Here is a 197,551-nt window from a genome sequence, read left to right as displayed (position 1 = left end):
CCCCCCACGGACGTGGGGGTCACCCGTTGTTCCTGGCGCCCGGCCAGCGGCGGCCGAGCCGCTCCCCACGGACGTGGGGGTCACCCGTGGCTCCAGTGTGTGCCATCGCCTGAGGTATCCCGCTCCCCACGGACGTGGGGGTCACCCGCCATCCATGGTTGGATGCGACCTGAGCAGCGACCGCTCCCCACGGACGTGGGGGTCACCCGCGCACGGCGCAACGGCGTCGGGTTGACATGCCCCGCTCCCCACGGACGTGGGGGTCACCCGCGGTCCTCCTCATCGGCGGACATGACCTGCTCCCGCTCCCCACGGACGTGGGGGTCACCCGCATGTCTGGCCACCGCCGCTGAACTCGACAACCCGCTCCCCACGGACGTGGGGGTCACCCGGATCGCGCGCCATTGGTCCCGGTCTTCCTTCGCCGCTCCCCACGGACGTGGGGGTCACCCGGAGAGCACGGATGAGTGACGCTCCTTGGGCCCCCGCTCCCCACGGACGTGGGGGTCACCCGGAACTCGCCTTGTACTGGTACGAGGCTGAGGACCGCTCCCCACGGACGTGGGGGTCACCCGGACTTGGTGAGGTGCGGCCGGACCCAGCGCTCCCGCTCCCCACGGACGTGGGGGTCACCCGGACACGACATGAACCTCCCCCCCACCGCCCGCCCGCTCCCCACGGACGTGGGGGTCACCCGTGGGGGGTGTAGGTGGTCTGTCCGAGGCCGTTCCGCTCCCCACGGACGTGGGGGTCACCCGACCCGCAGACCGTGCGTGACCGCTTCGCCAACCCGCTCCCCACGGACGTGGGGGTCACCCGACCCTAACCGCCGCCGGTTTCGCCTCCGTCTACCGCTCCCCACGGACGTGGGGGTCACCCGCCCACACGGGTGCCAGTTGGGCGCCCGCAGCGCCGCTCCCCACGGACGTGGGGGTCACCCGTTCACGATCGACGGTGTCTCCGGCATGGTGTGCCGCTCCCCACGGACGTGGGGGTCACCCGGGGCAGTTCGGCGAGGCGCTCGATGTCGGAGACCGCTCCCCACGGACGTGGGGGTCACCCGGCGATCGCGGCTGAGCAGGTCGCGGCGAAGAACCGCTCCCCACGGACGTGGGGGTCACCCGATTCTTTGACAGCGCGCCCATCACATACCCGTCCGCTCCCCACGGACGTGGGGGTCACCCGAACGCCGCCTACGTCGAGTTGACCCGCGGCCGCCGCTCCCCACGGACGTGGGGGTCACCCGGCTAGTTACAGAGAGTGAACTTGCCGGGATGGCCGCTCCCCACGGACGTGGGGGTCACCCGCGGGCGGGATGGTGGCTGATCAGGCTCTCGCCCCGCTCCCCACGGACGTGGGGGTCACCCGCTCTACGGCTCGGTGGACTACGTGCTCACCGACCGCTCCCCACGGACGTGGGGGTCACCCGCGCAGGCCGATGAAAGCCGCGCTCATCAACGGCCGCTCCCCACGGACGTGGGGGTCACCCGGACGAGGAGAGCACGCGGACGCCGTGCGGCCGCCGCTCCCCACGGACGTGGGGGTCACCCGGCGCCGACCGGCGCCGGAACCCGCGAGGCCGCCCGCTCCCCACGGACGTGGGGGTCACCCGCGGCCCGGCGGCTTGAGCCCGCGGCCATCCGCCCGCTCCCCACGGACGTGGGGGTCACCCGCCGCGCCGGGCTCGGCACTTGGTCGAGGTGGCCCGCTCCCCACGGACGTGGGGGTCACCCGTTGCCCAGGCTCGCCCCGATCGCCGCGCACGCCCGCTCCCCACGGACGTGGGGGTCACCCGGCTGCGCCTTCCTGCTGGGACCCCCATCGCTGCCGCTCCCCACGGACGTGGGGGTCACCCGCCGACCCCCACGCCCACCCCCACCGACGTCCACCGCTCCCCACGGACGTGGGGGTCACCCGCGCTCCGCGACCTTGAGGGGCTGTCCGGCCGTCCGCTCCCCACGGACGTGGGGGTCACCCGGCCGGGACGGACGCGGTGGAGGCCGGTGGCGGCCGCTCCCCACGGACGTGGGGGTCACCCGGCCGGCGCCATCGTGCAGTTCGACATCGACGCCCGCTCCCCACGGACGTGGGGCTCACCCGTCCCCCGAGTACGCCGCGGCCCTGGCCGCGTCCCGCTCCCCACGGACGTGGGGGTCACCCGGCCACCGTGTGCCGCACACGGACCATCCGGCGCCGCTCCCCACGGACGTGGGGGTCACCCGGGAGTGGCCGGTGCGCTCCCACCCTCCCGGGGCCGCTCCCCACGGACGTGGGGGTCACCCGACAAGGGCTCGACCCGGCCGGGTGCCGTCCGTCCGCTCCCCACGGACGTGGGGGTCACCCGGTATTCGGGGGGTGTGTACCTGGGCATCGCCGCCGCTCCCCACGGACGTCGGGGTCACCCGCGAGCCGGAACTGGGCGAGGCGGTGGCCGCGTCCGCTCCCCACGGACGCGGGGTCACCCGGTACGGAGAGTCGAACTTGGCGGTGTCGATGACCGCTCCCCACGGACGTGGGGGTCACCCGCAGGACCCCGGCCAGGACCAGGCCCAGCTCGACCGCTCCCCACGGACGTGGGGGTCACCCGGCCTTGCGCAGGGCATCGACCCCGGCGGGAACCCGCTCCCCACGGACGTGGGGGTCACCCGCTGAGGGCAGTCCCATCCCCACCAGGCGCCGGCCGCTCCCCACGCACGTGGGGGTCACCCGACGACGGCTACCACCTGGCCGACCCCGGCGACCCGCTCCCCACGGACGTGGGGGTCACCCGGCCGCCACGGTGTCGGAACGGTCCCCGCACAGCCGCTCCCCACGGACGTGGGGGTCACCCGTTCCGCCACTACCGGCGCCTGGCCCAGATGTGCCGCTCTCCACGGACGTGGGGGTCACCCAAAAACCCTCCAGATCCACGGCTACCCCGGTGTGACAGTCCCCGGGGCCGTTCGAGTTGACAGGCGAGGCGAATAAACCAACGCTTACCGAGTTCAACCGCACGCCACCCAACCGGGTTCCGGTATACCGGAGTCACTCACCCAGAAGATCTTCTCGATTTGACACTGTGCACAGCCCCTCTACCCCAGCGACGCCCACGGCCACGGTCGCGGCCCGTGCCTGCCCTGTAGGCACTCCAGCCGCAGCCGCGCTTCGGCGAGTGCCTCCGGACCGCTCGACGCGGCCTGCCACGCGAAGGTGGTCCTCCTCAGTTCGCGGATTCCGGCCAGAACCGGGTAGCCCGGCCAGTCCAGGACGTCGTGCCCGTACGCCTCGCAGAACGCCGTCCACTCGGTGTGTGAGAGGAGTCCGGACGTCGTGTGCGAGACCCCTACGCTCGCCAGGTCCCACTCCGGTGGGCCTACGGTGGTCCGCTCCAGGTCCAGCAGGACCGGACCCTCCGTCGTGACCGCGACGTTGCCGCGCCACGCGTCTCCATGGACCACGCAGGCTGCGAGCCCGTCTGGGAGGGCCTGGTACGCCTCGCGGAGTTCGGCGGCGCGGTCGAGGAGCCACGCCCGGCCGTCCTCAGGTAGGAGCTCGGCGGCTTCGATCCGGTCTAGGAGGCGGGTGAATGGCGCCAGCGGCGGCAGGTCGAGGTCCGCTGGGATCGGGAGGGCGTGGAGTCGGCGCAGTAGGTCGGCGAGGTCGTTGAGGTCGCCGCGGGCGTGCGGGCCGAGGTCTTGCCACCATGTCACGGCGTGCTCGCCGACGATGGAGACGGGCAGATCGGCCGGGCGGACGGCAGGGACGCCGGAGGCGGCCAGCCAGCCGGCGACGGCCACCTCGCGGTGGGCGATGGCGACCTGCCCAGCGCGGGTCACCCGGGCGACGATCCCTCCAGGTAGCCGGTAGATCGTGTTTTCGCCGGCGCGGATGAGCTCGGTGCGAGCTGCCTCGAGACCCACGTCCTGGCACGCGGTGGCGAGCACGTCGTCCGGTGTCACGCGGCCGCCTCGAAGTGCGCGGCCAGGCGCTCACGCAGCGCGGTCACCGCGCGCCCGTCAGGGGCGGCGATCGCCCGGCGCTGGACCCGCTGGAGAAGGTCCCGGGTCCGTGCCGAGCGCAGCTCCGCCGCGCCGGGCAGCGCGATCTCGATTGCCTCGACGGCGGCTTCAGGCTCCCCTGTGGACAGACGCAGGTCGGCGAGCTCGACTTGGCTCATGACCCGGGCGCGTTCCGTTCCCGCCGGGTGGTGTCGCACGGAGTACGCCAGACGCTCTGCGGCGTCGGTGGGGGCGCCGATGCGGGAGAGGTCGGCGAGTGCGTGGCCGGTGTCACCGCGGTGTTGTGCCTCGTCGTAGTAGGCCATCGGTGACGCGTCGCCGGGGGAACGCCGTGCGAAGGCGGTGTCGGCCGCTCCGGTCGCCTCGCGGGCGTCCTCGACGCGCCTGAGGCGGGCGAGGGCTCTGGCGCGCAGCGTGTGCAGGGCGGCTACCTCTGTTGGGGTGATCCGGTCGGATCGTACGAGGCCGAGTTCGACATGGGTCAGGCCGGTGTCGGGGTCGCCGATCCAGATCGCCTGGCGGGCGGCCATTCCGTGCGCGCGGGCGCGTAGGGACCAGTCGCCGACTTCCTCGGCGCACTGCTGGGCGATGGCGAACAACTGGCGGGCTTGCCTGTGGTCGTAGGCGTCGAACCTACTGAATCCCGCGAAGGCGCACAGGTAGCCGACGGCCGAGAAGAGGGGGCCGCGTAGGGGTGTTGGTACGGAGGTGTGGAGGAGTCCGGCGGCCCAGCGCACGTGTGCGTCCATGATCTCGGGTGGCATCCCGCCGCCGCCGTATTCCCGGGACCAGCGCGTGATCAGTGCTGCGGTGTCGGTCACGCGCGCGATCTCCGAGCGTCCGACGCGGCGGGGCGCGGTGGCGAACATGGCGGCCCCGACGCCGATTCTGAAGCCCGCGCCGAGGAGTTCGCGGCGATCCACGAGACCTTCCTCGTCCTCGATGTGCGCCAGGATCCGGGTCAGCTCGGCGTCGTCGACACCGATCTGGTCTCGAAGCGCGGCGCGGTGGTGCGGTTGGGGAGTGACCTCACCGTGTTCCCACCGTACGTAGGTCCGGAGCGCGGTCTTGAGCGCCTTGGCCATGTCCGCCTGGCTGTAGCCCTTGTGTTCGCGGGCCGCGATCAGCAGTGTCCGGCGCATCAGTCCACCTCGGTCTGTCCGGTGATGACTTTTCCATGGTGCCTCAGGTCACACCACCCACTGTGGTCGGTCTGGCACGGGTTTGACATAGGTCTGGCACCGGTTCGCTCCTCCCCAGCCGCCCGCCGTTCGACCAGGATTTACAGAGAGGGCGCGCCCTCAGGGGCCGGTGCCGGACCCAGTCTTGTCGGGTGAGTCGGTGCCGGGCCTTCAACTACGGAGGGCTGCTCGTCTCCTGATGCTCCTGGCGAGCGGGCCCTCGACTCAGGAGGTCGTGATGATGCAGCATCACCTGCCGGTGGACCATTACGAGCGTCGGCGCGGCGAGCTCGTCCGCGTCCGGGTCTGCTCCTGTGGCGGCCCGAGCCCGTGCCTCGATGGGCTGGTCGTGCCCGCCGTCGTCCGGCGCGTCGCGATGACCGGGAGCGCTCGGTGAGCACCCAGGTCCTCGGCCGGTTCTTCTACGGCTGTCTTGCCGCAGCCGAGATCGAGGTCCGTGGTGAGCGTGGCGCCTTCCCGAGGGTCGTCGATCTGTACCTGGTCGACGCAGGTGTCCTCCTCGGGCGGGTCGGGATCTGCGGTGCCCCGATGCCTCGCATCTGGTCGGCGTATCCCGGCCGTTCCTGGTACAACCGCGAAACCCTCGCGATGCTCGCTGAGGCCGTCGCGACGCGCGTTTCCCCGCCCAGTTCCCCGGGGGACTCGGCCGCCGTGGAGACCGCGGGCGAGGGCGGGTCGCGGTTGGCGCCGCGGCTCGCCTCAGGGGAGGTCCCATGTGGGGGTGGCGCATCATGAGCGACCTGGAGAGCGGCGGCATGCTCGATCTGTTCGCGTTGGTGGTAGCGAAGGTCTCCGGCGGCGAGGATCTCGTCGGGCTCCGCCAGCCCGGTGGTGTGCTGTGGGAGGGCTCGGTGCCGCTGGCGGCCGACTGGATCGCGCGCGTCCGTGCCCGCAAGGGGCAGCTCGTTTCCGCCTACGCGGTGCCGGATTCGTCGGCGGTGCAGGCGCCCGTCGCGCTGTCGGAGCGGGTCTGCGAGGCCGCTGACAACGATCAGCTCCTCGGCGGCAGGATCCCCGTCAAGGAGGCGACGTGGGCGACGATCTGAGCATCCGGAGCCTGGCCGACCGGATCCGCGCCGGGCAGAGCATGCTCGGGGAGGCACAAACATACGTCGTCCGTGCCGCCGAGAAACTGCGTGCGGCCCGTGACCAGATGGCCGCGCTGGCCGGGCCACACCCCGGGTTACAAACCGCTGTGGCTGCGGCCGACCACGCACACGGCCTGTCCCGGCCGCCGTTCCTGGCGCTGCGCGGCGCCGTCGACGACCTCGACGTGTACCTCGGGGCGATCGGTGCCGGATCCGACGTCGGCTCCGCGTCACGCACCCACCCCTCCAAACGCCCGATCTCCCGCCCCGAACCGGCCCCGCCGGCACAGGTGCTGGAGGTGGCCGACGCCCAGGACCTCGCCGAAGCGCTCCGCGAACTCGACATCGACGAGCGCCGCCAGTTCTTCGAGGCCGTGCTCACTGACGAACGCGTTCAACGTGACCTCGACGCGATCGGCCCGATGGGGACCGACGGGCGGACCACTGGCGTGTTCCGGGTGGGTAATCGCGCAAAGTTCATCACGTCCGGCCGCCAGCTCGACCGGACAGGGGTCACCGACGACACCGACTGGCTGGCGGCGGTGGAGCTGTGGCGGCAGATCGCCACCCGCTTCGTCGATCCACACCACGCCGCCAGCATGTGGGACCCCGATGATGTGACGCACGTCGAAACCAAGGCCGCCGCCGGGCAGCACACCGGGCGCATCAAGCACAGCAGCCTGATCATCAACAACCCGACGGGACCCTGCGGGGGCAACGTCCTGGGCTGCATCCGCCTGCTGGAGGAATACCTAGGACCAGGGAATACCATGACAATCTACTGGCCGGGCGGTGGGCGCCTCGTGGCCGTCGGGAGGAAACGATGATCGTCATCAAGCGCCCCAGACACACCGAGATCACCGTGACAGACCCCGCCGTCCTCGGGCCGGCGATCCTCGCAGGCGCGGCCGAGATGGAGTGGCCACGCCCGATCGTGAACCTGTGGCGCTACGACGACGCTGGTGAGGCCTGCGGGCTCATGCAACTCGGCCTCGATGTGGCTGGCGACCGCGCCGGGATCAAGTTCCACGCCGACTACGAAACCTGGCTGCCAGTGGAGTTCGAGCCCACCGATGAGCCGTTCTCCGACGGGGACGCGCCTGTGGAGTTCTGGGGCACCATCCCGATGCAGGACGCTCTCGCACTCGCCCGCGACTTCGCCGAGAGCACCGGGGGACTGCCCAGTTCGGTGCCGCTCCAAGAGCAGTGGCGGTACTGGGAAGCACGGGACGAGTGCGTTTAGACCTGTCGAAGGGGTCGCCCCGGCCGGTACTGGCCGGGGCCGTCCGCTCCCCATGAACGTGAGGGTCACCCGGCCGAACGCAGGGCCGAAGAACCCGGCGGGCCCCGCTCCTCACGGACGTGGGGGTCCGGCTCCAGGAGGCATGGCGCTGGTACGACCGGGACTGGGTCGCACAATCGGCCCGGGCTACGGTGCCGCGCTCGCTGACCTTGATGCCCGCCTGCCGAGGCTCACCGAGGGCGAGCGCGTCCTGGTCGAGGACATCCTGACGGCGGCGGAATGGGTCTCGGCGCGGCGGGGCTTGCTCCGCGCTGCTGATAATCCCGGGTTTGTGCGGGCGCGTCCTGCGATGCTCATCGCCTGATTCGGGCACCGCCGCCGCCCTTGGCGCGCAGGTGCCCGTCACCTGAGGGAGGACGGTATGGAGCCAGCAGAACTGCGCCGCGCGGTTGAGGCGGCACGGGCGACGGCATCTGAGTGGGGTCTTCGGGTCGAGGATGTGGTCGTCGTCCACGATTCCGATCGTGTCGCGCTGCGCCTGGTCGGCTGCGAGGTCCTGGCCCGGGTCGCGCCCGTGGCGGATCTGTCCGGTTCGGAGTTCGAGGTGGAGGTCGCGCGGCGTCTCACCGATGTCGGTGCGCCGGTGGGCGAGCTCGATCCGCGGGTGGAGCCGCGGGTCTTTGTGCGTGACGGTTTCGCGATCTCGCTGTGGACCTACTTCGAGCCGCTCGCAAGCCAGGTCGCGCCGAAGGGGTATGCCGAGGTGTTCCTGCGGCACCATGCCGCGCTGCGCAAGGTCGAGCTGGACGCACCGCATTTCACGGACCGCGTCGCGATCGCGCTGGCCGAGGTGACCGACCTGGTGCGGTCGCCGGAGTTGCCTGGGCCTGAGCGTTACTTCCTGTCCGGGGTGTTGCGTGAGCTGAGTGCGGCGATTGTGGCAGGGGCGACGGGTGAGCAGTTGCTGCATGGTGAGCCGCATTCGGGCAATCTGCTGAATACGCGCCGGGGGCCGCTGTTCGTTGATCTGGCCACGTGCTGTCGGGGGCCGGTGGAGTTCGATCTGGCCCATGCGCCCGAGGAGGTGGCTGGGCACTATGCGGGTGGCGACGGTGGCCTGGTTGACCTTTGCCGTGCGCTGAATTGGGCGTTGTTTTCGGCTTGGCGCTGGCGGGTGGGTGACCAGATGCCGGATCGGGGGCGTCAGCGGGTGGTGGGGCTGGGCAATCTTCGTGCGGCGCTGGGTCGCTGTGGGGTGGGCTGACGTCGCGGGTGTGTGCCGGGCCCCGGGCCGTGGGAACGGTCCGGGGCCTTCTGGTGTCGTTGGGGAGCGCGATGTGCGGTGTCAGGCGTTGCGCTGGGCCCAGATGGCGCTCTCGGCGTAGTGGTTGTCGTAGAGGTCCTGGGTGGCGCCGACCTCGTCCCAGGTGGCGTCGCCGACGTGGACCTTGTCGAGGAGGCGGTAGTAGTCGAAGCGGGGCTTGCCGGGGGTGATGACGACGAGGAAGTCGGCGTCGTGGCCGGGGGTGGAGGCGAAGGCGTGGACGGTGCCGGGGGCGACGAAGACGGCGTCGCCGGCGACGAGGGTGTGGATCTCGTCTTCGACGAGCATGTCGAGGGAGCCGTTCAGGACGAAGAAGAGTTCGCCGGAGCCGCTGTGGCGGTGGGGCGGTGCGCCGGCGTTGCCGTCCTTGAGCAGGGTCCGGTTCGACGTCAGGGAGCCTCCGGTGTGCTGGGGGTCGAGCAGCAGGGTGATCACGCTGGTGGGGTCGGCGTCGAGGACTTCGGCGTGGGCTGCGCGGACCAGGGTCATGGTGTGCTCCTTGTTCATCCGGTTACTTCCTAGACATTACATGTCCAGAATCCACTGGGCAAGTGATCATGACGCAGGCCACAAATCCTGGACATCCATCACCCAGAATCCGAAAACGGTGAGGCACACACCCGGCACAGACCCCCGCTCAGGCGTGGACGGGCCCGGCTCGTGTGCCCGGACTGTGCCGCCGCAATGGGGTGATGAGTGCAGCGCCGGCGGGAGCAGCCCGCCCGGCATCGCAGGGCGAGGGGGATCGCCATGTTCACCGATCACGACACCGTCCCGGCCATCGACCGGCTCGTCGAGGTCTACCGACACCTCATCACCGCAGCCGAGGTCGTCATCGCCGCCGGGGACGTGCCCGGCCTGCCCGCACGCGACCACTCGCTCGCCGAGATCGAGGCTCTGCTGCTGGACGCGTCCACGCCGCGCCGCATCGTCGGCGCCCTGTGGGCGCACATGGTGGGACGCGCGCGCAAGGACGCGGTCTGGCAGCTGGTGTGCGCCGGCCTGGCCGCGCCGTCGCTGCGGTCGCTGGCCGCGCGCATCGTGGCCAACACCGGCCTGGACGTCGACGACGTCAACTCCGAGATCATCTGCGGGTTCCTGGAGGGCCTCCAGGGCGTCGACCTCGACGAGCCCGGCCGGGTCTTCGCGCGGCTGCGGGCGGCCGGGAACGCCGCAGGGATGCGGCTGGTGCGCGCCGACCGGATCGCCTCGGCCATCCGCGTCCCGGTCCCCGACTCGGCCCCTCCCCCGCAGCCGTGCCGCCACCCCGACGTCGTGCTGGCCCGGGCGGTGGCGACCGGGGTGATCACCGCCGGTGAGGCCGAGCTGATCGGGCGCACCCGCCTGGAGGGGGTGGCCGTCGAGACCGTCGCCCGGGCCGCCGGGGGCTCGACGCAGGCGGTCTTCCAGCAGCGCTGGCGGGCCGAGCGGCGGCTGGTGGCGTGGCTGACCGACCCGGCGCGCCGCGACGAGCACCCCTGCTGAGCTGGGGTTTCGTTCCCTGTGCCTGGGGTGTGCCCGGCTGTGCCCGGCGATGGGTGTCAAAAATCGGGTGTTTTTTGTGCTTAGGGGTGAGCCGGGCCCGGCGCGGGAAGCGTCGCGGTGATCCGGCTCGGGTGTCCCGGCGGAAGGGATCCGCCCCCGCCACGGTCCGCGACGACCAGTCCATTCCCGACCCTGCGAAAGGGGGTGAGCGGGCCTCGCACCGCGGCGGACTCTCCGCCGGGACGCCCCGAATTCGCCGCCACACCTGAGGTCGTGGCGGCGGGGAAGGGTCCGTGCCGCCATGAGCAGTTCCGCACCCGCGCGCAGGTCGCGTCTCGATCGCGCCGTCACCGTCGTCCTGGTGGTGCTGCTGGCCGTGCCGATGGTCCTCGCCCTCACCGGGCGGGCGGACGCCGCGCTCGCCGATCCGCCGCCGGGCTACGCCGAAAGCGATGAGGCGCAGAAGACGCTGCTGGCCGTCATCGCCAACATCCGCAACGTCATCGTCGGGCTGCTGGCCGCCCTGGCCACGCTGCTGCTGACCATCGCCGGGGTGCGGTACCTGATGGGCGGCGGCGACCCGGGTCAGGCCGAGAAGGCCAAGGCCGGGCTGCGGGCAGCGGCCGTCGGCTACGGGCTGGCGATCCTGGCACCGGCGCTGGCGGCGCTGCTGAGCTACGTGGTGACGTTTCGATGAGCACCCGCGGCAGGCGCATCGTGGTCCGGCTGGTGTGGTGGGGCTGCATCATCGCGCTCGGTATGGCGGTGCCCTGGTGGCTGCCACGGGTCGCACCGGCCATCGAGCCGCACCTGATCCCGGCCGCCCACGTCATGGACGCCGACGACGAATGCGTCGTGGTCGACGAGGAGACCGGGGAGGTCACCTGCGCCGGCGACTTCTTCGGCATCGAGGGCTGGATCGCCACACAGCTGGGACGGGGCATGCGCAGCCTCACCGGCGCGGTCGGCAAACAGACCCTGGAGCTTCGCCCCGAGGCCCTCGACCTGATGGCCCCCGACGACCCCTCGGGATTCCACGGGCTGTCGTTCGGGATCGCGCGTGGCGGCGTCGCGCTGCTGCTGACCGTCGGCGGTCTCTGGCTGATGTCGCACGAGACGCTGCAGAACCGCTTCACGCTCAAAGACCTCGCGCCGCGGGTGGTGCTGGGCGTGATCGGGATGGAGCTGTCGCTTCGGGTCCTGGCCTGGACGATCGCGCACACCAACGCCGTCATCGACGCGATCCTGGACACCGGGCTGGCGGGCGTGGGCGAGGAGGACGTCGGGCGCACGATCATGGGCTCGGTTCGCCCCGGCAGCGTCACGGGCGACTCGTGGCTGACGATCACGCTGCTGCTGGGCATCGTCATCATGCTGACGTTTCTGATCCTGGGTGTGGTCTTCCGGACGCTGGTGCTCACGCTGCTGGCGATCGTGGCCCCGGTCGCGCTCGTCAGTTACGTCCTCCCCTTCACCGCGGGCTTCGCACGGCTGTGGTGGCGGGTGCTGGGCGCGTGTGTCATCTCGGCGATCGCGCAGGCGATGGTGCTGGTCTTGTGGTTCAACCTGTTCTTCAGTGAGAACCGGCGCGGGGATCTCGTGCCGTCCTCGGAGAATCTGGGGCCTTATATCGCGCGCGGGACGATCCTGATTCTGCTGCTGATGATGCACAAGGCGCTGTCGATTCCGATGAAGCGCGCGCTGGCGCCGATCGGCGGGAACCCGCTGGGGCCGGTGGGGCAGTTCGTGCGGGGGCTGCTGGTCGCCAAGACCTTCGGCCTGGCCGGTGGCGGGCTGCGTGCCGCCCGCGCCACCACCGCGACGGCCGCCGCTCCAGTGGCCGGGGCCGAGGCTCCGGCCTCCGACTCGATCGCCGCACCCCAGCAGGAGAGCTCGGAGCCGTCGCATCCGGCGATGCGCTACGTCCCGGTGGAGGACCTGCACGGCGCGGTGACCCCCAGGCGGCGCCTGGGGGCCGATGAGTACCGGCCGCGCAAACCGTTCCTGTCCCCCGCGCCGCCGCTGCCTCCGTCCGCTTCTTCTGGGAGTTCGCGATGAGTCACATCCCCGGCGCGGTGCGGGTGCCGCGCATCGATCTGTCCGACAAGCTGCTGCTCGGGCTCACCGGCAGACAGCTCGCCTACGCCGCCGCAGGGCTCGTCTCGGCCTGGCTCGCCTGGCGCGGCCTCAGCGCGTTCTCGCCCGTGCTGGGGGCCGTGGTGGCGGTGCCGTTGCTGCTGGTAGCGGCCGCGCTGGTCTTCGGGCAGCGCGACGGCGCCGGGCTCGACCGGCTGCTGCTGGCCGCCGTGCGCATGCCCCGCCGCCCCCTGGTGGCCGCCACTGCCGTGACGGCGGCCCCGGCGTGGGTCAACGCCGCCGAGGACGCGCCGGTGCTGCCGCGGCTACTGCGCTCCCCGGCTAGGGGTGTGCGCGCCGATGGGGTCATCGATCTGGGGCCCGACGGGCTGGTCGCGGTCATCGAGGTCGCTGCGCTGGTGAATTTCGCGCTGCGCTCCCCGGGCGAGCAGGACGCGCTGGTCGCCGGACTCGCCCGTGGCCTGCACGCCCTCGGCGGCCCGATCCAGATCCTGTCCACCAGCTTCCCCGCCGACCTGGGCGGGCAGGCGGCGGTGATCGAGGAGGCCGCCGCCACGCTGGCCACGCCCCGGCTGCGGGAGGCCGCGCTGGCGCATGCGGGGTATCTGCGGCGCCTGTCCGACCGTGTCCTGCTGGTGCGCCGCCGCGTCCTGGTCGCCGTGGCGGCCGGGGACACCGCCGGGCTCGATCGCCGCGTCGCCGAGGTCGCCGCGGTCATCGGCGGCTGCGGCCTGCCGACCGCTCGCCTGTCGGCCCTCGACGTCCTGCTGCTGCTGGACGCCCTCACCGATCCCTGCCGTGACCTTCGAATGGAGTAGACCATGAGAATCCCGTTTCGCCGCACCATGAGGCCCGAGATGTGGCCCGGTGCGGTCACCGTGAGCGTCCGGCGCCTGGCCGCCGATGTCTCCCACAGCGCGGTGCTGCTGATCGCCGGGCTGCCGCCCGAGGTCGCACCCGGATGGCTGTCGGCGGTATCGGATGCCCCCGGCCTGGTGTCGACGTCGATGCACATCGTCCCCGTAGAGGCCGCGGCCGCCGCGGCCTCGCTTCGCCGCAAGAGGGCCCGGCTGGAGGCCTCGCGCAGGTACGCGTTCAAACACGCCCAGCTCGACGACCCCGATGTGGAGGCCGCCGCGGCCGATGCCGCCGACCTGGCCGCACGCGTCGCCGCAGGTGACACCCGCCTGTTCACCCTCGCCGTCTACGCCATGGTCTCGGCGAGCACCGAGGCCGAGCTGGACGAGACGATCGCGCACCTGCGGGGACGGGCGGCCGCGATCGGGCTCATGGTCCGCCCGGCCTCGTTTAGGCAACTCCAGGGGCTGCTGTCGGTGCTGCCGTTCGCCGTCGACCGGGTGCGCACCGAGCGGACGGTCGACACCGACACCGTCGCGGCGATGTTCCCCTTCACCACCGCCGACGCCCCCGCCGCCGACGGTGTGCTGCTGGGCCACAACCTCACCTCCGGGGCACCGGTCATCTGGGACCGCTTCGCCCAGCCGAATCACAACCAGACGGTGGTGGCGCGCTCTGGTGCGGGCAAGTCGTTCTTCACCAAGACCGAGATCGCCCGCTGGGTCATGCGCGGCGTCGGCGTCACCGTCATCGACCCCGAGGGCGAGTACCGGTCCCTCGCCGGCGCCCTCGACGGGACGATCATCGGCGTCGGCGAGCAGGACGCGTGCCTCAATCCGCTGGATCTACCCGCCGTGGCGGGGGCGGATGCGTTGACGCGGCGGGTGATGTTCGCCCACACCGTGGTGGCCACCGCGCTGGGTGAGGACCTGGACGGTGATGAGGCCGCGGCGCTGGATGCGGCGGTGCTGGGCGCCTACGCCGATGCCGGGATCGGTCCCGACCGTGCCACGTGGGGGCGTCCTGCGCCGTTGATGGGTGATGTTCATGCGCTGTTGGGGGCCTCGGGTGAGCGTGCGGGGCGGCAGTTGGCCGCACGGCTGGCGCCGTTTGTGACCGGTGGTTTCAGCCGGTTGTTCTCAGGGGCCACGACGCGTGCTCCGGAGGGGCATCTGGTGGTCTTCGATGTGTCGGCGCTGCCCGATGAGCTGTCGGCGGTGGCGACGGTGCTGGTGCTGGACGCCGCGTGGCGGCGGGCGACGGCCGATGCGCGGCGGCATCTGGTGTTCGTCGATGAGGCGTGGCGGTTGCTGACCACGCGCTCGGGTGCGGCTTTTCTGGCGCGGCTGGCGAAGTCGGCGCGCAAGCACGTGGCGGGGCTGACGGTGGTGACGCAGGATGCCGAGGACATGCTTTCTGGTGAGCTGGGGCGGGTGGTGATCGCCAATGCGGCCACGCATGTGCTGTTGCAGCAGGCGCCGCAGACGCTGGGGCTGGTCGCGGGTGCGTTCGCGCTGACCGGTGCCGAGCGGTCGTTTTTGGCCACCGCGCGGCGGGGTGAGGCGCTGTTGCTGGGTGGTGCCACGCATGTGGCGTTCGCGCCGAGTGCCGCGGAGATGGATGCGGGCGTGCTCGCCACGGGTGAGTCGCGATGAGTCCCGATCCGCTGGCCCCGCAGCCTCTGCCCGATCTCTCCCCGCTGCTTCCACCGGTCCTGGCGGCCGTGGTGGTCGTGGTGGTGTTGCTGGTGGCCTGGGGGCTGTGGCGGCGTCACCTGGCCGCACGCCACGCCTTTGGGGGGACGCTGCTGCGTGTGCAGGCCCCGCCGGATGTCGAGCCCGGTAGCGCCGGTGACTTCTTTCGCGTCATGACCTCTCTGGCGCGCCCGTGGTGGCGGCGGCTGCTGTTCGGGCAGCCGCACATCGCCTTCGAGTACGCCTGGGCCGGGCCGGTCCTCGATGTGCGCGTGTGGGTGCCGCGGTCGCTGTCGGCGCGGCTGATCGCCGACGCGATCCGGGGTGCGTGGCCGGCCGCGGCGGTCACCGGTGAGGAGGCGGGGCCGATGTTTCCGGCGCGGGCGGTGGTGCGTTGCGGGGCGGTGCGCATCGATGGGGCCTTCGGTCTCGGGGAGGCCATGAGCGGCGACCCGGTGCGGCCGCTGCTGGCGGTGATGAGCGGGCTGGGACGCGGCGAGCACGCCGTCGTCCAAGTCGTGGCCAGGCCTGCGTCGTTGGCGCGGGTGGCCAGGTTGCGGGCGCGCGCCGAGCGCCCGGGAGGGTCGGTGGGGATCGGGTCGATGCTGGCCGATCTGCTGCTGCCCGGGCCAGCGTCGTCCCGGCGCCCATCACCTGTGCCGCCGTCGGCCGCGGAACGCCGGATGCGGCAGGCCCTCGCCGAGCGCACGACGGGTCCGATGCTGGAGGTCTCGCTGCGCTATGCCGTGGCCTCCACCCGCACCGGGCCTGAGGCCAGGCTCAAGACCCTCGCGCACGCCCTGGGCACCGCCCTCGGCATCCACTCCGGACGCGTACCCATGCAGCGCTCTGGGCGCCACCCGGGGCTGCGGCGGGCGATCACGAGCCGCGTCATGCACACCGGGACCCTGGTCACCACCGGTGAGGCCGCGATCCTGGCGCATCTGCCGCTGGACGCCACCGTCCCGCAACTGGCGCGAGCCGGAGCCAGGATCGTGCCCGCCGGGCCCGGCCTGCCCACCGGCGGCCGCGCCACCAAACCCCTGGGGACCGATGCGGCCACCGGCCGCAAGGTCGCCATCCCCGTGGCCGACACCCGCCACCACCTGCACGTGGTCGGCTCCACCGGCGTCGGCAAATCCACCTTCCTGCTCAACCAGGTGCTGGCCGACATCCACGCTGGGCGCGGGGTGGTGCTCATCGACCCCAAAGGCGACCTGGTCACCGACATCCTCGCCCGCGTCGACCGCGAGGCCCTCGGGGAGCGCCTGGTGGTCATCGACCCCGACGGGCGCGGCGAGCAGCCGGGGATCAATCCGCTCTCCGGTGAGGACCCCGATCTGATCGTCGATCACTTCGTCGGGATCTGCCGCCGCATCTTCGAGCGGCACTGGGGTCCACGCGCCGATGACGTGCTGCGCTCGGCGCTGCTGACGGTCGTCCGCCAGCCGGGGGCGACCCTGGAGGCCCTGCCGATCCTGCTGTCGGACCGGCGCGCCCGCGCCCCCTTCGTCGCCGACCTCGACGACGATCCGGCCGGGCTCGGCGGGTTCTGGTCGTGGTACGACAATCTCGCCCCCGGCCTGCAGTCGCAGGTGGTGGGGCCGGTGACCTCACGGATTCGGGCGATGCTGACGCGCCCGTTCGTGCGGCGCACCATCGCGGTGCGCGAGTCGACGTTCGAGCTGGGCGACATCCTCAACGGCGGTGTCCTGCTCGTGCGGGTCCCCAAAGGACAGCTCGGTGATGACACCGCGCGGCTGCTGGGGTCGGTGATCGTCGCCCGCACCTGGCAGGCGGCCACCGCGCGCACGCGCATCCCCGAGGCGCGCCGCCACGACGCGACGCTCTACATCGACGAGTGCCACAACTTCCTGACCCTGCCCCGCGCCCTCGACGAGATCCTCGCCGAGGCCCGCGGCTACCGGCTCTCCCTCGTGCTGGCCCACCAGCACATGGCGCAGCTGCCCAGGGAGACCCAGTTCGCGATCTCGGCCAATGCCCGCACGAAGGTCTTCTTCACCACCTCACCCGAGGACGCCCATCTGCTGGCCCGCCACACCCTGCCGCACCTGAGCGAGCACGACCTGGCGCATCTGGAGGCCTACACCGCCGCCTGCCGCGTGGTCCTCGGCGGCCGCGAACAGCCAGCGTTCACCTTGTCCACCGCTCCCCCACCGCCACCGCCACCCCGTCGCCCACCCCGTGTCACGCACCCGTGAGTCGCTCCGTGGCCCACCCCGAACGCGTGACACGGCGTGGGCCACGGACCCCGAATCTGCCGTAGCGGCAGGTCAACCCGTATGAAAGGCACACATCATGAACGCCAGACACAGCACTGCTGTCCGGGCGGGAACATCGATCGCCTCGGTGGTCTCCCGCATGACCCCACGCGACCAGCGGATCATCTCCGTCCTGGCCGACCATCACGTCCTGACCACCGAGCAGCTGGCGGCGATGTTCTTCACCTCGCTGTCGCGCGCACATGAGCGGCTGCTGGTCCTGCACCGCCTGGGTGTCCTCGACCGGTTCCGGCGCGTGATGCGCTATGGCTCCAGCCCCTACAAATGGACCCTGGCCCACCTCGGGGCGCGCCTGCACGCCGCCGTCACCGGCGCACCGGCACCGACGGCCGCGACGGTCGCCGACCGGGCGCTGCGGCTGTCGGTGAGCCCGAAGCTGCCGCACCTGCTGGCCGGCAACGACTTCTTCGTGCGCCTGCACACCGTCCTGCGCGCCACACCCGAGGCGGGCGTGGCGGAGTGGTGGAACGAGGAGGACTCCGCGCGTGCCTGCGGGATGCTCGTGCGCCCCGACGGGCGCGCGAGCGTGCGGCACCCGGCCGGGTCGGTGTCGTTTTGGTACGAGCACGACACCGGCAGCGAGCCGCTGACGCAGCTGCGGGCCAAGGTCGAGCGCTACGCGCGGATCATCCACGCCGAGATGCGGCTGCCGGTGCTCATCGAGCTGCCCTCGCAGGTGCGCGAGGACAACCTGCATCAAGTGCTGGGGGCGCGGCCTCCGGTCGCGGTGGCCACCACGTACCGGCAGATCGCCGTTGACCCGATGCGGGTGGTCTGGCGGGTGCCGGGGCGGCTGCATCGGGTGGGGCTGCTGCAGGTGGGCTGAGCCGGTGCGGTCAGGGCACGGTGGGCGGCGACGCGGTCTTGGCGTTGCGGGTGATCGAGGTGCTGGCGCCCAAGGTGGGGACGGCCGGGGGAGCACGATCGGCCTGTGCGGATTGGTGGCGGGCGATAGTCCGGACAGGTTCCGGACGCCGGACCATGGCCTGCGGCGGTCGCCGATGGTGACGATGGGCTCTGACATGTCCCTCGACACCGGGAGCGCAGCACTGTGGACAGTTGGCAGCCGATACAGGTGAAGGCCTCCTCGCCGGGCCGTGTGGTCACCGCGACCTACTCCCCGGATGAGGGGGTCAGGTTCGCGATAGACGATCGCCGCCTGGCGTGTCACGACGACCTGTCACTGTCGGGGGAGATCACCGCGGTGATCGAGGCGGTCCTCATCGGTGCCCGCCGCGCCTGGGAGCTGCGCTACGGACCCTACGATCCCGTCGGCATCGCAGCGGTCCGGGTCCGCGGGGTATCGCCGCGCCGCCTTGTCACCGTGACGCTCACGGGTGAGGGAGACGTCGACGTACGGCTGTCCGCTCACGCGCTGGAGGACACCACCCGGCCCGGTGACCTGGCCGTGGAGATCGGCAACGCGCTGTCCTCGGCGCTCACCGCATACGTTCACCACGCCGCGACCGGTGTCTGAGGGGCTTGCCGTGAAGTACATCGGTCACAAGCTGGAGGCCGACCTTGAGTCGATCTGGAAGGCCGCCCGCGTCCACCTGCCCGCCATGGCCACCTCCTACGCCACGGCCAATCTGGCGGTGAACCGCACGTCCCGGCTCTTCGAGATCAGGCCCAGCGCCTTCTACCCGAAGTGGAGAGAACTGCGCGACGAGTTCCAGCACATCCTCTACCGCTCGGCCGACAACCTGGAGGACACCGCCACCGCCCTGCGCACCGCCGTCACCGCCTACGCCGAAACCGATGCCGAGGCCCGTCAGGCGCTGACCGCCATTCAGGAGCGGCTGGGGACGGGCGAGCCCGACATCCCCGATCCCGCCCTGCCCTACGACGTGAATCACCCCGGCGCGCAGCCCCCGCCGTCGTCCAGCACCGACGGCACCAACTCCTACGGTGGAGCCGCGCCCACCGTTGGTGACCTGCAGGCCAAGGCCGCCGAGGCCGATCAACGCTATTTCGAGGCTCGTGTGCACGAGCTCGGCCTCATCATGGGAGGCATCGCCATGATCTTGGGCCCGGCTCAGGTCCAGGCGATGAGCCCCGGGTATCGCACGTTCGCCTCCATGACCGCCGACATCGCCCACACCGATGTGGCCACCTACCAGCCCGCCATCGACGCCCTCGCGGGGATCGGGACCACCGTCGCCGACGGCAAACCGTTCGACGTTCTGCGCACCGAGACCGAAAACGTCAAGGACGCCCTCGATGAGGACCGCTGGCTGAGTCCGGCCGCGGAGGCCTTCCGGGAGAACTTCCTCAACGCCTATGAGGACTCCGCCGCCGCCCAGGTGGCGGTTCTCGGGATCCTGCGCGGGGCGCTTGAGGGCTACCAGAAGTCTCTTGAGGAGGTGTACGTCAAGACCGCCGAGGCCCTCGATGCCGTGATCGCCGCCTTCAAGGAGATCACGACGTTCGTCCTCGGCTGGAAGAGCGCCAAGGAGGCCGTCGATGTGACGGTCAAGGCGCTGGAGGCCTCGGCGGCCTTCGCCGCCTCGGTGGGCGGTGGCGGTATCTGCAGCATCGTGTTCGCCCTGATCGAGGCCAAGGCCAGCATCGACGGTGACACCTGGGAGGTCGGCGGGAGCGAAGCCGACAAGGCGGCCGAGACCGCCAAGACGGCGCTCGCCGGGCTGGCTGAGAAGCTGTCGAGTTTCGACGCGCTGCTCTCGGGGAAGCTCGCCCAGGACACCGCGACGGTCGTTCGTGAACGGCACCGCTACCCCATCGAGCTGCCGCGCCCGAACTTCGCCGACGCTCCCGGAAGCCTGTAGCACCGGTGACGCCATGTCACGGCCGGGCCGTGGCATGGCGTCGGGATCGCGTGCCCGTGGCGGGTGGGCGATGATCGCACGTGTGCCCCGGTGGCGGCACCGCCCAGGCCGCGCGTGTGCCTGGTCTGTGCCCGCCCAATAGCCCGCCGATCCGCTCCATTGATCGTTTTCGGAGCTAGCGTGGAGTGATCACACCTTCACACATCATCCTCTAGCTCCACCCGCTCCACCCGTCACCGGGTCGCCTCCCTGGCCGGATCGTCCACCTTCGCCTCACGGCTCGTCGACCTCCGCCCCACCGGGACACCTCCCCCGCTGACACCGCGCCTCGCCCTCAGGCGAGCACGCCACCCACACGTTTCTCTCCAGCCTTCGCCTCCGGCGCGGGCCGATTCCGCATGCCCCCATACGGGAGGTCCCCATGCCCCACCGCCGCTTCTACCGTCACTACCTCACCTACGAGCAGGTCGTGCGCATCACGCTCCCGGCCAATCCCGAGACCGCGCGCCTGAGCCTCGCGGGGCGTACCGAGTGGGTGCAGCTGGGACGCCGTCACGCCCGCGTCCTGCTGGACGCCGAGCGCGTCGAGCGCATCCAGCTCTATGCCGCCGGGATTCAGCGCGAGCCCGACAGCGGCCGCTACTACCGCGACATTCCCCTCCCGGCGCTGCCCCGGCTGGGCTCGCTGCGGCTGGGCACGCTGCGTCCCTGGCGTGCCGGGCGCCTCGCCGCCGCTCTGCAAGGTGGTGCCGATACCGAGATCGCCGTCCGGCATCCCGAGGACGGGACGCTGCGGGCCATCTCCGGGTTCCGGCGGCTCGGCCTGATCACCCTCGACATCGGCCCGCTCCACCAGAGCGAGCCCGGCGCCCTCACCCGCCGGTTCACCATCGGCGACCTGCACGTGCTCGCCTCAAGCGTCCATCCGCGGTTTCGGGTGCTCTGCCGGCAGTTCGGCGACGCCGGCCTCGTGCTGCGCCCGGTCATCGGCCTCGGCTTCGAGTCGCCGTCGCTGCGGTCGCTCATTCCCGGTGCCGCGTGCACGCCCGGTGTCCTGGACCGCCTGATCCGTCTCCTCCAAGTCCGATGACCCCACCCCGTCTCACGCGAGGAGTTCTCGATGAGCGATCCCCTGTCCGATCTCACCCTGAACGGTCCCCGCGATCTCGTGGAGGCCATCCCCTACTTCCTGGGCCTCGTGCCACCGCCGGACAGCATCGTCCTGGTCTGCTTCGACGGTGACCGGCTGACCCGCGTCGCCCACATCGAGGTGCCCGACGGGGACGCGGTCTCGCTTCCCCTCGATCCCCTGATCGCCGCGGCCGGGAGTCTGGTGATCGTCGGTTACGGCGGCCGCCGGGACATGTCCGTCCCCCTCGCCGTCCTCTCGGCCTCCCTGCAGGCGGCGGGCGTGCGCGTCGATGACGCCCTGCGCGTGGAGGGCGAGCGGTTCTGGTCGCTGGATGACGGTCTCGGCCAGCGTTTCGACTGGCGCTCCTCGGCCGTCGCTACGGCCCTCCTCGCCCTCGGTGTCGCCCCACCCCGGACCTGACGGTCCCCGCATACCTGTGGCCCGCGCGATCGCGCGGGCCACACCCGTTTCCGTAAGAAAGGGAAGTCTCTGTGAAACGTCTCCCCATCTCGGCGAGTGTGCACGCCTTCACCGGCTACCTCGCCGACATCGACGACCGGCGGCTCGCCCCGGTCACCACCGCGCTGGCCCTGCTGGCCGACATGTGCGACGAGGCGGCGCGGACGCGGCGGCCCGAGAACGTCCGTGCACTGGATCGTCTCCTGGGCGCACGCCACGCCGATCTGGAGCGGTGCCTGTCGGCCGGTCCGGTCGCCGGCCTGCCCGAGGACCCCGCCGCGATGGCCGGGATCATCCTGCTGGTCTCGGCACCCGCGGTCTACACCTCGCTACCCGAGCGCGCCGACGCCTCCCCGCTACGCGACCGGGGCCTGGCGCTGTGGGCGCATCTGCTCAAGCACGCGCGCGGGCCGTGGTGTGTGGGCCCGGCGATGCTCACCGCCTTCGCCGCCTGGCGCGTCCACAACCTGGAGCTGGCCGATGCGGCGATGTCGATCGCCTACGCCACCCGCGTGCACTGCCTCATCGAATTCGACCGCGGCACGTTCATCACCGGCTTCGATGACACGCACGTGACCTACGCCGTCCCCGAGCTTCGGCCCTGACCACCTCATCGACGAGAAAGGCGCACATCATGCGCGAACCCTTCCTTCCCCCCGGTGTCGAGCTCACCGACCTGTCCAGTGTTCTGGAGGCGATCCCGTTCCTCCTGGGCTGCCGGCCCCGCCAGTGCGTCGCCGTGGGCTTCGGCGAGCGGCGTCTGCTCATCGTCGCCCAGCTCGACCTCGACCTCACCGGCATCGGTCCCGGCGAGGGTCCCTTCCCGCCGTTCACCAAGGTCGGTGTGACCCGGACGGTCCTGATCGGATACGGCACGAGCGCCGACGTCGAGGGTCACCTGGGGCGTCTGGCGGAGATGTTCGAGGACGCCGGGCTGCCCGTGGCCACCCTCGCGCGCGTCGACGGCGACCGGTACTGGGACCTCACCGGCGGCGATGCCGGGGCCGGGCGGGTCTTCGACCCCGAGCAGTCCCCGATCGCGCTGGCCTACATCGTCTCCGGCGCCCGTGCGGCGGCCACACCGCAGGAGCACCGGGAGCAGTACGCGCTCAAGGACACCGCGCGGCTGCGGGCCATCACGGCCGCCCTGGTCGACCTGGAGGTGAGCACCGATGCCATCGAGGCCGGCGAGCCGTTGCGGGACATGGCGGAGCGGGCCGAGCCGCTGCTGGCCGGGCTCGACGTCCAGGAGGCCCTGGTGGAGCCGGCGACGGCGGCGCTGCTGGTCTCGGCCCTGCGCGATAGCGCGCTGCGGCGCGAGGCCGTCCGGCTCATCTCCACCTCGGCCGGCTACGCGCGATCCCCGGTCTGGCCGGACCTCTTCGCCAACACCGCCGGTCCCTGGCGGGCGATTCCGGCGCTGCTGCTGGCCTTCGCGGGCTGGCGCCTGGGCCGCTGGGGTGATGCGCTGCGGGCTCTGCGGGTCTACATGGCCACGATCGTCGGGGTCCCGGAGGCGGCGGCGCTGTTCTTGTCCTACAGCCTGCGCTCGGGTCTGGTGCCCGAGCAGGTCCTCGACTTCGACGACGATGGCGAGGGGTGAGCCGGGATGTCGATGTCTCCTGCCGCGTCCCGTGTCCTGCACCGCTTGAGCGCCACCGAGTCCGTCACCGCCAGGGTGATCGCCGCTGATCTCATGCTGGCGCGCTCGACGGTCGCCAAGGCGCTGACGGTACTGGAGTCGGCCGGGCACGCCGTGCGCGTGCGCGCCGGGCACACCACGGGCCCCGACACCTGGCGGCGCACCAACACCCCACCGCCGGTGTCCACCGGCACCGCACCCGCGGTGCCCGATACCGGGTCACGGCAGCGGCTGGGACGCGGTGAACTGCGCGCCATGGTCGCCGCCTGCTTCGCCGAGCACCCCGGGCGGGCCTACACCCCCGGTGACATCGCCCGGATCCTCGACCGCTCGGCCGGGGCGGTGGCCAACGCCATCCAGCGCCTGGTCGCCCAGGAGCTGCTCACTCCGGCGGGCATCCGCCCACGCCGCTACCGGGCCAACCCCGACGCCTAGAACCCGCTGTTCGCCGAGACCGCCGTGGACTCCACGGCGGTCTCCGTCCGGAAAGGACACCGGTGCCACACCGCATCCGTCCGCGCTGCCTGCGCGCCCGCGGCCGCCACGGCCCGCGATCCCACCCACCGGCCGCCCGTTGCCTGACCGACCGGTCCATCGACCATGGTGAGCCTCCTTTGGAGGCCGGAGCCGACGTGTTCGATGAGTACCCCGAGCTGCTGGGCACAGAGATCGACTGCGTCGAGTCGGTCCTGCACGCCGCGGCCGAACTCATCGAGACCACCACACGGCCCGACGACGAGATCGGCGTGGGCCACACGATCGGCGAGCTGTCGCGGGCCGCCTGGCGCCGCTACGACCGCGACGCGCTGCTCGGCGACGTCGTCGCCGCCATCCTCGCCGACCAGGCCCGCTGGCTGGTCGCCTACGCCTGCGGGCGTCCCGGCGCCGACCGGCACGAGCGCGCCATCGCCGCCGCGCTCGGCTGGCTGGACGCCTCACCGCGGCCGCTGCGGGCCCTGCTCATCCGCTCCGCCGCCATCCGATACCTCCGCTGACCCACCCGCACGACACCCGGCCGCGCCCTCGTCCCGCGCGGACGGTGGCGCGGTCCCTCACCGAAGGGACACCGCAGACATGAGCACCCGAACGGGCCGTACGCCTGGGTTCTCGGCGAGAGTCGAGCTACAGACCACCGATGTGATCAGCATCCAGCGACGGGGCCTGCGATGAGTACCGGCCCCAGGCATCCCGGCGACCTGCAGCGCGACATCCTCGCCGCCCTCGCCGACCGTGACGGGCGAGCGGCGACCGTCGCCGAACTCCACACCGACGTCGGTGCCACATCCGCCGGGGCGGTCCTTCAATCGCTCAAGCGCCTGCGCCAGGCCGGACGCGTCGAGACCGTCGCGGGCCGGCGGCCCATCCGCTGGCGCCTGACCGGCGCGCCACCCTCGGCACCGGCCGTCGCGGCACCGATTCTGCGGCCCAATGGGCGGCTCTACCACCCCCGCGCCCTCGCCGACGGCAGCGACGTGGACGTCCTGGCCCGCATGCGCTCCCACGGCGTGCCCGTCCTGCTCTACGGGCCGCCCGGAACCGGCAAGACCGCGCTGGTGGAGGCCGCCTTCCCCGACCTGGTCACCATCGCCGGAGACGGCGACACCGCCGTGGCCGACTTCACCGGCGAGTACACCCAGGAACCCGACGGGACCTACCGCTTCGTCCACGGGCCCCTGGTGACGGCGATGCGCGAGGGACGGGTCCTCTTCATCGACGACGCCACCCTCATCGCCCCCAGTGTGCTGGCCGTGCTCTACCCGGCGATGGACGGGCGCGGCGAGATCACCGTCAAGGCCCACACCGGGGAGACGATCAAGGCCGCCGACGGGTTCTACGTCATCGCGGGCCACAACCCCGGTGTGGCCGGGGCGATCCTCACCGAGGCCCTCAGCTCCCGCTTCGCCGTCCACATCGAGGTCACCAGCGACTGGGACCTCGCCGAGCGGCTCGGCGTTCCGCAGCAGGCGATCACGGTGGCGATGAACCTGGCCGCCAACGCCGCCTCCGGCGCGATCGGCTGGTCACCGCAACTGCGTGAACTGCTGGCCGTCAAGAAGGTCACCGAGACCCTCGGCCTGGACGCCGCCCTGGCCAACCTCGTCGCCGTCGCCCCCGCCATCGACCGGCCGCTGGTCGCCGAGGTCGTATCCCGGGTGACCGGCAGGACGATCCGGCCGCTGGCCCTCGGGCCGCAACTGCCCGCCGCTCCCCCACCTGTGCGGTGATCGCGATGCACATCCAGCACACCGCGAGCCGCACACGCGGCCGCGACCGCCAATGGCTGCGGGTCTCGGCCGAGCTGACCGCCTTCGCGGCCACCGCCACCGGCCGGCGCGGCATCACCGTCGCCGCGGCCCCCGGACTCGCGCACGGGCACCCGGCCTGCTTCATCCCCGCCCGCGCGCTCATCGAAATCGACACCGACGTCTGCTTCCCCGGTATCGACCCTGCGGGCATCAACGCCGCCAATCCCCGCGACCACGGCAACTACGCTCCCGCGATCGGGGTCCTGCACCACGAGCTGGCCCACGCCGAGCACTCCCGCTGGCCACGGCCCGGCACCGCCGTCCCGGGGCTGGTGCATCGCGCGGCGATGCTGCTGGAGGAGATCCGCGCCGAACACCTCCGCCTCAGCGACCGCGGCGTCGACCGTCCGTGGCTGATGGCGGCGGCGGCGACCATCGTGGTGCCGACGCTGATCACCGGATCGGTGACGCGGTATCCGGCGTGGACGGCCGCCAAGGCCGCACTCCTCATCCTCGGCCGCCGCGACGCCGGTGTCCTCGACCCCTGCGACGTCACCGCCATCGGGCGGCAGTTGCGCGCGGCACTCTCGGCGCATCTGCTGCGCAGGCTGCGGCGGGTCTGGCGGCGCGTCCTGCACATCGGCGACACCGATGCCGCGGGCATGTACCGGCTGGCCCGCGAGTGGTGCCGGATCCTGCGCGGCGCCGACCGGGCCGGAACCGTCGACGCCCGCCGCGCCGCCGAAGCGGCCGGTGCGGCGATCCGGGCCGTCCGCGACCTCATCCCGCCCATTCCCGGCCCGCCGCCATGGGAGCCCGAGCGGCCCGACCCCGACCGTGTCTTCGACCGCCGCTGCCCCTTCCCGCAGCGGCCACCCACACCCGGGATCGAGCGCGCCTCCCGCGAGCTCGCCCGCCGCCTGGAGCGCCTGGAGGTCACCCAGCGAGAACCGGTGGCCCGGTCCTCGGCCCTGCCTCCCGGGCGGCTGCGGATGCGCGGAGCGCTGGGGGCATCGGCGCAGAGAGCGGCCGGGGCGAGGGTGACGGCCCAGCCATGGCAGCGCGTCACACGCATCCGGCCACCGGCGCCCCGGCCCCGCATCGGGATCGCCCTGGACGTGTCGGTCTCCATGGGGCACTTCTTCACCCCCGCGGTGGAGGCCGCCTGGATGTGCGCGACAGCGGCCCGCTACGCCCATGGCGAGTCGGCGGCGGTGACATTCGGGGAATTCCTGCAGCCCCTGGTCGCACCCGGCCGGGTCCCCGAAGGGCTCGCGGTCCCGGCGATGGAATACAGCACCCGCTTCCTCGACGTCGCCGCCGAGGCCCTCATCCGGGCGCTGCGGCTATCGGCCCCGGGAGACGGGCGGGTGCTGTTCCTGATCACCGACGGCGACGTCGCCTCGGGTGAGTTCCAGCTGGTGGCCGAGAAAGTAGCGGCGCTGACCCGTGCGGGCTGCGCGGTCGTCCAGATCGCGCCACCGGACAGTCTCTGGATCCCCCGGGCGGCTTCGATCCTGCTGGACGCCCCCGATCGGCTCCCGCAGGAGATCACCCGGGCGGTCATCGCCGCCATGCGCGGCACCACGTCCTAGAACCCCGTGGGCGGGGCCCGGCATCCCCTCGGGGGTGGCGTGCCCCGTCCACCCGCATGAGCGGGCCCTTTTCGCATGCCCTCGATCCACTATGGACGCTCTCCTGGCGGTGCGGACGAGGCTCCCGGCGTGTCCCACACCCTTGAGCGGTCAACCGTTCGCCGCCCTCACCCCCGACGAGCGGCTGGAGCTGCTCGCGGAACCGGCCCGGCTGCGCGGATAACCGCTCGGGACCGGAGCGAGGTCAGTCCGCAGGGGTGGCGAGCGTGGCGTGCCGCTGCCGCAGCAGGCGCCACAGGATCCAGGCGACACAGACCCCGATCGCTCCCCCGGCGCCGTTGATGAACACGTCGCCGGGTGAGCCGCCCCGCGCCGAGACCTCCTGCCACATCTCGATGAGCAGCGAGGATCCGATGCCCACCAGCAGCGACGGCACCGGCCGGCGCGTGGCCATCATGAGGAAGAACCCCAGCGGCACGAAGAGGAGCACATTGGCGATGCCCTCGGGCTGTCCGAGCTGTATCGGCAGATCCGAGTACGTGTAGGGCTCGATGAACGTGCCGAAGAAGCGGCCGAGCTTGGGAATCGCGTCGGCGCGGACACCGATCATCGGCGAGGGCAGGGTGAACATGACGATGGGAGCCGTACTGATGATCAAGCCCATCGCGACCGTCCGCGAGCACCCCAGCCGCCGTGACAGCGGGCCGCCACCGGCTGCGGCGATGAGGATTCCCAGGACCAGGACGCCCCAGCCCCATGGGCTGTTGGCGTAGGCGCGCACGGGTATCCAGATCACGTCCAGCCAGTCGGGCACCCTCGACCTCCCGTCGGCGACACCACGCCCCGTGCCGTTGCTACCGGCATGCGCCGTCCGTCGGGTAGATGATGCCGGTGTCCCAACGACATTACGGAAAAGGGGGATCGCATGGACGCCTCGCCGGCGGTGGACTGGATACACCGGCACGGCCGCGCCATCGACCAGCGCTGCGTATCGGTCGAGCTCGGTACCGCCGACACCGCCGTGGTGGCCGAGGCCCTCGGCGCCTTCCAGAATCCCGACGGCGGCTTCGGTCATGCCCTCGAACCCGACGTGCGTCGCGCGGGATCCTCGGTCCTGGCCACCACGATCGCCCTGCAGCTGCTGGCCCGCTACGGCCTAGGCGGGAACGTGGACCTGCTGGACGGTGCCCGGCGCTTCCTCACCGGCACCTACGAGCCCGGCACCGCGGCATGGCCGATCGTCCCCGCCGAGCCCTTTTCGAAGTACTGACAACCCTGTGACGTCTACAAGGCACAGGAGGCACCGACCGTGCACGGTGCGGGCATCAGGCGATCATGGCCAGTCCTAATTCGCGTCCCAACTCTCCGCTCCATGATGTGCCGCATGGTTCGGGAGTCATCGGTCAAGAGCACGGAGCGGACCTGGCGGCATTCTGGACTCGTACCTGCTGTTATGAGTTTGCCGGACATGGCCTTGGCGAGGCTAAGCCACACACGGCAGTCCGGGTCATTAGCCAGCCGGGCGGCGAAGTCTGCCGAAAAGCAGCTTCGGATCAGAGTCCCAACGCACGGCGGCAAGTGCTCACATCGCGGGCACTGGGTGTGTCGCGCAGTGGCGTAGGTCCGCCGACCATGAGCTCTAAGACAGGAACGCTACCACACCAAGCCATCTCCCGCGACGAACTCAATCGACGTATGTACTCCACACCAGAAGACCACGACTACGTCAATCCCCCCAGAAAGAATCGAGATCGACACTCGTCGCACGCATCGGTTCGCCATCAACCAAGAGAACGACGCGGTAGTCTCCCGCTTCGCAAATGGCCGAATACAGCCACTCCCCAAGACGAAGGTCATCCCTTTTGCCCGCATCCGAGTATATCGTCAAGACATAAGGGTAGGAGCGAAACGGTTCACCGTCCTCCGGATCGTACGCAACTTCGCAGCGACCACCTGGAATAACGAGAGTCCACGAATCCGCACTCCGATGATCAAGTACCTGAAGACCCGGGATCTCCATGCGCACAAAAGGTCCGAATTGCTGCGGTGAACCTGTCGGATCAAGCTGCCCCAGCATCAACGATACAGTCATACACAACTCGACAATCTACAAATCCAGCCAGCCCATCCTACCCTGCTGCTATTTCGTACGCATCTCTTCGTAGATAGACTGCGTCTCCACCTCCCAGAAGTCGCCTTCAGGATCATACCCCAACACTCGGAACTTTTGGAGCTCAGACTCGCGCCCACCGCGGTTTCTAACGAACATCGCACGACCTTTCTCTAGGGCCGTCGTACTGACCTCGTCAACAAGAAATACCACGTTGACAGCGTGCTGTCTGTTAGCGTCACGGAAGTCGGCATTAACTCGATTGCGGGAGTTGCTCGTAAGATACTTAAACTCGGTTCGTTCCCCATCCACCCATGCATCGAACGCCCATCCATCATCCGCGCCGACAACGTTTACTTGTCGATTCTTCGAGACCACACTTTTACCTTCCGCAGCAAGCCAGAACGCAGCCAGAAACTCCTCCTTTTTATCGAACCCAAACTCATCCCCCTTTGCCATACGCGACTCATCGATTCGATCGAGCACGGCCCTCAAGTTGCTCTTCACCTGATAGTCCGCAAATAGGGCCCTCACAAGACAGGACAGCGCCTGCTGTTCATCCCCACCTCCCGCGAGACATCTAGGCCCAATCATTTCAAGCAGCATTTCATCCATTGAATCACTAATGTCATCGAACTCGCCGTTAATGATCTGCTCATATCGCTTATCCCGAAGTTCCTGAGCCAAGCCCGGATTCTTTGTACCATTCCGCTCATCCTCATCAGATGCGTATGGATTGTTGTTGGCAAACGGCGACCCATCGGATTCACCTTGCACAACGAGCCCGCTCGGATCCGACATCAGAATGGGACTGTTGTTGGCATAGGCGTAGCCGTGGAGTTGCTGACTTGAGGAGGTGTCATTGACGGGGTCGTCACTGATGAAGCGACCGAGCACAGAGTCGTATTCACGAGCGCCGATGTGGGTCAAACCCGAGGGATCATTGACGCCGTTCTGGAATCCGCGTTCGCCGGGCCAGGACGTCTTCGGTGCACCACGAGGGTTTCCGTAGGGGTCTTGGTAGCGGGTAGTGACGTTCTGCTGATTGCTGTTGTCGATAGTGGTGCTGGCGGTGCCTTGATGGTCGTTGAACACCCAGACGAGGCCGCCGGTCGTGGTGCGTATACCAAGCGTCGAGCCAGCGTAGGTGTAGTAGCGAGTGCAGGTGGTGTTGTTGGCGGCCTTGTCGTAGCGGACCTCTTGGCCAGGCAGGTAGAGGGTCGCCCCCTTGGCGTCACGGCGGATCAGGCGTGCTCCGTCCGCGCCGTAGATCTGCGTGGCGTCGCCGCTGGCTCCGGTGATCGTCGTCAGGCGCTGTTCGGAGTCCCAGGAGAGGGTCTGCGGCGTTCCTGCGGGTGTGACGCGGGTCTTCGTGTTACCGGCGAGGTCGTAGGTGAAACTCTGGGAGAGAGTGGTTCCGGTTCCCGTGGTGGTGGACGCACCGGTGACCGCGTGGGGGTGGGTGGCGTCGGTCTGTGTGTAGGTCGTGGTGCGGGTGCCACCAGTGGCGGTGTGGTCGGTGAGTTTGGTCCGGTTGCCGGCCAGGTCCTGCTCATAGGACTTCCAGTAGGGCGCGGGACCGCCCAGGGCCGCCGAGGCGGGTGTCGAGCATTCGCCGTTGGCCGGGGTCCATGCCTCGGTGAGGCGCTGGAGGGAGTCGTATGCGAAGCACTGGTTGTCGCCGCGGATGGACTCGGAGATCCCGGTTATGTTCCCGGCGGGGTTGTAGGCGTACTCGGTCTCGCTGACGCCGGTGGGCGCCGTCTCCCGTGAGACCCCGACATGAGTGAGGCGCCCGGTTGCCGGGTCATAGGTGTTTGCCCGCTTGACGTGCAGACCGTCACGCGAGGCCGTGACACTCTTCAGCTGCCCGATGGGGCTGTATACGGTGTCGGTGACATAGGACCCGCTGAGCACGGCCCCGCTGCCGGTATAGGTCTTGGGCAATCCTGTGGTGGCGTCGTAACCGATGGTCAGGCCTTCACCGTCAAGATTCCCTGCCATCGGGATGCCCGTGGTGAGCGGCGCGCCGCTTAGGGTGTAGTTCTGCGTGTAGGTGTAGGTGCCGGCGAGGGCACCCTCGACAGCCGGAATCGTGTACAGGCTGTTGACAACCTGGTAGCCGGCGTTCATCTGCTGGATGTCGAAGCGGTATTCGCCGTCAGGGGTGAAACGGCTCCAGCCTGCGGCCTGGCCCTTCAACGACGCGCCGGTCACCAGGGTGTCGAATCGCCACTCCAGGCGGCGGTTCGCCGGGCTCACCGTGTCGTCGTAGAGGCCGGTTTTGCGGCCGAGGTCGTCGTAGGAGTAGGCGAGCCGCTCACCGCGGGCGTCGACTGTGGCCAGTAGGTCGCCGCCATCCCCGTATTCACTGGTGATGGTGCCGCTGTCGGGGTCGGTGGAGGTGGTCTGGCGTCCGAGTAGGTCGAACCCGAACTTCCACTTGCGTCCGTCGGCGTCGGTGACGTCGGTGAGCTGATCTTTGTCGTTGTACGTGTAGTACAGCGACAGGGTGGCTCCGGTGGCGTCCGGGGTGAGGTGCTGACGCTGCTCGATGGGCTTGCCGTCGATGTTGGTGACCGTGGTCAGCGGGACGCCGCCGACAGGGGGGATGACCGTGGTGGAATCGCCGGCATAGCGGGTGACGGTGCGCCACAGTTCGGTCAGCTTGCGGTAGGCGATCTGGGCGGTGGGCCGGTCGGCGCGGTCGAACTGGGTGATCGAGCGGGCATCGACTTCACCGGCCACGGTTTGATACAGGGTGCCCGAGGGCAAGCCGGTGGAACGGAAGGGGCCTTGGGCGGCGTATGCGCGGCCGTGGTTGTCGTAGAGAGTGTCAGTGATGATCCGGCCGCCGTCTGGTGACGGTGTTTGCGTCTGCCGGTCGCGGAGCAGCCCGTCGTAGAGGGCGTAGGTGCTGGTGTAGTGCGGGTTGCCGGGTCCGGCCGCGGCGTCGAGGGTCTTGGAGACCACGACGTTCTTCCCGTCCTTGGACAGGGTGTATGAAAACTCCTTCATCGGGCTGTTCGGGTTCTGTGCCTTGGTCCGGGCCGTGGTCCAGACCTTGGTGAGCCGTCCGAGGCCGTCGTAGGCGAGTTCGGTCTTCTTATTGTTGGCGTCGATGGTGAGCAGGGCGTCGCCGCGCGCGTTCTTGGTGGTGGTCGTGGTCCAGCCAAGTGGGTTGGTGTTGGTGATCGAGGTGACTGGTCCGCCAGTGGCCGGGGTGTAGGCGGTCTTGGACCACTTGCCGCGCACGTCCTGCGATTCAATCGGTCGGCCGAGGACGTCAAACTTGGTCTGCGCGACGACCACATAGTTGGAGATACCCGTGCCGCCTCCGGTAGGAACGAAGGACTTGATCATTTCGCTTTTGGTAGCCAACCCCCTTGTCGGCGTTGCGTCATAGTCAAGCCCGTCGAAGGAGGTACGAATGTCGGAGACGATACCGTCGTCACCGGATACGACCGGCGCGGAACAAGTAGTGGCATAGCTGTAGACGCGCTTGGCCGGATTGAGCAGGTTGATCGCGGTGTTGCGGTTGTATTCGAACCACGTGCATTTCTCATCGCCCGTGGCGTTGATATCACCTTGGTCGTCGACGTAGTCGACCGATCCATAGATGTCTTCGTACTTCTTCTCAATTTTCGCACTGCGCCAGCCTCGTCCCTGGTCGAGGGCAGTCTGGGCATAGGTGACAGCATCGTAGCGGACGAAGTTCGCGGTCGTGGTGTTCCCGTCAATGGTGCGGGTGGCGGTGGGTGCAGACTTCCAGGGTTCGTAGACCAATCGGGTGACCGGTTTGTCGCTGACGCCGTTGTAGGTGGTGGTCTCGCGGACGATCCCGGAGTAGAGGTTGTCGTCGGTGATGGCCGGTCCGACGGATCCGGTGACGCTGGCGTTGCGGGTGCCGCCTCCGGGGAGTTTGTCGCCCTGCATGCCGCGGAAATACTTGGTCTCGGTGAGGGACTGGTCGCCTTCGAGTCCGACACGGGTGCGAACGGTCTCGTAGCCGCGGAAGTCCGACCAGGTGCGGTACTTGTCGTCCACGAGCGCGTCGCGTTCGGCGAAGCGCCAGGCGGGTGACCCGGCGTACTCATAACTGGTCGTGACGGTGTTGAGGCCCTCGAGCTGGTCGTACTGGCTCACCGAGGACACGAGGTACTTGTGGTACCAGCGGGTGTTCAGTTTGCCTTCGTCGTAAGGGTCCTGGCTGAGGACGGGGTAGCAGCGTTTGGAGTTGTCGCCCGGCGAGGTCGGCATCGCGGAGGGACTGACACAGTCGACCGGCGTGTAGGTCATCGAGATGAGACCACCGGTCTCGGTCCATATCGCCGCCAGACGCATCCAGTTCATCGTCGGCTCGCCATCACCGACGTCGACGCGGTTGTACTTCTGGACCCAGTCGAAGTCGATCGAGGGCGTAGGGCTGTCGGCGCCCACGTGTCCGGTGTGGACGATCGATTTGAGCCAGAGTCCGGCTCGGGTGCCGTCTCCGGGGTTGGGGAAGGTGTGGGTCAACGACCAGGAGTCGACGGGCATGTGTTTGCCCAGGCCGATGTCCCAGACGCTGGTGGTGACCTTTGTGAGCCGCTTGCTGGACCAGAAGGTGGGTGTGCGGCTGTCTGGGCAGCTGGTGGTCGAATCGCAGGACAGGTCCCACGGGGTGTCGGGCCAGTGGGCCTCGTCCTTGGTGGCGCAGCCGGTCAGGCAGCGGTCTTCCAGGGTGAAGTCGACTCTGGCGGGTACCTTGCCGTCGTACTCGGTACCGTCACGGTTGTCGGTGCCGTAGTCGATGCGGGCGAGCTCGCCGGAGCGGGTGTAGGAGACGGGCTTGGAGGCGTCGCTCTCCTTGCCGTAGTTGTTGGAAGCGGTCTCATACCAGTAGGACATCGAGTTGCCGCTGAGGTCGACGACATAGTCGAGGTTCCACTTCCACGCCTGGTCGCAGAAGGAGTTCGTAAAGCTGGTGGCGTGGCAGGGTTCTCCGGAGTTGTTTCCGGCGACCGGGACTGTCCATACCGAGTTCGTCGTGGGCTTCCCGGAGGTCCAGCCGGGAAGCCGGTTGAGGCCGAAGTAGTACTGGATGCCGTCACTGGTGGTGACTCGCCAGTACTCGTTGTCGTCGTCGGTGTTGTCGGTGTCCGTACGTCGCTCGACCACGGTCCCGTCGTCGTTCTTGAGTCGCCATTTGCCGGCGCCCGCGGGGATGAGTTCACCGGCGTGTCCGGCCATGGACAACATCGCGTTGTCCAGCCTCCAGCAGCGGTCGCCGGTCTTGGTGGGGTTGTTAGCGCCACCGTCTCTGTCTTCGGAACATGAAACGTAGCGGCGTTCTATCGAAGCCGGCTCGAGCGAGAAGCCCTCGCCGATCCAGCCCGGCTGGTTGTTGGTCGCCTCGGAGCGACCGTCGACCGAAGCCGAGGAGTAGTTAATCGCGAGGTTCGGGGTGGGGCCGACGCCGTTGGGTGAAGGAACCGCCATTGGGTAGGACCAGTTGAAGCTGCCGCTGTTGCCGCCTTGCGTCCAGGTCGAGGACGGCGATAGCTTCGAAGCCGTGAAGTCTCCCGAGGATCCCTTTTGGTCCGCGGCGAGCAACACAGTGGTCGTAGTGGTTCCCGACAGCGCGATCTCGGCGGTCGCGGATGTCGTGGCCAGGTCATTGTCGGTGCGCAGCCGCTCGGGTGCGCATCCGGCGCAGTCCGGTACCGTCCACAAGCTCAGTCGGTCGCGCCAGTCGGCGCCGTAGGCGTGGGCGAAGCGGGAGTAGTCGACGCGCGCTGAGACTGTTCCCTCGCGGCCGGAGTCGGTGCGGGTCAGCTGAAACAGCAGGCCGTCGGAGCGTCCCCGTGCCTTCGTCTCCTCACGGCCCAGGACGTCGAGGCGGACCGAGCCCACATTCCCGTCACCCGTCGGGGCGATCGACACTGCCGCGGTGTCGTTGGCCGCGACGGGCGTGTTCGCCTTCAGCGCGAGGTTGACGCTGCTGCCCTCGGGCCACAGCGGATGCGGGAGCATCGAGGTCTGCATGCCCGCGATGACCTGGTTGATGTCGTGGTCGGCGAGCGCTGGGTCGACATCGACGCCCTCCACGGGCGGTGCCGACGCCGGATCCGGTGCCAGGCCGACTGCCGGCTCCGGCAGCGAGGAGCGGCCCAGGAGCAAGCCGGTGGTGAGTACCAGCGCCATGGCGCCGGTGAGAGAACGAAAGAGCGCCTTGCGAGTCATGGCACGCGTCCTCATGTCAGGCTCCTACCCGGACCTTGTTGTAAAAGTCATCGGCCTGGGCGCTGGTCATCGCGCCCTGGAAGACGGCGACGTCGTCGACGTATCCGCTGAACGTGTCGGTGACCGTCGACGTGCCGCTCTTGCCACGCCCCACGGCCGTCGGGCCGGTGGAGTTCCACAGCCGCGACGGGACACTGCTCGACGCGACCGGAGTCGCGGCGCCGGTGGAATCGAGTCGCGCGCCGTTGACGTAGAGCCGGATCTCGTTGCGGAAGGCGTCATAGACGCCGATCAGATGCGTGATGTCGGTGGTCGACGCCTCCGGCGCGCAGGCCGTGGTGGCAGCGGAGGTCGCGGTGTCGGCGAGGTTCAGCGAGAAGCACCACTGGCTGGACTCGATGCCGTTGACGGTGATCTTTCGGTTCTGCAACCGGAATGCACTCGTCACGGTGCCGTCCTGGGACACCACGGTCGCGGTGTCCTGGACGCTGTTCAGCTGCGCCCAAGCCGTCACGGTGAACGACTGATCAGTGCGAAGCGTTCCCCCACCGCTGGACTGGGCGTATCCGCTCGGCTCGGTGCCAAGGGCGAAGCTGGAGTTGTAGTCGACCAGGGACGCGGGAGCCGAGATCGACAGGTTGTGCCCCCATCCGGGCACCTGGTTGACCGCGGTACTCCCGAAGTCGGTGTCGAAGTTCCAGCGGGCGACCGCGTTGGAGCCCATGAGCGGCTTCAAGTCCTGGGCGCCTTCGACGATGTCGTCTTGGCCGATCACGCGGTTGAAGATCCGCACTCTGGCGATCTGGCCCTGCCAGTAGTCGGTGACCGCGCCGCGGTGGAATCCTGAGCCCACTCGCAGCTTTCCGGTGGCGTTCCAGTGGCCATCGACGTCGATGGTCCCTTCACGCACGCCGTTGATGAACATGCTCGCCTTTTTGGCACCCGCGTCGTAAGTGGCGGCGACATGCGTCCATACGCCCAGCACTGGTGTACTCGTCGCGATCGCGCTTGCGGTCCACGTGTACGTGGGATCGTCCTTAGTGGTAAATCGCAGCGCCCAGGTGCCGAAGTCGTCGACGTAGCCGAAGTAGATGCCGTTGTTGTAGGCACCGTCCTGGCCGATGATGCTGCCCGAGGTGGCCTTCGAGGTCAGGCGCACCCATGCGGACATCGAGAAGGACGTGCTGGTGTCGACCACCGGCAAGGCGGTCTGTGCCGCACCGCCGGAGAACCCCGCCGTCTTGGCACCGACCAAGCGGGTATCGGCATCCCAGCTGAAGGAACCGGTCGTGGTGAGCGCCTGTCCACCGCTGACCGTGTTGCCCAGGGCCGCCGCAGGGGTACCGCTCGGCGGGTACTGCTCCATGTCCCAACCTGCCACGGGCGGGGCCGCGCGACCGACCTCGAACTCATAGGTCGCGTCCGCGCTCTGATTCCCGGCGGTGTCGACGGTGCGGACGTAGAGGATGTTCCTGCCGTAGCCCGGTGGGGACAGCGAGATGGTCTTCGACGCGCCCACCGTGACCACCAGCGGGGTGTCCGGTTCTCCCGCCCAGCCGTAGAGGTACTTCACGGCGTCATCTGTGGTGGAGAAGGTGAACGCACCGGCCAGACCTGGCAAGGTTGTCTGAGGACAGTCGCTTCCGGGGACGCACTTGGGGTAGTCGGTGGAGGTGATGGTCGGCGCGGCGGGGACCGTGGAGTCGATCTGGAAGTAGCACCATGGTGACCAGGGGCTTTTCGCGTACCCGTCATCGGAGCGCATGCGCCACTGGTAGTGCCCTTCTGCCAGACCGGTCAGTGGGTACGAGGCGACCTTTCCGCCTGTGGCGGTGGTCGTGGCGGCGTTGCTGACCGTCCCGCCGACGGGCCCGTACTCGACGGTTCCGGTGAGGGTCTGTTGCGTGGTGTCGTCGTCGCCGAACACCGACGCGAGGATCTGGTTCCCACCCGACATGACGAGTTCACTCGTGCCGCAAGATGTGGCTCCGACACGCATCGCCGAGGGCGCCTCGGGGTAGGAGTTGTAGACGACCTTCAGAAGGGCGGTGCTCTGGTCGAACTTCTTCCAGCGCCCCTGGGAGGTCTCGTTACTGCCGTTCAGGTCCTTCGCCGACAGCGCGACGGTGTAGTAGTCCCACTTTTCGTTGGCCGCGACCTGCACGTCGTTGGTGAAGGTCTCGCTCTTGAAGTCGAGCTTCGGGTCGGCGGGGTCGTAGCAGACGCCCTTGTTCGCCGCGGCGTCCTTCCAGGCGAGCCACTTGTCGAGCTTCGCGTTCGCCCAGCTGGTGCGCGGGCTGGCAGGCGTCCGCGACCGCCAGATGTTCACCGAGGTCGGCGCGCAGTCGTAGGAGTGGTAGAGCGTGATGGTGAAGTGCGCCTGCAGGATCTGCTTCCCGTCGAGGTTCACTCCGTTGGCATCGGTGGGGAACCGGAACATCGACCGGTAGGTCCAGCCCGAAGAGGGATCCACGCCTACACGTGCGGCGTACTCCGCTGGGCTCGTGCCCCATGTGGTGTCGGAGGAGTTGGCGTAGGCCCAGTTGCGTTCCTCGGTACTGAAGTCGGGATCGATGTACAACGGAAAGACCGTGTCGGCCCCGGTCAACAGCCCAGGATCGGGGACCAGCGTCAGATGCTCATCGCTGACCTCGACATCGACGGGCGCGATCTGCGCGCCGTCCCCGCTCGCCTCGGCGGTCGACGGCTCCGCGAGGTATCCGCGCTGCGCGGTCTCGGTCGTCGTGGTGGCCGAGTCCCACATCGAAGCCGGGGACGCCGACGCCAGAAGCCTGCCATCGGCCGTGACCCTCAGACCCCCCTGCGGGGTCTCCGAGACAACCGCGTCGCCTCCAAGCACGTAGCGGATCCGCACCAGCGCGGGATTCGCGGCGGCCTCCTGCGACTTGACCACCAACGTGTGGGTGAATCCGGTCACGGTCGCCCGAACCTTCAGGTCGACATCGGGGAACACGTTCGGGTAGAGAACGGCGTCCGCCGACACGGTTCCCGCCGGAAGCACCGTCGGCCACGAAAGGCTGAAGGTCTTTCCCTCGGCTGACACGAGCTCGGCCAGGCGCTGGTCCCCACCCGGCGAGAAGCTCACCCGCGCCAGACTGGCCCGCGGGCGCAGTCGCCCGTCAGCACCAGCCACCAGGCTCGGATCCACATCCCGCCACGAACCGTTCTCCCCGGGCACCCAGCGCGGCACTAGGGACGACGCCATCGTCACAGTCCCGTCGGGCGCGGCGATCACCTGCGTGTACGGCGTTCGTACCGCGAGAGCCTCGACGCTCACCCCGCATTCGGCCGCCAAGGATCTCGCGGCCGACTCGCCACCAGCAACGGTGTTCGCGCAATCCGTACCGGGATCGGCGAGGGCGGGAGCATCAGGTGGAACTGTCAGCAGACCTGCAGCCACCAGCGCTGTGAACGCTAGATACGCAGTATGGCGGAATCTCTCGGGCAGCGACCATCGAGTGGACACGGGGGCACCCCACTAAGGCACGGGCAACTTTGGGCGTGATCACACTGCCTATCCACAGTGGAGCATGTCAACACCAGTTATGAGATAGCGATAGGTGAGCCCCTCCGCCCCGCAACTAGCTCACGTCCGAACATCAGAGAGGCGGCGATGATCCCGTCCACTGTCGGCTCCTCGGCCAGGCCCATCCGCGACTCCGGCGCGAACAACCGCGTCCACGCCACCGGCGTGGGGCGGCCCTTGGCGTCCAGGACCGTCACCATCGCCTCCCCGATGCCCAGCCGCGTCAGGTCCTCCTCCAGGTCATAACCCGACTTCGGGAACGTCGTCACCGTCGCCTTCAAAGCCTTCGCGTCCTGCGGGGTGAACGCGCGCAACGCGTGCTGGACACGCGCGCCCAGCTGGGCGAGGACGTCGGCGGGGACGTCCTTCGGCGTCTGCGTCACGAAGAAGATCCCCACACCCTTGGACCGGATCAGCCGCACGGTCTGGGTGATGGCCTGCAGGAAGGCCCTTGGCGAATGCCGAAGTGCGAATGACCTTGAAACGGACGTAGCATGCCTGTCGGCCGGTCGGCCCACCCACCAAGCCGAGCACTGGACGAGCGACGACCTGCACAACTCAGCGAGCCCGACACGCGGCCCACCGGCGCGATACCGGACAGGAGCCCACTCCTCCCCCACCCGCCGCACCGAATGCGAAACTTCTCCCCCATCTACCCTGTCCGATTGATCCCCTTCGGTGGATCATGGAAACCGTACTGCCCTTGACCTGGGGAGATGGTGGCCATGAGCGCCACTGACGGCGGTACGGCCCGGTCCGGACCGCCCACACGTGCCGCCTACACGGCGGCACGGCCGAGCGGTGCCGACGGGGTGGTGGGGGTGTGGTCGGGCGCCCGGAGACCGCCGGACTGGCTGGCCACCCTCAGCATCATCGCCCTCGTCGCTGTCGTGGCCGCCGGCATGGCCGCGACCGTGGGACGCACCATCCTCTTCACCCCCGAGAAGGCGGTGTCGGCCTACTTCTCCGCCCTCGCCGCACACGACGCCACCGGGCTCCCCGAGGCGGGCCGCGCCGACCTGGTCGCGGGCGCCGACTACGTCGCGCCCAGCGGGGCCGAGATCCTCGCCAGCCGCCGTACGGGTGATGCCGCCGACGTGGACGTGTCCTTCGCGCTCGACGGGCAGCGGTGGGCGGCCACCGTCCGCGCACACCGCCTGCAATGGTGGGGGCCGTGGCGCGTCGACGGGCTGATCACCGGCCTCGACGTGCTCTGGCCGGCGGGTGTCGACCTGGCCGCCACGATCGGCGGACGCACCGTCGACGATGGCGCGCGGCTGCATCCCGGCGTCTACACCGTGGCCCTCGCCGAGAACGACACCTACACCGCGCCACCGGCGCGACTGCTCGTCACCGGCACCACCGCGTCGGTACCGGTGGCGATGTTCCTGAGCCCGCGACCTGAGCTGACCCGGCGCCTGCAGACCCTCATCAACGGCTACCTCGCCGACTGCGTGGCCCGGGCACCGACGTCGAGCACCATCGTCGCCGACTGCCCGCTGCGGCTCAGCGGCATCGGCGCGCCCTCACCGGAGAACGTGTCCTGGACGCTGACCGCGCCACCGGTGGTGAGCCTGGTGATCTCCAGTGCCGCACCCCTGGAGGTCCTCACCAGCGCGCCGGGGTCCGCGACGGTGACCTACACGCAGGGCCGGGCCACCAAGGCCGCGACGGTCCCCATCACCATCGGCGGCTGGGCCGAACTCGACGCCGGCCGCCTCATCTGGCATCGCGACAACCTCACCGCGATCGGCGAGTAAGAAGGAGAACGCCATGGGAGTGCTCGGCATCGCACGAGAGCTGCTGGCACCCCAGGCCCCCGGGCGGACCCGGGGTGTGGCGCTGACGATCTGGTGGGGACCCGAGGAGATCATCGCCGTCCGCCCCACCCCAGACGGTGGCGAGCCGGTCGTGTTCGACGGCTGGCCGGCCCTGCCCGTCACCGGCGATGACACGAGCATGTGGCGCACGATCATCGAGGCCGCCGGACTACCGGCCGGTGCCGTGATCGCCGCGGCGACCCCGTGGACGTGGGGCCCGGCCCGCCGCACCGCCTGGCAGCGCGCCGCCGAACCCCACGTCACGGCCCGTACCGTCTCCTCGACCAGCGTCCTGGACGCTCTCATCGGTGACGAGTTCGGGCCGCTCAAGGGCGCCTGGGCGCTCGTCGAGGGCGCCGAGCACCCGTCTGTGGCGATCCTCGCGCTCAACACCGGCACCCCGCCGCAGCTGCTCGGCCAAGCCGCTGCCCCGGCCGCGACACCACGAGACCTCATCGCCGCAGCGGTCACCGCGGCCGACCTGGGACGCCCACCGGACGCCGTCGCGCTCATCGCCAACCCCTCGCGCACCAGCGAGCGCGCGGCCCTGGAGCGCGACTGCGGGGTACCGGTGTGTCTGCTGTCGACGCTCGCCCTCGCCTCCCGCGTCGCGGCCATCGACGCCGAGGAGCACCCGGTGTCGGCGGCCCCGGTGCGCCCGCAGCGGGCGAGCATCGCCGCGACCACCGCGGCCCTCCTGCTCAGCGTCGCCCTGGTGGCATCCGTTGTTGCCGACGCGTCCTCGGCGGGCGGCATCGTCCGCTTCTCCCCCGGGCACCTGGCGGCGGGCACGGCCGCGTTGTCGGTGGCGATCACCGCGATCGGGATGCTCCTCGTCCACGCCCACCTCGCCGACGCCGGTACCTGGGACTGGGCAACGGCCGGGCGATGGCTCTTCGGCGCGGCCTTCACCGGCCTGCTCGCCGCAGGCGCATCCGGGCTCGCCCTGGCCGCGCTCGCCGGGACCCCGGCGGGCCAGCCGCTGGCGTGGAGCGTGCTGCCGGCCGCACCGGCCCTGGCCTGTTATGCCGCCATCGGCTGGGAGCTCAAGACCCGGCCCGATCCGGCGCCCGCGCGCCGCATCTGGCCGCCGATGGCCCCCATCGCACTCGGTGTCCTCGGGATCCTCGGGGTGCGGGCCGTCGAGCCGCTGTTCGCCGGGATGCCGCTGGGACACGCGCTCATCGCCCGCGCCGGGCTGGTCGTGACCGCCGCGGCCACCGCGATGGTCCTGTCCTCGCGTCCGTCCGCGGCGGCCGGGATCGCCTGCGCCCTCGGCCTGGTCTACGCCCTGACCGCCTCGGCGTCGACGGGGACGACCGCGTGCCTGCTGCTCGTCGCGGCCATCACGATCCGTGCCGCCGCGAGCCTCGCCGGGCTGCTGGGCGACCGGAGGCCGTCCAAGATCGCACATCCCGTCACCGGATCCTGAAAGGAGGACACCACCATGCGGACGCTGGCCGCCATCGCGCGCGCCGCCTTCTGGCTCGCCGTGCTCATCGGGCTCCCCCTGCTCCTGCTCCGCTACGGCTCGCCCCTGCCCGCGCATTGGCCGCGTGGCGAGGACTGGCGTGCCCTCGTCGAGATCCCCGACGACCGGCGCCTGGCCGACCTGATCGTCATCCTCGGCTGGCTCGCCTGGGCCACACTCCTTTACCTCGTGGTCCGCCGCGTCGTGCGCGCCTCCAGGACGCAGGCCCCGCCATCGCCGCGCCCGGCGCGCTGGCACGTGCCCGGCCCCGTCCGCGCCATCTCGGCACTGCTGCTGGGGACGGCGACCGCGAGCGTCACCGCGCAGGCCCTGGCCGCCCCGGCGAGCGCCGGGCCCGTCCTCGATGCCCCCGCCGAGGCGTCTCCGGTGAGGGGTGAGTCCGGTGTGCATCTGGTGCGGGCGGGTGAGAGTTTGTGGAGCATCGCCGGTGAGCGGCTGGGGGATCCATGGCGGTGGGGTGAGATCTGGGATCTCAACCGGGATGCGGCACAGGGCGATGGTCGCCGCTTCGATGATCCTGACCTGATTCGCCCCGGCTGGACCCTCCGTCTCCCCGCGTCCACGGCTCCGGTGGAGGAGATTCCGGAGCCGCGTGTCCCGGACCCGGTGACCCCAGCGCCGTCCGAGACGGGTGAGTCCCATTCGGCTCCGGCGGTGGCCATGCCGGAGGACGGCGGGTTCCGTCTGCCCTCGGGTGCCTGGATCGGTGCCGGTCTCGCCACCGCGGTCGCCGCGGCGGTCGTGCTCACCCGCGCTAGGAGGCGCCGGGCTTTGGCGTTGGGGCGTCCGGTGCGTATCGCGCGGGGGCGTCCTGGGACCGCCGGCATCATCGACGCCGCTCAGGAAGCGAAAACCGCCCCACCGCCTCCCGCCGAAACCGACCTGATCGGGCTAGGCGATCTCTCGCCCGGGCGCGTCATCGCCCTCCTCGGGGACGGCGCGCCGGGCGCCGCCCGCCACCTCCTCGCCGAGCAGCTCACGCTCGGCGAGGTCCTCACCGACCAGACGACCTGGACCGCCCTCACCGGTACAGAGCCACCGATGGCCGTTCGGGGCCTGCACGTCGCCGAGGACGCGCCCACACGCCTCCAGCAGCTGATCCTCTCGCGCACCCGCGCTCGCGACGACGGCCAAGACCCCGTCCCGCTCCTGATCGTGCTCCAGCACCCCGTCGAGGCCGACGCCGCGACTCTCACCGAGCTCGCCATCACCGGGATCGCCTTCGAATCCGCGGAGAACACCGAGGCCTTCGACCTAGATGAGGACGGACGCGACCACACCCACAGGGTGCGCTTCCATCACCTGACGGCCGCTGACTTCGACGCGGCCATCACCGCCCTCAGCGACGCCACACCACCCACCCCCGACGACGAGCCCCCAGCAGCGCCGCAAGAAGCCCTCGATGAAGAGCCCGCACCCACCGATGACACTGCCCCAACGACGCCTCAAGTCCTCGCCGACCTGAGGGCCTTCGGTCCACCAGCGGTGCACATCGCAGGCGTACAAGTTCCCGGCCTGCGCAACAAGTCCCTGGAACTGCTGGTGATGCTGGCGGCCAGCCGGGACCACGGCGTCCACAAGGACACCATCATCGAGGCCATCCTGCCCGACACTGCCATGTCCAAGGCCCCCAACCACCTGCGCACCCTCATCGCCAACATCCGCTCGGCCCTCCGCGAGGCATCGGGCAACCGGGAGGGGCGGTTCGTGCTCACCGACGGCGACTTCTACCGCCTCGACACCACCACCCTCACCTCCGACCTCCACCGCTACGAAGAACACCTCCTGCTCGCCCGCACCAGCGACGACGAGAACGAGCAACTTCGGCACCTCACCGCCGCCGCCGGCGAGTTCAGCGACGTCTACGCCGAGGGCCGCGACGCCGAGTGGACCGAGACCGTCCGCGAGCACTACCGCCGCCAGCACACCGGCACCCTCACCCGCCTGGCCGACCTGCACCGCGAGCGCGGCGAGCACGCCAAGGCCATCACCGTCCTCGAAGACGCCTGCCGCCTGGCCCCCTTGGACGAACCGCTGCATCAGCGCGCGATCACCGTCGCCCTCGCCGCCCACCGCAGCGACCGCGCCCTGGTGCTCTTCCGCGCCCTGAAACGGGAGCTCGGACATATCGGTGAGCGCCCCCAGCAGGCGACATACGGGCTGTTCAACGAGCCCCCGGGGTGAGCTGTGCCTGGTCTGTGCCTCACCGGATTGGGCTCAAGCGGGTGTTGAGGAGGTATAAACGAAGACGGTCGTCGCCGATGGCAGGTGCACACAGCCCGCCGGCATCATGTCCGACACACCACTACATCCCTGGGGCGGCAACCTCGACGTCCCCCTCTCGGTCCTACCGACCGGGACCGGGCCAGGCCGCAGCCTCCCCGACGCGCTGCTCGACATCTACGCACCCCGTGCCGGCATCATCATCGACACCACCGCCCTGATGCTGCCCGTGGCGGCCGCACGCGGGCACCGCTGCTTCTGCCTCGTCGCCGACGCCCAGATAGCCGACACCGAGAACACGCTTCTCCGGCTCCCGGCCGATGCCCGCGGCTGGGGCCAGGTCCGCCGCGTCGACACCGAGTACCTCCCCGACGCCATCGCCGCCTTCGTCTGCGACGTCGACCTCCTCACCACCACCGACACCGCCACACTGCAACCGGGCTGGTGGCCCGCCTGCCGCCACGCGCTGGCCCCCACCGGCCACGTGGCGGTCCTATCCGGCACCGGCTCCGACACCCACGCCCTACTAGTCGACAACGCCCGCACGGCCGGATTCGGCTACCAGCAGCACCTCATCGCCGTCCCCGCACCCACCCTCGACATCTCCACCGGCGCCCCCGGCACACCCCGCCATCACCGCATCCACCGCGACATCTTCGTCTTCACCCCACCCCGGACCCGCCCATGACCACCCCCGGCGATCCCTGGTCCGGCTCGGTCTGGACCACCGGCCAAGACAGCCCCCGCACCCAGCGCCGCGACTACCCCACCGCCACCAAAGCCCACCCCGCCAAAATGCTCCCCGCCATCGCCCACCACGCCATCACCGCCTACACACAACCCGGCGACATCGTCCTCGACCCCATGTGCGGCATCGGCACGACTCTCATCGAGGCGCTACGGGCGGGCCGTCACGCCATCGGCGTCGAATACGAACCCCGCTGGGCCACCATCGCCACCGAGGCGATCGCCGAGACCCGTCCCCCGGGCCTCACCGCGTCCATCACCCAAGGCGACGCAAGGAAGCTGGACAAGCTCGTCTCAACCGCCCTCCACGGCCGCGTAGCCCTCGTCCTCACCTCACCCCCGTACGGCCCATCCCTCCACGGCAACGTCAAACCCACCCCCGGCACCGGCATCCACAAAAGCGACGACACCTACGGCACCGACCGCACCAACCTCGCCTACCTACCCCTCCACGCCTACACCGCAGGCCTCACCGAGGTCTTCACCCACTGCCACACGCTGCTCAGGCCCGGCGGCATCCTCGCCATCACCGCCCGCCCCATCCGCCGCAACGGAACCCTCATCGACATCCCCGGCCTCATCACCACCGCCGCCATCGCCGCCGGGTTCCACGCGCACGAGCGCAACACCGCCCTGCTCGCCGCCTGGCAGGACGGGCACCTCACCGCCCGCCCCTCCTTCTTCGCCCTCGACAATGCCCGCAAAGCCAATGCCAAGGGCGTTCCCGCAACGCTCATCACCCACGAGGATGTCCTGGTCTACATGGCTGCCAAGGGCAGCCCGTTGCACTTGCGTCCGCCTTCGAATGCATGCCCTCGACACGCACCGGCGCTGGAGGCGCCTCTGCTCCACATGGCGGTCTCTAGGTCGGATACGAACGTCGAGGTCCGGTCGACCTAAGCAGGCAGCCACCAGCTCCGTTGGTTCGCACGAGCGCCATATCCTAATTCGCACACTTTCGCCCATGACGTGCGGCCTTGTTCATCCACTCGATCGGCACCGCCAGCAGGCTCCCACTGGCAGAGGTAGCAGGGAGTACCCGTGGAAGGTGTCGCCGGAAGCCACCGACACGCCAGCACGCGTGTCGATCTTGGACGCCACGTGCGCGATGAGGTCCGCCCTCCACCACGGTCGTGAGTACCTCAGTCAGGAACACCCACAACACACGCTCTATGGCGACCGCCACGGACCGCCGATCGATGCCACTCACCTCAATGGGCATGCGTGACGTCGGTGACGACGACATTGCGGCCTGCGACCCTACGAAGTCCCGGTCAAGACTCCTCACACCTACCAGGACTTACTACGCTCGCTATGCCTGCATCCCGCAGAGTATCAACGAGAAATTTCGCTTCAATGAGCGTGCTTTCATACCCGCCCGACTTCAATTTATTAGACAATTCTTTAGCCTCTTGGATCGAGATATCGAAAGCGTCGCGAAACGCCTTCAAGGCCCCACCTCCACGGTATTCAGCATCCATCAATCTGACACAGTGAAAGCCATGCTGCGCCAAAATCTCACAACGCAGATACTCCGGAGTAGCCCCCCAGCCTCCATCATGCGAGTACGTTCCACATGCTTCACAGGACCATTCAACCTCCCATCGAATCCGTCCTTGCCGTATCAATTGCACTGCCCATCCCGAGCGGGGCCGACCACACTCATCGCATTGACCCGCAAGCCTCGCGGCCTGGTCATTCATTTCCACCTCGCAAAGGGAGCGGTGCCGCCGGGAGAGAAGCTCACGTCGGCTGCAGCCTTCGGGCGCAGCAGCCCGTCGGATCCGGCCACGAGCGTGGTGTCGATGTCGATCCAGCGGTCGTTTCGCTCGACCCGGTGCGGCGCGAGCCATCCCTTGTAGGAGAAGTCCCCACCCGGCCGAGCGGTGATCTTAACGGTCGAAGAGGCCTTCTCCAGTACCTCCACCGCAGCGTCGCACTGCATGGCGAGGCGCTGGGCCTGGTACTCGCTCTCCACGGCGGCGTCGGTGGCGAGTTTCGCGCACGCGTCTGCTGTGTCTGCGGAAGCGGCCGGTGCGCCGACGATCACCGCGATACCGGGGATGGCGATGGCAGACGCCGCCACCAGGGCACGCCAACGGGCACGGAAAGGCACATGGGACACGGGCACAACCTCAGGGCAAGAGGATCAAGAGCGGGCAGACGAGAAGCTAGCGATCTTCGGTTCGTGCCGCAATACCGTCCATCCAAGTGCGCCTGTTGGCGTCCCCCATCGCTTCACAATGGACAATCTGCCAAGCTGCGCTGACGGCGTCGATTCAGAGCCCCCAAGCCTCTGCTGTGAGCTGCGGCACCCACAGCTAGGGAGGTGTCGAGTGGCGAGGTCACAACCCCTGTACGGCGGCAGTTTCAGCCGCGGGGCAGGGGACACGGCCCGTCACGCGGGCAGCCGCCGGTGCAACCGCCGCGCCACCGTCAGCAGTGGCGCCACCGCCTGCCGGTCGTGCCAGAGGAGCGCGACCTGGTGCGGGAGGATCGGGTCGGAGATCGGCACGAACCGCATGCCGGGCTCGGTCGGGTAGGTGGTGCGCACGCAGAGGGCGTAGCCGGCGCCGGAGGCGACGGCGGCGATGGCGAGGTCGATGCCGTGGACTTCGGCGCCGATTCTGGGGCGCAGGCCGCGGTCGGTGAACTCGGTGAGTTCCAGCTCGCGCAGGCAGCCGGGGTTGGCTTCGGTGCCGGGCAGGATCAGGGGTTCGCGGGAGAGTCGCGACAGGCTCACCTGGGGTTGCCCGGCGAGGGGGTGGCGGTCGTAGATCAGGGCGTGCCGGGGGGTGGCGTCGATGACGAGGCGGTGGACGCCGCGCGGGTCGGGGCGGGTCGGGGGGTGGTGGGCGAGGGCGGCGTGGATGTCGCCGGAGAGCAGGGCGGGGGCGTGTTGGGGGCAGCCGAGCTGGCGGTTGCGGACGACCATGGTGGGCTGTTCGGCCAGGAGGGGGCGGGCGAGGTGGCGGACGACGTCGCCGAGGTCGTAGGCGGCGGCCAGGCGCAGCTCGGTGGGGGCGGCGGTGGCGCGGGTGGTGTTGATGAGGCGGTCGAAGGCGGTGACGACGTCGGCGGCCTCGCGCAGGAACTGCTCGCCGGCGGGGGTGGGGCGCATGCCAGTGGAGGTGCGGGTGAAGAGGGTGACGCCCAGGGCGCGTTCCATGCGGGCGAGCTGCTCGGAGAGGCTCTGTGGGGTGAGGTGGAGGGCTACGGCCGCGGCGCGCAGGCTGCCGTGGTTGGCCACGCTCAGCGCGGAGCGGAACTGCTGGATGTCCACGCGATCCTCTTCTTGGTGTCAGGCCGGGCCTGACACCGGGCGCTCATCTCCGGACACGGTAGCCGGTGGATCGGGGTGAGGCTTAGTGCATGACACACACTGTGCACACTCACACCGCCGGCGAGGCCGGTCTGTTCGTCAACGCTTACCTGATCGAGACCGCCGATGGCGTGATCGTGATCGACACCAGCCTGCTCAACACCGAGATCGACCAGCTCGCCGATCGCATCGACGCGCTCGGCAAGCCGGTGCTCGGAATCTTTGTCACCCACGCCCACCCCGACCACTTCAATGGTGTGGACACGCTGGTTCGCCGCAACCCGGGTACGCCGGTGTACGCCACGGAGGGTGTGGCGCGGGTGATCGCCGAGATCGCCGATGCCAAGCGGGCGCAGTGGGGTCCGGTGTACGGCGATGAGTGGCCGGCGGTGACCGCGCTGCCGACGGTCAAGCTGGCCGATGGGGAGAAGGTCCAGTTCCAGGACCTGAGCATCACCGCCCGGGAGCTCGGTGCGGGTGAGAGCCACGCCGACAGCTACCTGCTGCTGACCCCGGATGAGGGTGATGTGGTGGCGTTCATCGGTGACATCGCCTTCCACGGCTGCCACTCCTACACCGCCGATGGGCACACCGGGGCGTGGCTGGAGAACCTGTCGCTGCTGGAGGGTGAGCTGGACGGGGTGAAGGTCCTCTACCCGGGGCACGGCGCGCCGGCCGGTCTGGAGTTGCTGTCGGGGCAGCGTGCGTACCTGGAGTTCTACCGTGCGCAGGTCGCTGAGCTGGCCGTTGACGGGCAGCTGGACGACGCGGGCAAGCAGGAGCTGGAGAACCGGCTCAGCGGTTTCGCGCCGGAGTCGGGGCTGACGTGGATGATCCAGCTGGGTGCGCCGATGGTCGCCGCCGAACTCTCCGCTTAGAGCAAAATGGGCCGGGCCAACGTTGGCCCGGCCCTTTACGTCTCCCCCGCCCGGGGTCGTCTCAGTGCTTGTCGGCGGTGCCTCGCAGGGCGCCCAGGACGCGTCCGAGCCGCAGCCGTGAGGGGCGGCGGTGGCGGCCGCGCCGGGGGCGCTCGGTGGTCTCGGTGGGGCGCTCGATGGTGAGGATCGGGGCGTTCATGGCTGCTCCTGGTGGCTGCGTGGCGGTGCCGGACCCGATCCCGTGGAACGGGGTTACGCGGGTTAAGAGCGGGCCCGGGGTGAGGCAGATACCCCGGGTTTTGGGCCGTTCGGCCGTATCTCGGACGAGCGCCGTCACCCCGGGTCGAGGACGATGTCCTTGAGCCCGGCGAGGGTGTCGATGCGGTGGGCGGCCTGGGAGAAGTCCTGTCCTTCGGTGAAGGCGTTGTGGACGATGACGCAGTCGATCCCGGCCGCCACCGCCGACCGAAGCCCGCGCGATGAGTCCTCCACGACCAGCGTCTGCTCCTTGGTGGCTCCGAGGCGTTTGAGGCCGGTCAGGTACGGCTCCGGGTGCGGCTTGGCGAGCCGGTAGTCCTCGCGGACGAGCACGAAGTCCATGAAGCGCCTGATCTGGCGCTGTTCGTGGATGAGCTCGAAGTCGACGCCCTTGGAGGTCGTCACGATGGCCATGCGGACGTGCTTGGAGAGCTCGGTGAGGACGTCGGCGACGCCGTCGATCTCGATGGCCTCGGTCCTGAGGTACTCCTGGTAGTAGGCGTCGCGGGCCACGCGCACGCGATCGATGGTCGGCTCATCGACGCCCGCGGCCCTCGCCTGGGCCCAGGTGGCCTTTCCCTCGGGCATGTCGCGCAGGTACTGCTCCCGGTCGAGGGTCATGCCGATGTCGGCCAGTGCGCGTTCTCCGGCCCGGAAGTACCAGAGTTCGGTGTCCACCAGCACGCCGTCGTGATCGAAGAGCACGTACTTCTTCACCCTCAGGGTCCTTTCCGTCGACACCACTCGCCGCCGAGTGTGCACGGAAACTCAGGTGCGCGGCCGCCCGATCGATGGTTAGCCTGCGCACATGTTCACGGCCATGTACGGCCAGGGCACCCGGTAGACCGCGCGCAACCGGGGGCGCCGATCCGGCGCACACCATGCCTTGGGGAGCAGGTCCGTCCGATGAGGACGACGCGCCTGCCTCAGCCGTACCCTCCATCCGGAGACCATCATGGCCGCCGCGCACGTCAGTGCACGCGATGCGCGTATCAGCGCGCTTCTGTCCACCCGTAGCACCCCGCCGGGGACCCTGATCGCCGAAGGCGAGTGGGCCCACCGCTGTCTCCTTGACGCCGCCGGGGACATCGAGACCTTCGTGTGGTGTCCCGAGCTGCTCGGCGACGACGGGCGGGCTCTGGCCCGGGCCGCCGCCGGCCGCGCGAGGGCGTCCTTCACCGTCTCGGTCAAGACCTTCGCGCGGGTCAGCCGCCGCAACCGCCCCTCCGGGCTGGCCTCGCTGGTGCGGCTGCCCGACTGGCGCGCCGGGGACGGTGTCATCGGTGGACGGCCCGTCGGGCCCGGCACGGTCGTCCTGGTCGCCGACGGGATCGAGTACGCCTCCAACCTCGGCGCGCTGGTGCGCGTCGTGGACGCCAGTGGCGCCGCCGCGCTGATCGTGACCAGTCGCCGGGCCCGGGTGGAGAGCCCGGAGGTGTTCACCGCCAGCCGGGGCACGGTCTTGACCACACCCGTCATCGACCTCGGCTCCCCCGCCCAGGCCGCTACATGGCTTGAGCGGCACGGCTTCGCCGTCCACCTGGCGCTTCCGGGCGCCGAGGGGCACTTCCGGGACCGGCCGCGCGGTGATCGCCCGACGGCGATCGTCGTCGGCTCCGAGGGCAACGGGGTGGCGCCGGAGTGGCGGGAGGTGCCGCATGAGGCGGTGTCGATTCCGATGCGCGGACGGGCCGACTCCCTCAACGTCGCCGTCGCCGCCGGGGTGCTGCTGTTCGGATAGAGCGCCCGAAAGGGCGGGCGATGCCTTCTTACCCTCATCTGGACCCACTGCAGGAAAGAGGATCCCGCATGCGAAAGTCCACACTGGCCGCATCACTGGCCCTGTCGGCCGCGCTGGTGATCGCCGCGCTGAGCGCCCCGGTCTATGCCGCTCCCGACGGTGATCCAGGCGGTGCCAGCGATCCCGGTGGCGACCCGACGGGCTTCACCCTCCATAACGGCGACCCCCGTGGCGAGAGCCCGCAGGGTGAGGACCCGACCGGGCTGCGCGACGGCGATCCCGGTGGCGCCTCCGGGACCGGCGGCGACCCCACCGGCTGACCTGAGGCCCGGCACCCCGCTCGGGGTGCCGGGCCCGTCGCATCAGAGCGCGTCGGACCATCGCGCGGTCAGATCCGCCATCTGCTCACCGGTGAGGACCAGGTCGGCCGCGCGCCGGTTGTCCTCCAGGTGCGCCACCCGTGAGGTCCCCGGGATCGGCACCACCCACGGCGACAGGTGCAGCAGCCAGGCCAGCGCCAGCTGCGAGGCGCTCGCCCCGTACGTCGCCGCGACCTGCGCGACGGGACCGTCCGGGCGGGCCAGATCGCCCTTGCCCAGCGGGAAGAAGGGGACGAAGGCGATGCCGTGGGCCGAGCAGTGGTCGAGGGTGTCGCGCATCCGCTGCCTGGTGAGGCTGAAGATGTTCTGCACGGCGGCGATCGGGACGCACTCGCGGGCCCGCTCGATGTCGTCGACCTCCACTTCGGACAGTCCGATGTGGCCGATCTTGCCCTCGGTCTGGAGGTCGGCGAGTTCGCCGAGCTGGTCCTCCAGTGGGATGGCGGGGTCGATGCGGTGCAGGTGGTAGAGGTCGATGCGCTCCACGCGCAGCCTGCGCAGGCTCATTTCCACGCATTGGCGCAGGTAGGCGGGGTTCCCGACGGGCTTCCACCGGTCGGGTCCCTGGCGGGTGTAGCCGCCTTTGGTGGAGATGACGAGGTCGGCGGGGTAGGGCCAGAGGGCCTCGGCGATGAGTTCTTCGGCGATGTGGGGGCCGTAGGAGTCGGCGGTGTCGATGAGGTTGATGCCGAGGTCGATCGCGCGGCGCAGGACGCGTACGGCCTCGTCGTGGTCGGCGGGTGGTCCCCAGAAGCCGGGTCCGGTCAGGCGCATGGTGCCGTAGCCGAGGCGGTGGACGCGCAGGTCGCCGCCGATGAGGGCGGTGTTGTCATGGGAATGCAAGAAGGTGTGCCTTTCGCGCTGTGGTGTCACAGGGGTGCGTGCGCACCGGGCGCGAGCGGCCGGGCCGTGCTCGGACGGCGGTCAGCGGCGGGTCGGGGCGCCCGGGCGGGTCATCGCGGTCGTCATGGCATCACCTCGCGCAGATCGGCTGACGGGCGGAAGTATCGCACAAGGCGGTGGTCACCGGCCGCCCGGTGAGGGCGCCTCCCGCTCGGCGAGGTGGGCGTCCATGGTGGCGTTGAGGTCGGTCATGAACGCCTGGAACCGCGCGAGCAGCTCCGGCGGGTAGTGCGCCATCGCCTCCTCCAGGCGCTTTCCGAGGGGTCCGAAGAACTCATCGGCGCGCTGCTGGATGTGCTCGCCGCTGCGCAAGGTCACCACGCGCCGGTCGGTGTGCTCGCGGGTGCGGGTGATGTGCCCGGCGGTCTCCAGGCGGTTGAGCAGCGCGGTGGTGGCGCCCGTCGACAGTGAGATGCGCTCGCTGAGGCGGGCCGGGGAGAGGGGTGTGCCGCGTTCTTCTGCGGCGGCGATTTCGAGGACGGCGGTGGCGTCGGTGGCGTGCAGGCCCAGCCAGGCGGCGAAGCGGCGGCTGAGTTCGGTGTAGTGGCCGCCGTAGACGCGCAGGCTCTCCGTCAGTCCCTCCAGGCGTGCGGCGCCGGCCGGTTCCTCCATCGCGTCCCCTCACCTCGTTACGTCGGCCACCTGCGGCGGGGGCCGACTTGACAACCTACCGCCACCACTTTACCTTCACCATGGAATTACTTCACCATGGAGGTATCTCGCGTGTCCGTCCCCTCCCCCACCACCGCGCCCTACCGATGGCGGTGGCTGATCCTCGTCGTCATGCTCGTCGCCGAGATCATGGACCTCCTCGACGCCTCCATCGTCAACGTCGCCGGACCCGCCCTGGAGGAATCCCTCGACTCCGGGCCCGTCGGCCTGCAATGGGTCATCGGCGGCTACGCCCTCACCCTGGGCGCCGGCCTCGTCCTCGGCGGACGCCTCGGCGACCGCTACGGGCGCCGCAGCGTCTTCCTCATCGGCCTGGCCGCCTTCACCGCCACCTCACTGCTGTGCGCCATCGCCCCGACCATCGCCACCCTGATCGTCTTCCGGCTCCTGCAGGGCGCCGCCGGGGCGATGCTCCTGCCCCAGGGCCTGGGCCTGCTGCGGGAGAACTTCTCCGGCCGCGAGCTCACCAAGGTCTTCGCCATCTTCGGGCCCGTCCTGGGCCTGGGCGGCATCATCGGACCCGTCCTGGGCGGCTTCCTCATCGAAGGCGACTTCTTCGGACTCGGCTGGCGCTCGGTGTTCCTGGTCAACCTGCCCATCGGCATCGCCGCCCTCATCACCGCCGCGATCGTCGTCCCGAAGAAGACCGGCGACCGCACCGTCCGCGTCGACATCACCGGCGCCGCCCTCGTCGCCGCCTCCTGCGCCCTGCTGGTCCTGCCCCTCAACCAGGGACAGGAGGACGGCTGGCCACTGTGGACATGGCTGTCCATGGCCGCCGCCGTCCTCGGATTCGGCCTCTTCGCCCTCCACCAGCGCCGCACCGCCACCACCGGCCGACAGCCCCTGATCACCCCCGGCCTGCTGCGCAAACCCGCCTTCACCGTCGGCCTCGGCGGCATCGCCCTCTTCTTCGCCGGACTCGTCGGCACCCAGCTGGTGCTGACCCTCTACCTCCAGATCGGCCGCCACTTCACCGCCGGCGAGGCCGGACTGGGCAACCTGCCCCTCGCGGTGGGCACCGCCATCGGCGGCGCGGTGAGCGGCGCGTTCCTCGCCGACAAGATCGGCCGCCGCGTCCTCCAGATCGGGCCCCTCGTGCAGCTCGCCGGAGCCGCCCTGCTCTGGTTCCAGCTCGACGGCCTGTCCGCGGAGACCTTTTCGATCTGGGACATCGCCGCCGGGATCACCGTCGCCGGCATCGGCGCCGGGATGGTCATCGCCGCCCTCTTCAGCTTCATCCTCGCCGCCGTCGACGACCACGAGATCGGCTCGGCCTCCGGCGTCCTGTCGGCCGTCCAGTCCATCGGCGGCTCCATCGGCGTGGCCGTCTTCGGCTCGGTCTTCTTCGCCCAGGCCAGGACCGGCGACTTCACCGGCGCCTTCCACCACGCCCTCATCGTCCAGGGCGGCCTGCTCGCCGCCTTCCTCGCCGTCACCTTCCTGCTCCCCCGCCGCGGACGCCCCGACGACGCCCACCACGGCACCGAAGCCCCCGCCCAGCACGCCGCCCGATGAGGAGGACCCCCATGTCCCGCCACGTCCTGATCTCCGGCGCCAGCATCGCCGGACCCGCCCTCGCCCACTGGCTCCACCACCACGGCATGACCGCCACCGTCATCGAACGCGCGCCCCGGTTACGCCTCGGCGGGCAAACCGTAGACCTGCGCGGCGCCGGGCGCACCGTCATCGAACGCATGGGCCTCGAACCGGCCGCCCGCGCCCGCACCACCCACGAGGCCGGACTCCACTTCGTCGACGGCCGCAACCACGTCCGCGCGTCCTTCGGCAGCGAATCCCTCAACGGCGACGGATTCGTCACCGAACTCGAACTCCTGCGCGGCGAGCTTGCCGACCTGCTCTACCAGCACACCCGCGACACGACCGAGTACATCTTCGGCGACGAGATCACCGGGCTCAGCGACAGCGGCGACGGCGTGGACGTGACCTTCCGCCGCGGCGCCGGGCGGCGGTTCGATCTCGTCGTCCTCGCCGAGGGGTTCCGCTCCCGCACCCGCGATCTCGTCTTCGCCGACATCGCCCGCACCCGCTCCTTCGGCCTCTACACCGCCTACTTCACCATCCCCCGCGCCGAGACCGACGGCAACTGGGCGCGCTGGTACAACGCACCGGGGCGACGCGTCGTCCTGCTGCGCCCGGACAACCTGGGCACCACCCGCGCCTCACTGTCCTTCCTGCACCCGCAAGGCGGCCTCGACCGGCAGCCCCTGTCGGCGCAGCACGAGTTCCTGCGCGGCCACTACGCCGACGCCGGCTGGGAGACACCACGCGTCCTGGACGCCATGGGCGACTCCGACGACTTCTACTTCGAGTCCATCGGGCAGATGCGCCTCGACCGGTGGTCACGCGGACGCATCGCCGCCCTCGGCGACGCCGCCTACTGCGCCTCCCCGCTCAGCGGCATGGGCACCAGCCTCGCCCTCGTCGGCGCCTACGTCCTCGCCGGTGAACTCGCCCGCCACCCCGACCACCGCGAGGCCTTCGACGCCTACGAGGCGATCATGCGGCCCTACGTCGAGCAGGCCCAGAACGTCTCCGCGCTGGCGCCCCGCCTGGCCGCGCCGAAGACCCGGACCGGCATCCGGCTCCTCCACACCGCCGCGCGTGTGGCCGCCAACCCCAGGATCGGGCGACTCACCACGCGGTTCACCAACCCACCGGCCGATGCCATCGACCTGCCCAGCTATGGCGTCGATGGCGGCTAGCCGCCATCGACGCGTCGGTGTCAGGTGGCCCAGGGCTGCCAGCGTTTCGTCGAGATCTGTGCCGACGGTCCAGGAGGCTCAGTATGGGTTTCGTACGTGCGCCCCAAGTAAGGCAGTGGACCCCCAATATCGACGTCGGTGGGGAGAGGCAATCGATCACTTGAGGCAAGACAGCGCTCACAACACGGCCGTGGCGACACTAGATCACGATCAATGGCGGGCCTGTCTTTGGACACTTGTGGGGAAGGCTGAAGCGACCAAATGCCGACGTAACCAACCACCGTCTCATGCTGGCGTCGCCTACAGCCTCAACGAACTCATGCAGTCCGTGTCTTTTCTGCGGCCGCCTCCAGAGACGCTTTCGAAAGGGTATGGCAAGGTGGCCATGGTTCACCCAATAAATTGGGTGAACCATGGCCACCTTGGGTAGGAGACGTTCCAGCTAAGGCCAAAACTCCGACGCTCGAAAGCACGTCCATCGGACTGAAATACGCGAAAGTAGCCAATTAACGACAACTCTCAACGTACGCACAACCCGTCAGACTAGTCGTCGTATCGATACCCGATTCCCGCGTAGCTCATCAACACCAGGATGGAAACTACGAGCATCACGAGCGAGAAGATCATCGGTATTGCCACAAGCAACAACTGGCCGAATGACGTCGGATTATTGAGCGCTACGAACAACATAGCTCCGACACCGGGGAGAAGCGCGGCCAACATGAGCGGATAGCGCCACCTCGGAGGCCTACGCCGGAACCACTGCACCATGTCATAGAAGTTTCCTGCGGTTCCGGCTGGCCTCGCCATGATGGGCCCCTCCCTAATTCGGTCGCCACCAGTTCTGCGGGGCGAGTGCCGTGTTCAGCGGCGTATCCGATATGCCACCGGACAACATAGTAGCATCGAAAATATTCCTGGCTGCGAATCTGTTCACTCCGGACGCCGTACTCAGCTGAGCCGCAAGCGGCACAAATTCGTTCGCCACTGAGAAGGTGTGCGCGGCGTTCTTATAGCCCGCCTTCGCGAGCTCACCAGGAAGCATTCGTGCACCTGGGATAGCCATGAGTCCGACATCGATACTCATTGACAGACCCCATGAAGCGAAAGCTCCGGCCGCACTGTAGCCATAGTAGTTGTAGTTATCTAGGGCGTCCATGCCCTTATCGGCTGCTGCTGTTAGAAGACCTGCCCATCCGACTGCCGCACAGCCGACACCTGCCGTGAACAGGCAGGTTCCAGCGCCGATGACCGCCACACCGCCGGAAACCCAAGCCTTGTTTCCGCGCCACCATGCTGTTGGATCGTTCCAGCCGCACTTGAAGTCCCAGAAACCACAGGTTGGCGGTGGCTGTGCGGCCTCCGGGGGAGCGTTCTGAACTGTGGAGCCATCGTCGTTGACGACGAATGACCCACCGTTGCCATCGCTGTAGCAGCCCGGCTGCGGCTTCGGTGTGCTCGGCTCTTTACCCGGAGCGTATGGACCATAAGGTGTGGGTGCAACAAACCTACTGACCTTGTCCGTGGTGGTGAATGTGATGACAGCCGCCGTGCCGTCTTCCTGAACTTGACCCGCACAGACACTACTATCGGCGTTGCACCACCACCATTCCGAGTACCAAATGACGGTGGTAATGCCACCCTCGGTATAGGTAGTTTTTCCACTTACTCCAAGGAACCAGTCCCAGCCATTTCCAGTTGGCGCACCCGGTGGCGGCTTCGGACCATCTCCATTGTATCGAACAAATACCCCTTGGACCTTCCCTACAACGATACCGCCAACTCCATTAGGCGAAAGACCGGTGGGATCGCTCAAGGTAACGGGATTGCCGTTGGCGTACAGGTATCCGTGCAGTTGCTGAGGATCGGCAGGGTCGATCAGCGGGTCGACGGAGATGAAGCTCCCCAGGTTGGGGTCGTACTCGCGTGCCCCGATGTGGGTCAAGCCACTGGAGTCCTGCTCTCCGCCGAGGAAACCGCGCGCGTCAGGCCAGTTCGCCGCGGAGGCGCCTCGGTCCTCGCCATACGGAGTGGTTCGCCGGTAGGTGAAGGAGAGGGTCGCGGCGTCGACCGACAGGCTCGCGGTTCCGTGGTGATCGGAGACCTGCCAGGTGAGTTTGCCGTTCGAAGCCCGGACCGCGACCGTCTGCCCGTTCCAGGAGTAGTAACGGTTGCCCGTCACGACGCTGGCGCCCTTGGAGGAGGTGAGGTCGGTGTCTCCGAGGAACAGCTTCTTCGACCCGTCGGGGTCGGTGCGGACGAGTCGTGCTCCATCGGCGTCGTAGACGAAGGAGGTCGTCTTGGCCGCAACGGTCAGCGTATCGAGACGTCCTTCTGGGTTCCACGTGAGTTTCTGCTGTCCCTGCGCAGAAGCTCGGCTGATGGTGTTGCCGATTTCGTCGTACCCGTACACGTCGGTCTTGCTGCTGCCGCTCGCCATGGTGGTCTTGGCGGTGGCCACCGCATGGGCGCGGGTCTTGTCGGCCCCCTCACGGCTGTAGATGGTCTCCGAGCCGTTGAGGTGGTCGGTTTCGCTCAGTCGGTTGCCCACAGAGTCGAAGGTCCAGGACTGCCAGTACGGTGCCGTTCCGCCCACGTCCTCCTTGGTCGCGCTGTCGCCGCAGGTCTTGGCGTTGCTGGTCCAAGCGGTCTTGAGGCGTCGGTAGCCGTCGTACTTGAAGCACTGCACGTCATCGGCTGCCGAGTTCTCCGCCGGCGTGTCGCCAATGGAGAGGACGTTGCCTGTGGCGTCGTAGGTGTACTTGATCTCTGACAGGACGTTCGGGGTGCCGGTCGAACGAGAGGTCGAGCTGGAGGCCAGCCGGTTCGTTCCGGGCTCGTAGGTGAAGTTGCGGTAGAGCCGCTTCGATCCTTGGGCGTCTTCGGCGAGCGTGAACTGAGTGACGGCCGACAGTGCGTCATAGCGTGTGTCGGTCACGTAGTGGCCGCCGGTCGTTTGGTCGCTTACCAGCTGCTTGGGGAGCCCGTAGTCGTCGTAGACGTACTGGAGGAGCTCCTCAGGAAGGCCTCCCATCGCCGGTAGCGTCGTGGTTTGTGGCGTGCCGTCGGCGAAGTAGGACTGGTAGGTCGTGTAGGTACCCGCGAGGTTGCCTTCGGCAGTGGGGATGGTGACCGAGCTCTGCAGCGGGCGATACGCGTTGTCGTACTTCTGCACGGCTTTCACGTATGCCGCACCGTCGTGGAAGCTGGTGGAGGAGGTCAGCTGTCCTTTGGCGACGGTGTCGTATACCCATTTCGCGAGTTCGGTCCCCGTCGCCGATCCCAGGCGAACACTCGTCTTGCGGTCGAGTGCGTCCCAAGTGGTCGCCAGTGTTGTGCCGCGGTCGTCGGTGGTGGTCAGGAGGCGGCCGGCGTCGTCATAGGTCATGACGGACTTGCCCTTGTCGGGGTCCTCGGTCATCTCCATCCGGCCGCGGAAGTCGTAGGTGTACTTCCACTGGTTCCCGGCAGCATCGGTGACGCTGCGGATCCGGTTTTGCGAGTCGTATCCGTAGCGCGTGGCAATGTAGGAGGCGGTCAGGGACGAGCCGTCGTAGTAGCGGATCTCGGTGGCGCGTCCAAGCGCGTCCTTGATCGTTGTGATGGCAGACCCGCCTGCGGGAGGAACCGAGTCTTCGCTGTCACCGTGATAGATCGTGCTGGCCCGCCAGGCTTCCTTCCCGAAGGGCTGGAAGATGTCGGCGGTGAGGCGGCCTGCACCGTCGTAGCCGGTGGCGTGCTGGTTCGGAACGAGCGTGCCATCCGTCGCGGTGAAGGGTGTCGTGCTGGGCTTGTCACTGTTGTAGTAGGCGCCGTAACGCAGGACCACCTTGCCAGCGGTGTTGTAGAAGACGTCCGTAAGGACGCGCCCACCGGCAGGTGAGGGAGACTGTGTCTGGCGTTCGCGGCCGAGACCGTCATAGATGGTGTACGCGGTCGCGGCCTTGCCGTTCCACAGCAACTTCTTGGTACCGACCGCGGGAGCCGTTCCGGCTTTGAGGATGTAGTCGTGCTCGACATCGGGTGTGTCGGTCTTGGCGCGCCCGGGCGTCCACCCCTTGATGAGTCTCCCGAGCCCGTCGTATGCGTACTGGGTCGTCTTGGAGTTGGCGTCGGTGACCGTCACGGGCAGGCCGAACACGCCATCGGTCACAGTCGTCGTGGGGTGGTTCGCGGCGTTGATCGTCACGATCTTCGTCACGGGTCCACCGCTGGTCGGCGTGTAGACAGTGGTCGTCGGCCTGTTGAGTACATCCCACGACTTGGTCACACGCCCGTGCGTGTCGTACTGGGTCTTTGCCTTCGTTTTGAAGGTCGCACCGCTCGCCGCAGACCAGTCGCTGGCCAGCTGACCTTCGGTGATGAGGCCCTTGGTGGGGGTGGCCCCGTAGGCCAACCCGTCATAGAGGCTGCGTTCCACCGAGATGACGTCATCGCGCTTGGCCGGGTTCGTGCCGCATGGGAGCGCAGTGGTCGTGACCTCCTGCGGCAGGTCACGAATCCAGGCGCTGGTGTTCTCGATGTACGTCGTCGTCGTGCACTTATCGTCGCCGGCGACCGCCAGATCCCCGAGATCATGGATTTGGTAGGGCTGGCCGCGGTCATTGAACTTCATGGTCTTGCCGGTGACACGGGGAGCCCGGCCACCGTCGAGCATCGTACGGATCCAGCTTCCATCGGTGGAGATGTAGCGTGCCGTCACGGTGGTGTCGCCGATTTTGCGTGTCGCCGTTGGCGCGCTTGCCCATGGATCGCTGATGGTGGAGCTGACGACGCTTCCGTCGTCGGTGTTGTAAATGGTCTCCTCGCGGCTCATCCCGGCGAACCAGTTGGAGTCGGTCACCTTCTTGCCCTGGGAGTCGGTGACCTGGACGCTGCGTGTGGAGCCGCCTGGGAGGATGTCGCCGTCCATGCCTCGCATGTAGAGGACTTCGGACTTCATCTCATCGCCGTTCTGGCCGATGATCGTGCGGACTCGTTCGTAGCCGCGCCAGTCGCTGTAGGTGAGCTTGTCCTTCGGGGTGAGGCCGTTCTCCTCGGCGCGCCGCCAGGCGGGGTCACCGAGGTACTCGTATCGGGTCACCATCTGTGAGGTCGCGTTGCCGTACGGGTCGCTGGAGTAGACCGCGTTGACCACGTATTTGTGGAACCAGTCGACCTTGGCGTTGACCTGGCCGGGACGGGTCCAGTAGATGGGGTAGCAGCGCTTGTTGTTCGTCTCCGCCTTGGCCGGCAGAGTCGCAGGGGTGCAATCGCGGTCGGAGTAGTCAACGACGATCTCGCCGCCGGTCTCCAGTCCGATGCGGCGCAGGCGGGGCCAGTTCATCGGCGGGGCGTTGTCCACGCCGTCCACTCGGTTGTTCAGCTGTACGCCCTTGAAGGTCACCTCAGGGACGGTGATGGTCGAGCCGTTGAGGTAGCCGGTTCGGGTGATGCCCTCCAGCCAGAGACCTGCGCGCGTGCCGTCGCCGGGCTCGATGTAGGCGTGCCGTAGTGCGTAAGTGTTCACGACTTGCGTGCCGGTGGTGAGATTCACCTTGGAGGTGATCTTGGCTAGACGCTTCGTCGTGAAGAACGCGGGGCTCGTCTTACCTGCACATGGAGCGGTCTTGCAGTTCAGGTCCCAGGGAGTGTCGGGCCAGTTCGCCCAGTTCTCCTTTTTCGTCGGGTCGCAGGCCTTGCCTTCGAGGCAGCGGTCGGCGACGTCGAAGAACACCTGTGTGGGAGCGGTGCCGTAGCTCGTGGTCGAGCGGGTCCCGTAGTCGATGCGGGTGACGTATCCGCCGCGATCGTAGGTCGAGACGGCGTTGGCGTCGTTGTTGCGCCCGTACCGGTCGATCTCCTTGTCGTACCACAGCGACATGGTGTTGCCGTGCACGTCGACGACGTAGTCGAGGTTCCAGCGCCATCCTTGGTCGCACCACGACGAGCTGAACGCATCGGCATGGCACTGTTCGCCGGTGTGGTTGCCGAAGACGGGGACGGTCCAGGTCGAGTTGGTGACGGCCGCGCCGGTCGTCCATCCCGGGAGCTGGTTGCGGCCGAAGTAGTACTGGGTGCCGTTCGGGGTGGTGACGCGCCAGTACTCGCCATCGTTGTCGCCGTTGGCCCAGTCCTTGTTCGTCAGCTGTTCGATGCGAGATCCGTCTTCGGTACGGGGACGCCAGGTCTTCCCGTCCTTGATCAGCTGTGCGGCCGAGCCGCCAAGCCGAAGTGTGACGATTTCGTCGCCGCTCCAGCAGAGGTCACCGGTCTTGGTGGAGTTGTTCGAGCCTTCGGTGTCGTCGACGCAGCCTTTGTAGGTTCGCTCGATGTAGCCGGTGCTGTAGTCGAAGCCCGATCCGACCCATGACGGCTGGTTGTTCGTCGACGCCGTCTGCCCATCGGCCGCCGCCGAGGAGTACGACAGTTTGATGCCCGGCGTAGGACCGTTGATGCTCGGTGGGAGATCAACGTTGTACGTCCAGCCGAAGTCACCGGTGGCGGTACCCGCACGCCAGGAATCGGAGGGCTTGAGCGATGAGGCGGCGAACGTTCCAGAGTCGCCGGACGTCTCCGCGGTGACCGCCAGGGTCTGGGGCGCGGCAGCCGCGGCGAGAGTCGTGCTCAGAGCGCGTGAGTTCGCGTTGTTTTCTGACGGCAGCACTTCGGAGGTGCACCCGACGACGGCCGACACAGGGCAGCCGGTCAGCCGGACGACGGCCAGCCGCCGCGACCAGTCGCCGCCAACCGCGCCGGAGAAGGCGCGATAGTCCACGGTGACCTCGACATCGCGCTGCGACTGGACGTCCATCAGCAGACCGGTAACGCCGAGGGACTGCGTAGTGCCGTGATCCCGGAGCTCAATCGTCGCGGTGCTCGCAGCACCGTCCTTTGCACGCAAGTAGATCGGTAGGTCTCCTGCGCGTACCCGTGATCCATCTGAGGGCAGATCAACCGTGGCCTTCCCGCCCGCCGGCCAGGCCGCCGGCCCGGCCTCAGTCCGGCGAGACCCGGCCAGCTCATCGGGACCGGTCTCCCCGACTGGAGCGTCCTCGCCGGGCACCGACTCCTGCTCGTTGCCCGGCTTGGGTTCGAAGAGGTCGCCTAGGGCCGAGCCGACGTAAGGGAGCAATCCCACGATGAGCAACAGCGACATCACCGGCAGCGAGATCTTCGGTGCAATGAGGGCACGCACTCTCATGCGCCTCAGGCGTCGGCGGGCGGGTGTGGACAGACGTCGTCGAAGACGCTTTTCGGGCACAGGGGTCCTCCGAAACGAGCTTTGGGCAGGTTGGGCGGTCAGGCGACCGTGAGGCGAGTGATGTCGAGTGGCTTGGTACCGGAGTCGTAGAGCTGGATCCACGACGGGCCGCCGGTGAACTTCGCTCCGCTCGCAGTGAGGTAGAGCAGCTGCGTACCACCGCCGGGCTTGGGCCACAGCATCGCCAGGTCTGCGTCACCGTCGAGGTCGACGTCGAGCAAGAGCTGCTTCCCGGTGCTGAGGTTCATCGCAGCCGAGGCCGGGCTGTCCCACCACTTGACTGGTGCAGCGAGCCCACCCACGATGCCCTCGGGCGTCTGGACGGGAATTCCGTTGAGCACCTCGAACGTGAAGTTGTTGCCACCGAGGTCACGCATGACGACCACATCATCGCGCTTGTCGCCGGTCACATCCGAGACACCGACGAGTCGGGTGGCGCCGAATGTCCAGGACGGCGAGGCCCATAGCGTCACCGGCAGGTCGACGGCGTAGCTGCTGCTTCCACGCCAGGACAGCAGCTCGACTCCGGTAGCCGTGCGGTGGAGCATGATCAGATCGCTGGCACGATCGGCGTCGAGGTCACCGACGGTGGTCTGGACTTCGTTGAAGCACACCGGGGCGACCCGCGGGTCCAACAGCGGTGTGTCGAATCCGGTGCCGTTCGACGGGTACACGCCGACCTCGGTCTGGCAGTTGCCCGCGTCCCGGACCACGAGGAGTTCGGCCGGACCGCTCCCATCGATGTTGGCGGCCACCAGTCGCGTCGTCGCGGGGTTCCACTCGGACTGGATGACGACCGGGGTTCCGGCATCGGTCAGTGGGCCATTGTCACGGGTGAGCAGACGTAGCTCGGTCGTGCCATCGCCGAGAGCCTTGCTGATCGCGGCATCGGCCGTGCCGTCACCGGTGAAGTCCCCGGCAGCAACGATCGTGTTGTCGCTCAGGTAACTGCCGTCGGGCGAGGTCCAGCCGGTGTTGATGTCCCAGGCCGTGCCATTGGTCGGCCGCTGCCCCGTCAGCAGCGACATGCCGCCGCCGTCGGTAGTGTAGCCAAGCGTCAGGTCCCGGCGGACCGTCGGAGTGACATCCCAATCGAGATTGTGCCGTGTGGCCATCATAGTGCTGATCACCGAACTCGTACCCGTCGCGGCCAGCACTCCGGCGTACACATGGACGTCATCGATGGCGCCCACGAACTTCTGGTAGTCGACCTTCTCCAGGAGCGTGGAGGCGCATCCGACCTTCAGAGGACCAGGCGCGTGCCACGGCGCCGTATTGGCGAGTGGCTTTCCATCAACGACGGGGACACCGCTGTCGGCACCGTTCACATACAGCCGCATTTCTCCAGAGCCAGCGTTGAACGTGGCAGTCAGATGCGTCCACGTGTTCAGCTTTGCCGGCTCCTTCGAGTCGATGCTCAGGAAGCTCGTCGCCTGGGTATCGGAGGTCGCCATGGTGAAGCGCCACCGGTCGACGGTCTTGTTGTACTGAATATAGAAACCCGGACGGTTCTGGCCGGTTTGGGTGATCACGTTTCGGTAGTCGCTCTTGTCGGACAGCCGCACCCACGCCGCGACAGAGAAGGACGAGTTTGTCCACAACACCGGGCTGTTAGTGGTGGCGCAGCCGGCACCGGTCGTCTCCAGCGCCTTGTCGGGGATCGACATGCCCGTTCCCAGGGCAAGCGGATCAGCGGCGCTCTTGGCGGTGTTTCTACCGTCCTCATCAAGGCCCCAGCGAGCCTGCTGGGTGGGCTCAAGGGCCTTGGCCTTGATCTGATCCCCACGAAGGGCGCGATCCCAGACCTTGACGGTGTCGATGTCACCGTTCATGTACGACCACGATGTGCCGTCCTTGACGGCATATGCCTGCCCCACGGCCAGCGGGCCGGTCGCGTTGAACGCGGTCGGGCGGCTCGTCGTCATCTGGAGCTCACCGTCGACGTACAGGGAGATCGTCTTGTTTCCAGCGTCGTAGACGCCCGCGAGGTGAGTCCAGGCACCGATGCGCGGTTCCTTCAATGACTTGGTGTCGTACCAGGTCGGCGAGGCGACATCGGATGCCGTGGTGGTGAACCACCACCTGTTGTTCGCCTTGTTGTAGTTCAAGTAGAAGGCCGGTACCGCCTGTCCCGCCTGGCTGAGGATCGTCGCGTTGGTGTTGGGGTTCGCCAGTCGAGCCCAGGCCGAGACCGTGAAGCTCTTGGAGGTGTCGAGCACCGGGGCGGCGGTGCGGTATCCACCATTGCCGTTGAATCCACCGGCGTAGTCGTAGACGAGGCGGCCAGATACCTGGATCGGCGCACCGTTCGGTGTAAGCGGGTGCTTGGGCTCACCGGGCATGCTGTCCGGGATCTCACCGGCCGGACCGCGGGTGTCGAAGTTCCACTCACCGATCGGGTCGGCGCCAACGCCGACCTTGAACGTGTAGGTCAGCGGGTCCGGAATCGGCGTACTGGGGTTGCTGTCGGACAGGTTGCCCGCTCGATCTCGCGCCCAGACCCTGATGACGTTGGCGTCCTCCTGCGTCGGTGTTGCCGCGAAGGGCGTCGCTGCGCTGGTACCGCTGGCGTTGACGACATAGCCCGCGCCGGGGTCGGTCTGGTTGACCGTGACCAGATAGGTCGCCACGTCCTCAGGCCGATCAGTGGGCGCCGCGATGCTGAAGGAGCCGGTGTATCCAACGCCGTAGCGCGGGGTGGTGTCCGCAGGGTAGTCGCTGGAACTCACTCCGCCGGGTGTTCCCGGGGCCGTCACGTCGACACCGAACTTACAACGTGGCGACCAGGCGGACGTGGAGTACTTGTCCTTGGCATTGGCGAGCAGCTCGTAATGGCCGCCGATGTTCCCATCTCCGGCCGTCAGAGGTGTACCACTCGGAACCGTCGCTTCGGCGCTGCGACCCGAGGTCGCTGTGGCCGTCAGGGTCTGCGAGGGGGTGACGGCGCCACCGGGCGTCGTCCACGCGAGTCCGGCGGTCAGCGTGTTGTCATCGGGGTCCGAGACGACTGCGGAGAACGAGGGGGTCCGGGTGTTGACCCACACCTCGGAAGCGGTGCACGGGACCATGTTCCCGGCACCCGCGCGAAGCTGCAGGTTGGTGGGGACCACGGGCGGGGTGTTGTATTCGATGTAGATCTTCGGGTCCAGCTTGAATCGGCGCCATCCATCAGGCGTCGATTCGTCTGTCGCGCGCAGCCCGAGGTTGATGTGGTCCGCGCCGCCGCCGGCGACCGACGCCACCTTCGAGGTCACGTCGAACTCAAGCGGGTCGATTCCGCATTCCTTACCAACGGCGCGAGCCTGCTTGGACGAGCCGAGCTTGCTCAGCCAGCCGTCAGTGTTCGGCGAGTTCCCCCAGACCGACTTTGAGGTGAAGTCGTTGGTCTGCCAGATCTCGATGGGGCTGTTGGAGGAGCACCAGGTCCAGGTCCAGGTGTGGGTGATCGAGAAGATCGCCTTGAGCACCTTCTTGCTGCGAACCGTGGACAGGTTCATGTTGAAGATCTGGCGGACCTTGAATCCTTCGCCCGAATTTCCGACCTTGATCTCGCCCTTGTCCGCGTTGTCGCTCGCCGCCAGGGGCTGGTCATAGAACGGCGCGGACTGATGGGATGCCAGCGTCGTGTAATGCAGTCGGGACGAGGACCAAGGAGGGTCGATCATGACCGGGAAGACGGTGCCGGCACCGGTGAGCACCTTCTGGTCGGGGATGACCGTGACGTTTCCGTCGGCGATCTCCACACCGATCGGCGCGGTCTTCGTGCTGGGCTGTGGTGCAGCCGAGCGGAGGCCGTTGGTGCTCGCCTTGCTCGCCTCACCGGGGACTGCCGAGTCCCACATGTAAGGGACGTGACCGCCGAAGACCGTGGTACCGGAGGAATCAACGGCCCCTACTGCACCAGTCTCGTCGCGGACGACTGCCAGCTCGTGCCCCCGCACCGGGAAGTCAACGCGGGCGAGCGCCGGGTTACGCGCCGCTTCGGGAGTCTTGACCACCAGCAGGTGCTTGAATCCGGCGCTTTCCACGTCGATGCGCAGGTCGACTCCGGGAAGTACCTCCGGGTACGTCAAGGAGGCACCGTCGACGACTGGCGTGGGCAGTGGCGCGGTCCACCCGAGGTCGAGGGACTTGCCACCCTCGTCGATCGATCCGATGACCGTGTTGCCGCCGCCGGAGAAGCGCATCCCGACCGTCGCGGATGCCGGCGAGAAGGAGCCGTCGGCATTCTTCTCGAGGTCGGTGTCAATGGGGGACCATGAACCGTCGGCGTTACGGACCCGTTCTGGCTTGAGCGCCTGCTCGAGCGTCAACGTGCCGGAGGGGTTGGCATAGACAACGGATGTCTCGGTGCGCTGCGAGAGCGCCTCCACCCGCTTCCCGCACTTCACCGCAGCGGCAACGGCATCGCCCTCAGTCCACATTGTTTCAGGACAGGACGCTGCTGCGACAGCAGGTCTCGGTTCGATAACGACTTGGACGAGAGATACGGCCAAGACGACGACGATGCTCAGAATGAGGGCACGACGAATCACGCCACGAGAAGACACTGGTGGGCACCCCAAAGATGCGAACTGAGTTATGGGCTCAGCCACTCTGCGCAACTGACAGGATTCTGTCAAGTTCGATGACGATGGGTCTGTCCCATATTTCTGAACTCCATCGCCGTATATCCTATTAGGAATCGACAGTCAACAATCCACTTACGACTGTCCACGATGCAATAGCATCGAGCCATTCCCCTGCACCCCAACCGTTTCCCCCCGGACGCCCACCTCCGCCAGCCAACCCCCAACTGCGATCAATCGCGAATGTAACGTCGCACACAGCAAACAAGCGGCAACTTGACGCCACGTATCCGCCCGAATTGATTCACCAAGACCGACTTGTGAGAGATGGCACGGGATCGACCTCACAACCCACGCCCAGACCGTCGACGACCCGCTCAACGGGTGCATGCTGCGGGAGTTCGACGAGCGCACCGGGCAGCCGCTGGTGGTCAACACCGCCTTCGGCGGCGGGTCGAGGACCGATGCGATCGAGCACGCCTTGGAGTGCCTCCAGACAGGCCCGATCGACCTGCTCGCCATCGGTCCGTTCACCGTGCACCGCCGGTGATCACGCGAGGCACTCTGACGCACAATCCGGCTCGGCGTCGGAGGGTCCATCGATAGATTGGGTCGGGCACCCGATCTACGTGTGCCGCAGACCGGTCGAATCCATGGGGGCCAGAGATGAATCGCGCACCACTGAAGGAACGGGCACATCGGCTCTTCGTCGATCATGAGCTGGCCGGGGACATCAGCGAGCAGACGCAGGTGCAGTACTTCATCGAGCTCCTCACCTTCAGCGATCCCGATGAGATCTCCGAGATGCTCGACTCGACCCAAGCCGCGGAACTTCTCGCGCTCCCGGTGTGGATCCGCAACCTCGCCTATCGCCTCCTCTGCCTGCAGCGCCCCGACGATCCGGCTGTCCTGAGGAGGGCCGCAGGCGACCTCTACCTCTTCGGTCCAGACTGGGACGCCGAGGCGGCCGACTTGAACGCAAGGGCGGCTCGTCTGGAGCAGGACGCGGACGGCGCGGCCGGCTAAGAGAACACGGCGGCGTGTGTCGGATCGGGCCCGGGCCGTTCGTAGCAGGGGTGAGACGCAAGCCAGGCAGAGGAGCGCATCATGACCGCCACGTACACCTTCGACGTCTTCACCTCACTCGACGGCTTCGGCTCGCACCGGGGCGACTGGGGCGGCTACTGGGGCAAGCAGGGGCCGGAGCTGCTGGAGTACCGGGCGGGGTTGCTCGCGCCGGAGCAGCGGATGGTCTATGGGGCGACGACGTTCCGGGAGAACGTGGAGTTGTTCGCCGAGATCGACGCGGCGGGCATCGAGGTTGATCCGTGGGTGGCGCGGATGCGGGGTCTGCCGGCGACGGTGGTGTCCTCGACGCTGCAGGGGCCGCTCGGGTGGGCGGGGGCGACGGTGGTGGGTGGTGATGGTGTCGATGTGATCGCGCGGCTCAAGGAGGAGTCGGATGTGCCGTTGCGGTCGCAGGCGAGCCTGTCGCTGAACCGGGCGCTGGCCGCCGCGGGGCTGGTCGACCGGGTCGAGGTGACGGTGTTTCCGGTGATCACGGGGCAGACGGGGTTGCGGCCGGTGTTCGAGGGCTGGGCGGACTTCGATCTGGAGCTGCTGGAGAGCCGGACGTTCGATGGGCGTACGCAGGTGCTGGTCTACCGGCCGACGCGGCACGCGTGAGAACCATGGCCGTGGGCGCCCGCCGGGCATGGCGGGCGCCCACGGTGGGGGTTACTTCAGGAGCCAGGCGCGGATCGTGGTCTGGGTGATGGCGGAGCCGAGGTCGTCGGTGGCGCTGGTGCGCACCGACACGTGCTTGGCGCCGGTGGGGTGGTGGACGGTCGCGGTGGCCTTGTCGCCGTTGCGGTTGAGGGCGACGGGGGTCCAGGTGGCGCCGTCGTCGTAGGAGAGTTCCAGGGTGAGGGTCTGGGCGGTGGCGTCGATGCCGCCGCCCTGGGACACGTAGTCCAGGGTGATCTGCTGGTCGGTGGTGGCGTCGGCGGTGAGGCCGCGGACGCCGGTGGCGTCCAGGACGACCGCGGAGAAGGCCAGCGGGACCATCGCCTCGGGGTCGGCAGACGGCGAGGAGTTGAAGCTCCAGTCGAGGTTCATCGCGGTGGCGGCGCCCAGGTAGGACATCGTCGGGTGGCTGTCGATGGTGACCTGGTAGCGGCCGGACGAGCCTTCCTCAAGGCCGGTGTCGACCCAGCGGAGCTCGCCGGTGATGCGGTTGAGCTCGGCGCCGTCCTTGAGGACGAGCATCGTGTTGTTCATCGGCGACTCCCATTCGTTGCCGCCGCTGATGTAGAACGTTCCGGCGTCGGGGGTGTCGAGCTGCTCGAAGCTGAAGTAGAAGAGGTCGTCCTTGCGGTACATGCCCGTGGGGCCGCTGTCGGGGCCGCCGGTGCTGAAGGGCCTCACGCTGTAGCCGACGGGGCCCTCGCACAGGACGAGTGAGTGCGGACCAGGGGTGTACTTCAGCTCCGGGGTGCTGTATTCGAGCCAGGCGGGGCCGTCGCGGAGGTCCAGGCCCCAGCCGTGGATCGTCTCGGGGCTGGTGGACAGGTACTCGGTGCGCTTGGTGGGCAGGTTCACCCGCTCGTTGGTGCAGGTGCCGATATCGAGGGCGCGGATGTAGCGGGAGTAGCAGAGACGCGCGCCGGTGAAGGGCGTGCCGAATCCGGGGTAGTCGACGGTGACGGCGGCCAGATCGGCGTCGCGGACCGGCTGGATCATGCCGAACGGGACCTTCCCGGTGCCGTGGAACTCCAGGCGGTAGAGGTCGGCGCTCCCGTTGACGGCGATCGTCGGCTGGTAAGCCCACAGCAGCGCCGGGTCGGTGACGGGGAGGGCGAAGACGCGGTAGTCGCCGTTCAGGGTCACCTCGTTGGAGAACCTGACGTCGTCGGACGCCCAGCGCAGGGTCATCGACTGCTCGGTGATCGAGCCCGGCCGCTGGGTCACCGCCGCCACGGGCGTGCTCGCCACGACCGACGGGTTGAGCGCCAGCGGGGTGGTGCCGACGGTGACGCGCTTGGACATCGTCACGTACTCGCCCTTGCGGCCGGGCTCGGGCTCGTCGGTGAGGTCGGCGAGCATGACGTAGTCGCCGGGCGGGACCGCGACGACGGCGCTGCCGCGGCTGTCGACGGCGAAGGACTCCCAGACCGAGCCGTCGAGGGCGACGAGCGTGCCGTAGGCGGTGTCGGGAACCTTGCCGTGCCGGTCGCGGATGGTGACGGTGACCTGGGTGCCGTCGCCGTCGTCCTCCGCTACGGCGGCGAGGGCGGACTCAGGGGCGGCGGACGCGTCGGGCTGCCCGGCGCGGGCCAGCGCGCTGACGTTGTAGCGGCGCGGGTCGGCGGTGGCGTCGAGTGGGGTGACGATCAGGTCGCCGCCGGGGCCGCGGACGGCGCGGTGGCCGATGTTCTCGCGGCCGTCGGCGGCGGTGAAGGCGTAGGTGCCGTCGGGTTTGAGGTGGACCCGGTCGCCGCCGGGCAGGGTCACGGTGTCCACTGGGGACGGCGTGGCCGGGTCGGCGGTCGCGGGTGTGGCGGTGAGCAGCAGGGTGACCGCCGCCAGGGCGGGTATCGCTCGGGTGATGCGCAAGGGTGCCTCCGGATCGGATGGGGAACTTGTCGCACCTTCTTTACGCAACGCCCGGCCCGGCAGGTTGGCATCGGCCGCCGATCGGTCAGCCCTTGGCCCATGTGGCCGCCGCGACGATCTCGGCCGGGGTGGGTGTGGGCGTGACCTGGTCGGGGTCGCGCAGCAGGTAGTGGTCGGCGGCGATCTTGCGGGCGAGCGCGCGGGCGGGTTCGGGGAGCTCGGGGTCGTCGGCGAGTTCGACGGCGCGTCGCCACCAGCTCCAGCTGCGGGGGTCGACGTCGTAGTGCCAGAGGGGCTGGGCGGGGTCGGTGGCGGCGATCAGGACGCGTTTGAGGACGTAGTCGCGGACGCCGGGGTGGCCGATGAGTCCGGCGGCGATGTGCCGGGGTGGGGTGTCGTCGAGGTGGGCGCGCAGGAGGACCCAGGTGAGCAGGTGGCCGGTGTCGTGGGCGCCGGAGGTGGCGTGGGTCCAGAGGCGTGTGGCGGCGTCCTCGGTGGGGGTGGCGAGCCAGGTGAGTGGGAGGAGGTCGTCCTTCCATTTGGGTGTGGGACGGGTCCACCACTTGTCGAGTTCGGCGGTGAGGGGGTGGTCGAGGGTGTGGGCGAGGCAGGTGAGGGTGACGATGGGGTGGCGCCACTCGGTGTAGGTGGTGCGGTAGTTCTTGGCGAGTTCGGTCTTCCAGCGGGTGGTGAGGGCGTCGAGGTCGGTGGTGGTGGCCTGGCCGTGGGCGTAGAGCAGTTCGAGGCAGACCGCGAGGCCCTGGCGGGTGGTGGTGGGGTCGGCGATGCGGGCTTTGAGCCAGGTGGTGTCGGTGGGGGTGAGGGTGCGGTAGCGGTGCCAGATGTCGCCGATGGTGCCTTCGTAGGCGGTGAGGTCGGGGTGGGCCTCGGCGGGGTTGGTGGCCCGGTCCAGGGCGTGTAGTGCCTGGTCGTGGCCCTGGAGTTCGGTGGCGATGGCGGCCGCGGCGTCGGTCTCGTCGGGTTCGTGGAGGGCCTGGCGCAGGCGCAGCCATGCGGGGATGGCGCGCAGGTTCCCGTCGTCGAGGACGGTGCTGCGCACAAGGTCGAGGCCGCGTTGGCTGGGGACGGTGGTGAGCACACGGGCGGCGTTCTGCCGGTGCTGCTCGACGAGGTCCCAGGCCTGCGGGTGGTCGGCGCGCAGGAGGGCGCGGACGAGGTTCTGCCAGCCGTACCAGGGGATGGGGGCGGGGTGGGCGCGCCAGGTGGCCAGGAGCCGGTCGAGGTCGTCGCGGGTGAGGTGGCCGTGGTCGTCGAGGACGCCGATGTAGACGTTGGCGGTGGTGGGGGCGGACGGGTCGCGCAGGCGGTCGTGGAGCCAGGCGTGTTCTGGTGCGGTGAGGGGGGTGTCGGGGTGGAGGCGGGCGAGGAGCTGGCGGACGCCGGCGCGGTCGTCGGGGTGCGGGAGGCCGTCGGCGTCGTGGGGGGTGAGCAGGTCGAAGGTGAAGGGGGCGTGGGGGCCGCCGTCGGTGACGGCGTATCCGGCCGGGCCTGGGCCGAGGGCTGCTCGGATGAGGGTGTGGTCGCCGTGCCAGTGGAGGGGCAGGGGGTCGGTGAGGGTTCCTGCGCGGGTGAAGGCGGTGTTGCCGGGGGCGAGCCAGTAGGCGTAGGAGGTGCCCGGCGGGAGGTCGTGGGTTTCGGCTTCGGCTTCGGCCGGGGTTTGGCGGGCGATGCCGGGGGGCGGGAGGGTGGTGAAGCCGGGGGCGGCCAGCGTCGTCCACCAGTCGAGGAGGGCCTGGCGGTCGGTGGGGGTGGGCTTTCGCTTGGCGGCCATGGGGGTCATTGTGGCCGGGCGTCACCCGTGCGTCCCGGTGCGGTGGGGACGTCGTCCCTTTTGTACTGACGGGCTCTTGCGGCCGGGCCTCGCCTGGAAGCATCGGCCGGGCAAGCGAACCTCTCACCCGTCAGAGAAGGGAAGCGCATGAGACGAGCATTTCTCGTCGCGACACTCATGGTCATCGGCATCTTCGCCCCCGTTGCCGCACAGGCCTCGACCGGCGGTGCTCTGGCCGCCACGTGCGGGACGTACTCGGCGTCGATCGGCCCTGGCCCCGCATCGACGCGCATCCACTACTGCTACGAGAAGACCGGCTCCTCCTACAGCGCCAAGGTCGACGAGGGAACGAAGCGGTTCCAGGGCGCCACGACGCGCTCGGCGGCACTGTGGGTGCACGGGGACTACACCGGCGGAGCGGGGTGGACGGAACGGATCGACTGGACCGACAGCCCCACGCCCCTCCCGATCAACACCTGGTCGAAGACCCGGGTCCTGAACGTGTGGTTCGAGATCTGCATTCACCCGAGTGCCGCCCCCTCCTATGAGTCCAGGGAGAGCTGCAAGCGCCTGACCAAGGTGTAGCCCTCCCGCTCGCCGGCCGGGTGCACACTGCCGGCGAGCGCCTTCTCCGGAATCACCATCAATGTTCTAAGGCCACCGCGCGAGCCTGGTTGGTTCGTGTGCGCCGCCGTGCATCCGATTGCAACCCTCCCCCGGCACGGTTGCGCGCATGAAACGACTTTTACTTCCTCTTCTCCTGCTCCTCGGCGGTTTCATCGTCGTGGTGCCGGCCTCTCCGGCCGCCGCCACGCCGTCGACGGGGTGGGCCAACCGGCATCTCGACGAGATCGCGCTGCTGGACACCCATAACGGCTTCGCCAACCCGAGCGACGGGATCGGTGGTGTCGTGCAGAACCAGGTGTGGTCACTGCGAGACCAGATCCGCGGGTACGGGGTCCGCTCCACCGAGATGGACCTGCGCGATTACGAGGGCAGTGTCTGGACCGCGCACGGCGATGGCATCGGGCGCGACTACGGGCGGCCGTTCTTCGAGCTTTTCATGGAGATCGTGTGGTTCCTCGCCGACAACCCGTCGGAGATCTTCGTCCTGCGCCTGGAGGACTACAGCTCCAAGACCGCCTTCTTCGAGCAGGCCAACCGGGTCGGCGGCTGGCGGGAGCTGCTGTTCGACCCGGTCCAGTGGAACGTCGAGGGCAACGGGTGGCCGCGGGTCCAGGACATGATCAACGCCGACAAGCGGCTGCTGATCTTCAGCAGCCAGGGCGACCGCGGTGACCACGGCATCTACCAGGAGAGCCGCTTCGTGGTCCAGAACCACTGGGACAACGGCTACGAGTGCGTCAACCGGGGCGGCTACGACCCGCTGAACCAGCCCGCGCGCGGCAAGTTCCAGAAGCTGCTGATGATCAACCACCACACGAACATCTCCAACGCCAACGACTACGGCACCATCTACGACCGCATCAAGACCCGCTGCGAGCCGGCCACCGTGGGCCGGATGCCGAACATCATCTCCTTCAACTGGCTGGGCACCAGCGGCGGCGATGGGCCGATGCGCTTCATCGACGACCTGAACAAGGGCCTGCGCTGGGAGGTCAACGGCTCCGGGCTCTGCCTCGACGTCAAGGACTACGGCACCGCCAACGGCACCCCGATCCAGATCGCCGGCTGCAGCTGGAACACCGCCCAGGCATGGCGGCGCGTCCCCGTCGGTAACAACCAGTTCGAGCTGCGTGCCCTCGGCAAGTGCGTCGACATCACCGGCGGCAACACCGCGGCCGGAACTCCCATCCAGCTCTACGACTGCAACCAGACGGGCTCACAGCGCTGGATCCACGAGGGCTCGAACGGTAACCGCCTGCGCAACCCGATGTCCGGCCGGTGCCTCGATGTGCCCGGCGGCAACCTGTCCGGCGGGCAGCGCCTGACCATCTCCGACTGCAACGGCACCGTCCAGAGCTGGACCTGGAACCTGGTGTGACCTAGTGCCGGGCCGAGGCTTCATAGCCTCGGCCCGGTGCCGGAAACCCGCAGGGGGTGGGTCAGCCTCGCAGCTCGGCGAAAAAGTCCCGGATGTCACCGATGTTGACATCGGAGGCGGTGTGGGCGGCGTAGTGACCGAAGACCCCCTCATTGACCCGCCAGTGGGTGATGGCCTTGTGGTCGCGCTCGGCGAAGCGGCGAATCGACTTGAAGTCGCCCTCGGCGGCCGCCGACAGCCCCAGCGGGACGGTCGTGGGCTCGGTCGGGCGGTCGGTGTCCAGGGCGTCCTCCCGGTAGAAGCGCAGAGCCGACCCGGCGGTTCCGGTGAACCAGGTGAGGGCGACGTTGGCGATGATGAACTCGTCGTCGAGGTTGTCGTCGAAGAGCTGCAGCTGCCAGCCGAGCAGACCGGCCGGGGAGTCGGACAGCGCGTGGGCGAGGGTCTGCGGCTGCTGGGACTGCACGATGTTGAACGCGCCCTTGTTGTCCCAGAAGTCCTTGAGGACCCCCAGGGCCGCCATGTCCTCACCGGACAGGCCCTCGAACTCGGCCGGGTCGCCGCTGGGGAAGGACCACACCTGCGTGACGTGGGCGCCGATGACGTGATCGGGGTCCAGGCGGGCGATCTCGGGGTTGATCATCGAACCGGCGTCGTTACCGGCGACGCCGTAGCGCTCGCCGTAGCCGAGGCGGCCCATGAGCGTCACCCACGCGGCGGCGGTGCGCCGGGTGCCCCAGCCGGCCGCGGTGGTCGGGCCCGAGAAGCCCATGCCGGGCAGCGACGGGATCACCAGGTGGAAGGCCGTGGCTGGGTCCCCGCCGTGGGCGCGGGGATCGCTCAGGGGGCCGATGACGTCCAGGAACTCCACGATCGATCCGGGCCAGCCGTGCGTCAGCAGCAGCGGCAGCGCGCCCGGCTCGGGTGAGCGCACGTGCAGGAAGTGGATGTTCTGGCCGTCGATGTCGGTGGTGAACTGGGGGTGGGCGTTGATCGCGGCCTCGGTGGCCCGCCAGTCGAAGGCGTCGCGCCAGTGGGCGACCAGACGCTGGAGGCGGTCCAGGCTCACCCCGTACTCGCCCTCGGGCAGGACCGAGGTCCAGCGGACGCGGTCGAGGCGGTAGCCGAGGTCGTCCAGGTCGGCCTGGGGAACGTCGATGGTGAAGGGGCTGATGGCGGTGTTGTCTGTCATGACACAAGCCTCGCCGTAACACCCCATGAGGCGCATCACGAGAACTCGTTATTTCTCGCCTCCACCGGATAATGATCTAGTGAACGCACCGCTCAGCCAGGTTTTCGCCGGCCGCACCGACGAGCTCGCCGCACTGCGGGCGGCCTTCGGTGACACCGCCGGCGGGCCCGCGCTGGCGCTGGTGACCGGTGAGGCCGGTATCGGCAAGACGCGGCTGCTCACCGAGTTCACCGCCGGTCTGCCCGTGGGGACCCGGCTGCTCGCCGGGGAGTGCCTGGAGATCGGCGGCCTGCCCTATGCGCCGTTCGTGACGGTCGTGCGCGCGGCGATCCGTGAGCTCGGCGCGGCCGGGGCCGCCGCGCTGCTGCCGAGCGGGCCGAGTGAGCTCGCGCGGTGGTTCCCGGTCCTGGGTGCCGCCACTCCGGAGGGCGGCGCGGCCGGTCGCGGGCGGCTCTTCGAGGAGATCCTGGGGTTCCTGGAAGGCCTGGCCGCGAGCGCGCCGACGGTGATCGTGCTGGAGGACCTGCACTGGGCCGACTCGGCGACCCGCGAGCTGCTGCACTTCGTGGTCCGCAACCTCACCGCCCCGGGCGTCCTCATCGTGACCACCGTCCGCGCCGAGGAGGCCGGTCACCTGGGCGCGCTGTTGCCGAGCCTGGCCCGGGGACCCGGCGCGCGCCGCGTCGACCTGGCGCGGTTCACCGTCGAGGAGGTCGCCGCTCAGCTCACCGGTATCGACGGCCGCCCGCCCGACCCGGCCGAGACGGTCCGCGTTCACCGCCGCAGCGAGGGCATCCCGCTGTTCGTGGAGAGCCTCGACCGCACCGGGCACGGCATGCCGCCGGGGCTGCGCGAGCAGCTCCTGAGCGGGCTCACCACGCTCCCCGATCGCAGCCGGGCGATCCTGCGCGCGGCCTCCGTCATCGGCGTCCGCGTCCGCCACGACCTGCTGGTGGCGACCACCGGACTCGATGACGCGGTGATCGACGGGCCGCTGCTGCCGCTCATCGAGCGCGCCCTGCTGATACCCGACGAGCACGGCTACCGCTTCCGGCACGCGCTGATCCGCACGGCCGTCCACGACGGGCTCCTGCCCGGCGAGCGCGTCCGCCTCCACACCCGCTGCGCCACCGCTCTCACCGGTCTTCCCGGCGAGCATGCGCCGGCGCTGGCCGAGCATTGGGCGGCCGCCGGTGACTCCGCTCGCGCCCTGGAGTGGGCGTGGCGGGCGGCGGGGGTGGCCGGGGCGTCCTATGCCTACGCCGAGCAGCTGCGGTGGCTGCGGCGCGTCATCGACGCGTGGGCACCCGACAGCGGGGCCATGCTGGGGGTGTCCAGGCAGGCCGTGCTGGAGACGGCCATCGGGGTGTGCTCGCGGGCGGGTGAGTTCCAGACGGGTGTCGACCTGGCGTCCCTGGCGCTGTCGGAGCTGGACCGGGTGAGCGAGCCGGAGCGGGCCGCGGTCTTCCTCGACCACCGCGGGCGGCTGCGCTACCGCATTGACGGGCAGGGCCTGGCCGACCTGCGCGAGGCCCTGGGGCTGCTGCCCGGCGACGCCCGCGGCAACGCGCTGGCCAGTCTCGCCGGGGCCCACCTCTCCGATGGCGACCTTGAGGCCGTCGACGCTCCCGCCGGTGAGGCCCTGCGCATCGGGCGCGCCACCGGCGACCACCTGCTCACCGTTATCGCCCTGGCCACCATCGGCATCCGGCTCGCCCTTGGCGGTGAGACCGGCGCGTGGGAGCCGGTCCTGGCCGAGGCCACCGCGTTGGCCGCCGAGCACGGGGATCCCGATCTGCATGTCGGGCTCCTCTTCTACCTCGCCCGCGCCCGGGCCGAGGCCGGTGACTTTCGTGGTTGCGCCGACAGCGCTGAACGCGGTCTGGCGCTGGCGCGCCGCTACGGTCTGGATCGCAGCCGCGGGCCGATGCTGACGGTGTTCCTGGTCGAGTCCCACATCGCGCTGGGCCGCTGGGACCCGGCGCGCCGTGCCCTGCACGAGGCCTTCGCCGCCGACCCGGCCGCGCTCTACCGGGGCGTCCTGGTGGCCCTTCGCGGCCTGACCGATCTCGCGCGCGGCGATGTCGGGGCCGCGACAGCCGCCCTCGACGAGCTGGCCGCGGCGCCCGGCGGGAGGCCGGAGATCCTGCTGCCGCACCGGATCGTGCTGGCCGCCCGGATCGCCCGCGACGGTGGACGTTCCGCCGCGCCCGTCCTGGCCGAGGCCGGTGAACCGGCGGCGGCCCTGCGTCCGTGGCTGCTGCTTCCGGCGGCGGCGTCGGTGGCCGAGGACGCCGGTTTCTGGCGCGAGCGCGCCACCGTGCTTCCCGCGCACGGTCCGCTGCAGCAGGCGGCTCGGGCGACGACCCTGGCCCGCCTGGACGGGGCGAGCGCCGCCGAATGGGACGCGGTGACCGCGTGCTGGCGGGACCTGGGCGTGACCGGTGAGGTGGCCGAGTCGCTGCTGGCCGCCGCCGAGGCCGCGCGGGGTGAGGGCGACCGGGAGAGCGCGGTGCGCCGGGTCCGCGAGGCCGTCGACGCCGCCCGCGAGCTGGGCGATGCCGGGGTCACCGCCCGCGCGGAGGACCTGGCGCGCCGGATGCGCGTGACGCCGTCGGCCCACGATGGTCCCGGGCGCTTCGCGCTGACCGCCCGTGAGCTCGATGTGCTGGCGCTGGTCGCCGAGGGGCGCGGGAACCGGCAGATCGCGCAGGACCTGTTCATCTCGGTCAACACCGTCGGCGTCCACGTCTCGCGGGTCTTGACGAAGCTGGGTGCGCGCGGCCGGACCGAGGCGGCCGCGATCGCCCGCCGGGAGGGTCTTCTTGGCGGGGAGTGACGGGGTGGCGGGGACATGGGTGCGCCGTCGAGGATGAGTGGATGCGCATCCTCGGAAGGCTGTTGCCGGCGTCCGTGCTCGTCCTCGCCGCGTGCTCCGGGCCTTCGGCCAATGCCCCGATGGGCTCCTCGGGCCGCCCGCCTGACCTGCGCTTCCGGCTCGGCTCGCGTGTGGGGCGATCTTCGGCGCTCCCGCGCCACCGGACTGAGGAGAACCGATGCTGGTCGAACGCGCCTACGTCCCCGGCGCGCTGCTGGGCGAGCGCGCCGCGCAGGAGTGGCCGTTCACCGTGCCCTGCGTCCGTGAGCTGACCGAGCGGGGCCTGGAGTTCACCGCGCCGGTCACGTTCCTCGTCGGTGAGAACGGCTCGGGCAAATCGACCATCGTCGAGGCCATCGCCGAGGCGGCGGGCCTGGACGCCCAGGGCGGGCGCGCCGGGCGCAAGTACGGCAACGACCGCGCCAAGACCCCGCTGGGCGAGGTGATGCGCCTGGATTACACCGCCGCCGGAGCGCGGATGCAGGCCGGGCCGCGCGCAAAACGCAAGGGGTTCTTCCTGCGCGCCGAGACCGCCTTCGGGCTCCTCGACTTCCTGTCCGGGATGCCCGGGTACTGGGAGGACGACGTGTCGGTGATGAGCCACGGCGAGGGGTTCCTGACCGTCCTGGACGCGATGTTCCGCCAGCCCGGGCTCTACCTCATGGACGAGCCCGAGGCCGCCCTGTCGTTCTCGTCCTGCCTCCAGCTCGTCGGGCTGATGCACCGGCTCGGGGGGTCGGGGGCGCAGGTCATCTGCGCGACCCACTCCCCCGTCCTGGCGTCGGTGCCCGGCGCGGACATCATCGAGGTCGGCGATCATGGGGCGGGGCGGGTGGCTTGGGGGGACCTGGATCTGGTGGCCAGCTGGCGGGGGTTCCTGGAGCGGCCGGGGGCGTTCTTGCGGCACTTCACCGGGGACGGCGCCTGACCGGGCGCTATGCGCGCGGGTCGGTGGCGGGCCGGGCGTAGGCGGCGATCGCGGCCCGCGAGAGGTCAGCGGACTGGAAGATCAGCTCCCAGGGGCCGACATTGACGTCCATCTCCTTGCCGAAGCCGACCCACTGCCCGGAGATGAGGCGCCCGGTCGGTTCCACCAGCATCTGGATCGCGCCGTGGTAGCGGGCGCCCCGGTAGTAGCCGTCGGTGGCGGTCTGCTCGGTCCAGGTCCCGGTGACCGTCGCGCCGTCCACCGACAGGGACATGCTCAGCGGCGAGCCGGAGGTCCCGGCGATCGAGCGGACGGTCAGCAGCTCCTGCTGCTGGAGGACCACGACGTAGTGGAGGCCGGTGAAGGTCTGGCCGCCGCGCCCGCTGGAGACGTACTCGTAGCGCGAGAGCCAGATGCCGGAGAGGTTCTCGTGGGCGGGCCGCCCGTCGGGGGCGACCTCGGGGTGCAGCAGCGGCGCGAGGTCATCGCCGCCGATGGTCCCGACCGTCGAGCCGAGCGGTGAGAACCCCAGCTGCTGGGCGGGGACCTTGAGGACGTGTTCGAGCGCGCGCAGGTAGTTCGGGCGCGGGTTCTGCGTCTGCCCCGACTCCAGCCGCTGGACGTGGCGTTTGGAGGCGTCGTTGGGGTCGCCGAGCCGGACGCCGGCCTCGCGCAGCCTGGTGGCCAGGTCGTCCTGGGAGAGGTTGAGCGCGATGCGGGCGGCACGAAGGCGGGTGTTCGGCTGGAGCTGTCGGTGGACGGCCATGGTTCCACCATACCGTCCAATGTCGCCGGAGTGTCACCCTGAAATGTCGCCTGACTGTCGTCCATTGTGACGTCGCGGAGAGTTATCACTCCAGGTGAAGGTGGACGGGTAGCGCAGCTGCGAGCGTCCGATGGCCGAGCTTCCCGGGGGCACGATGTCCACCACCGATCACCAACCGACCGCCCATGCGGCTCCGCCGCTGGAGACCTGCCGCGAGTGCAGGCAAGCGTGGCCGTGCGACACAGCCGCGACGTCCTTCTTCCGCTCCTCCCCCACCCAGCGTGCTCTGGGCGCGGTCTACCGGCGCTGCGAGTTCGCCGTCCGCTTCACCGCCGGGCTCGCGGTGGCATGGTTCGTACTCCCCCGGCTGCTGCCGCATCCGGCGTCGCTCGTGACATGGCTGGCCCTGGGGTTTCTGGCGGGCTCATGTGGCGCCGCCAGCGTTGTAGCGCTGCACATGACGCGTCGACTTGTGCCTGCGTGGGCACGGTGGCACCACGTCGCGGTCACCGCCCACCGTCACCGCCGGGTGGCGGCATGAGCGCGGCGGTCTCGCGGCTCGCGGGCGCCTACGTCGCCGCGCAGCTGGCCGAGGGGCTCTACACCGGCAGGACCGTCGGCGAGCTGGCGGTGCTGGCCGCCGAGCTTCATCGGCATCTCATCGGCGCGGGGATCTTCTATGAGCGGCCCGAGGACCGGGTTCCGGTTCCGGCGGTCGTCTCGTGGATGTCGCCGCGGCACGTCCACCTGCTGACGCAGGTGGCGCGGGGTCGCCAGGTCGCGTCCATCGCTCGCGAGCAGGGGCGGTGCAGTCGTTCCATCGAGCGGCAGTTGGCCTCGATCCGCCGGCAGCTCGGTGTGGAGACCACCACGGCGGCCGTTGGCATGGCCGTCCACCTGGGACTCATCCGATACCAGACCCCGGGCACGCCATGACCGGCGACAGGGCCGTCACCGATGCCCTGGAACGGGAGGCGGCCGATCCCTCATGGGAGTCGACGGCGCTCTGAGCCGGTCGTGCGGCAGCGTTTGCCGACGCTCATATGCCCCACCAGCAGCGGAAACATGCCAAGAGTCGCGGCCCTCTGAAAGTTCCTCCGGGATACCCCTTGCGTAATGGTCAAGAATCGTTGACCATTACTCGCGTGTCCACCGATGATCTTCCCGAGACCTTCCACGTCACCACCGACGAGCAGCTCCGCGCCGTCTCCAACCTCACCCGGCACCGCATCATGGCCGTCCTGCGCTTCGAGCCCTCCACGATCACCCAGATCGCCGAGCGCATCGGCCTCGCCAAGGGCAGCTCCAGCTACCACGTGCGGCTGCTGGAGCGCGCCGGGCTGATCAAGGTGGTCCGCACCCGCAAGGTCCGGGGGGTCACCGAGCGGTACTACGCCATGGCCGCGCGGACGCTGCACCTGCCCGATCCAGGTGAGGGCGGCCCGGACGTGGTGATGCGGCACGCGATCGCCGACCTGGAGGCCTCCCCCGCCGACGGTGAGCGGCATGTGCGCCAGGCGCATCTGCGGATCACCGACGAGCAGTTCGCCGAGCTCGGGGAGCGGCTGCACGCCCTGGTCGCCGAGTACCGGGAGCTGTCGGATCCCGCGCTGCCGGACACCACGCTCGCCTTCGCCCTGTTCCACCCCCGCTCGAAGTACAAAGAGGAAACCAAGTGACCACCGAAGTTCGTAAACTGCCGGCCGGGTTCGGGCGGCTCTGGGGTGCCCAGACCATCTCCTCGCTCGGCGACGGGGTCACCCATGCCGCGCTGCCGCTGCTGGCGCTGACGTTGACGCGGGACCCGATGGCGCTGGCCGTCGTCGCGGCGGCCGGGACGATTCCGTGGCTGCTGTTCGGGATTCTCGGCGGCGCGCTGGTCGACCGGTGGGACCGGCGGCGCACGATGTGGGTCACCGATGTCGCGCGGACGGTGCTGATCGCGGTCCCGGCGGTCGCGGCGGCGTTCGACGTCCTGAGCATTCCGCTGCTGGCGGCCGTGGCGTTCCTGCTCGGGCTCGGCGGGCTGTTCTTCGACACCGCCGCCACAGCGTATCTGCCGGAGCTGCTGCGCCGCGACCCGGCGCTGCTGGAGCGGGCGAACTCCCGCCTGCGCGGTACGCAGACCGCCGCCTCCGGCTTCGCCGGTCCGCCACTCGGCAGTGCCCTGCTCGCGCTGGGGCGGTCCATCCCGCTGGTGGCCGACGCGGTGTCCTTCGCGGTCTCGGCACTGCTGGTCCGGTCGCTGCCGGCGATGCCGCGGCCGGTGCCGCAGGCCCGTGAATCGCTGCTGCGGCAGGCGCGGGCCGGTGCCTCCTATGTCTTCCGGGACCAGCTGCTGCTCGGGCTGGCGCTGCGCCCGGCGGTCGGGAACGTCGCGTTCCTGGCGGTGGAAACCGTGCTGGCGCTCTTCGCCCACGAGCGTCTCGGCGTCAGCGACTTCGGTTTCGGTCTGCTGCTGACCGCCGAGGCCACCGGCGGGCTGCTCGGCGCGGGCATCGCCTCCTTCCTCGGCCGCAAGCTCGGCACCGGCACCGCGCTGACCACGACGGCCGCCGTCGAAGGCGTCGCCATCCTCGGGCTGGCCGCCGCTCCCAACGCCTATCTGGCCGGACTGGCGCTGGCCGTCTGCGGAGCGGGCATGGGCGCCACGATGGTGCTCGGGCCGTCCCTGCGGCAGGCGATCGTCCCGGGTCACCTGATGGGCCGGGTCGCCTCGACCTCTCGCATGCTGGCGATGTGCGCGGCCCCGTTCGGCGCGTTCCTCGGCGGCTGGCTGGCCACCGCCTACGACGTGCGCGCCGCGCTGTACGCCGCGGCCGGGCTTCTGCTGTCGATGACGATCGTGACGGCCTCGATGACCAGCAACCGCCGGGTCGAGGCGGCACGACGCGCGGCGGCCGAGCCGGAGCAGGCGGAGCTCGTCCCGGCGGCCTAGCAGGTGGACTCATTCGGTGGACTCCCGGCTCGCGCTGGCTCGCGCGGGCCGGGTTTTTCGTCTGCGGTGATCGACGGCTCGCTGCCGCGGACGGTGCGCGGCCGGCCGCTAGACCGGGGGCAGCCAGTCGGGTGGGCGCAGGAAGACGTGGTCGCCGACGTGTCCGGCGTACAGGAAGCACATCTCGGCGGGCCAGAAGGGGTCCTCGGCGTCGCATTCCTTGGTGTGCGGGAGCAGGATGCGGGTGCCGAAGCCCCAGACCAGCCACCAGGAGGAGCCGGGGACGGCTTGCAGGCTGGTGGCGTGGGCTCCGGGGTGGCCGAGTGCCAGGGAGCAGGAGTCGAAGTAGCCGATGTCGAAGGCGGCGCCGGGGAGGTCGTTGAGGAAGGTGACCTCGTCGTGGCTGAGGCGCACCGGTTCGTCGCAGGTACTGGTCAACTCCATCCCTACCACCGTATTCCGCCATGGACTCCGCCCTCGCCTCCGGGTGGGTGAAGCCGTTTTGAAGCCGGGGCGATCTAACGTCCGGCCCGCCGGTGCGGGCCACGGTGGGCCGTGCCGTGGATGGAGGGAGTGAGGATGTTCGGACGACGGGTGTTGCAGGCGGTCGTCGGTGTCGGTCTGGCCTTGGCGTCGCTGGTGGGGACGGGTACCGCCGCGAGTGCGTCGCCGCCGAGTTTCTCGGTGCGGTTCGTCCATGGTGGGGGGTCAGGGGCGCTCGGCGCGGCGGGGACGGGGAGCATCGCCTGGTTCAACCGCTCGGTGACCGCAACCAATGTGAAGGTCTACGTGCACGCGCTGGAGTGCGGGCAGTTGTTCGCCTACGCCTACGTCGGCAGCACGATTGTCGCCACGGCGATCACCAGGGAGTACTGCGCGCCGGCCGATCGGGGTGAGTGGTACTCATCGCACGATCTGATCCTCGACGCCAGTGACACCGTCGGTGGGATCAGCAGGGTGGACTTCATCATCCGCGATCAGGAGCACGACGGGGAGACCACTGTCTCCTGCTACCGCTCGCGGTCGGTCTGCGGGTAGGGCTCGGGTGCGGCCACGCCCTCGTGCGGGGACCGAGGCCTTCGCGGAGGCCGGGTGGCGAGGGCGTGGCCGGGGCAGCGTTCCCCCGCGAGGGGGAGGCGCTTCACCTTCATGCGGGAGTCGTCCCGCCCGGCCGGGCGGCAAAGGTGAACCAGCGCGGCGGATTCCCGTCGCGCGTCACCGATGAAGAGGCCAATGATGGTGAAGTCCTGGCGGCTCTGGCCGCGTTGGGCCGGCTACGCGGCTGCGGTAGCGGGCCTCGGTTACGGATTACTCGGCGCCTTCTGGGCGGTCGGCGGTGGCGGGTTCCCGTTCGGTGTCGGGGACCCGGATGTCTCACCCGAAGCGATACTCGCCCATGTGACACCGGCCGGTGCCGGATGGTGGATCTTCGGTCTCGGCGCGGGCGGCGCGGTTCTCGGGCTGATGCTGGCGCGAGGCAACCCCGGTCGCGGAGGACGGGGTTTACTCGCCGGGCTCGCCTTCGCGCTGGCCACGGGCCTGATCGTGGTCGCGCCGGACGAGCGGCTCCTCAGCCATGTCGCCTACACCCCGCTGGTCGCGGTGATGACGCCGTTCGGTGGCGTACACGGCCTGACGGTGGCCAGTGCCTGGCCGTGGCCGATGGTGAACATGCTCGTCCTGGGTCTCATCGGGCTGCTGTTCGTCGGGGCGGCGGTCGCCTTCCTGCGGCGGGCGCGCGAGGCTTGCCTCGCCTGTGGGCGGTCGGATCGGCCGGGCCGGGTCTCCGCGGCGCGCGTGGGGCGCTGGGCGAGTTACCTCGCCTTCATCCTGCCGTTCGGTTATGCCGCGTCGCGGTGGTGCTGGGCGCTGGGGATTCCGCTCGGGGTGAGTGACGCATGGCTGGCCGAGATGCGGGCGACCTATCCCGATGTCTTCGCCGCGGGCACCTACCTGGCGACCTTCGCGGCGCTGGGTGGTGTGCTGTGCCTCGGGCTCACCCGGCGGTGGGGTGAGGTGGTTCCGCGCTGGGTGCCGTACCTGCGGGGACGCCGCCTACCGCCCGGGCTGGCGATCATCCCGGCCACCATCGTGTCGCTGGCCTTCCTGTCCGGCGGGTTCGCGATCGTCCGCGATCATCTGGGCAAGGCCCTGTCGGGTGCGGGCTCCGAGCTCGGTGGTGCCGCCGATCTGTTGTGGATAGTGCTTCCGCTGTGGGGAGTCACGCTGTCCACCGCCACGATCGCCTGCCGGCTGCGGCGGCGGACCACCTGCGCCACCTGCGGACGGGGAGCGACGGCCGCCGCCTGACCTCCCGCGGCCACGCCCTGAGGCGTGGCCGCGCCCGCGTCACTTGCGCGGCAGGCCGTCGGAGTCGGGTGCGCGTTCCAGCAGGGGGACGGGGGCGCGCAGGTCGGCGCGGCGGCGGAGGCGGTCGATGAGGGCGAGGCCGGGTGAGGCGCAGAGGGTGGTGACGAGGGCGACGATGACGACCATCGCGAAGAGGGTGGGGGTGACCAGCCCGGCCTGGAGGCCGACGTTGAGGGCGACGAGCTGCATGAGGCCGCGGGTGTTCATCAGCAGGCCGATGCGCAGGGAGTCGGCCCAGCCCTCGTGGAGGAGGCGGGCGGTGAGGGAGCAGGCGACGAGTTTCCCGGCGAAGGCGAGGACGACGAGCGCGGCACCGGCCAGGAGGATCACCGGGGAGTCCAGGACGCGGAAGTCGGTGCGCAGGCCGGAGGACACGAAGAAGAGCGGGACGAGGAGGCCGACGGTCAGGGGGCGGATCAGCTCGGCCAGGCGGGCCGTGCGTTCGTTGCGGGGCATCAGGACGCCCAGGGCGAAGGCGCCGATGACGGCGTGCAGGCCGATCATCGAGGTGAACCAGGCGATCAGCAGCAGGACGATGACGGCCAGCACGAGGTCGTCGGCGGCCTGGACGCGGCGGGACTCCAGGGCGCGGCGCAGGAGGTGGCGGCCGGGGATCGCGGCGGCGATCAGGAGGGCGAGGCCGCCGAGAGTCAGCCAGATCTCGCCGGGGCCGGCGGTTCCGGCCAGGGCGAGGACGAGGGCCATGAGGCTCCAGGCGGCGATGTCGTCGAGGGCTCCGGCGGCCAGGGAGACGGTGCCGTAGCGGGTGCCGCCGATGCCGCGGTCGGTGATGATGCGGGCCATCACCGGGAAGGCGGTGATGGCCAGCAACAGCCCGAGGAAGAGGGCGCCCACGGGGACCGATACGCCGTCGGGGAAGAGGTCGACGGGTCCGGCGAGGAGGAACGCGAAGCCGACGCCGAGGCCGAGGGGGACGGCCATGCCGGTGAGGGAGACGGCGAAGCCGACTTTGACGCCGCTGCGGATCTGGCCGGTGGAGAACTCCAGGCCCACGGTGAACATGAACAGGACCAGCCCGATCTGGCTCATGGTCCCGACGGCGGATTTGACGTCGTCGGTGAAGAGGTGGGCGTGGACGCCGGGGGCGAGGGCGGCGAAGAGTGAAGGGCCGAGCAGGACGCCGGCGGCCATCTCGCCGATGACGGCGGGCTGGCCGATGGCCCGGCAGACGAGGTGCATGATCTTGCAGGCCACCAGGATCACGGCGAGGGCGAGCAGGATGAGCGCCGAATCGTGCGCCATGGGAAGGGTCCTCCTTCGGCCGTGCCGATGCGGGAGTGGGGTTCTCCGGGCGCGACGAAGTGTCCGGAGGGGATCGTGGCGCGACGCGGTGGGCGCGTCACGGTGGACCCGGCGCCGGTGTCCGATGTGGACGCATTGCGGCGCCGGTGGACCTCGGGGAGCGCCCGGTGTGACGTTGGGTGACGCCGGGACGGCGGCAGGGTGAAAGGCCGGGCGACTCGTCCCCATCGGTCCAATGTGCACCGTAAGCCCATCGACGAGGTGGAGAATAGAGTCGGATGAAAACGCCTATTCGCTGAAATTGTCAACCCTTCCCCTCACTCTTCGTGTGTGTTTAGTGTCGGGACGTTCAGCACCCGTCGACCCGGGAGGGCCCCTCCATGCCTGCAGAGCTGTCCGCGACTCAGGAACGCCTGTGGTTCCTCGACCAGTTCGCCGACGCGCCAGTGTCCACAGTGGTGTGGTGGGCGCGGCTCGGTGGCGCGCTCGACGTCGATGCCCTGGCCGGTGCCCTCGGGGCGCTGGTGGAGCGTCATCCGGTGCTGCGCACGGTGGTCGTGGCGCGGGACGGCCGGCCCGTGCCGGTGGTCTCGGCGGCCGAGGCCGGTGCGCTGCCGTTACTGGACCTGAGCGGCTCCAGCGAAGCGGGCGCGGTGGAGCGGGCGCGGCGGGAGTTCGCCGCCGAGCCCTTCGACCTGGCGACCGGGCCGCTGTTGCGGGCGCGGCTGCTGCGGCTGGGTGAGGACGAGCACGAGCTGCTGGTCGGCGCGCATCAGATCGCGCTGGATAGGGCCGGGCTGGCCGGTTTCGGGCTGGCGCTGGCCGAGGCCTTCGCGGGTCTGCCGGGCGGGGACGGTTTCGCCGCCTTCGCCGCCGGGGAGCGTGCGCGGCTGGCCGATCCGGGTCTGGGGGACGTGACAAGGAGCTGGCGGGAGCATCTGGCGGGGATTCCGCCGCTGGAGCTGCCCACCGACCGCAACCGGCCCAGTGGCGCCGGGTACGCCGCGAGCCTGTGGACCACCGCGATCGACCCGGAGCTGGCCGAGGCGGTGGACGCGTTCGCCGCGGCCGAGGGCCGCTCGGCAGGCGAGGTGTGGGCGGGTGCGGTGCAGGCGTTGCTGCACCGCTACACCGGCCAGGAGCTGCTGGCGCTGGGCGAGGCGGCCGGGCCCGATCCACAGTGGAGCCGCACGCTCGGGCCGGTCGGGAACATCACCGTCCGGCGCGGGCTGCTGGGTGAGAACGCCGGGTTCCGGGCGCTGCTGGACGCCGAGGCCGCTCCCCCGCCGCTGCCGTTCCCGACGCTGGTGGAGGCCCTGGACCCGCCGCGCGATCCCTCGCGCAGCCCGATCTTCCAGGTGCTGACCGGTACGCACGTGACCCCGGATTTGTCGTTCGGGGCGGCGCGGGTGACCGCGGCCGGGTACGGCCACAGTGGGGCGAGCCTCTACGACCTGGACTGGTGGCTGGACGGGCTCGGCGACGCGCGGCGGCTGGCGATCGCCTACCGCCGTGACCTCTTCGACGAGGCGACCGTGGAGCGCATGGCGCGGCACTTCCTGATCCTGCTCAAGGCGATGCTGTCGGGGCCCGACCGGGCGATCGCGGAGCTGCCGTTGCTGGACGCGGCCGAGACGCGGCTGGTGATGGAGGACTTCAATGCCACCGACGTCCCGTACCCGGACGAGGTGACCGTCCAGGAGCTCTTCGAGGAGCAGGTGCTGCGCAGCCCTGATGTACGGGCGGTGACCTATGAGGGCGCGCACCTGACCTATGCCGAGCTGAACGCGCGGGCCAACCGGATCGCGCACCGGCTGCGGGCGGCCGGTGTCGGGCGCGGCGACTTCGTCGGGCTGTGCCTGGAGCGCGACCTCGACTTCCTCCCGGCGGTGCTGGGGGTGCTGAAGTCGGGTGGCGCGTACGTGCCGCTGGATCCGGCCTATCCGCCCGAGCGGCTCGACTTCATGGTCGCCGACACCGGGGCCCGCTACCTCATCACGCAGGAGCGGCTGCTGGGGGTGATCCCGTCGCCGCCGCCGGAGATCATCGTCGTCGACCGGGACCGCGCCGAGATCGACGCCTGTCCCGACGCCGATCCGGACAACGTCAATGAGGCCGGTGACCTCACCTACGTCGTCTACACCTCCGGCTCGACCGGGCGGCCCAAGGGCGTGGAGACCATCCACCGCGGCGTGGTCGGGCTGGTCATCAACACCGACATCCTCGCGCTGGACGCCGAGACCTCCTACCTGCAGATCTCGCCACTGTCCTTCGACGCGTCCACATTGGAGATCTTCGGGCCGCTGCTGAACGGCGGACGCGTGGTGCTGCTGCCATCGGGCGTGCCGACTCCGGCGCGGGTGGCGCGGACGGTCGTCGAGCAGGGCGTCAACACGCTGTGGCTGGTGGCGCCGCTGGCGAACCTCACCATCGACACGCATCTGGACCGGCTGCACGGGCTGCGGCAGTTCATGATCGGCGGGGACGCGCTGTCGATCCCGCACGTCCGCAAGGTACGCGCTGCGATGCCGGACGTCCGGCTGGTCAACGGCTACGGTCCCACCGAGGTCACCGCGTTCAGCGTGACCCTCCAGATCGGGCAGATCCCGGCCGACTGGCCCTCGGTGCCCATCGGGCGGCCCATGAACAACACCACCGCCTACATCCTCGACGAGCGCATGGCGCCGCTGCCGGTGGGCATCTGGGGCGAGCTGTACCTGGGCGGTCCGCGCGTCGGGCTGGGCTACCACCACCGGCCCGACCTGAACGCCGTGCACTTCCTGCCCGACCCGTTCCGGCCGGGCCCCGAGTCGCGGATCTACCGGACCGGTGACCGGGTGCGGTGGCTGCCCGACGGGACGATCCAGTTCCACGGGCGGCTGGACACCCAGGTGAAGATCGACGGGCTGCGGGTGGAGCTGGGCGAGATCCAGAGCGTCATCGCCGGGCACGAGTCGGTCGGGGCGGTCGTGGTGACCGCGCCGGCGATCGGCTCGCGGCGGACGCTGGTGGCCTATGTGGTCCCGGCCGGTCCGGGCGCCTTCGACGCCGCCGCGCTGCGCGCGTCACTGTCGCGGCATCTACCCAGCGTGATGGTCCCGGCGCACTACATCCTGCTGGAGACGATCCCGCTGACGCCGAACAACAAAGTGGACTACCGGGCGCTGCCGGAGCCGGAGCTGGGCGGCGAGCGGGAGTTCGTGGCGCCGGAGAGTTTCCCCGAACAGGTTTTGGCCGGCATCTGGCGGGACATCCTGGGTGTGGAGCGCGTCGGCGCCGGGGACAACTTCTTCGCCCTCGGCGGTCACTCGCTGCGGGCGGTGGCCATGCTGGCCGGGCTGGGGCAGGCCTGCGGGGTCGAGCTGTCGGTGCAGGACGTGTTCGAGGCCCCGGTGCTGGCCGACCTGGCCGCGCGGGTCGAGGAGCGGATGATCGCCGCCCTGCCTGACCAGGAGCTGGCGGAATTGCTGACGGAGGTGAGCGGCCGGCCCGAGAACTGACATCGACCATTTTTCCAGAGGTCACCGATATTTAGGGCCCTTGTGCACGGCGGCGGTCCAGCCACCGCCGGGGTAATCGAGTACCCAGCCATTGCGGTCCACGGTGATTTTGTAGGCACCCACCGATCCGGCGAATTTGTAGGTGCGCGCATCCAGGCGGGTGTACGTTTGTTCTGCCGCTCGTGCCACAAATGACGGCACGGGCACCCACAGGACGCGCGCGGTGCCACTTTGACCTTTTTCCAGCGCCAGTCTGCGTATCGCCAGCGTATTCGTCGCGGGCGTGAACGCCAGGTCGACGTCGTCGCACGGGAACGCCAGATCCAGGGGCTTCCCGTCGCGCCACCACGCCCCTTGGCCGTCGCCGCGCAGTTCCAGCCTGGCCGGTCCGGCCGGGTCGTCGAGGTCCAGGTCGACCTCGCGGGCGCGCCAGTTCTCGTCGGTTTCGACGCGATACCGCAGCTCAACCGGGCCGCCGCGGCCCCGGTAGATCGCCGTGCCGCTGAGCCGGTGGTGGTCGCCGACCCGGTCGAGGCGGCCGATCTCCAGGGAGACGCGCCCGGCGCGCTCCCAGATCGCGGTGCTCAGGCGTTGGCCGTCCATCGTGCTCCCGTCCCTCCATTCGGGCCGCCGTTACCGGCCCACTTCCGATAGCGATCCGCACTGTGCGAAATCGCGGCAACGTTCAGTTCATTACATTGTGCGCTTCGGCGGAGTTCATATTTCTCTCCATTGCGCCGTGTTAACGGATGATGCTAACTTCGGTTGTGTGATCGTCGGGGGGCACGCAGCCACGGCCTCGCACGGCCAAATGCGCCTCACCTCAATCACGCCGCGCCATCCGGACCGCAACCACCGTTCGCGACCCTGGCATATTCTAAGGGGAGGACCATGTCGTCACTGGCACCCGGCACGCCGTTATTCACCTCATTCAATGATTCGGCCGCGCTGGACCGGTTGCGCTCACTGCTGACCTCGGCCATCGACACCGTGGCCGCCACCCGGGAGAACCCCGGGCCGGTCACCCCCGGCGGGCCCGACTCGGCCGCCGCACACGCCGCCAAGCTCCTCCCGGAGCTCCTGGACGGGCGCGCGGCCGCCGATCCCGACGAGGCCATGCGCCGCCTCTTCACCGCCTTCGCCACCTGGTCCATCGACGTCACCGACCCGGCGACGGTGGCACGCATGCAGTGCCCGCCGACGCTGTACGCCACCACCGCCGAGCTCGTCGCCGCCGCCCTCAACCAGTCCCTGCACGCCTGGGAGGCCGGGCCCTTCGCCCTGGAGCTGGAGCGGCACGTCGTCGCCCTCATCAACGGGCTGATCGGCTACGGGCCGGGCGCGGGCGGCACCATCACCGCCGGCGGCAGCCTGTCCAACATCATGGCGATGCTGCTGGCCCGCGACGAGATCGTCGACCGCCGCTTCGGGACCGGCGCGGCCAAGGCCGGGCTCTCCGGGCTCGGCGTGCGGCCGGTCGTACTGTGCAGCAGCGCCACCCACTTCTCCATCGGGCGCGGCGCGGCCATCGCCGGGATCGGCGAGGACGCCATCCTGCGCGTGCCCACCGACCGGCGCGGGCAGATCCTCGTCGAGGAGACCGCGCGCTTCATCGCCGACCTTCCCGACACCGACCTGCCGGTCATCCTCGTCGCCTGCGCCGGGTCCACCGACATCGGCTGGTCGGACCCCATCCCGCAGCTGTGCGAACTGGCGCGGCGACACGGGATCTGGCTGCACGCCGACGCCGCCTACGGTGGCGGCGCCCTCTTCTCCCAGCAGCGCCGGCACCTGCTGGACGGCATCGCCGAGGCCGACTCGGTGACCATGGACCTGCACAAGTTCGGCTGGGCGCCCGCGGCCGCGGGGATGTTCCTCGTCCGCGACGAGCAGACCCTGCGGCACCTGTCGGCCCAGGCCACCAGCCTCAACGCCCAAGACGACGTCGACGGCGGCTTCGTGGGCCTCTACGGCACCTCCGTGCAGGCGACCCGGCGCAGCGACGCGCTCAAGATCGCCGCCAACCTCGCCGTCCTCGGCGTCGACGGCATCGGCGACCTCGTCGACCGCTGCTGCGAGCTGGCCCGCCACGCCGCCGCGCGCGTGGAATCCGAGCCGCTGCTGGACCTGGCCGAGCCCCCGGTGCTCTCGACCGTCCTGTTCCGTTACCTGCCACCGGACGGGCGCGACGCCGACGCGTTCAACGCCGAACTCCGCCGCCGCCTGGCCACCCTGGGCCGCGCGCTCATGGCGCGCACGTGGTCCACCGAGGAGGACGGCTCCCGCGTGGTTCGCCTCAAGCTCATGCTCCTCAACCCGGCGACCACCACCGCGCAGCTCGACGAGCTCATCGACACGATCCTGGCCACCGCCGCCGAGATGACCGGTTGAAGAGCCGCCGGCCACAGCGACCCCCACACGATCGACCAGTCTCACAGGGAGGCGTCATGACAGACGGCCTCGTCACCACCAATCCGGCGCTCATCGGCGAGCGCGAGGCCGCGGAAGTCCGCGACGCGATGCCATCGGCGGGACCGGTGCTCGCGCTGCCGCTCACCTATCTCACCGGCAAGCCGTACACCGGGCAGCGCGGGCCGAGGCTGCGGCCGGGCCACCATGTCGTGTTCGGTTTCGTCTCGATGCTCGGCGGGCTGGCCCTGTCGTGCTGGGCCCTGTCGGGTCTGCTGGCCGGGATCTGGTGGTTTTCGCCGGTCCTGGTGGCCGGGTGGGCGGTGTCGCTGCACGGGATGCGGAACCTGCGGATGATGGTCTATCACCAGGCCGCCCACCGGAACCTGTGGGCGCGGCAGTCGGTGGACCGTCCCTTGGGGAGGGTCATCGCCGGGGTGCTGATGGTGCAGGACTTCGAGCGCTACACCGTCGAGCACGTCGCCGATCACCACGCCGTCCATCACATGACGGTGCGCGATCCGACGGTCCAGGCGTTCCTGATCGGGCTGCGGCTGGCGCCGGGGATGTCGCGGCGGCGGATGTGGGCGCGGGTGCTGGTGACGCTGGTGAATCCGGTGTTCCACGCCCGGTTCCTCATCGGCCGGATCCGCTCCTACTTCCAGCCGGCCTCGGCGCGGACCCGCTATGTCACCGCCGGTGTCTACCTGCTGATCGCGGTGGCGCTGGTGTGGACGGGCTGGTGGCCGTTCGCGCTGGTGTGCTGGGTGTGGCCGCTGACGGTGCCCTACCAGGTGAGCAACACGCTGCGGTTGTGCGTCAAGCACACCTTCCCCTCGCCGCTGGCCGCCGAACGCAAGGGCCGCGACTACTTCGGGAGCCTCACCAACGCGATCTTCATCGGTGAGGCCGCGCCGGAGCCGGGCCGCGGAATCGTCCATGTCGGACGGTGGGCGCGGTGGTGGGCGCGGATGCTGCTGCTGCACTTCCCGTCCCGCTATCTGGTGCTCACCGGCGACACCGTCTGCCACGACTTCCACCATCGCCGCCCGATGAGCCGGGAGTGGGCCGGGTACGTCTTCGAGCGTCAGGCCGATGTGGACGGCGGGCACCCCGGCTGGCCGCAGTACCGGGCCGTGTGGGGGCTGGTCCCGGCGATCAGCGTCGTCTTCGACTCCCTCTCGGCCGCCGACCCGCGCGAGTACAGCGTGGACCGGATCGCCGCGATCAGCGGCCGCGACCTGTTCTCCGCCTTCGACGACTGACAGGAGAGGTCCCATGACCACCACGTCCCCACCACCGCGCCAGGTGATCCTCGGCGTGGCCCGCAGCGACGCGCACGCCGTCGCCAACCACCTCATCGCGATGCGGTTGCGCGAGTCGGGGTTCACCGTGACCAACCTCGGGGTCTGCACACCGCTGGAGGAGTTCGCCGAGGCGCACACCGCCCATCCCGACGCCGAGGCGGTGATCATCGGCAGCCTCAACGGACACGCCTATGAGGACCTGCGGGACCTGCCCGCGCTGCGCTCGGCGGGCCTGCTCCAGGTCCCCGTCATCGTCGGCGGCAACCTCTCGGTGGGCAGCAAGAAGAGCGATCGGGACCATGAGCGGCTCTACGAGCTGGGCGTGGACTACATCCTCGGCGACGCCGAGCAGCTGCCGTTGCTGCTGGACCTGCTGCGCGCCGAGGCGCGTCCCCCGCTGTCCCGTGTCTGAGATCCCGGGGCTGCGGATCGAGCGGCGGGTGGCCGCCGCTCTGCCGCCGTGGCCCGACATCGTGGCGTGGCTGCGCCGGACGGACAAGCCGACGGTCGCGGCGGTGCTCGCCGCCGCCGACCGGCGCGGCGTCCCGGTGGTGCAGCCGCGCTGCGGGGTCGGCGATCACGAGCGCATGCGCGAGCTGCTCCAGGCCATCGAGGCCGAGGGGCGCCCGAGCGTGCTGACGCTGACCATCGACTCCTACACCCGGCTCAAGCACTTCCGCAGCGCCGCCGAGGCGCTGCGCCGCGACCCGGCCGGTCTCAACGGGTATCCGCTGGTGGCGCACGGGTGGCGGCGCGGCCGCGACCTGGACGCCTCGGTGCGCGCGCCCTTGCAGGTGCGGCACGGGTCCCCCGACGGGCGTGAGCTGTTCGCCGTCACCCTGGCGGCCGGGATCACCTCCTTCGAGGGCGGCGGGCTGTCCTACAACCTGCCGTACTCCAAGAACGTGCCGCTGGCGGTCTCGCTGGAGGCCTGGCGGCAGATCGACGCCGTCTGCGGGATCCTCGCCGATGAGGGCGTGCCCATCGACCGGGAGATGTTCGGTTCGCTCACCGGGGTCCTGGTGCCGCCGGCGATCTCGCTGGCCGTCTGCCTCCTGGAGGCGTGCTCGGCGGCCGCCGAGGGCGTGCGGTGCGTGTCGATCGCCTATCCGCAGGGCGGTGAGGTGCACCAGGACGTGGCCGCGCTGCGCGCGATCCGGTCGCTGGCGGCGAAGTACCTGCCGGAGCGGGTCGCGGTCTACCCCGTCCTGCACACCTTCATGGGCGTCTTCCCGCGCACCACGGCCACCGCCGACGCGCTGATCCACTACGCGGGGCTGACCGCGCGGCTGGGCGGCGCGGTGAAGGTCATCAACAAGACCAACCAGGAGGCCTACGGCATCCCCGACGCGGCCACCAACGCCCTCGGGGTGCGCACCACCGCGATGGCCTTCACCCCGTTCCTGGACTTCGTGACCGTCGACGAGGTCCGCGTCGAGGAGGAGCGGTACTGGATCGAGCGGGAGGTCGCCGAGCTCGTCGACCCCGTCCTCGACCAGGCCGACGGGCAGCGGATATCGGCGGCGGTGGAGAAGGCCTTCGCCGACGGGCGCCTGGACATCCCCTTCTCGGCGAGCGTGCACGCGCGCGCCGAGGTCATGCCGCGCCGCGACGCCGGTGGCGGCGTCCGCTACCAGAACTACGGGCGGCTCCCCTTCTCGCGGGCCACCCGCCGCCGCAACGAGCAGTGCCTGCGCGGCGCACCGGGCGGCGACCGGCTCATCGAGGCCGTCACCGCCGACATCAACTACTTCCTCGCCTTCGACCGGCACCAGGACGGGGACGATCATGCGAACAGCTGACATCACCGCGGCCGAGCTGCGCCTGCGCCGCGACGCCCTCCGCAAGGCCGACGCCTGCTCCGGCACCCCGTTCTGGGACTACGCCATGCCCGCCCTGCCGGTGCTGCTGACCTCGCTGCACCGCGAGGCGCGGCTGTCGCCCGACGGGCTGCGCGTCGCCGAGAACTCCATCGCCTCGGCCCTGGCCACCCAGCTGCGGGTATCGCGGCTGCTGCGGGAGAAACCCGAGATCGCGCGGGTGGACCTGGGCGGCCCGGTCTTCATCACCGGCCTGTTCCGCACCGGGAGCACCCTCCTGCACCGGCTGCTGGCCCGCCATCCCGGGCTGCGCGTCCCGCTGCTGTGGGAGCTGCTGTCGCCGGGCGACCCCAGGGACCGGCCCGCGCGGATCACCACCGCCCGCGCCTACGTCGAGGAGTACTACCGGGCGGCACCGGCCTTCCGCGCCATCCATCCCCTCTCGGCGACCGAACCCGAGGAGTGCCACCGGCTCACCGGCGCCTCGCTGCACGCCGACATCTACGCGCTGCGCTACCGCGTCCCCCACTATGGACGGTGGCTGGCCCGCCAGGACCTCACCGGCGCCTATCGCGCCCACCGCGATCAGCTGCGCTGCCTGCTGTGGCGGCGGCCCTCCCCGCGCACCGGGCCGGTCGTCCTCAAGTGCCCCTCGCACCTGTGGCACCTGCCGACCCTCGCGAAGGTCTACCCCGACGCCAGGATCGTGCGCCTGCACCGCGACCCGGTGCGCTGCCTGACGTCGCTGTGCAACCTCACCGCCGTGGTGCGCGGCGCGCGCTCCACGAAGGTGTCCCCGGCCGAGATCGGCGACTACTGGAGCGAGCGCGTCACCACCGCCCTCGACGGCGTCGGCCCAGTGGAGAGCCTGCACGGGCTGCCGGTCCTGGACGTGTCCTACGCCGACCTGGTCACCGATCCCGTCGGCACCGCCGGGCGCGTGGGCGAGTTCGCCGGGGCGGCCTTCACCCCGGCGGCGGCCACCGGCATGCGCGCCTACCTCGCCGCCGATCCCGCCCGGCCGGGCCCGCGCGAGTACCACCCGGGCGTGTTCGGCCTCGACGTCCCCGCCCTCGACCGGCGTTTCGCGGCCTACCGCGAGGCCTTCGGTCTGCACCGCACCCCATCCCCCACGAAAGGACCGTCGACATGACGACGCCACTCGAACTGGCCACCGCCGAGCTTGAGGCGGCCAACGCGCCGGCCGGGGAGAACCCGGTCCGCATCGGCATCCTCACCCCGATGACCCCGCCCGGCGACGACATGGCCGGGGTGCTCGTGACGCGAGGGGCGCGGCTGGGCGTGGAGTACCTCGCCGAGCACGGCGGCGTCCTGGGCCGCGGGGTGGAGCTGGTGGCCCGCAATGACATGGCCACCGCCGACGCCGACGGCTTCGGTGCCTCGGCGGCCGGTGAGACGGCGAAGCTGGCGCTGGTCGACGAGGTCGTCGCCGTACTCGGGCAGTGGCACCTGCGCACCGCCGGGTGGGCCGCGGAGGTCTGCGAGCGCTTCGGGCTGCCGATGTTCGTGGAGAACGGGCACAGCACCATCACCCACGGCCGCAAGAGCATCTTCCGCACCTACTTCTCCTGCGCCGACCGGACCCCGCTGATGGTCGACTACATGGCCGCCCAGGGAGCCAAGCGCGTGGCGGTGCTGGCCGCCGACACCGTCTTCGGGCAGGAGATGGCCGACGCGGTCGTCGCCTACGGCACCGAGCACCACGGGATGGAGTTCCTGCGCATCGACTTCGCCCAGCAGGAGGTCCTGGACTGGCGCGCCGACCTGGAGCGCATCGCCGCCTGGCAGCCCGACTTCTTCGTCAACGACGGCGTCAACGTCGCCGCCGACGGCAAGCCGCCGGGCAACGCCTACCGCATCACCCAGCAGGCCACCGAGGTCGGGCTGCTGCCGGCGGTGCCGATGATGGTGACCTTCGGGTTCCCGATGCGCTCGGCCGACTACTGGAACTACGCCGGGGACGCCGGTAACGGCGTGGTGTGGCCGGCCAGCCGGTTCCGCCCGGCGTGGCCGGGGATGACCGGCATCGGGCGCTGGTTCACCGAGCGCTTCACCGAGCGCTTCGGGATGGCCCCGCCCGACACCTCGCTCAGCGCGTTCACCGACGTCACCATCATCGGCGCCGCCCTCAACGCCGCCGCCGAGAAGGGCGAGCTGCCCAGTGAGATCAGCGGCATCCGCAAGGCGCTGATCGAGTCGCTGGAGACGCACGCGTTCGACACCTGGCGCGGCCCGGTCCGCTTCGACCCCGCCGACCACCACAGCTCGCCGGAGCTGGTGCTGATGCAGTACCAGGAGGTCGGGCAGAGCTTCAACGACGCCGCGGTCGTCCACCCCGCCGAGGTGCAGGGGACGTGACCGGATCCCCCGCCGACATCGCCGCACCCGGCACGGTCGCGTCGGTCCTCGTGGGCGCCCTGCGCGCCCACGGGGTCTCCCGCGTCTTCTGCGTGGCCGGTGAGAGCTACCTGCCCGTCCTGGACGCGTTGTACGACGCCGCCGATGTGGACGTGGTGACCTGCCGCCATGAGGGCTCGGCGGGTTTCGCGGCCGTGGCCGACGCGAAGCTGACCGGGGTGCCGGGGGTGTGCCTGGTCAACCGCGGGCCGGGCGCGACGAACGCCGCCATCGCCGTGCACGCCGCGTTGCAGGACGCCGTCCCGCTGCTGCTCATCGTCGGGCAGGTGGAGTCGCGTGAGCTGGGCCGGGAGGTCTTCCAGGAGATCGACTGCGTCACCACCTTCGCCACCCTGGCCAAGGAGGTCGTGCGGCTCTACGACCCGGCCAACACCGCCGAGCTGATCGCCCGCGCGCTGCGCACCGCGGTGGCGGGCACGCCCGGGCCGGTGGTACTGGAGGTCCCCGAGGACGTCTTCGACGCCCCCGCGATGCCTCGTGAGGCCGGGCCGTGGCCGCGTCACCCCGTCCCACCACACGCTGATGCGATGGCCGAGGTGAGCGGGATGCTGGCCGCCGCGCGGCGTCCGTTGCTGCTGGCCGGTGGGCTGCTGGACACCGGGCGCGGGCGGGCGCTGCTGGCCGAGACCGCCGCCGTCCACGGGCTGCCGGTGGTCTGCGGCAACAAGCGCCAGGACCTCTATCCGAACCGGGACGCGCGTTACGCCGGGCACGTGCACAACTCCACCAAGGGCGAGCAGCGGGCGGCGCTGGAGTCGGCCGACCTGGTGCTGGCCGTCGGCAGCCGCCTGGACGACGTGACCACCCTCGGGCACGCCTTCCCCACCCCGGCGCAGAACCTCGTCCACGTCTATCCCGACCCGGTGCGGCTGGGCCGTGTCCACCGGCCCGCGATCGGGCTGGCCTGCGACCCGGCGGAGTTCCTGGCGGCCCTGGCGCAGGCGCCCGCGGCCGTCCCGGAGTCGCGGGTGGCGTGGGTGGAGCGGCTGCACGGCATCGAGGCCGCCAAGGCGGTCTGGACGCCGGTGACGGCCTCCGACGGTGTCGTCTTCGGCGGGGTCGTGGCGGCTCTGGACCGGCTGACCGGCGGCGACGTGGTCGTCACCGTCGACTCCGGCGCCTTCACCAGCTGGGTCTACCGGTACCTGCGGCTGGCGGGCGCGGGGAGGCTGCTGGGGATCTCCAGCAGTGCCATGGGCTTCGGGGTCCCCTCGGCGCTGGCGGCGGCGCTGCGGCTGGGGCGACCGGCGGTCGCCTTCGTCGGCGACGGCGGGTTCGTCATGAACGGCGGCGAGCTGGCCACGGCCGTCGAGCGGCACGCGCCGCTGGTGGTCGTCGTGGCCGACAACGGGTCCTACGGCACCATCCGGCTGCACCAGGAGAACCGGTTCCCCGGGCGCACGGTGGCCACGTCGCTGACCAATCCCGACTTCGCGCGCCTGGCCGAGGCCTACGGCGCCACCGGTTTGAGCGTGGACACCGACGCGGGTATCGCCCCCGCGCTGGCCAAGGCCCTTGAGGACGGCGGGCCGGTCGTCGTCCACGTGCGCACCAGCCTGCGCCACATCTCCGCCCACCGCGTTCTCCCGGAGGCGACGGCATGAGCTGGTACGAGTCGCTGACCGACCTGATCGGGGACACGCCCCTGCTGCGGCTGTCGCGGATCACCGAGGGGATCTCGGCGACCGTGCTGGCCAAGCTGGAGCACCTCAATCCCGGCGGGTCGGTCAAGGACCGCATCGCGCTGCGCATGATCGAGGCCGCCGAACGCGACGGGCGGCTGCTGCCCGGCGGGACGATCGTCGAGCCGACCTCGGGCAACACCGGGGTGGGCCTGGCGATCGTGGCCGCCCTCAGGGGCTACCGGTGCGTCTTCACGTGCCCCGACAAGGTCTCGGTGGAGAAGCGCAATGTGCTGCGCGCACACGGCGCCGAGGTCGTGGTCTGCCCGGCGGCCGTCCCACCCGATCACCCCGACTCCTACCGGACGGTCTCCACGCGCCTGGCGCGGGAGATCCCCGGCGCGGTCAAGCTCGACCAGTACGCCACCCCGGCCAACCGCGAGTCCCACTACCACTCCACGGGCCCGGAGATCTGGGCGCAGACCGAGGGCCGCATCACCCACTTCGTGACCTCGGTGGGCACCGGCGGGACGATCAGCGGCGCCGGGCGCTACCTCAAGGAGGTCTCCGGCGGGCGCGTGCGGATCATCGGCGCCGACCCCGACGGGTCGGTCTACTCCGGCGGGACCGGGCGTCCCTACCTGCTGGAGGGGGTGGGCCAGCCGGGCATCCCCGCGTCCTTCGACCCGGCGGTCCCGGATGAGATCCTCGCCGTCCACGACCGCGACTCCATCGAGACCACCCGGCGGCTGGCCCGCGAGGAGGGCCTGCTCGTCGGCGGTTCCAGCGGCATGGCCGTCGCCGCCGCCCTGTCCGTCGCCAAGAACGCGGGTCCAGCGGACCTGATCGTGGTGCTGCTGCCCGACTCCGGGCGCGGCTACCTGTCCAAGATCTTCGACGACGAGTGGCTCGGCCGCTTCGGGCTCACCCCACCCGAGGCCGGGCGCGCCACCGCCGCCGGGGCCCTGGGCGACCCGGCCTGGATCGCCCTGACACCGACCGACACCGTGGCGCGAGCCGTCGCGCTGCTCGCCGAGACCGGACGAGCCCACCTCCCGGTCACGGCCGCACCCCCACCCGTCCGCCTCGCCGAACTCCAGGGCGTGGTCTCGACCGCGTCCCTGGCCGCCGCGCTGGCCACCGGCCGCGCCGGACCCGGCACCCCGGTGGGCGAGGTGGCCGACCCTCCCCCGCCGACGGTCGGCGCCGGGCAGCCCCTCGATGCCGCGACGGCCGCCATGGCCGACGGCGGCGTCGCGGTGGTCCTCGACGCCGGGGAGGTCCTCGGCCTGCTCACCGGCCACCACGTCAACGCACACCTCGCCGGCGTCGACGCCGCGCGGGCACACCCGCCCGAAGAGGAGACATGAGCCAGATCATCACGTACACCGACCCGCTGGAGGGCTTCCCCGGCTGGCTCGTCTACGACGAGACCACCTGCCGGATCGCCGCAGGCGGCTTCCGGGTCCAGCCCGGACTCACCGAGGGCACCCTGCGCGCCCTCGCCGCGAAGATGACCCTCAAGCAGCGCCTGCTCGGCATCAACGTCGACGGCGCCAAGTGCGGCATCGCCTACGACCCGCGCTCGCGCGGCAAGCCCGAGGCCATCCGCCGTTTCCTGTCCTTCCTGCGGCAGGAGCTCCTGCACCGCATGTCCATGGGCTGCGACATGGGCACCCACTGGGACGAGCTGGAGACCCTGGCGCGCGCCGAGGGCATCCCGGGCATCAAGAGCGCCATCCGCGCCGCCCAGGGCCTCGACGAGGACGCCTTCGCCGCGCGCATGGCCGTCCTGCGCGGCCCGCTGGGCGGCATGGACCTCGCGCAGCGCCGGGCCGGGCACGTCCTGGCCATGATCGCCCTGGCCGCCGCCGAGCGGGCCGGACTCGGCACCGGCCTGACCATCGGCCTCCAGGGCTTCGGCAACCTCGGCCGCGCCGCCGCCTGCTCGCTGCTGGAGTCGGCCGCGACCATCACCGCCGTCGCCGACGAGTACGGGTGCGCCGCCGACCCGGCGGGCCTGGACGTGGCCGACATGCTCGCCTCGTCCTACCAGACCCCTGTACCGGCCATGGGGCACCGGCGCGCCCTGCCCTCGGCGGGGCTGCTCGGGCTGCCCTGCGACCTGCTGGTGCTGGCGGCCGGATCGGAGGCCATCGGCGAGGACCAGGTCGCCGCGGTCCAGGCGCCGGTCGTGGTCGTCGGCGCCAACTGCGGCCTGTCGTCCACGGTGGAGAAGCTGCTCTTCGAGCGCGGCATCCTCGTCATCCCCGACTTCGTCGGCGGCATCGGCGGATCGGCGTCCATGGAGGCCCTCTTCGGGCCCCGCCAGACACCCTCCCCGCGCGAGGTCCTCGACACCCTCGGCGGCATGTCGCGCGCCCTGGTCACCGACCTCGTCGACGGCGCCCGCAGGAACTCCACATCCGTGCGCGACCAGGCGCTGGAGCGCGTCGACACCCGCACCGTCCTCGGCGACGAGCGCCCCTACGGCGACAGCCCCTACCTCCAGGCCGCGCTGGCCGAACGCCCCGGAAGGCGGACCCGATCATGAGCGACTGCGCGCACGAGCGCGGCCACATCACCGACTCGATGTTCTACGGCGACCGCTACGCCACCCCCGCCAGCCGGGAGATCTTCTGCGACGTCTGCCGCCACCAGCGGTGGCTGGACATCGAGGCCGCGCTGGCCACGGCACAGGCCGAGCTGGGCATGATCCCCGAGGCCGCCGCCGAGGGCATCACCGCCTCGGCCCACATCGAGCTGCTCGACCTCGACGCCGTCCGCGACGGCATCAACACCTCCGGGCACTCCCTGGTCGGGCTCCTGCGGGTCTTCCAGGCCGCATGCCCCGACGGGACCGGCGAGTTCGTGCACCTGGGCGCGACCACCCAGGACATCCAGGACACCGGGCAGGCCCTGGAGATCCGCGACGTCCTCGACGAGATGGACGTCCTGGTGCGCCGGGCGATCCTGCGCATCAGCACCCTCGCCGAGGACCACGCCGGGACCATCGCGCTGGGCCGCACCCACGCGCAGCCGGCGCTGCCCATCGGCTTCGGGCTCAAGCCCGCCGGGTGGCTCGACGAGCTGCTGCGCCACACCGAGCGGCTGGCAGAACTGCGGCCCCGGGTCGTGGTGGCGCAGCTGGCCGGAGGTGCGGGGACGATGGCCGGTTTCGGGTCCCAGGGCCTGGAACTGCTCGACCGGTTCTCCCACCGCCTCGGCCTGGGCGTCCCGGCCCTGGGCTGGCACGTGGCCCGCGACCGGGTCGCGGAGTTCACCGCGACCATGGCCATGCTGGCCGGTACCGCCGCGCGCATCGCCGAGGAGGTGCGGGTCCTGTCGCGCCCGGAGTTCGCCGAGGTCTCCGAGGCCTGGTACCACGGGAAGGTCGGGTCCTCGACCATGCCGCACAAGCGCAACCCCGAGCGCTGTGAGCAGGTCGTGGTCATGGCGCGCCTCGCCGCTGCCCAGGCGGGGCTGGCGCTGACCGGGATGGTCGGCGACCATGAGCGCGACTCGCGGTCCCTGCGCATCGAGTGGGCGTGCGTGCCGGACGTGTCGCACTACGCGCTGTCGGCGATGGCGATCATCACCGAGGTCCTCGACGGGCTGACCGTCCACGACGACCGGTGCCGCCAGAACGTGCGCCGGGTCGCCGACCAGGTCGCCTCCGAGCGGCTCATGCTCGCCCTCGGCCGCCATCTGGGCAAGCAGACCGCCCATGAGCGGGTATACGAGCTGTCCCAGGACGCCCAGGACCGTGACGTGTCGCTGCGCGAGCTCCTCGACGCCGACGCCGAGCTGTCGGCGCTGCTGGACAAGGAGGAGACCGAGCTGATCTTCGAGCCCTCCGGGTACCTGGGCGCCTCGGTCGAGCTGACCCACCGCACGGTGCGGACCGCCCGCAAGTGGCTGGCCGAGCGGCCCATCCCGGCGGGTGGCCCGTGACCGGAGCCCGGCTACTTCGTCCCCGGCCACGCGCCGCCGTTGACCCCGATCACCTGACCGGTCAGGAAACCGGCCTCGGCCGAGGCCAGGTGCGCGACCAGCGCGGCGATCTCGGCCGGGGTCCCGCCCCGGCCGGCGGGGACGGCCGCGGCGCGCCCGGCGAAGAACTCCGGGGTGCCGCGCTCGCGGTAGAACTCGGTGTCGGGGACGAATCCGGGGGCGATCACGTTGACCGTGACGCCCTCGGGCGCCAGCCGGTCGGCGAGCTCGATGGACCAGGGGTGCAGCGCGGCCTTGGCCGCGCCGTAGGAGGCCGCGCCCCGAAACGCCGCGATCGACGAGATCGTGATGATGCGCCCGCCGGGCCGCCGGAGCCTCGGCAGCAGCGCCTGGGTGGGCAGCACGACGGGCAGGACGTTGCCGCTGAGGTTGGTCAGCCACTGGTCGCGGGTCTCGGTGAGGCTCGCGGCCGGGGTGGCGGCGAGGTTGCCGCCGGCGTTGTTGACCAGGACGTCGGTGTCGCCGGCGAGTTCGGCGGCCTCGGCGACCTGCTCGGGGTCGGTGAGGTCGGCGGCATGCCAGGTGACGTGGCCCCCGGCGTCGTTGAGGCGTTTCGCGGTGCCCTCCAGGACCTCGGCGCGCCTGCCCAGGATGAGCACCTCGTCACCGGCCTTCGCGAAGACCTCCGCGATCGCCGCGCCGATGCCGGTCCCGCCGCCGGAGACCACCGTCCGCCGTCCCATGTCTTTCCTCTTCCCTGTAGACGATGCCGCCATTGGAGCACTCCGTGACCGATCCGTCCACGCCTCACGGCGTACCCATGTCCGATGTGGACGCCAAGGCCGCCCGCGCCGAGGACCGCGCCCACCTGTTCTACTCCTGGTCGGCGCAGCGCGACCTGGATCCGCCGCTGGTGTCGGGGGCGTCCGGCGTGCACTTCTGGGACGCCGAGGGCAGGCGCTATCTCGACTTCGCCTCCCAGTTCGTGCACGTCAACATCGGCCACCAGCATCCCAAGGTGATCGCGGCGATCCGTGAGCAGGCCGAGCGGCTGTGCACGATCGGGCCGTCCATGGGCGTCGACGTGCGCGCGCGTGCCGCGCGGCTGATCGCCGAGCACGCCCCGGCGGGGATGTCGCGGGTCTTCTTCACCAACGGCGGCACCGAGGCCATCGAGCACGCCACGCGCATGGCGCGGCGGATGACCGGGCGCCCCAAGCTCCTGGCGGCCTACCGCTCCTATCACGGGTCGACGACCACGTCGATGCACCTGTCGGGCGACCCGCGCCGGTGGCCCAGCGACACCGGTGCGGCCGGGGTGGCGCGCTTCTTCGGGCCCTACCTGTACCGGACGGTCTTCCACGCCCGCGACGAGGCCGAGGAGTGCGCCCGCGCGCTGGCCCACCTCGACGAGGTGGTGCGCCTGGAGGGCCCGGAGACCATCGCGGCGATCGTGCTGGAGAGCGTGGTCGGAACCAACGGGATCCTCGTCCCACCGGACGGGTACCTGGCCGGTGTGCGCGCGATCTGCGACCGGTACGGGATCGTCTACATCGCCGACGAGGTCATGTCGGGCTTCGGGCGCACCGGCAAATGGTTCGCCGTCGACCACTGGGACGTCGTCCCGGACCTGATCTGCTTCGCCAAGGGCGTCAACTCCGGCTACGTGCCCCTCGGCGGGATCGTCATCGGACCCAGGGTCGCCGAGTTCTTCCAGGACACCCCCTATCCCGGCGGCCTGACCTACTCCGGCCATCCCCTGGCCTGCGCGGCGGCCGTCGGCGCCATCACCGCCATGGACGACGAGGGCATCGTGGACAACGCGCTGCGGCTGGGCGCCGAGGTCCTCGGCCCCGGGCTGCGCGAGCTGGCCGACAAGCACCCCTGCGTCGGCGATGTGCGCGGCCTGGGCGCCTTCTGGGCCCTGGAACTGGTCGCCGACCGGGCCACCCGCGAGCCGCTGGGCACCGCGGCGATGGCCGCCGTGGCCGCCGCGTGCAAGGAGCGCGGGCTGTGGCCGATGGCCGTGGCCAACCGCATCCACGTCGTGCCGCCCTGCGTCACCGGCGACGCCGACGCGCGCGCCGGGCTGGCCGTCCTCGACGCCGCCCTCACCACCGCCGACTCCCACCCGAGCTCGTGAGCCTGGAGGAATCATGACCGACGACCTCTCCGCGCGCCTGGCCGCCCTCGCGCCCGAGCACCGGGCGGCGCTGCTGCGCCGGGTCGGCGCGCGCCTGGCCGCCCGCCAGTCCGACGGCGCCCAGATCCCCCGCCGCCCCGACCCCACCGCGCCCGTGCCCGCCTCGGCCCTCCAAGGGCAACTGTGGTTCCTGGACAAGCTCGCCCCCGGCCAGACCTCCTATAACGTCCCATCCGTCTTCCGCCTGACCGGTCCCCTGGACGTCGGCGCGCTGCGGCGGGCGCTGACCGCGCTCGCCGGGCGCCACGAGACCCTGCGCACCACCTTCACCGAGCGGGACGGCTCGCCCTACCAGGTGATCGCGGCCGCCGAGGCCTTCCCCGTCCCCCTCTCGGTGACCGATTTGTCCGACATGGACGGTGACCGGGAGGCCGAGGCCCGCAAACTCGTCGACGAGGAGGTCCGGCGGCCCTTCGACCTGGCACAGGGACCGCTGTTCCGGGCGCTGCTGGTGGTCGTCTCCCCCGGCGAGCACCTGCTGGCCATGACCATGCACCACATCGTCTCCGACGGCTGGTCGCAGGCGGTGCTCACCTCCGAGCTCGGCGAGCTCTACAGCGCGCAGCGCGCCGGGCGCGCCCCCGCCCTGCCCGAGCTGGCCGTCCAGTACGCCGACTACGCCCTCTGGCAGCGCGGGCAGTGGCGCGAGGACGTCTTCGAGGAGCAGCTGTCCTACTGGGCGTCGCGCCTCAAGGAGGTCCCGGCCACCGAGCTGCCCGCCGACCGGCCGCGCCCGGCGACGCTGACCTACCGCAGCGACACCGCCGTGCTGAACCTGGACGCGGCACTGCTGGACGGGCTGCGCTCGCTGTCGGCCGACCATGACGCGACCCTGTTCATGACCCTCATGGCCGCCTATCACGTGCTGCTGGCCCGCTACACCGGCGGCGACGAGATCGTCGTGGGCACCACCACCGCCGGGCGCTCCCCGAAGGAGCTGGAGCCGCTCATCGGCTACTTCGTGAACATGGTCGTGCTGCGCACCGACGTCACCGGCGACCCGACCTTCGCCGAGCTGCTGTCCCGGGTGCGCCGCAGCGTCCTGGACGCCTGGAAGCACCAGGACGTGCCCTTCGAGAAGGTCGTCGAGCGCCTCGCGCCTCGCCGCGATCCCGCCCGCAATCCGCTGTTCCAGCTGGGTCTCCAGCTGCTGGGCAGCGCGACCAGCGGCACCGAGCCGGTCATGTCCGGGCTGGTCGCCGAGGCCCTGGACGTCAATGTCGGCGGGCATCCCTTCGACCTGTCCATCACCGGGCACGAGGGGCCGGGGTCGCTGCGGCTCATCGCCGAGTACTCCACCGACCTCTTCGACGCGCCCCGCATGGAGCGGCTGCTGGGGCACCTGGCCGAGATCCTGCGGCAGGTCGCCGCCGACCCCGCTATCCGCCTCTCCGCCCTCGACCTGCTCTCCGATGTGGAGCGCGAGCGGATCCTGGCCGAGTGGCAGGGGCCGCCGGCCGAGCGCGACGGCGAGCCCGTCCACGTCCGCATCGGCCGCATCGGCGTGGAGCAACCGGATCTGGTGGCCTGCCGGGCGATGGTCGACGGCGAGTGGCGCGAGCTGACCTACGGCGAGCTGCACCGGCGCGTGGAGCTACTCGCCCGCCGTCTGCGGTCGCTGGGGGTGGGCCGCGAGGACATCGTGGCGGTGCTGATGGAGCGCGGCTTCGACGTCGCGGTGTCCATGGTGGCCGCCCAGCGCGCGGGCGGCGCCTTCGTCGTCCTCGACCCCGGGCACCCCACGCGGCGCCTGGAGTTCATCCTCGCCGACACCGCCGCCAAGGTCGTGCTGACCCGCTCCACCCTCGCCGACCGGCTGCCCGAGCCCGACGGGTGGACGGCGATCCCGCTGGACACCGGCTGGGCCGAGATCGAGGCGGGCGAGGACCTGTCGGTCCCGCTGCCCGAGCTCGCCGACGGCGACTCCCTCGCCTACGTCCTCTACACCTCCGGCTCGACCGGCAAGCCCAAGGGCGTCATGGTCGAGCACCACGCCCTCAACACCTTCCTGCTGTGGATGGGCGACGCCCTCTACGGTCTGGGACCGGGTGTGCGGGTGCTGCAGCACATGGCGCTGATCTTCGACTTCGCCGAGGGCGAGATGTACGCGACCCTGACCCGGGGCGCCACCCTCGTCTTCGCCCCCGAGGAGGCGCGCACCGACCCCGAGGCGCTCGGTGAGCTGCTGGCCTCCCAGCGCATCAACTACTTCGACGGGCCACCGGCGATCCTGGGCCGCGTCCCGATGGCGGCCTACCCGGACCTGCGCGGCCTGATCGCCGGTGGCGAGGCGGTCACCGGTGAGCTCATCAACCGGTGGAACACCCCCGGACGCCGCTTCATCAACGGCTACGGCCCCACCGAGGCCGCCGTGGGCTGCGTGTTCTACGAGTGCGAGCACCGGCCGTGGACGGGGCAGCCGCCGATCGGGCGGGCCATGCCCGGCCGCGTGGCTTACGTCCTGGACCGCTACGACCGGCCCCTGCCCATCGGCGTGCCCGGCGAGGTCGTCGTCGGCGCCCACGGCCTGGCCCGCGGCTACCTCAACCGCCCGGAGCTGACCGCGGAGAAGTTCATCGACGACCCGCTGCGGCCCGGCGAGAACATGTACCGCACCGGGGACCTGGGCATGTGGACCGAGGAGGGCCAGATCCAGTTCCTCGGGCGCATCGACACCCAGGTCAAACTGCACGGCCTGCGCATCGAGCTGGAGGAGATCGAGTCGGCGCTGGTCGCCCACCCCCGCGTCGCCGAGGCCGCCGTCGCGCTGCGCGAGGACGCCCCCGGCGACAAGCGCCTGGTCGCCTACATCGTCGCCATCGCCGGTGAGACCGCGCCGGACATGGGCGAGCTGCGCCCGCACCTGCTGGCCGAGCTGCCGCCCTACATGGTCCCGGCCGTCGCGGTGCCCATGGACCGCCTGCCGCTGGCGCCCTCGGGGAAGGTCGACCGGGCCGGGCTGCCGTCCCCGGAGGGCTCCGGCATCGTCGCGCCGGAGGCGATCGCGCCGCGCACCCCGCAGGAGGAGCGGGTCGCGGCGATCTTCGCCGAGATCCTCGGCCTGGACGCCGTCGGCGCCGAGGGCTCCTTCTTCGAGCTCGGCGGCAACTCCCTCCAAGCCGCCCGCGTCCTGTCGCGCATCGGCGAGCTGACCGGCGTCACGGTGACCATGCGCGAGTTCTACCTCGCTCCCCTGGTCAGTGAGCTCGCCGCGCGCGTCGCCGCGGCCGAGCCCGCCCCGGCCGCGCCTGTGACCGGTCAGCCGGACCTGCGGGCCGAGATCGCCGCGCTGGAGGCACGGCTGGCCGAGGCCCGCGCGCAACTGGCGGCATCGGCCAGGCCGAGGCTGTCGATGGCCCAGGAGCAGCTCTGGTTCCTCGAACAGCTCGCGCCCGGGCACGCCACGTACAACATCCAGGTGCCGCTGCGGCTGACCGGGCCGCTGAACGTGCCCGCCCTGCACACCGCGCTCACCGCCGTCCTGGACCGCCACGAGGCCCTGCGCACCCGCTTCGAGGCCGAGGACGGGTATCCGTACCCGGTCATCGAGGCGCCCCGGCAGCTGCCGCTGCCCGTCGACGACCTCTCCGGCCTCGACGACCGTGAGGAGGAACTGGCCCGGGCCCTGGCCGCCGAGGCCGCGCTCCCCTTCGACCTGAGCGCCGACCTGATGATCCGCGCCCGCCTGTACCGCCTCGACGAGACCGAGCACGTGCTGAGTGTGAACATGCACCACATCTGCTCCGACGGCTGGTCGACCGGGGTCTTCGCCGCCGACCTGGCCACCGCCTACGACCACGCCCGCCACGGCCGCGAGCCGTCGCTGCCCACGCCACCGGTCACCTACGCCGAGTTCGCCGAGGGACAGCGCCGCCGCTTCGAGGCCGGGGACTTCGCCCCGCACCTGGACTACTGGTCCCGGCAACTCCACGGACTGCCCACGGTGGACCTGCCCGCCGACCGGCCGCGACCGGCCGAGCCCAGCTACCGGGGCGCGCTGCTGGTCCACCGGATGCCCGCGGGCGTCCGCGAAGGGCTGCGCCGCATCGCCCGCGAGGCACAGGCCAGCCCCTATGCCGCTCTACTGGCCGGGTTCGCCGCCCTCCTCGCCCGCCACACCGGCGCCGAGGACCTGCCCATCGGCACCGCCGACGCCGGTCGCGCCCGCAGCGACCTGGAGGGCGTCATCGGGTTCTTCGTCAACATGCTCGTCCTGCGCAACGACCTCACCGGCGACCCGACCTACCGGGAGCTGACCGGACGCACGATGGGCGTACTCCTCGACGCCCTCGACCACCGCGAGGCACCCTTCGAGAAGCTCGTAGAAAGCCTCCAACTGACCCGCGATCCCAGCCGCAACCCGCTGTTCACCGTCTCCATCGACCTGCTCGACGGGTCCCTCATCGACATCCCCATGCCCGGCCTGGCCGCCGAGTTCATCGACGTCGACCCGGGCGTCTCCCGCTTCGACATGGCCATCAACGTCTACGACGCCGAGGACGGCCTGACCTTCCGCGTGGAGTACTCCACCGACCTCTTCGACCACGACCGCGTCGAGCGGATGTTCCGGCAGCTGGAGGTCCTGCTCACCGCCGCCGTCGCCGAACCCGAGCTGCGGCTGTCGCAGCTGCCGCTCATGACCGACTCCGAGCGGGCGGCGCTGGAGGAGGCGGCCACCGGGCCGGTCGTGGACGTCCCGGCACGCACCCTGCCGTCCCTGGTCGACGAGTGGGCCGAGCGCACACCCCACGCCATCGCCGTCATCGACGGCGACACGGCGATCACCTATGCCGACCTGGCCGCCCGCAGCAGGCGAGCGGCCGCGCGACTGCACGCCGAGGGCATCGGCGCCGGCGCGATCGTGGCCACGTGCCTGCCGCGCGGCACCGACCACGTCATCGCCGCCCTGGCGGTGCTGCGCACCGGCGCCGCCAGCGCGCCCCTCGACCCCGCGCACCCGGCCAAACGCCGCGAGTTCCAGCTCGCCGACATGGGCGCCGCCCTGCTCATCGACGCGCCCCTGTCCACCGGGGACGGCCCGGAGTGCACCGACCTGGCGGTACCCGACGCGCCCGCCTTCGTCATCTACACCTCCGGCTCCACCGGCGAGCCCAAGGGCATGACCCTCACCCACCACCAGATCGGCAACATCCTGGCCTGGCTGGCCGACACCACGTCCCCGGAGCCCGGAGACCGGTTCCTGCACTGCTGCAACCCGATCTTCGACGTGTCCCTCGGCGAGATCTTCGGCGCCCTCACCACCGGCGCCACCCTCGTCATCGCCCCACCCGCGGACCTCGGCGAGCTCGGCGCGCTCGTCACGGCCGAGCGCGTCACCCACATCCTGACCACGCCGACGCTGCTGTCGCTGATCCCGCCCGGCGAGCACCCGAGCCTGCGCTACGTCATCACCGCCGGTGAGCCCTGCCGCCCGGAGCAGGTGCGCGACTGGAACATCCGGCCACGGGTCTTCATCAACGCCTACGGTCCGGCCGAGACCACGATCCTGGCCACCTCGTTCACGATCCCCGAGGGCTCACAGGGCCGCCCGCCGATCGGGCGCCCGCTGCCGAACACCACCGCCCACCCGGTCGACCGCTGGGGAGCGCCGACACCGGTCGGGGTGCCCGGCGAGCTGCACCTGGGCGGGCTCGGCGTCACCGGGGGCTACCTCAACCGGCCCGAGCTGAGCGCCGAGCGCTTCACCGACGGCCGCTACCGCACCGGTGACCTGGCGGTCTGGACGACAGACCACCAGCTGGCCTTCCTCGGACGCAACGACGCCCAGGTCAAGATCCGGGGCCTGCGCGTCGAGCCCGGCGAGATCGAGCACGCGCTCATCGCCCACCCCGGGGTGAGCGCGGCGGCGGTCGCGCCGTACGCCGAGGGGACGGCCCTGGCCGGCTACATCGTCGCCACCGACCCGCAGGCGCCACCCGGGGCCGAGGAGCTGCGGGCGCACCTGCTGGAGCGGCTGCCGTCCTACATGGTCCCCGGCACCTGGGTGTACCTGGACGCGCTGCCCCGCTCCGCCAGCGGCAAACTCGCCCGCAAGAGCCTCCCAGCACCCGAGCGGGCGACCGTGTCCGGCCCCGCCCCCGAGGGCGCGCTGGAACGCGAGATCGCCGCGGTCTTCGCCGAACTGCTGGGGACCTCGGCGGTCAGCGCCGAGGGGAACTTCTTCACCCTCGGCGGCACCTCGCTCCAGGCCATCCAGGCCGCCACCCGCCTCACCGCCGCCCTGTCGGTGCCGGTGTCCATCCGCGACGTGTACAACGCCCAGACCGTGGCCGCGCTGGCGGAGGCCCTGTCCGGGCGGCCACGCGGCGCCGCCTTCGACAGCGCCATCGTCGAACTGCGCGGCGGACCCGACGATCTCAGCCCACTGTGGTGCATGCACGCGGTGTCCGGCTCGCCCTACTCCTACCACCCGCTCAGCCGCCTGCTCCCCGAGCGCAGGGTCTACGGAATGGAGGCACCCGGCCTGGAGGGCGACCGGCCACCGGTCTCCGACCTGCGGGAACTGGCCGCCGGATACGCCGCGGCGATCCGCGCCCGCCAGCCCCACGGGCCCTACCTGCTGGCCGGCTGGTCCATGGGCGGCTTCCTCGCCTTCGAGGCGGCCCGGCTGCTGCGGGCCGAGGGCGCGAACGTCGGCCTGGTCGCCATGCTCGACTCGGCCGGTCCCGGGCCCTACCCGCGTCCCGGCGACGACGACGTCCTGTCCACCTTCGCCGAGGACCTCGCCGCGCTGGCCGGGCGGCCCGTCCCCGACCTGTCGGCGGTCCTCACGGTGAGCGGTGAACAGGCGCGGCTCAGCGCCCTGCGCACGGCCATGGTCGAGGCGGGCGTCCTGCCCGCCGACGTCAGCGCCGCCTTCACCGAGGGCCGCTACGGGGTCTTCCGCGCCAACATGCTGGCGATGTACGCCTACCGTCCCGCGCCCTGCGACGCGCCCGTGGTGCACGTCCAGGCCGCCGACGAGGAGCAGCGCCGCGGCTGGGAGCCCTACGCGACCGGCGGACTGCGCAAGATCACCGTCGAGGGCGACCACTACACGATGTGGGCGCCGGAGCACATCGGCGAGCTCGCCGGGCACCTGGCCCGGCTGCTCGCCGAAGCGGACGGTCAGGCCTCCTGAGCCACCCGCGCCGCGCGGGCCGAGACGTACCAGGTCCGCGCGGCGCACCCGGCTCCGGCGAGCAGCAGCACACCGACGAGCCCGAGTGCCGCGCCGACGCCCTGCGCCGAGCGCGACACGTCGTCCTCGGCGAACGCGAGGTAGATGGACCCGGCCCCGGCGACACTGAGGACGGAGAACAGCAGCGTCCCGGTGGACACCAGCGCCGAGATCGCCGAGGCGTGCGTCGGCCCGACGGTTTCGGCCATCTGTGCGACGAGGGTGCTGAACCCGGCGGCCATGCCCGCCCCGGCCAGGGCCAGCAGCAGGATCGCCGGGACGAGCGGCCAGCCCGCCCGCGCGGTCAGCGCCAGTCCCCCGGCGGCACCGGCATAGCAGATCATGCCCACCACCGGCAGGACCCGGTGGAAGCTCTTGGGCAGCTTCGTCCAGGTGAGGCTGACCGAGGCGAACCCGACGGGCATCGGCACGAACATCAGCCCGGCCTGGATCGGCGTGTAGTGCAGCGCGGTCTGCAGGTGCAGGGTCAGCGTGAACAGGATCGCCGCGAAGGCGAAGTTGAGCAGGCAGCACGCGAGCAGCCCCGGCCGCACCCCCGGTGGCCGCACGGCGTCCAAATCGAGCAACGGGCGTCCCTTGCGGGCGATCAACCGCTTCTCGAAGAGCACGAACGCGACGAACCCCGCGAGACTCGTGGCCAGCAGCGCCCACGTCCACGCCGGCCAGCCCGCGCCGCGCCCAAAGACCAGCGGCGTGACCAGCGCGATCATCGTCACCGCCAGCACCACGACACCGACCAGGTCCAGCCGCTGCGGCCCCTTGTTCTCACCCTTCGGCAGGATCGGCCTCGCCGCGAAGAACAGCACGATCCCGATGGGCACGTTGATCAGGAACGCGACGCGCCAGCTCTGCCCGAACAGATCGGCCCCCACGACCAGGCCCCCCAGGATCTGCCCGGCGGCGACCCCCAGCGCCAGCACCATCGAGTAGTACCCGATGGCGCGCGAGCGGGTGTCCCCGGTGAACAGCAACTGGATCGAGGAGAGCACCTGCGGCACCATCATCGCCCCGAAAACACCCTGCAGGAGCCTCGCCGCGATGAGAATCGGTGCCGTTGGCGCGACACCGCACAGGAGTGACGCGATGGTGAACCCGGCCAGGCCGATGAGGAACATCTTCCGCTGCCCGTGATCGTCCCCAAGGCGCGCGCCCGTCACGACCAGTACCGCGAAGGCGAGGGTGTATCCCGAAAGGATCAGCTGAATGGAGGCGCCCGAGGCATTCAGGTCGTCCCGGATGGTCTTGGTGGCGACGGCGACAATGGAGTTGTCCATGACCGCCATCGCCTGCGCCACCAGCAGGATCACCAGCGCCGTCCACGCCCTGCGCACCGGCACCGGCGGCTTCTCGACGCTCACCCCGCCACCATCGCCCGGCTTCGCCGCCTCACCCGTCCCACCGGTCGCTTCGGCCTTATCAGTCACGCCATTCCCCCAGGGATTCGCGATTCGGACCCGTGCGTAGCGCAATCACCGTAGCAGTGGGAAACCGGGCACGGTAGATGGCGTAACAACCGTTTCACCATGTGGTGAAACAGTTCTTTGGGGTGCACAGTGAATGAATAATGATGAGCAGGAGGCACCTTCCATGGCCATCGAGTACGTGCTCGAAACCATCGACGACATCCCGCTGCGGGAAACGCTCCGATACCTCGCGGCCCACATGGGCGCCGACGTCCGCGAGGACGGCTTCGCCACCCGCGAGGGGCTGCACATCATGGCCGCCGTCATGCCCGCCGACGACATCGCGACCACCGAGCTGCTCCTCGGGTACCGCGACGTGGTCTCCACGACGTTCCGGCTCCTCAACAACACACACCCGGCCGTCGAACGGCGAAACCTCACCACCGTCCTGACCGCGGTCGTGAGCTTCCTCGACGAGACACCGGCGATGCGTGGCGTCTTCACACACGAGGGCGAGCGGATCCTCCTCCAGCGCATCACCCCCGAGCCGGTCATCTTCGACCGCGACTGGCGGCGGTACACACTGGACGTAGCGCAGACCGACCTCGACGCGATCGAATCCGGTCACCGATCCGGGAGGCTGCTGCAGCCAGCGCTCTCCGACGCGGATCTACGGGAGCTGAAGGCGCATCGTGGGAACACCTGACCGTCACCGCCTCGGCGATCGGTCTCCGAGGGCCCTCTACCTCCCGAGGCGCTGCGCGTGCAGGAGCAGCAGCCCGGCGACGGCGTTCGCGCTCCTGATCTCGCCATCGGCACACAACTCCGGGACGCGCTCCAGCGGCACCCATTCCCGCCGCGAGGACTCGAAGTCGTCCTCGGGATGCCCGACGTACTCGGCGCCATCGGCCCAGTAGACGACGTGGATCGCGTCGGTGAGGCCGTTGCCGGGCTCCACGGTGATCAAGTGGTGCAGCGGCCCGGGCCGATATCCCGTCTCTTCGAGGCACTCCCGTGCGGCAGCCTCCTCGATCGTCTCGCCCGCGTCGACGATCCCGGCGGCCAGCTCATAGCCCCACGTATCGGTGATGAACCGATGCCGCCACAGCAGCAGGACCTCGCCACGGTCATTGACGGGCACGCACAACGCGACCGGCGGCAGCCGCATCAAGTAGTGGTCGAGGTGGCGCCCATCGGGGAGCTCCACGTCGGCGAGCCGGATCTCGAACCACTTCGTCGTGAACTCCGGCCGCTCGCCGAGGTTCTTCCACACCATGCGCTCGTCGCCGTCCTGCAGCACGCCGCCTCCCGACTCGGGTCGCCGTCCCGGATCCTCCCACGGCACACGAACACGCCGACAACCCCGAACCTGGAAAAGACCGCGGAGGTGTACGAACATCACAAGGACTACCGTCGCGAGGGAGCAGGATGAGCCACGAGGTCCATTTCGACAGCCGCACCTCCGCACGAGCGGTCCAGGAAGTCCTCTGCGCACGCCACGGCATCGATCCCGCCCTCTTCTACGTCGGCGACCTCGCCGACTACACCGGCCCGCGCCTCATCGCCTACACCACCCCGGCACCGGCGGGCGACCCCTACTTCGCGTGCCTCTTGGGCGGCGGACCGGAATTCGCCGCGGCGATCGGTGGCATCACCGAACTCCAGCTCGCCACCCAGGTGTGCGAGGAGCTGGGCACGCGGGCCATCGTCGACGATGGAGGCGAGGCCTACTCCGTCTGGACCCTGGTCACCGCCGATGGCCTGCACGGGCGCGTGGTCGTCGACGTCGACCGCCTCGCCGACGGGGATTTCGCCATCCTCCACGCCTACCAGCCCATCTCCAGCGAACCGGGCATCCCCGTGGTCGAACCGCCCGCGTGGCAGAGCGGCTGGTACCCCAACGGCGACATCCCCACCTGAACAGCGACCCATCGCGAAGCAGCCGCAAGATCCACTGCGCGGTGCCCCTCCGCGCATGGTCTCTAAGATCAACTGATGCCCACGCCCGTTCGCCCGCACCTCGCCGCCGTGCTCGCCCGCACGAGCCACGTCCTCATCGGCTTCGACTCCATCGCCACCGCCGTCCGCACCGAAGGAACCGGCACCCGGCTCTACGACCTCATGTTCGAGCGCGGTGAACGCTTCTCGCCCGTCGCGTGGATGCTCGCCAGCGACGACGACTGGTACGCGATCGCCGTCCAGCGCGACCACGGCCGCGACGCCTTCGCCATGTACGCCGAGGCCGAGCGCGAAGCGACGTCCACGGCCACACCGAAGCCGCACGTCCCGGAGTTCCTGGCCGCCTGCCGCGAGTCGGGACGGGCCGTGCTCGTCGCGGGAAACCACGACCAGCAGGTGGTGCGCGCCTTCCTCAAGCGACACGGCCTCGCCCGCCTCGTCGACCACATCCTGTGCCGCCAGGCCCTGTTGCCGCCCACCGTCACCGACCTCGCCCCCAGCGCCGGATGCCTGCCGGGGAACCTCACGGCCATCGCCGACTCCACCTACTCTCTGTGGCAGGCGGACATGGCCGACATGCAGCGCATCGGCATCGAGGGCGGCATCGACAGCCGCAAGCACCTCGCCGGCATCGGCGAGCTCTATCTGACCAACACCGGCAACACCAGGGGCGACGCGGTCAGCCAGAGATGGCCGGTGGCCCGCCGAGGCCTGGCGTTCGGCCGCCTCGACCGCGACCCCGCCCGCCCGGAGCGGCCCGCGCCGGTCGTCCGCGACCTCGGCCGGCTCGCCGAGGCGATACTCGCCGTCCCGCCGGAGACGCCCGGCCGCCGCAAGCGCTGGTGGCGCTAGCCCTCATCGCTGCGGAGGCTCTGCCGCTGGCTCTCAGTCTTGATCAGCCGCCGGGGTTGGCTGCGGCAAGGCGCAGTGCAGTGGACACCGCCTCTTCGGCGGTCGCGGCCTGTCGTCCGGCGCGTCACGATGACCGGGAGCGCGCGGTGAGCACCGTCCTCGGCACCTTCCTCCACGGGCGGCTCGGCATCGAAATCGAGGTCCGTGGCGAGCCCGGCGCCCATGCCCGTGTCGTCGAGCTGCGCCTGGTCGACACCGGCGCCGTCCTCGGGCGCGTCGGGATCTGCGGCGCACCGATGACCTCGCCGAGGCCGTCGCTACACGCGTTCCTCCACCCAGTTCCCCGGGGAAACCGGACGCCGTGGACACCGCGGCCGAGGAGGCGGGCCGCTGATGGCGCAGCGGCCCGCGCCGCTCCTGGACGGCGACCATGTGCCGGATGAGTCCCGCATCGCACTAGGCTCTCTGGCCAAGATCGACCCTTGTGGATTGGAGCGGGCATGACCAACGCCGGAATCGCCGGGTACCTCCTCGAAGCCGGACTCCTCAAACGCGCACGCCGATCCGGCTGGTTCATCGCCGGCGTCCGCGACCCCGAAACCATCGCCGACCACAGCTGGCGCGCCGCCCTCACCGGCATGATCATCGCCGGCCTCGAAGGCGCCGACCCCGCCCGCACCGCCATGCTCTGCGTCCTGCACGACACCCCCGAGACCCGCATCGGCGACATCCCCAAGGTCGGCCACCACTACCTCAACGCCGCCACCCCCAAGACCGTCGTCGCCGACCAGACCGCCGACATCCCCGACCGCGTCGCAGACACCATCCGCGACGCGATCGATGAGTTCGAGGCGGGCGAGACCCGTGAGGCGATCTGCGCCAAGGACGCCGACAAGCTCGAATGCCTCATCCAAGCCGTCGAGTACCGCCACCAAGGCGTGACCACCATCCAGCGCTGGATCGACAACAGCCTCGCGGTACTGACCACCGACAGCGCACGCGACATCGCCGCGGAGATCCTCAAGGCCAACCCACTCGCCTGGGAACAGACCCGCAGCACGTCCGACGGCGAGTAGCGCGAACCGATCAGCACGACGAGAGCGGCCGAACGCCGTTTTTGCAGCTCAGGGCGAGTTATCGGGCAACCCCGCTGGCCTGATGACCGGCGGGGTTGGTGTCTTGTCTACTTTCAGCCCGGGGAAGCAGGTGGGGTGTCGGCCAAGGTGCGAGGGCATGCGCGCCAAGCTCAAACGCCTCGTCGCCCGCCAGATCCTCGTCGAGACCGAGCCTGGCCTGTTCACGATCAATGCGTCGGCCCCGCATCCGAAGTGGACATCAACCTCACGAACCGCCCCGCGGCCGCCGGCTTCGCGTCACACGACGCAGAACTCGTTGCCCTCCGGATCGGCCATCGTCACGCCATAGTGGCCATCCGTTTCGCCGTCATGCGTGGACAGCACAGTGGCGCCGAGCCGCACCAGCCGCTCCACCTCGGCGTCGACTCGCTGGCGGCGCACCGCCACCTCGACCGACCGGCCACCCCCCACCAGCACATCGAGATGCAGGCGGTTCTTGAGCGTCTTGCGCTCCGGCACGATCTGGAACCAGATGGTCGGCCCGGCACCGGCCGGATCGACGATCCGGTCGGCGCAGTCCCCGTCGCCGAGCTCCTCTGCGGGCACACCGACACTCAGGTAGAAATCCCGCCAGGTGGCATGCCCTTCGGGCGGATCCTGCGCCCGATAGCCCAGCGTGGCCGCCCAGAAGCTGACCAGCCGGTCAGGATCGGCGCAATCGATGGTGAGTTGAAATCCCATGCCGGGGATCCTGCCCCAAGGGTCCGACAGTTTCAGATCAGCGGGCGGAATGGACCTGTCGTGCCAGTAGGCTCACCTTCCGCGACTGCCGAGGTGGGGTCGATGAACGTCGAGACCGGGCCGGGCCTGTTCACACTCGCCCCAGCACAGCCGACCGCAAAGCCCTCCGAGCAGGACCTCAATCCCAGAGCCAAACCCTAAAAGGACATGGCATCACGGACCGCCCTCTCAGGGCTGGCGGGGGCTTTCGTGGTACCTGGCGAGTCCACTTTTAGGCCGACGCAGAGGTCGGAGGCGTAGTGAACGTGGCGTCCTGGTCGTCGTCGGGGGTGACTACGTGGGTGAGGGTGCGTTTCCAGACCAGCGCCTCACGGCCGTCCAGCCATCCGTGTGTCTGTTCGTAGCCGGGCGGGAAATCGAGGGTGAGCCGCCAACCCGGGGAGTCATCCGGCGGGGTGAGGCCGATACGCGCGGCGTAGTCGGCCGCTTCGCTCACGGACGCCTCTTGGAGGTAGTCCACGGCGTCGCGGTACTGGTCCCTAGTCAGACCCATCGGTGAGCCCCTTCCCGTTGCCGATGAAGATGGTAGGCCGACGACGGCTCTCCGTCGTGTAGATCGTGAGGCGGGTGCCCTTCGGCATCCCCTCCTCTGTGCGGTACACGCACCCGTTGGGAACGTAGTCGCACGGGTCGCGGTTGGTGTAGGCGACCACGTCGGTCAGGGAACGATCCTGCCGCATCATCGCCGTGATGTGGCCTTCAACGTGCATGGTCATGGTCTCCATGCGCGCCCATGGTTCGCGCAGCCCCGGGCCGCCCTTCCCGGAGCCTTCCCGCCCCGACCAAATCAGCTCATCACTGATCGGCTGACCGTCTGCCGTGTAGGCCCGTCCCACGGTCTTAGCCCGCTCCGCGTAGGGCTCGATCTCTGAATCCTTGTCCGCGTCCCATGCCGGGGCCGGTGGTCTAGAAGCCTTATCAGAGAAGGGATCGACTGACGGCGTGGCCGCAGCCGGCGGTTCCCCAGTGGACGGAGTATCAGTCCCCCTGGTGAGTGCCCCCTCCGCGCCTATCAGGGTCAGATACTCAGTCAGCCCGTCCCGTCCGGCGCCCCCGTGCGCCAGGGCCTCGGACAGGGCTTGCGCCACCTGGTCAAGACGGCCTAGCGAGCTGTCTATCCGGTCGTTGCCGGTGCCCTCAGTGGCGGAGGTCAGCTCCGTGTGAGCCTGGCCGTTCTTCTCGCTCGCCTGCCGCAGTAACCCGAATGCTTCGGTGAGGGTTTCCAGCCCGCGCCTCGCCTTTCCCATGAACTCCTCAAACGGCCCCACGGGCAGCCACCCTACGGCTCGTGTGCGACATCCTCCGGCCACAACGGGAAATGCTGGGCGGCCTGAGGGCACGGCCAGTGTTTCCAGCACACCACGCAGAACAGCCCCGACCAAGTGGGCCGATGAGGGTCGTCGTCGGGGATGGACTCACGTTCTGAATCACCCTGCCCCATGCCCGCTCTCCGTCGGCAAGACGGCCTCCGACCTCAGCACCGCGTACGGGTCAATCCCCAACCCCCTCAATAGCGCCTCGCTGTCCTCCCGCGAGGAACACGGCCAGCCCTCCCGACAGCCCGGCGTACTGCACACCATGTAGCCCGCAGAGCCCGGTAGCTTCGCGTGATCCAGCCACACCCCGTACAAGAGCGCCGCTTCCCCAAGCTCACCGCTCACGCCGACACCCCCGTAGGCATCACCGGGAGGCGCACGTCGGCCCGCACGTGCGCGCACGGCCACAGCTCACCGTCATTGGCGCACACATGCCGCCAGTGCCCGCCCTCCCCGACGAACCCCACCGGATCGTGCGGCTTGGCCTCTACCGGGCCGTAGGCGTCTCTGGCTGATGAACCTTCCATGGGTCCATCCCTCCGTCGTCGGCGATGGTGGGGCCGCCCCGCCCGTGGCCGGGGGAGGCAAGGACGGACAGGGCAGCCCCGTTCGGGTACCGGCCGGGAGGGAAAGCCCGGGATCACGGAGTGACGATGCCGGTACAACACGGGACGCTACGGACGGCGTCACCTCGGAACAACGGAGCAGTGAGCCCGACACGGTAGGGCAATGGGCTAGGGCTCATTGCCCTGGGAAACCGGGGCGCGAACGTCCCTCTACCTGGGACTCGGCTAGGGCATCATGTGCCGATGGCAGGACCTCTCCTCACCCGCAGGCAACTGGGGAAGCGGCTCCGGAAGCTGCGAGAGCACGCGGACATGAGCACCTACGACGTGGAGCGATCCAAGTGCATCAACTCCCGCCGTACCCTCGCTCGCATCGAGAACGGGCAAGTTACGTCGATGCCGTACACGGTGATCGGTGGCCTCGCCCGGCTGTACGGCGCCGACACGGCTCTAGCGTCCGAGCTTGAGCGCATGTATCGCGCCGCTGACGAACCTGGCTGGTACGAGGAGTACGGCCAGGCCGTTCGTGAAGGGTTCGCCACCTTCGCCGAGGCGGAGCAGACGGCCGACCGGATGTGCCTCTACGACCCCGGCGTGATCACCGGACTCTGCCAGATCGACGCGTACGCATCGGCGTTGTTCCTGCTGCACCCGCTCTACGACAAGACAGGCGTAGAACCCGCTCGCCGATTCAGGAAGCGACGGCAGCGTGACTACTGGGGCCGCGTCGAACGCGAGGGCGGTCCACAGACCACGATCATCTTGAGTGAAACGACCGTGCGTCGCCCTGTCGGCGGAGTGGAAGTACTCGCCGCGCAACTAGGGCGGCTACGAGAGCTTGCCCGGCTTCCCGGGGTGGACTTGCGCATCCTGCCTTTGTCCGTAGAGGACCACCCCGCCCCCGACGCCGGATCGTTCACGATCTTCGACTTCAACGACCCGCTAGACCCCGACATCGTGTACTTCGAGCACCTCGACGGCTGTCGATATGTCGAGACAATCGCCGCCGTTGCGGCGTATCGTGTGGTCTTTGACGCCCTGCACGATCATGCGATAGCCGTAGAGGAGTTTCTAGGTGGGCACTTCCCCGTGGCGCAAATCGAGCCGTAGCGGCGGGCAGAGCGGCCAGTGCGTAGAAGCTCGCACCCACGCGGGCCGCTACGAGGTCCGAGACAGCAAGCTCGCCGAGGGCTCGCCGATCTTGGCCATGTCGGCGGACGACTGGCGCGGCTTCCTGGCAACCGCCACCCGCTGACCCCAGCCCCCAAGCAACCGCCCCCGGCTTCGTGCCGGGGGCGTTTCACGTTTTTGACCGGCAAAAGCCGTCTGGTGGCAGCCCTGCGGGGAAGTCCGACTCCGGGTGGAGCCGCGTTATCCCCTGGTGTCGAGGAGCACACGCCAATGCGGAAGGCCCCGGCGTGCTCCTATGTTGATCGTGATCACCCACCCCGAGGAGAACCGATGATCACCGCGATCGCCAACCTGCAGGCCGCCCCTGGTCAGGAGGACCGTGTCCGCGAGCAGGCCCTGAGCCTGGTCGCGCCGACCCTGGCCGAGCCCGGATGCCTGAGCTACCAGCCCTACCCGCACCCGGAGACGCCGGGCGCTTGGATCGTCGTGGAGTCCTGGGCCGACCGGGCGTCCTTCGACGCTCACCTGACCAGCCCGCACATGACCGCGGCCTTCGAGGCCGGGGCCGAGCTGCTCGCCGGACCGCCGCAGCTCCAGCTGCTGACCGAACTGGTCTGAGCCACGGTCCCCGCCATTGGCCGGTATCGAGCTTCCGAGACGGTCCCAGGCAAACGTGAGCCGAGATGGCTGCTTCCCACGTGTGGGAAGCAGCCCGCCCAGCAGTGACGACGCGGCTGTCGACCCGCGTCGGCCTCGTCCTAGAGTTCTTCCACGAAGGTCAGATCAGTCCTCGCGCTGAACGGCCTACGCCGGAGCCGTGGACCGGACGCGGTCACGCTCACCTGGAAGCGCTCAGCCACTACACCGAGGCCACTGCATGAATCTGTACCTCACCACGATCACCCTCAACCCGGCCGATCAGGACGCCGTCGCCGATCTCGACGACGTCCAGCGGCTCCACCGGCGGCTCATGCTGCTGGCGCCCGACGACCTCGGCGACAACGCCCGCCGCGCGGCCGGTGTCCTCTTCCGCATCGAGCAGGACGCCGACACCACCCAGATCCTCGTGCAGACGCGGACCGAACCGGACGCGAGCCGGTTCCCCGTCGGCTACGGCGACTTCGAATGCCGCGACATCGGCCCGGTGCTCGAACGCCTGGAGCCCGGGACCGAGGTCGCCTACCGGATCACGGTCAACCCGTCCAAGCGCCTCGCCGTCGATGAGGGCCCGGGCAAGCTCCAGGTCTTCAAGGGCGCGGCCGCCGACGAGTGGTGGACCGAGCGGGCCACCACCTGCGGACTTGAGCTCGGTGAGTTCTCCTCCGTCGTGCTGCCCGAGGCCATCGGCAAGAAGGGCCCGGACCCGCGCCGGTGGATTCACCACGTGCTGCGCAGGTTCGACGGGACCGCCACGGTCACCGACCCCGACGCCGTCCGCGAGGCCGTCCAGACCGGCATCGGACGGGCGAAGGCGTTCGGGGCCGGGCTGCTCAGTCTCCGCGTGGCCGAGTGACCTTCTAGGGCTGGTCAGCCTGCACGATGTCGGCCCCGGCGAGACCACCGGGTGAGAACACCGCCGCGGCGACCCGAAGGTGGCCCGGCAGGCAGGACCACAGCTCGTCCAGCAGGCCCCCACGGTCGGCGGCCGCGATGCGGACCTCGGCGAACGCGTCGCCCGTGGCGACCTCGTGCTCGCTCGACCGGTAGGTCGTCATGAGCACTCCCTCACCCGGCGCCAGATCGCCGACCTGCAGGGTCAACCGGTTGGTGGCCGTGCGCTCCCCGCCGCTGTGCCGTGCGGCGCCGAACCAGGCCCGCCGGCCGTCGGCGACGACGGTCAGGCGCGGGGTGAAGATCGGCGGGTCCGGTTCGTAGTCCAGCCCGTCCAGGGCCAGGGCGGGAATCAGTCCCGAGTCGAGCCGGTCGGCGACCGTGGCGACCTGCTCGCCGTTGCCGTAGACCAGCCAGTCGCCGCTCTGGCGGGCGGCGACGTAGTGACGCAGGTGGTCGTGCTCGCTGGACGCTGACGGGGCCACGACCAGCTCGCCCCCTTCCGTGCGGTGCAGGACGCGGGCCCGAGAGGCCTCGCTTCGCCCCGTGAGGAAGTACGCGCCGAGGGTGTCGCCGTCGCCGGTCCGGCACCACAGGACCCCGCGTCCGGGGTAGCGGTTGCCCGCCAGCACCTCGTTCAGCCCGTTCACCGAGATCAGCACCCCTCCGGTTGCGTGGTGTCCCCGCGTCGCGCGAGGCCGTCGAGGACATCCAACCGGATCGGCCGGCCCCGGGTGTGCCCGGGTGATCATGGACGGTCCGAAATCGATTGACGGGCCGATCGAGCAGGCCCTACGGTCGCGCGATGCGTCCTGGAGAGATCGTCGTCACCACCGCGCAGGTACGCGCCCTGATCGACGAGCAGTTCCCCGAGTGGTCGGACCTGCCGATCGTCCCGCAACCGCTGAACGGCACCGACAACGCGCTGTTCCGGCTGGGCGATTCCCTGACGGCACGCCTCCCGCGGGCGCAGTGGGCGGTCGACCAGGTGTCGACCGACGCGACCTGGCTGCCACGGCTGGCACCGCACCTACCCGTGCCGGTGCCCGTGCCGATCACGGTCGGCCAGCCCGGCGGGGACTATCCCTGGCCGTGGACGGTCGTCCCCTGGCTGGACGGGAGCAACCCGGAAGAGGGGCAGGACCTCGTCGACCTCGCCGTCGACCTCGCCGGCTTCGTGCGCGCGATGATCGCGATCGACCCGATGGACGGGCCCGTCAAGCAGGGCATCGAGCGCGGCGTCCCCCTCGCACAGCGAGACGAGCTGATCCGCCGGTCGATCGCCGCCCTGGGCGAGCGCATCGACGGGCGAGCGGTGACCGCGGCGTGGGACGAGGCGATGGAGGCCGACGCGTGGTCCGGGCCGCCGGTATGGCTGCACGGTGACCTCATGGAGGGCAACCTGCTGGTCGAGCGGGGCAGGCTCACCGCGGTGATCGACTTCGGCGGACTCGGCCGCGGCGACCCGGCGGTCGAGGCGTGGCCGGGCTGGAGCCTGTTCGACGCCCGCGCGCGAGCCGCCTACCGGGAGGCGCTCGGGTTCGACGAGGCGACGTGGATACGCGGATGGGCCTGGCCGATGTCGGCCTCGCTCTACTGGCTGGCGGACCTGTGGGACTCGATCGACGAGGAAGACCGCGAGGACACCATCCGCTACATCGACTACATCGTGGGGCACCGTCACGACTGATGGCGTCCTCGCCGCCTCTGTGGTGACAAAGCCGCTCGGGTGGATGATGCTGGGGATGCCCATACGCGAAGGGGGACGGCATGGTGGGGATTGCGGATGTGTCGGCGTCGCGAGTGGTCCTGATCGGAGTCGGTGCCTTCGAGAATCAGGCGTTAGCGGATCTGCCATCGGTTCCCGCCGGAGCGAAAGCCCTACAGGAGGCGCTCACTGATCCCGGCGTGTGGGGAGTCAAGCCCGACTGTTGCGTAATGGTCCCCGGGGACGCAGAGGTACGCCAGGCGCTGGGAGCGGTACGGTCCGCCGCCCAGCAGGCCACCGACCTCCTGCTGATCTACTACTCCGGGCACGGGCTGACCAACACCCGCGGAGACCTGCTCCTGGCTCTGCACGGCACGGTCCCCGATGAACAGGAGACGGCCCTGCCGTATGACTACCTGCGCGAGGTCGTGATCGCCTCGCAGGCGGCGCGCAAGGTCGTGGTCTTGGACTGCTGCTTTTCCGGTCGCGCCCTGGTCGGCTGGATGAGGGGCACCGGCGGTACCGATGGCATTGCCGCCCATGCCGTCATCGACGACAGCACTTATCTCCTGACCTCCTCGGCGGAGACCAAGCTGTCCCTGGCACCGGTGGGCGAGGCCTACACCGCCTTCACCGGCGAGCTCATCGGTGTCCTCACCCGTGGGATCCCCGGTGCCGGAGACCTGCTGACCACCGACGATCTGTACCGCGGCATATACAAGGCCCTGAACGCCAAGTCGCGGCCGACACCCCAGCAGCGCACCCGCAACGATGGTTCTGCCATCACCATCGCCCGCAACAAGGCCGCCACCCGCATCACCCAGCCCAAGCCGGACGACGACCAAACCAAGGTGTGGGCCCAGCGCTCCGCCGAGCTCGGTGACACCACCGCCATGCTCAGCCTCGCCTACTACCTCGCCGGAAGCGGGAACCTGCCTGAGGCCGAGACATGGTGGCGGCGTGCCGCCGACGGCGGCGATGCCCTCGGGATGAACAACTTCGGGTATCTCCTGGAACAGCGTGGCGAACTGGCTGAGGCCGAGGCCTCGTACCGGCGTTCCGCGGACAACGGCAATGCCCTCGGGATGAACAACCTCGGGTACCTCCTGGAACAGCGTGGCGAACTCGTTGAGGCCGAGGCCTGGTACCGGCGAGCCGCAGACAACGGCAGCACCCTCGCCATGAACAACCTCGGTGTTCTCTTCGAGAAGCGCGAGGACTTGCCAGAGGCTGAAATCTGGTGGCGGCGCGCCGCCGACAACGCCAACACACTTGGAATGCACAACCTCGGCCGACTCCTCGCGAGGCGCGGGGACCTCCAGGAGGCCGAGACCTGGTTGCGGCGCGCCGCCGACGGCGGCGAGAGCGCAACTATGTTCATCCTCGGTTCCATCCTCCAGATGCGCGGGGACGTGGCGGAAGCCGAGACCTGGCTCCGGCGCGCCGCAGACAACGGCAGCGCCCTCGGTATGAACAACCTCGGCGTTCTCCTCATGAAACGCGGGGACCTCCCAGAAGCCGAGACCTTGTTCCGACGCGCCGCTGACAACGGCAATGCCCACGGCCTGTTCAATCTCGGCGTGCTCTTCGCGAAGCGAAGGAAACCGAAGCAGGCCGAGGCCTGGTTTCGGCGAGCCGTCGACGCCGGGCACACCGACGCGCTGTTCAACCTCGGTCTTCTCCTCCAACAGCGCCGGAAGCTGGCGGAAGCCGAGGTCTGGTTTCGGCGCGCCGCAGACCAAGGCAACTCGGACGCCATGGACCACCTCGGAGTACTCCTCATGAAGCGCAGGAAACTAGCGGAGTCCGAGACCTGGTTGCGGCGCGCCGCAGACAACGGCAGCACCGACGCCATGACCGTCCTCGCTCGTCACTTTGAGCAGCGCGACGAACAGCACGAGGCTGAGGCCTGACGACCACGGATGTCTGCCTGGGGCTCGGTGTAGTGGCGATCCCGGCCGGAGGTTCGGTGCCTTTTGTGAACCATGTTCCGTCGGCTCCGAACCGCATGGCCACCACTCCGTGTTCCGGGACGACGGCCACCTGCAGCTCGTAGTCCACCCCACCGGCGGGCAGGAGCGGGCGTCCACGGTGGTAGAGCCGTGCGGGGTTCCGTCGGCGTCCGCCAGGAGCGCGCTGAAGGCGACGTTCATCTCCTCCAGGGTCGAGACCTCGCGGGGCCGTCCCACCCCGGGGATGAAGAAGTCGATGTACGTCACGGCGCGAGCCGGACGATGGGTTCCAGTGCCGCGGTCACTTCGCCCGCCTCCCGCATCGCAACCTGCGCGTTGAAGGTATCGGCACCCTTTGACGCGAGGCACCATGAGCATCCAGCCCACGCGCCCGAGTCGTCCCGTTAGGTGACGACGGGGCGCGGCGATTCCCCGGCGTCGCTACGTTGACGGCAGCCATCCGGCCGCCGGGCCGATGGCCAAGGAGGTCCACAATGACCCGTCTCAACAAGGTCGCCGACCGGCTGCTCCGCGTGCTCGTACCCAAGGCCCACGCGAGTGCCGGATGGTGTAGCGGTTTGAATGTCTGCGAGCGCGCCACGCACGAGCTGTACTGCTGCACGTCCCAGGGGTGCTACCGCAACGGCTCGTGCTGACCGTTTCCGAAGGCGCCGGGTTCACCGGGTTCCGTTGCCCGGGCGGGCCCGGCGCTGGGCGTTGCCATCATGACCAGTCGCCCGGAGCCACGTCGGGGCCCGTTCGCTACGGATTCTGTTCCTTACGCGGGTCGAGCTCATAAGGGGCGCTTCCACGCCGGAGACTGCGAGAGTTCACAGGCGAGCGCAGGCTTCTCGCTGCGATTGCCTCATTCGCGTTGGAGAGTCCGCGGAGTTCCCAGCGCCACGGCTTCGGGCCGTCGAGTACCGCGACGCCCAGGCCCTGCCATGTGAGGAGGTCACAGGCGATCTCTCCGCCACGCCTTCTCACTACGAGGGAGGCGATCGAGCCATCGCAAACTACGACGGTGACGAACCGCGCCCTCCGGAGTCTCAGCAGGTGAGCCTCGTCGATACATACGGATGCCATCGCAAGGCGTGCGCCATGCGCGAAGCCGACCTTCAGCCTCTGCGGATTCTTGCCTCCGTCGACCCGGAAGTCGACTCCATCGACGGTCCGCGTGCCCCTGACCTCCAGGCCGGATCCGGACGAGTAGATCAGTTCCGCTGAGGCCGCCCTCCTAGAGGATTCGCCCCAGCGCTACGCCAGCCGGGCACGAGGTGCGGCGGACACAGAACGGCAGTGTGCCCCGGCGATGGACGTCGCCACCGCCATGATCCATTGACGACGGCCTATGCCTTGCGCACGTGCAGGTGGCCGGGGGCGGGCCAGCGTTCGGTGGGTTCGAGCTGGAGGGCGAGGGGGAAGCCGCCGCGTTCGGCGACGCGGCAGGAGGCCGGGTTGTCCACGCTGTGGATGAGTGTGATGCGGGTGAGGTCGAGGGCGTCGAGGGCCCAGCCGGCGAGCGCGTCGAGGGCGGTCGAGGCGACACCGCGGCCGCGTGCAGCGGGCAGGGTCCAGTAGCCGACTTCGGCCTCGCCGTCGGCCAGGCGCAGGCCGACCTGGCCGAGGATCTGGCCTGACTCGGTGTCGGTGACGGCGAAGGACGCGCGTGATCCGTCCGCCCAGCCGTTGACGCGGGCGTGGATCCAGGCCTCGGCGTGGGCGGGGTCGGTGACCGGTTCGGTCGACCAGGCCGCCACGGACGGGTCAGTGTAGGCGGCGAGTACCGCGGGGGCGTCGGACGCCGTCCATGGGCGCAGGGTCAGCGGTCCGGTCACCAGTCGCACGGTCATGGACTTGATCATGCCCGGGCGGTGCAACCCCGCAGGTCACCGGGCGAGGGACAGCGTCGGCGTAGGTGTACGTGTTAGCGTCCGCTGCCCGTGGCCCACCCCACCAAGGAAAGGACGGCCCATGCGTCTCATGGCCCGTGTCACCGACCGGCTCCTCAACAGGCTCGTACCGGCCGCCACCGCGCTGGCGGTGCCGTGCGTCGCGAGCCCGCGGATCTGCAGTGCGTGCAGCGGCGGCTTGATCAAGTGCTGCGTCTACTACGACGGCACCGGCGACTGCCCCCCGCCGAGCTGTTACTACATCCGCTGCAGGTAGACCGGCACGCGCGTCACCTGTCAACGGGGTTCCCCGGGCGCCGAATGGGTGCCCGGGGAGTCCGATCCGGGGGTCGTGAAGCCGTTCGGCCGCGTCCCGCCGGATGGGTCCTAGCGCGGCGACAGGAGGCAGAACTCGTTGCCTTCGGGGTCGGCCATGACCGTCCAGTGGATGGCGTCGCCGAGGTCGATGCGGGTGGCGCCGAGGCCTTCGAGGCGGGCGATCTCGGTGTCGAGGTCGTCGCCTATGTAGGGGGCGACGTCGATGTGGACGCGGTTCCAGACGGTCTTGGGTTCGGAGACGCGGATGAACTGGAGGTAGGGGCCGACGTCTTTCGACGAGCGCAGGACGGCGGTGTCGTCGGTGACCTTGTGGACGGTCCAGTCGGTGGCCTGGCCCCAGAAGTCGGCCATGGCGCGGGGGTCGGCGCAGTCGGCGATGACGGAGGCGATGGGGCCGGTCTGGTCGTAGAGGGAGTCCAGGACGCAGAACTCGTTGCCCTCGGGGTCGGCCATGACGGTCCAGGGGACGTCGCCCTGGCCGATGTCGGTGAGGGTGGCGCCGAGGCCCTGGAGGCGGGCGACGATCTCGGCCTGGTGGGCGGGTGAGGTGGCGGCGAGGTCGATGTGGACGCGGTTCTTGACCGTCTTGGGCTCGGTGGAGACGACGAGGTCGATGCAGACGGCGGTGGGGTCGGGGTAGGTGATGCCCGCGGGTTCGAGGTTGGTCACGCCGGGGGCCTCGTGGGAGAGCTCCCAGCCGAGGACCTGGGCCCAGAAGGCGCCCAGGGCGGAGTCGTCGTGGGCCTTCATGTTGATCTGCACAACCCTGGTCGCCATGTCGGCGATGCTAGCGCGCTCATGATCGACGATGTCGCCGGTTAGGGCTTCAGCCGATTCGCGTATTTATCCACCGATCGGTACCTATGCTCGCCTGGACATTGTGGACACCGGGGGGCCAGATGCGAATGCTGCTCAGACGCTCGGCGCTGGCCGGAGGCGCCGCGATCGTGGCGGTGGCGCTCCTGGTCGCGCCCGCCAGCGCGGAGAAGCGCTCCCCACTGCTGGTGGAGAAGTCCACGGGTGTCCGGACCGTCAAGGACGGCGGGACGATCGCCTACACGATCACCGTCCGCAACACCGGGACCGACGCCCTGCCATCGGTCAGTGTCGCCGAGGACCTCGGTGAGGCCCTCGACGACGCCACGTACAACGGCGACGCCGCCGGACCAGGGGCGCCCGCGGGACTCGGCCCGCCCGGCACGCTCACGTGGACGTTCCCGCTGGCGGCGGGCGCGACCGCGACGCTCACGTACTCGCTGACGACCACGGGCGCGGGCGACCGGCGGGCGGCCAGCGCGCTGCGGGTGAGCGCGCCCGGCTACTCCAGCGCCGGGGTCTGCCGGACGGTGGTGCCGGTGCTGCGGACCGGGCCCGACATCGCCCTCGTGAAGAACGTCAGCCGCAAGGTGGCCATGGCCACGACGACCGTGGTCTACCGCGTCCTCATCGCCAACCGGGGCGACACCGCGGGCACGGTGGACGTCACCGACGACCTCACCGATGTCATCGACGACGCGTCGTTCCAGAAGGCGAGCTCCAGCCAGGGTGCCGCGCCGGTCTACACCGCCCCCAGGCTCACCTGGAGCGGTGAGATCGCCCCGGGTGGCAACGTGACGGTCACCTATGAGGTGCGGGTGGGGACGCGGTGGACCAATGCCGTCCTCAACAACGCGGTGACCGCGCCGGGCACCAACTGCGTCACGGGGCAGGCCGCCGAGTGCCGGACCAGGGTGCCCGTCTCCTCGCTGCGGCTGACCAAGTCCGGGCCTCCACCCAACGGGGGTCCGCCCGGGACCGTGCTCAACTACATCATCGTGGCCAGGAACGACGGTGCCTACGACCTGGTCGGGGACTACCCCGCGCTCGCCTATGACGACATGTCCCAGCTCGTCGACGACGCCGACTACAACAATGACGCCGCCGGCGGTCCCGGCACCGCCACCTGGGCCTCCCCGCGACTGAACGTCCGCGCCGAGCTGAAGGTGGGCGAGTCCACGACGTGGCGCTACTCGGTGACGGCGAAGGCCGGTGGCAACGGCGACTTCGTCAACGCCTTCCGCTCGGCGACCAATATCCCCACCGACGCTCCGCCGGACAAGCCGCTGCCGGCACCCGATCGCGATGACACCGCCGACGGCGACGCCATCGGCCGGTGCCGCCTGGATCCGCCCGCCCCGGTGCCGACGCCTCCGACGCCGAGCCCGAGCACGTCGACGACCAGTCCGCCGCCGCCGGGTCCGACGCCCACCACCCCGCACGGGCTGCCCGAGACCGGCGGCGACGGGAGGGTCCTGCTCGGGCTTCTCGCGGCGGGTGCCGTCGCAGCGCTCACCGGCGTGGTCCTCATGGCCGCGGCCAGGCGCAGGCGCCGCCAGGAGTGACCTCCGTCTGATCGCCGAGCCGCCCGTCCACCGGTCGATGGACGGGCGGCTCCACTTGTCGAGGCTGTCGGCGACACCCCCTGCGCGACCAGCATTAACGCCATGGGAAACATCACCGATCGCATGGCCCGGTGGAGCGCCGGGCACCCCTGGAAGGCCATCGCCGGCTGGTTCGTGTTCGTCGTGCTGTGCCTGGGCGCGTCCATCGTGGTGGGGGGTAATCCGGCCACCTCGGCCGACTACCGCATCGGCGAGGCCGGGCGGGCCGAGGCGATGGCCGCCGAGGGCGGTTTGGAGCAGGCGCCGGTGGAGCGGGTGCTCATCACCGCCCTGGACGGCCCGCTGGACCTCGCCCGGGCCGAGGCGGCCGCCCGTGACGCGGCGGCGCGGATGGACGCGCTGCCCGAGGTCGACTCCGTCGGCGAGCCGGTCCGCTCCGGCGACGGGACGGCCGTGCGCGTCGACATCACGATGGCCGGTCCGGAGCTGGAGGGCAAGAAGCATCTGGATCCGCTGCTGGCGCAGACCGCGGCGGTGCAGGCCGCCTATCCGGACCTGCGGGTGGAGGAGACCGGTGGGCCCTCCATCAGCCGTGGCGTGGAGGCGCTGCGGGGTCAGGACCTGCAGCGCACCGAGCTGATCGCGCTGCCGGTCACGCTGGTGACGCTGCTGATCGTGTTCGCGTCGATCGCGATGGCGCTGGTCCCGCTGCTGCTGGCGCTCACCTCGATCGCCGCCGCCATCGGGCTCTCGGCGCTGGCCTCGCACGTGTTCCCCGACGCCGGTGTCGGCACCAACGTCATCCTGCTGATCGGCCTGGCCGTGGGCGTCGACTACACGCTGTTCTACCTCAAGCGCGAGCGGGAGGAGCGGGCGAAGTCCGGTGGCGCCTTGAGCACCCGGCAGCTGGTGGACATGGCCTCGGCGACCTCGGGTCGCGCGGTGGTGATGTCGGGGATGGCCGTGATCATCTCCAGCGCGACGTTGTACCTGGCCGACGACGTCATCTTCTCCTCCATCGCCACCGGCGCCATCGTGGTCACGCTGGCCGCGGTCCTGAGCTCCCTCACCGTTCTCCCGGCCGTGCTGGTCAAGCTCGGTGAGCGCGCCGAGCGGCGCCGGGCGCGCAAGGCCGCGCGTCCGTCGCATCGCCGCTCGGGCCGCTTCACCGCCGCCGTCCTGCGGCCGGTGGAGAAGCGCCCGGCGCTGATGCTGGCCGTCTCCGTCCTCGGGCTGCTCGCCCTGGCCGCTCCCCTGCTGTCGCTGAACCTGACCGACATGGGCCGCGAGACCCACTCGCGGGAGATCCCGGCGATGGTCGCCTTCGACCGCCTCAATGCCGCCTACCCCGACCTGAAGGCCACCCACCAGGTCGTCGTCCGCGCCGAGGCCGCGAGGGCGGGCGAGGTCGCCGACGCGCTGCACGAGCTCACGATCCTCACCGGCGCCGACCCACACTTCGGCGACACCACGAAACTGCGGACCTCCCCCGACGGGCGGATCACGCTGCTGGAGCTGTCGGTGCCCTTCTACGGCAGCACCGAGGAGGCCATGTCCTCACTGGAGTCACTGCGCGACGACTACGTCCCGGCCACCGTCGGGAAGCTGTCCGGTGTGGACAGTGCCGTCACCGGTGACGTGGCCCGCTACACCGACTACCCCGAGCACCAGAAGCAGAAGCTGCCGATGATCATCGCCGCGCTGCTGCTGGTCACCTTCGCGATGACCGTGTGGGCGTTCCGCTCGGTGGTCCTCGGGCTGGTGGGCATCGTCCTCAACCTGCTGTCGGCCGGTGCCTCCCTGGGCGTGCTGGTCCTGGTCTTCCAGGGCACCTGGGCCGAGGGGCTGCTCGCCTTCGACTCCACCGGGTCCATCGGCTCGCGGGTCCCGCTGTTCCTGTTCGTGATCCTGTTCGGGCTGTCGATGGACTACCAGGTCTTCGTCATCAGCCGCATCCGCGAGGCGAGGCTGGCGGGCGTCCCGACGCGGCAGGCGGTGCTGGACGGGCTGCGCAGCTCGGCGGGCGTGGTCACCAGCGCGGCGGTGGTCATGGTCACCGTCTTCGCCAGCTTCGCCGCCCTGCACCTCATCGAGATCAAGCAGATCGGCTTCAGCCTGGCCGTGGCCGTCCTGCTGGACGCCTTCGTCATCCGCCTGATCGTGCTCCCGGCCCTGATGCTGCTGCTCGGCGAGGCCAACTGGTGGCCCTCACGCCGCGCGAGCGTCCGGGACCGCGTCACGGCGAACGTAGGCTGAAGACCATGATCACCGACCCGCGGCCCGAACCGAGGTCCTGGACGACGACGCTGCACCGCTGGTACACCGTCGCCTGGCTGTGCTTCGGCATCGCCCCCTCGGTCATCGGGCTGCGGGACGAGCCGGGCGCGGCGAAGTACCTCGCCGCCGCGCTCCTCGTCGTGCTCTGCCTGGGTTACTGGGCGGTGCGGGTCCTGCCCGCCAACCCCGTCCTGCGGCCCACCGGGTACCTCGCCGTCCTCGCGCTCATCCTGGGCGCGATGGCGGCGCTCCCCGGCGGTGGAGCGGCGCTGCTGATCGTGTCGCTCCCCCAGTTCTGGATCTTCGGGCCCGGCCGGCGCGTCCCCATCGCGCTGGCCGGGCTGGCCACCGCCGCGACCGCCGCCGGTGCCGTCGTGGCCTCCGAGGACTTCCCCATGGGCCCGATCCTGTTCACCGTCGGCGGCTACATCGCCGCCGTGCTGCTCGGGCTGTTCGTGGGCCGCGTCGTCGAGGACGGCGAGGCCCGCGCCCGGCGCCTGGCCGCCGAGCTCGCCGTCGCCGAGGGCCGCCTCGCCGAGGCCCACCGCAGCCGGGGAGCGGCCGAGGAGCGCGAGCGGCTCGCCCGCGAGATCCACGACACCATCGCCCAGGGCCTGGCCTCGATCGTGGTGCTGGCCGAGGCGGCGCGCGCCGATGGCGAGGGTGGGTCGCGGCAGCTGACGTCCATCGAGCGCACCGCCCGGGAAAACCTCGCCGAGGCACGCGCCCTGGTCTCCGCCGGGCACGACACGGGCCTTCAGGGCGGGTCCTTCGCCGACACCCTCCGCCGCGTCCTGGACCGCTTCGCCGAGGACACCGGCCTGACCGTCGAGGCCGAGCTGCCCGATGTGGACCTCGACCGGCACACCCGCGTCGCGCTCCTGCGCTGCGCCCAGGAGTCGCTGGCCAACGTCCGCAAGCACGCCGAGGCGACCACCGTCAGCGTGCTGGTGGCCGCCCGTCCCGGCGCCATCGAGCTGGAGATCACCGACGACGGCCGCGGCTTCGTCCCCGGCCCCACCACCGGTTTCGGCCTGCGGGGCATGCGCGCCCGCCTGGCCGAGCTCGGTGGCGAACTGACCCTGACCACCTCCCCCGGCGAGGGCACCCGCGTCCTGGCCACCGTCCCCGCCGAGGAGTGACATGACCGCACCCATCCGCGTGGTCGTCGTCGACGACCACGCCGTCATGCGCTCCGGCGTCATCGCCCTGCTGGCCGCCGAGCCCGGCATCGAGGTCGTCGGTGAGGCCGCCGACGGACGCGAGGGCGTCACCCTCGTGGCGGCCCTGCGGCCCGACGTGGCCCTCTTCGACCTGCGGATGCCCGTCCTGGACGGCGCCTCGGCCACCGCCGAGGTCATCGCCGGTCCGGCCGCGACCCGCGTCCTGATCTTCACCACCTACGAGACCGACGCCGAGATCGAGCGGGCCGTCGAAGCGGGCGCGATCGGCTACATCCTCAAGGACACCGGCCGCGCGCAACTCGTCGACGCCATCCGCGCCGCCGCCCGGGGCGAGACGGTGCTGGCGCCCCGGGTGGCCGCGCGGCTGATGACGCGGATGCGCCAGCCCGTCCAGGTGGCGCTGACCCCGCGCGAGCACGACGTCCTCAGCGGCGTCGCCGATGGACTGTCGAATGTGGACATCGGACGCCGGTTGCTGATCGGCGAGGCGACGGTGAAGACCCACCTGCTGCGGGTCTTCGCCAAGCTCGACGTCAGCGACCGGACGGCGGCGGTCGTGGTGGCGCTGGAGCGGGGGCTGCTCAAGCGGGGTGGCTGATCGGCGTCATTGCATGCTCGTCTGGACCGGATGGTCCCAGGACGTGGTGCAGGACCAGATCCAGAGGGAGTAGCCGCGCCCGATGGTCACATCGATGTCATAGCCATGGATGCACATGAGCAGCTGCACGTCGGAGCCGCAGGCGCAGTGCACCGGGTGAGGATCGCTGAGGGACCAGCCGGCGAAGCCGCCGAGTTTCTCGCCGTCCTCGTACCAGTCGATCTCCTCCTGCCGAATGCCCTCGGGCACACCCCACGCGTCGTATTCGACAACGCGTTCCGGAGACAGCAGGCTGGGGCGGGGCAGGTACGGGCCGGCCATGCCTGGTGGGGTGGGCGGGTGCTCCAGCACCTGGGTGATCTCCGCAGCCCGTCGCCAGCGCACGCTCACCTTCGGGCACCACAGCGCCATGTGGTGGCTGATCGGGCACCACAGGACCTGCATGACATCGGCCTCGTCGGGCCCGGTGAAGCCCGGGACGTCACCGCGGAAGAGCTGGGCGATTGGCAGCAGCGGGATCGGGCCGCGCATCTCATCGAGCGGCAGGCCGTCCGGGTACGGCGAGTTCGCCTCGAACTCCAGCCAGGCCTCGTGGTCCTCCGAGCAGGTCGGCCAGGGCTCGTGGGCGGGCCACAGTAGCGGGCCGCCGATCGAGTTCTCCCGGACGCCGGGCTCGCCCGGGCGGGGCCGCAGCATGGTGGCCACGCCGCGATGCGCGGCGAGGCCGGGGATCTCCTCCTCGGCTCGCGCGAGGCGCTCGGGCACCGTCACCGACGCGTCGATGGTCGGCAGCGCGTGCCGCAGCGCGCGTTCCAGGCGGACGTGCGCCGGGTCGCCCGCGCAGCGCCAGAGCGCGAAGTTGTTGCCCGGCCCGAGCTCGACCCCGGCCGGGTCGGGCTCCTCCGGGACGGCACCGAACCACGCCTCGGGCGTCCCGGGGCCGATCGTGAGGGTCAGCAGCATCGGTGCGTCGCAGCACTCCGGCTCGCTGGTGCGCCACCAGCGCAGGCCGCCGGCCTTCCAGGCCGGGGCGAGCGGGCTCCAGGATCCCAGCGCGGCGGCGATGCCCGGAGCGTCGGGCAGGTACTCCACCGTCCGCACGGGCTCCAGGACGCACGGCCAGGGCACGTACCGGCGGTCGGCCACCGCGAAGGGATTGTCAGCCCTCCCCCACCCGGAGATCTCGGCCGCTTTGCGCCACCGCACGACGGGCGCGGGCCCGCCGCTACCGTGCTCCATGGGGCACCACAGCAGCTGGAACAGGTCGGCGTCGTCCGGCCAGGGCAGGTCGGGGACGTCCTGGCGGCGCAGCTGCGCGACCGGGATCAGCGGGACTGGCCCGGCCTCGCGGACCTCGGCGACCGTGACGTAGCGGCGCAGCTTGTCGAGGATCGCCTCGGAGACGTCGTTCCAGTTGGCGAAGGCGAGCCGGACGGTCCACACGTCGCCGAAGTGGGTCAGCGGGTGGGTGTCGGCCTCGTCCCAGACGCCGAGCCAGTCCTCGTGGGAGTCCTCGCACACCGGCCAGGGCTCGTCTCCCGGCCAGCGCAGTGGGCCGCCGATCGAGCTCTGCCCCTCGTTCGGGTTGCCGCGTCGCGGGTTGAGCAGGGTCGTGACGGCCCGGTGCTCGGCGAGGCCGGGCACGGCGTCCTCGATACCGGTCAGGTGCGCGGGAACCCGCGGCTGATCGTGGGTGGTGGGCATTCGCGCACCCTACCCACCACCCCCGACAGTCATGATCGCCACGGGCCGCCGCGGCTATTCTCGCCCTCATGCCCGCCCTCACCGCACCCTTCGACCGGATCGGCGCTCGGGCCGTGCTGCACGCGGTGGACCTGGGTTCGGGGGCCGGGACCGGGGTGGGCGCCGACGAGCCGGTCATCCTCGCCTCGGTCGTCAAGGTGCTCATCGCGCTGGAGTTCGCGCGGCAGGCCGATGCCGGGCAGCTGGACCCGGCCGACCGGGTGCGGGTCCGGGCGGGCGATCGGCTCGGCGGGACCGGCGTCTCCGGCTTCGACGACGACGTGGAGCTGAGCCTGCGGGACCTGGCGCGGCTGATGATGTCGGTCTCCGACAACACCGCCGCCGACCTGCTCACCGAGCGGGTGGGGACGGCGAATCTGCGGTCGCTGGCCGCCGAGCTCGCCCTGGAGCACACGCGCATCGTCGGCCCGCCGAGGGCGGTGGTGGCGGCGATGTCCGCCGAGCTCGGCGATCTCGGGGACGCCGGGCTGCTGCTGGAGACCGCCGCCTACGATCCGGCGCGCACCAACTCCTCCACGCCCGCCGACTGCACGCGGCTGCTGGCCGCGATCTGGGCCGATCGCGCCGGGTCACCGGCGGCCTGCGGGTACGTGCGGCGGCTGATGGCCGGGCAGGCCGACTGGCACCGGATCGCCTCGGGTTTCGGCGATGACGCCGAGGTGGCGGCGAAATCGGGGACGCTGCCGGGGCTGCGCAATGAGATCGGTGTCGTGGCCCTGCCGGATGGGGGCCGCTACGCCGTGGCGGTCTTCGCGCGGCTGCCCGTCCCGCACGGGCGGCGCCTGGACGCCGACGCCGCGATCGGGCGCGCGGCGCGAGCGGCCGTCGACGCGCTGCGTCACTCGCCGTAGACGGCGTCCCACGGGCGCACCGGCGCCTGCTCCCTGGTGGGTGCGGGCGGGCCGGAGAGCGCCTCGGTCACCGCCGCGGCGAAGTCCACCGAGGCGGGGTGAGCGTGACCCGCGGGTGCCACCACCGCCGAGCGGGCCACCAGAACACCACCGGTGATCGGGCGCCACACCGCGCGGGCCTCCTTGCGGGCCACCTCGCCGGTGTCGAAGCAGACGCCACGTCCCGACAGGACCAGGCCGAGCATGAACTCCGGGTTCTGCGCGTGATGCACGCGCCCGGGGACGAAGCCGTGCTCACGGCAGACGGCCAGGACCTCGTCGTGGAAGCCGGGCGCCGAGGCACGGGGGCGGGCGACCAGGTCCAGGCCGTCCAGATCCGAGAGCGCGAGCTCGGCGCGGGCGGCCAGCGGCGACTCGCGCGGCAGCACGACCCCCAGCGGCTGGACGGGCTCGGCGAGGACGTCGTGCCCGGCGAGGTCGGCGGGCAGCCGCAGCAGTCCGGCGTCCAGCTCACGCTCGGCCAGCAGGCGCAGCTGCTCGCCCGTGCCCAGCTCCTGCAGATCGAGGCCGAGTTCGGGGCGGCGGACGGCGAAGGCGTCCACGATCGCGGCCAGCACGCGGCCGGGCAGATCGGCGGGGACACCGGCGCGCAGGACCCCGATCTCACCGGCGTGGGCACGGCGGGTGCGGTCGACGGCCCGCTCGGCGCGGGCGAGCAGGGCGGTGGCCTCCTCGCGCAGGGCCCGTCCGGCGGCGGTGAGGCGGACGCCGCGCGGGTCGCGGTCGAAGAGGCGGACGCCGAGTTCGTCCTCCAGGCGCTTCACGCGCTGGCTGAGCGGCGGCTGGGCCATGCCGAGGCGCTCGGCGGCACGCCCGAAATGGCGTTCCTCACACACGGCGAGGAAGTACCGCAGGTGCCGCAGGAGATCCACCCGGCGACGATATCAATCCGGTTATCGCGCGATCCGAAAGTCGATCTTGGACGCGTCCGGGGTCACCGTGCTTCGGTACCGGGCATGACAGACACGCATCTGAGCAGGCGCAGGCTGCTGGCAGGCGCGGCCACCGCGACGGTGGCCGCCACCGTCCCGGCCGCGAGCGCGGCGGCGTCCCCCGCCACTCCCCTGGGCACGGAGGTGACCCTGCGCTGGCTGGGCAACAACTCCTGGGAGATCACCGGCGGCGGCACGGTCATCCTCATCGACCCGTGGCTCACCCGCTTCCACACCGGCACCTACACCCCCGAGGGCGCTCCCCCCGACGTCCGCATCGTCTCCGATCCGGCGCGCATCGACCCCTACATCTCCACCGCCAAGCACATCCTGGTCACCCACGGCCACTACGACCATCTGCCCGACGTGCCCCACATCGCCCGCCGCACCGGGGCGACGGTCATGGGCAGCGAGACGCACCTGAACCTGCTGCGCGCCCTGGGCGCCCCCGGCGATCAGATGTCGCTGGTGCGCGGTGGCGAGTACTTCCAGTTCGACGGGTACACCATCCAGGTCTTCCGCTCCACGCACTCCACCCAAGGCGGCAAGCTCGTCTTCCCCGGCACCCGCCCGGCGAGCGTCCCGAAGAAGCCCCGTGTCATCGCCGACCTGGTCGAGGGCGACACGCTCGCCTACCTGATCACCATCGGCGACGTGAAGATCATGAACTTCGGCTCCTCCAACTTCATCTCCCGCGAGATCGAGGGCCTGCGGCCCGACGTCCTGCTCGTCCAGCCCGGCGGCGGCAGCACCCACGACTACGTCCCGCGCATGTTCGCCGCCCTCGGCGAGCCCCGCTACGTCATCCCCACCCACTGGGACGACTTCGACGAGCCGCTGACCGCACCGGCCGTCGACTGGGGCGGGCTGGAGACGCTGCGCGCGTCGGTCGCGAAGGCCTCCCCGCGCAGCAGCTTCGTGGTCGTGGACCATCTGGAGCGGTTCACGCCCCGCTGACCGCCGCGTTCCTGATCCACCGCAGCCGGTGCAGGACGTCGCTGCCGCCGCGCCCGAAGTGGTCGTGCAGCCGCCGGTACTCCGCGTACAGCGCGTCATAGGCGGCCGCGCGGGCCGGGTCGGGCAGGTAGGCGTTCGCGTGGACGCCGCCCATCGCCGCCGAGGCCGCGTGCAGGTCCGGGTAGGCGCCGGCCGCCACGGCGGCGTGGATCGCCGCCCCCAGCGCCGATCCCTGCTCGGAGGCGATCAGCGACAGGGGCCGCCCGGTCACGTCGGCGTAGATGCCCATGAGCAGCGGATTGCGCGCCAGGCCACCGGCGATGACCAGGTCCCGCACCGCCACACCGGCGTCCTCGAAGGCCTCGATGATCGTGCGGGTGCCGAAGGCGGTGGCCTCCAGGAGCGCGCGGTAGACGTCCTCGGGCCGCGTCGCCAGGGTCAGCCCGACGATGATCCCGGACAGCTCGTGGTCGGCGAGCACCGAGCGGTTCCCGTTGTGCCAGTCGAGGGCGAGCAGGCCGTGCTCGCCGACGCGCTGCCCGGCGGCGAGCGCGCTGAGGTGTTCGTGTGATGTGCGGCCGAGGCGGGCGGCGTCCTGGGTGTAGGAGGCGGGCATGGCGGTGTCGGTGAACCAGGCGAAGATGTCGCCGACGGCGCTCTGCCCGGCCTCGTATCCCCAGGCGCCGGGGACGATGCCGCCGTCGACGACGCCGCACATGCCGCGCACGTCGGCGGGCCGCTCGGCGTTCATCAGGTGGCAGGAGGAGGTGCCCATGATGACGGCCATGCGGCCCGGGGTGAGGGCTTGGGCGGCGGGCATGGTGGCGTGGGCGTCGATGCTGCCGACGGCCACCGCGATGCCCGCGGGCAGGCCGGTCCAGGCGGCGGCGCGGGACGATAGGCCGCCCGCGCGGGTGCCCTGCGGCGTGAGCGGGTGGGCGAGTTTGGCGGCGACGTCGGCGAAGCCGGGGTGCAGGGCGGCGAGGAAGTCGGTGCTGGGCCGGGCGCCGTCCTGGTGCGTGCCCTTGTATCCGGCGGCCGACACCCCGCGGCTCTCGCTGCCGGTGAGCTGCCAGACGATCCAGTCACCGGCCTCGATCCAGCGCTCGGCGCGCGCGTAGAGCTCTGGGTCCTCCTCCAGTAGCTGGAGTCCCTTGGCGAGCTGCCAGGCGGGTGAGATCGTGCCGCCGTAGCGGGCGAGCCACGGCTCGCGGCGTTGCTCGGCGAGGGCGTTGATGCGGTCGGCCTGGTGGTGGGCGGCGTGGTGTTTCCACAGTTTGGCGTAGGCGTGCGGGCGGTCGGCGTAGTCGGGCAGCAGCGACAGTGGCGTCCCGTCGGCGAGGGTGGGCAGCACGGTGGAGGCGGTGAAGTCGGTGGCGATGCCGATGACGGCGGCCGGGTCGATACCGGCGTCGGTGATCGCGGCGGGGACACACGTGCGCAGGGCGTCGAGGTAGTCGCGCGGGTCCTGGAGGGCCCAGTCGGGTGGCAGCGCGCGTCCGGTGGCGGGCAGGACGCGGTCGATGACGCCGTGGGCGTAGTCGCTCACGGCCGTGCCCACCTCGGCGCCATCGGCGACCCGCACGACCAGCGCCCGTGCCGACAGGGTGCCGAAGTCGACGCCGACGACGTAGCGGTCGTGTGTCATGCCCGTTTCCTACACCGGCGCCGGTACCGGACGGTGCCCGGCCCCTGAAAAGCCGGGCCTGCCAACGCGAGGCGTTCGGGCACGATCTTGCCGCCCGGGTGGGATGGTGAGCGTGGAGAGAAGGTGAAAGCCGTGACCAAGTCCCTCGGTCGCCTTTCCGCACGCGACGCCGTCACCGCCCTGTGCGCCGCCGTGGCGCTCAACCTCTATGTCGGCCACCTCAACGGCACCGGCCCGCAGCTGACGGACCCGGTGCCCGGCATGGCCGTCGCGGCTCTGATCCTCGCCGTGGCCGGATACTCGGCCGGCGTCGACGAATCGGTCAAGGTGGCGCCCGGCAAGTGGATCGCGACGGTGCTCGGCTCGATCGCGCTCATCGCTTTCGTGGTCACGGTGGTGACCGGTGCCGCGGGCGTACTCGCGGTCTTCATGGCCTCCCTCGGGCTGCTGTGGGCGGCCACCACGGTCCCGCACCTGATCGGCACGCTGATCACCACGGCACGCACCAGGACCGGCCAGCACAAGGGCTGACCCACCCGCGAAACCGGCGGATCTCATGGATCCGCACCCCTCGAATGCGCGCTCCGTAAGGAGGCCCATCATGAACGAACAGGCCCTGGTTCTCTCCGGCCGTACCGGAGAACCGCTCAGCCGCTGGCTGTGGCTGGTCAAATGGCTCCTGCTGATTCCCCACTACATCGTGCTGCTGTTCCTGTGGGCGGCGTTCGTGGTTCTGACGATCGTGGCCTACGTCGCCGTCGTGTTCACCGGCCGCTACCCCCGGGGGATCTTCGACCTCAACGTCGGGATCCTGCGCTGGAACTGGCGTGTCCAGTACTACGGATACTCCGCTCTGGGCACCGACCGGTACCCGCCGTTCACCCTCTCCGACGATCCGTCGTATCCGGCGCGGCTGACCATCGAGTACCCCGAGCGGCTCGCGCGCTGGCGTCCCCTGGTCCACTGGCTGCTGGCCATCCCGCACCTGGTGCTGATCAGCGCGCTGGCGTCGGGACCGACCTGGACGATGCGCGAGGCGAGCGGTGGCGAGCGGACCGCCGAGTCCTTCGGCTTCATCGCCCTCGCGGTGCTCATCCTCGCGCTGGGACTGCTGTTCACCGGACGCCGCGCCCAGGGCCTCTACGACCTGCTCCTGGGCATCGCCCGGTGGGGGTACCGGACCCTGGCCTATGTGGCGTTGCTGACCGACGCGTACCCGCCGTTCCGGCTCGACCAGGGCGATGACGCGCCGCCGCCCAGCGAGGCCCCGATCGACGCCGCCCCGGAGCCTCCCGGGGCCGTCACCTGACCATCGCCCGCTCAAGGTCGGCTCAAGGTTCTCCCGCCGCCATCGCGGCAGACTCCCCGCATCACTCGCGCACGGCACCCATGTGGTGCCGGGACCAAAGGGAGACGGATGATCCGCAAGCGGCTCTTGGCCATCGCGGCGATGGCGGCGATGGCCTTCGGGACGGTCCTCGCCGGCGCCGGACCCGCCCAGGCGGCGGCGACCTGGGAGGAGAACTACGCCGTGCAGGCGAGCACCACGCCGTCCAGCTGCACCTACACGACCTACTACAACGCGTGCGTCCAGCCGACCGGCGAACTCCTGTGGATCAAGGACAAGGTCAAGGACGGTCACCGCGTGAACCTCTCGTGGCGTGACATGGACAGCGAGCGCGGCGGGATCTGCTACAACACCATCGGCGTCGATGGCGGATGGGCCTACTGCAACAAGGAATTCGCCGAGGGCCACCGCATCAACTGGCGCGTGGAGTACCACGACAGCAAGGGGAACAGGCTGTTCTCCGACTGGCGCGTCACCGTCGTCTGACCCGCGCACCACCACGCCCGGGCTCCACATTGGATGCCCGGGCGTTCGCCGTGCCCGCCGAAACGATCATTGCCTTCCCCGAAACCTTCCGCTACCGTCTTTATTAAAGCCGGTTCCATAAAGGATTCGAGGTCGATGAACACAGCGCGCGCAGCCGCCCAGGCCGAGCGAACGGCCAACCAGGTCGCCTGCCTGCGGCTGCTGGCCGAGGCCGGCGAGCCGCGCACCGTCGGCGTCATCAGCGAGGGCACCGGCCTGTCGCGGCCCACCGTCCACGCCGTCCTCGACGACCTCATCGACGCCGGGCTCATCGAGGCCGCCAGCCCCACCACCGCCGGACCCGGCAGGCCCGCCCGCGCCTTCCGCTTCGCCCGCGAGGCCGGACTCGTCGCCGCAGTCGACCTCGGCCCGCGCGGCGCACGCGCCATCATCTGCGACCTGTCCGGCCACCGCGTCGGCTACGCCGAACTGGCCCCCGCACCGCACGCCGATCTCGCGCTCATCCGCCGTGCCCTCGATGAGGCGGCCGGATCCCTGGACTTGGGACGCCTGCGCGCGCTCGGCATCGGCCTGCCCGGCGTCGTCGAGGCCGACGGACGCCTGCGCGCCAGCCTCGCGCTGCCCGACCTGGTGGACCTCCCGATCGCCGAGTCCCTTGCGGGCGATCTCGGCTGCCCCGTCGTGGTGGACAACGACATCAAGCTCGCCGCGCTCGCCGAGCAGCGAGGTGGCGCGGGCCGGGGGTACTCCGACGTCGTCTACCTCCAGATCGGGCACCGGATCTCGGTGTCGATCGTCCTCAACGGCGTCATCCGGCAGGGCCGCCACCGGCTCGCCGGTGAGCTCGGCGCGCAGCGCGGCATGCGCTGGACCCGCAACGCACAGCGCGGGCAGCTGGTGTGGTCGACGCGTCCCACCAGCGCCGAGGTGGTCAGCGCGGCGGCCGCGGGCGACGCCGACGCGCAGGCGGAACTGGCCGACTTCTGCGCCCAGATCGCCGGGCGCATCGCCACCGTCCTGCTGGTCATCGACCCCGAGGTCCTGGTCGTGCGCGGCGGCGCCGCACACGACAGCCACGCTCTCCTGCGGCCCCTGGCGGCCGCGGTCGAGAACGAACTGATCTTCCCCGAGCGTCCCCCCTTCGCCGCCTCGGCGCTGGGACGCGAGGCGGTGGTGCTCGGGGCGGTCGGTAACGCGTTCGACCGGCACGGCACCGGCATCTACGGCGTCCACGACTACCCCAGTCCGTGGCACCACATCACCCACCCTGCTGAGAGGACCCCTTAAGTGAAGCTCGGAGTGAGCACGTACTGCTTCCGCCAGCTCATGGAGAGCGGCGAGATGGACCTGACCGGGATCCTGGACTGGGTCGCGGCCTCACCGGCCGGGCACATCGAGGTCGCCGCGCTGGACGGGGAGTACTACCTGGAGAACGACGGGGTCGTGCGCGACGCGGCCAAGCACGCCGAGGCCATCGGCGTGCCGATCCTGAACTACCTGGTCAGCGGTGACCTGCGGACCGCCGACACCGGCGAGATCGACCGTCTGCGCCGCCAGCTGGACATCGCCCACGGCTTCGGCGCGCGCATCTTCCGTCACGACGTGGCCCCCTGGGCGTGGCGTGAGTCGGACCCGGGCGAGTTCGAGGCGACCTTCGAGAAGGTCGTCGAGGGGTGCCGCGCGGTCGCCGAGCACGCCGCCGGTCTGGGCATCGTGTCGACGGTGGAGAACCACGGTTTCTTCATGAACGGCGGCGAGCGCGTGGCCCGCCTGGTGCACAGCGTGGACCGGGAGAACTTCCGCGTGACCCTCGACCTCGGCAACGGCCTGTGCGTGGGCGAGGTGCCCGGCAAGACCGCCGCCGACCTGATCGACGTGGCCGCCTCCATTGGCGTCAAGGACTTCCATGTGCGCCGCTCGGCAGGTGACGGCTGGCTCAAGACCCTCGCCGGGGACTACCTGCTCGGCACGGTCTCCGGTCACGGCGACCTGGACCTGCCCGGCCTGCTGGCGCTGGCCGCCACCAAGCCCGACGTGCCGGTGAGCCTGGAGTTCGAGGGCATGGAGGCCCCGCTCCCGGCCATCTCGGCCTCCCTGGCGAACATTCTCCGACTGACGGAAGGCGTGGCCTGACATGACGACGCGTATCGCGGTGATCGGGCTCGGCGCCATCGCCGTCGAGCACCTGGGCGCCTATCAGAAGAACGAGAACGCCGAGCTCGTCGCCGTCTGCGACATCGACGTGGAGCGCGCCAAGGCGCGTGCCGAGCAGTTCGGCGTCCCGCGCGCCACCGGTGACGTCGCCGAGATCCTCGCCGACGCCGAGGTCGACGCGGTGAGCATCTGCGTCCCCAACACCCTGCACGCCCCCATCGCCGAGGCCGCCCTGCGCGCGGGCAAGGACGTGCTGGTCGAGAAGCCCATGACGGTCACCGTCGGCGAGGCCGAGCGCCTCGTCGCCGCCGTCGAGGAGACCGGCAAGGCCCTGCAGATCGGTTACGTGCGCCGCTTCGCGCCCAACGCCCAGGTCACCAAGCGCTTCCTGGACGAGGGCGAGTTCGGCGACATCTACGCCGCGCGCGCCACCCTCCTGCGCTCGGCCGGGAACCCCGGCGGCTGGTTCGGCGACGTCGACCTCTCCGGCGGCGGCCCGCTGATCGACCTGGGCGTCCACATCATCGACCTGTGCTGGTACCTGATGGGCATGCCCAAGGCCGTGGCCGTGTCCGGCGCGACCTTCGCGCCCCTCGGCGCCCGCGACAACATCCGGCACCTCACCCGCTACCGCGCGGCCTCCGCGGCCCGCCCCAACACCGTGGAGGACTACGCCACCGCGCAGATCCGCTTCGAGAACGGCGCCGTCCTCAACGTGGACACGTCGTACTCGCTGCACGGCCGCAACGAGATCAGCGTCCGCATCCACGGTGAGAAGGGCGGCGCGGAGATCGAGCCCGAGCTGCTGATGGTCACCGAACGCCACGACACCCTGCTCCACGTCCAGCCGCAGATCGACTCCCTCGGCTTCGACTTCCAGGCCGGGTTCGCCAACCAGATCGATCACTTCCTGCGCATCTGCCGCGGCGAGATCCCCGCCGACGCCACCGCCGAGCAGGGCCTGGAAATGGCGCGCATGCTCTCGGCGATCTACGAGTCGGCCCGCGCCGGCGCCGAGGTCACGATCACCCGCTGACCGCGCGGCCGCCCGGAGCCACCACTCCGGGCGGCCACCGCCGGCGACGAGCGGTCTTTCGAGGGTCGGCCCGGCATGTCCTCACCGGGCATACTCACCAGAACCTTCCCCTCGACAGGCAGGAGCGCCCCGTGTTGGACGCCGTGACCGTGACCGAAGCCGCGCCGGGGCACAGCAATGACGACTACTTGCTAGTCGCCGGCCGGTGGGCCATCGTCCTGGACGGGGTGAGCCGCCATCCGGTCGACGACATCGGCTGCGAGCACGGCGTGGGCTGGTACGTGCCGAGGCTGGGGACGCTGCTGGGCGCGGCGATCGAGGCGGCCGATCCGGGCACACCGATGGAGGTACTCCTCGCCCGCGCGATCGAGCGCACGACGGCCGGGCACAACATCACCTGCGACCTGGACAATCCCTTCACCCCCGCCGCGACGGTCGCCGCCGTCCGCCTGGAGGAGGACCGGCTCGACTGGCTGGTCCTCGGCGACGCGGCGGTGGCCTGGCGGCTGTCGGACGGGACTGCCCACGCCGTCAGCGACGACCGCTTGGAGAAGCTCCCGGTGATGCCCATAGTGGACGGTGAATTCCGGCGCCGCGACCCGCACGCGGTAATCGCCCACCGCAACAAGCCCGGCGGGTACTGGGTGGCCGCCTCCGATCCGGCGGCGGCCAAGGAGTCCCTGACCGGTTCGGTTCCGACCGAGCGGCTCGGCGACATCGCGCTGTTCAGCGACGGCGTCACCCGCCTCGTGGAGCGCTACGACCGCACCTGGCGGGACCTGTTCGAGCTGGCCGCCGCCGAGGGCGTGCGCGCCCTGGTGGAGACGGTGCGCGCGGAGGAGGAGAAGGATCCCGAGCCGGATCGCTGGCTGGGCAAGAAACACGACGACGCCACGGCGGTGATGGCCTCGCTGCGCAGGCGGTGAGATCACGGCCTCCGCACCGGCACGGCGCTCGCCACCGTGTCGGCGAGCCCGGGTGAAGAAAATCTCCATCCGGGCCTCCCGGGCCGTATGATCCACCGCATCAGTCGACATTGGACTCTGTGCGAAGGACGGTCGTGATGCGTTCGAGATTGTCGGTCTTACTCCTATCGGCCCTGGTCGGGCTGACCATGCTCACCACGTCGGCCCCGGCCGCCGCCGATGTCGTCACGCCGTCCACGGCGCCCCCGCTACGGTTCGTCAGCTACAACATGTGCGGCAACGTCTGCTCGGACCCGGCCAAGTACGACCTCACCCGCCGCGTCGACTACATCGTCTCCCAGGCCGGCGGCGGCGGCTGGAACGCCGACCAGATCCACCTCCAGGAGGTCTGCCGCGCCCAGTTCGACACGATCCTGAACCGCCTGCGCGGCAAGGGCTTCAACGGCGTCTTCGAGACCACCGTCGCGGCCAGGCCCGGAATCTGCGGCAACGGCGACTACGGCATCGCCATCCTCGTCAAGAGCACCATCACCGAGACGAAGATCCTCCGGCTCGCCAAGGGCGCCGAATCGGAGGAGATCGACGCGCCGTGCGTCAAGAGCTACCTCCAGAACCGGGTGAACTGGGCCTGCTCGGTCCACCTCTACTGGAACGATGAGCCCCTGCGCGTCGCCGAGGCCGAACTCCTCGCCGCCGAGACCAAGGTGTGGCAGGACGCGGGAATCCCGGTCGTGCTCGGCGGCGACTTCAACGCCTACCCGCACGAACCGCCGATGAACTCCTTCTACCGCGGCGGTCTCCCCGGCGGCACCGGGACCTACCGGGAGGCCGACGAGTCGGATACCGAGTACTTCCCGCAGCGTGGCTGCGATCCCGCGCAGGTCACCGGCTGCCGCAGCGGCGAGTTCACCTTCACCGGCGGCAGCGGCGAGTCCAAAATCGACTACCTCTTCCTCAGCGACCGCCACGTCCACAACGTCATCGGCGATTCCCTGCCCCTCGACACCAGGCTCTCCGACCACCGGCTGCTGCGCGCCGCCGCCACCTGGAGCGACTGCGGCAACCCCGGCACCACCACCGCCGGCGTCATCCGCCGCGACGCCACCGGCGCCCTTTACCGCTACTCAGGACGGCCCGGCGGCACCGTCGCACCCGCCTGCAAGTCGGGGACCGGCTGGAACGGCATGACAACGGCCCTCCGCCACGGCGATTTCGACGGCAACGGCTCCGAGGACATCATCGCCGTGGACACCGACGGGCGCCTGTGGCTGTATCCGGCCGACGCCGCCGGGACTTTCACCGGAAGCACCCGGCGGCAGATCGGGACCGGCTGGCAGGTCTATGACGTGCTGCTGGCTCCGGGCGACTTCAACGGTGACGGCAAGCCCGACCTGCTCGGCCGCGACACGTCCGGAGCCCTGTGGTTCTACGCCGGAAACGGCACCGGCGGATACGCCCCCAGGGCCTCGGTCGGGCCGGGCTGGCAGATCTACGACCTGCTGATCGCCCCGGGCGACTTCAACGGTGACGGGAAAGCCGACCTGATCGGCCGCGACACGTCCGGAACCCTATGGTTCTACGCCGGAAACGGCACCGGCGGGCACGCTCCCCGGGTCCGCATCGGTACCGGCTGGCAGATCTACGACGCGCTGGTCGCCGCGGGCGACGTCGACGGCGACGGCAAGCCCGACCTGATCGGCCGCGACACCACCGGCGGCCTGTGGTTCTACGCCGGCAACGGCGCGGCCGGTTACGCCGCACGCACGCAGATCGGGTACGGCTTCCCGGCGGGCGAGCTGATCTTCTAGGAACCGCGCTGATACGGCTCCCGGGATGCGCCCAGGCGATGTCATCGCCTGGATCCCGGGGGCCGCGAAGAAGTCGGCGACCTCGGCCACGCGGCCGGGAGAAGGCGACGTTGCCCACCGGCTGAAGCGCCTGGCATGATCCGGGCATGATCGAAAGAAACGAGTCCTCCGTCCGCCGGTGAGCACGGCACCCGAGCCCGGGCCACTCGGATCCCGGCCCTCACTCTTCGAGCACGCACTTCGGTTGCATCACGCCAACCCCGACGCGCCCCTCGTCGCCGACGGCACACCGTTTCCCGATGAAGGACGGCATCGAGGCCGGAAGCCTCTTCCCAAACCGCCGACGGATCGGCGCCATGAAGGCGCTGACATCGCCGCGGTCCTGGACGCGTACTTCACCGAGCCATCCGCCGCTCCCAGCGAGCTCGCCGAGGCTTTCCATGACCTCTACGTTCCGATCCAGCCCAATGACCACATAGCCGCCGCGGCAGGACGCGCCGACGCCGAACGCGTCCGGGCGACCGGTCGCTGGCTCGTTCGGCACGCCACCGATCGCTGCGCGGTCACCGTCGGACTGGCAATGCTGGCCACCCTGTGGGATGACGATGATCATGCGCTGATCAAGACGATCGGCCTGTTGTCGCACCACTTCGCTCCATTGGCCGTCCGCGCGCTGGAACGGCGTCTGTGGTGTGGCGGCTCGGAGGCGTTGCTGTGGCTGGCCGAGCGGGTCACCGGCTGGGGCCGGGTGTACGTCGTGGAGTCATTGTGCAAGCACGGCCCCAGCACCGCGCGGTCATGGATGTTGCGGCGCGCCTGCGATGGCGACTACCTCAACCGCTACTTCGCCGGACACGTCGCCACCGCAGCTCACTTGCATGAAGCGATCACCGCGGCGAGTCCCGACAGTGAGCTGGTCGACCACACCGGCCTGCTGCTGACCACCATGGCCGACAGTGCCGGTATGGGGGTCACACTCGACGCCTACCCACCGGCGGCCGCCGTGCTGGAGGCCCACTGCGCACACACCGGCCAGCTGGAGCCGTCCGTGGATCGTTTCGTCACGGCCGCGCAGCTGGCCACGTACCTGCGTCAACCCGCGCAGGGACGCATCCCCTGGCCACAGGACGAACGGGAAGGCCTCCTCGCCGGGTACCTCTCGCTACTGGAACGTGAGGATTGGCGGAACGTCGCCCGCTCCGGACTCAGCGCCGGTGACGAGCGTGTCGCCTGGCTTGCCGGGAGGCTCGGCCTTCGGGCCCTCACGGACGAGATCTAAGAGCCCGAAACCGGCGGGGAACCATCGAGGATCCCCGCCGGCCTCACCTCGAACATTCCTCCCTACCCTGCATAACGCCTTGATTGCAATTAGTTAAGCGCCCTTGTCGTCAGCCCTCCGCCGATGCACGATCACTCCTGCTCGTCACTTGATCTCGCCCGGAGTGCCCACACATGTCCTACATGCCCCATCGACTGCGCGCTGGCCCGTTCTCGTACGGTGATCGCGTTGAGACGCCTCGACTGCGGAGCAGTGGCTCACGAGTGCGGGAGAATGAGGCGAGATGATAGTCATAGTGCTGATATGCGCGGTAATGCTGCCCCTTACGACTTTTCAGGTTCGCCGCGTATGGGCTGGTAGGCAGAAGCTCTTCGCTCCGCCGGGGTTCATCTGGTTCTGGGGCGACGGCAGTGCCGCCACGGCCGCCTACCGACGCTCGGTGCCCGCCCTCGGTGTCGGCTTTGGTTCGGTGTGTATCGCCGCGCTCGGTTCTGGCATCTGGCCCCTCATGGGTGGCGCAGGAAAGCCATTCCTCGCCGTGATCTGCGCGATCTTTCTTCCGGTGTTCTTCGCGGCGGCTGTAATCGGCTTCTGGACCATCCCGCTCTTCAATCGCCCGAAGATGCTCGTCCCACCGATGTACCGGGACGAGGACGGGATCATCGCCGCCCGCCGTAAGGCGAGGTCGGCACCGACAGCGCGGGACCCGAAGCACGAGTGGCGCCATCGATGATCTCCCCGGCTACCCACTTCTTCCACGGATGTGGGCTCCGGACTCAGGCCCGGCGGAGCCGAGACCGTCACCGCTGTTCGCTTGAAAGCTCAGAGGCCGCCACGCCCGTCGTGTCCTTCCGCACCAGCGTGCCGGGACGGCGACCGTTCGATGAGGTTGAAGGTTGCTTCTCACTATCTGCCTGATCTGCTGGGCCATAGTCGTCTCGACACCCTTTGGGATCGCCTACGTATGGCGCGGACGAATGCCCCTGCGGCAACCGCCCCCCACCGTCTGGATCTGGGGCCAGTCCACGGCGTCGAAGGAGGCCTTTCGACGAGCCGCTCCGATGGCGTTGATCGGCTTCGGCACCGCGAGTCTGGGAGTCGCGGTCGTGACGAGCGTCCTGACGCCCGAAGGAAGACCCTCCGAGACTGCATCGCCCTTCCTGGTCGCGTGTCTGGGTGTCTTCATGCTGGCGATGACCCTCGCGTACTGGATCATCCCGCTGTTCAATCGGCCCAAGTTCCTCGTTCCGCCGATGTACCGCGCCGAGGACGGCATTATTACGGCCCGCAGAAGGCGGAAGGCCACGGAGAACGGGTGATAGTGCTCAGCTGAGCCGCTACCCGGGCTTGACCGGGATGCGCTCGGGAGCGGCGATCAGCATCGCCGAGAGCGCCCACGATCGGGCGGTGAGACCGGCCGTGGCGTGGACTCACCGCCGCAGGGCCATGGCCGCCGGCACTGTGCGCACCACTGGTCGATCCGGACGAGCCGGTCCTGCCCGTCGCGTTCGTAGAGCGCCACCACCGTGTGCGCCACGCGCGTCTCCTTCAATGGGGGCCGCTCCGGGCCGGTGAGCAAAAACCGGTGGCCTGGTGGCTGTGCCCGGAGCGGATCCCGGGCCGCCGCTCCCTTCAGCGCTCACGGCGACCCGGGCCGACGACCGGCGGAACCGGCCGTCCTCTGTAGCTTGAGGGACACTGGATGTATCGCGCTGTTGTGCCGTGTTGGGGGTCGAAGACCCAACACCGCACAGGTCAGGAGGGCCCGTGGAGACCTACGGCCAGATGCTCCGGGCCCTGCGCGCCGCCCGGCGGATGTCGCTGCGGGAGCTGGAGGCCGACCCCCGGGTCCACACCACCTACTCGCACATCTCCCACATCGAGCACGGCCGCGAGCGCGGCTCCCGGCTCGTCGCCGAACAGCTCGACACCGTCCTGGGCGCCGACGGTCTCCTGCTCGCCGCCTTCGACCGCGAGAACCCCGTCACCGCACCGCCACCGGCGCCCTCTGATGAGATCGCCGCACTGGAGCTCATCCGCGCGGCCACGGTCTCCTCCGTCGGCGACGCGGTCCTGGACGCCCTGGAGGCGAGCTTCGACCGGGCCGCGACCGTCTACGCCTCCACTCCCCCGCGCGAGCTCCTACAGGAGGTGCGCGGGTACGCCGCCTACGCCGCCGGGCTTCTCGGCCAGCGCATGACCCTCGCCCAGCATCGGCGGCTGCTCGTCATCTCCGGGTGGCTGTCCCTCATGGCCGCCACCCTCCACGTCGACCTCGCCGAGGACCGGGCCGTCGCGGCACGCCTGCACGCCACCGCGACGCTCGCGCGCGAGGCCGGGCATCCCGAGCTCATCGCCTGGTGCCGGGAGACCGAGGCATGGCGGCTCGTCACCCATGGCCACTACTCCGCGGCCGCCGACATGGCACGCGGCGCGCAGGCCATCGCCCCGCACGGCTCGTCGGCACGCATCCAGGCCACCGCGCAGGAGGGGCGTGCGCTCGCCCGGCTCGGCGACACCGCCGCCACACGAGCGATCGTCGAGCGCGTGCAGGCGCTGTCCGCGGCGGCCGGGACTCCCGACCAGCCCGGCCACCACTTCCGCTACGACCCCACCAAGGCCATCGCCTACACCGCGACCACGCTCGCCTGGGCCGGGGCCCCAGCCGCCGAAGCGGTCGCACGGCAGGTCATCACCCACCTCGGGGACGGTGAAGACCCGGCCGTCTGGTCCCGGCGTACTGCCGCCGCCCACCTCGACCTCGCGCTCGCCCTGATCGCCACCGACGGTCTGGACGAGGCCGCCGACGCCGCGACCCGCGCGATCGGGTCCGGCCGCGTCGTCCCGTCCAACCACTGGCGGGCACGGGAGGTCGTCGAGGCGACCGAGGCGCGCGGCGTCCCGGGGGCCGGTGAGCTGCGCGAGGCCTACGAGGACCTCGTCGCGCGCCCGGATCGCTGGCACGGCAGGCGCGAGATCACCCCAGGTTAGGTTCGCGTCTCAACTCCTGCAGCGCAGTACCCAAGGACGGTTTCAGGACCGATCGAGGGCACATCTCCATACCGTCACCGCGTCCGCGCACCAGACGAGAAGGAGATCAGAATGCGCACGATCGCACGGCGCCTCGCCACCGGCGCGCTCGCCATCGGCATCATGGCCGGCATCGGCGTGGCCGCCGCACCACTGGCGGCACAGGCGGAGCCGCCCCGCAAGAGCAACACCAAGGTCATCACCTTCGACAACCTGGTCGACCGGAAGATCACCATCACCCTGTGCATCACGCGCAGCGGCGGAAAGGTGCGCTCCCACGCCGTCGTGAAGTGGGAACCCACCTCATCGATCGGCCTCGACGGGATCTTCGAGAAGTTCGAGTTCAATCTCCGCACCGAACGCGACGACGTCGTGAAGTCACGGCACGCCGTCTTCGCCAGGGGCCCGATCAACGCCGAAAGCTCCGGCGAGAAGACCTACTACGGGGACTGGGTCACGGCCGACTCGGCCACCGTGTGGACTACCGACGCCACCGTCCGCTACAACCGTGACGGGGACGGCCAGGGCGACCTGCTCTGGGATCTCACCGGATCCCCGGCCGTGTAGTGACCCGCCCGGCCGCGCTCAGGGACCGGTGGCGCGGCCGGGCGACCTCGAACCACCCGATAACGGAGGACCGCGTGACCGGGGACCTGACGCCCGAGCGCATCGACCGGATGACCGCGTTCGTGGACATCACCGCCCCGCCTCCGGCGGGCTCGCCGGTGGCGGTGTTCATCTTCGGCACCAACCAGATCGCGCCGATCGAGATCGCCGCCGAGCGGTACGCGGCCGGGCTCGCGCCGCTCATCATCGTCACCGGCGGGATCAACCGCCACGACGGACGCGTCGAAGGCCCGTGGCTGCGCGGCGAACTCGCCGCACGCGGCGTGCCCGCCGACGGCATCCGCGTCGAGAGTACGAGCGCGAACACCGAGCAGAACGTCATCAACGCGCGCCCGTTCATCCTCGAAGCGATCGACGCCGGACTGCCCTTGGTGGCGGTGTCCAAGTGGTACCACCGCCGCGCCATCAACGCCCTCGCCACGCATGCGCCCGAGCTGGGGCGCTGGTACGCCATCGGCTACGAGCCGATCTACGCCGGACGCGCCATCACCCGTGAGAACTGGCCGACGCATCCCGACGGGCTCAAGCGCGTGGTGCGCGAGTCCGGCGAGGTGCCGCGCCGGATCGCCGACGGGACGCTCGCCGACGCCACGATCGAGGACGGTGCCTGGCGCCATGTGTAGCCGCCGCTTCTCCGTATACCACCGGGCAACCCCGCCGATGAGCGGATTTCTTGCCGCGTAAGGGATCAAGGGCGCGTGATCTCCGCTAGCCTCGGCGACCGACATCAACTCGCCCCCGTGCCCGGATGTCGGTGATCGGCACGCATCGAACCTCCCGGGCACCCCCACCCCTGGAGCCGCACATGAGCAACACCATCAGCCGCCGCGCACTCGTCGGCGGCGGGCTCGGCCTCGCCGCGGGCGCGCTCGCGCTGGCCGGACCGGCGCAGGCGTCGCCGTACGCGACGATCCGCGTCGCCAGTTTCAACATCCATCACGGCGCCGGGGGCGACAATGTCGTCGACCTGGAGCGCGTCGCGTCGTTCATCGAGTCCTGGGACGTCGACATCGTCGGTCTTCAGGAGGTCGACCGGCACTGGGGTGAGCGCAGTGGCTGGGCCGACCAGCCGGCGTTGCTGGCGAAGCGGCTGGGGATGCGCGTCGTCTATGGCGCCAACCTGGACCTCGCGCCGCCCGCCGAGGGGCTGCCGCGGCGGCAGTACGGGACGGCGATCCTGTCGCGGTGGCCGATCCTGGACTGGAGCAACACTCTGCTGCCGAAGTTTCCGGCCGGTGAGCAGCGTGGGCTGCTGCGGGCGACGGTGCAGGCGCACGGTGCCCGGGTGACCTTCGCCGGGACGCATCTCCAGCACACGAGTGCCGCCGAGCGGCAGGCGCAAGCCGATGCGATCGTGGCGCTGCTCGGCCAGCGCCGGACGGTGCTGGTCGGCGATTTGAACGCCACGCCGGAGCAGCCGGAGATCGTCACGCTCACCGGTGTGTACGCCGATGCGTGGGCGGCGGTCGGGGATGGTCCGGGGTACACCTATGACGCGCTGAATCCGCATGCGCGCATCGATTTCGTGCTCGCCACGCCGGATGTGCGGGCGGTCGGCGCGCGGGTGGTGACCGAGGCCGCGGCGGCCTCCGATCATCTGCCGGTGGTCGTGGAGTACCGGGTGCGCAAGGGAACTCACTAATCCTCACGGGCGGCCCGGGTGTGCCGGGCCGCCCCTGGCCTTCACGTCTTGAGTCACATCGGCGCCGAAACGATGAGGACCACCGAGGAGAGCCGGGCGCCGCTCCCCTTCGGACACACCCGCCCCAACCGGTCGGGGCTCTCGGACATCCCTCGACTACCGTGTGTCCGCGTAGGATCGGCGCACGACGCGTAGGGGGCGGGTATGTCGGCATCGCAGCCAGAGCGGGGTCGTTCCCATCAGCCCACGATCAAGGAGGTCGCGCGGCTGGCCGGGGTGAGCCCGATGACGGCCTCGCGGACGCTCAATGGCGGGCTGAACGTGCGCCCGGACCTGCAGGAGCGGGTCATGGCCGCCGTCCGGGAGCTGGGCTACCAGCGCAATGAGAACGCGCGCAGTCTGCGCCCGGGGCAGCCCAGTGGGCTGATCGGCATCGCGATCACCAACCTGGCCAACCCCTACTACGGCAGCTTCGCCCTCGGCGTCGAGGAGGTCGCCGCCGAGCACGGCCGCCGCATCATCCTGGGCAACACCGGTGAGGACGCCGGGCGCGAGCGGCAGCTGGTCAGCGACTTCATCGGGCGGCAGGTCGACGGGCTGATCCTGGTCCCGACCAGCGGCGACTCGGCGCATCTGCGCCCGGAGCGGCTGGGGGACATGCCGCTCGTCCTGGCCTCGCGGCGGGTGCCGGGCCTGGAGGCCGACACGGTCCTGCTCGACGACGTCGGCGGCGCGTACCGGGGGACGATCTCGCTGCTGGACGCCGGTCACACCCGCATCGGGTTCCTCGGAAACCGCAGTTCGGTCTTCACCGGCGAGCGCCGCTACCGGGGTTTCGAGCAGGCGATGAGCGAGCGTGGTGTGGCGATCGATCCGGCGATCGTGGCCCGTGACCAGCAGGACGTGGACGCCGCCCGCCGCGCGGCGCGGGCGATGCTCGATCGCCCCGACGCGCCCACGGCCATCTTCAGCGCCAACAACCGCAACACCATCGGCGCGCTGCGCGAGATCGGGCGCCGCATCCACGACGGGCTCCCGGGCCCGCGCCCGTCGATCGTGAGCTTCGACGACTTCGAGCTCTCCGAGCTGATGCCGGTGCCGGTCACCGTCATCGACCACGACGGACGCCGGCTCGGCCGCGAGGCGGCGACGCTGCTGTTCACGCGGCTGACCGGGGACGGGGACATGCCCGCGCGGACGGTCGAGCTGCCGGTGACGGTGGAGTTCCCGCGTCCCGGCGAGCGGGCTTGAAAAACCTCATCCGGTCATGGCCGGGCTCTCCGCTGCCCGCGTCCGGGCGGGCGAACCGTGCGGTGAAGATCCATGCGGCCTGATCAGGAGCCGATCTCGCACGATCCGGAACTATCTCGAACACGCCGCTCCCGGGCGCCGGGCTCTGCCCGGCATCGCCCTCAACGACCGATTCACGTGGCATTTCGGGTGACAACCCGGTGAACGCGAGGCCTTGTCAAGCCCACATGTCCGTTGGTAACGTTACCCGCCTTGGTAACGTTACCAACAGTCGGCGTATCATGATCGACTAACGCGTTCGGCACGAACGAGGAGGTGGACGGCATGGAGCTCGGCATCGACTTCGGCGGAACCGTGGTCAAACTCGGGGTCCTCGACCACGGCGTCCCCGTGCGCACCGCCTCCGTCCCGGCCGGCGACGGCGACCTGGAGCGCGTCGAGGACGCCGGACGCGCGCTGCTCGCCCAAACCCCCGCCACCGCCGTCGGCATCGCCGTCCCCGGCGTCGTCGACCGCGCGGCCGCACGCCTCGTCAAGGCCCACGACAAGCACCCGCGCCTGGCCGATCTCGACCTGCGCGCCTGGGCCGACACCGCCTTCGGCCTCCCGGCGGTCGTCGAAAACGACGCCCGCGCGGCCCTGGTCGGCGAGATCTCCACCGGCTCGGCCGCCGGAGCCCGCGACGCCGTCCTGATGACGCTGGGCACCGGCATCGGCACCGCCGCCGTCATGGACGCCACCGTCCTGCGCGGCGCCCACGACCACGCCGGGATCCTCGGCGGGCACCTCACCGTCGACCTGGACGCGCCACTGTGCAACTGCGGCAACGTCGGCTGCGCCGAATCGATCGCCGGAGCCTGGGCACTGCGCCGCGAGCTCGCGAAACGCGGGGACGCCGTGAGCGACGTGCGCGAGATGATCGCCGCCGCCGCGTCCGGCGACGCACACGCCACCGCCCTCTTCGAGCGCGCGATCCGCGCCTGGGGCGCCACCGCCGTCTCGCTCTGCCACGCCTACGACCCCGAGGTCGTGATCCTCTCCGGCGGCGTCATGCGCGCCGGGACGGCCGTGGCCGCCCCCATCGAGGACTACGTCGCGGCTCACCTGTGGACCAGCTCGCACCGGCCGCGCTTCGTCCTGCCCGAGCGGCCGGAGCTGTCGGTGCTGCGCGGGCTGTCCGTCCTCGCCGCCGGTCACGGAAACACCCCCACCTAGAAGGAGCGCGCGTGCCAACCCCGAGTCCGTCCCCCACCGACCCGATCGGACGCTACGAGAAGCGGCCCACCGTGCCGCTTCCGGACGGCGCGCGCGTGCTCACCGGAGCCGCCGCGTGGGCCGCGGTCGCCGAGGCGGCCGCCGGCAAGGGCGCGCGGCTGGTCGTCGTCGACGCCTACCCGGGCGCGGACCTGCCGCTGATCGCCAAGGAGATCGCCGAGGCGCTGCCGGAGTGGCGGATCGTCGACGTCGAGGAGGCCGCGGCCCTCCCCATCGCCGAGATCGACGCGTTCATCGAGGCCAACCTCACCGACGACCGCGTCTTCGGCGTGATGTCGCACGCGACCGTCGACGCCTTCTACGACGCCGGGCGCCTGGCGGCCACCGCCGCCTCGGCCGCCGACCGTCCCACCGTCCTGCTCGGCTGGGGCGCCGACCTGGTCGCGCGCCTGACCGAGTCCCCGTACGTGCTGGTGCTGGCCGACATGGCGCGCTGGGAGATCCAGCTGCGCCAGCGCCTCGGCGCCACCAACTGGCGCGCGCGGAACCCCGAGGAGGACCGGCTGCGCAAGTACAAGCGCGGGTTCTTCGTGGAATGGCGCATGGCCGACCGCCACAAGATGACCATGTTCGACCGCCTCGACTTCGTCTACGACGCCAGCGCGCTGGGCGCCGCAGAGGACGCCGGGCGCGCGCCCGGGATGATCACCGGCGAGGCGTTCCGGACCGCGATCGCCGACACCGCGCACCGCCCGTTCCGGGTCGTGCCGTTCTTCGACCCCGGCTCCTGGGGCGGGCAGTGGATGAAGCGCAAGCTGGACCTCGACCCGTCCAAACCGAACTACGCCTGGTGCTTCGACTGCGTCCCGGAGGAGAACTCGCTGCTGCTGGCCGACGCCGACGGCGCGGTCGTGGAGGTCCCGTCGCTGGACCTGGTGCTCACCCAGCCGCGCGCGCTGCTCGGCGAGCGCACCTTCGCCCGCTTCGGCGCGGAGTTCCCGATCCGTTTCGACTTCCTGGACACCATGGAGGGCGGGAACCTCTCGCTGCAGGTGCATCCGCTGACCGATTACATCCAGCGGACCTTCGGGATGCACTACACCCAGGACGAGTCGTATTACATGCTCGACGCCGGTGAGGGCGCGCACGTGTACCTGGGGTTCAAGGACGGCGTCGACCGCGAGGCGATGATGGCCGACCTGCGGGTCGCCGAGACCGGTGGCGCGCCCTTCGAGGCCGAAAAGTACGTGAACACGTTCCCGGCCAAGAAGCACGACCACTTCCTGATCCCGGCCGGGACGATTCACAGCTCGGGCGCCGACTCGATGGTCCTGGAGATCTCGGCGACGCCGTTCATCTTCACCTTCAAGCTGTGGGACTGGGGCCGCCTGGGCCTGGACGGCATCCCGCGCCCGGTGCACCTCGATCACGGCGAGGCGAATCTGGAGTGGTACCGCGACACGGCCTGGACGGAGGCGAATCTCGTCAACCGGGTCGAGCGGCTGTGGGAGGCCGACGGTGTGGTCGAGGAGCGCACGGGCCTGCACGAGCTGGAGTTCATCGAGGTCCGCCGCCACTGGTTCGACGATGAGGCCGCCCATGACACCCAGGGCACGGTGAACGTGCTGAACCTGGTGGAGGGCGATGAGGCCGAAGTCGTCAGCCCGACCGGCGCGTTCGCGCCCTACCGGATCAACTACGCCGAGACGTTCATCGTGCCCGCCGCCGTCGGGCCCTACATCGTCCGGCGGACCGAGCGCTCGCGTGCGACGCGCTTCGGCACCCTCAAGGCCTCGATCCGCGGTACGCGCATCGGCCAGATCGACTGACCCTCCCCGCCCCCGCAGAACAAAGGAGTTCGACATGAGATCGCCGAAGGCACTCCTCGGCGTCACCGCCGTGGTGACGGCCGCCCTGGTGCTGGCCGCGTGTGGCAAGGGTGGTGGCGACGACACCGGCGCCACCACGGGCACGCTGGATTTCTACACCAACAAGGCCGCCTGGGAGCCCGACTTCACCGAGCTGAACGCCGACAGCAAGAGCGGCGCGCAGATCGAGCTGAAGTTCACCGGGTACTCCGACGCCGCCCAGTACGACGCGTTCATCCGGCAGTCGTTCCGCACCGACAAGAGCCCGGGGCTGTTCACGTGGCAGACCGGTCCGCAGCTGGCCGAGGTGGTCAAGGAGGGCCTGGTCGCCGAGACCACCGACATCTGGACGAAGGCGGTCAACGAGGGCTGGGTCTCGCCCGGTTTGCGCGACACCTACACCTATGACGGCAAGCAGTACTGCGTGCCGATGAACATCGCCTACTGGGTCATGTACTACAACAAGAAGGTCTTCGCCGAGCAGAACATCGCGGTGCCGACCACGTGGGCCGAGCTGGACGCGGCGGCGACCAAGCTGAAGGGCGCGGGCGTCACCCCGTACTACCAGACGAGCACGCTGTTCACGTTCCCGTGGTTCCAGCAGCTGGTCGCCGGCACCGACCCGGCCCTCTACAAGGGACTGGCGACGGGTGAGGTCAAGTACACCGACCCGCGCATCGTGGAGATCATGAAGACCTGGCGCGCGCAGGAGGACGCGGGCTGGTTCAGCGACCCGGGCAGCACCGTGGACCCGGCCGTCGGCCTCAAGCAGGGCGACTACGCGATGATCAACTTCGGGTCCTTCTTCAACGGCTCCCTGGACGGCGCCGGGATGAAGTCCGGGGAGGACTACGACATGTTCGTCATCCCCGCGGTCAACCCCGCGCTGACCAACACCCCCGTCGCGGTGGAGTCGGGGCCGCTGTGCGTGGCCGCCAACTCCTCGCAGAAGACCCTGGGCCTGACCTACTCGCAGTGGTGGATGTCGCCGGAGGCGCAGACCGCGTGGAGCAAGGCGCGCGGTGACGTGGCCTTCAACCCCAAGGCGACCGTGGCCGATCCGATGCTGCAGAAGCTGGGCACGACCGTCGCCGGTGGCGGCCACGAGACCTTCGACCGCTACTACGAGGCGACGCCGACGCCGATCCTGACCGTCGCGCTGGAGCAGTTCGGCGCGTTCATCGCCAACCCCGGTGACCCCCTCCCGTTCCTGGAGGCCATCCAGGCCGAGGCGGACAAGTACTGGGCGGAGAAGAAGTAGACCCATGGCCTCAGCCGACGAGCCCGTGAGGGCCAGGAGCCGTAGAGGGGCCGACCGGTACCGCTGGTCGGCCCGGGGGTTCGTCGCGCCGGGAGTGTTCCTGGTGGCGGTACTCCTCTACCTGCCACTGCTGTGGACGACGTTCCTCAGCCTCACCGACTACAACGGGCTGCGCGACCCGGAGTGGACCGGCATCGACAACTACACCGAGATGTTCTCCGACCCGCAGTTCGTGGGCTCCATGCTCAATACGCTGCTGTGGGTCGCCGGGACGCTCATCGTCCCGGTCGGCATCGGCCTCGGCGTCGCGCTGCTGACGTGGAACCTCAAGGGCGGGACGTGGCTGCGGCTGCCGTTCCTGATCCCGTATGCGCTGTCGGGGATCGGTGTCGGCGTCATCTGGTCGTTCATCCTGGGCAGCAACGGCGCCCTCGACCAGGCCCTGGCCGCCTTCGGGATCGCCGACACCCCCCGCTGGCTGCTCGACTCGCCGCTGAACACGATCGTGATGATCGGCGCGACGGCCTGGCAGGGCGTCGGGGTCAACGCGCTGCTGTTCACCATCGGGCTCCAGTCGATCCCCAAGGAGCCCCTGGAGGCCGCGCGCCTGGACGGCGCGACCGGGTTCCGGCTCTTCCGCAGCATCCTGTGGCCGATGCTGCGGCCGCTGACCGCGGTGGTGGTCGGGCTGTCGATCGTGGCCAGCCTCAAGACCTTCGACATCGTGCAGGGCATGACCAAGGGCGGGCCCGGCCAGTCCTCGGAGACCCTCGCCTTGACGATGTACAAGAAGACCTTCGTCAACAGCGACTACGGCCTGGGCTCGGCGATCGCGGTGTTCCTGACGGTCGTGACGCTGATCGCCTCGATCCTCTACCTGCGCCAGCAGCTGTCCAGCAAGCACGAGGGCTGAGCCATGTCCCGAGTCATTCGCACCACCGTCCTGGCCGTCCTCGGCCTGATCTGGCTGCTGCCGGTCTACCTGCTGGTCATCAACGCCGCCAAGGCGCCGGCGACGTTCACCACGACCCAGTCGTGGAAACCGACCGACTTCTCGCTGCTGGACAACTTCGGCGAGGCCGTCCGCCTGTCCGGGCTCTCCGAGAGCATCGTGGCGACCCTGATCTACGCACTCGTCGCACCGGCCATCGCCGTCGTCGTCGGCGCGGCGGCCGGATTCGCCATCGTCGCCCTGAAACTCAAGCGCGGCTTCCTGTGGTTCGTGGTCATCTTCGGCGGGACCGTCTTCCCCATCCAGATGATCCTGCTGCCGCTCTTCGACGCCTACTCGCGCATGAGCCTCTTCGACACCAAACTCGGCATGATCATCGTCTACGCCGCCGTCTCCATCCCGTTCTCGGCGTTCGTGATGCGCAACTTCTTCACCGGCATCGCCCACAACGTCTTCGAGGCCGCCGTCATCGACGGCGCCTCCACCTGGCGCATCTTCGCCCGCGTCTACCTGCCGATGGCCTCCAGCGCGCTGGTGGCGATCTTCATCCTCCAGGCCACCTTCATCTGGAACGACTTCCTGCTCGGCCTGGTGCTCAGCCAGTCCGGCGACGTCCGCCCCATCGTGACCAGCCTCGCCGGGATGCAGAGCACCTACGGCGGCGCGCAGATGTCGGTCGTGCTCGCCGGCGGCCTGCTGGTCTCGCTGCCGACGGTCGTGCTGTTCCTGTTCACGCAGAAGTTCTTCGCCCGCGGCCTCGCCCTCGGGCAGTACTAGGAGCCCTCATGCGCCTCGTCCCCACCGTCGACGACCTCGCCGCCGACCCCGTCGCGCATCACTACGACGACATGATCGCGCCCAGCGGGCTGACCAACTTCCTGGGCACCACCCGCGTCGAGCACGACCTGACCGCCATCAGCGCCGTCACGTTCCCGCCGGTCTCGCAAGGGCTGACGCGGACGGCGGTGTGCTTCGTCGACGGGCGTCTCGTGGAGTCCTACGGGGCTGCGATCACTCACGAGTGGCGCCCGGACCGGGTCCTGCGCGGCGTCTCGCTGCCGGGCCTGGAGCTGACCACCGTCACCGTCTGCGTCCCGGGTGAGACGGCCGTGGCCATCGACGTCCGCGTCACCAACACCGGCGAGACGCACCGGACCGTGCCCGTCTCGCTGACCCTGGCCGCCGGTGTCACCCGCAGCGGTCAGGCGTGGCTGGACGCGGTCTCGCCCGAGGCCCGCAACCGCGCCTCGGCCGGGTCCTCGCGTCTGGCCTTCAGCGACGGGACCGCCTGGAGCGTGCAGGGCGTGGACACCGAGGCCGTCGTCCGCCTCTCCGGCATCGCACCGGCCTCGGCCGAGCACGAGGTCGGCATCGGCGGCATCGAGCGCGGCGGCGAGGTCACCGTCGCCCTCGACATCGCACCCGGCGCCACCGCGCGCTTCGGGTACGTCCACGCCGTGGCGGCCACCGAGGCCGAGGCGCACGCGGTGTTCGAACGCGCCACCACCGACGTGGCCGCGACCGTCGCGGCCACCGAGGACTACTGGAACGGGCAGCTGTCGGCCGCCTTCGAGCCGGGCAACACCGAGTTCTCCGGGCACCTGCCGGTCCTGGAGACCTCCTCGGCGGCGCTGCGGCGGCTGTACTGGTGGGGCGTCCTGGGCGTCATCTGGTTCCGCCGCGACTACACAGGCAACGTCCTGGGCCGCAGCTACGACACCCTCATGCCCAACTACTGGGCGACCACCACGTTCATCTGGGACTACAGCCTCAGCTCCATCACCCACGCCCTGCTCGACCCGGCGCCCATGCGCCGCCAGCTGGAGCACTGGATCGCCTCCGACATCCACACCCACTTCGGGACCTCGTCACTGACCGGCGGGCCCGTCGGGCGCTGGTACTCCGTCAACGACTACGCCATGACCCGCCTGGTCCACGACTACCTCCGCTTCACCGGCGACACGAGCCTGCTGGACGAAACCCCCGGCGGACGCGCGGTCAGCGAGCACCTGCGCGACTGGGCCCTGGCCTGGCAGGGCCTGCGCGGCGCCTCACCCCTGGCCGACTACGGCGAGATCGACAACCTGCTGGAGTGCGTCAGCTCCTACACCCACGAGGTCGCCAGCCTCAACGCGGCCAACGTGTGGAACATGCGCACCGCCGCCCGCATCCTGTCCGCCCACGGCGAGGACACCGCCGCGCTGGACAAGGAGGCCGACGCGCTGGTCCCGGCCGTCCTCGACCTCTACGTGCCCGGCACCGGCCACTTCGCCGCCCGCCAGCCCGACGGCACCCGCGTGCCCGTCCGCCACGTCTACGACTTCAGCATCGTCGGCACCACGATCCCCGGCGACCTCGACCCCGCCACGCGAGCCGAGATGGTGGACTTCTTCACCCGCGAGCTGCGCACCGAGACCTGGGTGCGCTCACTGTCGCCATGGGACCCCGACGCCAGCTTCAGCGTCCGCCCCGACCACCAGTGGAACGGCGCCTACCCCGCCTGGCCCGCCGACGCCGTCCGAGCCCTGGTCGCCCTCGGCGAGCCCGCCGCGGCCGCCTCGTGGCTGCCGGGACTGGCCCGCTCGGCCAACCAGGGTCCGCCCGGGCAGGCGCACTTCACCGAGGAGGCCATGCCCACCGTCGCCGGTGGCGCGCGCAAGGCTCCCCCGCAGCTGCCGTACATCATCGACTGGTCGTGCTCCTCGGCCGGCGCCTACGTCGCGCTGGTCATCGAGTCGTTCTTCGGCGTCGACCCCACCGTGGACGGTCCCCTTACCTCTGCCGAGGGTTGCGTGACCGAGCTCGACCCGGACGCGGTCCTGCGCGGGCTGCGCGTCGGCGAGCGGATCGTCGACGTCCACGCCGACGGCCGCGTGGTGGACGCCTGATGCGTCCCGTCGCCCTGTCGGCGTCCATGATCCGGGGCGCGGTGGAGATCGAGGAAACCCCGCGCGGACTGCTCCCCCACCGGCTGCCCGCCCGGGCCAGGCGGCAGATCCCCGACACCTTCATGGTCCAGACCAGCGCCGAGAGCGCCGGAGTCCGCCTCGCCTTCCGCACCGCCGCGAGCGTCCTCGAACTGGACGTGCAGGCGCGGCGGCTGGCCTCCGACGCCACCACTCCCCTGCCGCCGAGCGTCTACGAGCTGACCTCCGGTGGCGCCGTGGTGGCCTCGGCGTCGGTACCGGCCGGGTCGCGCTACCTGTTCACCTTCGACGACCCCGGCGGCGAGGTCGTCGCCGGGCCCGACGCCACCGTCCGCTTCACCGGACTCGGCACCGGCGGCGAGCGCGACCTGGAGCTGTGGCTGCCCTACTACGACCGGGTGGAGCTGCTCGGGCTGCGCGCCGACGCACCCGTGACCGCTGTGGAGCCGTCCGGGCCGCGCTGGGTGCACCACGGCAGCTCCATCAGCCACGGCTACCGCGCCGAGACCACCACCGGCACCTGGCCGGTGGTGGCCGCGCTGCGGACCGGGACCGCGCTGACCAACCTCTCCTTCAGCGGCAACGCGATGCTCGACCCGTTCACCGCCCGCACCATCCGCGACACCCCCGCCGACCTCATCACCCTCAAGACCGGCATCAACCTCATCAGCGGCGACGTGATGCGCATGCGCGCCTTCCGCCCCGCCCTCGACGGGTTCCTCGACACCATCCGCGACGGCCACCCGGACACCCCCATCGTGGTCGTCTCCCCCATCTGGTGCGAGCCGGTGGAGTCCGTGGCCGGGCCGACCACACAGGACCCGTCACGCACCGAGGAATGGTCGATCGCCGTCGGCACCGCCGACGACGTGGAGGCGGGCAAGCTCTCGCTGCGGTCGATCCGCGAGGCCACCGCGTCCATCGTGGACCGGCGCGGGGACGCCCATCTGCGCTACCTCGACGGGCTCACCCTCTACGGCCCGGCCGACGCCGCGGCCATGCCCCTGCCGGACAACCTCCACCCCGGCCCCGACGTCCAGCGCCTGATCGGCGAGCGCTTCGCCGACCTGGTCCTGCGCTAACAAAGGAGCAGACCACAATGTCCCTCCGCACCCTCTCCACCGGTACCGCCCTGGTCACCGGCCTCATCGCCCTGGCCGTCCCCGCCGCCGCGCAAGCCGCGCCCAACTGCGACCCGCGCGTCTCGTCCTCGGTCAACGAGGAGCTCACCGAGCGCTTCGGCACCTACGGCGACACCGCCGGACGCTGGACCGGCGCCGACTCCGCCTACAGCGTCCCGCTGCCCGACGGGTCGATCGCCTGGATCTACTCCGACACCTTCCTCGGCGAAGTCGACGCCAACCACGGCAGGCCGCAGGACTCGCCCTTCGTGCACAACTCGATCGTCGTGGACGACGACGGCGAGCTGACCACCTACACTGGCGGCACGGCGTCCGCGCCGGAGTCGCTGGTGAAGGTCGCCGGCGCCGATGAGACCCAGCGCTGGTACTGGTTCGGCGACGCCACTGTCGAGGGCGATTCCCTGCGGGTGATGCTGCTGGAGTTCGTCAAGACCGGCACCGGCGTCTTCGACTTCGCCTTCGCCGGCAACGCCGTGGCCACCTTCGACACCGGCGACATGAGCCTGACCGGCGTCACCGAGCTGCCCGAGTCCACCATCAACTGGGGCTCGGCGTTCTACGAGGACCCCTCCGACGGCTACACCTACGTCTTCGGCGTCGAGGACCTCCAGGCGCACAAGTACGCCCACCTCGCCCGCGTCCCCAGCGGCGAGCTCACCACCTCCGCCTGGGAGTACTTCAACGCCGGGGTCTGGGGGACGACGTCCGGGCGGATCCTGGAGGGGGTGTCCAACGAGTTCAGCGTGACGCGCTACCAGGGACGCTTCACCCTCGTCACCGGCGACGCCACCGAGCCGCTCTCCGCGAAGATCGTGGCCTACCGGGCGTCCAGCATCGAAGGGCCCTACACCGGCAAGACCGTGCTGTACACGACCCCGGAGACCGGCGGCAACGTCTTCACCTACAACGCCAAGGCCCACCCCGAGCTCGGCAACGGGCACCGGCTGCTGATCACCTACAACGTCAACAGCTTCAACACCGGCGACCTGTACACCGAGGTCGACAACTACCGTCCGCGCTATGTGGACGTGTCGGTGAAGTTCCCGCACGCGCGGCCCTGCCGCTGACGGTGCGAAAGCCACGGCCGGTGCCCCCAATGACGCGGGCACCGGCCGTCTCGTGTCTTTGAGAACCGGCGTGCCCCCTGCGGCGGCGTGTGTCTGCGTAGAGTCGGGCCCGGATCCCCGCGACCCCCGGGGCTGAAGGGACGGCCGGACCGATGCGCCCCAGCGACCTGCCCACCACCGTCACCGACCTGGCTGCAGGGCCGATCGAGTACCGATTCGACCGCCATGGCGACGAGACCGTGGTGATCTTCTACGGCGGGCACATGCGCGCCGGGCTCGCCCTGGGCGAGGCCGACTTCACCGGCGCCGGCTACAGCGTCCTGGTGCCCTCCCGGCCCGGATACGGCCGCACCCCACTGACCACCGGCACCACACCCGCCGGTTTCGCCGACGTCACCGCCGAGCTGTGCGCCCACGTGGGCGTCGGCCGTCTCGCGGCCGTGGTGGGCGTGTCCGCCGGTGGCCGCACCGCCGTCGCCATGGCCGCACGCCACCCGCGCCTGGTGGAGCGCCTGTTACTGGAAAGCGCGGTGAGCTTCCAACCCTGGCCGGGCCGGTTCACCCGGCTGGGCGCGCGGGTGGTCTTCCACCCGGCCGCCGAGCGGGCCACCTGGGCGATGATGCGGGCCCTCCTACGCACGGCCCCCACGCTGGGGCTCCGCTCGCTCATGGGCAGCCTCTCGGCCAAGCCCGTCGGGGACGTCCTGGCGGCGCTGACACCCGCCGAGCGCGAGACGGCCATCGGCCTGTTCGCCCGCATGCGCTCGGGCGCCGGATTCTGCAACGACCTCATCGCGTGCCCCGACCTCACCGCCGAGGTCGTCCAGCCGGCACTGGTCATCGCCACCCGCACCGACGCCGCGGTGCCCTTCGCGCACGCCGAGGCGCTCACCGCGGGCATCCCCCACGCCCGGCTCCTGGAGTCCACTGCCGACGGTCATCTCATCTGGCTCTCCCCCGATCACCGGGCCGTCACCGAGCAGATCCGCCACTTCCTCAGCACCCCGCTAACCGACTAAACACTTAGCCGGTTGCGCCGGTTGATCATGCCGTGCCACACTCCTCACCGTCAAACACGTTAGATGGTGAGGAACCGTGAACGGAACAAGGCTGGTCATAGCGGCGATCGTCGCGCAGGCCGTGACCAACGGACTGCTCTCCGACCGCCTCGACGGCGACGAGAGCCTGCTGCTGTCCCTCATCGCTTTCGGCGCCTCCGCCCTCGCCGCGGGCATCATCCAAAGACGCCGACACGGCGTGAGACCCCGCGAGCCGCTGCGAGGAGAGCGCCTGCGCGTGATGGCGCTCCTCAACGGCGCCACCGCGGTCACCTTCCTCGGCTTCTACACCGCCCTGACCCTCGCCCCCGCCGCCCTGGCCGCCGCGATCGAGACGGGGATCGGGCCGCTGGCACTCGCACTCGGCGCGCTACGACGGCCCAACACCAGGGACCTGCGCGCCGTCCTCCTCGGCGCCGCGGCCCTCGCCCTCGCACTCGGAGCCGCCCTGCGCGCCTCCACCGGCGAAACGACGCACTCCGCCATCGAGCTCAGCGGCGGCCTCGCCCTCGCCGCCATCGCCGGTATCACGGCCGCCGGCATCGCGACCCTCTCGCACCGGCTCGGCAGGCTCGACGTGTCACCGGTGACCGTGACGGCGCACCGCTTCCACCTCACCTACCTGCTCGCCCTCGGCCTCCTGCTGCTCCACCCCGGCGACGCCATCGGCTCCCTCACGAGCGCGACCGGCGCGCTCATCGTGCCGCTCGCGCTGCTCGGCGTCGCGCTGCCCCTGTTCGTCCTCCAGTTCGGCATGCAGCGCACCCCGCCCATCGTGGTCACCCTGCTCGCCTCGGGCGTCCCGGGCATGACCTACCTGGTGGCCGTCGTCGCGGGCAGCCAGGACTTCGACGCGCTCACCTTCGTCCTGATCAACGGAAGCCTGGTCCTGGCCTTCCTCGGTCCCAGGCTCATCCGGCCGAAGCGCCGCCCTCCCGGTCCGGGAGGTGCGTCCACAGTGGATGCGGCCGCCCCCCACCGAACGGCCACGAGTGGAACACTGCATGAACGGCCCGCCCTAGTGCGGCGGGCACGAACACGGGGAGTATTCATGGAGTCATTCGAACGTTCAACGAGCCCCACGGCCCGGCCGGGCCGGTCCCGCCGCATCCTCATCGCCGCCGCGATCGCCGCCCTCGCGGTCGCCGGAATCATCTGGGGCGCACCCTCGGCCGGCGACGGGCCGACCGCGCCCACGACGGTCGCCGGAAGCGGCTGGGGCGCACCCTCCGCCGGCGACGGGCCGACCGCGCCCACGACGGTCGCCATCAAGGGGATGTTCGCGCAGTAGCCGCCGACCGGCCCCCAAGCCACGGCCGGTGCCCGCAACCATGCGGGCACCGGCCGTCCTCTGTGTATCGTCCCCGCATGACGCACACACGCACCTGGATCAAGCCCGAGGGCGCGGAGTACGCCAGCATCGACCTCGCCGCCGACCACCTGATCGCCACCGGCACCGCCGTCGGCGGCGACCCCATGCCCTACCGCCTCACCTACCGGCTGACCACCACACACGGCTGGGTCACCTCGCGGCTGCTGGTCGAGACCGAGGGCGGCTCCTGGCGCCGCCGCCTCGACCTGCGCCACCACGACGGCACGTGGACCATCGACACCGAGGCCGATGGGAGCCCCGACCTCCCGCCACCCGGCGGAGACCCGGCGGCACTGACCGGCGCCCTCGACTGCGACCTCGGCCTGTCGCCACTGACGAACACCATGCCCGTCCTGCGGGCGGGCCTCCTGCACGGCGGCGGGCCGGTCGACTTCCTCATGGCCTGGGTATCGGTCCCCGACCTCGCCGTGGTCCCCTCCACGCAGACCTACACCTTCGTCCGCCGCCTGGACGACGGGGCGTCCGTGCGCTTCGCCAGCCCCGGCTTCACCCGCGAGGTGGAGTTCGACGCGTCCGGCCTGGTCCGCGACTACCCGTCGATCGGCCGGGCGGTTTAGGCAGCAGCTTCAGCCCCGCCACCGCGCCCACGATCCCGGCGATGAACACCAGCTTCCACACCGAGACCGCCTCGGCACCGGTGACCATCGCGAACCCGACGGTCAGCGCGGCACCGATACCGGTCCAGACGGCATAGGCCGTGGCGATCGGAATGTGCTTCACCGCCCACGCCAGGCCCAGCATGCTGATCACCAGCGTCACGACGAAAACAGCGGTCGGCACCGGCCGCGACAACCCGTCCGAGCGCCCCAAAGCCGTCGCCCAAACGGCCTCGAAGACCGCACTGGCCAGCAGAATCAGCCACGGCATCTCAGCTCACCGCCTTGAGCCCGGCCACCGAACCGACGAGCAGCAGCAAAAGCAGCACCCTCGCCGTCGTCGCCTCCTCCTGCCCCCGCGCGATCCCCCACACCACCGTGAGAGTCGCGCCGACACCGACCCACACGGCGTAAGCGGTGCCCGCAGGCAGGTCGTCCATCGCATAGGCCAGCCCCGCCATGGAGGCGACGAGCGCGACGACGAAAAGGAGAGCCGGGCGCCATCGGCGCAGCCCGTGCGAGGCGGAGAGCGCGGCGGCCCACACCGCCTCCAGCACACCGGAGAGGATGAGAACGAGCCAGGACATGACGGACCCCTCTGAGTCAGTCTTGTCCGTGCGGGTACTGCTCCCTCGTCCGCAGCCCATGCCCAGGGCTCGTGATCAGCCTAGCCCGCGGGAGGTGCGGTGGCAGGGGTGGGCGTGGCGGCGTTCGCCACACGGCAGCCCGCGCCAGAGCCGCTGGCGATCCGCAACGGATCAACATGAGGGTACAAACCGAGTCGGCTGTCGCCGCAGCGCCAGTCGAGGGTCCTCACTCGGCTAGGGCGGCATCGGGCTCGGGCAGGGCGTCACTCTGGTCGCGTCTCCAGACGACCTGAATCTCCATGCCTCCGTGCCATGAGAACTCCGGCACCCACTCATTCCCAACTGGTGCATCGGCCCGGGTCCGCACCGTTGCAGACGCAAACCGCAAAGCCTCTTCGAAGGTTGGTCCGTCGCCCCCAGCCGCTGCGGTTGCAGCGGCGACCTGCTTCACCAGGGTGGGATCGACAAGCGGAGCAGCAGGGATCTCCTCAACGAGGCGGACACTCCCGACCTTCGTTGCCGCCCTATTCGCCAGATGAAAGGCAAGTGCCCGCTCAAGCCGCTCAGCGGGCCGAAACTCGGCCTCCGAGCCGGAGATCCCGGCCACGAACCAGGCCAGACACACTGCTCTGGTCCCCGTCATGGCGTACTCCTCGACCGCTTCCGCAGCGAACTTGGGAGTCACCCGGCACAACCGGCCAGGCACCACTGTGTTGGGTTCACCAGGCTGGACATGCACAGTCAAGTCTCGATGGTGCGATGCCGCGCCCGGCTCACACCCAACCTCCCCGCTTGGGAGCCATACGACATGTGCTCGACCCTCTTCAGCATCAATGTCGACCTGGAGCTCGGCACCGTCCACGCCCGCTTCTGACGGACCGCACAAGACACGCACGCCTCGGACACCAGAGGTGTACCAGCGGGTGGTGATCTCTTCGAACAGGTCACCAACGGCCTCGGGGCCTGCCAGCTCCAGGTCGTCCAGCCCCCACCAGGCGGTCCGTGTCGTCATTTCACCCCCTTCCCGGTGCCCCAATAGCTCCTGAAGTATCGCAGTTCAAGGCTCCTGCCGTTCTCGTCTACGCCACCAACGAACACGTGTATGGCCTTCCCCACGGGGATGATGTCTCGCAGCAGCTCCTCGCAGCCCTGCAACGACTCCGGTTCACTGCACGGTTCCCGACTCACCACAAGGGTGATCTCCCGTGGACCGTCCTCCAGCCGCAGTAACGCCGCGAAGTGCCCTTCCACGTGGGAGCGCACAACATCGAGATGCGCCCACTTCGGGTTGCGTCTGCCTGGGAAGACTCGCTCGTCGCGAACGGTTGCACGATTATCGGTCAGCTGCTCCTGGGAGCCGTTGCACACCGGTTCGGTGTTGATCGGCACCCCGTTCTCATCGAAGCCCGCACCCGCGACCTTTTGCCCTGGGTGGGGCGCACGATTCTCACGGCGTCGAGTACGGCCCTGGTGATCGGCCGCGGTGGCGTGTCTTCGTACGCGTTGGAGATGACCGGTTCGGTCGCGGCAGCTCCGATGGCCGCCTGGTAGTCCCCTAGCAGAGTCGCCGCGTCAACGCCTTCTGCATACCCACGGGTCAGCTGCTCATTGGCTTGCTGGACGCTCTGCGCCGCGTTCGTGGTGCGCTCGTCACCTGCCCCCTGAGTCGCCATCCGCTAACTGCCCAGCGGCCGTGCGGAACGCCTGACGTGCCTGCTGAAGGAGGCGTTGCCCCTCGGCGACCAGCTCTACGCCACGGCGAAGACCGGCTGCCACGCGTTCGAAGGGGCTCACTCAGTCAGGCTACGCACCGCCGCCGACTACCTCACCGACCGCGCCGACCAGCCCGGCAGCCCGCTCCACGACCAGCCCGTCCCCGACACCACCTGGACCATCCTCCAAACCCACGCCACACCCGAGCAGGCCGGCGTGATCGCCCAAGCCGCCTACCTCCGCCACCACCGCCCCGACATCGCCCTCTCCGCCATCACCCGCGCAGCCCAGACACCCGACGCTGCCCCCGGCGCGATGTACAACCTCGCGCTCCTGCTCACCGAGCGCGGAGACCTCGACGAGGCCGAGACCTGGTACCGCCGCGCCGCTGACACCGGAAACACCGACGCTATGAACAACCTCGGGCTACTCCTCAAGCAGCGCGGCGACCTTGATGAGGCTGGTGTGTGGTTCGAGAGGGCCCGTGAGGCCGGCGGTTCCTGACGGGTCGCCGCTGACATCGGGATGGCAGATCTCACGGAGGACAGCTCCGGCGCCACCAAGACCCGTCTCCTGCAACGAATCCGCACCGAACGGCCCGACCTGACCGAAGTCGATCCTTGCAACCCTCAGGTCAGTCGGAGCGACTGCTGCAATGATCACTGCATTCTCACACCTGCCGACTGGCCGGTGCGGTGGCCTCCACTCTCGAAGCGCTTGAACGCATCCCAGACGGTGCCTCCGGTGTCGATGTGGCGGCCCTGCACCACCCCGCAAGCGATCGGCGGTCTCGATCCACCGGGATACCTCACCGAGCACTTCACGGCCTTGCGGGACTTCCACACTGATGCCACGCGGCCCGGACTATTCATCCTGGCCCGGTGGGACTGAGGCCCCGCCACGCCCCACCCGGCCAAGACTCACCGGTGGACTCTCCGCGGCCTGGGCGTCCCGCCGCCCCGGCGCCATCCCTGGAGTCGGCTCGGTACCCTCCCCGCTGTGGCAAACTACCGGCTCGCCGTGGACTACGGCACTTCCAACACCGTGGCGATGCTGCGTTTCCCGGACGGGCGGGTTCGGCCGTTGCTATTCGACGGCTCGCCGCTGCTGCCCTCGGCGGTCTACGCGCAGCCCGACGGCGCCGTCCTGACCGGACGCGACGCCCAGCACAGCGCGCGGCTGGAACCCTCCCGGTACGAGCCGAACCCCAAGCGCCGCATCGACGACGTGGAGATCCTGCTCGGCGACCGTTCCTGGCCGGTTGCCGACCTCGCCGCGCACACCCTCGCGCGGGTCGCAGTGGAGGCGGCGCGCACGGCCGGTGGCCCGGTGACCGATCTGGTCATGACCTGTCCCGTCGAGTGGGGTCCGGTGCGGCGGCGGATGCTGTCGACGGCCGCCGAACGGGCGCGACTGCCGCGTCCGACGCTGGTCGCCGAACCGGTGGCGGCCGCCGCGTACTTCACCGCGAACCTCCACCACGAGGTGCCAGTCGGGCGCAGTGTGATCGTGTACGACCTCGGCGGCGGCACCTTCGACGTGTGCGTGGTGCGACGCGAGGCCACCGGCTTCGAGCCCTTGGCGTACCGGGGCGTCGACGACTTCGGCGGCGTCGATCTCGACGCCCTGGTCGTCGCCCAGATCGCCGCGGCCGTCCAGCCCTCGGCACCGGTGGAGTGGCAGCGGTTGAGCGAGCCGCGCGATCCCGCCGACCGCCGGCACTTCCGGACCCTGTGGGACGACGCCCGCAACGCCAAGGAATCCCTGTCCCGGCAGGCGAACGCGCACGTCCTCGTACCGGTCGTCGAACGCGACGTGCACGTGTCGCGCGAAGCCTTCGAGCACGCCGCCAAGGCCGCGCTGCAACGCACCGTCGACGTCACGATGGCCACGATCCGCGAGGCCCAGGTACGGCCGCCGGACGTGGCCGGGCTGTTCCTCGTCGGCGGGTCGACGCGGGTGCCGATGGTGGCGACCCTGCTGCACCAGACGACGGGGATGGCGCCGACCCTTCTCGAACAACCCGAGACGGTCGTCGCCGAAGGCGCCCTGCGGGCGGTGGCGCCGTCCACGCCCACCACCGCACCGGTACCCGCACCGCCGCCACAGCAACAGGTGCGGCCTCAGCCGCCGTACCAGGCGGCGCCGGTACCGCCGCCCAGGCGGCAGCCGTCGCCGTCCTACCCGCCGGCCCCGAACTTCCCGCCCGCGCCGAAGTCTCCCTCCATCGCGATCCCGGTGATCGCCGGTGCGCTCATGGTCCTCGGCGCGCTGATCCTGATCCTGACGCCGCTGGTCGTCACGGTGTACCCGGAGCTGATCCTCGCCGGTTGTGCCGTGGGTTCCCCGATCTTCTGCTTCGGCTCGGTTCTGCTCTGGCGGTACCCGAAGCTGCCGCTCTTCGCCCGCTACTCCGGCGCGTCGGCGCACCTGCTGATCACGATGTACTGGTTCACGATGGCCGAGAACGTGGGCGACAGGATGCACCCCAACGTGCAGGCCTCCGCACTGATACTCAGCGGTGTCACCTTCGTGATGCTCCTGCTGACAACGGCGGGCGTACGGATGACGCAGCGGAAGCGCAAGGGCGCCTGACCCCGCCCGGGGACGAGGCAACCCCTGCGGCCCCGGCGCTAGGGCGCGACCGGCGACCCGTGCGCGGCGGCGATCACCCAGCCGTCCGCCGACGGGACCCAGGTCCGCGTGTACGCCATGGTCGCCTCGATCTTGTCGCCGGCAAAGGTACCCACGAGGTGCAGGGTCGCCCGGGTGACACCGACTCCGTCGATGACCTGGACCTCACGGCTGACCTCGCCGACCTCGCTGAGCACGAGCGTCCGCCCCCGGTGCGCGGCCAGGTCGGCGGCCTTGTCGATCGTGGAACCGTCGGGGCCGGTGAAGCGGACATCTTCGTGCAGGAACGCGTCGAGCGCGGGCACATCGCTGTCCAGCAGCGCGGCCTGGAAGCGGCTCTCGGCCTCGTTCAGCGTGGTGGTGTCGAACCGATCGGTGTCCATGCCCAGAAACCACCCTTAGAGCCACTGGGCCCGAGCCCACAGCTGACCGACCGCCCGTCGTTGCTCGGCGGGTGTCAGCGCCGGCCATGCCTCGTGCAGGTTCCGGCCGCGAACCTCCGCGGTCACGATCCAGCCGTGACCCTCGACGGTGCCCTCCCCGAGGATTTCCGGGTGCCCGACCTCTGGCGGCAGAGCGCGCACGAGCGCGACCTCGCGCGCCATGTCGACGGGGGTGTGCGCGATCCGCACGGCGATGCCGTCACCGACCCACGTCGCGTTCGAGTACCCGTTCGCTCGCCGCATCCGCGTGAGGTCACCGCCGTGGTGGGCCGCCACTTCGGCGGCCAGGCCCTGGACGACGGCTACTCGGGACGGGTCGCGATGCCGGTCGAGTGGATGGGTATCCGCGCTGGGCTCTGCCACCATTCGGGAATCTTGGCACAGGCCGTGCGGGTGCTGATCTAGTGACTGAGCCCCTGCGCCCGATCGCGGACGGTGGCCAGACGGAGCAGCGGCTTCGGGGAGTCGTGCTCCATCGCCCGGCCGATCTCGCCGAACCCCCCGAAGTCGCGCCGGCTTCTCTAGGCGTCGGGGTCCCAGACGGCGAGCTGATCCATCGGCTCGGTGTCGCCGCTGATCTCCAGCCCGTTGTACGAGATGCGGTCGTAGAAGTAGAGGACCATGTCGCTGGCCGAACCACGCATCACCATGTCGCCGGGTTCGGCGTCGGCGGCGAGGTCGTCGCAGCGGACGCCGTCGGCGTTGAGGCTCACCCGCCAGGAGCCGCCCTCGGTGATGTGCAGGTCGATGGTCGCGGGCTTGAACGGCCACGGGACGGTCGTCGCCGAGACCATCGTGAGGAACTGGGGGACGCCGTAGACGGCGACCTCGGTCGGCAGCGGCTGCGGGGAGCCCAGGGTGACCTGGACGTCGTAGGTGTGGACGGCGAACTCCTGGACCTGGTGCCGGGCGATCGCGCCGCTGGTCTGCGGGGCCTGCGAGGTGCCCCACCAGGTCCAGCAACCCCGGTCCGGGCCCGCCTCGCGCATCGCGGCCAGCATCGACTGCGTCGCCTCATCCAGCCAGGCGTCCAGGGCTTCCCGGTCGCGCGGCGCGGTCGGAGCGCCCGTCGGGGACGTCTTCGCCGGAGGTTCCGCACCTGGTCCCGCCGCGACGATCGCGGCCTGTCGGCGACGGCCGTCACCGAGGTGCTGCGCCAGCTCACGCAGCGTCCAGTCCGGACAGGTCGGGACCTGGACGTCAAGGTCGGGCACGGAGGCGATCGCGGCGCGGAACCTCGCGGAACCGGCCTCGATCAGCCGCAGGGCCTCGGGAAACTCCAAGATGATTGGCACCGCGGATGTGTACCACGCCACTCCGGCCGCCGGATAGCGAATATACGAGGCGAGCGCGCCGGCGGCCGGGGGGAGCCGTCAGTCCTCGTAGTACTCCATCCCCAGGTGGGTGATCTGCTCCTCGCCCATCAGCCAGCGCAGCGTGTTCTTCAGCTTGGTCTGCTGGATGAACAGGTCGTGCTCGGGATAGACGCTGGGCGCGTGCTGGGGGCTCTTGAAGTAGAGCGAGAGCCACTCCTGGATGCCCTTGAGCCCGGCGCGCTGGGCGAGGTCGGTGAAGAGCACGAGGTCCAAGACGAGAGGTGCGGCCAGGATCGAGTCGCGGCAGAGGAAGTTCACCTTGATCTGCATCGGGTAGCCCAGCCACCCGGAGATGTCGATGTTGTCCCAGCCCTCTTTGTTGTCACCGCGGGGCGGGTAGTAGTTGATGCGGACCTTGTGGTGGAAGTCGCCGTAGAGCTCGGGGTAGAGATCGGGCTGGAGGATGTGCTCCAGGACGCCGAGCTTGGTCTTCTCCTTGGTGCGGAAGCTGTCGGGGTCCTCCAGCACCTCACCGTCGCGGTTGCCGAGGATGTTGGTGGAGTACCAGCCCTGCAGCCCCAGCATGCGGGTCTTGAGCATCGGCGCCAGCACGGTCTTGAGGAGGGTCTGCCCGGACTTGAAGTCCTTGCCGCCGATGGCGACACCGGTGTTGTGGGCGAGTTCGACCATGGCCGGGACGTCGGTGGTGAGGTTGGGTGCTCCGTTGATGAACGGCACGCCCTCCATGAGGGAGGCATAGGCGTAGAGCATCGACGGCGGGACGCTGGCGTCGTCGGCGTCGATCGCGGCCTCCAGCGAGCTCAGGTCCTCATGGGCCGGGCCGGGCTCGATGAACGTCTCGGTGGAGGCGCACCAGATCACCACCAGCCGGTCACAGGAGTGGGCCGTCTTGAAGGCGCGGATGTCGTCGCGCAGGGCCTCGGCCTGCGCGCGTTTACCGGTCGCGGTCTTGACGTTGGCGCCCTCAATGCGGCGCACGTAGTTCTGGTCGAAGACGGCCGGCATCGGCTCGATCGCCTTGAGCTCACCGGCGATCGGTTCGATGTGGGTGAGCCGGTCGAGGACGCCGCACTTCAGCGCGGCCTCGTAGGCGTTGTCGGCGACGGGGTCCCAGGCGCCGAAGACCAGCTGGTCGAGTCCGGCGAGCGGCACGAAGTCGCGGATGTGCGGGACGCGTCCCTCGGTGCGTTTGCCGAGGCGGATGGTGCCCATTTGGGTGAGTGATCCGACGGGCTCGGCGAGTCCGCGTCTGATCAGCTCGACACCGGCGATGAAGGTCGACGCGACGGCGCCGAGTCCGACGATGAGGACGCCCAGCCGTCCGGCGGCGGGTTCGATGTCGCGCTTGGTGGTTTCCATGGGGTCTCCAGTCCGAAGTGGTGGGTCAGTTCGCCTTGCGGCCCGGTGCCCGCGGGTACGACTCGCGCGGGAGGATGTCGGCGCCGAGCGCGGCGAGTCTTTGCAGCGTGTAGGCGGCGGCGTCGAAGGCGGTGCAGCCGTGGTAGATGCGGCCGTGGTCGTCGAAGAGCTCGCCGAGGAACTCGTGGCCGCCGACCTCGTCCTCGGTCCACTGGTCCCACAGGACGTGCCGGACGGCCTCGACGACGTCGGCTCCGGCATCCTGGAAGACGATCTCGCAGCCGCCGTCGTGGAGGGCCTCGATGAGGTGCTCGGCGGCCTTGGTCTGCATGCCCTCGGCGAGGCGCCCGTTTTCGTAGACGACGCCCGGGAAGTCGATCGGCGCCGAGGAGAAGTCGTCGGGACGCATGAACCGGAAGATGAAGGTCCGGCGCAGCGTCTCCTGGACGTGGTCGGCCATCATCGCCCGCCGCCCCTGCCCGGGACGGCGGCTCTCCCAGGCGCGGATCTCGGCGGCCCGCTCGGGGTCCCAGCCCGCGGTGTTGCCGATGACGACGTCGGGCTCGGGGAATCCCGGGTACCGCAGCCGCCACATGCTGACCGTCTTGGGCTCGACCTCGAACATCGCGGCGATGTCGGCCACGCCGAGCAGTTCCTTGACCACTTGCCCTCCACCCACAGGTTTGTAGAACAGCATCTACAAACTAGCGGAGGAACCGAGTTTGTCAACCATGGTCTACAAACTTCTGGGACCGCTCGCCACCGGCCCGGTTGCACCCCGTTGCTACAAGTGGCGGGTGACGAAGGAATACGCGGCACTCCTCGCCCAGGTCATCCCGGTCATCGCGCTGGCCGCCGCGATCGAGTTGAGATCCCTGGTACGGCGGTACGAACGGCTGCGCAAGGAGGCGATGTCCACGCAGGCTCCGGAGGGCGAACCGGGCGACCGTGCGGTCCGGCAGGTCGTCACCGGGGTCCTGGCATGGGCTCTGTGCGCGGTGTTGCCGGTGCTGGCGGTGAGCGAGGTTCGGGTGATCTCGGTGGTGGCCGGCCACAACGTCGCGTCGTCGGTAGGACCCGTGTCCGAGCAGGTGCTCACCAACGCGATCGCCGCGGTCTTCATGCTGCCGGCCATCGGGGCGGGCATCAGGCTGTGGCTGGCCACGACGAGGAAGAGGAGGAGCGTCAAGGTCAAGCTGGTGATCTCGCTGCTCATCGCGGCCTTGTTCCTGCTGCTGTCGTCCTTCCTGCGGTGGGTGTTCTAGCGGGTTCGCGCGACGACACCGTCCTGACCCGCGTCATCCGCGTCGAGCGGTACGGCTCGTAGTCGGCATCGTGGTCATCCGGATCACCGGTTGATCCGCGCCATTCCTTACGGGCTCGGCCGCGAAACCTGGCCCGGGTCACGTTCGACGGACGAGAGTTCCGTCGACGTAGAGATCGTCAAGTCGACCGTCTGCGATCGCGGTATCCACTCGCTCGATGAACGCCTCATCCCGGGCGAGATCATCTTCGGTGGCCAGCAGGGTGTGGTACCAGGCACTGGTCAGGCTCCATAGGCCATTCCAATCCCGTGCCCCGACCGCATCGCGGCACTCGGCCCCCCATGCGGCCTCGAACTCCCAGCGCTGCTCGTCGGGCAGTACGCCGGCGATCTCTGTGGCGGTCCGTCCACATGGCGGGGCACCCGACAGGCCGTTCACCGCACGTGGCAGACGCATCAGGTCGAACTCCGCACGCGTTGCCTGTGCTCGCGTTCCTCCACCTCCTGCGGCGATCCACCAGCGGCACACCATCAGCACCAGCGGCTCCAGATCCAGGTCAACGGCCGCAACGTGTAGTACTTGGGCCCACTCGCCATCGAAGGCCTCCCGACCCGTCGCATCGAGCCGTTGGTAGGTCTCCGCGCCGGTGAGGATTTCAGTCTCGTCCACCCAGCCAGTCTTGCGGCGAACACCGCGTTCAGGGTGCATTTCGCCTGTGTCGCCTATCGACAGCTGGGACCTCGTCAACCACGCCAGGGGCCCGGCCGGCCGAGCCATGAGCAACGACTTCTACACAGACCTCCAGGCCTCCGGCTCGCCACCGGGGGGGGCGCAGCCCACGGCAGGTTTCCAGGTCTCCAGCTCATCAAGGTGTCTGCCGGCGGCCAGCCGGTGGGTATAGGCGAGCGAGGGCCAGTGGGCTACAGGTCTGTGGGCTCAATAACGCTGTAGAGGGTGCGAGTCCAGACCAAGCGCTCTTGCTCATCGTGGCCGGGCGGGTAGTCGAGGATCAGCCGCCAGCCGGGCTCATCATCGGGCGGAGTCAGGCCGAGGCCGGCGGCGTAGTCGGCCACTTCCGATACCGAGGCGCCTTGCAGGAACTCAACCGCTTCGGCATACGCGCGCCTAGACAGGCTCATCGTTGCTGACCGCTCTCCCATTGGCCTCGCAGATCGTCGGGCGCTGCTCGTGAACATGGACCCCATGGCTCGCGATGTAGAGGGCCACGTTACGGCCATCATGCGGCGGGGCCGGACCTACCATCGCCCCGCGCCTCGCCGCCGACCATCCTTGCTCAGCGGCCGAGCGCGCCACCCTTGAGCAGGGCGATGAAGCCGGTCCAGTTGACGCGATCGGCCAACAGCACGGGGTAGCCCGATGCGGCGCAGTCCTTGGAGTCGCGGACGACGACGGCACCGTCCACCAGTGCGGTCTCGACACAGTTGGAGTTGCCGCCGCCACCGTTGCTGCGAGTGGAGCGGCGCCAGCGGGCGTGGGTGAGGTCGGGCTGGGCCATTATCGGCTCCCTGTTCGGTTGTAACTGCCGCCTCAATTGTCCCGCGCCAGAGCCTCCAGTAGGGCGGCGGAGTCTTTCTTGCCGAGCGCCTCGGCCCTGAGGTGGTCGAAATCCTGGTCATAGGCCCGGATCTCCTCGTCCTCCTCCAGGTACATACCCCCGGTCCGGGAGTCGAGGAAAACGACCTGCCCGGCGGGGTCGGGGAAGTCGATGATCGTGAAGGCACCGTCCATTGCCGGGTGCGGGCCGACGGACAGCGGCAGCACCTGGATCGTGACGCTCGGCAGCTTCGCCGCCTCGACCAGGTGGAGGAACTGCTCGTTGGCGACCGCCGCCGGGAGGGCCTTGGTGCGCAGAAGGGCCGCCTCGTCGATGATCGCCCAGAGGTGCACCGGGAATTCGCGGGTCAGTACCTGCTGCCGGGCGAGGCGAACGTCGACTCGCCGTTGCCGGACCTCCGCTGTTGCCTCCGGTGAGGTCACCTTCATGATCGCGTCGGCGTAGTCGGCGGTCTGGAGCAGGCCGGGGATGAACGCGGTCTCATAGTTGCGCAGGCCCTCGGCCTCGTCTTCGAGCCGGACGTAGACCCATCGGCGCTCGGGAACGATGTCCCGGTAGGCGTTCCACCAGCTCTTCTGCCTGCGGCGCGGCTTCACGAGTTCGATGAACTCAGCGCGCTTGTCCGCCGTCACGTCGTAGGCGTCGAGTAGGAACTTCAAGTCGTTCGGCGTCACGGAGTTCCGTGCCGTCTCGATCCGGCTGACCTTGGCTTCGGAGAAGTTGACGCGTTCGCTGACCTCCTTGCAGGTCAGGCCCGCCGCCTCTCGCAACATTCGCAACTCGGCGCCGATGATGCGCTGGCTGACGGTCGGGCCGAGCGGTCGCTTCGTCATTCGTCGGTCTCCCTCCTCCGTACGCCGGATCAGTGTGGCCGACGCCCCGCCCCCAGACGGGCATCGCACGCGTGTCGCGGCGCGGTGCACACAAAAGGTACACGCACAAACTACAGTCTGTCGCTATCTGTCCTTGCATCTAGTAGCGTCATGTGCCATGGTCGCTATGCAGCACCCGATCTACCAGGGAGTTTGCGATGGAACCAGCTGCACCGAATCCACAGCATCCGGTCCTCATCGATAAAGCGAAGCACATCCTGCGCGCCAAGCACGAACGGCCCGAGTGGCTCACCTGGGCGGCGGAACTCGCCGGCCACCTCTACCTCGCCGAGACCGAAGAGCAGCACGCCGAACACGGCGTCCCACCCGTCACCTCCGGCCTGAAGCGCTCCGACTGGTGCAGGCGCTGCAATGTGCGGCGACCATGCGGGCCCATCGCCCGGGCACGGGAGCTCGCGCGGATCGGCGGGCACGGCCACCACTCACATACGGCGGAAGGTGCGCGATGACCGACCTGCTCGCGGCCCTGCGCCGGGCCGACCACGACTCGCTGGCCACCGCGGAGGCCGAGCACGCCGCCTGCGGCGCCACCGGCGACTGCCTGCGCTGCTTCACGTCCGCACCCTGCGACTTGCTGCGCGCCATCCGGCTGGTCAACGGCCGCGACCCCGAGACGGGGTCCGCCGCGAAGACGAGCCCCTAGACCAGTGGCGGGCGCGATGCTCCCCGGCCCGCCCGCCACGCCCAGGGGGCCCGGACGAAGTGGGCACAGGTCCGGGCCCCCGCCCCCATCACCACGACTCTTCGCTCAGGAGAACGCCATGGACGTCACCGTCCACAAGCGGCCGAACCGCACCCGGGCCGAGCGCCTGCGTCCCCCGCGTCCCCGGGCCCGGTTCGCCGCCTTCGCAACCGCTCCCGCCCCGGACACCACCGAGATCACCTCACCGCCAGTGGCCGTCGCACGCGCGAAGAACGGCAGCAGCGAGGCATTCAGCGAGATCTACGCGCAGAACGTCGACCAGGTCCGCCGCGTCCTGCGCAACCGGATGTCCGGTCCGGCGCTCAAGGACCTCGATGATCTCGTCCAGGAGGTGTTCACCCGCGCATGGAAGGCGATCTCCGGGTTCGAGTGGCAGGGCAAGGACATCGGCGCCTGGCTGACGGTGATCGCCTGCAACCTGGTCCGGGATCATCACAAGAGCGCCTTCTCCCGGCACGTGACCTTGTCTCACGAGCCGGTATCACCGCAGCGCCCATGCCAAGAACCATCCCCCCACGAACGCTTCGTGCAGTCCACCGATCGCGCGGCCCTGTCCGCCGCCTTCGCCGAACTCACGGCCAGGCAGCGTGAGTGCCTCTTCCTGCGGTTCTACGCCGACATGAGCGTCGGTGAGACCGGCGAGGTCATGGGACTCACCAATGGCGCCGTCAAGGCCTTGCACTACCGCGCGATCCAGGCCCTCGCCCGGCTCATCCCGGCCGATCACGCCCCGGACGAGTCATGAGCACCATGGCCGGGAGGTCGCGCGTCGCACGAGTCGCGCTGTATCGCGAGGTCGACGTTTCCCGAGTCAGCGGCTGTGGCGTGATCGCCGATGGCGCCGTGTGGGACGACGGGAGCGCCGTCATCTACTGGCGCGGAACCACCAGCGGCATCCGGCAGCACGAGTCGTTTCGGCACTGGAGCGAGATCGAGGCCATCCACGGCCACGGCGGGCGAACGCGGTTGGTGTGGATCGACCCGCCACCGGCATGAGCCGCCGGTAATGATCATTCCTCCGTGGAACCCACATGCCAGGATCGCTCATGGACATCACCCACGAGCCGCCCGGATACCAGTGCCCGTTCTGCGTGCTGATCGCCGGTGGCGACACCGGGCTGACCGGGCAGGCCGACGTCCTGCGGCGCACGGAGGGGGCGACGGCGATCATGTCGCCACACTGGTGGCCGCGCAATCCCGGGCACGCACTGGTCGTCCCCAATGAGCATCACGAGAACCTGTACGCGCTTCCGGCCGAGGCCGGGTACGCGGTGATGAACCTCGTGCGCGAGGTCGCGGTGGCGATGCGGGAGGTCCTGGACGGCTGCCAGGGGGTCACCACGCGGCAGAACAATGAGCCTGCGGGCAATCAGGACGTGTGGCACCTGCACACCCACGTGGTGCCGCGCTATCCCGGGGATCGGCTGTACCGGGAGGGGCGGATCGCCCTGGTGGCGACCGAGGCGCGGCTGGCTTACGCGCGAAGGCTGCGGGCGGCGCTGAAGGGCTGATGCCCTGACCGGACCGCGCCGCTCAAACGTCCCATCCTTCGCGCCGGGCCTCCCACATGTGGTCGCGAGGCGGCTGGCTGGCGGCGTAAGCGCGGGCTCGCCGCGGGGCGTCCGCTGCGGCATCGGCGATCTTGACGAGGATCGCGCCGATGGCCAGGCCGACGATGGCGGCGCTCGCCGAGAGCAGGACGTCCTCGTCGGCGGCGTTGATGGGCGGGTTGCCCGCCAGGGCCGTCAGGAGCGTTCCCGTGCCCACCACCATGCTCATCATGATGACGGGCATCCCCAGGCACACCAGTGCGCCCAGTGTTCCCGCGATCCCGGAGGCCCAGGTGGTGACGCGCCGGTTGCCGGTCGCGTGGACGCCGAGTGCGGCCACGAGCAACGCCACCAGGGCGAGACCGAGCAGCAGCGCCGTGGGTTCTGTTGAGGTGAGGCGGATTCCGGCGACGATCGCCAGCGCCACCGCGCCCACTCCGAAGAGGACGCCACGGCCTGAGGGTGCCAGGGCCAAGGCGCAGCCGAGGACGACGACCGTCCCCAGGACGCCGATGAGCGCACCGGCGACGGTCAAGCTCGGCTCGGTGTCGGTCGGGGACTCGATCGCGGCCCCGATGCCCGTGGTCACCGCCGCGACCGCACCGGCCAGGATCAGTGCGGTTCGGTTCGCGTGCGTCCCCTGTGGCCTGGCCGCCAGCCACGCGGCCACCATCGCCGCCACCGCGATCGTCGCGGTGATGACGGCGGCCCGGGTACCGGAGAGCTCGGCGCGGTCCAGGGCCACGTCGACGCCGACCCACGCCAGCGCACCGGCGGCCCCCGCCGCGACCCGACGCCAGTCGCCTTTGACCGCCCAGACGAAGGCGGCCAGGGTAAGCGCGATGAGCATCAGCCGTGCGTCACGCGCCCAGTAGGTGTTGGTCGAGCCGAACTGTTCTGGTTGCGTCGCGGGTTGCACGATCGCGATGCCGATCGCCCAGCCGATCGCTGCGACGATCGCCACCGTCAGGGAGACCAGGCGAGAGATCATCCTGTGACGGTAGCCTACATAGCCCTCGGGTGGAACTCCCGAGATCGACGAACCTCTCCTTTGGACACTCCACTGTCCGGGGCGTGCCCGCCGGGTGGGGTTCCACCCGGCGGGCACGATGTCAGGCGACCAGGCAGAACGTGGTCTCGCCCAGGCCCCACTTCTTGGCGTGTCCGCAGACGAGCCGTCCCTTGGCGACCCAGACGCCGACGTCGCGGCCGGTCTCGTGCTCGTCCATGGCGTGCCGCTCGAAGTCCTCGGTCGGCCCCCATATGTCGAGGTCGCCCTTCGCCAGCCAGATGCTGTTGATCGAGGCGTGCTCGTCGCGGATGTAGACCTGGTTGCCGGAGGTGTACTTGTACATCGCCAGGCAGAGCGCGCCGTCGCAGCGGGCGTCCATGACCCAGCCGTCGGCCGCCTGGGCGGGCGCGGCCGACACGACGCACAGGGTGAGAGCGGCGGCCAGGGCGGCGGCCACTCCGGTGATCTTTCGCTTCAGGTTCATCGGATCCCCTCCATCGGATGATTGCGAGAGGAGTCTGGGGCGGGGACCGCTGTCCCGGCGATGCATTTGACGGTGAACGAAAGGTCTACTTCGGTGTCCCCAACCCGAGCCACCAGCGGCCGTCTTCCAGGAACACCAGCAGCGCATCGCTGTAGGAGGGGCCGCCACCGCCCGTGGTGGCGGTGAAGCGCATGGTCCAGTAGTTCGTGGTGTCACCGCCCACGAACTCAAGGGACGAGAAGTAGAGCCGTTGGCCGCCTCGCGACGCCAGGATCTGCGCCACGGCGGTCTCCGCCTCGTAGCTCGCCGGCACCAGGTCCTCGATCGCGGCGGGGCTGGATTCCCCGATCCCGGCGAGGAGGGCCATGGCCACCTCGTACGGGCTGTTCCCCGCCGGTCGGGGGCCGGAGTCACCCGTCGCGCCGAGGAAGTAGCCGCCGAACACACCGGCCGCCACCAGCACCGTGACACCGATCGAGGCGAGGAGAGGCAGTGGCTTAGCCGTCGGACGCATGAATCGATGCTCCCATTCGGGCACGGTTAGTGCGGTGACCGGGAAGGTTTACCGACTGGCTGGATGGGTGGTGTCCACCGTGGAGCAGCTCCGAGGTGGTCCTGGCTGTGTCGGTACGCCCCAGGCGTTGGTCGCTGGTCAAGGGGCAGTGGTTGCAGCAGGTTCTGCACTCAGACAGCCTTCGTACTGCTCGTCGATGGCGCCTGCGGTTTCGATGATGCGGGGGTCGAGCAGGACCAGCGACTCAGGGACGCCGGGGGCGTAGGCGATACGGCGCAGTCGATGCCGATCTGTGGAGCGGCCATTCCCATGCCCTTGCCGAAGTTGTGCGTCTGGGCGACGCGATCACAGCAGGCGATGAGGTCGTCAAGACGCGGCGGGCATCATCGGCTTTGTCGGGGAGCCGGAACGTGTCAGGAGTGGTATAGCAGAACCACCCACAGCTTCACGAGTTGGCCTTAGTTTGGCTTCAGTGCGTCGATAAACCAAGCCGCCACACGTTCTGCCGCACCCTTCAAGGCCAGAGCCTTCGATTCAGTAACACCTTCGTTCAAGCCATGAGCGATCTTGTTTCTTCTATCCACCAGGAACGCTAGTTCGCGCGACAGTTCCTCATCGTTACTATCTAGCAAACGAGAAAGATCTTCCCAAAGATCCACCCCGAATCGGCGCACCAGATCGAGAAGATTGGCCTTTGACGGATTCCTCGTCTTTTCAAGCCACGTTAGAGAGAAATCCTGTATGCGTCCACCGGACTTCTGACGAACATGTTCGCGCGTTACCTCGTAAACTACTTGCTCGAGATACCCACATATTCTGACCACAAAGAATCGCGTAAGCCAGACCTGCTCCCCCAACGGCCGCTTGCTGGGCCGTTGACCTATCGCGTCAGCAAGCTCGTCCAATTGGAGCTTAAGACCATAAAGCGATTGAGGTGGCCAACTCTTCCCAGCCATAGCTATAATGACTCGTTCATGAACTGATCCGACGCCAGCGCCACTCGCGTTCGAACATACTCCTCAGTCGCAGTACTTCCCGATATCACACGTGATAGGCGATCATTCTTGGCCAGCGCGTCGATTCCGGTCTTCACTTGCGAAGCGATTATCTCCGATATGCTTAGACGGCGCATCAAGCCCACAAACAGGGCTTCAGTAAGCGCGGTGTTCACCTGAGTACTCTGGTATCGAATCGCCGCAGGACCCGCAGCCGCAAGCAAGAGACTTGCAGCATCCGAGAACCGAGCACGCAGCTCCTCCACATTAATGTCTTCAAGGAATCTGTGAGCACCGAGGAAGTCGTTTAGGAACTTCTTCAACGGTACTTCGTAGCCATCCAGATTGAGATAGAGAGCGATGATGCGAAGAATAAGCTCTTGATCCCGAACTCGCGGAGACCTCTTGCCATAGAGCGCCCGCCAATTGGGCAGACCATTTAGCTCCGTTAGCAAATCAACAAACGGACCAGGATACAAAGCAATTCTAATCTCATGGGGAGTGAGCTGAGTGCCACCAGCGTTCAAGCGTTCAAAAACCTGATAGATGGCTTCGAGTGATTCAGTCGTGCCGTCCGTCTTGACGATCGTAGCCTGAATGAAGGTGTTGTCGAGCTGGCGCCGGAGCTCAGTGGGCAAGCTTCGGTAGGTAAGGCCCTTAAAATCGGACGCAACATTCTGAAGTGCAAACTCTTTCCCGGCATGCACTCCAGAATAGAACGAGCTGAGCGTACGCAGTCGCTGCTGACCGTCAAGAACAAGATAACGCTTGTCAACCTGCTCAACTAGCATAATTCCCGGAATTGGGTATCCAAGCAGCAAGGATTCAATAAAGCGATCCATTTGTGGTCGGCGCCACACAAAAGCTCGCTGAAACCCGGCAACCTCAAGAGTTGGATCACCGTGCCCGAATGTAGGAATAACGATATCCCCACGATCAAGTCGACGTACTAGCCCTTCCACATCAAAGTCAGCCCCGGAGTACGAAACAGGGCGGGCTTCAAGTTCAGCCTCCGCAAGCTCCGCCACCTCCTCTGGAGTCAGGTCGGGACCCTCTGAACTAGCTTGACCTTGAACACCCTGGGGCTGATCCATGAACACATGCTACGCACCTCATCGCTCGTGGACGAGACGGATGGTCTGATCATCTAGGGGCTCATCCAAGGCGCCGCGGCCTCCCCACGGGCGATCATCCTGCGAATACACCACCCCGCCACCTTCGACGCTCGCACGCGAGCTAGGCCCGTCAACTCAGGCGATGAAGTCATCAGCATCGTCGCTAGCGCGCCGCACTCTAGAGGCGATGCTACTCAAAACCCGCGGCAAGCTCGGCTTCACCTACAACATGTCCCGAGACGGACGACAGTTCACGATCATGCTCGTCCAATAGACCTCCGCCAGCGATGGCGTCGGGCACTGTCCGCTGATAGTTGACCGGCGGACGGGCAGCACGTGGCCGACATGCCAGCTCAACAACTACATGCGGAGCCGTCCGTAAACTCGCGCTCGTGTCCGTGCTCCCATACGTCTACCGCGTCACGAAATACGATCCCGCCGATCGCGACGAGCACGGCGTCTACATCGGCTCCGCCGAGCCGGTCGGCGACCAGGGACCTGTCGAGTCGGCCTACCTGCAGGCGGTGGCCGCCTTCGCCGAGGCCATCGGCGTCGACCACCTCGTCGTCCGCGAGCCGCAGATCGCGGCCGGTCTCGGCTTCGGAGTGGAACCGGCCGTGGAGGGCCACGGACTGGCCGGGCTCTTCCCGCCCGACCTCACCGGTTTCCACGACGGCGCGGAGGTCTCGCTGGCCCTGGGCCTGGAACTGGTCCGGGCGATGCTGCGCGACAGTGGCACGTGGTGCCGTCTCGAAGTGGAGGGCGTGTTCGCCGTCCATGTCGGGTGGGACCAGTACGTCTACATCGGCGGCGACCGGCCCTGCGAGGACGCGCTGGCCCGCGTCGCTGAACTCGGCCTGTTCGCCGAGCGCGTGGAGGCCTCTCCTTACGCGGCCGACCATGACGAGCCGGGTGAGCAGCGTCCCGCCGACGACGACTTCTGGGCGCGGCTGCACTGGCTGGTGATCGGCTTCCGGGCGGCGATCCTGGAGGAGACCTATGTGGACCATGCCACGCGCTGGCATCGGCTCGATGGCGGGTCCCTCGATGAGGTTCGTGCCCGCTTGAGGCCCCGTGCGCGGCTGGCCGTCTGGCCGGACCTGTCCGCCGACGTCGGCGCCGTCCTGGCCGGTCTCTCCGAGGAGGGCATGATCGAGCTGGTCTGGGAGGACGAGGACGGCGTGATCACCAGCGCCATCGCCGACGAGACCCGCCTCCCCGAACTCACCGCCCGGGTCACCGGTGCCCGCGCGGCGGCCGCCCTGTCGGTGTACTCCGATGAGCGCCGCCCTCTGCTCACCGCCGTCCTGCCCGACGCTGACGGTGTCCTGCGCGCCCGATGGCGGACCGAGCCGACCGCGAGCGACCGCGACTGGGCCGTCCTGAAGACCCTGCGGCCGGGTCAGATCGTCACCGGGACGGTGACCGAGATCGCGCCGTTCCTGGTCACGTTCGTCGACATCGGCGGCTTCACCGCGATGATCAACATTCCCGAACTGTCCTGGCGGATCGTCAGGAATCCCTCCGAGGTGGTCGGTGTCGGCCAGGAGATCACCGCCGTGATCCTCGGCGTGGACATGGCGCGCGAGAGCGCTTGGCTGTCGCTGAAGGCGCTGCTGCCCGATCCGATGGCGGACCTCGTGCGGCGGGTCGGCGAGATCGTCACCGGGCCCGTCACGAAACTGCTTCCCTTCGGCGCCCTCGTCCGCATCGAGGACGCCGAGAACGGCTTCGAGGGGCTGGTACCCAACGGCGAGCTGGCCGAGGAGCACGTCGAGCGACCCGAGGACGTCGTCCAGGTCGGCGACATGCTCACCGTGCGGATCATCAAGGTCGACCTCACCCTGCGCCGGATCACGCTGTCGCGCAAGCAGACACACGCCGCCGCCCACCCGGACGGGCACCCTCCTTCCTAACGGGTGAGCACGCGGAACCGCACCCTCCCGGCTAGCTCAGGAACTCCGCCACCCGCTCGGCGAACTCGTCCTCGGTCAGCACCGTGACGCCCAGCTCCTGCGCCTTGGGCACCTTCGATCCGGCGTTCTCACCGACCACGAGGATCGTGGTCTTCTTCGACACGCTGCCCGACGATGTCCCGCCGGCGTCTTCGATGAGGGTGCGCATGTCGGTGCGGTTGCGTCCGGCAAGGGGGCCGTTCATGCCGCCGGTGACCACGACGACCTCGCCGTCGAGGGGGCCGCCGCTGGAGTCGGTGACGGGTTCGGTCATGTTCACACCGGCCGCGGTGAGCTTGTCGATGACGGCGCCGACGGCGGCGATATGCTCGGCGATCTTGGGCGCGTTGGCGCCGGGGAGCTTCGGGACGCGGGCGAGCGCGTCGGCGTCGGCGGCGCGGATGGCGTCCATGGTGCCGAAGTAGCGGGCGATCTCGCGGGAGAGGGTGCGGCCGGTGCGGACGATGCCGAGGGCGCAGAAGACCTTGTTCAGCGGCTTGGCCTTGGCGGCCTCGATCTGCGCGAGGAGGGTGTCGGCGCGCTTCTCGCTGCGGGCGGCGATGGTGAGCTGCTCGCGGGTGAGGGTGAACAGGTCGCCGATGTCGGCGACGTCGCCGGCCTCGACGAGGGCCTCCAGGAAGGTCTGGCCGAGGCCGTCGATGTCGAGCTGGTCGCGGCCGACGGCGTAGGAGAGGGCGGCGAGCAGGCCGCAGCCGCCGCTGGCGCCTCCGGCGCATTCCCAGCGTTCGCCGGAGGTGTCGATGGGTCCGCCGCATTTGGGGCACTGGGTGGGCAGTTCGATGGCGATGACGTCGTCGCCGCGCAGGGCCAGGACGGGTGCTTCGATGCGGGGGATGACGTCACCGGCTTTGTAGACGGTGACGGTGTCGTTGATCATCAGGTCGTTCTTGGTGATGAAGGCGGGGTTGTGGAGGGTGGCGTAGGTGACGGTGCTGCCGTCGACCTCGACGGGTTCCAGGACCGCGCGGGGTGCGATGACGCCGGTGCGGCCGACGTTCCATTCCACGGCCAGAAGCTTGGTCTGGCGCTCGACCGGCGGGAGCTTGTAGGCGATGCCCCAGTGGGGGTGGCGGGTGGCCAGTCCGGCGGTCTTCTGCTCGCCGAGGTCGTCGGCTTTGATGACGACGCCGTCGATGCCGAAGGGGAGGGTGCCGCGCAGGGCGGTGATCGCCTCGACGCGGGCCTGGACCTCCTCGATGGTGGCCGATACGGTCAGGCCCGCCTCGGCGATGCCGGCGGTGGTCTGGACGCCGAGTTCGGCGATCTCGGCCATGACGGCCGAGTGGGAGCCGCCGGTCAGGACCGTCTCGCCGTCGAGGGCGACGGCGCCGTAGGCGTAGAAGGTGGTCGGGATCGCATACGTCCGTGACTTCATGCCGCGCAGGGATCCGGCGGTGCCGTTGCGGGGGTTGGAGAAGGCCTTGGACTTGTTGGCCACGCGCAGCTCGTTGGCGGCCTCGAACTGCTCGTGGGTCAGCAGGACCTCGCCGCGGACCTCGACGGTCACCGGCCGCGCGAGTTTCTCCGGCAGGCCGACGATGGTGCCGATGGCGGCCGAGAGGTCCTCCCCCACGCGGCCGTCGCCGCGTCCGACGAGCTGGGCGAGGACGCCGTCGCGGTAGCGGGCGGCGATGGCCATGCCGTCCAGCTTCGGTTCGACGGCGTAGCCGCCGGCGACGGGTGCGTCCAGGCGGCGCTCCAGCGAGGCGCCCCATTTGATGAGCTCTTCGGCGCTGAAGACGTTGTCGAGGGAGAGCATCGGGACGGTGTGCGGCACGTCCCCGACGGGCGCGGCCCCGCCGCCGACCTTCCCGACGGGCGAGTCGGCCCGGACGTGGTCGGCGTGGGTCTTCTCGTAGTCGACGAGCCCGCGCATGAGGGCATCGAATCCGGCGTCATCGAGGGTGCTGTCGCCGTCGCCGTAGTAGGCGGCCGAGGCGGCCAGGGCGGTGTCGACCGCGGCCTCGTAGTCGGCGCGAGACGTCAGGGAGGTGACGGAGGGGATGCTCATAGGAACATGATCCCGCATGGGTACGACAGTCCGGGACGGTGTGAGTGCGCTGCTCGGCCGGGGTTCCACGTGGCGTCGGGGACCGGTCCCGGGCGTGCGGTGCTGAACTAGGGTGAAAGCGCAAAACCGGATATCGCAGTGGAGATGATGCGCGTGGAACCGTTACAGGGCAAGGGCAATGGGCCGGTCCGCCTGGCGGGGACCCCGGCCGAGGAGGTCTTCCGGAACGCGCCGGTCACCGTCGCACAGCTGCACCTGCGGCTGGCGCGAGAGAAGGGTGACGTCGTCGGGGAGGTGAAGGCCCTGGCGTTCCTGTCGCGTTCCCTGCTCAAGATCGGTCAGCCCGGCGAGGCGCTCACCAGCGCGCAGCAGGCGTCCGCGCTGGCTCCCAGGGCCGGGGACCAGGCGGCGCAGGCCGAGGCGCTGAACGCGCTGGGGACGGCGCTGGCCGCGCACCGGCGCGGTGATGAGGCCATCGCGGTGCTCGGGCAGGCCATCGAGCTGTTCCGCCGGGTCGGCGACGGCAAGCAGGAGGCCATGGCGCTCAGTGACCTGTGCGTGCAGCTCCTGGCCGCCAATCGCCACCCGGAGGCGGTGAACGTCGCCCAGGCGGCGATGCCGCTGGTGGAGCACGATCCCGATCAGCGGGCGGTGGCGCTGTTCAATCTGGGCACCGCGCTCTACGGCGGGCGCCGCTACGGCGAGGCGGTCCCGGTGCTGCAGCGGGCCGCGCAGGACTGGCGGGCGCTGCTGGCGGCCCACCCCGATGGCGACCGCGACTTCTTCGTCTCCGGCGAGGCGCGGATGCTGGCCCGGCTGGGTGCGTGCCTGAGCGGGCTCGGGCGTGTCGAGGAGGCCGTCGCCGCGCATCGTCGTGCCGCGTCCCTCTTCGACGAGTGCGGTGTGTACGACGAGAAGGCGCGGTCGATGCTGGAGATCGGTGTGGCGTTGCTGGGCCGCGACGACGTCGACCCCGCGATCGCCGCCCTCCAGGAGGCGAGCGCCGATTACGCCGACCTCGGCGACGCGCGCTCGGAGCTGTACGCGCGGCTCAATCTCGCCAGTGCGCTCTCCCTCGTCAAGCGGCATCAGGAGGCCGTCGACGCCGGTACGCGGGCGCTGGAGCTGGCCCGGTCCACCGATGAACGCTCACTGATGGCGACGGCGCTGTTCGACCTGGCCAAGAGCCAGATGATGGTGCCCGGCCGGATGCCCGACGCGGTGGTGTGCCTGGAGCAGGCGCTGCCGATCTACCAGTCGCTCGGGGACCGGGAGAAGGAGGTTTTCACCATCTATCTGCTCGGTGCGGTGCTGACCGATCTCGATCGCGCCGAGGAGGGTGTGCGCCACTCACAGCGCGCCGCCGAGCTCTTCGCCGCGATGGGCAACGCCGGTGGCGAGGCCGGTGCGCGCCGGAATCTCCAGATCGGTCTCGGGAAGCTCAATCGCCGCTGACGCCATGACGTGCGAGGAAGCGCTTTTCGAAGTCGGCGGTGTAGACCGTCGGGGCGACGGCGGAGGTGGCGTGCTCCAGTTCTCCGTCGTCGCCGACGTAGAAGATCGCCCGGTCGACGGCGAGCTCGCCGGGCCGCGTGGGCACGTACACCATCCAGCCGACGCTGAAGCGGTCGGCGCGCAGGCGCGAGAGCGGGTACCCGGTGGTGTCGTAGCCCTGGCGCATGATGTGGCGGCGGACCATGGTGATCGCCTCCTGCTCGGGCATGCGGGCGAGGCCCTGGGGGTCGTTCATCGTGGTGTCCTTCGCGGTGGGGTGGTCGCGTGAGCGCCAACAGTCTCGGCGACCGCTTCGGGGACCGGTCCCGGTGGCGCGTCGGGGACGTCCTGGACCGCCGCTATCACGTTACCGGCGTGCTCGGCAGCGGCGGGATGGGCGAGGTGTACCTGGTGCGGCACCTGGACTGGGACGTCGACCTGGCGGTGAAGTCGCCGCACGCCCACCTGTTTCGCGAGGACCTGCACCGTGAGCTGTTCGTCGCCGAGGCCGAGACGTGGGTGTCGCTGGGCCTGCATCCCAATGTGTGCGGCTGCCACTACGTCCAGGTCATCGGCGAGGTGCCCAGGGTCTTCGCCGAGTACGTCCCGGGTGGCTCGCTGCACGAGCTGATCCAGAGTGGACGGTTGTACCGCGGTTCGGGAGACGCCGTCCTGCGGGTCCTGGACCTGGCGATCCAGGCCGCGCGGGGTCTGGCCCACGCCCATCGCCGGGGCGTGGCGCACCTCGATGTCAAGCCGGCCAACATCCTCCTCGACGCCGTGGGCACCGCCAAGATCACCGACTTCGGGCTGGCGCGGGCCGCCCGCAGCGCGAGCGAGGCCACGCAGTTCACCAACGTGGGCATGATGACCCGCGCTTACGCCTCACCGGAGCAGGCGGGCGGGCGTCCCGTGGGCCGCCGCAGCGACGTCTACAGCTTCGCGGTGACCGTCCTGGAGATGCTGCTGCGGGAGCGGACCTGGATGCTCGGCGAGATCGCCGCCGAGGTCCTGGACGAGGAGCGCGGGCGGATGCCGGACGCGGTGGCCGAGGTGCTCCGGCGCTGCCTGGCCCACGATCCGGCGGCCCGGCCGTCCATGGACGTGGTGGCCGCAGACCTGGCCACCGTCTACACCGGACTCGCCGGTGTCCCCTATCCGCGCACCGAACCGGTCCCGGCGAGCCTGCTCGCCGACGAGCTCAATAACCGCGGGCTGTCGCTGCTCGACCTGGGCCGCCACGTCGAGGCCGACGAGGCGTTCACGCGGGCGCTCGACGTCGACCCGCGGCATCTGGAGTCGACGTTCAACCGGAGCCTGCTGCGCTGGCGTCGCGGCGAGCTCACCGATCTGGCCGTGCTGGCCGCGGTCACCGCCGCCTGCCCCGACACCGCCTCCGGTGGCGCGACCCTGGATG

The 197,551-nt window shown here is 70.0% G+C and carries 168 protein-coding genes, 1 pseudogene, 2 CRISPR repeat arrays and 1 riboswitch (1 of these 172 cut by a window edge); of the genes and pseudogenes, 114 read left to right on the top strand and 55 right to left on the bottom strand.

Annotated features, from left to right (window positions below):
- Positions 1 to 58 precede the first annotated feature (58 nt).
- Positions 59 to 2,405: a CRISPR direct-repeat array (repeat unit 29 nt; unit sequence CCGCTCCCCACGGACGTGGGGGTCACCCG).
- A gap of 91 nt (positions 2,406 to 2,496) precedes the next feature.
- Positions 2,497 to 2,892: direct repeats of the CRISPR family, unit length 29 nt; unit sequence CCGCTCCCCACGGACGTGGGGGTCACCCG.
- Positions 2,893 to 3,071: 179 nt separating this feature from the next.
- A complete protein-coding gene (locus QSK10_RS15455; RefSeq protein ID WP_285663504.1) occupies positions 3,072 to 3,815 on the bottom strand; it encodes a phosphotransferase family protein in 744 nt (247 codons plus the stop codon).
- A gap of 119 nt (positions 3,816 to 3,934) precedes the next feature.
- On the bottom strand, positions 3,935 to 5,140 hold the full coding sequence (locus QSK10_RS15450) for a helix-turn-helix domain-containing protein (protein WP_285663503.1): 1,206 nt from the start codon (positions 5,138 to 5,140) through the stop codon (positions 3,935 to 3,937).
- A 277-nt stretch (positions 5,141 to 5,417) separates the two neighbouring features.
- On the opposite strand from QSK10_RS15450, the gene QSK10_RS15445 reads away from it, so the two are divergent.
- The 6 genes from QSK10_RS15445 (at position 5,418) to QSK10_RS15420 (ending at position 8,795) form a co-directional block, all read left to right on the top strand.
- Positions 5,418 to 5,576: a hypothetical protein gene (locus QSK10_RS15445; RefSeq protein ID WP_285663502.1), complete on the top strand. Its 159-nt coding sequence runs from the start codon at positions 5,418 to 5,420 to the stop codon at positions 5,574 to 5,576.
- A 355-nt stretch (positions 5,577 to 5,931) separates the two neighbouring features.
- Positions 5,932 to 6,246: a hypothetical protein gene (locus QSK10_RS15440; RefSeq protein ID WP_285663501.1), complete on the top strand. Its 315-nt coding sequence runs from the start codon at positions 5,932 to 5,934 to the stop codon at positions 6,244 to 6,246.
- Entirely contained in the window at positions 6,231 to 7,115 is an 885-nt protein-coding gene (locus QSK10_RS15435; protein ID WP_285663500.1) for a DddA-like double-stranded DNA deaminase toxin, read from the top strand. Before QSK10_RS15440 ends, QSK10_RS15435 begins: the two co-directional genes overlap by 16 nt.
- Entirely contained in the window at positions 7,112 to 7,531 is a 420-nt protein-coding gene (locus QSK10_RS15430; RefSeq protein WP_285663499.1) for a hypothetical protein, read from the top strand. Before QSK10_RS15435 ends, QSK10_RS15430 begins: the two co-directional genes overlap by 4 nt.
- 142 nt (positions 7,532 to 7,673) lie before the next feature.
- The gene (locus QSK10_RS15425) at positions 7,674 to 7,895 is read left to right on the top strand and encodes a hypothetical protein (RefSeq protein ID WP_285663498.1); all 222 of its coding nucleotides are present in this window, start codon (positions 7,674 to 7,676) and stop codon (positions 7,893 to 7,895) included.
- A gap of 57 nt (positions 7,896 to 7,952) precedes the next feature.
- On the top strand, positions 7,953 to 8,795 hold the full coding sequence (locus tag QSK10_RS15420; RefSeq protein WP_285663497.1) for a phosphotransferase family protein: 843 nt from the start codon (positions 7,953 to 7,955) through the stop codon (positions 8,793 to 8,795).
- An 81-nt stretch (positions 8,796 to 8,876) separates the two neighbouring features.
- Here QSK10_RS15420 and QSK10_RS15415 read toward each other — a convergent pair whose 3' ends face one another.
- Positions 8,877 to 9,344, bottom strand: a complete 468-nt coding sequence (locus QSK10_RS15415; RefSeq protein WP_285663496.1) for a cupin domain-containing protein — start codon at positions 9,342 to 9,344, stop codon at positions 8,877 to 8,879.
- Between the two features lie 261 nt (positions 9,345 to 9,605).
- Between QSK10_RS15415 and QSK10_RS15410 the strand changes: the two genes are divergently transcribed.
- The 17 genes from QSK10_RS15410 to QSK10_RS15330 all read left to right on the top strand — a co-directional run bounded on the left by QSK10_RS15410 (position 9,606) and on the right by QSK10_RS15330 (position 27,152).
- Positions 9,606 to 10,340, top strand: coding sequence for a hypothetical protein (locus QSK10_RS15410; RefSeq protein WP_285663495.1), 735 nt, complete (start codon positions 9,606 to 9,608; stop codon positions 10,338 to 10,340).
- A gap of 301 nt (positions 10,341 to 10,641) precedes the next feature.
- Positions 10,642 to 11,037: a hypothetical protein gene (locus QSK10_RS15405; RefSeq protein WP_285663494.1), complete on the top strand. Its 396-nt coding sequence runs from the start codon at positions 10,642 to 10,644 to the stop codon at positions 11,035 to 11,037.
- Positions 11,034 to 12,398, top strand: coding sequence for a hypothetical protein (locus QSK10_RS15400; protein WP_285663493.1), 1,365 nt, complete (start codon positions 11,034 to 11,036; stop codon positions 12,396 to 12,398). The genes QSK10_RS15405 and QSK10_RS15400 overlap by 4 nt, the downstream gene beginning before the upstream one ends.
- On the top strand, positions 12,395 to 13,255 hold the full coding sequence (locus QSK10_RS15395; RefSeq protein WP_285663492.1) for a PrgI family protein: 861 nt from the start codon (positions 12,395 to 12,397) through the stop codon (positions 13,253 to 13,255). The genes QSK10_RS15400 and QSK10_RS15395 overlap by 4 nt, the downstream gene beginning before the upstream one ends.
- Positions 13,256 to 13,258: 3 nt before the next feature.
- Complete coding sequence (locus QSK10_RS15390) at positions 13,259 to 14,950, top strand: VirB4 family type IV secretion system protein (RefSeq protein WP_285663491.1); 1,692 nt, start codon at positions 13,259 to 13,261, stop codon at positions 14,948 to 14,950.
- Positions 14,947 to 17,211, top strand: a complete 2,265-nt coding sequence (locus QSK10_RS15385; RefSeq protein WP_285663490.1) for a TraM recognition domain-containing protein — start codon at positions 14,947 to 14,949, stop codon at positions 17,209 to 17,211. Before QSK10_RS15390 ends, QSK10_RS15385 begins: the two co-directional genes overlap by 4 nt.
- A 160-nt stretch (positions 17,212 to 17,371) precedes the next feature.
- A complete protein-coding gene (locus tag QSK10_RS15380) occupies positions 17,372 to 18,118 on the top strand; it encodes a replication-relaxation family protein (RefSeq protein ID WP_285663489.1) in 747 nt (248 codons plus the stop codon).
- Between the two features lie 225 nt (positions 18,119 to 18,343).
- On the top strand, positions 18,344 to 18,769 hold the full coding sequence (locus tag QSK10_RS15375) for a hypothetical protein (RefSeq protein ID WP_285663488.1): 426 nt from the start codon (positions 18,344 to 18,346) through the stop codon (positions 18,767 to 18,769).
- 10 nt (positions 18,770 to 18,779) lie between these two features.
- Entirely contained in the window at positions 18,780 to 20,078 is a 1,299-nt protein-coding gene (locus QSK10_RS15370; RefSeq protein WP_285663487.1) for a hypothetical protein, read from the top strand.
- A 421-nt stretch (positions 20,079 to 20,499) separates the two neighbouring features.
- Positions 20,500 to 21,168 carry a hypothetical protein gene (locus QSK10_RS15365; protein ID WP_285663486.1) on the top strand — a complete coding sequence of 223 codons (669 nt, stop codon included), beginning with the start codon at positions 20,500 to 20,502 and terminating at the stop codon, positions 21,166 to 21,168.
- A gap of 30 nt (positions 21,169 to 21,198) precedes the next feature.
- Positions 21,199 to 21,630, top strand: coding sequence for a DUF4192 family protein (locus tag QSK10_RS15360; protein WP_285663485.1), 432 nt, complete (start codon positions 21,199 to 21,201; stop codon positions 21,628 to 21,630).
- Between the two features lie 71 nt (positions 21,631 to 21,701).
- On the top strand, positions 21,702 to 22,274 hold the full coding sequence (locus QSK10_RS15355) for a DUF4192 family protein (RefSeq protein ID WP_285663484.1): 573 nt from the start codon (positions 21,702 to 21,704) through the stop codon (positions 22,272 to 22,274).
- A gap of 29 nt (positions 22,275 to 22,303) precedes the next feature.
- A complete protein-coding gene (locus QSK10_RS15350) occupies positions 22,304 to 23,272 on the top strand; it encodes a DUF4192 family protein (RefSeq protein ID WP_285663483.1) in 969 nt (322 codons plus the stop codon).
- A gap of 6 nt (positions 23,273 to 23,278) precedes the next feature.
- Positions 23,279 to 23,746, top strand: a complete 468-nt coding sequence (locus QSK10_RS15345) for a MarR family transcriptional regulator (protein ID WP_285663482.1) — start codon at positions 23,279 to 23,281, stop codon at positions 23,744 to 23,746.
- Between the two features lie 197 nt (positions 23,747 to 23,943).
- Positions 23,944 to 24,306: a hypothetical protein gene (locus tag QSK10_RS15340; RefSeq protein ID WP_285663481.1), complete on the top strand. Its 363-nt coding sequence runs from the start codon at positions 23,944 to 23,946 to the stop codon at positions 24,304 to 24,306.
- A gap of 171 nt (positions 24,307 to 24,477) precedes the next feature.
- Complete coding sequence (locus tag QSK10_RS15335) at positions 24,478 to 25,536, top strand: AAA family ATPase (protein ID WP_285663480.1); 1,059 nt, start codon at positions 24,478 to 24,480, stop codon at positions 25,534 to 25,536.
- 5 nt (positions 25,537 to 25,541) lie between these two features.
- Complete coding sequence (locus QSK10_RS15330; RefSeq protein ID WP_285663479.1) at positions 25,542 to 27,152, top strand: vWA domain-containing protein; 1,611 nt, start codon at positions 25,542 to 25,544, stop codon at positions 27,150 to 27,152.
- A gap of 244 nt (positions 27,153 to 27,396) precedes the next feature.
- Here the strand turns inward: QSK10_RS15330 and QSK10_RS15325 are convergent, their stop codons facing one another.
- Positions 27,397 to 27,966 carry a VanZ family protein gene (locus tag QSK10_RS15325; protein WP_285663478.1) on the bottom strand — a complete coding sequence of 190 codons (570 nt, stop codon included), beginning with the start codon at positions 27,964 to 27,966 and terminating at the stop codon, positions 27,397 to 27,399.
- 111 nt (positions 27,967 to 28,077) lie between these two features.
- On the opposite strand from QSK10_RS15325, the gene QSK10_RS15320 reads away from it, so the two are divergent.
- On the top strand, positions 28,078 to 28,422 hold the full coding sequence (locus tag QSK10_RS15320; RefSeq protein WP_285663477.1) for a hypothetical protein: 345 nt from the start codon (positions 28,078 to 28,080) through the stop codon (positions 28,420 to 28,422).
- A 456-nt stretch (positions 28,423 to 28,878) separates the two neighbouring features.
- Here the strand turns inward: QSK10_RS15320 and QSK10_RS15315 are convergent, their stop codons facing one another.
- The 4 genes from QSK10_RS15315 to QSK10_RS15300 form a co-directional block, all read right to left on the bottom strand.
- Positions 28,879 to 29,244: a hypothetical protein gene (locus QSK10_RS15315; RefSeq protein ID WP_285663476.1), complete on the bottom strand. Its 366-nt coding sequence runs from the start codon at positions 29,242 to 29,244 to the stop codon at positions 28,879 to 28,881.
- A 48-nt stretch (positions 29,245 to 29,292) separates the two neighbouring features.
- Positions 29,293 to 35,487 carry an RHS repeat domain-containing protein gene (locus QSK10_RS15310; protein WP_285663475.1) on the bottom strand — a complete coding sequence of 2,065 codons (6,195 nt, stop codon included), beginning with the start codon at positions 35,485 to 35,487 and terminating at the stop codon, positions 29,293 to 29,295.
- Between the two features lie 16 nt (positions 35,488 to 35,503).
- Complete coding sequence (locus tag QSK10_RS15305) at positions 35,504 to 38,908, bottom strand: laminin G domain-containing protein (protein WP_285663474.1); 3,405 nt, start codon at positions 38,906 to 38,908, stop codon at positions 35,504 to 35,506.
- Between the two features lie 143 nt (positions 38,909 to 39,051).
- On the bottom strand, positions 39,052 to 39,552 hold the full coding sequence (locus tag QSK10_RS15300) for a helicase HerA-like domain-containing protein (RefSeq protein WP_285663473.1): 501 nt from the start codon (positions 39,550 to 39,552) through the stop codon (positions 39,052 to 39,054).
- A 207-nt stretch (positions 39,553 to 39,759) separates the two neighbouring features.
- Between QSK10_RS15300 and QSK10_RS15295 the strand changes: the two genes are divergently transcribed.
- From QSK10_RS15295 to QSK10_RS15275, 5 genes are all read left to right on the top strand, one after another.
- Positions 39,760 to 40,794, top strand: a complete 1,035-nt coding sequence (locus QSK10_RS15295) for a hypothetical protein (protein WP_285663472.1) — start codon at positions 39,760 to 39,762, stop codon at positions 40,792 to 40,794.
- A 13-nt stretch (positions 40,795 to 40,807) separates the two neighbouring features.
- Entirely contained in the window at positions 40,808 to 42,286 is a 1,479-nt protein-coding gene (locus tag QSK10_RS15290) for a hypothetical protein (protein WP_285663471.1), read from the top strand.
- Between the two features lie 15 nt (positions 42,287 to 42,301).
- Positions 42,302 to 44,530, top strand: coding sequence for an AfsR/SARP family transcriptional regulator (locus QSK10_RS15285; RefSeq protein ID WP_285663470.1), 2,229 nt, complete (start codon positions 42,302 to 42,304; stop codon positions 44,528 to 44,530).
- A 106-nt stretch (positions 44,531 to 44,636) separates the two neighbouring features.
- Complete coding sequence (locus QSK10_RS15280; protein WP_285663469.1) at positions 44,637 to 45,257, top strand: hypothetical protein; 621 nt, start codon at positions 44,637 to 44,639, stop codon at positions 45,255 to 45,257.
- The gene (locus QSK10_RS15275; protein ID WP_285663468.1) at positions 45,254 to 46,216 is read left to right on the top strand and encodes a TRM11 family SAM-dependent methyltransferase; all 963 of its coding nucleotides are present in this window, start codon (positions 45,254 to 45,256) and stop codon (positions 46,214 to 46,216) included. Before QSK10_RS15280 ends, QSK10_RS15275 begins: the two co-directional genes overlap by 4 nt.
- A 799-nt stretch (positions 46,217 to 47,015) precedes the next feature.
- Here the strand turns inward: QSK10_RS15275 and QSK10_RS15270 are convergent.
- Together QSK10_RS15270 and QSK10_RS15265 are read right to left on the bottom strand one after the other, a co-directional pair.
- Positions 47,016 to 47,441 (bottom strand): hypothetical protein, encoded by a 426-nt coding sequence (locus tag QSK10_RS15270; RefSeq protein ID WP_285663467.1) that lies wholly within the window; start codon positions 47,439 to 47,441, stop codon positions 47,016 to 47,018.
- Positions 47,442 to 47,714: 273 nt separating this feature from the next.
- Complete coding sequence (locus tag QSK10_RS15265) at positions 47,715 to 48,599, bottom strand: LysR family transcriptional regulator (RefSeq protein WP_285663465.1); 885 nt, start codon at positions 48,597 to 48,599, stop codon at positions 47,715 to 47,717.
- Between the two features lie 89 nt (positions 48,600 to 48,688).
- Between QSK10_RS15265 and QSK10_RS15260 the strand changes: the two genes are divergently transcribed.
- Positions 48,689 to 49,516 carry an MBL fold metallo-hydrolase gene (locus tag QSK10_RS15260; protein WP_285663464.1) on the top strand — a complete coding sequence of 276 codons (828 nt, stop codon included), beginning with the start codon at positions 48,689 to 48,691 and terminating at the stop codon, positions 49,514 to 49,516.
- A gap of 61 nt (positions 49,517 to 49,577) precedes the next feature.
- Here QSK10_RS15260 and QSK10_RS15255 read toward each other — a convergent pair whose 3' ends face one another.
- Both QSK10_RS15255 and QSK10_RS15250 read right to left on the bottom strand, forming a co-directional pair.
- Positions 49,578 to 49,715 (bottom strand): hypothetical protein, encoded by a 138-nt coding sequence (locus QSK10_RS15255; RefSeq protein ID WP_285663463.1) that lies wholly within the window; start codon positions 49,713 to 49,715, stop codon positions 49,578 to 49,580.
- A 134-nt stretch (positions 49,716 to 49,849) separates the two neighbouring features.
- The gene (locus tag QSK10_RS15250) at positions 49,850 to 50,491 is read right to left on the bottom strand and encodes an HAD family hydrolase (protein ID WP_285663462.1); all 642 of its coding nucleotides are present in this window, start codon (positions 50,489 to 50,491) and stop codon (positions 49,850 to 49,852) included.
- A 238-nt stretch (positions 50,492 to 50,729) separates the two neighbouring features.
- On the opposite strand from QSK10_RS15250, the gene QSK10_RS15245 reads away from it, so the two are divergent.
- Both QSK10_RS15245 and QSK10_RS15240 read left to right on the top strand, forming a co-directional pair.
- Complete coding sequence (locus QSK10_RS15245) at positions 50,730 to 51,515, top strand: TrmH family RNA methyltransferase (RefSeq protein WP_285663461.1); 786 nt, start codon at positions 50,730 to 50,732, stop codon at positions 51,513 to 51,515.
- A gap of 68 nt (positions 51,516 to 51,583) precedes the next feature.
- A complete protein-coding gene (locus tag QSK10_RS15240) occupies positions 51,584 to 51,835 on the top strand; it encodes a hypothetical protein (RefSeq protein WP_285663460.1) in 252 nt (83 codons plus the stop codon).
- A 42-nt stretch (positions 51,836 to 51,877) separates the two neighbouring features.
- On the opposite strand, the gene QSK10_RS15235 is transcribed toward QSK10_RS15240, so the two are convergent.
- Together QSK10_RS15235 and QSK10_RS15230 are read right to left on the bottom strand one after the other, a co-directional pair.
- Entirely contained in the window at positions 51,878 to 52,738 is an 861-nt protein-coding gene (locus QSK10_RS15235; protein WP_285663459.1) for an aldo/keto reductase, read from the bottom strand.
- Positions 52,739 to 52,918: 180 nt separating this feature from the next.
- Positions 52,919 to 53,410 (bottom strand): MarR family winged helix-turn-helix transcriptional regulator, encoded by a 492-nt coding sequence (locus QSK10_RS15230; protein ID WP_285663458.1) that lies wholly within the window; start codon positions 53,408 to 53,410, stop codon positions 52,919 to 52,921.
- Positions 53,411 to 53,521: 111 nt separating this feature from the next.
- On the opposite strand from QSK10_RS15230, the gene QSK10_RS15225 reads away from it, so the two are divergent.
- Both QSK10_RS15225 and QSK10_RS15220 read left to right on the top strand, forming a co-directional pair.
- Positions 53,522 to 54,988 carry an MFS transporter gene (locus QSK10_RS15225; protein WP_285663457.1) on the top strand — a complete coding sequence of 489 codons (1,467 nt, stop codon included), beginning with the start codon at positions 53,522 to 53,524 and terminating at the stop codon, positions 54,986 to 54,988.
- 11 nt (positions 54,989 to 54,999) lie between these two features.
- Positions 55,000 to 56,196, top strand: a complete 1,197-nt coding sequence (locus tag QSK10_RS15220; protein WP_285663456.1) for an FAD-dependent monooxygenase — start codon at positions 55,000 to 55,002, stop codon at positions 56,194 to 56,196.
- An 823-nt stretch (positions 56,197 to 57,019) separates the two neighbouring features.
- Here the strand turns inward: QSK10_RS15220 and QSK10_RS15215 are convergent.
- Both QSK10_RS15215 and QSK10_RS15210 read right to left on the bottom strand, forming a co-directional pair.
- Positions 57,020 to 63,373, bottom strand: coding sequence for an RHS repeat-associated core domain-containing protein (locus tag QSK10_RS15215; RefSeq protein WP_285663455.1), 6,354 nt, complete (start codon positions 63,371 to 63,373; stop codon positions 57,020 to 57,022).
- 104 nt (positions 63,374 to 63,477) lie between these two features.
- Positions 63,478 to 67,863 (bottom strand): LamG-like jellyroll fold domain-containing protein, encoded by a 4,386-nt coding sequence (locus tag QSK10_RS15210; RefSeq protein WP_285663454.1) that lies wholly within the window; start codon positions 67,861 to 67,863, stop codon positions 63,478 to 63,480.
- A gap of 442 nt (positions 67,864 to 68,305) precedes the next feature.
- On the opposite strand from QSK10_RS15210, the gene QSK10_RS15205 reads away from it, so the two are divergent.
- The 3 genes from QSK10_RS15205 (at position 68,306) to QSK10_RS15195 (ending at position 69,693) form a co-directional block, all read left to right on the top strand.
- Entirely contained in the window at positions 68,306 to 68,557 is a 252-nt protein-coding gene (locus QSK10_RS15205; RefSeq protein ID WP_349497697.1) for a carbamoyltransferase C-terminal domain-containing protein, read from the top strand.
- A gap of 116 nt (positions 68,558 to 68,673) precedes the next feature.
- Positions 68,674 to 69,033 carry a hypothetical protein gene (locus tag QSK10_RS15200; RefSeq protein WP_285663453.1) on the top strand — a complete coding sequence of 120 codons (360 nt, stop codon included), beginning with the start codon at positions 68,674 to 68,676 and terminating at the stop codon, positions 69,031 to 69,033.
- Between the two features lie 81 nt (positions 69,034 to 69,114).
- On the top strand, positions 69,115 to 69,693 hold the full coding sequence (locus QSK10_RS15195; protein ID WP_285663452.1) for a dihydrofolate reductase family protein: 579 nt from the start codon (positions 69,115 to 69,117) through the stop codon (positions 69,691 to 69,693).
- A 51-nt stretch (positions 69,694 to 69,744) separates the two neighbouring features.
- Here QSK10_RS15195 and QSK10_RS15190 read toward each other — a convergent pair whose 3' ends face one another.
- Together QSK10_RS15190 and QSK10_RS15185 are read right to left on the bottom strand one after the other, a co-directional pair.
- Positions 69,745 to 71,622: a hypothetical protein gene (locus tag QSK10_RS15190; RefSeq protein WP_285663451.1), complete on the bottom strand. Its 1,878-nt coding sequence runs from the start codon at positions 71,620 to 71,622 to the stop codon at positions 69,745 to 69,747.
- Positions 71,623 to 71,707: 85 nt separating this feature from the next.
- Complete coding sequence (locus QSK10_RS15185) at positions 71,708 to 73,414, bottom strand: hypothetical protein (RefSeq protein WP_285663450.1); 1,707 nt, start codon at positions 73,412 to 73,414, stop codon at positions 71,708 to 71,710.
- A 147-nt stretch (positions 73,415 to 73,561) separates the two neighbouring features.
- Here QSK10_RS15185 and QSK10_RS15180 point away from each other — a divergent pair, with 147 nt between their 5' ends.
- Both QSK10_RS15180 and QSK10_RS15175 read left to right on the top strand, forming a co-directional pair.
- Positions 73,562 to 73,999 carry a hypothetical protein gene (locus QSK10_RS15180; protein WP_285663449.1) on the top strand — a complete coding sequence of 146 codons (438 nt, stop codon included), beginning with the start codon at positions 73,562 to 73,564 and terminating at the stop codon, positions 73,997 to 73,999.
- Positions 74,000 to 74,147: 148 nt separating this feature from the next.
- Complete coding sequence (locus QSK10_RS15175; RefSeq protein WP_285663448.1) at positions 74,148 to 75,419, top strand: ricin-type beta-trefoil lectin domain protein; 1,272 nt, start codon at positions 74,148 to 74,150, stop codon at positions 75,417 to 75,419.
- A gap of 61 nt (positions 75,420 to 75,480) precedes the next feature.
- Here the strand turns inward: QSK10_RS15175 and QSK10_RS15170 are convergent, their stop codons facing one another.
- Positions 75,481 to 76,611 (bottom strand): epoxide hydrolase family protein, encoded by a 1,131-nt coding sequence (locus QSK10_RS15170; protein ID WP_285663447.1) that lies wholly within the window; start codon positions 76,609 to 76,611, stop codon positions 75,481 to 75,483.
- A gap of 79 nt (positions 76,612 to 76,690) precedes the next feature.
- Between QSK10_RS15170 and QSK10_RS15165 the strand changes: the two genes are divergently transcribed.
- On the top strand, positions 76,691 to 79,450 hold the full coding sequence (locus QSK10_RS15165; RefSeq protein ID WP_285663446.1) for an ATP-binding protein: 2,760 nt from the start codon (positions 76,691 to 76,693) through the stop codon (positions 79,448 to 79,450).
- Between the two features lie 217 nt (positions 79,451 to 79,667).
- Positions 79,668 to 80,417, top strand: coding sequence for an AAA family ATPase (locus QSK10_RS15160; protein ID WP_285663445.1), 750 nt, complete (start codon positions 79,668 to 79,670; stop codon positions 80,415 to 80,417).
- A 7-nt stretch (positions 80,418 to 80,424) separates the two neighbouring features.
- Here QSK10_RS15160 and QSK10_RS15155 read toward each other — a convergent pair whose 3' ends face one another.
- Positions 80,425 to 81,183 carry a helix-turn-helix domain-containing protein gene (locus QSK10_RS15155; protein WP_285663444.1) on the bottom strand — a complete coding sequence of 253 codons (759 nt, stop codon included), beginning with the start codon at positions 81,181 to 81,183 and terminating at the stop codon, positions 80,425 to 80,427.
- 537 nt (positions 81,184 to 81,720) lie between these two features.
- Here QSK10_RS15155 and QSK10_RS15150 point away from each other — a divergent pair.
- From QSK10_RS15150 to QSK10_RS15140, 3 genes are all read left to right on the top strand, one after another.
- Entirely contained in the window at positions 81,721 to 82,119 is a 399-nt protein-coding gene (locus QSK10_RS15150) for a helix-turn-helix domain-containing protein (RefSeq protein WP_285663443.1), read from the top strand.
- A 209-nt stretch (positions 82,120 to 82,328) separates the two neighbouring features.
- Positions 82,329 to 82,862, top strand: coding sequence for an ArsR/SmtB family transcription factor (locus QSK10_RS15145; RefSeq protein ID WP_285663442.1), 534 nt, complete (start codon positions 82,329 to 82,331; stop codon positions 82,860 to 82,862).
- Positions 82,859 to 84,121 (top strand): MFS transporter, encoded by a 1,263-nt coding sequence (locus QSK10_RS15140; protein WP_285663441.1) that lies wholly within the window; start codon positions 82,859 to 82,861, stop codon positions 84,119 to 84,121. Before QSK10_RS15145 ends, QSK10_RS15140 begins: the two co-directional genes overlap by 4 nt.
- Positions 84,122 to 84,229: 108 nt before the next feature.
- On the opposite strand, the gene QSK10_RS15135 is transcribed toward QSK10_RS15140, so the two are convergent.
- Positions 84,230 to 84,565, bottom strand: a complete 336-nt coding sequence (locus QSK10_RS15135; protein ID WP_285663440.1) for a hypothetical protein — start codon at positions 84,563 to 84,565, stop codon at positions 84,230 to 84,232.
- Positions 84,566 to 84,700: 135 nt separating this feature from the next.
- Here QSK10_RS15135 and QSK10_RS15130 point away from each other — a divergent pair, with 135 nt between their 5' ends.
- Together QSK10_RS15130 and QSK10_RS15125 are read left to right on the top strand one after the other, a co-directional pair.
- Entirely contained in the window at positions 84,701 to 85,159 is a 459-nt protein-coding gene (locus tag QSK10_RS15130; RefSeq protein WP_285663439.1) for a hypothetical protein, read from the top strand.
- A 360-nt stretch (positions 85,160 to 85,519) separates the two neighbouring features.
- Positions 85,520 to 86,431 (top strand): hypothetical protein, encoded by a 912-nt coding sequence (locus tag QSK10_RS15125; RefSeq protein WP_285663438.1) that lies wholly within the window; start codon positions 85,520 to 85,522, stop codon positions 86,429 to 86,431.
- A 39-nt stretch (positions 86,432 to 86,470) separates the two neighbouring features.
- On the opposite strand, the gene QSK10_RS15120 is transcribed toward QSK10_RS15125, so the two are convergent.
- A complete protein-coding gene (locus QSK10_RS15120; protein WP_285663437.1) occupies positions 86,471 to 87,754 on the bottom strand; it encodes a cation:proton antiporter in 1,284 nt (427 codons plus the stop codon).
- A gap of 380 nt (positions 87,755 to 88,134) precedes the next feature.
- Between QSK10_RS15120 and QSK10_RS15115 the strand changes: the two genes are divergently transcribed.
- A complete protein-coding gene (locus QSK10_RS15115; RefSeq protein WP_285663436.1) occupies positions 88,135 to 91,254 on the top strand; it encodes a non-ribosomal peptide synthetase in 3,120 nt (1,039 codons plus the stop codon).
- Positions 91,255 to 91,275: 21 nt separating this feature from the next.
- Here the strand turns inward: QSK10_RS15115 and QSK10_RS15110 are convergent, their stop codons facing one another.
- Complete coding sequence (locus QSK10_RS15110; protein WP_285663434.1) at positions 91,276 to 91,857, bottom strand: putative glycolipid-binding domain-containing protein; 582 nt, start codon at positions 91,855 to 91,857, stop codon at positions 91,276 to 91,278.
- A 288-nt stretch (positions 91,858 to 92,145) separates the two neighbouring features.
- Here QSK10_RS15110 and QSK10_RS15105 point away from each other — a divergent pair, with 288 nt between their 5' ends.
- Genes QSK10_RS15105 through QSK10_RS15060 form a run of 10 tightly spaced genes read left to right on the top strand, consistent with a single transcriptional unit; the run spans position 92,146 to position 104,805 of the window.
- The gene (locus QSK10_RS15105; protein WP_285663433.1) at positions 92,146 to 93,645 is read left to right on the top strand and encodes a pyridoxal phosphate-dependent decarboxylase family protein; all 1,500 of its coding nucleotides are present in this window, start codon (positions 92,146 to 92,148) and stop codon (positions 93,643 to 93,645) included.
- A gap of 56 nt (positions 93,646 to 93,701) precedes the next feature.
- Positions 93,702 to 94,928: a fatty acid desaturase gene (locus tag QSK10_RS15100; protein ID WP_285663432.1), complete on the top strand. Its 1,227-nt coding sequence runs from the start codon at positions 93,702 to 93,704 to the stop codon at positions 94,926 to 94,928.
- A 13-nt stretch (positions 94,929 to 94,941) separates the two neighbouring features.
- Positions 94,942 to 95,382, top strand: a complete 441-nt coding sequence (locus tag QSK10_RS15095; RefSeq protein ID WP_285663431.1) for a cobalamin-dependent protein — start codon at positions 94,942 to 94,944, stop codon at positions 95,380 to 95,382.
- Positions 95,375 to 96,772 (top strand): methylaspartate mutase, encoded by a 1,398-nt coding sequence (locus tag QSK10_RS15090; protein WP_285663430.1) that lies wholly within the window; start codon positions 95,375 to 95,377, stop codon positions 96,770 to 96,772. The genes QSK10_RS15095 and QSK10_RS15090 overlap by 8 nt, the downstream gene beginning before the upstream one ends.
- On the top strand, positions 96,759 to 97,943 hold the full coding sequence (locus tag QSK10_RS15085; protein WP_285663429.1) for a sulfotransferase family protein: 1,185 nt from the start codon (positions 96,759 to 96,761) through the stop codon (positions 97,941 to 97,943). The genes QSK10_RS15090 and QSK10_RS15085 overlap by 14 nt, the downstream gene beginning before the upstream one ends.
- Positions 97,940 to 99,169 carry an ABC transporter substrate-binding protein gene (locus tag QSK10_RS15080; protein WP_285663428.1) on the top strand — a complete coding sequence of 410 codons (1,230 nt, stop codon included), beginning with the start codon at positions 97,940 to 97,942 and terminating at the stop codon, positions 99,167 to 99,169. The genes QSK10_RS15085 and QSK10_RS15080 overlap by 4 nt, the downstream gene beginning before the upstream one ends.
- Positions 99,166 to 100,833 carry a thiamine pyrophosphate-dependent enzyme gene (locus tag QSK10_RS15075; RefSeq protein WP_285663427.1) on the top strand — a complete coding sequence of 556 codons (1,668 nt, stop codon included), beginning with the start codon at positions 99,166 to 99,168 and terminating at the stop codon, positions 100,831 to 100,833. Before QSK10_RS15080 ends, QSK10_RS15075 begins: the two co-directional genes overlap by 4 nt.
- Positions 100,830 to 102,221, top strand: a complete 1,392-nt coding sequence (locus QSK10_RS15070) for a cystathionine beta-synthase (protein ID WP_285663426.1) — start codon at positions 100,830 to 100,832, stop codon at positions 102,219 to 102,221. The genes QSK10_RS15075 and QSK10_RS15070 overlap by 4 nt, the downstream gene beginning before the upstream one ends.
- The gene (locus tag QSK10_RS15065; RefSeq protein ID WP_285663425.1) at positions 102,218 to 103,405 is read left to right on the top strand and encodes a Glu/Leu/Phe/Val dehydrogenase dimerization domain-containing protein; all 1,188 of its coding nucleotides are present in this window, start codon (positions 102,218 to 102,220) and stop codon (positions 103,403 to 103,405) included. Before QSK10_RS15070 ends, QSK10_RS15065 begins: the two co-directional genes overlap by 4 nt.
- Positions 103,402 to 104,805 (top strand): class-II fumarase/aspartase family protein, encoded by a 1,404-nt coding sequence (locus QSK10_RS15060; RefSeq protein ID WP_285663424.1) that lies wholly within the window; start codon positions 103,402 to 103,404, stop codon positions 104,803 to 104,805. The genes QSK10_RS15065 and QSK10_RS15060 overlap by 4 nt, the downstream gene beginning before the upstream one ends.
- A gap of 11 nt (positions 104,806 to 104,816) precedes the next feature.
- Here QSK10_RS15060 and QSK10_RS15055 read toward each other — a convergent pair whose 3' ends face one another.
- On the bottom strand, positions 104,817 to 105,548 hold the full coding sequence (locus QSK10_RS15055; RefSeq protein ID WP_285663423.1) for an SDR family NAD(P)-dependent oxidoreductase: 732 nt from the start codon (positions 105,546 to 105,548) through the stop codon (positions 104,817 to 104,819).
- 44 nt (positions 105,549 to 105,592) lie between these two features.
- Between QSK10_RS15055 and QSK10_RS15050 the strand changes: the two genes are divergently transcribed.
- Positions 105,593 to 106,948 carry an aspartate aminotransferase family protein gene (locus QSK10_RS15050; RefSeq protein WP_432705327.1) on the top strand — a complete coding sequence of 452 codons (1,356 nt, stop codon included), beginning with the start codon at positions 105,593 to 105,595 and terminating at the stop codon, positions 106,946 to 106,948.
- 13 nt (positions 106,949 to 106,961) lie between these two features.
- Positions 106,962 to 114,149 carry an amino acid adenylation domain-containing protein gene (locus QSK10_RS15045; protein WP_285663422.1) on the top strand — a complete coding sequence of 2,396 codons (7,188 nt, stop codon included), beginning with the start codon at positions 106,962 to 106,964 and terminating at the stop codon, positions 114,147 to 114,149.
- Here the strand turns inward: QSK10_RS15045 and QSK10_RS15040 are convergent.
- On the bottom strand, positions 114,137 to 115,567 hold the full coding sequence (locus QSK10_RS15040) for an MFS transporter (RefSeq protein WP_285663421.1): 1,431 nt from the start codon (positions 115,565 to 115,567) through the stop codon (positions 114,137 to 114,139). The two genes, QSK10_RS15045 and QSK10_RS15040, sit on opposite strands and share 13 nt — an antisense overlap.
- 229 nt (positions 115,568 to 115,796) lie before the next feature.
- Between QSK10_RS15040 and QSK10_RS15035 the strand changes: the two genes are divergently transcribed.
- Positions 115,797 to 116,318: a SitI3 family protein gene (locus QSK10_RS15035; RefSeq protein ID WP_285663420.1), complete on the top strand. Its 522-nt coding sequence runs from the start codon at positions 115,797 to 115,799 to the stop codon at positions 116,316 to 116,318.
- A 36-nt stretch (positions 116,319 to 116,354) separates the two neighbouring features.
- Here the strand turns inward: QSK10_RS15035 and QSK10_RS15030 are convergent, their stop codons facing one another.
- On the bottom strand, positions 116,355 to 116,912 hold the full coding sequence (locus tag QSK10_RS15030) for an NUDIX hydrolase (RefSeq protein ID WP_285663419.1): 558 nt from the start codon (positions 116,910 to 116,912) through the stop codon (positions 116,355 to 116,357).
- Between the two features lie 128 nt (positions 116,913 to 117,040).
- Between QSK10_RS15030 and QSK10_RS15025 the strand changes: the two genes are divergently transcribed.
- The 3 genes from QSK10_RS15025 to QSK10_RS15015 all read left to right on the top strand — a co-directional run bounded on the left by QSK10_RS15025 (position 117,041) and on the right by QSK10_RS15015 (position 119,499).
- The gene (locus tag QSK10_RS15025; protein WP_285663418.1) at positions 117,041 to 117,532 is read left to right on the top strand and encodes a hypothetical protein; all 492 of its coding nucleotides are present in this window, start codon (positions 117,041 to 117,043) and stop codon (positions 117,530 to 117,532) included.
- A gap of 75 nt (positions 117,533 to 117,607) precedes the next feature.
- Entirely contained in the window at positions 117,608 to 118,423 is an 816-nt protein-coding gene (locus QSK10_RS15020; RefSeq protein WP_285663417.1) for an HAD family hydrolase, read from the top strand.
- 500 nt (positions 118,424 to 118,923) lie between these two features.
- Positions 118,924 to 119,499: an HD domain-containing protein gene (locus QSK10_RS15015; protein WP_285663416.1), complete on the top strand. Its 576-nt coding sequence runs from the start codon at positions 118,924 to 118,926 to the stop codon at positions 119,497 to 119,499.
- A 297-nt stretch (positions 119,500 to 119,796) separates the two neighbouring features.
- Here QSK10_RS15015 and QSK10_RS15010 read toward each other — a convergent pair whose 3' ends face one another.
- The 4 genes from QSK10_RS15010 to QSK10_RS14995 all read right to left on the bottom strand — a co-directional run bounded on the left by QSK10_RS15010 (position 119,797) and on the right by QSK10_RS14995 (position 122,143).
- Positions 119,797 to 120,240 carry a VOC family protein gene (locus tag QSK10_RS15010; protein WP_285663415.1) on the bottom strand — a complete coding sequence of 148 codons (444 nt, stop codon included), beginning with the start codon at positions 120,238 to 120,240 and terminating at the stop codon, positions 119,797 to 119,799.
- A gap of 271 nt (positions 120,241 to 120,511) precedes the next feature.
- A complete protein-coding gene (locus QSK10_RS15005; protein ID WP_285663414.1) occupies positions 120,512 to 120,793 on the bottom strand; it encodes a hypothetical protein in 282 nt (93 codons plus the stop codon).
- The gene (locus QSK10_RS15000; protein ID WP_285663413.1) at positions 120,780 to 121,568 is read right to left on the bottom strand and encodes a DddA-like double-stranded DNA deaminase toxin; all 789 of its coding nucleotides are present in this window, start codon (positions 121,566 to 121,568) and stop codon (positions 120,780 to 120,782) included. Before QSK10_RS15000 ends, QSK10_RS15005 begins: the two co-directional genes overlap by 14 nt.
- A 389-nt stretch (positions 121,569 to 121,957) precedes the next feature.
- Positions 121,958 to 122,143 carry a hypothetical protein gene (locus QSK10_RS14995; protein WP_285663412.1) on the bottom strand — a complete coding sequence of 62 codons (186 nt, stop codon included), beginning with the start codon at positions 122,141 to 122,143 and terminating at the stop codon, positions 121,958 to 121,960.
- Positions 122,144 to 122,425: 282 nt separating this feature from the next.
- On the opposite strand from QSK10_RS14995, the gene QSK10_RS14990 reads away from it, so the two are divergent.
- The 4 genes from QSK10_RS14990 (at position 122,426) to cas6e (ending at position 124,826) form a co-directional block, all read left to right on the top strand.
- On the top strand, positions 122,426 to 123,292 hold the full coding sequence (locus QSK10_RS14990; protein ID WP_285663411.1) for a helix-turn-helix domain-containing protein: 867 nt from the start codon (positions 122,426 to 122,428) through the stop codon (positions 123,290 to 123,292).
- Positions 123,258 to 123,437 (top strand): DUF397 domain-containing protein, encoded by a 180-nt coding sequence (locus tag QSK10_RS14985; protein ID WP_285663410.1) that lies wholly within the window; start codon positions 123,258 to 123,260, stop codon positions 123,435 to 123,437. The genes QSK10_RS14990 and QSK10_RS14985 overlap by 35 nt, the downstream gene beginning before the upstream one ends.
- A gap of 206 nt (positions 123,438 to 123,643) precedes the next feature.
- Complete coding sequence (locus tag QSK10_RS14980; protein ID WP_285663409.1) at positions 123,644 to 123,931, top strand: putative quinol monooxygenase; 288 nt, start codon at positions 123,644 to 123,646, stop codon at positions 123,929 to 123,931.
- Between the two features lie 259 nt (positions 123,932 to 124,190).
- On the top strand, positions 124,191 to 124,826 hold the full coding sequence (gene cas6e, locus QSK10_RS14975; protein ID WP_285663408.1) for a type I-E CRISPR-associated protein Cas6/Cse3/CasE: 636 nt from the start codon (positions 124,191 to 124,193) through the stop codon (positions 124,824 to 124,826).
- 4 nt (positions 124,827 to 124,830) lie between these two features.
- Here the strand turns inward: cas6e and QSK10_RS14970 are convergent, their stop codons facing one another.
- Complete coding sequence (locus QSK10_RS14970; protein WP_285663407.1) at positions 124,831 to 125,514, bottom strand: IMP cyclohydrolase; 684 nt, start codon at positions 125,512 to 125,514, stop codon at positions 124,831 to 124,833.
- A gap of 155 nt (positions 125,515 to 125,669) precedes the next feature.
- Here QSK10_RS14970 and QSK10_RS14965 point away from each other — a divergent pair, with 155 nt between their 5' ends.
- Complete coding sequence (locus QSK10_RS14965) at positions 125,670 to 126,554, top strand: aminoglycoside phosphotransferase family protein (RefSeq protein ID WP_285663406.1); 885 nt, start codon at positions 125,670 to 125,672, stop codon at positions 126,552 to 126,554.
- Positions 126,555 to 126,634: 80 nt separating this feature from the next.
- Positions 126,635 to 128,485: a caspase, EACC1-associated type gene (locus QSK10_RS14960; RefSeq protein ID WP_285663405.1), complete on the top strand. Its 1,851-nt coding sequence runs from the start codon at positions 126,635 to 126,637 to the stop codon at positions 128,483 to 128,485.
- Positions 128,486 to 129,873: 1,388 nt separating this feature from the next.
- Here QSK10_RS14960 and QSK10_RS14955 read toward each other — a convergent pair.
- Together QSK10_RS14955 and QSK10_RS14950 are read right to left on the bottom strand one after the other, a co-directional pair.
- Positions 129,874 to 130,377, bottom strand: coding sequence for a GNAT family N-acetyltransferase (locus tag QSK10_RS14955; protein ID WP_285663404.1), 504 nt, complete (start codon positions 130,375 to 130,377; stop codon positions 129,874 to 129,876).
- Positions 130,378 to 130,803: 426 nt separating this feature from the next.
- Positions 130,804 to 131,532, bottom strand: a complete 729-nt coding sequence (locus QSK10_RS14950; RefSeq protein WP_285663403.1) for a VOC family protein — start codon at positions 131,530 to 131,532, stop codon at positions 130,804 to 130,806.
- A 128-nt stretch (positions 131,533 to 131,660) separates the two neighbouring features.
- Here QSK10_RS14950 and QSK10_RS14945 point away from each other — a divergent pair, with 128 nt between their 5' ends.
- The 4 genes from QSK10_RS14945 (at position 131,661) to QSK10_RS14930 (ending at position 137,195) form a co-directional block, all read left to right on the top strand.
- The gene (locus tag QSK10_RS14945) at positions 131,661 to 133,136 is read left to right on the top strand and encodes a DUF7927 domain-containing protein (RefSeq protein WP_285663402.1); all 1,476 of its coding nucleotides are present in this window, start codon (positions 131,661 to 131,663) and stop codon (positions 133,134 to 133,136) included.
- 102 nt (positions 133,137 to 133,238) lie between these two features.
- Positions 133,239 to 135,392, top strand: a complete 2,154-nt coding sequence (locus QSK10_RS14940) for an MMPL family transporter (RefSeq protein WP_285663401.1) — start codon at positions 133,239 to 133,241, stop codon at positions 135,390 to 135,392.
- A 5-nt stretch (positions 135,393 to 135,397) separates the two neighbouring features.
- Positions 135,398 to 136,555, top strand: a complete 1,158-nt coding sequence (locus tag QSK10_RS14935) for a sensor histidine kinase (protein ID WP_285663400.1) — start codon at positions 135,398 to 135,400, stop codon at positions 136,553 to 136,555.
- 1 nt (position 136,556) lies between these two features.
- Positions 136,557 to 137,195, top strand: coding sequence for a response regulator (locus QSK10_RS14930; protein WP_285663399.1), 639 nt, complete (start codon positions 136,557 to 136,559; stop codon positions 137,193 to 137,195).
- A 6-nt stretch (positions 137,196 to 137,201) separates the two neighbouring features.
- On the opposite strand, the gene QSK10_RS14925 is transcribed toward QSK10_RS14930, so the two are convergent.
- Complete coding sequence (locus tag QSK10_RS14925) at positions 137,202 to 138,899, bottom strand: hypothetical protein (RefSeq protein ID WP_285663398.1); 1,698 nt, start codon at positions 138,897 to 138,899, stop codon at positions 137,202 to 137,204.
- A gap of 68 nt (positions 138,900 to 138,967) precedes the next feature.
- On the opposite strand from QSK10_RS14925, the gene QSK10_RS14920 reads away from it, so the two are divergent.
- Complete coding sequence (locus tag QSK10_RS14920) at positions 138,968 to 139,810, top strand: serine hydrolase (protein WP_285663397.1); 843 nt, start codon at positions 138,968 to 138,970, stop codon at positions 139,808 to 139,810.
- Here the strand turns inward: QSK10_RS14920 and QSK10_RS14915 are convergent.
- Positions 139,798 to 140,742 (bottom strand): LysR family transcriptional regulator, encoded by a 945-nt coding sequence (locus QSK10_RS14915; RefSeq protein WP_285663396.1) that lies wholly within the window; start codon positions 140,740 to 140,742, stop codon positions 139,798 to 139,800. The genes QSK10_RS14920 and QSK10_RS14915 overlap by 13 nt on opposite strands.
- A gap of 84 nt (positions 140,743 to 140,826) precedes the next feature.
- Between QSK10_RS14915 and QSK10_RS14910 the strand changes: the two genes are divergently transcribed.
- A complete protein-coding gene (locus QSK10_RS14910) occupies positions 140,827 to 141,759 on the top strand; it encodes an MBL fold metallo-hydrolase (RefSeq protein WP_285663395.1) in 933 nt (310 codons plus the stop codon).
- Here QSK10_RS14910 and araB read toward each other — a convergent pair.
- Positions 141,746 to 143,407: a ribulokinase gene (araB, locus tag QSK10_RS14905; RefSeq protein WP_285663394.1), complete on the bottom strand. Its 1,662-nt coding sequence runs from the start codon at positions 143,405 to 143,407 to the stop codon at positions 141,746 to 141,748. The genes QSK10_RS14910 and araB overlap by 14 nt on opposite strands.
- A gap of 132 nt (positions 143,408 to 143,539) precedes the next feature.
- On the opposite strand from araB, the gene QSK10_RS14900 reads away from it, so the two are divergent.
- From QSK10_RS14900 to QSK10_RS14770, 27 genes are all read left to right on the top strand, one after another.
- A complete protein-coding gene (locus tag QSK10_RS14900) occupies positions 143,540 to 143,938 on the top strand; it encodes a hypothetical protein (RefSeq protein ID WP_285663393.1) in 399 nt (132 codons plus the stop codon).
- Between the two features lie 70 nt (positions 143,939 to 144,008).
- On the top strand, positions 144,009 to 144,716 hold the full coding sequence (locus tag QSK10_RS14895; protein WP_285663392.1) for a DUF4389 domain-containing protein: 708 nt from the start codon (positions 144,009 to 144,011) through the stop codon (positions 144,714 to 144,716).
- Between the two features lie 108 nt (positions 144,717 to 144,824).
- Positions 144,825 to 145,241: a hypothetical protein gene (locus tag QSK10_RS14890; RefSeq protein WP_285663391.1), complete on the top strand. Its 417-nt coding sequence runs from the start codon at positions 144,825 to 144,827 to the stop codon at positions 145,239 to 145,241.
- A gap of 135 nt (positions 145,242 to 145,376) precedes the next feature.
- Positions 145,377 to 146,528, top strand: a complete 1,152-nt coding sequence (locus QSK10_RS14885) for an ROK family transcriptional regulator (RefSeq protein WP_285663389.1) — start codon at positions 145,377 to 145,379, stop codon at positions 146,526 to 146,528.
- Positions 146,529 to 147,374: a sugar phosphate isomerase/epimerase family protein gene (locus tag QSK10_RS14880; RefSeq protein WP_285663388.1), complete on the top strand. Its 846-nt coding sequence runs from the start codon at positions 146,529 to 146,531 to the stop codon at positions 147,372 to 147,374. It begins immediately after the preceding gene.
- A 1-nt stretch (position 147,375) separates the two neighbouring features.
- The gene (locus QSK10_RS14875; RefSeq protein ID WP_285663387.1) at positions 147,376 to 148,431 is read left to right on the top strand and encodes a Gfo/Idh/MocA family protein; all 1,056 of its coding nucleotides are present in this window, start codon (positions 147,376 to 147,378) and stop codon (positions 148,429 to 148,431) included.
- Between the two features lie 131 nt (positions 148,432 to 148,562).
- Entirely contained in the window at positions 148,563 to 149,357 is a 795-nt protein-coding gene (locus QSK10_RS14870; RefSeq protein ID WP_285663386.1) for a protein phosphatase 2C domain-containing protein, read from the top strand.
- Between the two features lie 137 nt (positions 149,358 to 149,494).
- A complete protein-coding gene (locus tag QSK10_RS14865) occupies positions 149,495 to 151,165 on the top strand; it encodes an FG-GAP-like repeat-containing protein (protein WP_285663385.1) in 1,671 nt (556 codons plus the stop codon).
- Between the two features lie 244 nt (positions 151,166 to 151,409).
- Positions 151,410 to 152,444 carry a hypothetical protein gene (locus QSK10_RS14860; RefSeq protein WP_285663384.1) on the top strand — a complete coding sequence of 345 codons (1,035 nt, stop codon included), beginning with the start codon at positions 151,410 to 151,412 and terminating at the stop codon, positions 152,442 to 152,444.
- Between the two features lie 283 nt (positions 152,445 to 152,727).
- Complete coding sequence (locus QSK10_RS14855) at positions 152,728 to 153,177, top strand: hypothetical protein (RefSeq protein ID WP_285663383.1); 450 nt, start codon at positions 152,728 to 152,730, stop codon at positions 153,175 to 153,177.
- Between the two features lie 328 nt (positions 153,178 to 153,505).
- Positions 153,506 to 153,763: a hypothetical protein gene (locus QSK10_RS14850; protein ID WP_285663382.1), complete on the top strand. Its 258-nt coding sequence runs from the start codon at positions 153,506 to 153,508 to the stop codon at positions 153,761 to 153,763.
- Positions 153,764 to 154,211: 448 nt separating this feature from the next.
- A complete protein-coding gene (locus QSK10_RS14845; RefSeq protein WP_285663381.1) occupies positions 154,212 to 155,435 on the top strand; it encodes a helix-turn-helix domain-containing protein in 1,224 nt (407 codons plus the stop codon).
- Positions 155,436 to 155,546: 111 nt separating this feature from the next.
- Entirely contained in the window at positions 155,547 to 156,041 is a 495-nt protein-coding gene (locus QSK10_RS14840; RefSeq protein WP_285663380.1) for a hypothetical protein, read from the top strand.
- 74 nt (positions 156,042 to 156,115) lie between these two features.
- Positions 156,116 to 156,724: a YdcF family protein gene (locus tag QSK10_RS14835; RefSeq protein WP_285663379.1), complete on the top strand. Its 609-nt coding sequence runs from the start codon at positions 156,116 to 156,118 to the stop codon at positions 156,722 to 156,724.
- A gap of 182 nt (positions 156,725 to 156,906) precedes the next feature.
- The gene (locus QSK10_RS14830) at positions 156,907 to 157,743 is read left to right on the top strand and encodes an endonuclease/exonuclease/phosphatase family protein (RefSeq protein WP_285663378.1); all 837 of its coding nucleotides are present in this window, start codon (positions 156,907 to 156,909) and stop codon (positions 157,741 to 157,743) included.
- A 204-nt stretch (positions 157,744 to 157,947) separates the two neighbouring features.
- Positions 157,948 to 158,994, top strand: coding sequence for a LacI family DNA-binding transcriptional regulator (locus QSK10_RS14825; protein ID WP_285663377.1), 1,047 nt, complete (start codon positions 157,948 to 157,950; stop codon positions 158,992 to 158,994).
- Between the two features lie 324 nt (positions 158,995 to 159,318).
- Positions 159,319 to 160,209: an ROK family protein gene (locus QSK10_RS14820; protein ID WP_285663376.1), complete on the top strand. Its 891-nt coding sequence runs from the start codon at positions 159,319 to 159,321 to the stop codon at positions 160,207 to 160,209.
- Positions 160,210 to 160,220: 11 nt separating this feature from the next.
- Positions 160,221 to 162,038: a class I mannose-6-phosphate isomerase gene (locus QSK10_RS14815; protein WP_285663375.1), complete on the top strand. Its 1,818-nt coding sequence runs from the start codon at positions 160,221 to 160,223 to the stop codon at positions 162,036 to 162,038.
- Between the two features lie 34 nt (positions 162,039 to 162,072).
- Positions 162,073 to 163,338 carry an ABC transporter substrate-binding protein gene (locus QSK10_RS14810; RefSeq protein ID WP_285663374.1) on the top strand — a complete coding sequence of 422 codons (1,266 nt, stop codon included), beginning with the start codon at positions 162,073 to 162,075 and terminating at the stop codon, positions 163,336 to 163,338.
- Positions 163,339 to 163,441: 103 nt separating this feature from the next.
- Positions 163,442 to 164,251 carry a carbohydrate ABC transporter permease gene (locus QSK10_RS14805; RefSeq protein WP_285663373.1) on the top strand — a complete coding sequence of 270 codons (810 nt, stop codon included), beginning with the start codon at positions 163,442 to 163,444 and terminating at the stop codon, positions 164,249 to 164,251.
- A gap of 3 nt (positions 164,252 to 164,254) precedes the next feature.
- On the top strand, positions 164,255 to 165,067 hold the full coding sequence (locus QSK10_RS14800; protein ID WP_285663372.1) for a carbohydrate ABC transporter permease: 813 nt from the start codon (positions 164,255 to 164,257) through the stop codon (positions 165,065 to 165,067).
- Between the two features lie 8 nt (positions 165,068 to 165,075).
- Positions 165,076 to 167,178: a glucosidase family protein gene (locus QSK10_RS14795; protein ID WP_285663371.1), complete on the top strand. Its 2,103-nt coding sequence runs from the start codon at positions 165,076 to 165,078 to the stop codon at positions 167,176 to 167,178.
- A complete protein-coding gene (locus QSK10_RS14790; RefSeq protein ID WP_285663370.1) occupies positions 167,178 to 168,299 on the top strand; it encodes a GDSL-type esterase/lipase family protein in 1,122 nt (373 codons plus the stop codon). Before QSK10_RS14795 ends, QSK10_RS14790 begins: the two co-directional genes overlap by 1 nt.
- A gap of 17 nt (positions 168,300 to 168,316) precedes the next feature.
- Positions 168,317 to 169,426, top strand: a complete 1,110-nt coding sequence (locus QSK10_RS14785; protein WP_285663369.1) for a DUF5005 domain-containing protein — start codon at positions 168,317 to 168,319, stop codon at positions 169,424 to 169,426.
- Positions 169,427 to 169,578: 152 nt separating this feature from the next.
- Entirely contained in the window at positions 169,579 to 170,445 is an 867-nt protein-coding gene (locus QSK10_RS14780) for an alpha/beta fold hydrolase (protein WP_285663368.1), read from the top strand.
- A 76-nt stretch (positions 170,446 to 170,521) separates the two neighbouring features.
- A complete protein-coding gene (locus tag QSK10_RS14775) occupies positions 170,522 to 171,775 on the top strand; it encodes an EamA family transporter (protein ID WP_285663367.1) in 1,254 nt (417 codons plus the stop codon).
- 77 nt (positions 171,776 to 171,852) lie between these two features.
- On the top strand, positions 171,853 to 172,434 hold the full coding sequence (locus QSK10_RS14770; protein WP_285663366.1) for a putative glycolipid-binding domain-containing protein: 582 nt from the start codon (positions 171,853 to 171,855) through the stop codon (positions 172,432 to 172,434).
- Here the strand turns inward: QSK10_RS14770 and QSK10_RS14765 are convergent.
- The 4 genes and pseudogenes from QSK10_RS14765 to QSK10_RS14750 form a co-directional block, all read right to left on the bottom strand.
- Positions 172,364 to 172,744, bottom strand: a complete 381-nt coding sequence (locus QSK10_RS14765; protein ID WP_285663365.1) for a DMT family transporter — start codon at positions 172,742 to 172,744, stop codon at positions 172,364 to 172,366. The genes QSK10_RS14770 and QSK10_RS14765 overlap by 71 nt on opposite strands.
- Before the next feature lies 1 nt (position 172,745).
- Positions 172,746 to 173,060, bottom strand: coding sequence for a DMT family transporter (locus tag QSK10_RS14760; protein ID WP_285663364.1), 315 nt, complete (start codon positions 173,058 to 173,060; stop codon positions 172,746 to 172,748).
- Positions 173,061 to 173,070: 10 nt separating this feature from the next.
- Positions 173,071 to 173,134: riboswitch (guanidine-III (ykkC-III) riboswitch) on the bottom strand.
- Between the two features lie 152 nt (positions 173,135 to 173,286).
- Entirely contained in the window at positions 173,287 to 174,072 is a 786-nt protein-coding gene (locus tag QSK10_RS14755) for a hypothetical protein (RefSeq protein WP_285663363.1), read from the bottom strand.
- Positions 174,069 to 174,512 (bottom strand): annotated as a pseudogene (locus QSK10_RS14750) (DddA-like double-stranded DNA deaminase toxin); the annotation flags it as partial. The gene QSK10_RS14755 and the pseudogene QSK10_RS14750, both read right to left, overlap by 4 nt.
- A gap of 276 nt (positions 174,513 to 174,788) precedes the next feature.
- Between QSK10_RS14750 and QSK10_RS14745 the strand changes: the two are divergent.
- Positions 174,789 to 175,277 (top strand): tetratricopeptide repeat protein, encoded by a 489-nt coding sequence (locus QSK10_RS14745; protein WP_285663362.1) that lies wholly within the window; start codon positions 174,789 to 174,791, stop codon positions 175,275 to 175,277.
- 495 nt (positions 175,278 to 175,772) lie between these two features.
- The gene (locus QSK10_RS14740) at positions 175,773 to 177,368 is read left to right on the top strand and encodes an Hsp70 family protein (RefSeq protein WP_285663361.1); all 1,596 of its coding nucleotides are present in this window, start codon (positions 175,773 to 175,775) and stop codon (positions 177,366 to 177,368) included.
- Positions 177,369 to 177,406: 38 nt separating this feature from the next.
- Here QSK10_RS14740 and QSK10_RS14735 read toward each other — a convergent pair whose 3' ends face one another.
- The gene (locus QSK10_RS14735) at positions 177,407 to 177,790 is read right to left on the bottom strand and encodes a nuclear transport factor 2 family protein (RefSeq protein WP_285663360.1); all 384 of its coding nucleotides are present in this window, start codon (positions 177,788 to 177,790) and stop codon (positions 177,407 to 177,409) included.
- Positions 177,791 to 177,925: 135 nt separating this feature from the next.
- Here QSK10_RS14735 and QSK10_RS14730 point away from each other — a divergent pair, with 135 nt between their 5' ends.
- Positions 177,926 to 178,255: a hypothetical protein gene (locus QSK10_RS14730; protein WP_285663359.1), complete on the top strand. Its 330-nt coding sequence runs from the start codon at positions 177,926 to 177,928 to the stop codon at positions 178,253 to 178,255.
- Positions 178,256 to 178,371: 116 nt separating this feature from the next.
- Here QSK10_RS14730 and QSK10_RS14725 read toward each other — a convergent pair whose 3' ends face one another.
- The 3 genes from QSK10_RS14725 to QSK10_RS14715 form a co-directional block, all read right to left on the bottom strand.
- Complete coding sequence (locus QSK10_RS14725; RefSeq protein ID WP_285663358.1) at positions 178,372 to 179,145, bottom strand: maleylpyruvate isomerase family mycothiol-dependent enzyme; 774 nt, start codon at positions 179,143 to 179,145, stop codon at positions 178,372 to 178,374.
- A 78-nt stretch (positions 179,146 to 179,223) separates the two neighbouring features.
- Positions 179,224 to 180,546, bottom strand: coding sequence for an inositol-3-phosphate synthase (locus QSK10_RS14720; protein ID WP_285663357.1), 1,323 nt, complete (start codon positions 180,544 to 180,546; stop codon positions 179,224 to 179,226).
- 25 nt (positions 180,547 to 180,571) lie between these two features.
- Positions 180,572 to 181,210: a hypothetical protein gene (locus QSK10_RS14715; RefSeq protein WP_285663356.1), complete on the bottom strand. Its 639-nt coding sequence runs from the start codon at positions 181,208 to 181,210 to the stop codon at positions 180,572 to 180,574.
- 133 nt (positions 181,211 to 181,343) lie between these two features.
- On the opposite strand from QSK10_RS14715, the gene QSK10_RS14710 reads away from it, so the two are divergent.
- Complete coding sequence (locus tag QSK10_RS14710) at positions 181,344 to 181,811, top strand: hypothetical protein (protein WP_285663355.1); 468 nt, start codon at positions 181,344 to 181,346, stop codon at positions 181,809 to 181,811.
- A gap of 138 nt (positions 181,812 to 181,949) precedes the next feature.
- On the opposite strand, the gene QSK10_RS14705 is transcribed toward QSK10_RS14710, so the two are convergent.
- The 4 genes from QSK10_RS14705 to QSK10_RS14690 form a co-directional block, all read right to left on the bottom strand.
- Entirely contained in the window at positions 181,950 to 182,480 is a 531-nt protein-coding gene (locus tag QSK10_RS14705) for a DUF6247 family protein (RefSeq protein ID WP_285663354.1), read from the bottom strand.
- Positions 182,481 to 182,731: 251 nt separating this feature from the next.
- A complete protein-coding gene (locus tag QSK10_RS14700; protein WP_285663353.1) occupies positions 182,732 to 182,950 on the bottom strand; it encodes a hypothetical protein in 219 nt (72 codons plus the stop codon).
- A 155-nt stretch (positions 182,951 to 183,105) separates the two neighbouring features.
- Positions 183,106 to 183,327: a DUF397 domain-containing protein gene (locus QSK10_RS14695; RefSeq protein ID WP_285663352.1), complete on the bottom strand. Its 222-nt coding sequence runs from the start codon at positions 183,325 to 183,327 to the stop codon at positions 183,106 to 183,108.
- Between the two features lie 32 nt (positions 183,328 to 183,359).
- Entirely contained in the window at positions 183,360 to 184,220 is an 861-nt protein-coding gene (locus QSK10_RS14690; protein ID WP_285663351.1) for a helix-turn-helix domain-containing protein, read from the bottom strand.
- Positions 184,221 to 184,417: 197 nt separating this feature from the next.
- Here QSK10_RS14690 and QSK10_RS14685 point away from each other — a divergent pair, with 197 nt between their 5' ends.
- From QSK10_RS14685 to QSK10_RS14665, 5 genes are all read left to right on the top strand, one after another.
- Positions 184,418 to 184,729: a hypothetical protein gene (locus tag QSK10_RS14685; RefSeq protein ID WP_285663350.1), complete on the top strand. Its 312-nt coding sequence runs from the start codon at positions 184,418 to 184,420 to the stop codon at positions 184,727 to 184,729.
- Entirely contained in the window at positions 184,726 to 184,923 is a 198-nt protein-coding gene (locus QSK10_RS14680; protein ID WP_285663349.1) for a hypothetical protein, read from the top strand. The genes QSK10_RS14685 and QSK10_RS14680 overlap by 4 nt, the downstream gene beginning before the upstream one ends.
- A gap of 118 nt (positions 184,924 to 185,041) precedes the next feature.
- On the top strand, positions 185,042 to 185,728 hold the full coding sequence (locus QSK10_RS14675; protein WP_285663348.1) for an RNA polymerase sigma factor: 687 nt from the start codon (positions 185,042 to 185,044) through the stop codon (positions 185,726 to 185,728).
- Entirely contained in the window at positions 185,725 to 185,979 is a 255-nt protein-coding gene (locus QSK10_RS14670; RefSeq protein ID WP_285663347.1) for a hypothetical protein, read from the top strand. Before QSK10_RS14675 ends, QSK10_RS14670 begins: the two co-directional genes overlap by 4 nt.
- A gap of 50 nt (positions 185,980 to 186,029) precedes the next feature.
- Complete coding sequence (locus tag QSK10_RS14665; RefSeq protein WP_285663346.1) at positions 186,030 to 186,494, top strand: HIT family protein; 465 nt, start codon at positions 186,030 to 186,032, stop codon at positions 186,492 to 186,494.
- 22 nt (positions 186,495 to 186,516) lie between these two features.
- Here the strand turns inward: QSK10_RS14665 and QSK10_RS14660 are convergent, their stop codons facing one another.
- From QSK10_RS14660 to QSK10_RS14640, 5 genes are all read right to left on the bottom strand, one after another.
- The gene (locus tag QSK10_RS14660; RefSeq protein ID WP_285663345.1) at positions 186,517 to 187,524 is read right to left on the bottom strand and encodes a hypothetical protein; all 1,008 of its coding nucleotides are present in this window, start codon (positions 187,522 to 187,524) and stop codon (positions 186,517 to 186,519) included.
- A gap of 121 nt (positions 187,525 to 187,645) precedes the next feature.
- Positions 187,646 to 188,029 (bottom strand): hypothetical protein, encoded by a 384-nt coding sequence (locus QSK10_RS14655; protein WP_285663344.1) that lies wholly within the window; start codon positions 188,027 to 188,029, stop codon positions 187,646 to 187,648.
- A gap of 85 nt (positions 188,030 to 188,114) precedes the next feature.
- On the bottom strand, positions 188,115 to 188,543 hold the full coding sequence (locus tag QSK10_RS14650) for a hypothetical protein (RefSeq protein WP_285663343.1): 429 nt from the start codon (positions 188,541 to 188,543) through the stop codon (positions 188,115 to 188,117).
- 458 nt (positions 188,544 to 189,001) lie between these two features.
- Positions 189,002 to 189,448: a HEPN domain-containing protein gene (locus tag QSK10_RS14645; RefSeq protein WP_285663342.1), complete on the bottom strand. Its 447-nt coding sequence runs from the start codon at positions 189,446 to 189,448 to the stop codon at positions 189,002 to 189,004.
- A 53-nt stretch (positions 189,449 to 189,501) separates the two neighbouring features.
- Positions 189,502 to 190,632 carry a DUF262 domain-containing protein gene (locus QSK10_RS14640; protein ID WP_285663341.1) on the bottom strand — a complete coding sequence of 377 codons (1,131 nt, stop codon included), beginning with the start codon at positions 190,630 to 190,632 and terminating at the stop codon, positions 189,502 to 189,504.
- A gap of 413 nt (positions 190,633 to 191,045) precedes the next feature.
- Between QSK10_RS14640 and QSK10_RS14635 the strand changes: the two genes are divergently transcribed.
- Positions 191,046 to 192,569, top strand: coding sequence for a S1 RNA-binding domain-containing protein (locus tag QSK10_RS14635; protein ID WP_285663340.1), 1,524 nt, complete (start codon positions 191,046 to 191,048; stop codon positions 192,567 to 192,569).
- Between the two features lie 31 nt (positions 192,570 to 192,600).
- Here the strand turns inward: QSK10_RS14635 and ligA are convergent, their stop codons facing one another.
- A complete protein-coding gene (gene ligA, locus QSK10_RS14630; RefSeq protein WP_285663339.1) occupies positions 192,601 to 194,640 on the bottom strand; it encodes an NAD-dependent DNA ligase LigA in 2,040 nt (679 codons plus the stop codon).
- A gap of 153 nt (positions 194,641 to 194,793) precedes the next feature.
- On the opposite strand from ligA, the gene QSK10_RS14625 reads away from it, so the two are divergent.
- A complete protein-coding gene (locus QSK10_RS14625; RefSeq protein WP_285663338.1) occupies positions 194,794 to 196,095 on the top strand; it encodes a tetratricopeptide repeat protein in 1,302 nt (433 codons plus the stop codon).
- Here QSK10_RS14625 and QSK10_RS14620 read toward each other — a convergent pair.
- On the bottom strand, positions 196,082 to 196,390 hold the full coding sequence (locus QSK10_RS14620) for a hypothetical protein (protein WP_285663337.1): 309 nt from the start codon (positions 196,388 to 196,390) through the stop codon (positions 196,082 to 196,084). The genes QSK10_RS14625 and QSK10_RS14620 overlap by 14 nt on opposite strands.
- A gap of 29 nt (positions 196,391 to 196,419) precedes the next feature.
- Between QSK10_RS14620 and QSK10_RS14615 the strand changes: the two genes are divergently transcribed.
- Positions 196,420 to 197,551, top strand: the start of a protein-coding gene (locus QSK10_RS14615) for a protein kinase domain-containing protein (RefSeq protein ID WP_285663336.1). Its footprint extends 2,087 nt past the window's final position; the window shows 1,132 of its 3,219 coding nt (coding positions 1–1,132); its start codon is at positions 196,420 to 196,422; the stop codon falls past the right edge of the window.

The organism is Actinorhabdospora filicis, from assembly GCF_030269765.1.
GTDB classification, from domain to species: domain Bacteria; phylum Actinomycetota; class Actinomycetes; order Mycobacteriales; family Micromonosporaceae; genus Actinorhabdospora; species Actinorhabdospora filicis.
The sequence above is the reverse complement of the archived record's forward strand: the minus strand, read 5'-3'. Positions and strand labels throughout refer to the sequence as shown.

Excerpts from the sequence above, each read along its gene's own strand:
- QSK10_RS15450 (WP_285663503.1), bottom strand. The coding sequence starts at position 5,140 with ATGCGCCGGACACTGCTGATCGCGGCCCGCGAACACAAGGGCTACAGC.
- QSK10_RS15445 (WP_285663502.1), top strand. The coding sequence starts at position 5,418 with ATGATGCAGCATCACCTGCCGGTGGACCATTACGAGCGTCGGCGCGGC.
- QSK10_RS15440 (WP_285663501.1), top strand. The coding sequence starts at position 5,932 with ATGAGCGACCTGGAGAGCGGCGGCATGCTCGATCTGTTCGCGTTGGTG.
- QSK10_RS15430 (WP_285663499.1), top strand. The coding sequence starts at position 7,112 with ATGATCGTCATCAAGCGCCCCAGACACACCGAGATCACCGTGACAGAC.
- QSK10_RS15425 (WP_285663498.1), top strand. The coding sequence starts at position 7,674 with ATGGCGCTGGTACGACCGGGACTGGGTCGCACAATCGGCCCGGGCTAC.
- QSK10_RS15420 (WP_285663497.1), top strand. The coding sequence starts at position 7,953 with ATGGAGCCAGCAGAACTGCGCCGCGCGGTTGAGGCGGCACGGGCGACG.
- QSK10_RS15415 (WP_285663496.1), bottom strand. The coding sequence starts at position 9,344 with ATGACCCTGGTCCGCGCAGCCCACGCCGAAGTCCTCGACGCCGACCCC.
- QSK10_RS15410 (WP_285663495.1), top strand. The coding sequence starts at position 9,606 with ATGTTCACCGATCACGACACCGTCCCGGCCATCGACCGGCTCGTCGAG.
- QSK10_RS15405 (WP_285663494.1), top strand. The coding sequence starts at position 10,642 with ATGAGCAGTTCCGCACCCGCGCGCAGGTCGCGTCTCGATCGCGCCGTC.
- QSK10_RS15400 (WP_285663493.1), top strand. The coding sequence starts at position 11,034 with ATGAGCACCCGCGGCAGGCGCATCGTGGTCCGGCTGGTGTGGTGGGGC.
- QSK10_RS15395 (WP_285663492.1), top strand. The coding sequence starts at position 12,395 with ATGAGTCACATCCCCGGCGCGGTGCGGGTGCCGCGCATCGATCTGTCC.
- QSK10_RS15390 (WP_285663491.1), top strand. The coding sequence starts at position 13,259 with ATGAGAATCCCGTTTCGCCGCACCATGAGGCCCGAGATGTGGCCCGGT.
- QSK10_RS15385 (WP_285663490.1), top strand. The coding sequence starts at position 14,947 with ATGAGTCCCGATCCGCTGGCCCCGCAGCCTCTGCCCGATCTCTCCCCG.
- QSK10_RS15380 (WP_285663489.1), top strand. The coding sequence starts at position 17,372 with ATGACCCCACGCGACCAGCGGATCATCTCCGTCCTGGCCGACCATCAC.
- QSK10_RS15365 (WP_285663486.1), top strand. The coding sequence starts at position 20,500 with ATGCCCCACCGCCGCTTCTACCGTCACTACCTCACCTACGAGCAGGTC.
- QSK10_RS15360 (WP_285663485.1), top strand. The coding sequence starts at position 21,199 with ATGAGCGATCCCCTGTCCGATCTCACCCTGAACGGTCCCCGCGATCTC.
- QSK10_RS15350 (WP_285663483.1), top strand. The coding sequence starts at position 22,304 with ATGCGCGAACCCTTCCTTCCCCCCGGTGTCGAGCTCACCGACCTGTCC.
- QSK10_RS15345 (WP_285663482.1), top strand. The coding sequence starts at position 23,279 with ATGTCGATGTCTCCTGCCGCGTCCCGTGTCCTGCACCGCTTGAGCGCC.
- QSK10_RS15335 (WP_285663480.1), top strand. The coding sequence starts at position 24,478 with ATGAGTACCGGCCCCAGGCATCCCGGCGACCTGCAGCGCGACATCCTC.
- QSK10_RS15330 (WP_285663479.1), top strand. The coding sequence starts at position 25,542 with ATGCACATCCAGCACACCGCGAGCCGCACACGCGGCCGCGACCGCCAA.
- QSK10_RS15320 (WP_285663477.1), top strand. The coding sequence starts at position 28,078 with ATGGACGCCTCGCCGGCGGTGGACTGGATACACCGGCACGGCCGCGCC.
- QSK10_RS15315 (WP_285663476.1), bottom strand. The coding sequence starts at position 29,244 with ATGACTGTATCGTTGATGCTGGGGCAGCTTGATCCGACAGGTTCACCG.
- QSK10_RS15310 (WP_285663475.1), bottom strand. The coding sequence starts at position 35,487 with ATGACTCGCAAGGCGCTCTTTCGTTCTCTCACCGGCGCCATGGCGCTG.
- QSK10_RS15295 (WP_285663472.1), top strand. The coding sequence starts at position 39,760 with ATGAGCGCCACTGACGGCGGTACGGCCCGGTCCGGACCGCCCACACGT.
- QSK10_RS15290 (WP_285663471.1), top strand. The coding sequence starts at position 40,808 with ATGGGAGTGCTCGGCATCGCACGAGAGCTGCTGGCACCCCAGGCCCCC.
- QSK10_RS15285 (WP_285663470.1), top strand. The coding sequence starts at position 42,302 with ATGCGGACGCTGGCCGCCATCGCGCGCGCCGCCTTCTGGCTCGCCGTG.
- QSK10_RS15280 (WP_285663469.1), top strand. The coding sequence starts at position 44,637 with ATGTCCGACACACCACTACATCCCTGGGGCGGCAACCTCGACGTCCCC.
- QSK10_RS15275 (WP_285663468.1), top strand. The coding sequence starts at position 45,254 with ATGACCACCCCCGGCGATCCCTGGTCCGGCTCGGTCTGGACCACCGGC.
- QSK10_RS15260 (WP_285663464.1), top strand. The coding sequence starts at position 48,689 with ATGACACACACTGTGCACACTCACACCGCCGGCGAGGCCGGTCTGTTC.
- QSK10_RS15255 (WP_285663463.1), bottom strand. The coding sequence starts at position 49,715 with ATGAACGCCCCGATCCTCACCATCGAGCGCCCCACCGAGACCACCGAG.
- QSK10_RS15245 (WP_285663461.1), top strand. The coding sequence starts at position 50,730 with ATGGCCGCCGCGCACGTCAGTGCACGCGATGCGCGTATCAGCGCGCTT.
- QSK10_RS15240 (WP_285663460.1), top strand. The coding sequence starts at position 51,584 with ATGCGAAAGTCCACACTGGCCGCATCACTGGCCCTGTCGGCCGCGCTG.
- QSK10_RS15230 (WP_285663458.1), bottom strand. The coding sequence starts at position 53,410 with ATGGAGGAACCGGCCGGCGCCGCACGCCTGGAGGGACTGACGGAGAGC.
- QSK10_RS15220 (WP_285663456.1), top strand. The coding sequence starts at position 55,000 with ATGTCCCGCCACGTCCTGATCTCCGGCGCCAGCATCGCCGGACCCGCC.
- QSK10_RS15210 (WP_285663454.1), bottom strand. The coding sequence starts at position 67,863 with ATGTGGACTGAGGGCGATGCCGTTGCCGCTGCGGTGAAGTGCGGGAAG.
- QSK10_RS15200 (WP_285663453.1), top strand. The coding sequence starts at position 68,674 with ATGAATCGCGCACCACTGAAGGAACGGGCACATCGGCTCTTCGTCGAT.
- QSK10_RS15195 (WP_285663452.1), top strand. The coding sequence starts at position 69,115 with ATGACCGCCACGTACACCTTCGACGTCTTCACCTCACTCGACGGCTTC.
- QSK10_RS15185 (WP_285663450.1), bottom strand. The coding sequence starts at position 73,414 with ATGGCCGCCAAGCGAAAGCCCACCCCCACCGACCGCCAGGCCCTCCTC.
- QSK10_RS15180 (WP_285663449.1), top strand. The coding sequence starts at position 73,562 with ATGAGACGAGCATTTCTCGTCGCGACACTCATGGTCATCGGCATCTTC.
- QSK10_RS15175 (WP_285663448.1), top strand. The coding sequence starts at position 74,148 with ATGAAACGACTTTTACTTCCTCTTCTCCTGCTCCTCGGCGGTTTCATC.
- QSK10_RS15170 (WP_285663447.1), bottom strand. The coding sequence starts at position 76,611 with ATGACAGACAACACCGCCATCAGCCCCTTCACCATCGACGTTCCCCAG.
- QSK10_RS15160 (WP_285663445.1), top strand. The coding sequence starts at position 79,668 with ATGCTGGTCGAACGCGCCTACGTCCCCGGCGCGCTGCTGGGCGAGCGC.
- QSK10_RS15155 (WP_285663444.1), bottom strand. The coding sequence starts at position 81,183 with ATGGCCGTCCACCGACAGCTCCAGCCGAACACCCGCCTTCGTGCCGCC.
- QSK10_RS15150 (WP_285663443.1), top strand. The coding sequence starts at position 81,721 with ATGAGCGCGGCGGTCTCGCGGCTCGCGGGCGCCTACGTCGCCGCGCAG.
- QSK10_RS15135 (WP_285663440.1), bottom strand. The coding sequence starts at position 84,565 with ATGGAGTTGACCAGTACCTGCGACGAACCGGTGCGCCTCAGCCACGAC.
- QSK10_RS15130 (WP_285663439.1), top strand. The coding sequence starts at position 84,701 with ATGTTCGGACGACGGGTGTTGCAGGCGGTCGTCGGTGTCGGTCTGGCC.
- QSK10_RS15120 (WP_285663437.1), bottom strand. The coding sequence starts at position 87,754 with ATGGCGCACGATTCGGCGCTCATCCTGCTCGCCCTCGCCGTGATCCTG.
- QSK10_RS15115 (WP_285663436.1), top strand. The coding sequence starts at position 88,135 with ATGCCTGCAGAGCTGTCCGCGACTCAGGAACGCCTGTGGTTCCTCGAC.
- QSK10_RS15110 (WP_285663434.1), bottom strand. The coding sequence starts at position 91,857 with ATGGACGGCCAACGCCTGAGCACCGCGATCTGGGAGCGCGCCGGGCGC.
- QSK10_RS15105 (WP_285663433.1), top strand. The coding sequence starts at position 92,146 with ATGTCGTCACTGGCACCCGGCACGCCGTTATTCACCTCATTCAATGAT.
- QSK10_RS15100 (WP_285663432.1), top strand. The coding sequence starts at position 93,702 with ATGACAGACGGCCTCGTCACCACCAATCCGGCGCTCATCGGCGAGCGC.
- QSK10_RS15095 (WP_285663431.1), top strand. The coding sequence starts at position 94,942 with ATGACCACCACGTCCCCACCACCGCGCCAGGTGATCCTCGGCGTGGCC.
- QSK10_RS15085 (WP_285663429.1), top strand. The coding sequence starts at position 96,759 with ATGCGAACAGCTGACATCACCGCGGCCGAGCTGCGCCTGCGCCGCGAC.
- QSK10_RS15080 (WP_285663428.1), top strand. The coding sequence starts at position 97,940 with ATGACGACGCCACTCGAACTGGCCACCGCCGAGCTTGAGGCGGCCAAC.
- QSK10_RS15070 (WP_285663426.1), top strand. The coding sequence starts at position 100,830 with ATGAGCTGGTACGAGTCGCTGACCGACCTGATCGGGGACACGCCCCTG.
- QSK10_RS15065 (WP_285663425.1), top strand. The coding sequence starts at position 102,218 with ATGAGCCAGATCATCACGTACACCGACCCGCTGGAGGGCTTCCCCGGC.
- QSK10_RS15060 (WP_285663424.1), top strand. The coding sequence starts at position 103,402 with ATGAGCGACTGCGCGCACGAGCGCGGCCACATCACCGACTCGATGTTC.
- QSK10_RS15055 (WP_285663423.1), bottom strand. The coding sequence starts at position 105,548 with ATGGGACGGCGGACGGTGGTCTCCGGCGGCGGGACCGGCATCGGCGCG.
- QSK10_RS15045 (WP_285663422.1), top strand. The coding sequence starts at position 106,962 with ATGACCGACGACCTCTCCGCGCGCCTGGCCGCCCTCGCGCCCGAGCAC.
- QSK10_RS15035 (WP_285663420.1), top strand. The coding sequence starts at position 115,797 with ATGGCCATCGAGTACGTGCTCGAAACCATCGACGACATCCCGCTGCGG.
- QSK10_RS15025 (WP_285663418.1), top strand. The coding sequence starts at position 117,041 with ATGAGCCACGAGGTCCATTTCGACAGCCGCACCTCCGCACGAGCGGTC.
- QSK10_RS15020 (WP_285663417.1), top strand. The coding sequence starts at position 117,608 with ATGCCCACGCCCGTTCGCCCGCACCTCGCCGCCGTGCTCGCCCGCACG.
- QSK10_RS15015 (WP_285663416.1), top strand. The coding sequence starts at position 118,924 with ATGACCAACGCCGGAATCGCCGGGTACCTCCTCGAAGCCGGACTCCTC.
- QSK10_RS15010 (WP_285663415.1), bottom strand. The coding sequence starts at position 120,240 with ATGGGATTTCAACTCACCATCGATTGCGCCGATCCTGACCGGCTGGTC.
- QSK10_RS15005 (WP_285663414.1), bottom strand. The coding sequence starts at position 120,793 with ATGGGTCTGACTAGGGACCAGTACCGCGACGCCGTGGACTACCTCCAA.
- QSK10_RS14995 (WP_285663412.1), bottom strand. The coding sequence starts at position 122,143 with ATGGAAGGTTCATCAGCCAGAGACGCCTACGGCCCGGTAGAGGCCAAG.
- QSK10_RS14990 (WP_285663411.1), top strand. The coding sequence starts at position 122,426 with ATGGCAGGACCTCTCCTCACCCGCAGGCAACTGGGGAAGCGGCTCCGG.
- QSK10_RS14980 (WP_285663409.1), top strand. The coding sequence starts at position 123,644 with ATGATCACCGCGATCGCCAACCTGCAGGCCGCCCCTGGTCAGGAGGAC.
- cas6e (WP_285663408.1), top strand. The coding sequence starts at position 124,191 with ATGAATCTGTACCTCACCACGATCACCCTCAACCCGGCCGATCAGGAC.
- QSK10_RS14965 (WP_285663406.1), top strand. The coding sequence starts at position 125,670 with ATGCGTCCTGGAGAGATCGTCGTCACCACCGCGCAGGTACGCGCCCTG.
- QSK10_RS14960 (WP_285663405.1), top strand. The coding sequence starts at position 126,635 with ATGGTGGGGATTGCGGATGTGTCGGCGTCGCGAGTGGTCCTGATCGGA.
- QSK10_RS14955 (WP_285663404.1), bottom strand. The coding sequence starts at position 130,377 with ATGACCGTGCGACTGGTGACCGGACCGCTGACCCTGCGCCCATGGACG.
- QSK10_RS14950 (WP_285663403.1), bottom strand. The coding sequence starts at position 131,532 with ATGGCGACCAGGGTTGTGCAGATCAACATGAAGGCCCACGACGACTCC.
- QSK10_RS14945 (WP_285663402.1), top strand. The coding sequence starts at position 131,661 with ATGCTGCTCAGACGCTCGGCGCTGGCCGGAGGCGCCGCGATCGTGGCG.
- QSK10_RS14940 (WP_285663401.1), top strand. The coding sequence starts at position 133,239 with ATGGGAAACATCACCGATCGCATGGCCCGGTGGAGCGCCGGGCACCCC.
- QSK10_RS14935 (WP_285663400.1), top strand. The coding sequence starts at position 135,398 with ATGATCACCGACCCGCGGCCCGAACCGAGGTCCTGGACGACGACGCTG.
- QSK10_RS14930 (WP_285663399.1), top strand. The coding sequence starts at position 136,557 with ATGACCGCACCCATCCGCGTGGTCGTCGTCGACGACCACGCCGTCATG.
- QSK10_RS14925 (WP_285663398.1), bottom strand. The coding sequence starts at position 138,899 with ATGCCCACCACCCACGATCAGCCGCGGGTTCCCGCGCACCTGACCGGT.
- QSK10_RS14920 (WP_285663397.1), top strand. The coding sequence starts at position 138,968 with ATGCCCGCCCTCACCGCACCCTTCGACCGGATCGGCGCTCGGGCCGTG.
- QSK10_RS14910 (WP_285663395.1), top strand. The coding sequence starts at position 140,827 with ATGACAGACACGCATCTGAGCAGGCGCAGGCTGCTGGCAGGCGCGGCC.
- araB (WP_285663394.1), bottom strand. The coding sequence starts at position 143,407 with ATGACACACGACCGCTACGTCGTCGGCGTCGACTTCGGCACCCTGTCG.
- QSK10_RS14895 (WP_285663392.1), top strand. The coding sequence starts at position 144,009 with ATGAACGAACAGGCCCTGGTTCTCTCCGGCCGTACCGGAGAACCGCTC.
- QSK10_RS14890 (WP_285663391.1), top strand. The coding sequence starts at position 144,825 with ATGATCCGCAAGCGGCTCTTGGCCATCGCGGCGATGGCGGCGATGGCC.
- QSK10_RS14885 (WP_285663389.1), top strand. The coding sequence starts at position 145,377 with ATGAACACAGCGCGCGCAGCCGCCCAGGCCGAGCGAACGGCCAACCAG.
- QSK10_RS14875 (WP_285663387.1), top strand. The coding sequence starts at position 147,376 with ATGACGACGCGTATCGCGGTGATCGGGCTCGGCGCCATCGCCGTCGAG.
- QSK10_RS14865 (WP_285663385.1), top strand. The coding sequence starts at position 149,495 with ATGCGTTCGAGATTGTCGGTCTTACTCCTATCGGCCCTGGTCGGGCTG.
- QSK10_RS14855 (WP_285663383.1), top strand. The coding sequence starts at position 152,728 with ATGATAGTCATAGTGCTGATATGCGCGGTAATGCTGCCCCTTACGACT.
- QSK10_RS14850 (WP_285663382.1), top strand. The coding sequence starts at position 153,506 with ATGGCGTTGATCGGCTTCGGCACCGCGAGTCTGGGAGTCGCGGTCGTG.
- QSK10_RS14840 (WP_285663380.1), top strand. The coding sequence starts at position 155,547 with ATGCGCACGATCGCACGGCGCCTCGCCACCGGCGCGCTCGCCATCGGC.
- QSK10_RS14830 (WP_285663378.1), top strand. The coding sequence starts at position 156,907 with ATGAGCAACACCATCAGCCGCCGCGCACTCGTCGGCGGCGGGCTCGGC.
- QSK10_RS14825 (WP_285663377.1), top strand. The coding sequence starts at position 157,948 with ATGTCGGCATCGCAGCCAGAGCGGGGTCGTTCCCATCAGCCCACGATC.
- QSK10_RS14820 (WP_285663376.1), top strand. The coding sequence starts at position 159,319 with ATGGAGCTCGGCATCGACTTCGGCGGAACCGTGGTCAAACTCGGGGTC.
- QSK10_RS14810 (WP_285663374.1), top strand. The coding sequence starts at position 162,073 with ATGAGATCGCCGAAGGCACTCCTCGGCGTCACCGCCGTGGTGACGGCC.
- QSK10_RS14800 (WP_285663372.1), top strand. The coding sequence starts at position 164,255 with ATGTCCCGAGTCATTCGCACCACCGTCCTGGCCGTCCTCGGCCTGATC.
- QSK10_RS14795 (WP_285663371.1), top strand. The coding sequence starts at position 165,076 with ATGCGCCTCGTCCCCACCGTCGACGACCTCGCCGCCGACCCCGTCGCG.
- QSK10_RS14790 (WP_285663370.1), top strand. The coding sequence starts at position 167,178 with ATGCGTCCCGTCGCCCTGTCGGCGTCCATGATCCGGGGCGCGGTGGAG.
- QSK10_RS14785 (WP_285663369.1), top strand. The coding sequence starts at position 168,317 with ATGTCCCTCCGCACCCTCTCCACCGGTACCGCCCTGGTCACCGGCCTC.
- QSK10_RS14780 (WP_285663368.1), top strand. The coding sequence starts at position 169,579 with ATGCGCCCCAGCGACCTGCCCACCACCGTCACCGACCTGGCTGCAGGG.
- QSK10_RS14770 (WP_285663366.1), top strand. The coding sequence starts at position 171,853 with ATGACGCACACACGCACCTGGATCAAGCCCGAGGGCGCGGAGTACGCC.
- QSK10_RS14765 (WP_285663365.1), bottom strand. The coding sequence starts at position 172,744 with ATGCCGTGGCTGATTCTGCTGGCCAGTGCGGTCTTCGAGGCCGTTTGG.
- QSK10_RS14760 (WP_285663364.1), bottom strand. The coding sequence starts at position 173,060 with ATGTCCTGGCTCGTTCTCATCCTCTCCGGTGTGCTGGAGGCGGTGTGG.
- QSK10_RS14755 (WP_285663363.1), bottom strand. The coding sequence starts at position 174,072 with ATGACGACACGGACCGCCTGGTGGGGGCTGGACGACCTGGAGCTGGCA.
- QSK10_RS14735 (WP_285663360.1), bottom strand. The coding sequence starts at position 177,790 with ATGGACACCGATCGGTTCGACACCACCACGCTGAACGAGGCCGAGAGC.
- QSK10_RS14720 (WP_285663357.1), bottom strand. The coding sequence starts at position 180,546 with ATGGAAACCACCAAGCGCGACATCGAACCCGCCGCCGGACGGCTGGGC.
- QSK10_RS14700 (WP_285663353.1), bottom strand. The coding sequence starts at position 182,950 with ATGAGCCTGTCTAGGCGCGCGTATGCCGAAGCGGTTGAGTTCCTGCAA.
- QSK10_RS14695 (WP_285663352.1), bottom strand. The coding sequence starts at position 183,327 with ATGGCCCAGCCCGACCTCACCCACGCCCGCTGGCGCCGCTCCACTCGC.
- QSK10_RS14690 (WP_285663351.1), bottom strand. The coding sequence starts at position 184,220 with ATGACGAAGCGACCGCTCGGCCCGACCGTCAGCCAGCGCATCATCGGC.
- QSK10_RS14685 (WP_285663350.1), top strand. The coding sequence starts at position 184,418 with ATGGAACCAGCTGCACCGAATCCACAGCATCCGGTCCTCATCGATAAA.
- QSK10_RS14680 (WP_285663349.1), top strand. The coding sequence starts at position 184,726 with ATGACCGACCTGCTCGCGGCCCTGCGCCGGGCCGACCACGACTCGCTG.
- QSK10_RS14675 (WP_285663348.1), top strand. The coding sequence starts at position 185,042 with ATGGACGTCACCGTCCACAAGCGGCCGAACCGCACCCGGGCCGAGCGC.
- QSK10_RS14670 (WP_285663347.1), top strand. The coding sequence starts at position 185,725 with ATGAGCACCATGGCCGGGAGGTCGCGCGTCGCACGAGTCGCGCTGTAT.
- QSK10_RS14665 (WP_285663346.1), top strand. The coding sequence starts at position 186,030 with ATGGACATCACCCACGAGCCGCCCGGATACCAGTGCCCGTTCTGCGTG.
- QSK10_RS14660 (WP_285663345.1), bottom strand. The coding sequence starts at position 187,524 with ATGATCTCTCGCCTGGTCTCCCTGACGGTGGCGATCGTCGCAGCGATC.
- QSK10_RS14655 (WP_285663344.1), bottom strand. The coding sequence starts at position 188,029 with ATGAACCTGAAGCGAAAGATCACCGGAGTGGCCGCCGCCCTGGCCGCC.
- QSK10_RS14650 (WP_285663343.1), bottom strand. The coding sequence starts at position 188,543 with ATGCGTCCGACGGCTAAGCCACTGCCTCTCCTCGCCTCGATCGGTGTC.
- QSK10_RS14640 (WP_285663341.1), bottom strand. The coding sequence starts at position 190,632 with ATGGATCAGCCCCAGGGTGTTCAAGGTCAAGCTAGTTCAGAGGGTCCC.
- ligA (WP_285663339.1), bottom strand. The coding sequence starts at position 194,640 with ATGAGCATCCCCTCCGTCACCTCCCTGACGTCTCGCGCCGACTACGAG.
- QSK10_RS14620 (WP_285663337.1), bottom strand. The coding sequence starts at position 196,390 with ATGAACGACCCCCAGGGCCTCGCCCGCATGCCCGAGCAGGAGGCGATC.